We start from the raw sequence: 223,347 nt of genomic DNA, 5'->3' as shown, positions 1-223,347 counted from the left end.
TCGGTTTCCTGCCCGGCGCCATGGAAGAGAAGCTGGCGCCCTATCTGCGTCCGCTCTACGACGCCCTTGCCGACCGTCTCAGCCCCAAAAAACTCAAAGCCATGATGGCCGAAGGCCTGATCGAGATCGCGCCGATCGGTTATATGCGCGGCCGCACGCTCAACAACGCCTTCGTCGTGGTCGACGAGGCCCAGAACTGCACCTACGGTCAGCTCAAAATGCTGCTGACGCGACTGGGCTGGAACTCGACCATGGTTGTCACGGGCGACCCGGCCCAATCCGACCTCCTGCCGGAAATGTCCGGTCTCGGTCAGATTGCCGACAAGATGGAGGATCTCGATGATATCGCGGTCTGCCGTCTCGCGGCCGAAGATATCGTCCGCCACCCTCTCGTCGCGACCATGCTGACGGTGCTCTGAGCCCAACGGGCCGAATATAGAAAAGCGCAACAATCCACATGAAAAGAGGCGCGGAGCTGGCTGGCTCCGCGCCTTTTGTCTGCGATCGGCTCAATGGATCGTCACGGGCCGTTTGCGATAGCGGACGAGAATACGCAGGGTCAGCGGGTGGCGCGTATCCGGATCCAGACCGAGGCGGATGATCTCGGCCCGCGCACGCTGACGAAGTCGCCGCGCCCGCAGATACTGCACCGCAACGAAACACCCGATTGCCAGGTAGGCGACATATTCCGCGATCCCGTACCAGTCCGGCAGGAAGAGCCAGACGCCCAGGGCGGCAATCGCCGCGAGGATGATGTCCAGCGGCCAGTTCTCCGACGGGTCGAAAAAGGCCAGGACCGGAATGATGCGCGGATCGATATCGCCCTCCGGATCGACAAGCTCGAGCAGACGCTCAAACTCGGCCGACTGGGTAGCCCAGACCCGATTGAGATGGGTCATCTCGGTATAGGGTTCGGCGCCATGGGGCAGCTCGCGATTGAGATAGAGGCAGGCCCGCATCAGCCACTCGCCGTCCTGAAGGCGACCGCCCCCGGCATATCCACTCATCGGTCTGCTCCGCCGGCTTCGAGTGTTTCGGTCAGCCATTGCGCCGCCTGGTCCGGAGTCTGTCGGTCCAGGTCGACTTGGCGGTTGGCCTCGCGCATCAGGTCATCATCGATCGCGCCCACCAGTTCGGCCAGGATTGCCACGAGCGCCGGATTGGCGGCCGCGTCCGGTGACAGCAGAATGACCGCATCATAAGGCGGCAGCACCGCCGCGGGATCATCCAGCACAATCAGGTCAAAGGCCGCGATCCGACCGTCGGTCGTATAGGCCGAGATCATGTCTACCTGGCCGTCCCGGACCGCCCCATACATGAAGGCAGCATCCATCGCGCGGGTCTGCATGGCACCCAGCCCGTAAAGATCGCGGGTCATCACCCATTCCGGCCGCGAGAAGACTTCCGCGTCGCCGCCAACGGTCATCTGCGCGGCGAGCGGCCCGAGATCGGCCAGGCTTGTGACCCCCAGCGCCGCGGCTTGCTCGCGCGACATGGCAAAGCCATAGGCGTTTTCGAAGCCAAGTCCGCCGAGCGCGAGAATGCCATGCTCGGCCCATAGCCAGCCGGTCATTTCCGCGAGCATGGCGTGCCGGTGAATCGGCTCGGGACGATTCATGACCGTTGCCCAGATCGTGCCGGAATAGTCGATATAGACATCGATTTCTCCGGTACGCAGCGCATCGAAGGCGATGGTCGAGCCCAGATTGTCGCGCCGGTCAATGCGAGCCCCCGCCGCCTCCATCCGGCTCTCCAGCAAGGCGCCGAGAATGTATTGCTCGGTGAAGGCCTTGGCACCGACCACGATGGTTTCGTCGGCCAGGTCCGCAACGCCGCCCGCGATGACCGCGCTGTTCCGGCCGGCCGGCTCGAAAGCGATATAGCGCGGTGCAACCGAAGCCGTGATCAAGATGGCCAGCGACACACCGACGCCCGCGGCGAGACCGCGCCGGCGCGCCCGGGCCGCAACTTCGAGCAGACGGATCATCTGGTCGAGAATGATCGCCAGGCCGGCCGCGAAGAGACAGCCGAACAGAACCGACAGCCAGTTCCGCGTCTGCAGGCCAGCGAAGATGTAATTGCCGAGGCTGGAGGCGCCGACCGGGGTCGCGAGCGTCGCGGCGCCGACCACCCAGACCACAGCAGTCCGCAAGCCTGCAACAATGACTGGCAAGGCCAGGGGGAGCTCGACCTGCCAGAGGCGCTCGCCCGGCGTCATGCCGATCCCGCGCGCCGCCTCGCGAACCACCGGGTCAACACCCTGCAATCCGACAATCGTGTTCCGCAATATGGGCAGGATGGAATAGAGCATCAGGGCAAGAAAGGCCGGCGCATAACCGATGGTTCCGCCCAGCAAGGGAACCATCAGGGCCAGCAAGGCCAGGCCGGGAATGGTCTGGACAATACTGGCCGCATTCAGCACGAGGCCGGCCAGTCGCGGCCGACCGGCCGCATGAATGCCAAGCGGCAGGCTGATCGCGAGGCCAACGAGGATGGCACTCATCGACAACAGGACATGACCTGACAGCAGGTGCGGGAGTTCCGCAAAGCGTTCGACAAGATTGGCGTTCATCCCGCCAACTCCGCAATCGCGCGCATTTGCCGACGCGGGGTATCGAGCAGGCCGGCCACATAGTCATCGGCCGGATCGCTCATCAGCGCTTTCGGACTGCCCGTCTGAACGATTTGTCCGGCACGCATCACAGCCACGTCCTGCGCCATGATAAGCGCCTCGGCCATATCGTGGGTGACCATGACGGCGGCAAAGCCGAGCTCCGCCTGAAGCGCCTTGAAGTCCTGCTGCAGGGCGTCGCGGGTAATCGGATCGAGGGCGCTGAATGGTTCGTCCATCAGGACCAGTTCGGGGCTCCCGGCCAGGGCGCGGGCAAAGCCGACCCGCTGGCGCTGACCGCCGGAGAGTTCAGCCGGCATGCGATCTCCGTATTCAGCCGGGTCGAGCCGGACCAGTTCGAGCATTTCACGCACACGCAATTCGACCCGGGCCGGGTCCTGGCCGGCGAGACGCGGGATCAGCCCGACATTCCGGCGCACGCTCATGTGCGGGAAGAGCCCGTCTCCCTGCATGACCCAGCCAATGCGGCGCCGTAGCGCAACACCGTCCAGAGCGAGAATATCCTCGCCCCCGAATAAAATCGAACCGCCTGAAGGCTCCTCCAGGCGGTTGATCAATTTCAACAATGTGGTCTTGCCGCAGCCCGAGGCACCGGCGAGGACGAGCAGCCGGCCGGCCTCGAGTTCAAGCGATACGCCTCGTACAGCCTCGACACCGCCATGATAGGTCTTGCGGACCGCGCGGATATCGAGAACGAGAGACGTATCTGAGCTCACTGCTCTTCCAGGTCGATGTCCAGGATGGTGATCTCGAAGGAGTAGGACGTCTCGCCCTCATCGATAATCTTGGAGACGACACCGAGGCACTCATCCCCAATATGGATTTCGGCGCACTCGTCCGGACGGTTGCGGCACTGCACGACCATCTCCGGGTTGAGCTTGGTCTGCAGGAAAAGCTGAAGCTTCGCCGCTTCCAGCATGGTCATGTTCTTGTTCACGGGATCATTCTCCGGTCGGGGATTCGAAGTTGGCGCCTACTAACCCCATGACGGGGGTGCGCGTCCAGTATCATGCTGCCCACGCGCCTGCACTCAAAAGGCGCGTCGCCGCATCAGCCGGACCCCTGCGGCAAGCTCTGGTCCATGCTCTTGGCAGGCTCATCGCAGCAGCTGCCGACAATCTTGGCCGGAACACCTGCCACGGTGCAGCCCGGTGGGACAGCCTCCAGGACAACAGAGCCAGCCGCGATGCGGGCGCCGTCACCGACGACGATATTGCCAAGGACGCGCGCGCCAGCGCCGATCAGGACGCCCTTGCCGATTTTCGGATGGCGATCCTCATGGGCAGCACCGGTTCCGCCCAGCGTGACTTCATGCAGGATCGAACAATCATCGCCGATCACGGCGGTTTCCCCGATCACGACCGAGGTCGCATGATCGATCATCACGCCGCGTCCGATCCGGGCCGCCGGATGGATGTCGAGGCCGAACCGTTCACCGACGCGGCTCTGCAGATGGAAGGCCAGGGTCTGGCGCCCTTCCTTCCACAGCCAGTGGGCGACGCGATGCGCCTGCAGGGCATGATAGCCCTTGAAATAGAGGAAGGGCTGCAAAAGGCTCAGGCAGGCCGGGTCACGCTCATCAATGGCGATCATGTCGGCAGCAGCTTGCTGGACGATGTCCGGATCGCCAGCCAGGGCCTCTTCGGCGACATCCCGTGCCAGCATCGCATCAAGCTGGGCATCGGCCAGCTTGGCGGCAATGCGATAGCCCAGCGCGTCCGCGAATTTGGCATGACGCAGGATCGCTGCGTTCAGGAAGCTGGCGAGGATAGGCTCCTCTGCCGCCGCCGAGGCCGCTTCAACACGCAACCGCGCCCAGATGGAATCCACACCCTTTCGGGCCTCGATGGGGGTCTCAACTTGGCTGAGTGGCATCACGATCTCCTCGCACCCTTGTCCAGCATGGCAACGGCCAGGTCCCTGTCCAGCGCGCCTTCCCGAGCCATGTAGTATGCCCGCAGCAGCATCGCTACCGTCAAGGCATCACTTATCTTGCCCGAACTCACCTCATCGAGGGCATCAAGAAAGTGTATGTCCCGCGTGACCAGTTCTTCCGTCCCGTCCGGCTCGGCCTCACCCGCGGTCAGTCCGGTCGCGATATATCCGATTGCCGCTTCATCCGTGACCGAGTTGGACAAGTCCATCCGCAGGATTTCCTGCCAGCTCCGGGCTGTATAGCCGGTCTCCTCGCGCAGCTCGCGGGCCGCGCCCTCCTGCGGGTCGGTCCCGATTGGCCCACCGCCCTCCGGGATTTCCCAACTATAGCGATCCTGCGGAAACCGGTGCTGACCGACCAGGATCAGGCGGCCATCGTCAAACAGGGGCAGGATGGCGAGCGCAAGATTGGCGAAGCCGACAACACCATAGACGCCCGGCTCGCCATCGGGCTGCGTGACCGCATGCTCGGTCAGGCTGATCCAGGGATTACGATAAATTTCGCGACTGTCTCGTACCAGCCAGGGCCCGCGTGAACGCGTCATGGTGCACCGTCATCACTGTCCAACTCCTCACAAGGGCTAGGCGTGTTCGGGCAGACCGGGCAAGTCCGCCGCGTTCCCGGCCGCCCGCTCCTGATCGCGATGGATCGCCGCCAACAGTCGCTGCTTCTTGAGCGAAAGGCGCGTCATCAGCGTGAAAGCCGCCGGTGCGAACACCAGGGCCAGGAGCGCGGATCCGGCCACACCCCCCACCATTGCCGCGGCAAAGGGCAGCCAGAAACTGTCGCCGGACAGGATCAGCGGAATGAAGCCGCCTATGGTGGTCAGCGTCGTGGAAACGATATGCCGGGTCGCGTCCATCACGGTTGCCTGGACGGCGCCGGCCTCAAGCGCAATCGCGGCCGGATTGGCGCGAAGGGCCGACAGCACAACAATGGCACCATTGATCGACAAACCCATCAATCCCATCGCGCCGACGATCGCATTGAATCCCAGCGGCGTGCCGAATGCCCAGACCCCGAACATGGCGAGACCGACCGAGAGAAAGGCGACAACGAAGATCAGGCCGGCGAAACGGAAGGAATTGAAGGCGAGCACGACGGAGCCAATCATCAGGACCAGAAGTGGCAGCGCCGTCCCGAACAGTCCCGCCATCGCACTGCCGCGCTCGGCGGCCTCACCCGCCACCTGCAATTCATACCCCGGAGGCAGGACGATATCGGCCTCATCGAGGGCCGAGAAGAAGTGTTCAAGTGCCGGGGCGGGCAAGGTGTAGGGATCGAGATAGCCATAGATCGTGTTCACCCGGCGCCCGTCTTCATGGGGGATGCGCGCGACTTGCGGGGCCAGAACGACATCGCCGAGCGCCGCCATCGGGGAGGACAGGATATCGCTCCCTTGCGTGGCGAGCGGAGAGGCGGAAACGGCTGACAGGCTGGAGCGCCGCGAGTCACGGGCAATGACCCGAACCGGCAATTCCTGGACACCTTCCAGCACGCTTCCGCCCACAACGCCGTCCAATTCGCCTCGCAACCGGTTGGCGAGGTCATCAAGACGAATTCCGGCGAGTTCTGCGGCCGCCTCATCGGCCATGATGCGCGCCACCGGCTCACCCATTTCCAGCAGGGCCAGCGTATGGGTAACAGTGGGAGTCTGCGCCAAAACAGAGCGTATCTCATTGCCCAGCCGGTTGAGCTCGGAGAGCTCCGGCCCCACGAGAACCAGCTCGATCGGCGCAGGGATGGGTGGCCCCTGCTCAAATGGCAGGGTCAAAAGCCGCGCGTCGGGAAACTCCGACATCACACGCCGTTGCAGGTCCGGCAGGATGCGCGCCGTCGCTTCGGGCGAGACTGTGTGGACGAAGCCGGCAGCATAGCTCGACACACCGGACTGGTTGCCGACCACGTTGTAATAAGTGCGCGGGGCACTCTCGCCGATCACCCAGGAGACCCGCTCGACGCCCTCATAGGTTTCGATCAAGGCGCTCGCCCGTTCGGTCTGGCGACGGGTTTCCGCGATCGAGGTCGAGGACGGCAATTCGAGCGACAGCTGGAACATGTCCCGATCAGTCGGCGGGAAGAATTGCATCGGCAGGGTCGACGCTGCCAGGAAACCGGCAATCGGCAGAAGGACACCGCCGACCAGTCCGGTCCAGGGGCGATGTGTCACCGCATCGAGAACACCCCTGTAGAGACCGGCCAGCGGGCCTGCACCGATCCCGTGCCGCCAGAAACGGCGGGGACCACCGGCAATGGCCGGATCATCAAACCAGGCGGCGAAGGCCCCGACCACGGTCATGGCAAGGAGGAAGGAGGAGACCACCGCGAAGATCACGGAAATCCCGATCATGGAAATGAACTCGCCAGCCGCGCCCGGCATCAGGGCGATCGGCGCGAAGGCGAAAACCGTCGTCAGTGTCGACGCAAGCAGTGGCGCGAAAAGATGGCGGATGGCCTTGTCGAGGGCCTCCAGGGGCTGAGATCCCCGGGCCCGCATCAGCCGGTATTCGTCGACCACGACAATCGCGTTATCGATCAGGAGTCCGAGCGCAACGACCAGTCCGGTGACCGACATCTGGTGCAGCGGCTCGTCATAGATACGCGTCAGCAAAAGGACTGCCAGCACGGTGAGCGGCAAGGCCGAACCGACGATCAGGGCGGCGCGCCAGCCCATCATCAAGAACAGAACGGCGAAGACGATCAGCGCCGAATAGCCGAGATCCCGCGCCAGCCCGCTCAGGCGGGTGTCGACATAGTCGGCCTGGCGAAAAATCGTTTCGACCTGCACACCCGGCACCGAAGCGGCAAAATCAGCGACAACGGCATCGGCAGACGCCGACCATGTGTCCACCCGCAGCTCCGGCTGAAGATAGGCCGCAACAAAGACGGAGCGCCGTCCATGGGTCGTCGCGATCGCCTCGGCCGGGGTGCGCGCCCCTTTTTCGACCTCGGCGACATCGCCGACGCGAATGAACTCACCATCCGGCCCCTCACCCAGCGCGATCGCGCGGATGCGATCCAGCCCGTCGAATTCGCCGGCAATCTCGACATTGAGATCTGTTCCACCGGCGCGCAATTCGCCGGCGGGCGATTTGGCGTCGGCACTGGCAGTGAGGCGCGCGAGGTCAGCCATGGTCAGGCCGACAGCGGCGAGCGTATCCGGATCGGCAAGGATTCGGATCTCCTCCTCGACCTCACCGAAAATGGCCGTCTCCTCGGTCCCGCTCATATTGCGCAATTGCGATTCCAGATCGGTCGCCAGGCGAGACAGGATGGCGAGGTTCTCTTCGCCGCTCTCACCCCAATTCAGCGAGACAATCATGGTCGCGGCGCCGAGATATTGGCGGCGAACATCCGGGGCGATCACGCCCGGCGGCAGACTGGGCCGGACGCTCTCGACCTGTTCGCGGATCTGCGTCCAGGCCTGATTGACCTGGGTCGCATTGAGATCTTCCCGGATCTGCAGCTGGATGACCGAAATGCCGGAGCGCGAATTCGAACTGGTCGTATTGATCTCCGCCAATTCATGAATGGCGTTCTCGAGCGGCTCGGTGACCAGCGCCTCGACACGTTCAGCCGATGCCCCGGGGAAGGCCGTCACAACCAGCCCGAAACGCTCGGTCAGCGACGGGTCTTCCTGGCGGCCGAGCGAGAGCAAGGCGCCGAAACCGGCTGCGATCAGCAGGATGACAGCGAGCGCGGTCAGTCGCGAATAACGATAGAAGAGCGTGCTCATTGCGCCCGGCTTTCCTGTACGGCAGGCAGCACCCGCTGGCCGGGTGTGATGCGTTGCAGGCCGGAGGCCAGCAGGAGCTCGCCATCATCGACGGCTCCGCGCACAAAGACGCGCTCGGCCTCGATCCGCACCGTTTCAACAACGCGCGGCTGGAGTGTGTAGGCATCGTCTTCCGGTGTGAGGACATAGATTGACCACAAGCCGCGGCGGCCTTCAGCCAGCGCCGCGGTGGGAACCCAGAATCCTTCGGCAATAATGGGCGTTTCGACCGCCAGGCGGACGATCTGGCCAGCGGCGACCGCCTGGCCGGCTTCCAGGTCAAAGACCGCTGTGACCGTGCGGGTCTGGCGATCCACGACGCTGGACGAGGCGCGGAAACGGGCGGCGACCGGCGCGATCTGGCTGTCGACCTGAAAGGCGACAATATCATCGCGCGCATAACCGGCCGCGACCGACTGGGGCAGGCCGACCCGGACTTCCAGGGAATCGAGTTCGACCAGCTCAAGCAAGGGCTGGCCGGGCGAGGCGATCGCCCCTTCATCGGCCCGCCGTGCGGTCACCACACCATCAAAAGGCGCCGTGATGACCGAGAGGTCGAGCTGGACACGCAGCGCGTCAGCCGCCGCAGCGGCAGCGTTCTGTCGGGCGAGCGCCGCCCGGGTCGAGGTTCGCACCTCATCAAAACGTTGCTGGGAGATATGACCGCGCTCGAGCAGCTGAGATTGGCGGCTTTCTGTTTCGCTGGCCAGCGCAGTCTGGGCAGCCGCCTCGGCTGTCTGGGCGTCCGCGGCGGCGATCTGGGCTTCCACGGCACGCACATCGAGACGGGCCAGAAGGTCACCGGCCTGCACCCGGTCGCCGACATCCACATTGATGCGATCAATACGCCCCGCGCGCTCGAAGCCCAGTGCACTTTCACGGCGAGCGGTGATCAGACCCGGGAAGAATTCGGCAATCCTGGCGTCAGGGTCATAGTCCGCGCGCAGGACGGAAACGCTCATTGGCGCCGGCGCGGCCGCAGTGAAATTGGCCTCAGCCCTCAGCGCCGTGACGCCGAAGACCATCAGGGCGACCAGGATAGCGGCCAGTCCAACTGCGCTGCCAGCGCCCATGCGCCGCTTGTATAATGACATGAGAACACCCTCGTCCTGTCGCGTGACGAGGATATAGTACAGTAAATACCGTTTGAGAAGTGAACGGCGTTTACAAATTTATGCATACAAATTATGCGTTTTTGATCAGGCCTCGCATGATCATGTCCATCTGCAGGTCAATCACAGCATCCAGGGACACATGTTCCGACCCCGGCATGCCGTTGGGAAAGTCGTCCAGACACACAATCAACATGGTCAGACCATGCAGGCTGGCCCACACCGCTTTCGAGGCCACTTTCGGATCGACGCTCCGGAAAGCGCCCTCCGCCTGCCCGGCAGCAATCATTTGCACCAGTTTTTCCTCGGCCTCGAATGCGACTTCCTTTTCATCATGAAGATGCGGCTTGGCCGTCACCGACGTCGAGAACGCCATCATGTAGTGATTGGGCTCTTCCATGCCGGTCTCGATATAGGCACGCATGCAGCGCGCGCAAAGGATGGCGGTCTCGCCGCCCTCATCCATCGCCGCGTGGATCCGGGCGAGCAGCCGCTCGAAGAACATCTCGCGGATGGATGTGAACAAGTCGTCCTTGGAGGCGAAATACTTGTAAATGGCCGCGGGCGAGTAATCGATGGCCTCGGCGAGGCGGCGCATGGAAATACCTTCTTCGCCCTCCGAGGTGAATATCGCCTCGGCCGCATCAATTATGGCTTCGCGCACCTTGCGGCGACGGCGATCGGCCGGTGTGTCATCTTCGACGGCGATTTCAGCGTTCATACTTGTTACGTTTCCCCAACAACTCGATATGAGTGCAGTCCCCGAACACAGGTATACCGACCACGGACCATTCAGGTCAAAGATAGTCTAGCAGTCAGCAGGTTGCCCTTCATAATGAATGATACCCCACTTCCGTCATTTCCAGCACCCGGCGAACGCCTGGCACCGAGCCATGCAAGTGCAGAGACGATCGCACTTCTGACCCGGCGTCGTTCCGCGACCGCCATTACCATGGCTGAGCCCGGCCCCTCGCCGGCGCAACTGGACCAGCTTCTCGGTATCGCTGCCCGCGTCCCGGATCATGGCAAGCTGGCCCCCTGGCGCTTCATCGTGTTTGAAGGCTCGGCGCGCGCTGATTTCGGCCAGGTCCTCGGCAAGGTCTTCGCGGCCGCCAATCCCGACGCAAGCGAGTCCCAGGTCAAATTCGAAGCCAATCGGCTGACGCGGGCCCCACTCGTTGTGGCCGTGATCTCCAACGTGCTCGAAAAGCACAAGGTTCCGGAATGGGAACAAATCCTGTCATCCGGCGCTGTCTGCCAGAACATGCTGATTGCGGCCTCGGCCCTGGGGTTCGGCGCGCAGTGGCTGACCGAGTGGTATGCCTTTGACCCTCAGGTAAAAGACACGCTGAACCTGCGCTCGGGCGAACGGATCGCGGGCTTCATCTATATCGGGACCGTCTCGGACGAACCGGTTGAACGCGCCCGACCACCGGCGCGGATCGATTTCTGGGGCCGCTGAAGCGTCTTCTGGGCCGCAAAAATCCGTGTCTCTCCAGAGACATTCTGGCATATCCAATGACACTTGGCCCTGAAGCCTCTGGTTTGAAATTGGCAACCCGGTCCACTCATTCCGACTCGAAAACAGACCCGCCTTTCCAGAAACTATAATCATCGTCCAATTTCAAAGATTTGGACAACCGACTGACCAGTCTCACCATTGGATTGCGACACCGTCAGATCGCCGGGGATTCACCGCGTCGCTATCCCTAATACTCTCCTAAGATCGCGGGATTTCATAAAACTGTCACGACACCGCCTGCACGCGTAAGCCGCACTCAATTCATATCGGCTGGAAACCCAGAGTGGCCATCCAAAACGCACTCTGCAGGAGAACATGACATGCGAGGACTGAAATCACTCCCCATTCTTGCCCGGGTCGGGATCTTGGGGGGGCTCGTCGCCTTTACGCTGATCTCCCTCGCGGCAACGCTCTGGTATAGTGATAATGCGACGACGCAGGCATTGGAACATCAGAACAACTATACGGATATCGAACGCCTCTCTCTCGAGATGGAAGTCGGCGCGTTGCAAATGCGCCGCCGCGAGAAAGACTTCCTGCTCCGCAGCGAGGCTCGCTATCTCGATCTCTATCAAACCGATGCCGATCTCGTGGCTGACCGCCTCTCAAGGCTGCGCCGGCTGAATACGCCCGCCGCGATCGATGACGCCCTCGGTCGCCTTGAAGCCAATCTTCCGCAACACCGCCAGGTCTTTGCGGACGTGGTGGCCGCGCAAACGGCTCTTGGCCTGACGCATGAAGAAGGACTGCAGGGGGCGTTGCGTTCATCCGTACGCGATGTCGAGAGCCGCCTGGCCGATTTCAATGACGCAGAGCTGACCGTCATCATGCTGATGATGCGCCGGCATGAGAAGGACTTCATGCTGCGTGGTACGCCGCGTTACATCGACTCCTTTGGAGCCCGCCAGACCGAGTTTGCCGAACGCCTCGCCCAACGCGACTACCCGGCCGAAGACCTCGCTGCCATTCGCACCCTGATGGCGGCCTATGACCGGGACTTCCGTGCCTGGGCCGAAGGTCAGCTCGCGATGAATGAGACGGTCGGGCAGCTGTCCGCCATTTTCGCCAACATGTCTCCTGATTTCGACGAAATCCTCCAGATTGCGCAACAGGAAGGCCGCGCCGCAATTGTGGCGCTTGAGGCCGAGCGCAACCGGATCCGCATGGTCACCTTGGCGTTGATCATCACCATAGCCGCCATCGCCGGCGTGCTGTGTTGGTGGGTCGGCCGCTCTATCGCCGCTCCCATCAAGGCGCTCACCAACACCATGGGTGAACTCGCGAATGGCAAGACGGATGGCAGCGTCCCGGCGCAGTCCCAGGGAGGCGAGATCGGCCGGATGGCCAGCGCAATTCTCGTCTTCCAGAGAAACCAGATCGAGATTGCTCGCATGCAGGCTGAACAGGCCGTGGCCGAGGAGCGCGCGGCCGAAGAGAAACGCCGCATCCTTACCGAAATGGCAGACGAGTTCGATGCCAGTGTCGGAACCATTGCCGAAGACGTGTCGTCGGCGTCCGCGGCCATGATCCAGGTCGCTGGTCGTCTGCGTGACGCGGCCCAGCAATCGGACCAACGCTCCTCAATTGTTGCCAGTGCCGCCGACGAAACCTCGGCCAATACCCAGGCCGTCGCTTCGGCAGCTGAAGAGCTGACAAGTTCCATCCAGGAGATCAATCGCCAGGTCACCGAGTCCCGCACGCTCACGAATGACGCCGTCGAGGAAGCTGCCGTAACCCGGACCACCGTGTCAGGCCTCGGCGAGGCGGTGGTGAAGATTGGTGATGTTATCACCTTGATTCAGTCCATTGCCGAGCAGACCAATCTTCTGGCGCTCAATGCCACGATCGAGGCGTCCCGCGCCGGCGATGCCGGCAAGGGCTTCGCAGTTGTCGCGTCGGAAGTGAAGGCGCTGGCCGATCAGACCGCCAAGGCGACACTGGAGATCGCTGACCAGATCGAGTCGATCCAGAAGAGCGGCGACCACGCGATCACAGCGATCGGCTCCATGGCCACCACAATCGACCGTGTTTCGCAGAGCACGACCGCGATTGCGTCAGCGATCGAGCAACAGGACGCAGCCGCCCGGGAGATCGCCGGCAGTGTGTCCCAGGCGGCGACAGGTACCGCACAGGTCACCGAGAGCATCTCGGCCCTGACGACGCATGTGCGCGACACCGATGCCGGTGCCGGCGAAGTGCTGACAGCCGCCCAGGGCGTCTCCTCGGACGCCGAACGTCTCAAGGACGCGCTCGCCGGATTCCTCAATCAGATCCGCGCCGCGTAACCGGGCCCAGAAAGGACAAGAACAATGAAGAACCTCACTCTTATCAGCGTCTCCGCCCTGGCCTGCATCGCATCAAGCCAAGCCGATGCCCAGGACGGCGGCTTCAGCGCCTCCCCGGCTCCGCGCTGGGACAGCGCTGATGGCGAGACCTCCTTCAAGCTGCGCGGTCGCCTCTATTATGATCGCGCCGACGTCGACTGGACGAGTCCCAACAGCGCGGCCCCGACTGACCGTGACGAATACCGCACGGCCCGTCTCGGCTTTGAAATCGAGCACGGCCCGGTCAAATTCGTCGCTGAATATGATTTCTCCGGAGATGACGCCAAGCCGAACGACGTTCTGTTCGCCATCGATCTGCCGGAAGGCGGTCTGCGCATCGGCCATTTCAAGACGATGAATTCCCTCGAAGAGCAGACCTCGTCGCGTTACGGCACCTTCATGGAACGTGGCATCTCGACCGATTTGTTCGGCGTCGATCGCCGCATCGGTGTCGCCTACAATTGGGCCGGCGACGGTTTCACGGCCAGTGTCGGCGTATTCGGCGGCAAGATGGACGACAATTTCGCCTTCCGCGAATCCGATGAATCCAGCGCCGTGGCCGCCCGGGTGACATGGTCAACCGTGATCGACGAGACGCGCTGGCATGTCGGCGGTTCCTGGCGCCGCCTTGACCATGACGGTGGCGCGCGCGTTCGGGTCTATCCGCAGGCCCATCTCGCCAACCGCTTCACGGCAGCCGACTATCGCACCGGCGCTGCCCTTGGCACGGCCGACAGCTCCGATTACTTCGGTCTGGAACTGGCCGCGATCCGCGGCCCCTTCCACCTTCACAGTGAAGTCGCCCGCATGTCGCTGGACGGGCCGACCGGCGACCCGAGCTTTACCTCCGGCATGGTCCAGGCCGGCTGGATCCTGAGCGGAGAAACCCGCCCCTACAAGGAATCCGGAGGCACCTTCAACCGCCTTCGTCCGGACAACCCGGTCACAGAAGGCGGCTGGGGCGCAGTCGAAGTTGCGGTCAGACACGACATCAGTGATCTGGGCGACGCCAATCTGGGACGCATCCGGTCTACAACGCTTGGCGCCAATTGGTACCTGCACGACAATCTGCGTGTCATGACCAATTATGTGACGGCTCGCATGAATGCGACCGGCTTCACCGAGAGCAGTGACACGATCCAGTTCCGCCTTCAGGCCGACTTCTGAACCATTCCAGAGACCCCCTGCAAAAAGGGCGCTGCCAAATGGCAGCGCCCTTTTTGTTTGCCGGCAAACCCGGTCAGTCAGCCTCGACCACGATAACCCGGCACGTCCTGGTCAGGGATCCATACGCCCTTGGGCGGCTCACCGGTGGCGAAGAAAACATCAATGGGGATGCCCCCACGCGGATACCAATAGCCGCCAATTCTCAGCCAGACCGGATCCAGGACCTCGACCAGTTTCTGGCCGATCCCGGTGGTACAGGCTTCATGGAAGGCACCATGATTGCGGAAACTGCCCAGATAGAGCTTGAGAGACTTGCTCTCCACAATCCAGTCACGTGGCACATAATCGATCACCAAGTGCGCGAAATCCGGCGCCCCGGTCACCGGGCAGAGCGAGGTGAATTCCGGGCAAACGAATCGCGTCATGTAGGGCGCATCACACGGATTGGCGACACGCTCGAGCTCGGCGGTTTCGGGATTATCGGGCAGCGGGGTCGACGCCCCCAGCTGGCCCAGATTGTCATAGCGATCATCAGTCATGGCGCCGACTTAGTCCCGGCCCGCGCGACAGGCAAGCCTATCCTGCGACAAGCACCTCATCCGGCACCGGCATCGCGGTGCGCGAGAAGACGCGGCGAATACTGAAGCTGGAGACCAGACGGGTCACGCCCGGCAGGCTGGACAGGACTTCACGATGCACGCGCTCATAATCATTGGCATCGCGGACCAGAACGCGAACCAGATAATCGGCATCCCCGCTCATCAGATAGCATTCCATGACTTCGGGCACATGCTCGACGGCCTCCTCGAACCCGACCAGCGTATCGCGCTTTTGATTGTCCAGTGTGACCTGGACATAGACGGTGATGCCACGTCCCAACGCCTGCTCGGAGAGGATCGCCACATAGCGGTCGATAATCCCGGCGCCCTCCAGCGCCTTGACCCGCCGGTGGCAGGCGGACGCCGACAAGCCGACACGCTCGGCGAGCTCGGCATTGGTCAGGCGGCCATGCTCCTGAAGTTCATTGAGGATGGAGATATCAACACTATCAAGGCGCAAGGCACACCCTCCCGGACATCGCGGCAAAATCCGCAGATCATTCTGGATTGTCGCGAAGGCTTGGTATATACGTCGCCCTCAACGTCGATTGTTGCACGATAATTCACAACAATCACTCCGCCTTGTCAAATTTAATCACGCAGACGGCTTCTGACGCAAAAAGTATCGAAGAAGCGCCGCACTGCCCAACCCGTGAGGGATGATCATGCGTATCGGGGTTCCCAAGGAAATCAAAGTTCGCGAATACCGGGTCGGTCTGACGCCAAACAGCGTCGCTGAATTTGTGCGCCATGGCCACGAGGTGTTCGTCGAATCCGCCGCCGGTGAAGGCATTGATTTCACCAATGAGGATTACGTGGCAGCCGGCGCGACCATTCTGGCCGACGCCACTGCGGTCTTCGAAGCAGCCGAAATGATCGTCAAGGTCAAGGAACCCCAGCCGTCGGAAACGGCGATGCTGAAGCCGCACCATACGCTTTATACCTATCTCCACCTGGCCGCCGATCCGGTACAGGCCGAGGGTCTGCGCAAGTCGGGTTGTGTCTCGATCGCCTATGAAACGGTCACCGACCGTGATGGCCGCCTGCCCCTGCTCACGCCGATGAGCCAGGTCGCCGGACGGATGTCGGTCTCGGTCGCAGCGCATTGCCTGATGAAGTCCCAGGGCGGTCGCGGCACCATGCTGGGCGGCGTCCCCGGTGTGCTCCCGGCCAAGGTCGTGATCATCGGCGGCGGCGTTGCCGGCACCCATGCTGCCGAGATGGCCATCGGTGCGCGCGCCGACGTCACTGTCTTCGATCGCTCCAATCGCCGTCTCGCCGAGCTCGACGAGCAATTCGCCGGCGCCGTGAAGACGGCCTACTCAACCCAGGCGGCCCTCGAGCAGGCCGTGCGCGAAGCCGATGTCGTCATCGGCGCTGTGCTGATCCCGGGTGCTGCGGCCCCGAAACTTGTGACCCGGGAGATGCTCAAGGAGATGAAGGACGGCGCCGTGCTCGTCGACATCGCCATCGACCAGGGCGGCTGCTTCGAGACCTCCAAGGCCACAACGCATGATGACCCGACCTATATCATTGATGGCGTTGTCCATTATTGCGTCGCCAACATGCCGGGCGCCTATGCCCGTACGTCCACATTCGCCCTGAACAACGCGACCCTGCCGCTCGGACTGGAGATCGCGAACAAGGGTACGAAGAAGGCCATCAATGAGAACCCGCATCTGCGCGAGGGCCTGACCACGGCCGAGGGCGAAGTCTGCCACCAGCTGGTCGCCGACGATCTCGCCCTGCCCTGCGTCAAGCCGGGCTGGCTGAACGCCTGACCTCAAACGCCGCAAAACACGCGTCATCGGGGCGGGCACTGCCAGGTGTCCGCCCCTTTGCTTTTGCACATTGGGCCGTTACAGCGTGCAAGTGTCACAAGAATCACCGAGCCTGTGACAATCATCGCGGTTGGGGAGACCGCTGGACGAGGGGATAAAGACGTGACCCAGCGCTATGACCTGGTCATCTTTGATTTCGACGGAACCCTGGCTGACAGCCTGACCTGGTTTCGCGGCGCGCTCGGCGAAGTCGTCGACAAGCACGGCCTCAACCCGATCTGCGAAGAGAAAGCGGAAACCCTGCGCGGGCTGACGCCCAAGGCGATCATGGACGAGCTTGCCATCCCGGCGTGGAAAATCCCCTTCATCGCCGCCGATGTGCGCGCTCGCGCGGCAGAGAATGTCGACCAGATCCACCTGTTTGACGGTATTCGCGACATGATCGGGGCGCTGTCGGATCAGGGCGTGTCCCTGGCAGTTGTGTCATCGAATGGCGAAACCGCGGTGAAGGCCGTGCTGGGCGAAACCCTCACTGCCCGTTTTGATCAATTTGCCTGCGGCGCGGCCCTCTTCGGCAAGGCATCAATCTTCCGCAAGGTGATCAAGCGCGCCGGCACAACGCCCGAACGCACACTCTGCGTCGGCGACGAAGTTCGCGATATTGATGCGGCCCGAGAGGCCGGGTGCGCGGCGGGCGCGGTGTATTGGGGATTCGCGACGCCCGACATTCTGGACGCCCAGTCACCGGATCACGGCTACGGGGCGCCGTCCGACATTCTCACGAGTCTGGATGAATCCGCCCGCGCCTCCCAGCGCGCCTGACCGCGCGGCCCCGCCCGCTGGGCAGGGCCGATCGGCCAATCCTATCCGCAGACACGCGCCTTCGCCGCGTCATACTCGGCCTTGAGCTGATCGATATAATCGGCTGCCGGGCGCACCTGCTTGACCGAGCCGATGCCCTGGCCAGACCCCCAGATATCCTTCCAGGCCTTGGCCTTGGAACCACCGCCCGAACCGAAATTCATCGCCGAGGGATCACTTTCGGGAAGCGCGTCCGGGTCGAGGCCGGCATCGATGATGGACTTCTTGAGATAATTGCCGTGCACGCCGGTGAAGAGGTTTGTGTAGACAATGTCCTCTGCGTTGCTGTCGACGATCCCCTGCTTGTAGGCCTCTTCGGCACGTGCTTCCGCGGTCGCGATGAAGGCCGAGCCGATATAGGCATAGTCCGCGCCCATCGCCTGCGCCGCGAGCACCCCGCCACCGGTCGAGATGGCGCCGGAACACAGGATCGGGCCATCAAACCACGACCGCGTCTCGGCGATGAAGCCGAAGGGCGACAGGGCGCCGGCATGTCCGCCAGCTCCGGACGAGACACAGATCAGACCGGTCGCGCCCTTTTCGATCGCCTTGTGGGCGAAGCGCTGATTGATGACATCGTGCAGCGTGATCCCGCCCCAGCTCTGAACGGCCTGGTTGACTTCGGCCTGGGCCCCCAGCGAGGTGATCACGACCGGGACCTTGTACTTCTCGCACAGCTCCAGATCTTCCTGGAGGCGGTTATTGGAGCGGTGGACGATCTGGTTGACGGCAAAAGGCGCCGCCGGATTGTCCGGATTGGCGCGGTTGTAACTCTCCAATTCCGAGGTGATCTGGTCCAGCCACTCGTCGAGCTGGCTGACCGGGCGCGCATTCAGCGACGGAAAGGAGCCAACAATGCCGGCCTTGCACTGAGCCAGGACGAGGTCCGGATTGGAAATGATGAAAAGCGGCGCGCCAATAACAGGCAGGCGCAGCTTGCCCTTGAGAATGTCGGGTTCGGCCATGGGATTCCCCTCTAATATATCGACCAGGCTCGCGATCGCTTCTGCTGGCGATCCGCGATTGAACAGGGTTCGCGTCGAACGTTAGAGAGAGCGGTATGGGATGTCGAGCGCGCGGTGAAGCGCGTTACTCATCATGACTGGCAGCGGCCTGCACGCCCTCGCCTGCGCCGGAAAGTATCAGGGCGAAGAGCAGTCCGATCAGCGCGTCGCCGGTCAGCATCCACCCCAGCGTCCACCCGCCGACAAAAAGGCCTGCATCAATAAGAATTCGTCGTGTCATGGGGGCCAGAAAACCCCACGAACCGGGCCAAGATAAGGCCGTTTGGTGGCAAGCTCAGAGGGACGGTGCGACCTTGCGTCCCACCTGTGCCCGTCAGCCGGGCTCTCCGTCTGGCGGCGCATCAACATGCGCCCACATGTAGTAGGCCAGCCAGGAGCGATAGGGTTTGAACAGACCGGCAGTGCGTACGGTCTTGCGTCGCTTCGAGGTCAGTCGCTCGAGCGTCTTGCGGGCTGCCACATCACCATCCGGCCAGACATCGCCCTCGCCGAAATAGAAGATATTCATCATGTCCGCCGTCCACTGCCCGACCCCCCAGATTTCGGTCAGCCGTGCCGTGCGCTGATCGATCGGCAGGCTTTTGAGAAGACCGGTATCCAGACCGACCGTCCGGTGCGTCTCGGCAATTGTGATAATCGTCCGCGTCTTGGCCCCGGACAGTCCGCAAGCGCGGAGGGTGTCGGCATTGCCTGCACAGAAATGATCGAGCAGATCGACATCGCCGGAACTGTCCTCGACCCGGGCCCAGATACTCTGGGCCGCCTTGACCGATATCTGCTGACCGGCAATGGCGCGGCAGAGATAGGCCGGAAAGGGCAAGTCATCGCGCCGCGGCAACTCCATCGGGCCAAGCTTCCGGATTGCGGCGTGCAAGGCCGGAAAGAGCGGCTCGGACGCGGCGAGAAGGTGGTCATGAACAGCGCGATGCGACATGCGCTCAAACTAGCCACCCCAGCGCCTCGTGCCCAGCCGGGATATTTTGCCTCATGGTGCGATGGCCGAGCCGGTGCTACCGGCAGGCCATGATGTCCGATCTGCGACATATGCGCGGCCTGCTCGCTCCGTGGCTGTTTGCCTTGGCGATGATTGCTGTCCTCCAGCAGTCCGCCATTCCGCGCGGCTACATGCTCGATCGCGGGAATGACGGCCAGCTCGCCGTGGTCCTGTGTACGGCCCAGGGTTCGATCACACGCTGGCTTGATCTTGAAAGCGGCGATCTGACCGAAACGCCCGGTGCCGACGCATCCGGCAATACGGCCCAGCATTGCGCCTTTGGCGCCGCTGTCGCCCTGGCAGCCCTGCCGCAAACGACCAGCCTTCCGCCGCGGATCACGCGACCGGATAGCGCTGCCGGTCCGTATCTGGCTCAAAAAGCGCCCGCCAGGGCCCATGCCCTCCCCCCGGTGCGCGGACCGCCTGCAACGCTCTGAGTCTGCCTCACCCTGATTGAATCAATGGCCCACCCGGAGTGTACCGGCGTGCGCCCTGGAGCGTTTCCATGTCCCCTATCTGCTTGCAGCACAGCTGCGCCTTGATCGCGCTGTCGGCCAGTCTTTCATGTCTGGCGCCGACCGCCCTCGCCCAATCCTCACAGCCCCCCCTTATTGACGTCATCACAGTCAGCTCGCCACAGCTCGACAACCCGGCACGGGATCAACTCGACCCGGCAGCGCAGCCCATTGTCGCCAGTCCGGACACAACGCAGATCATCGCGCGCCTGCCCGGCGCAGCGGCGGTCAGCAATGGCGCCTTGTCTGGCCAGTTGCAGTATCGAGGCCTGTTCGGGACCCGGCTTGCGATTCGCATCAATGACCAGGCCATTGCCTCGGGTGGTCCGAACCTGATGGACCCGCCGCTCCACTATGCGCCGTCAGTCCTGGTCGACCGCATAGAGATCGCCCGCGGCGTCAGCCCGGTCAGCAACGGGCCCGGCCTGGGCGGCGGTTTCGATGTCACCCTCAAATCCGGCAGATTTGCCGACACCCCGCAGTTCAGTCTCAGCCATGACCTTTCATTGGCAGCCCATTCGGTGGATGACAGCACGGCGGTCGGCGGGCTGGTCGGGCTGGCCAATGACACGATCCGCCTGCACGTTCTCGGCTCTCTGGAAACCGGCGGTGATCGCGACACGCCCCTGGGACGAATCGGCGGCAGCGCGCATGAGCGCGGCGTTTACGGGCTTGTTGCCGGCTGGCAGGCCGGCCCGCACGAGCTGACCGTCGAAGGGCGCCGCAATGAAACCGGGCCGACCGGCAACCCGCCCTTCGCCATGGATATCCGCTTTATCGACACCGACACGGGACGGATTGCCTATACCGGCACGTTCGATGCGGCGCGGCTCGACCTGTCGGCAGGCTGGAGCGATGTCGGCCATGCCATGAATAATTTCAGCCTTCGACCGGCCCCGGCCTCGCCGATGCGGTGGCGGGAGACCTTCGCCTATGCCGAGAGTCACACGCTTGCCGCCAGCCTCACCATCCCGGCAATGGGAGGCGAATTACGCGCCGGCATTGACCGGGTCGACACGGATCATGATGTCACGATCACCAACCCGATGAACCCGAATTTCTTTCTCCGCAACCTGCCCGACATTGCCATCAGCCGCACCGGCGGCTTCGTGGAATGGACGGGCGAAATGATCGGGAGGTGGCAAGGAGAGTTGGGCCTGCGCGTCGATCACCACGAGGCCCGCTCAGGCCTCGCCTCGACCGGCAGTGCCGTTCCCGCCATGCCCGGCATGCTCGCGATGGCCGCCAATAATGCTGACCGCGACTGGCAGGCCAGCACGTTGGACGCCGTTGCCCGCCTCTGGCGCCCGCTGACAGACACCGCCCGCCTGCGCCTGACCCTCGCCCGCAAAACCCGGGCGCCGGGCTATCTGGAGCGCTTTGCCTGGCTGCCCACTGCGGCCAGTGGCGGCCTGGCGGACGGCAATACCTATGTGGGCGACACCGGGCTTGTGCCCGAGACGGCCTGGATTGCCGAGGCCGGGCTGGACTGGGCCAATGACCACGCCTACGCAAGGCCCACCATCTTCATCCGGCGCATTGAAGACTATATCCAGGGCGTGCCGTTCGACTCTACGCCCGGCGTGGCCGATACAGCGGTTGAGATGGTCGCGGGCATGAATGGTGACACCACCCCGCTGCGCTTCGCCAATGTCGAGGCAGAGCTGTACGGGCTGGACGCCGATTTCGGGTATCAGATCGATTCCCACTGGCGCCTCGACGGCACGATCAGCTGGGTCCGCGGCAAGCGTCGCGATATCGATGACAACCTCTACCGCATCGCCCCACCCCATGTGCGCCTGGGTGCCAGCTATGACGCTGAGAGCTGGACGGTCACACTGGAAAGCCTGGCGACCGCGCGCCAGGACAATGTCTCTCTCGCCAATAACGAGACGGAAACACCCGGACAGGTCCTGCTGAACCTCTATGGTCGCTGGGACATGCGCCCCGGGGTCGCGCTGGCTGTCGGTGTCGAGAACCTGCTCGACCAGGCCTGGCGGGACCATCTCGCCGGGGTCAACCGAAATTCAGGCTCGCAAATCGGCCTGGGCGAACGCCTTCCGGGCAATGGGCGTTCGATCGGGCTTCGCCTGACGGTCCGGGGCTAGCCTGGATCAGGGCCACGCTGACAAAGCTCGGCGTGGCCCCTCCGGAGCGGAGGCTGACCCGCTTGCCGATCCAGCCCCTGAAAAGGCGGCTAAGCCGCGCAAAGATGATGATTGCGGGCGGCGGGGAGCGGCATGGCGCCCGGGCGGGCGCCTGGCGACTCATGGCCGACAGGGATCTCAAGCGGCCCGGGCAATGCCAAGGATTGATCACGACACAGAATGGCTGAATGCTCGCAAGCGGAGACCAAGGGGATACTGCACACCATGAAACTCTTTCGACTGATGAGCCAGATCCATCTCTGGCTGGGCGCGGCCTTTGGCGTGCAGGTCATGCTGTGGCTGATCTCCGGCCTCATCATGGTGATCATTCCGATTGAAGAAATACGCGGCGAGCATTTGCGGCATGACCCGGCCGAGACAGCACTCGACTGGACGAATGAGGCCGTGCCCCTGGCGACCATCATCGCCGCGCAGGATGGCGCGGTGACCTCTGCCCGCACTGGCTGGCTGGCCGGGTCACCGGTCTGGCGGCTTGAAACCACTGACGGCCCGCTCATGATCGACGCCCGCACTGGCGACGCCCTGTCCCCGATTGGCGAAGCGCTGGCCCGCGAGATTGCGGCGACCCGCCAGAACGGGCTGGGCGAAATCACCGCAACGGACTGGCTGACAGACCCACCACGCGAAGCCGGCCTGTCCATTCCTGCCTGGCGCATCGAATTCGCCGCGGGGGAGACGACGCCGCCGACGACCTTCTACATCAACAGCCAGACCGGCGAGCTGCGCGCCGTGCGCACCTCGGCCTGGCGCGTTTACGACTTCTTCTGGGGCGTGCACATCATGGACTGGTCGAGCCGGGAGAATTTTAATTCCTGGTGGATAAAGGTCACCTCGATTATCGCCATACTGTTCGGTGTCGCCGGGGTTTATCTCACCGTTCACCGCCTGTGGATGATGGCAAGGCGTCGCCGCCCGAAATGAGAAAACAGACGCGGCCGGCCGGCACACGGCGCCGCGAAGGCCGCTCCGCCGGGGGCTTGCCCTTCGCGAGCGGCGATAAGATCAAAAGCCAAGAGATGACAATTGGTGCGGGCGGCCGGACTTGAACCGGCACGGCCTTGCGGCCGGCAGATTTTAAGTCTGCTGCGTCTACCGATTCCGCCACGCCCGCGGGGAAGACACGGCGATCCTACACGGCTTCGCCGGACTGGCCAGTGGCGGCATCAGGCCTCGCGCAGCCACTCACCCGCGGCATTGATCACGCCGCCCGCTTCCAGAATGGCCCGCATTGGCGCAAGCGCGTCTGCGTGACGCTTCCAGCGCCCGATGGAGCTGGAATAGAGCGGCTGGCGGACCTGTACCGAACTGGCGGTCGCGACACTGCCCGACTGGGTATGGAAGTCGAGGCAGGCCGGGTCCCAGTCGAGGCCACAATGGGCGACCAGCCGCCCGGCCTCGCCCTCCAGATCGGCAATGACATCCTCGTAGGCGACCTCGGTATAGCGATCGGCTGGCAGGGTCGCGGCCCAATGGGCACGCAGCCTGTCAAAGCCGAGATAATAGCGCGCGCAGTCCGCGAGATCGTAGGCATAATTATAGTAGGAGAAGCTGGTCGCGAACAGCTGGCGGTAATTGCTCAGGCAGGCATCGATCGGATGGCGGCGCAGGCAGATGATCCGCGCCTTCGGCAGCGCACGATGGATGTGTCCGGCCCAGACGATGTTGAGCGGCATCTTGTCAACAAAGCGCGGCGCGTCACCGGCCAGGTCGGCAACACTGTCGAGATAGGCCTCGCCCCATCGGGCCCCATCAATGCGGTCGGCGGCACTCAAGGTGGCGGCATCCATGACATAGGGGCCAGGCGTCGCGGCAAGGCGTTTGCCGATCAGGGCGAAACTGGATAACTCCCCGACCGAACGCACCTGCGAATGGGCGCCAAGGATGCGGTCGACCAAAGTCGTTCCGGTACGCGGCAGGCCGACGACGAAGACCGGCCGGTCACTTTCGGCGACCGCGCCTGCGGCACGGTCGGCGTCCGCCCCGTTGGCGGCGGCATCGAAAAGCGCGACATCGGACTTCGGATCATAGCCACGCGCCTCGCGGATACCCGCCTTGGCCCGGCCAAGCCAGTCCAGCGCCTCGGTGTCGCGGCCAAGATCCTCCAGGGTCTTGGCAATCGCATGCCCGAGATGGAGTTGGCTTTCCTCGTCATCGGTGGACCGGGCCTCGAAGGCCGTCATCAGCGCGTCCAGCCGGTTATCCGCCTCACTCTGCCGACGCAGGCCGACAATCGCCGACAGGGCCTTCACATGGTCCGGCGCCAATTCCAGCGTCCGGGAATAGGCCGCTTCAGCGCCATCGAAATCACCGGCAAACTGGCGCGAGGCCGCCAGATTGTAATGGTACTCCGCCCGCCCCGGGTCCTGCGCGACGGCGGCCCCGAACAGGTGAATGGCCGCCTCGTGATCGCCAAGCCGGGTAAAGACAACGCCAATCGTGTCGAAGGTCAGCGCGTCGCGTGGACCCAGCCGGCTGGCGCGGCGGGCCGCATCCGCTGCGGCCTCGCGCCGGTTGAGCGCGAGCAGTGACTTGGCCCGGTGGGCATGCAGGCGCGGATCATCCGGCGCCAGCGCCACGCCGCGGTCGAAAATCTCGACCGCCTTGGCGTGATTGTCATGGTCCGCCGTGAGCAGGGCAAGGAGGAAAAAGGCTTCGGGATGCGGGCCGGAGGTCTGCAGGACCTCGAGGCATAAGGCATGCGCTTCGCGGTATTGCCGGGCACCCAGCGCAGCGGCGGCGGCCTTCAAACGCGATTCGACAGTCACCGGTCCGCCACTCCTCGACACGTTGCATTCCGCCGAGGCAAAACCGTTTCATGCTGCACCCGCGAGACTCCTTCGCACATGCAGCGTGTCGTCCGCGCAACAGGTCCTCGAAGAAAACGGATTTGTGACATCAATTTAACTAACCGCAATTGCTTTCGCCGGGACCTAGAGACCATGATTAGCACACATTTTCATTCGGAGATTTCAGTCATGGCCGCAATACCCAAGGCATCGCTTCGCGCACGCCTCGCCTGTTCCATCAGTGCGCTTGCCCTGCCACTCGCCGGCCTTGCCGGTGCCGGCACCGCACTCGCCCAGGACAATCCCTCGTCTTCGCAGGACGTGATTGTCGTGACCGCGACCCGTCGTTCCGAGACCGTTCAGGACGTTCCGCTCAACATTGCCGCCATCGGTGGCGACCAGATCGAAGAACAGGGTTTCGAGGATCTTGCCGACGCCCTCGCCTACGTCCCGGGCATCAATATTGTTGATCGAGGCGGCCGTCAGGGCAATCCGATCATCGTGCGCGGCCTGAATGCCGACCCGATCAATTCCGGCGACGGCAATAATGATGGCGGCGGAACCGTGGCCACCTATCTTGGCGAAATCCCGCTCTTCATCGACCTCAAGATGAATGACCTGGAACGCGTCGAGGTCCTGCTTGGACCGCAAGGCACATTGTATGGCGCCGGCACGCTGGGTGGCGCCATCCGCTACCTGCCGAACCGTCCGGACTTCGACAGCAATATGCTGCAGATCCGCTCCTCCTTCTACCAGTACTCCGAAGCGAACTCCCCGTCGGCCGATATCGGCTTCACCTTCAACCACTCGGTGTCCGACACCTTCGCGGTTCGCGGCTCGCTCGACGTGCTCCAGGATTCCGGTTTCACCGACTATCCCTATCGCGTGCGCCAGCCGGGCGTTTCGAACCCGGTTCCGGATTTCAATGATCCGGCCGATGTCGCAGCCAATCTCGCTCCGGTCAGCGATGCCGATGGCGAAGAAGCCGTTTCCGGCCGCATCGCGGCCCGCTGGGCGCCGACCGACTGGCTCGACGCCACTGCAACCTACTACTTCCAGAACCAGGACATTGAAGGTCGCCAGATCTCCTCTCGTCGGTCGCCCATTCCGGCCGGCGGTTATGAATCCGCCCTTCGTGTTCTGGAGCCGATCGAGCGCAATAACGAGCTCCTCGCCCTGGAAGTCACCGCTGATCTCGGCTTTGCCGAGCTGACGTCGGCGACCGGTTTCGGCAGCTATGACGCAGAAGGCCAGCGCGACCAGACGGACCTGCTGATCTCGCTGGAATATTCCTATGAGAGCTTCCCGAACTTCACCGCCTTCACTCACGAACTGACCGAGAACGAGTTCTTCAATCAGGAAGTCCGCCTGGTCTCGACCTATGAGAGCCAGTTCAACTGGATTGTCGGCTTCTATTACAACAAGGCCGAATTCGTCGGCTCCTCCGAGGAGTACACGCCGAACTATGCCGAGTATGTGAACGACAATTTCGGCTTCGGCCTGACCGAGAACCCGACCGATCTGGAGTATTTCTCGACCAGCAATACCGAGCTGACCGAGAGCGCAATTTTCGGCGAGCTTGGCTGGGACGTCACCGATCGTCTCTCGATCACGGTTGGCGGTCGCTATTACGAGTATGAGCTGGAATCGGTCTCGACCGTGGACTTCCCGCTCTTCGAAGCACCGACCTACACCCCGCTGACGATCGACGAGATCCGCGATCTCGCCTTCGATCCGTCCCTGGCCCAGTCGGATGACGGTTTCCTCTACAAGTTCAACATCGCCTATGATGTGAGCGATGAGATCCTGGCCTATTTCACGGTTTCTGAAGGCTATCGGATCGGCGCCTCCAACGGCCTCGGCCCGTGCCCGGCCTTTGACCCGAATGCGACCCAGGGCGCCTGCGCCCTCGCACCGGGCCAGCAATATGGTCCCAATGCCGGCGATATCGCCCAGTTCGACGAACGTCAGTTCGGCCCCGACCAGACGACCAATTACGAGCTCGGCGCCAAGACGACCTGGGCCGGCGGCGCGGTGACGCTGAACGGCGCCATCTTCCTGGTCGAGTGGACGGACCCGCAAGTGTCCTCTGCCACGGTCAACGCCAATATCCCGATCACGGTCAATGCCGAAGGCGCGGAGTCGAAAGGCTTCGAGCTGCAGGGCAGCTGGCAGGTCGCCCATAATTTCGAGCTGCGCGGGACCTATTCCTTCACGCAGTCCGAGCTGACAGCCGACGTGCCCTTCCTGGTCCGCACCATCACCACGCCGGGCTTTGGTTCGGCCTTTGAAGATGGCCAGGCTGGCGATCGCCTGCCGGGCTCTCCGGAAACCCAGGCCTCGGTCTTCGGTCGCTACACGACCGATCTCGCGAGCGGTGCCCAGCTCAACTACAATCTCGGCATTTCCTATACGGGCGACATTCTCACCCGTACCGGCGGCCGGGGCAGCAGTGCGACGCTGGACAGCTATTATGTCGCCAACGGCTCGATCAATTATGACGCCGGCAATTGGGGCGCCACGCTCTTCGTCAACAATATCGGCAATGAGTATATCGAAACCGGTATCCGGAGCACGGCGCTGTCGAACCAGACGATCAACGGCCAGCCGGTGCGCAGCCACTACGCCAATGTCGCCCCGCCGCGGACGATCGGTGTGCGCTTCTACTACCAGTTCGGCGAATAATCCCGACCCGGTAGAAAGCCTGAAACAAGAAGAGCCGCGCCCATCGGGCGCGGCTCTTTTCGTTGGCCGTCTCGAAACCGGCGATCAGGGCTTGTCGCCCCCCTCATTGTCGATCCCGGCAGCCTGGTTCACCAGGTCGAGGAATTCCGCGCGATAGCCGAAAATGTCCTCGCCAAGCGCATTGCCAGCGGTCTCGGCGATCTCGGTCCAGCCATAATCATCGCCAAGATAGGCATCCCCGCGCAGACGCTGGGCGAAGCCGGCAACCGCGATCGAGAAACGCGCTTCCTGCGGGGCATCGCCAAAGGCACTGACTGCATCGGCATCGGTCACCGGACGTTCGATCAGGCGACTATCATCCTCGCCAGGTCGCTTGTAGCGCAGGCGCAGATAGCCGAATTCGCCATTCAGATCCGGTTCGACCGCCGCCGCGCCGCCATAACGGAGCGGCTCCATCAGCACACCTTCGGAACCCGGCGCCGCGATCTCGTAGATGGCGGTCACTGAATGACCGGACCCGACTTCACCGGCATCGACCTCGTCATTATTGAAATCGGCCCGGTCAAGCAGACGCGTTTCATAGCCGATCAGGCGATACTCGGCGACGCGCGCCGGATTGAACTCGATCTGGATCTTGACGTCATTGGCGATCGTGAAGAGCGAAGAGAAGCTTTCCTCGACCAGCATGCGCCGGGCTTCCTGGCGACTGTCTATGTAGCCGGCCGTCCCATTCCCCGCCTGGGCAATGGTCTGCATCATCTGATCGTTGTAATTGCCGCGACCGAAACCCATCACCGACAGGTAGATGCCGGTGTCACGCTTGCGGGCGACAAAGTCTTCCAACGTCTCGTCGCGCGTGACGCCGACATTGAAGTCACCATCGGTCAGCAACATGACCCGATTGACCGCGTCCGGGTCGAAATTCTGTTCGGCGAGATCATAGGCCAGCGCCAGGCCGGCTCCGCCGGCCGTCGACCCGCCTGCGCTCAGACGATCCAGCGCGCGGTGGATCTCGCGGGCATCGCGTGCCTCGGTCGGTTCCAGCACGGCACCGGCAGCACCGGCATAGACAACCAGGGCGACCGTATCGTCCGGATGGAGCTCATCGACCAGCATGTGCATGGCCTGAACGGCCAGGGGCAGCTTGTCGGGATCATTCATCGATCCGGAGACATCGATCAGGAAGACCAGATTGGCCCGCGGGCGCTCTTCCGGGATGATCTCATAGCCCTGGATGCCGATATGCAGGAGCTGCGTGCCGGCATTCCACGGTGTCGGGGTGACCGTCACATGGGTCGCGAAAGGCTCTTCCGATCCGGGCGGCAGGGCGTAGTCATAGTCGAAATAATTGACCATCTCCTCGATCCGCACCGCATCGGTCGGCGGCAGCTGGCCATATTCCAGCGAGTTGCGGACCAGCGAATAGCTCGCCGTGTCGACATCGATGGAGAAGGTGGAAACGGGCTCTTCGGCGGTGGAGACAACCGGATTGGGATCGATGTCTTCATAGCGCTCGCGGTCTTCAGGCTGTCGCAACTGAGCGTCAATGACCGAGAGCGGGCGGGCATGGCTCGCGAAATCGCTTCGCAAGCGCGCACCGGTGACCGTCACCATCTCGGCCATCGCTGGCGACGGGGGCGGCGCCGGCGGAGGCGGCGGCGGGGCCGGCGGGGGTGACATGGACGGCGGCGGCGGGCCCGGCGGCGCGACCGTCGCTGTGCAGCCCGCAATCATGGCCAGCCCGGCCACGCTGATCAAAAGAACGCGTTTCATGGAATCCCCTTCTGGTCCCAAAATCCCTCACCCGCCAGACTGGGAGCGGTCCGCGACCCTCACAAGTCGAAATCGGGGCGATATCGGGGCAGGCTGATTTCCCGCCCCCAGCACCAACATCGCCACGGCGTCACCGCCTGGCGTTTTGCTTGGAGAGGGTGTGCGGGATACCGGCCGGAGCCGATAAAGCGCTGATTTTAATAACGGTAGCCACGACAAGCATCCCGCACGCGGAGTTTTCCCGGGTTGCCTTCCAGCCCCCGAATCGAAGCCGACGGGATCAGGGCGGTCAATCGTTGCGCCCAAGCCTTTGTGGGGATTTTGGTCCCATCGGCGGCCGCACCGGGTCTGATGGTGGTCAGCCCCACCAAACCGGATGCGCTCCGCTATCCCCAGACCCCCGGATAACCGGTCCGAGCCTCAAGATGGCCTGGGAACGGGAGTGATTATGCGATGGCATGGAAGGGGGGAGGGCAAGTTCGTCTCTATCCCCACCCCAAAGCACCGTCATCCCGGCGCAGGCCGGGACCCGGCCTGCGACCCGAAGCCGTTGCCAAGCATGGTGAAACCCGGCCTGCGAGACTGGGTCCTGACCTTCGTCAGGATGACGGTTGGTGGTGGGTCTATGCGGCGGATAACCCGCCTCTCCCCAACCGGGGAGAGGTCCCGGAGCGCGTGAGCGCGCAGGGGGTGAGGGGCGCGCCGCGGCGCGGCGCAAGAGAAACTCCCAATGGCGCTGACACGCCGCCCCTCATCGGCCCTGCGGGCCACTTCTCCCCGGTCGGGGAGAAGAAGCGATGGCGCGGCAGGCTCTTCTCCAGGCAAGGCGAATACTTGGCTGGGCTGACTTCAATCCACCGGATCAATCCGTGGCGTGATCCCCACGGCTTCGACCATGGCGGCGATGCGCGCGATCACCGTGTCGAGCCGCGCCGTATCGGTGGCGCGGGCGACCAGATGGGTGCCGCGTTTGATTTCGCCGGCTTTGACTTCGAGGAAATACGGGTAGGAGCCGATCGAGACGTCGGGAAATTCTTTCGCCAGCACACCGAGCGCTTCGGCGACATCGCCCTCGCGCAGATTGTCGCCCTTGACCGAGCGCGAGATCGTCACTGCCCCGCCCTCAAGCCGGTGGTCGACATCATTGAGCATGCCGGCGACGATCGAGGGCACGCCGGCCAGGGTAAAGACATTGCCGGTCTGGAAGCCGGGCGCGCCGGTGACCGGATTGACGATCAGGCTCGCCCCGTCGGGGATGCGCGCCATGCGCTTGCGGCTTTCGGTGACCGGGGTCTGGGTCCGGGCATACCAGTCCTCGATAATCGCCAGCGCATCGTCGCGGACATCAATGCCGACTCCGAAAGCCTTGGCGACCGCATCGGCGGTGATGTCGTCATGGGTTGGCCCGATGCCGCCCGTGGTGAAGACATAATCACAGGCGGCGCGCAGCGCATTGAGCGCGTCGACGATAATGTCGGTCTCGTCCGGCACGACCCGGCATTCCACCACATTGATCCCCAGCGGGGCCAGAAAACGGGCAATCTGGTTGAGATTCCTGTCCTGGGTCCGGCCGGACAGGACTTCATCGCCGATCAGGAGGACTGCCGCCGTCACCCGCGCGTTCGTTGCCATGAGAATCATCCTTAAGTCGTGCCTGCAAACGGGTATAGGTGGCACCAGAAGGAAGTCCAAGCCATGCAGTTTCCGACCGAACTCATCCCTGGCCGACTGGTGAAGCGCTACAAGCGCTTCTTCGCCGATGTCGAACTGGCGGACGGCGCGCTCGTGACCGCGCATTGCGCCAATACCGGAGCGATGACGGGCATCAAGGACCCGGGACTGCCAGTCTGGTTGTCGCGCTCGGACAATCCCAAGCGCAAACTGAAATTCACCTGGGAGCTGGTCGAGGCCGAGGGCACGCTGATCGGCGCCCTGCCCAATCTCGCCAATGCCCTCGCCGAGGAGGCGGTCAGGGCCGGCGTGATCGCGGAGCTGGCAGGCTATGACAGCCTGCGCCGCGAGGTGAAATATGGTGAGAATTCCCGCATCGACCTCCTGCTGGAGAGCGAGGGGCGACCGCCTTGCTGGGTCGAGGTCAAGAATGTCCACTGGCAGCGCGGCCCCGGCATTGCCGAATTCCCCGACGGTGTGACCGCACGCGGCGCCAAGCATCTCGTTGAGCTGGCGGGCCAGGTCGCTTCTGGCGAGCGGGCGGTGCAGCTTTTCATCGTCCAGCGCAGTGATTGCGAGATTTTGCGCCCGGCGGAAGACATCGACCCGGTCTATGCCCGCACCCTGCGTGAGAGCGCCGCGGCCGGCGTCGAGGTCCTGGCCTATGCCTGTGAGGTAACCGCAAAATCGGTGACCATTACCCGACCCATGCGCGTGGAGCTGTGACGATGAGCGATGACTGGAATGGCTGGGATCTGCCGGACGCCTATGTCCACCGCATCACGGTGAGCGAGCGCGATATCGACAGTTTCGGGCACGCCAATAATGCCCGCTATCTGGAATGGGCCGACGAAGCCGCCTGGACGCACTGGTTCTCCAAGGGAGAGGATTATTCGATGGAGGCCTGCGCGGCGGAGGATCGCGGCATCGCTATCATCCGTACCGAAGCGGACTATCTCGGCCATGTTCATGTAGGCGACGAAATCGACTGCGCGGTCTGGATCACCCGGTCCGACCAGCGCCTGCGCGCCGAGCGCCGCTATCAATTCCGACGGGTCAGCGATGGCGTCACTGTATTTCGCGCCCTGACCAAAGTGGTCTGCTTCCAACTCTCCACGGGACGCCCGGCGCGCATGACGCCAATCTTTTCAAATCACTACTCCGTTCTGCCCTCTGTGGCGGCGGCGCTTGTGACTGAAAATTAACGAACCATCGACGTTGTACGACACTTCTGCCCCCCTATAGTCCGGCCCAACACCAACACCTCTTTGGGGGAGGCTTTTACATGAAGTATCTCATTCCGGCCCTGGCCGGTCTGGCACTCGCCGCCTGCACGGCCGCCAACGACACCGACAGCGCTGCAGTTGACACCGCTGAAGCCGGCTTCATGCCGGATGTCAGCGAGGTCAATATCGAAGCCCATATCCGCTTCCTCGCCTCGGATTACCTGAACGGGCGCGATCCGGGCACGCCGGGTTACGAGATCGCCGCCAATTATGTGGCCTCGCAAATGCGCCTGCTCGGCCTTGAGCCGGCTGGCGATAATGGCGGTTATTTCGCTCAGGTCCCGCTGCACGAAGTGCGCCCGGATGCCGCGTACAACCAGCTGACGCTGGATGGCGAAGTGTTCGAGCACGGGACCGGCGCCTATATCTCCTCCAATCCCAGTGTTCTGGAAGCGGAAATCACCGGCGAGCTGGTCTTTGTCGGCCACGGTGTGTCGGCGGCCAATCGCGGCCATGACGACTATGCCGACCTCGATGTCGACGGCAAGATTGTCGTCGTCCTCGGCGGCGTTCCCGAAAATGTCTTTGAAGGCCTCTCGGAAGAGCGCGCTCACCACAATTCCGGCACCACCAAGCGCAATGTCGCCGCCGCCCACGGCGCGATCGGCATGATCTCGGTGACCAGCTGGACGCCGGAGCAGCTGACCGGCTTCACCAATGGTTTCGGCAGCCGCCCGGCAGTTCGCCTGACTTCGGCAACCGGTCCATCCGGCTATGACAGTGTCACCGCCTCGGCCAATGTCAGCGCCGAGCTCGGCGCCCGCCTTTTCGAGGATGCCGAGATGAGCCTGGAAGATGTCCGGGCCGCGATGAGCGCTGAAGAGCCGAGCTATCCGCGCTTTGAACTGCCGCACACGGTGACGCTGCGCCAGCGCACCCTGTCCGAGCCCTTCGACTCCCCGAATGTGGTCGGCATGATCCGCGGCACTGATCCCGCTGTGGCTGATGAATACCTGGTTCTCACCGCTCACCTCGATCATATCGGCTCGGTTACCGAGAACATGCGCGCCGGCGGCTCGTGCAATACGACCGATGACAGCGACGAGATCTGCAATGGTGCGGTCGACAACGCCTCGGGCATTTCGATCATGCTGGAAACGGCTCGCACTTTCCTCGCCCAAGGCGCGCCGCGCCGCTCGGTACTCTTCGTCGCCCTGACGGCCGAGGAAAAGGGTCTGCTGGGTTCCGAGCATTTCGCCCGCAATCCAACCGTCCCGGCCGAGCAGATGGTGGCCAATGTCAATCTCGACATGCCGGTCATCGTCTATGATTTCGCCGATGTGATCGCCTTCGGGTCCAACCACTCCAATCTCGGCCCGATCGCCACGCGTGCGGCTGCCCGGATGGACATTGCCGTGTCCGAGGATCCGCTGCCGGAGCAGTCGCTCTTCGTGCGTTCGGACCACTACAACTTCGTGCGGGAAGGCGTGCCGTCGCTCTTCCTGATGACCGGCTTCTCCTCGCCGGATCCGCGCTGGGATGAGGGCGAAGGCTTCATGGGCTTCCTCACCACGCATTATCACCGTCAGACCGATCAGCTGGATGGCGAGCTGGAAGTCCTGTTCGAACAGGGCGCCAAATTTGCCAATATCAACTATCTGATCGCCCGCGAGATCGCCGATAGCGACGTGCGGCCGGCCTGGAATGATGACAGCTTCTTCGGCAACCTCTTCGGTGGCGATGCCGAATAGGCCTTGTCGGACGGGCTTCGCGCCCGGCTGAGAAATGCAGGCGCGCGCCGTTCCAAACGGCGCGCGCTCTGTTTATAAGCAGGGGCAAAGGGAGCGATAACTTGACCACTGCCTACGAGACCGTGACGGAAAACGACACGTCCAGCCCGCGCGATGGCCGCATCAAACTGCATGGCCCGGAAGCCTTCGCCGGCATGCGCAAGGCCGGCCGCTTGGCCGCGGAGATTCTCGACATGCTGGTCGAGCATGCCCGCCCCGGCAATACGACGGCCTATCTGGACAAGCTGGCACGTGAGTTCGCCTTCGATAATGGCTCGGTTCCGGCGACGCTCTTCTATCGCGGTTATCGTCACTCCCTGTGCACCTCGATCAATCACGTCGTCTGCCACGGCATTCCCGGCCCCAAGCCGCTGAAGAATGGCGATATCGTCAATATCGACGTGACCGTCGTGGTCGATGGCTGGCATGGCGATACCAGCCGCATGTACACGATCGGTGAGCCACGCCGGAAGGCCGAGCTTCTCGTCGACACGACCTATGAAGCCATGATGGCCGGCATCCATGCCATCAAGCCGGGCGTCACCCTGGGCACGATCGGCGCCATCATCCAGGAATATGCTGAAGAACGTCGCTGCTCCATCGTCCGCGATTTTTGCGGTCATGGCCTGGGCCAGAACTTCCATGACAGCCCGAATGTGCTGCACTTTGGCACGCGCGGCGAAGGCCCGGAGCTGAGGGAAGGCATGTTCTTCACCGTCGAGCCGATGCTCAATCTCGGCCGCCCGGATGTGAAGGTCCTCTCCGATGGCTGGACGGCCGTCACCCGTGACAAGTCGCTGTCGGCCCAGTTCGAGCATTCCGTGGGTGTCACCGCAGACGGCGTGGAGATTTTCACCGCCTCGCCCAAGGGCCTCCACAAGCCCCCCTATTCCCGCCCCTAAGTCATGACCGGCACGGCTTCCCATACGGGTCACCGAGACCGGCTGCGCGAAAAGCTAACCTCAGCGGGTGGATTGGCACTTCACGATTATGAATTGCTGGAACTTTACCTCTTTCGCTCCATTCCGCGCCGCGACACCAAACCGATCGCCAAGGACCTCATCGCCCGCTTCGGGGATCTCGGCGGCGTCGCCGGGGCCGATGTCCGCGACCTGACCGCCATCAAGGGCGTCTCCGAGCGCGTTGCGGCCGACCTCAAACTCATCAAGCCGCTGGCCGAACGCCTGGCCCGCGAACAGGCCATCGGACGTCCGGTCATCACCTCCTGGTCGGCGCTGGTCGCCTATTGCCGCACAGCCATGCAGCACGCCACGACCGAACAGTTCCGCGTGCTCTTCCTCGACCGCAAGAACAAGCTGATCGCCGATGAAGTGCTGGGCGAAGGCACGATCGACCACGCGCCGGTCTATCCGCGCGAAGTGGTCAAGGCCGCCCTCGCCCACGAAGCCTCGGCCATCATCCTGGTGCACAATCACCCCTCCGGCGACGCCACACCCAGCCAGGCCGATATCGAAATGACCCGCACGCTGATGGAGATCTGCAAGCCGTTTGAAATCGCCGTCCATGATCACCTGGTGATCGGGCGGGAGAATACGGCGAGCTTCAAGACGCTGGGTTTGATGTAGGCTACCGGCTGCCCCCCGCCCGTCATCCTGTCTTTCGCTTGAATGACGGATTATGCCTGAGTGAGACAGCGAGCCCCGGCTCGCAGAGATCCATAATTTGCCTGCCAGCCAGCAAGCAAACAATGAATGGAAAGGCACAAAAGACCCTCCCCTTCGCCAGGCTAACCCATTTCCCCCCAACGCAGCCCGGCGAAAGCCGGGCGAAGATCCGGGCGAAGATCCGGGCAAAGATCCGGGGGCAACAGAACCCGACCCCAGCCTTTGCGCCCGTCCTGCATCGATAAGCCCAACGTGGATCCCGGATCGCGCTCTGCGCCTCCGGGAAAAATTGTGCCTCGCGTCAGGGACAAACTCCCGAGACGCCGCCGCTACCCCTCCGGTTCGATCGGCTGCCAGAGCTCGATCTTGGTGCCGTCCGGATCCATCACCCAGGCAAAGCGGCCATAGCTGAAATCCTGGGGCTCGCCCTCAAGCGGGACCTCCTTCTCCTTCAGACGGGCCAGCATCCCCTCCATGTCGTCGATCATCAGATTGATCATGAAGGGCTTGGCGGACGGCTTGAAGTAATCCGTACCATCCTTGAAACCGGAGACGATCGTCCGCGCGCCTTGCGGAAAGGCCTTGCCGCTGTCGGCATGCAGGAAATCCGCCCCGCCATAATCATTGATCTTGAGGCCCAGCTTGTCCTGATACCACGCCATCAGCGCCGCCGGGTCGGGGCTTTGAAAGAAGATACCGCCCACACCGATCACATTTGCCATGCCTGTCTCCCCTGGTCCGGGAGCCAGCCTAGCGTGCAAGTCCGGCCCGGCCCAGCCCCGGGCCACGAAAGCCAGCCACGGCAACAAGCGCTCGTCTGTCCGGGGGCGCCTGCTAGAATAGGCGAATGACTCGTCCAATACGCCTCGTCCTCGCCCTCATCGCCCTGTTGGCCATCCTTGGCGCCGTGATCGCCACCATGCTCCTGCGCTCGCCGACCGCGCCGGACGCGCTGGTCTTCCACAATGGCACCATCCGCACGGTCAGCGCGGCAGGGATCGTGGAGGCGATCTATGTGCAGGACGGACGGATCGCGGCCGTGGGCAGGCTGGACCAGGTTCTGGCGGCCGCACCGCGCGGCGCGCGCCGCATCGACCTGGAAGGCGGAACATTGACGCCGGGCCTGATCGAACCGCACACCCACCCGCTCGCCGCCGCGCTGTTGAACACCGCCATCGACATCTCTGGCCGCACCCATTCTGACCGCGCCGCCATCATGACCGCCATAGCCGAGGGCGTTGAAGCGGGCGGGCCCTCGCCCTGGGCCATCGCCTTTGGCTGGGATGCCGTCATGCTGGACGATCTCACGCCGCCGAGCCTGGCCGAGCTCGACGCCCTCTCACCGGACCGCCCGCTCGTCATCCTGACCCAGATGATGCATGAGGCCTTCGCCAATTCCGCCGCCCTCGAGGCTGCAGGCCTCTCCCCCGCCACACCCGACCCGCATGACGGTTTTTTCGAGCGCGACGCCGACGGCGCGCTGACCGGGCGTGTGGTGGAAGTCACTGCCGTGCGTCAGCTCATGGCCGGTATTCCGCAGGCTTCGGACGCGGCCCTGACCTATCTACTCGACGGCACTTATGATGCGTACGCGGCGGCCGGCTACACCACAATCGGCATCGCGTCCCTGGTCGGACGCGCCGAAGACCCGCTCGGCATTCTCACCGCGGTGAGCCACGCCACGCGTCCCGCGCTGAACACCGTTCTTTACACAAGCCCGAGCCGGTATGGTCGCGCGCAGGGCATGTTCAACGAAACGGATGACCGCCACGCCCTGCGCCGCCTGAATGGCATGAAGCTCTGGCTCGACGGGTCTCCCTTTGCTGGCGGCGCTGCGACCGACGAGCCCTACGCCAATACGCCGCTGACTCAGGATACACTTGGCCTGCCACCGAACTGGCTGGCGCCCCTGGCCAGGCCGTCCGACAGCGTGATCGGCTTTGTCGGCGAGATGCAGGGCTTTGGCTATCAGATGGCGCTTCACGTCCAGGGCGAGCGCGCCATCGATCTGGCGCTCGATGCCATCGACATCGCGCAAACGCGCACACCCGATCCGGACGTCCGGCACCGACTGGAACATCTCGCCCTGATCACGCCCGACCAGATCGCCCGCGCCAATGGTCTCGGCGTCTCATTGGGCTTCTTCCCGGACCATATCGGCAATTATGGTCACCGGCTGGAGGACTTGTTCGGACAGGAACGCGCCGCGCGCTACATGCCGATTGCCGAAGCAGTCCGGCAGGGCGCGGTTGTGACGATCCATGGCGATCACCCGGCCAGCGAGATTGATGCCGTGCGTGTGATGGCCCTGCCCGTCCACCGCCGCACGCTGACCGGCGACACGCTGGGCGAGACAATCGATGCGGAAACCGCCCTTACCCTGATGACCCGCAATGCCGCCCGGCAATTGGGTCTCGCTGACGAGATCGGCTCCATCGAGGTCGGCAAGCGCGCCGATCTGACCTGGTTTGATACCGACCCGGTTGCCGCCATCGACGCCGACGCGCCGGTCGCGGTGCGCGGCACCTGGCTCGCCGGGCAGCCAGTGGATACGCGGGACTGGTCGTTGGACCGGATCGGCCTTGCCATTGCCGCCGCCTGGGGCCAAGTCTTCGGCTAAGTCCTTTTCATTTCGCCACAAACGAGCCTCTCCATGACGCAAGCCCCCGCCAACTACTTCACCCATCTGGAGTGTTCGGAAACCGGCGAGCGCTATGCGGCTGACCAGCCCCACAATCTGTCCGAGGCCGGCAAGCCGCTGCTGGCACGCTATGACCTTGGGACGTTGAAGTCGGAAACCGATCGCGATGCGATCTGGGCGCGCGGCGGCGGGTTCTGGAAATGGCGCGAGCTGCTACCGGTCGCCGACAAGGCTCATGTCTGCGCCCTCGGTGAACTCGACACGCCGTTGATCGATGTTCCCGCCACGGGCAGGGCGTCCGGGGCGACGGGCAAGGTCTGGGTCAAGGATGAGGGCCGCCTGCCGACCGGCTCGTTCAAGGCGCGCGGCCTCGCCCTCGCCGTTGCCATGGCTCATCAATACGGGCTCAAACGCCTCGCCATGCCGACCAATGGCAATGCCGGCGCCGCGCTGTCGGCCTATGCCAGCCGGATGGGGATGGAGAGCTGGTGTTTTGCGCCCGAGGACACGCCGGAAGCCAATCTGCGCGAGATGGCGTTGCAGGGGGCGAAGGTCTTCAAGGTCAATGGCTTCATCCATCATTGCGGCGCCCTCGTCGGCGCCGGAAAAGCGGAGATGGGCTGGTTCGATGTCTCGACCCTGAAGGAGCCCTACCGGATCGAGGGGAAGAAGACGATGGGCCTCGAACTCGCTGCCCAGCTCGGCTGGCGGGTGCCCGATGCCATCTTCTATCCGACCGGCGGCGGCACCGGCCTTATTGGCATGTGGAAGGCCTTCGACGAGATGGAACAACTCGGCTGGATCGGCTCCGAGCGCCCGAAAATGTACGCCGTCCAGGCGGAAGGCTGTGCCCCCATCGTCAAGGCTTACGAGGACGGCGCGAGACACGCCGAGGAATGGCTGGACGCCAAGACCGCCGCCATGGGCATCCGCGTGCCCAAGGCGATTGGTGATTTCCTGATATTGGACGCTGTCCGGCAAAGCGGTGGTGCCGCACTGGCCGTGTCGGAAACCGCGATTGAGACCGCCCGGACCCGCTGCGCCCGTGAAGACGGTCTGTTGCTCTGCCCGGAAGGCGCCGCGACGCTGGCCGCGATGGAGAAAGCCATGGGCGACGGCCTGCTGGCCCGCGACGCCGAATGCGTGTTGTTCAATTGCGGATCCGGGCTGAAATACGCGATGCCGGATGGCGCGGTAGCGCTGGACCGGCATGGGGATGTGGATTGGGACGCGATGTAAGCCAGAGGGACATGTACCTCTGGTACGTGTCCCATTGAAGACTTGGGCGCTCTCCAGACACGGCATATTCTGATTTTCCGGGACACGTCCCAAAGGTACATGTCCCTCCGCCCGCTCCATTCCCTAAGGTGACAATAATGGCTGACCCCAAGCGCGTATCCCGATCTTCGCTCGGCCTGGCAGTCTTGGTGACACTTGGTTCGGTCGGGTGGCAGATTGCCGAACATACCGAAGCGCTTCTCGGCACGCCGGCCAAGCTGGCCCAGGTTGCGGCGGGCACCGGCATTTTCGCTGTTCTGGCGGGCATGGCCCTGTTTCATATCGAGCGGCAGATCACGTCCCCCATGATGACGGACCGTGATGGCAAACGCCGCAATGGATCACCGCTCACCCTGATCATCGGGCTGGGCGTCCTCGCCATCCATGTCATGGCCACCTTTCGGGTCTCAGCCTGGCTGGCGGCGAGCCTGCGGTGAGGGACATATCCCTCGGCGATGCTGGATTGGCATGGGGATTTGGATTGGCGGAGTCCTTAGCGGCGCAGCGATCGCTGCGCGCCCCTCACCTTTGATTCCTCTCCCCGGTCGGGGAGAGGCGGTGCTGCTCTATCCTTCTCCCCGACCGGGGAGAAGGTGGCCCGGAGGGCCGGATGAGGGGCAAGGAAAAACTTCCATCGCATGACGGCAATCACGCTCATTCCGGCGTCATGCGCGGTATCTTCGCGCCATGCGCCACCCGCACCGAGAGCGCGCCCGGGAATTGCGTCGCGAGCAGACACCGGCTGAGGCCCGACTGTGGGCGCGGCTGCGTGGGCGGCACTTGCATGGCGCGAAGTTCAGACGACAAGTGCCGGTCGGTCCCTACATCGCAGACTTCCTGTGCAAGGACCTGTCCATCGTGGTTGAAGCCGATGGCGGCCAGCACGGTGACCAGGAAGCCTATGACGCCCGCCGCACCGCCTGGCTGGAAGCGGCGGGTTTTCAGGTCCTGCGCTTTTGGAACCATGACATCCTGACGGATATGGATGCGGTCATGGAAGTCATTGGCGAGGCTGTGCACTACGCCCAAATGGCGAGGCGGAAGTCCCTCTAGCGCAGCGATGGCTGCGCGCCCCTCACCTTTGATTCCTCTCCCCGGTTGGGGAGAGGCGGTGCTGCTTTCTGCTTCTCCCCGGCTGGGGAGAAGGTGCCCCCGAGGGGCGGATGAGGGGCGATCAAGACATCCCGCCCTCCCCCACACTTGACGTCTCCGCGCTTTCATCGCATCCCCCGCGCTTGCCGATGACACGCCCGGAGCACCTGCCATGATCCCTCGCTATACCCGCCCGCAAATGGCCGCCATCTGGTCGGACCAGAACAAGTACAAGATCTGGTATCTGATCGAGGCACATGCGACGGAAAAGCTGGCCGAGCTGGGTGTGGTGCCGCAATCGGCGGTCGAGGCGGTCTGGAAAGCCAAGGACGTCGAGTTCGACGTGGCGCGGATCGATGAAATCGAGGCAGAGGTGAAGCATGATGTCATCGCCTTCCTCACCCATCTGGCCGAGCATGTCGGCGAAGAGAGCCGCTTCGTCCATCAGGGGCTGACCTCCTCGGACGTGCTGGACACCTGCCTCGCCGTGCAGATGAAACAGTCGGCCGATCTCCTGCTGGAGGGCATGGACCGGGTGCTGGCGGCGCTGAAGACGCGCGCCATGGAACACAAATTCACCGCCTGTATCGGTCGCTCGCACGGCATCCATGCCGAGCCGACCACGATGGGCCTCAAATTCGCGCGCTTCTATGCCGAGTTCGACCGCAATCGGGCCCGCCTGGTTGCCGCCCGTGACGAGATCGCCACCTGTGCGATCTCCGGCGCCATCGGCACGTTTGCCAATATCGATCCGTCGGTGGAAGAACATGTCGCCAAGCAGATGGGCCTCACCGTCGAGCCGGTCTCGACGCAGGTCATCCCGCGCGACCGTCACGCCAATTATTTCGCCGTGCTGGGCCTGATCGCCTCGGCGATCGAGAACATCGCCGTGGAAGTGCGCCATCTCCAGCGCTCGGAAGTGCGCGAGGCACAGGAATACTTCTCCAAGGGTCAAAAGGGCTCGTCGGCCATGCCGCACAAGCGCAATCCCATCCTGACCGAGAACCTGACCGGCCAGGCCCGCCTGGTGCGCTCAGCCGTGGTGCCGGCGATGGAGAATATCGCCCTGTGGCACGAGCGCGACATCTCGCACTCCTCCGTCGAGCGCGGCATCGCGCCAGACGCCAATGTCCATCTCGACTTTGCCCTGCACCGCACCGCCGGCATGATCGAAAAGCTGATCGTGCACGAGGATCGCTGCCTGGAAAACCTGCAGGCCTATGGCGGCATCCACAATTCCCAGCGCGTGCTTCTGGCCCTGACCCAGGCCGGTGCCTCCCGCGAGGACAGTTATCGCCTGGTCCAGCGCAATGGCATGAAGACCTGGGATGAAGGCGGCATGCTGGTCGATCACCTCAAGGCCGATGAGGGCGTCACGGCCCTGATGAGCGACGCCCAGATCGAGGCCTGTTTCGACGAGGCCTATCACATGAAGCATGTCGACACGATTTTCGCGCGGGTGTTTGGGGAGTAGCGGGGCCTGCATCAGGGATGACAAAGCAGTGATCGCGCGCCCTGCCCCATGGCGGTTGTGAACGACACCGCCTACATTCGCCCCCATGGCCAAGACCCACCCTCATATCGACGACCGCATCCGCGCCTTCATCGAGCAGCAGAAAATGTTCTTCGTGGCCTCGGCCCCGTCGGGGGACGGCGGCCATGTAAACCTGTCGCCCAAGGGCTATGACAGTTTCCGCATTCTGGGCCCCAGCGAGGTCGCCTATCTCGATCTGGGTGGCTCAGGCATCGAGACGCTGGCCCATGTGCGCCAGAATGGCCGCATTACCTTCATGTTCTGCGCCTTTGAAGGCGCGCCCAACATATTGCGCCTGTATGGCCGGGCCGAGGCCGTGTCGTTCGACGAGGACGGGTTTGCCGAAAAACTCGCCCTCTTCCCGGACTTTCCCAAGGCTCGCACGGTGTTCACGGCGAAGATCGACCGCATTCAGGACAGTTGCGGCTGGGGCGTGCCCTTCTACGATTTCACCGGCGAACGCGACCAGCTGGTGCGGGTCAACGCCCATCGCTCCGATGAGGACTGGTCGATGCGCCGCTATGACAGCAATGCGGTCTCGATCGACGGGATACCCGGACTGGTCAAGCCGGAGACCTCGCAATGAGCCAGATCGCTTACGCTGACGACAAGGCCGAGATCGAGGCGCTGATCACGCTTTGCTATGAGATCGTCTCTGGTCCGGCCGGACCGCGCGACTGGTCGCGTCAGGCGGAAATCTTTCATCCCGACAGCCGTCAGATGCGCACCGGTCTGGATGATGACGGACGGCCGACGATGCAGGGGTTTTCGCCCGACGAATATGCCCGCAATGCCGGTCCGATCCTCGCCACAATGGATTTTTACGAAGTCGCCCTCGTCAACCGGATCGAAGTCTTCGGCAATATCGCCCAAGCCTGGTCCAGCTATATCGCCCGCCACCACCCGGACGACAGCGAGGCCGAACGGCGCGGTATCAACGCCTTCCTGTTCAATCGCGGCGCGAACGGGAAATGGCAGATTGTCTCGATGATCTGGGACAATGAAAGGGAGGGTCTCGCCCTGCCTGCCGACATGACCGGAGAGACCTGATCCATGCGTATTTCCCTTGTGATTATCGGCCTCATGGCCGTCTTCATGGCGCCGAATTTCTTCCGCGCCAGCTGGGACGGTGCCGCCGAGGCCGAAGTGACCGAACCGGCGGGCGAGCCGCGCCTCGTCGCCGCCCTGTTCCGCTCCTCCTGGTGTTCGGCCTGCCGCGTGATCGAGCCGCGCATCGACGATGTCCGCGAGGAGTATGAGGCCGCCGACATCGACTGGGTCAAATTCGATTTCACACTCGGTCGCCGGGGCGGGCTGCGCGAAATGGCGGAGATGGAGGGTTTACTGCCGATCTACGATGAAGCGGCCGGCTCGACCGGCTTCATGCTGTTGATCGACCGTGACACCAACCAGGTCTTCGAAATGATCACCATGGATTATGGCCGCGACCAGATCCGCGAGGCGCTGGACCGCTGGCTGGTGGTCGTGGAACGGCTGGAAGCCGAAGGCGCCTAGGCAACAAAAAAGCCCCGGCCAGGCCGGGGCTTTTCTCAACCATATTGATCGCGGCCGATCAGCCTTCCGACTGGATCTGCTCACGGGCAGTAATCAGAAGATCGTCCATCTGCTTGCGCAGCAGGTGATCGGACAACTCCACACCCTTGGCGTCGAGATCACCACGCAGCTTGCGGAAGACGTCATCATCGCCCGCTTCCTCGAAGTCGGCGACGATGACCGATTTGGCATAGGCCTCGGCATCCGGACCATCCAGATCCATCAGCTCGGCAGCCCACAGGCCGACCAGCTTGTTGCGGCGGGCGTTGGCCTTGAATTCGATCTCCTGATCGTGGGCGAACTTGTTCTCGAAGCCTTTTTCGCGATCGTCGATGCCCGACATGGGTCTCTCCTTGAAGACGGTCCGATTGGACGGTTGCGTTGCCCCGTTGAGTAGCTTGGCCGCCGCGCCAAATCAATCTCCACGCTGAAGCTCACACAGGCAGGATGCCGCACCGCGACAAGAGATTGCGCGAAGGGGCCCGCAAGGATAATTTCAGCCCTCGATACGCGGTCCGGACTTCGATTCGGACCGCGTCGTGCTTTTCCATGGCCGGGCACCTGCAAGGGCTGCCGGGTCCGCCGCTGGAGCGCTGCCCATGTCCCGCCGCAAGATGATTTATGAAGGCAAGGCCAAGATTCTCTATGAGGGTCCCGAGCCGGGCACGATCGTTCAGTATTTCAAGGACGATGCGACTGCCTTCAACAATGAGAAGAAGGCAACGCTGGAAGGCAAGGGTGTGCTCAATAACCGGATATCCGAGCACATCATGGTCGGTCTCGGCCGGATCGGCATTCCCACCCATTTCCTCAAACGCCTGAACATGCGCGAGCAACTCGTGCGCCAGGTCGAGATCATTCCGCTGGAAGTGGTCTGCCGCAATGTCGCTGCCGGTTCGATCAGCACCCGTCTCGGCGTGCCGGAAGGCGAGCAATTGCCGCGCTCCATCGTCGAATTCTATTACAAGAAAGACGAACTCGGCGATCCGATGATCTCCGAAGAGCACATCACGGCCTTCAACTGGGCGACCCATCAGGAGATCGATGACATGATGGCGATGACCCTGCGGGTCAACGACTTCCTGAGCGGTCTTTTCACCGGCGCCGGCATCCGCCTGATTGATTTCAAGTTGGAATTCGGTCGCCACTACGAGGGCGACATGGTGCGCACGGTACTGGCTGACGAGATCAGCCCCGACAGCTGCCGTCTTTGGGATCTCGAGACCAATGAGAAGATGGACAAGGACCGCTTCCGCCGCGACATGGGCAATGTCACCGAAGCTTATGCAGAAGTCGCCCGCCGTCTCGGCATCATGAAGGAAAGCGGCCAGGGCGCCGCCAATGGCGATGTCGGCAAGGGCGACACGACGAAGTAGGTCTTCCCGTCGGACAGAAGAAAAGGGACGCAGCCGCTGGCGCGTCCCTTTTTTGTATGGACATTGGGCGCCGCGCCAGCGGCGAGACGGAGGGGCCGCCGCAGACGGAATTCCACACGCCTCCTCGCTCACGCTCGGCCCCATCGCCCCGGTGCTGCGCGTCGGCCCGCTTCCCCACGTCGTGGGGAAGAAAACACCCCGTGCATCCCTGCCCTGCTGAATCACCACGTCGCGCGAATTGCGCCGACGCCGACTCCGCTTTATGCAGGGGCGAAATGTCGTGACCAGCACAAGCGAGTCGAGCCCGTGAAAGCGAAAATCCACGTCTATCTGAAACCCGGCGTTCTGGACCCTCAGGGAGCGGCCGTTGCCGGCGCCCTGCACAATATGGGTTATGACGAGGTCGAAGCCGTCCGCCAGGGCAAGCTGATCGAGCTGGACCTGACCGGCGATGACGCCGAGGCGGCCCGCAAACGCGTCGACGAGATGTGCGCCAAACTCCTCTCCAACCCGGTGATCGAGAGCTACTCGATCGAACTGGTTTAGGAGAGGCCGGCATCATGAAATCCGCCGTCATCGTCTTCCCGGGCTCCAATTGTGATCGTGACGCCCACGACGCGATTGAAAAGGTCACGGGCCAAAAACCGGCCATGGTCTGGCACCAGGAGAGCGAACTGCCCGAGGGCACCCAGTTCGTGATGGTGCCGGGCGGGTTTTCCTATGGCGACTATCTGCGCTGTGGCTCGATGGCCTCGCGCTCGTCGATCATGCCGGCCATCGTCGCCCATGCCGCCACCGGCGCGCCTGTGCTGGGCGTGTGCAACGGCTTCCAGATCCTGACCGAAAGCGGGCTTCTGCCCGGCGCGCTCATGCGCAATGCCGGCCTGAAATTCGTCTGCGAGAAAGCGCCACTAACGGTCGAGAACGCCAACACGCAATTCACCTCCCGCTATGAGGCCGGGGCCCAGCTTCTGGTCCCGATCGCCCATCATGACGGCAATTACTTCGCCGACTCCGACACGCTCGACCGTATCGAGGGCGAAGGCCAGGTGGTGTTCCGCTATGGCAAAAACCCCAATGGCTCGGCCCGCGACATCGCCGGCATCACAAACGAGCAGGGCAATGTCATGGGCATGATGCCCCACCCCGAACGCGCCGTGGACGCCGGCCATGGCGGCACGGATGGTCTGGCGCTGTTTGAGAGCCTGCTGGGGAGCGCTTGATGCTTCTGGTGGCGTTCTCGAGTCTTGCGCTTCGCGCCTTGATGTCGCTGTCACCCATCGACTGCGATCCGTGCCTGCTCGTCAACAGCAACTCAGACGACGGTGTCTACTCGGTTACCATGCCGGGACCGGGACACCGGACGACCCCAGAGATCCGCGCGGAAATGCTCGACGCAGCAATGTTTGATATCGATGGCGACGGAATTGAAGAACGGGTGATCATTGATGATCGCGAATCCGCGTTTGGATCTGTCACCGCGGTTTTCTATGACGTCTCAACATCGCAGCCTTACATCGCCTTTCAGTGCCAAGCCGGATCCATCGACACTGTCGAGGCCGATTGCCGTGCTTGGTATGACGGCATTCAAGCAAGTACGGTTGCGGAAGGACTGGATCGCATCCAATCGGCAACCCGGTCAGATGAAACTCTGGATTGGGAGACGCAACATCTCCTCATCCCGAATGTGACAACACAGGCAAGCATGTTGCTGGCCATCCACTCAGTTGATCTCGCCCGAGCTCAACTCGCACTCGCTTCCGGGTCGGAAGACGCGCAAACTGCGCTGGAAACGGCCCTTCTTTTCCGAGAGCAGCGCGCTCTCCGCTTCACTTTTGCGGACTGAACCCATGACCCAATACGCCGAAGGCATCACCGCCGAGATCGTCAAGGAACACGGTATCAATGACGCCGAATATGCCGTCATCCTGGACCGTCTGGGCCGGGCGCCGAACCTTGTGGAGCTGGGGATTTTCTCGGTCATGTGGTCCGAGCACTGTTCCTACAAATCCTCGCGCGCGCATCTGGGCCGTCTGCCGACCTCCGGCGAGAAGGTGATCCAGGGCCCTGGCGAGAATGCCGGCGTGATCGATATCGGCGATGGCCAGGCTTGCATCTTCAAGATGGAAAGCCACAACCACCCCTCCTTCATCGAGCCCTATCAGGGTGCAGCGACCGGGGTCGGCGGCATCCTGCGCGATGTCTTCACCATGGGTGCGCGCCCGGTAGCGCTGATGAATGCGCTGCGCTTTGGGGCGCCCGAACACAAGAAGACCACGCATCTGGTCTCCGGCGTGGTCGCCGGCATTGGCGGCTATGGCAATTGCGTCGGCGTGCCGACCGTGGGCGGCGAGACCAATTTCCACGCCGGCTATAACGGCAATATCCTGGTCAATGCGATGGCCGTGGGCCTCGCGGACGCTGACAACATCTTCTATGCCCGCGGCGCCGAGCCGGGCCAGCCGATCGTTTATGTCGGCTCCAAAACCGGCCGCGACGGCATTCATGGCGCGACCATGGCCTCGGCCGAATTCGATGATGCCTCCGAGGAAAAGCGTCCCACCGTCCAGGTTGGCGACCCCTTCACCGAGAAGAAGCTGATCGAGGCCTGCCTCGAGCTGATGGCGACCGACGCCATCGCCGCCATCCAGGACATGGGCGCGGCCGGGCTGACCTCCTCCTCGGTCGAGATGGCCGACAAGGGCGGGATCGGCATCGCGCTCGACATGGACAAGGTGCCCCAGCGCGAAACCAACATGACGACCTATGAGATGATGCTCTCGGAAAGCCAGGAGCGGATGCTGGTCATCATGAAGCCGGGCCGAGAGGACGTCACCTACGAGATCTTCAAGAAGTGGGAATTGGACGTCGCCGTGATCGGCGAGACCACGGATACCGGTCGCATGGTGCTGACCCACAAGGGCGAGACCGTTTGCGACATCCCGGTCGCCCCGCTGGCCGATGACGCGCCGAAATACGAGCGCCCCTATTTCGCGCCGGAAGTGCGCGCCCAGCTCAATGCCAAGGACGTCGCCCAACCCGATCATATGGGCGAGATCCTGCTGAAGGTCATGTCGAGCCCGGACATGGCGTCCAAGGCGTGGATCTGGAAACAGTATGACCGCCACGTCATGGCCGACACGGCGGCTTCCTCGGAAGATCCGTCGGATGCCGCCATTGTCCGCGTGCACGGGACGAAGAAGGCGCTGGCCATCACCACCGATTGCACGCCGCGCTATTGCTTTGCCAACCCGTTCGAGGGCGGCAAGCAGGCGGTCGCAGAAGCCTGGCGCAATCTGACCGCCACCGGTGCCGATCCGATCGCCATCACCGACTGCCTGAACTTCGGCAATCCCGAGCGGGAAGAAATCATGGGCCAGTTCGTCGGCTGTATCGACGGCATGGCCGAGGCCTGTGCCAAGCTCGACTTCCCGGTCGTGTCCGGCAATGTCAGCCTCTACAATGAGACCAATGGCGTCGCCATTCCGCCGACGCCGGCCATTGGCGGTGTCGGCCTGATCCCGGACATGGACCAGCGCGCCCATTTCGGTGGCATGCGCGAAGGCGATATCCTGCTGGTCGTCGGCGAGACCGAGGGCGCGCTGGGTGCCTCGGTCTATCTCAAAGTCGTCGAGGGCCGAGAAGATGGCGGCGCGCCGCTGGTCGATCTGGATGTCGAAAAAGCCAATGGCGATTTCGTACGGGGCCAGATCCGCGCCGGACGCCTGTCAGCCTGTCACGACCTCTCCGATGGCGGCCTTGCCTGTGCGGCGGCCGACATGGCGCTCGCCTCCGATATGGGAATCAAGCTGGCCCATGAAGGCAATGTGCCCATGCATGGCTATCTCTTTGGCGAAGACCAGGGGCGTTACCTCCTGGCCGCTGCCAAGGAAGACGCGATCGCTATCCTGCAGGACGCCAAGGCCGATGACATCCCGGTCCATGTGGTCGGCCTCGCCGGCGGCAAGGCGGTCACCGTCAATGGTGCCCACCCGCTGGAGCTGGACCGTCTGCGGGCGGCCTGGGAAGGCTGGATGCCGGGCCTGATGGATCAGCTGGCCGAAGCCGCCGAATAGGTCAAGGCGCACGACCAAAAGCCGCTCCGACTTGATTTACTACCTGGAATTGGCGCACTATTTAAGGGTGTTCCGATTTTAGGGGTGAGTCTTGGTAGTATCGAATGCAAGCGATCTCCACAAACCGGATGACGCAGGCAATCCGTGCCCACCCGGCATGGAAGGCCCGATTGCCCTATACTACGATGCACTGAGCCACCTCCATGTCGGCCATCTCCCCTGTGCCATGGCAAGCATACGTCTGGCCGTTGATGGCGGGCTGGACGCCGCTCGTCGCACGCATTTCGAAATCGAGTTCTGCTACGCAGCCGGTGATTGGTCGCGCCTGTCCGGTCTCGTGGCACCCAACACCGATTTCGGTCTACCGGTTGCTGAATGCCCGTGGATCCGGATCGCCATCGCGCGCCTGAAAACGCGTGATGTGGTCGGAGCGCTGCTTGCGATGTCGCACTTCTCGCAGTTACGGCCGGGCGATCCATCCTTCCTGCCGCTTCTGGCGCAGCAATTGACCCTGCCGGAGGATGACCCGACCCTGATCCGCCTCCTGCACGGCGTGGTTCTGTCCCAGCCGGACACGGACAGCTTCCGCGCCGTCTGCGCTCAATTGCGCCAGGCGACCAGGTCCGGCATTGCGTTTGAGCCGTTTGAGACGCTGCTCGCCAGGCAATCGACCGGGGCGACGAAGCTGGCACACGACTGGGCCAGCGCGGTCTACCAGAAGGCCAATCAGCCCCGCGCCGAACGTCCCTCACGCCGCACAATGGAAGAGCTGGCCGAGGCCCTTCAATCGGCTCTTGATGGTGATTTTCGACAAGCCGCACGCGAGGTCGAGGCGATCCCGGTCAGCAGCCTGTCCCGCTTCTCGCGCGCGCGCCGCCGGGAAGTCCTGCGGATGCTGCGAAGTCTCGCCCGGGCGCCGAAACCGAGCCGTGCCACACTGGGTGACGACACGGGTGAAGTCCTGGTCTCCGAGGCCGGCGACTGCCACAAGATCGCTTTGGTCTTCACCGGCCTTGCCGAGCGGGTGAGCGGTGTGCCGATCTCGGTTTTCGACCGTCTTCTGGCGAATGCCGGCTACCGCAGCATCTTCCTGCGCGACAGTAGTCGTCGCGCCTTCACCTGCGGCATCGGCTCGCTGGCCGCAACCGCCCGGGAGACCGTGAAGGCCCTGCGTCCGTTGATCGCCCGCAAACCGGGCGAGGAAGTGCTGGTCATCGGCACATCAGGCGGCGGATATGCCAGTCTACGCTATGGCCTCGCATTGGATGTCGACCGGATTGCCGTCCTGTCTGGCGGAACCCTGTGCCGCCCAGAGGATCTCGCCGCGCTCGGTGATGATCGTGTTCCAATGATCGCCAATCACGCCGTGCGCCTCGCAGGCGCTGATGATTTCACGGCACCCGTCAGCGCGTGCCTGCAGCGCCACGGCCCCTGTCCAAGCATCGACATGCATTATTGCGACAGCATGGCGCTCGATCGGGCGCATGCCCAATTGCTGGCCGGGTTTCCGACCGTCTCCCTGCATCCCACGCATGATGAAACGCGCCACAACATCATCCTCAAAGTGCTGGAAAACGTCATCAGTTTCCGCGCGCGCCCGTGCCCGGCCTGAAGCGACATGTCGAAATTCCCCCCTGTTTCCGTATGTCCGACCCGCCCGGGCCAGACTGGCTCAAAGCCGCCCGGCTCGAGCGCCGCTGGCAGCGCCGAGCCGATCCCGGCCTTCGCTTCGCAGAGGTCAGATCACGCCAAACGGCGTGAATTGTTGCGCCTTCTTAGGCTGGGCAGCCAGTTGCGCAGTTCGGGCTATGACCTCGCCTCCACCTGCAATCTTCGCTGTGAAGGCTGCTTCTACTTTTCCGGTGAGGCATCCAACATCCAACCGGAAACCGGCGGGCTGTCCGACTGGCAGTCCTTTTTCCGCGCCGAAGGCCAGCGCGGCGTCAACTACGCCTTTCTGGCCGGAGCAGAACCCTCGCTCCACCCGGACCGGATTCGCGCCGCGGCAGCCGGCATCCCCTGGGGCATGGTCTTCACCAATGGCACGCGGCGCATTCCCGCCGATATCCCCTACCGAATCCACGTTTCTCTCTGGGGCGATGATGACACGGCTGATCGCGTTCGCGGGGCCAGCGTCAATAACAAGGCGTTCCGCAATTATGAGGGCGATCCCCGCGCGCTTTTCATCTTCACGGTGAATGCGCAGAATATCGAGGAGATCCGCCCGATGGTCCGACGCTGCCGCGACGCCGGGGTCCAGATCAGCTTCAATTATTACAGCCCGACCAGTGATTATCTGGACCGGTTGAATGCGACCGACAAATCTCGGACTGAATATTTCCGCTTTTCGACGGCCGAGGACAATCTCATTCTGGATGAGGACGCCCTCGCCCACAGTCACGACGTGCTGGCCGGCGTGTGTGCGGACTTCCCCGCGACCGTGGTCTACTCGCTCCCCTATGATCGCTGGATCGGCCGGACACCGGCGCCGTATGAGCTCGATGAGAACGGCATCGCGACGGACTGCTCATTCCGGGCGGATGGCTGGCACCGGCACCACCAGATCGACCGGGCGGTCAGCACCCAGAAGTGCGGCAATCCCAATCTCGATTGCAGCCAGTGCCGCACCTACGCGGCCGGCCTGGGCAGCTATGTCCGTCAATTGCGACAGACGGTTGATCAGGCCAATGACCGCAAGATGTGGGCAGAGAGTTTCGCTATCTGGCGGACAATTTTCATGGGACCGCAGACGTCCAAGGCACGGCGCCTCGCTGCCGAATGAGCGATCGTCGGGGCGCTAGCGCCCTGACGCCTCACCGATCATGTCGAGCCTTTGGTCCGAAACACGCGCGAAATCCGCGACCGCTGCGGCTGCATCCTGGAAGAAGTCCAGCGTCATGTTCTCGTAGGTATCCGTCGGCTGGTGGTAATGCGGATGGAAATCGACACCCAGATAGATGAAGGGGATTCCGGCAGCGTGGAAGGCCCCGCTATCGGTGAGATTGGTCCAGTCACCACCGGGCTCTTCGGTCGGCTCGTCATACCCCATTGGCATGGCGACGCTGGCCCGTTCCGCGACATCGTCGACGATCGGCGTGAGGAAGGGATAGTGATAGGTCCCGACGGCCCAAAGGATGCGATCGGTCGACATGGCGACCATATCCATATTCAGATTGAAGGTAATGTCCTCGGCCGGGATTGGCGGGTTCTCGACAAAGGCGCGCGCGCCCTGAAGACCATTTTCCTCGGCATCGACCAGGGCAATGATCACATCATGCTCGGGCGGCTCGGCCAGGAACATTTCGGCGACAGCGAGCACGGAGGCAACGCCGGATGCATTGTCATCGGCACCGTTCCAGATCTGGCCGTCACGCATGCCCACATGGTCATAATGAGCCGTCACCACCATGGTGCGGTCGCTATCGCTGCTGCCGCCAATCCGGGCGAGGATATTGATCCCGTCCATCTTCTCGCCGGTCCGGCGCGATTCGAAGCTGAACGCGTGCTCGTAATCGCCATCGACCGGCTCTGCGCCCATCGCCTCGAGGCGCGCGATGATATAGGCCCGGGCCCGCGCATTGCCGTCGGTTGCGACCGCCCGGCCCTCCATGTCATCGGCTGCAAGCACTTGCAGATCCGTGAGTAACTGGCTCCGGTCCAGCGTCCAGGCTGCCTGCTCGGCGGCGCTCGATTCCATCGCGCCAGGCTGGAGTGCGGCACAGCCCGTCGCGAGAATGGCCAGTGAAATTGCAGTAGTAGCCAGAATGGCGCGCATGGAAGACCCCTCGAAAAAACAAACCGCGCCGAGTGTCGCATGCAGGATCAACCAACCCCACCGAATTTTCCGTAACAATCAGAACCAGCGACTGGGCCGGGCAGCCGGGGCGTCCTCATGGTCCGGCCAGTTCGCTTCGGAGTGCTCCAGATAACCCGGAATATCGCGCTCCCAGCGCTCCTGGATGGAGGGCGAGAAATTCATGTAGAGCACACCATCCACCACCCGATAGGCGAGCGGATCGGATCGCACCTTGCGATCATTGGCCAGCGCGTAGGCGCAATGCCCGTCATAGGCCGGAACATAGCGCTCCGGATCGGCAAGGAAGATCGCGCGATTGGCCTCGGTGGCGAAATACCAGGTGACACCATTATGGTCCGCGGTGATGGTATCGAGACCGTCCAAGGGCCTGTCTGCGGTGTGATAGCTGACGATGTCATACCCACCGACCGGTCGCCTGTCGCGGTCGAGATATTGTTCGCCGGCCTGCGCTGCGCCGGCCGGTAGCAGAAGGGCCAGCATCAGACCGACCAAGCCGAACAGGGGCCGGAAGCGTATTTTGGCAGTGCTCGAGGCGGTCATGGTCTTTTCCCTTGCAGCGGTCACGACTAGCTTGACGCTGATATGGGCTGTCACGAACCATCGGGATAGTGCACGGCCCGACACATGAGGTCACGCTCACGCGCGTGGAGCGTGATCCGCCGTGACACCGCCAGGCCTGAAGTCGCAACAAGGAAATGCCATGCCCATGCCCGCCGACGACATCGTCGCCCTGATCAAGTCCGGTATCCCGGACGCCGAGATCGAGATGACCGATCTGGCCGGTGACAATGATCACTGGAAGGCCGTGGTTACGGCCGAGAGCTTCCGCGGCAAACTGCGCGTGGCCCAGCACCAGATGGTCTATGCCGCCCTGGGCGAGAAAATGGGCGGTGAATTGCACGCCCTCGCCCTGGAAACGCGAACGCCTGACTGATGATCGAGACCGACAGCTTCTCGCGACTGGGCTTCGGGGTAACTGGCCCGCACGCCGGACTGGGCGCCGGACGCGGCGCGACAACGCGCCTGATCCACCAGGCCGTCGACCAGGGTGTCACCTTCTTCGATACCGGTCCCGCCTACGGCAGGGGCGAGGCCGAGCGCCGGCTCGGGGCAGCCCTCAAACGCCTGCCCCGCCGGTCGGCCTTCGTGGCGACGAAGGCCGGCATACATCCGGGCGGCTATCGGGATTTCTCCGCCGGCGCGGTCGAAATGTCGCTCCGGGACTCGCTGAAACGCCTGCAGCGCGACCATGTCGACCTGCTTCTGCTTCACGGGCCAGCCGCTGACGAGATGACGGACAAGCTGCTGCGACGGCTGGATGCCTTTCGCGAGCGCGGCATGATCCGCCATCTCGGTGTTTGCGGCCGCGGCGCCGAGTTGGACCGGGCGATCTCGCTCGGTGTGTTCGACGCCTTGATGGCGCCAGTCAATCAGAGCCTCGAACCGTCCCAGATCGCGCGTCTCGAGCGCGCACGCAGCTCTGGGCTCTCCGTGATCGGGATCGAGACCATGGCTGGCGCCAGGCGCCCCTCCGGACCGCCCGCATCGCGCGGGGATGTGTGGTATCTGGCGCGCCAGATAAAGCGCCGCCTGCGCCGCGATCCGCCTGCCGAGGCCGGACCGCCGGCGAGCGAGGCGCTGCGTTGGGCGCTGGCGCAGCCTTTCTGCGACAGCGCAGTCTGTCTCACCACACGCCCGGCCCACCTTGCAGCCAATGCATCACTGGTTGCCGCTCTTGAAGCGGGCGAGCCGACGCCTTAGCTATCGGCGAGGATCAATCCGAGGAGTTCCGCCATGTCCACGACCGCCCAGGACAGCATCAAGTCGACCATCGACGCCAATGACGTCGTGCTTTTCATGAAGGGCACACCGGTCTTCCCGCAGTGTGGCTTCTCCTCTGTCGTCGCACGCGTTCTCGACCATCTCCAGGTTGATTTCGAAAGCGTCAACGTGCTCGAGGATGACGGTGTCCGCCAAGGCATCAAGGACTTCTCGAACTGGCCGACCATTCCCCAACTCTATGTGAAGGGCGAGTTTGTCGGTGGATGTGACATCATCAAGGAGATGTTCGAGACCGGCGAGCTGCAGGCCTATTTCAAGGAAAAAGGCGTCGGCGGCACCGCCTGATTCCGGCACTCCTCCTGCCGGTGCATTGACCGATTTGAGGCAATCCGGCTCGACAAACTGGCAATTCCAGTCCCGCTCGCCCTGATGCGGGCCATCGCCTTGCCCGCCCCCCGAGCTCCGTGGAACACCCATCCACGAGCAAGGAGTGATGATGGGCCGTCTGATCGCGATATCGAACCGCACCGCCGCCGACCCGAAGGCACGCGCCGGCGGGCTGGCGGTTGCCGTCTGGGAGTCCCTCAAGGAGACCGGGGGAAGCTGGTTTGGCTGGAGCGGAGAGCTGGTCGACGAGCTTCCGCGCGGCACCAGCGTGTTTCGCGATGAGGGCGTCGAGTTTGTCCTCACCGACCTCACCCATGATGAACATGAGGCCTATTATCTCAACTATGCCAACAGGGTGATCTGGCCGGTCTTCCACTACCGACTCGACCTGGCCAGTTTCGACAGCGAAGCCTTCAGCGTCTATTCCGCCGTCAATCAGCGCATCGCCAATCTCGTCGCTGATCGCCTGACCGCGACCGATACGGTCTGGGTGCATGATTATCACTTCCTGCTGATGGGTGACGCCCTGCGTCATGCAGGCTGGGAAGGTCCGACCGGTTTCTTCCTGCACATCCCCTTCCCGCCTCCGGAAATGTTTCGCGCCATTCCCGAGCACCACTGGATCGCACGCGCCCTGTGCGCCTACAGCGTGATCGGCTTCCAGTCCGAGGGCGACCGCTCGAATTTCGTGCGCTATCTGGTCGATGATTGCGGCGGCGAGGTCCTCGCTGACGGCCGCATCGCGGTCTTTGGAACAACCACACGGATCGCCGCCTATCCGATCGGGATCGATCCGGAGGGCTTTATCAAGGCGGCTCATTCCCCGGAAGCCGACCGGGCCGCGGAGCGGATCAGCCGCTTTCTCGGCGGGCGTGAATTCGTCATCGGCGTTGACCGGATGGATTATTCGAAGGGGCTGCCCCAGCGCTTCGAGGCGGTCGGACAGCTATTCGACGATCATCCGGAACTGCACGGCAAGGTCTCGGTGACCCAGATAGCACCGCCCTCGCGCTCCAAGGTCGAGGAGTATCAGGAATTGCGCCTCGAGCTCGACCAGCTCGCCGGACGGATCAATGGCGATCATGGTGATCTCGACTGGATACCATTGCGGTATCTGGCCCGGTCCTACACGCGCGAGGAATTGGCCGGCCTTTTCCGCATTGCCCGGGTCGGACTGGTGACGCCGCTGCGTGACGGCATGAACCTGGTCGCCAAGGAATTCATCATGGCCCAGGACGACGAGGATCCCGGCGTGCTTGTCCTGTCGCAATTTGCCGGCGCTGCCGAGCAGATGAAGGACGCACTCATCGTCAATCCGCACGACCGCAACAAGGTCGCCGACGCCATCCACCAAGCGCTGACCATGTCACTGGAAGAGCGCCAGGAGCGTTGGCGCAAACTGCGCGACATCGTCTGCGAGCAAGATATCAGCTGGTGGCGAAATCGTTTCCTCCAGGACCTTCAGCCCGCCATCCCCGCATGACCGAAACGCCCAGTCCTGCCCTCGCTGCCCTGGCAATGAGCGATGCCGCGCCGCCGCCGCTCGACCCGGCGCGTGAAGCCCTGTTTCTGGATTTCGACGGGACGTTGGCCCCCTTGCAGGATGATCCGGACACGGTCTGGCTGCCGACAGGCGGCGACATGACCCTGCAGACACTCTCGCGGTCGCTGGGCGGCGCTCTGGCGGTCGTCAGCGGCCGCGACATCCGTGATCTCGATCGTCGTATCCCGGGCGCGCTGTGGCGGGCCGGTGGGCATGGCTGTGACATCTGCGCGCCCGGGCGCCATCCATCGGCCTGGCAGCCACCGGCGCCTGACCCCCTGTATCAGGCGGCCTATGCGCTCGCAGTGAAGACACAAGGGGCGAGACTGGAGACCAAGGGCCCGGTCCTCGCCATCCATTACCGCGCCAATCGCGCCGCCGGACCTGCCCTCGGCGAGATACTTGCCGCAATGGTGGCCGACCATCCCGCCTATGTCCTGCAAGCCGGCAAATGTGTCTATGAGCTCAAACCCGCCGGAGCGAGCAAGGCGCGCGCTGTCGAGCGGTTGATGTCCATGCCGGCCTTTGCGGGGCGACGCCCGGTGATGATCGGCGATGACGCCACGGACGAGGATGGCATGAAGGCGGCCATCGATCTTGGCGGTCGCGCGATCAAGATTGGCGCCGGCGACAGCCTCGCCACGGCGCGCCTCGACAATCCTGCCCAAGTCTGGACCTGGCTGGAGGCCCAATTCCCATGACATCACTGCAACTCGGCATTATCGGCAATGGCACAATCGCCGGACTGGTCGACCAGGACGGCACGCTGAGCTGGCTTTGCCTGCCACGCCTGGATGGCGAACCGGTCTTCAACCGCCTGGTCGGCGGCGACGGCGCCTTCGCCGTAGCCCTCGCGGGCCAGGTCACGGCGCGACAGCGCTATGTTCGCAATACCGCCGTGATCGAGACCGAGCTGGAAGCGGCGGACGGCTCGGCCATCCTGATCAGTGATTTTGCCCCGCGCTTCATGGACAAGGGGCGCATGTTCAGACCGGCCTCGACCGTGCGGCGGATCACGCCGCTGCGTGGCATGCCGCGGATCGCCATCACGCTGAGCGCGGCTTGTCGGCACGGCGCCGGGGCCATGACGGCCAGGCGCGGGGTCAGCCATGTCAGCTTTCTCGATGATCGTGCCGGCTTCCGCATCACGACAGACGCGCCGCTCTCCTACATCATGGACCAGCGCGAATTTGTGCTCGATCACGAAATCGCCTTCCTCCTGGGACCCGATGAAAGCCTGTCGGACTCGGTCGGAGCGATGGCCAAGGACTGGTTCGAGCGCACGTGTTCCCATTGGCAGGACTGGTCGCGGCGCCTCGCCACCCCGCCGGAATGGCAGGAGGCAGTCATCCGGGCTGCCATCACGCTGAAGCTCTGCGTCTATGAGGAGACGGGCGGCATTGTCGCTGCGCTGACGACCTCGATTCCGGAACATGCCGATAGCGAGCGAAACTGGGATTATCGCTATTGCTGGCTGCGCGATGCCTATTTCACCGTGACCGCCCTCAACCGGCTTTCGGCAGTCGGCACGCTGGAAGGCTATATGGCCTATCTGCGCAACACGGTGGCGCTGACCAAGGGCGGACATATCCAGCCGGTGTTCGGGATCGCGCTGGAAACCGATCTGACAGAGACCATCGCCGACGCCCTGCCCGGCTATCGCGGCATGGGCCCCGTTCGCTTCGGCAACCAGGCCGCCGAACACATTCAGCACGATGTCTACGGCCACGTCATTCTGGGCGCGTCACAGGCCTTCTTCGATGATCGTCTCCAGTCCAAGGCGGGCCAGCTGGAGTTCGAGCATTTCGAGGTTGTCGGAGAACGCGCCTATGCGGTCTACAACACGCCCGACGCCGGGATTTGGGAGTATCGCGGCCGGGCCGATGTCCACACCTCCTCCGCCATCATGTGCTGGGCGGCCTGCGACCGCCTCGCCCGGATCGCCAATGAGCTGGATCTGGCCGACCGTCAGGCGTATTGGGCCGTGCGGGCAGAGGAAATCCGCGAGACCGTGCTGCGCGAAGCCTGGAGCGAAAAGCGGCAGGCCTTCACCGGCGCTTTCGGTGGCGAGGCGCTGGACGCGTCTGTTCTCCTGATGGCCGAGATCGGCTTTATCGCTCCGGAGGATCCGCGCTTCATCGCCACGGTCGAGCGGGTCGATGAGGAATTGCGCGACGGCTATCATGTCTATCGCTACCGGGTTGCCGATGATTTCGGCAAACCGAAGACAGCCTTCACCGCCTGCACCTTCTGGCATATCGACGCATTGGCCCGGATCGGCCGGCTCGAAGACGCGCGGGCCATGTTCGAAGACGTTCTCGCCCATCGCACAGAGCTGGGGATATTGTCGGAAGACATCGACACGGCGAGCGGTGAGCTGTGGGGCAATTTCCCGCAGACCTACTCCATGGTCGGCATCATCAACGCCGCCTCACGCCTGTCGCGCAGCTGGGATGCGGTGGTCTGAACGCGCGGCCTAGCGGCGGCTGGCCAGATAGGTGCGGGCCTCGTTCCAGTCCCAGGGACGCTCGGTATCAACCGGATTGAGCACGATCACCTGGCCACCGATCGGCACACCGAGTTCCTCGAAACCGAAGCCCAGCTGGGTGCCCCAGGGCGCCTCGGTTTCACACAGATCCGCAGCCTCGCGGGTCAGGCGAACCGTGTAGATGTCATCATGATATTGCTGAACATCGACGCGAAAATCAGCGCGTGACGTACAGCCATTCGTGTCGGCATGGACGATGAGGATGTCATCCTCGATGACGCGCCAATAGATGATGTTCTCGAGCGAGGGGTCCGGAGCCGGAGCCTGCCGGTTGGTACCCGGAATACGCATGTCGGAGATATTGATCGTCGGCAGGGCCGGCATTGCCGGCATGGGTGGCAGGCTCGGCAGGAGGCGATTTTGCGCCTCGACCTGCGGATCCCCGCTCGTTGCACATGCCGTCACAGAAACAGCCAGTCCCAAACCAGCCAATACGCCGCACCAACGCCCTGCCATACTTGCCCCCAAGACATCCCCAATACACACCCGAAACCCGCATATTTGCCCCTGCAGGCGTCCAGGCAGTCTCATCCAATCAGGGATCAGGGCCGGATCAACCATGGACTCGTGAGACGCGAATTTCCGAACCGACATGCTGCAGCGCGAGGCAGGCCTGCACGACTGCGCGGCGGTGCTCCCGCCGGGCCATGAAAAAGGCCGCCCCGGATATCCGGAGCGGCCTCTTTACACGATCGAATGTCGTCCTCTTACGAGGAGTAGAATTCGATGACCAGGTTCGGTTCCATCTGCACGGCGTACGGCACTTCAGAGAAGTCCGGCATGCGCACGAAGGTGGCCTTCATCGCCTTGGGATCGAGATCGACATAGTCCGGAACATCGCGCTCCGGGCTTTCCAGGGCTTCCAGGACCAGGGCCATCGAGCGCGAGCGCTCGCGGACTTCGATCACGTCACCCGGCTTGCAGCGGTAGGACGGGATGTTGACCTTGATGCCATTGACCTTGACGTGGCCGTGATTGACGAACTGGCGCGATGCGAAGACCGTCGGCACGAACTTGCAGCGGTAGACGATAGCGTCCAGGCGGCTTTCCAGCAGACCGATCAGCAGTTCGGCGGTGTTACCCTTACGGCGGGAAGCTTCGTCATAGGTACGACGGAACTGCTTCTCGGTGATGTTGCCGTAATAACCCTTCAGCTTCTGCTTCGCCATGAGCTGGAGACCGAAATCGGACATCTTGCTCTTGCGGCGCTGACCGTGCTGACCCGGGCCATAGGAACGCGAGTTGACCGGAGACTTCGGACGGCCCCACAGGTTTTCACCCATGCGGCGGTCAATTTTGTATTTCTGCGAATGACGCTTCGACATGTTCTCTCTATTCGATGCGGCCCGGCGCGCCTTCCCTCAAAGGCGTGCGATCTAAACGGCGGTTCTCGCATCGTCCCGTTGGTGTTGAACGATCCGGGGTCAGGCCCCGGCGAGGGAAGCGCGGGTTTTACCTGTGTGGACAGGGAAGTCAATGGCAGGAGGGCGGCGATCGCGATGGGTGTGCAGCAACGGGCCGAAGCGACGATCACATCGGCCGCGCGCCTGCGCCCGGTTTTTCGGCTGGGCAGGGCGTAAAGACGCCCGCCAAGCCATTGTTCTATCGCTGGGAATCAGCCGTCCGGGAGGTGGCTGACACGAGATCAATGCCCCGTCCCGCGCCAGGCGCCAGAATTGGACCGGAGGGCCTCGTCGGGACTCTCCTACCCCCGAGCCAGCACGCTGCCCAGACGTTCGAAGAAACCGCGATTGCCCCATTCCGAGGTATAGGCGGTCGCCTTGATCTTGGCCTCGCCAACCGACACGCCCCAGAAATCAGCGAGATTGCTGGCATCGGTATAATCCAGCCCGGTATCGACCCAGCTGCACTGTACGGACGCCGCCGTCGAGGCGATGTCCACATCAACGAGATCGGTGATCCCGCCTGCAATCTTCTGCCCGATCACGGTCTTGGCCGAGCCGACATCCGTGCCCCAGACATGCGCCACCTTCAGCGCGTCGCAATAGCCGTAATCGCTATTGAAGAACATTTGCTGATAGGCCTCGTCACCACCGGCCGGATTCTGCGGATGGGACGGATCGAGGACGTGCGCCATCGTGCGCATGAAGCCCTTGTGGCCAAGATCACTGGCGATGACGCCGGCCTTCGCCTTGGCTTCGCCGGGACTGCCGCCCCAATACGTGGCCAGGGCCAGCGCCTGGTCCCAACCCAGACCCAACTCGCCCCAGTCACAGGACACGCGGCCCGCGGTCGAGGCGATGTCGGCATCGACCAGACTGGTCAGCCCGTTGGCAATCTTGCCGCCAATAATTGCCTTAGCGCTGAACGGGTCGGTATTCCACACATGCGCGACCTTGCGCGCATCGCAATAGCCATAATCGCTGGCAAAGAAGAGATCGACCTGGGCAGCCGTGTCCTGGCTGAATGCCATGCCGACAGACGATGCGGCGAGAATGGCGGACATTTCCGCCTCCGGAAGCGCAATCGCCGCGCCCTCCACTTCGGCCTCGGCCGTTGCTCCGAAAAGCGAGACCAGAGCCAGCGCACTCATGACCGACGTGTTCGACATTTCAATTCCCCCGGATTTCAACTGCTTCCAGCCTTAACCGCGTTGCTCTGGCCCGGCAATCAGAATGCGACTCCCGCCTGTCATCCGGACTCCCGCGCACGCCGGATCACTGCCAGATTGCCCCTGCTGGCGCAGCGAAGCAGTGCGGAGACAGACATGACAGGCTCGACGCATCGCCATCCCTGGAAGAAGGGATTCGAGATCGAGTTGATGGCGCCGCGCGGGCTCAGCCGACGCGATCTGGCCGAGCGGATTGCCCACCGTGTGGGCGGCCGCGTCAAGACCGTCTTCTATCCCCAGTCCGAACCGAGTCTCGTCCCGGGCATGCCGGTATTCGAGAATCTGGTCCTGGGTTTCGACATCCTGGACGCAGATGGCCAACGCCTTGCCCTTTGCGTCGATGACCTCACCCTGCGCGACGGGCTCAACCCCCAGGCCGCCCCCCTGCCAGGCTGGATGCGAATTCTCAGCGATGACGCCCGCCTGCTGGCCCTGGTGACCGAGCATTGCGATCCCGGCGCAGACATTGCCGACGTCCTGGCCCCTGTCGCCGCGCTCTTCGGAACGGATATCGAGCACACCGATGGCGGCATCGCGAAAGTGGTAGACCGCGCCGACCGTTCAATCGCGATGGTCGCCCCGCTGCCGGGTGAGCGCGAACGCCCCTGCGAACTCATCACGCCGCCTTACGAGGGTGATCCAGGCACCGCCCTGACTGCCCTGCTGGCCGACGCCAAGGCGCTCGGCTTCACCCTGCCCCGCGAAGCCGCCATCCATGTCCATTTCGACGCGCGCGCCCTGTGCGACGCCGCCATCCTGTCGCGACTGGTGGACGCGCTGCACCGTCACGGCGCCTGTCTGCGCGACCTTGTCGGCACCAACCCGGCCTGCGTCCGTCTGGGACCGATGGCCGATGCGATTGTCGAACGGGTCCGCAGCGAGGCCTTCCGGGGATGCGACTGGGAGCAGGCCCGCGCCATGCTGGCCGAGGCCAAACCGACCAAATACGCCGACTTCAACCTGCTCAACATCGCTCATGCCCTGCCCGACAAGCACACTTTCGAGGCCCGCATCTTCCCCGGCTCGATGGACGCTGCCGACATCCTGCGCAATGCCCGGCTGATGGAGGCGGTGCTGGTCTGGGCTGTCGAGGCGGCAGAACCGGCTGCGACGGATGGCGCGGCATGGCTGGCAACGCTGCCGCTGTCACGCGACGACCGGAATGACTGGGCTGTCGGCGCGGGCCGGTAGCGCCTAATCCTCGCGGACCACACGCGCTTTGCCACGTCCAAGGGCAAGTGCCTTCACAGCGCCGCGGAAGGTCCGCACTTCCTGTGTCGTCCAGCGCCCACGGATGAAGGCATTGCGGAGGTTTTGAACCATCAACGGGGTTTTCGACGGCGGGTGGAAAAATCCGGCTCGGTCAAGCTCCGCCTCGAAGTGCTCGAACATGCGTTCCAGATCCTCACGCGCGGCAACATCGGAGACCGGTTCGAACTCTGCCGGAGCGCCCTCGCCGGCCGTCCACTCATAGGCAATCACGGCGACCGCCTGGGCCAGGTTGAGCGAGGAGAAGGACCGGTCGACCGGCAGGGTGATGATGGCATCGGCCATGTTGACCGCCTCATTGGGCAGGCCGGACTTCTCGCCGCCGAACAACACGCCGACCTTTTCGCCGGACGCGATCGCCGCCTTCATGTCGCTGACCGCCTCACGCGCCGTCATCACCGGCTTCTCCATCCCGCGCGGGCGGGCGGTGGTGGCGTAGAGCCGGGTACGGTCGTGGATCGCATCGCCGAGCCGGTATTCGACTCGGGCATTGCCCAGCACGGGTGAGCCGGCCGACATGGTGACCGCCTTGTCATTGGGCCAGCCATCGCGCGGGTCGACCACGACCAGTTCCGGCAGTCCGAAATTGCCCATGACGCGCGCCGCGGCACCAATATTCTCACCCAGCTGGGGCGTATGGAGTATGAAAGCGGGCGTTGCAGAGATTTGCGTCATGGAACGAGGCCTTCACCTTGGCGCGCACCGATGCTAGAGAGCGCGCAAATTACGTGTCCGCGCTGTCCTAGCGCGACTTCAGTCCGTCCGAAAAGAAAGCAGAGCACCCATGGCGAAGATCAAAGTCGATACCCCGGTCGTCGAACTCGACGGCGATGAGATGACCCGCATCATCTGGCAGCTGATCAAGGACAAGCTGATCCTGCCCTATCTCGACATTGATCTGAAGTATTACGATCTCTCGGTCACCAAGCGTGACGAGACGGACGACCAGATCACCATCGACGCAGCCGAAGCCATCAAGCATTACGGCGTTGGCGTGAAGTGCGCCACCATCACGCCGGACGAAGCGCGTGTCGAAGAGTTTGGCCTGAAGAAAATGTGGCGCTCGCCGAATGGCACCATCCGCAACATCCTCGGCGGCGTTGTCTTCCGTGAGCCGATTGTCATCTCCAACGTGCCGCGCCTCGTGCCGGGCTGGCAGCAGCCGATGGTCATCGGCCGCCACGCCTTTGGCGACCAGTATCGCGCCACCGATTTCCTGGTCGACCGCCCGGGCAAGCTGACCATGACTTTCGAGCCGTCCGATGGCTCCGATCCGGTCACCCGCGAAGTCTTCGACTTCCCGTCCGCCGGTGTCGCCATGGGCATGTATAATCTCGACGACTCGATCCGCGACTTTGCCCGCGCGTCTCTGAATTATGGCCTGCAGCGCGGCTGGCCGGTCTATCTCTCGACCAAGAACACCATCCTCAAGGCCTATGACGGCCGTTTCAAGGATCTGTTCGAGGAAGTCTATCAGGCCGAGTTCAAGGACGCCTTCGCCGAGAAGGGCATCTCCTATGAGCACCGCCTGATCGACGACATGGTCGCTGCCGCGATGAAGTGGTCCGGTGGCTTTGTCTGGGCCTGTAAAAACTATGATGGCGACGTCCAGTCCGACACGGTCGCCCAGGGCTTCGGCTCACTCGGCCTGATGACCTCGGTGCTGATGAGCCCCGATGGCTCGACGGTCGAAGCCGAGGCCGCACACGGCACCGTCACCCGTCACTATCGCCAGCATCAGCGTGGCGAGCAGACCTCGACCAACTCCATCGCCTCGATCTTCGCCTGGACGCAGGGCCTCGCCCACCGCGGCCGCATGGACGGGAGCCAGGACGTGATGGACTTCGCGGCCCTGCTGGAGGACACGATCATCAAGACGGTGGAAGCCGGCTTCATGACCAAGGATCTCGCCCTGCTGGTCGGCGAAAGCCAGGGCTGGCTGTCGACCGAAGGCTTCCTCGACAAGGTCGATGAGCGCTTCAAGGCGGCCATGGCCGCTCGCGGCTGATCGCAAGCGATCACATCAGAACAAGAAAAGGGCGGTTCCGACGGGACCGCCCTTTTTCCTGCGGGGACGGCGAGTTGCCTTCTTTTGGATAGGGCAGAGCGCATTCCCGGCCATAATTGGCGTGCTGGAGACAGTCGCATCCGGGGCTGGGGCTGACGGGTGGAACCTTGAAGCGGCGACGGCGCCGCCCTTGAGCTCAGGATTCGGATATGGCGCGCTGACGGTCGAACGCCGCGATCCCGTCCCATTCACGCCTTGCTGCTGCCGTGTCCCGTTCGCAAGCTCCGAGGGACGGGGGAGACACCATGAGAAAGCGATACATCGCATTGACCATGCTCGGCGTGGCCACCAGCGCCCTCTATCTCAACAACGCGTCCTGGCTGGCCGTGCCACAGCGAGACGCGCCCTATTTCATCGCCCATCGCGGCGTGCACCAGACCTTTGATCCGTCCGGCGCCGGACGGGATGACTGCACCGCGGAGCTGATTGATCCGCCGCGCCACACCTTCATCGAGAACACCCTGCCCTCAATCGAAGCCGCTTTCGCGGCGGGGGCCGCTCGCGTCGAGATTGATATCCACCCCACGACCGATGGCGAGTTTGCCGTCTTCCATGACTGGACGCTCGACTGCCGCACGCAGGGCAGCGGCCCGGTCCGGGCGCAGAGTATGGACATGTTGCGGACGCTGGATGCCGGTTATGGCTACACCGCCGATGGCGGCGAAACCTTTCCCCTTCGGGGTCTCGGGATCGGTGCCATTCCGACCCTGGCCGAGGTTTTTGATGCCTTCCCGGCGCGCGACTTCCTGATCAATATCAAGAGCAATGATCCACATGAGGCCGAAGCGCTGGTGAGCTATATCGAGGCGCGCGCCCTGCCGGTCACGCACATGATCATTTTGTCGGCGCCCCGACCGGATGCCCGACTCGCTGCCCTGCGTCCCGATATCCGGCGCATGAGCCGGGCTGCCATCCGTCGTTGCGCGAGGGATTATCTCGTCTGGGGCTGGTCAGGCCATGTCCCGCAATCCTGTCACGATACGGTGGTCGTCCTGCCCGCCAATTATGCCGGCTTTGCCTGGGGTTGGCCGACCCGGCTGGAAACCCGCATGGCCGCCGTCGGGACAGACGTCTGGGTGATGGGCGATCTGGATCGCACCCGCATGAACTCCACGGGCATCGACACCGTCACGGCGCGTGACGCACTCGACGCGCGCTTTCGCGGCGGTATTTCAACCAATCGGATCGAGCAGGTCGGACCGACTCCGTGGCAGCCCGAAAACTGACCGCGCCCGGTTGAGCCTCGCCGCGCCCGGTCAGATGCATTTCGAAACCACTTGAAACCGCGACTCATCGGCCGATATGGAGTCCCGGGGCGACCGTCACTCAGACATCCCGCCTCTGGCCACTTTCAGGGTGATGGCTGTGGAAATCGACTTCGAGCCGGAAAACGGGCTGTGCATCTACCGGATAACCGGGCGGGTCACGATCGATAGGATGATGGCGCTGTTCGCCCGCGCCAGGGCCCATGAGGCCTGGTCAGACGAGTATGATTTCCTGACCCTCTTGACGCGCACCTCCTTGTCGGAGATGTCGGCATCCGCCATGGCCGACCTGCAGGCCCGCATGGCCAAGGCTGATCCCGTGACAACCGGACCCCGTCGCCGCGCTGCCATCGTCTGCGATGACAAGTTATCGCGCGCCATGCTGGCCTTCTGGGAAAAAACATCGAGCCAGACACTCACGACCCATGAGCGCGTCTTCAAGACAGAGCACGATGCCCGCACATGGCTCGCAGAACCGCGCTAGCGCTTAGCGCTCATTCGCCACATCGCGACGCGTCATCGAGAACCCGCCGGACCAATCCATGCCTGCCTGCTCAACCGGCAGTCTCCAACGCCCCCTGATCCGCCTTCCACACACACTGATCTGGCCGGTGTAATCCAGGCTGTGGTCCGCCCCGCCCGCACCGTCATAGGTTTTGGTGAAGCTGGCATCCCACCCCTCACGGCGGCCGGACAGCGCAGCATGAAGGTGGCTCGCAGACGGGTCCGCAAAGGTGTTGGCCTCTTCCGATGTTCCACTCAGCCGCCCGCCGACATCGCCAAGGCGAACCACAAAGGGCACCGGGGCGGCCGCGTCCGAATAGCTGTAGGTGCCGACCCACTCGCCCGCCAGCGACAACCCCTCCGGCGGTCGCCCATGCCTGAAAATGCGGACAGCGCGCCGTATTCGATCCCGCCAGCCCATGCCTTAGCCGCCGCTCCGCTTCATCGTGACAAAGGTCTCGGCCTCGATCTGCCAGACACCATCCACGCAGCGCCATTTGGCAAAATAGCGGCCGGTATAGCGAATGGCGAAGCCATCAGTAGACCAGGCCCCCTTCCAGCGCCCCGTCTCGGCTGCCAGATGGCTGTCTTCGCAAACTTCAATCCGGGACGGGGTCCGAACATAGCTGACGTCCGGCATCTGGCTGAAAATGGATGCCCAGGCTTCGAGCTGGGCATCGCGTCCCGTGATCAGCTGGGCCTCGTCACCCGGTACCAGGACAGCATCCTCGACCAGATGACCCGCGATCGCCTTGAGCGCCCGGCCCTCCAGCGCCGCATTGAAATCCGCCCGCGCGGCCGCGATGGCCCGCGCCGCGGACTTGTCGCCGACCAGCTGGACGTCTGACTTGGCCGGCTTGCCCATCAGCCTGCAAGCACGTCGCGAATGGCCTGAATGCCGGCTCCGGCCTTCGACCCGTCCGGGCCGCCAGCCTGGGCGAAGTCCGGGCGACCACCGCCCCCCTTGCCGCCGACTGCCGCCGCTCCGGCCTTGACCAGATCAACCGCCCCGAAACGATCCTTGAGATCATCGGTCACGCCAACCGCAAGCGCCGCCTTGCCATCATTGACACCAATGAAGGCCGCCACGCCCGAGCCCATCTGGGCCTTGGCCTCGTCGATCAGACCGCGCAGATCCTTGCCGCCCACGCCCTCGACCACGCGGCCGATAAAGCTGACGCCATTGACGCTTTCCGGCCCGGCCGGCGCGCCCGCAGCGCCGCCGCCCATGGCCAGTTGTTTCTTGGCCTCGGCCAGCTGGCGCTCAAGCTTCTTGCGTTCATCCATCAGGCTGGAGACGCGCGTGACCAGGTCCGCAGGCGGGATTTTCAACGCGTCGGCTGCAGCGCGACCATAGCCCATCTGCTCTTCCATATAGAGGCGTGCCCCCTCGCCCGTCATCGCCTCGATCCGACGAATGCCAGAGGAAACCGCGGTCTCGCCGACGATCTTGAACAGGGCGATATCGCCGGTGCGGGCGACATGCGTGCCGCCGCACAGCTCGACCGAGTAGGGCGTCGCGTGATCGGCCAGCGCCTGCCCCATGGTCAGCACGCGAACCTTGTCACCATATTTCTCGCCGAACAGGGCGAGCGCGCCGGCCTCGATGGCAGCGTCAGGAGTCATTTCACGGGTCGAGACATCATCATTCTGGCGGATCACCGCATTGACCTGAGCCTCGATCAGCGCCAGCTCGGCCGGGCTGACGGCCTTGTTGTGCGAGAAGTCGAAGCGCAGGCGATCGGGACCGACGTGCGAGCCTTTCTGGGTCACATGATCGCCGAGCACTGCGCGCAGCGCCGCATGAGCCAGATGCGTCGCCGAATGATTGGATTTGATCGCGGCCCGGCGCGGCGCGTCGGCGTCCAGGACCGCCGAGTCGCCCAGCGTGATGTCCCCCTTGGTCAGCACTCCGATATGGGCGTGCATGTCGCCACCGCGCTTTTGCGTATCCTCGACCGTGAAAACGGCCCCATCGGTGAAACGGATCTCGCCGCTATCGCCACACTGGCCGCCGCTCTCGCCATAAAAGGGCGTGGTGTCGAAAACCAGTTCGGCGCGCTGACCGGCGCCCAGCGCCTTGGCGTCCTGACCGCCCGAAACGATGGCCAGAAGCCGCCCCTCTCCGCCCGTGCCGGCATAGCCGGTAAAGGTGGTCGGACCAGCCTTGTCGCGCACGGCGAACCAGACCGCGTCAGGTGCGGCGTCGCCGGAGGAAAACTTGCTGGCCCGGGCATCGGCGCGCTGCTTGGCCATGGCCTTGTCGAAGCCGGCCTCGTCCACCGTCATCCCCTTGGCACGCAGCGCGTCCTGGGTGAGATCGAGCGGGAAGCCATACGTGTCATAGAGCTTGAACGCCGTGGCACCGGCCAGGGCATCGCCTTCGGCCATGTCGGCCGTCGCCTCTTCCAGCAGGGAGAGGCCGCGACCCAGGGTGCGCTGGAACCGCTCCTCTTCGATTTTCAGCGTGTCTTCCAACAGAGCCTGGGCCCGATTGAGCTCGGGATAGGCATCGCCCATCTCGGTCTTCAGGGCCTCAACAAGACGCCACATGACCGGCTCGCTTGCCCCCAGGATATGAGCATGACGCATGGCCCGGCGCATGATGCGGCGCAGGACATAGCCGCGCCCCTCATTGGACGGGCTGACCCCGTCGGCCATCAGGAAACAGGTCGAGCGCAAGTGGTCGGCAATCACGCGGTGGCTGCCGAGCGCGTCGCCCTCTGCCTTCACGCCCAGCACGTCCTCACCCGCCGCGATCAGATTGCGGAACAGGTCGGTCTCGTAATTATTGTGCTTGCCCTGCAGGATGGCCGCAATCCGCTCCAGCCCCATGCCTGTGTCGATGGAGGGTTTGGGCAGGTTGACGCGTTCATCCGGTCCACGCTGCTCGAACTGCATGAATACGAGATTCCAGATCTCGATGAAACGGTCCCCATCCTCGTCCGGCGAACCGGGCGGCCCACCAGCAATGGACGGGCCGTGATCAAAGAAGATTTCCGAGCACGGGCCGCACGGACCGGTATCGCCCATGGACCAGAAATTGTCAGAGGTGGAGATGCCGATAATGCGGTCGTCAGACAGGCCGGCAATCTTGCGCCACAGGGCGCGCGCTTCGTCGTCCTCGGAGTAAACCGTGACCAGAAGCTTGTCGGCCGGGAGGTCGAATTCACGTGTTACCAGCTGCCAGGCATGGGCGATGGCCTCTTCCTTGAAGTAGTCGCCGAAGGAGAAATTCCCCAGCATCTCAAAGAAGGTGTGATGGCGCGCGGTATAGCCGACATTGTCCAGGTCATTGTGCTTGCCGCCGGCCCGCACGCATTTCTGCGAACTGGTCGCCCGTGGCCTTGACCGTTTTTCCTGCCCGGTGAAGGCATTCTTGAACGGGACCATGCCGGCATTCACGAATAACAGGGTGGGATCGTCCTGCGGGACCAGCGGGGCCGATTGCACCACCTCATGATCCTGCTGGGCGAAATAGTCGAGGAAAGTCGCACGGATGTCGCGCAGGCTGGCCATGATGTCCGATCCCGTCGGCTGGAGTTTCGCGCGCCATCCCGTCGGGCTGACGCAAACCGGTTTCTATTGACTGACATATAGAAACGGGTGCCCGGCCTAGCCAAGCACCCGTTCATAATCAAGCTGCGATTGCCTTGACGGCGTGACGTGAAGGACGCGTTCGCGCGCCTTCCTGGTCAGCCAGCGATCGCCATGAGGGGCAGCCGCGTCAGGATCAGCCCGCCGCTGCGTCTTCTTCCGGCAGGTCCGGACCGGTCAGCATTTCATCAGCGATCAAGCCCGCATTGGCCCGCACTTTCGCTTCGATCTCTCCGGCGATATCCGGATTGTCGAGCATGAACTGGCGGGCATTCTCGCGCCCCTGACCGATCCGTTCGGAATTATAGGAATACCAGGAACCGGACTTCTCGATCACTTCGCCCTTTACGCCAAGATCGATAAGTTCCCCCATCTTGGAGATACCCTCACCATACAGGATGTCGAACTCGACCTCGCGGAAAGGCGGCGCAACCTTGTTCTTGACCACTTTCACGCGGGTCTGATTGCCAATCACCTCATCCCGGTTCTTGATCGCACCGATGCGGCGGATGTCGAGACGGACCGAGGAATAGAATTTCAGCGCATTCCCGCCGGTCGTGGTCTCGGGCGAGCCGAACATCACGCCGATCTTCATGCGGATCTGATTGATGAAGACGACCAGGCAATTGGACTTCGAAATCGAGCCGGTCAGCTTGCGCAGGGCCTGGCTCATCAGGCGGGCTTGCAGGCCGGGCAGGCTATCGCCCATCTCGCCTTCCAGCTCGGCCCGCGGCGTCAGCGCCGCGACGGAGTCGATGACCAGGACGTCGATCGCGCCAGAGCGAACCAGCGTGTCGGCAATCTCCAGCGCCTGCTCACCCGTATCCGGCTGGGACACCAGCAACTCGCCGACATCGACGCCCAGCTTGCCGGCATAAACCGGGTCCAGCGCGTGCTCGGCATCGACGAAAGCCGCGACGCCGCCCGCCTTCTGGGCTTCAGCAACCGTGTGGAGCGCCAGCGTTGTCTTGCCGGAGCTTTCCGGGCCGTAAATCTCGATGATCCGGCCTTTCGGCAAGCCGCCAATTCCCAGCGCGATATCAAGGCCTAGCGAACCCGTGGAAATCGCTTCGATCTCCATGGCCGGCTTCTGGCCAAGCTTCATGACCGAACCCTTGCCGAAGGCCTTGTCGATCTGGCTCAGCGCCGCCTCGATCGCCTTTTCCTTGTTCATGTTCTTTTCGTTTTTCACGAGTCGAATCGCGCCCTTACTCATAGCCTTCATCCCTTATTTCACGCCCCTCAGGTCCGGGCAACATTGTCTCGGCGTACCAGTTTTGTTCCGGGAACACAAGCGGAACATTTATGGTTAACAAAACGGAACAAAGGTCGATCGCCCATCGAAAGACAGGGTTTGAAATTCGACACTATCGACCCTAGGCTAGCCATATGACGGATATTGTTCGGACAATCAGATCGGGCCTGAAACTCGGCCTGTCAGCCTTCACAAGCCTCATCGCCCTCGCGGCCTGCGGTGGGGCAAACACGGCCACGATACCGTCAGAACCTGACACGCTCTCGCTGATTCGCGAACGCGGCGAGCTGATCATTCTGACCCTGGCCGGGCCAACCAGCTATATCGGGGAATCGGGCGCGCCGAGTGGCTATGAGGTGGACCTGGCCAATGCCTTCGCCAGCGAACTCGGTGTCAGCGCCAGTTTTCGCGTGGAAGCGTCGATTCCCGAATTGCTGGAAGCGCTGGAGGCCGGCGAAGGTCACATCGCCGCCGCCGGCCTCACGCAGACGACTGGCCGGGCGGAGCGCCTCGCCTTCGCGCCGGCCTACAAGGCCGTGACCGAACAACTTGTCTGTCGGCGCGGTGGGCCATCCCCGACACGCCGCGACGGGCTCGCGAACACGGATATCCATGTCCTGGAAGGCTCGAGTTACGAGGAAACATTGATCGCCCTTCAGGCGCAGCATCCCGATATCCGCTGGGACTCCGAGCCCGGAGGATCGGCCATGCCGCTTTTGGAAGCGGTTGATGGGGGCGATATTGCCTGCACCGTCTCGGACAGTCATCTCGTCGATTTTGCACGGCGCCGCCATCCCGAACTCGTCGTGGCCCAGAACCTTACCGGTGAACAATCCCTGGCCTGGGCCTATGACGCCCGGGTCGAAGGGCTTGATTCTGCGCTCGCCGACTGGTTCGCACAGGCTCACTCCAGCGGCTTGCTGGAAGCGCTGGATGAGACATGGTTCGGCCAGTACGGCGATTACGACTATGTCGACATTGCCCGCTTCGTAAGGCGGGTCGATGACCGCCTGCCCCGATATCGACGCTGGTTCGAAGACGCCGCAGAGGACCTGCCGTTTGAATGGGAATTGCTGGCAGCTCAGGCCTATCAGGAATCACATTGGGACCCCGATGCCGTGAGCGCCACCGGCGTGCGCGGACTGATGATGCTGACCCTGTCCACAGCGGAACGGGTCGGCATTGATGACCGCACCGACCCGCGCCAGAGCATTCGCGGCGGCGCGGCCTATCTGGATGACCTCTATGCCCGCGTTCCCGATGGCGTGACCGGTGAGGACCGTCTCTGGTTCGCGCTGGCAGCCTATAATGTCGGCATGGGCCACATGTATGATGCGCGGCGCCTGGCCGAGCGCCTGGGCCGCAACAAGGACAGCTGGGATGACCTCGCCGAGATCCTGCCCCTCCTCTCCGACCCGGAGCATTACGCGACTTTGCGCTATGGCTATGCCCGGGGTCACGAACCGGTGCGCTATGTCGAGAAGATTCGCGAATATCGCGCCATGCTCGCAGCGCAGGACATCTGATCCGGGCCGGATATCGGGGCAGCAAAAAGGCGCGTCCCGCCGGGGCGCGCCTTCTTTCATACCAGCCTTGTCGTTTTCGCCTAGCGGCGACGGCGAGCAACCCGGTCGATCTCCGCCTGCACCTTCTCGTCGACAATCGACGGCAGGTTGGCATCGAGCCAGTCCTTCAGCATCGGACGCAGGAGCGCACGAACGACACCTTCCAGCGTCCGGCCTTCCTCGTCGGAAATGCGGATGGTGTCCGCCAGTGTGTGGAAAGACCCCATGGCAGCTGCCGCGGCCGGCTCGCTCATGATGCCGTCAGCGGTCTCGTCAGCAAGGGCGTCGAAATCAATCTCGGGCTCGGCCTCGGCGACCGGCCCCGGCTCGACCTCTTCCTCGCGATCGACAATCATCAGATCGTCATCCATCGAGAGCGGCTCGGTGCCCTCGTCGATATCATCGACCATCTCGGTCAGTTCGAGAACGTCATCACCGCCGGCATCCGCGGCCGGCTCGTCGAACAGGGCGTCAACATCATCCTGGCTCTGGGGCTCGTCCGCAGCCGGTTCCGGCGCAGCTTCAGCCTCGGCCTCAGCCGGCGCGTCTTCATCGTCTTCGTTGATGATGCGACGGATGGAAGAGAGGATCTCCTCCATTGACGGTTCGTTTTCAGCGGCATCGGCCATGAGCGCCCAAGTCCCTTGTCTACGGTCTGCGTCTGCAGTCGGCGTTGCGGGTTTCCGCGAACGCGGCTTCCCGTATCACGCGAATAAACCGGGCCGGAACTCGCCTGTCCAGCCCGTGACTCTTCAAAAACCCTAGTCCCAGGGCGTTAAGTCAAGGTTAGGGAAACGTGATTCGCGTGAATCGGCTGCGGCGGCATCATAAATATCCACATCCAGCCCCAGTCGTTCCGCCGATGCCAGACCCATCGCCTGCAGCAACCGGTAACCGGCCACGAAGCTGTCGCGCTCGGCGGTCACGAAGGTCAGGCGGGATTCGAGGAGTTCCTGTTCCGCATTGAGCACGTCCAGCGTGGTCCGGATGCCGACAAAGGCTTCCTGCTGCACGCCGTCCAGCGCGATCTCGTTGGCGAGCACGGCCTGACGGCTGGATTCGATCACCGCCAGCGAGGCAACGTAGGAATACCAGGCATTGGTGACCGCTTCAGTGACCTGGCGACGGGCTTCACGCACCTGGAAGCGGGCCTGTTCTTCCTGGGCAACCGCAGCGCGCACGCGCGAACGGTTCAGTCCGCCGGTAAAGATCGGCACCGAGACCTGGCCCATGATCGACGTGCTGTCGCGAACATCACCGGAGAAGCTCGAATCGCGGGCCGAAGAGGCCGATGCGGTCAGCGACACTTCCGGACGAAGGGCGCCGCGCGCGATGCGAATGGCATGCTGGGCAGCTTCTTCGCCATAGCGGGCGGCCAGCAATTGCGGGCTATTGTCGAAGGCGAACTCGGCCGCATCCGCGAGATTGTCGGGCAGAGGCGGCAAGGCGGGTGGCTCGCTGAGCGATGCGGCCGGCTGACCGGTCACACGCTCATAGGCCGCGCGACTGGCGCCGAGCTGGGCCTGCGCGGCCGACAATTGTGTCTGGGCGGCAGACAGGCGGGCCTCGGCCTGGGACACATCCGTCCGTGTGATCTCACCGACTTCGAACCGATCCTGCGCCGCACGCAATTGCTGGGACAGGACTTCGACATTGTTCTGTCGGATCTCGATGACATTATTGTCGCGACGCACGTCCATGAAGGCCGTGACGGCATCGACCAGCACGGTCTGCTCGGTTGCCCGAAGCGTCTCGCGGCCGGCCATCACGACCGCCGTAGCCTGGTCAATCGCCCCATCAATGCGGCCGCCACGATAGATTGGCTGGCTCGCCGACAGGCTGTAATTCTTCGGCGTCGCGTCGGACTCGAAACTGTTCGACGTATTGTTGATCTGGGAAAAACTCTCGCCTTCAGAATGCGAACGCGAAATCGAAGCCGAAGCCGACACGGAAGGCAGACGTCCGGCCTGGGCCTGGATGCGTCCCTCATCGGTCGCGCGCAATCGGGCTCGCTCGGCCTGCAGGGTCGGGTTGGACTCATAGGCCAGCGCCAGAGTCTCTTCGAGCGTCTGGGCCTGACCGGCACCGGCACCAACACCGGCCAGAGCCAGCGCCGATGCGCCGGCTGCCAGTACGAGCGCAAAATTCTTCAATCGCAACATTACGAACCCCTCTTGCGGCGCCGAAGACTCGCCCGCCGCTTTCGTCACATACTAGCGCTTCGCGCGACCTGATCCAGTCCGGTCACGGTTTGGCAGTCCAATTCCTGCCCTCGCGCACACCATGGCCGCATATAGGCACGCCATGATTAAAAGTGAACACTGTTCACCCTGATATTTTGGTAACCTCGCGCAGACGTGTTCGGGCCGGACAGACCACCCCGACGTCCCTGTAACGTTTGAGAGAGATGTTTCCGTTCCGAGAAACGAAAAAAATCAGAGCACGAAGCCGGCTTCGGCCTGGAAACCCAGCAACGGCGCGACATGGGCATCGAAAACCTGACGCTCACCAATGCCAGCTGCCGACTTGGTGAAGACCGTCGCCTTGCCGATCGGGCCCTTGCGGATCACCGCGACCAGTCGGCCGCCCGGAGCGAGCTGGTCGAACCAGGCCTGGGGAACGTCATCAATGGCGCCATTGACGAAGATCACGTTGAACGGGCCCTGCTTCGCGACACCCGCAGCCAGATCGCCCTCGATGACGACCGCATTGTCGGCGCCGGCATCTGCGAGCAGGCCGCTGGCGCGCGCGAGACTGTCCTCATCCGATTCGAGACCGACCACGGTTCCGGCCATCCGCGCGAGAATGGCGGTGGAGTAGCCACGAGCACAGGCGATGTCGAGCACCAGCTCATCCGGCTGGATGTCAGCGGCGTGAACCAGTTTGGCGATGTCGCGCGGCCGCATGAGCGTGCGCACGTCACCTACCTGGACCTGTGCATCCGCATAGGCTGAGGCCCGGCGGGCGCGCGGCACAAAGAGATGACGGGGAATATCGAGAAAGGCCGCAATCAGGCGACGGTCGGTCACATCGGACGGCCGGATCTGGCTGTCCACCATCTGCTTGCGCGCTGTTTCGAATTCGCTCACGAGGCTCTCCTTCGGCCAGGCCCTGTCGGGATGCGTTCGGCCCGATATATCCCGGCATGCCACAACCCGGCAAGCATGCCACTGCGCGCGCGTCGAATTGCCTCGCAGCCACCTCGCTTTCGCCAGCGGGCGGCGCACATCGGCAAAGCGGCTTCAACCCCAATACTCACTGCACTGCCCTGAAGGTGACAAAGCCGGATTGCTCGCGCCGCGCGAGAGCGCTATAGCTCCCGCCTCGCAAGGCTTGGCACCGTGGCGGAGTGGTGACGCAGCGGATTGCAAATCCGTGTACCCCGGTTCGATTCCGGGCGGTGCCTCCAGCCTTCCAGCGAAACACGTCACAGACAGCATCCGCCGAAATGGCTCGGACATCAAAGCTCGGGCATCAAAGCTCGGGCCCCCGTCAAAACGGGATGGGTTTGCCGTCATGGTCGAAAAAGCCACCCGTCTGCACTGCCGTCAGGCCCGCAATCACGCGCAGGATATCCCCCGCCGCCTCGCTTGCCGGGCGGACCTCCAGCCCGGTTTTGGCAAACGGCGCTGACAGCGCGGTATCGACCGTGCCCGGATGCAACGCCACACAGATCGCCTCGCGCCGCGAACGGGCCAGCTCGATCGCTGCGCCCCGCATGAGCTGGTTCAGCGCGGATTTCGACGCTCGATAGGCATGCCAGCCGCCGAGCCGGTTATCCGCGATCGACCCGACCCGAGCCGACAGGGTGGCAAAGACCGTCCGCCCCTTGCGCGGCAGAAGGGGCAGGATGTGCTTCATCAGCAAGGCCGGTCCGATGGCGTTGACAGCGAAGGCCTTGTGCAGGTGCGCCGGGTCGAGATCACGCAGGCTGCGCTCTGGCGAAAAGGCCGAATCATGCAGGAAGCCTGTCGCATCGATGACCAGCCTGATCTCACCGGATTGCTTGAGCAGCCAGTCCGCAGCCTTTGCAAGGCTGTCAGGTTTCTCGAGATCCACGGACGGCGTGGAGCCACGCGACAGGCAGATCACGCGATCATAGGCGTCATGACCGATCAGGGCCGAAGCCAGCGCCCCGCCAACGCCGCCCGTCGCGCCGATCACGACCGCCAATTGGGCCGGCGTCCTGCTCATCGCATTTCCAATCTCTGGTCTGCTTTCGGACTGTCTACGTATCGAATGTGAGACTGGATGAGAGATGCCGTATGACTGACCTTGTGCTCGTTCTGGGCGATCAGCTCAGCCCGGACCTGCCGAGCCTGCGCCAGACCCGGCCGGAAGCGGCCGATATCCTGATGGTCGAGGCGCTCAGCGAGACGGACTATGTCTGGCACCACCGCAAGAAGATGGCGCTTGTCTTCTCCGCCATGCGCCATTTCTCGCGTGCGCTGGAAAAGGCTGGCCGACGGGTCATCCATCACCGGCTGGACCAGGACTTGCCCTGCGCCGATTTCGCGGATGCCATCGAGCGTGCGCTGGCCACCAGACCCTATGACCGCCTGATCATCACCGAACCCGGAGAGTGGCGACTCCGGCGAGAATTCGAGACCTGGCAGGACCGCTTCGGACTGCCGGTGGTGATCCTGGAGGATGACCGCTTCTTGTGCTCACACGCACGATTCAACGCCTGGGCCGAGGGGCGCAAACAACTGCGCATGGAGTATTTCTACCGCGAGATGCGGCGCGAGACGGGTTTGCTGATGGAGGGTGACAAGCCGGCTGGCGGGAGATGGAATTACGATGCCGAGAACCGCAAGCCGGCCGCCGACGACCTCTTCATGCCGCGGCCCCACAGCGTCGAGCCCGATGCCATCACGCGGGAGGTTCTGGACATGGTGGCCACACGCTTTCCAGACGGGTTCGGCGATCTGGAACCCTTCCGCTTTGCCGTTACTGCCGAGGAGGCGGAGGCCGCGCTCGATCATTTCATCGCTGCGGCGCTGGCCGATTTCGGGCCCTATCAGGACGCCATGCTGCGCGGAGAGTCCTTCCTCTGGCACTCGGTTCTCTCGGCCTACATCAATATCGGCCTGCTCGACCCGCTTGCCGTATGCCAGCGCGTTGAAGCGGCCTGGCAGGCGGGCAATGTCCCCCTCAACTCCGCGGAAGGCTTTATCCGCCAGATCATTGGCTGGCGCGAATATGTGCGCGGCATCTACTGGCGCGAAGGTCCGGACTATGTGCATCGCAACGCCCTGGGGGCGAAACGTCCCCTGCCCGATTTCTACTGGAGCGGCGAGACCGACATGGCCTGCCTGTCCGCTGCCATCGGCCAGACACGGCGCGAGGCCTATGCCCACCACATCCAGCGCCTGATGGTGACGGGGACTTTCGCCCTGATTGCCGGGGTCGATCCGCACGCGCTCCATGAATGGTATCTGGCGGTCTATATCGATGCCTTTGAATGGGTCGAGGCACCCAATGTGATCGGCATGTCGCAATTCGCCGATGGCGGTTTGCTGGGGTCGAAGCCCTATGCCGCCAGTGGCGCCTATATCGATCGCATGTCCGATTATTGCGGTGCTTGTCGCTACAGCGTGAAGGACAAGACCGGACCGGACAGCTGTCCGTTCAACTCGCTCTACTGGGATTTCCTCGACCGCAATGACGAGACGCTGCGCGGCAATCCGCGCCTGGGGCCGGTTTATCGCAATTGGGACCGGATGGCCGAGGCGAAGCGTCAGGCCTATCGAGACCGGGCTCGCGACGTCCTCGACGCGCTTTAGCTCAGCGCGCCCGGCGACAGCGGTCGGAACAATATTTCACCTCATCCCAGACCGCTGCCCATTTGCGGCGCCACTCGAAAGGCCGTCCGCAGTTCGCGCAGGTCTTCGCCGGTTTGGTGTGTCTGGAAACATGGCGGGCCATGAACGGGACCTAGCGCCCGGCGCTGGGCCGACCAGTGCTAGCCGTCATTTGCCTCCAGCCCGGTCGCCACGCCGGCCTTGTCCAGCTCCGCGTCAAGCCGCCCGGCCAGGAAGAGCCCGTACATGCGGTAGTCGCCAACCAGCGACCAGAGCGGATAGGTGAAGGTCGCCGGCTTGTTGCGCTCGACGAAGGCATGACTGACCCAGGCAAAGAAATAGCCGGAGACCGGCACCGCCAGGAGCAGCCACCAGGTCTGCGATGCGAGCGCATAGATCAGGACGAAGATGGCCAGCGTCGAACCGACGAAGTGCCAGGCCCGCGTCCAGTGCTTGGCGTGCTCGCGCAGGTAAAATGGCCAGAATGATTCGAACGTGGCGTGTTCGCGCATGGTCAGCTCCGGTGATTCGCCTGCCAGATCAGTATCACGGCGGCTTGCGCGCCCGAAAACGGGCATTTTTCATGGTGAATGAAACCTGCTCGATTATCCACGTATTTCCATGATTCCATTAGGAAACCGGCAAGGACAATAAACCAAATGCCTAATCCTCCCGATCCCGTTAACTCCACCTTAAGGGTTCAGGACCGAATTTAGGGGCGTCTTCCCGTGAAGACACCCCACCATCCACCCAATGCCTTTTCGGGAGCCTCCGCGGCTCCCGATTTTTTTTGCACCCACTTGCTGCTTCTTGCACACAAGGGTGCTTGCGCCCCGTGCAAAAGCTCTGATAAAAGCCGGGCCTCGCTTGAGAGCACATGTTCCTCGGTAGCTCAGTTGGTAGAGCAGGTGACTGTTAATCACCGGGTCGGCGGTTCGAGCCCGTCCCGAGGAGCCATTCTCAAGTCCCACCCCGCCTGGCGGGGTTGAATGACCCGCCTTCCGGCGGGTTTTTTCATGCCCGAATGCGGGAATCAGCCCTGTTCCAGCCGCGCATCCAGGGCCCGCGCCGCCTGGAAGAATCGCGCCCGCAAATCGGCCGCATGGGGATTGTGACCCTCAATGGCCCGAAACAGCGCATCGCTGTCACCGGCCACCAGTTCAGCCGCCTGTGTGAGCAGATCATAACTGCGCGTGGTGTAGGGCGCGGTCGGAAGGTCGAGGTCGGTGATGACCTTCGAGACAAGATGGGTCAGCGCCTGCACGCTGGCCATGGTCCGGTCATGGGTGTCGGCGTCGGACAAATGCACGTCGAGCCGCAAATCATCACGCAGGAAATGGGCGACACAGCTCGGGTCGACGCCGGGTTCGGGACACAGGACGATGGACTGCCCCTCCAGCCCGTCCGCCGCACTCTGCGGTCCGAAGAGCGGGTGGGTGCCGAGAATGCGTGTCCCCTCCGGCAAGGCCTCCCGCATCGCCGCCATCGGCTCCAGCTTCACCGAGGCGACATCCATCACCAGGGCGCCAGGCTGGATATAGGGCGCGATACCGCGACACACGTCTGCCAGCGACTGCACCGGCACAGCCAGGATGACCACCGGTCGCGCAGCGGCTTCGGCGAGCGGAACCAGGGTCACGCCGTCCAGCGCGGTCACTGCCGGGTCATGCGCGAGCAGATCAAGATGCGGAGCGAGATGGCTCGCCGCCAGACGCCCGAAAGCGCCCAGTCCGATCAGACCGACTGCAGGATGGTCCGTCATGCGACGGCCCCGGCCTGACGCAGGCGGACTTCATAATCGCGGATGCGCCGGTCAATGCGCGGCACGCCGCGCCAGACCCGATACATCATGTAGAGCGCCGATCCGCTGACAATCCCGGCCGCAAAGCGATAGATCACGATCAGCCAGGAGATGACGGCATTGTCCGGATTATTGCTGACCGGGGTCAGGCCGAGACGGAAGACTTCAGGAATATCCGCCAGGGCCCCGCGAAAAACCTGGTCGACCAGAAAAACCAGGACCGCGCCCAGCCCGGTTTCATGACCGGACGCGGGGGCCGCCTCGCCGATCAGGATCGGCGCGGCATAGTCCGGCAGCAACCAGTCATGCATCCACACAGCCGAGAAGACGACGCCGCCAGGCAGGATGAGCCCGAAGAGAATGAGCGCTGCCAGCGCCTGCCAGACGCCACCGACAATCTCCGCCCGCCGGGCCCGATATCGATCCAGTCGCGCCTGGATGGTCTTGGCCAGTTTCGGCTCTGGCCCGGAAATGCGTTCATCGGCTTCAAGCTCGACCGCCCGCACGCCCTTCAGGAGATTGAGCTGCAAGCGGGCCAGCCAGAGACTGAGCGCAAACACGGCGAGCAGAGCCACGGCCGCATAGCTTCGCTGCGCCTCGATCGACGTCAGTACACGGCCGACCTGCGATGTCGAAAAGGCCTGCCAGCCCTCCATGATCATGTCCATGAGACGCCCCCGCGCTGCTGTGTGCAGACTAGGCGGCACGGCAATAAAAACAACGCCTATTCGGCGATCTGGGCGGTTTCCAGTGCCTCGCCGACCGCCGAGACGGCCTCGCTCTGGCGACGCCACATATCAGCATAGAGCCCGTCCATCGCCAGCAATTCGTCATGCGTGCCGGTTTCCGCCACACGGCCAGCGTCCAGCACGAAAATCCGGTCGGCACCGGCGATGGTCGAAAGGCGGTGGGCGACGGCGATCGTGGTGCGCCCCCGGGCCGCGTCGCTGAGCGCAGCCTGGACTTCGCCCTCGGTCTGACTGTCCAGCGCCGAAGTGGCCTCGTCGAGGATCAGCACCGCCGGGTCCTTGAGGATGGCGCGGGCCACACCGACGCGCTGTTTCTCGCCGCCAGAGAGTTTCAGCCCGCGCTCGCCGACCAGCGTCTCAAGCCCCTCCGGCAGTCCGGCCACGAAGTCAGACAGGTGGGCCCGCTCCAGCACAGCCGCGATCTCGGCCTCGCTCGCTTCCGGCTTGCCATAAATGATGTTGGCACGGAGCGTATCATTGAACAGCACCACGTCCTGGGGCACCAGGCCCAGCGCATCGCGCAAGCTGGTCTGGGCGATCCCGCGCAGGTCCTGGCCGTCGATCAGTACCCGCCCCTGCTCGGGATCATAAAAGCGGAAGAGCAGGCGCAATATGGTCGATTTGCCGGCGCCGGAGGGGCCGCAAATCCCGACAAAGCCACCAGCGGGAATATCCATGCTCACCCCGCCCAGCGAGCGCGAGCGCCCGTCATGGGTGAAAGCGACATCCTCGAACCGCACCGCCCCGCCGGCCAGCGTCAGCGGGCGTGCATCCGGCGCGTCGTCGACATCGGGCTTCAATGCCAGGGTTTCATAGACGCGTTCCATGTCGACCGCGCCCTGCTTGATCTCGCGATAGGCCCAGCCAAGGATGTTGAGCGGCTGGTAGATATTCATCAGCACCAGCGTCACGGCGGCCACATCACCCGCCATGAGCACGCCGTTATAGGCCTTCCAGCCAGCGGTGAGCGCCATGGCCAGCAGGCCGGCATTCATCACGAAGGCCTGAAGTCCGTTCAGCAGGGCCAGCGAGGACTGCGATTTGGTGGCGGCGCTGGCATAGCGCGTCATCGCCGAATTATAGGCGTCGCTCTCGCGCTCTTCGGCCGCGAAGGCCTTCACCGTCTCGAAATTGATCAAGCCGTCGACCGCGCGCGCCGAGGCCTCATTATCCGCCTCATTCATCTGCCGTCGGATGACCACGCGCCATTCGGTCATCGACCAGGTCAGGCCCATATAGACCGCGATCGTGATCACCGCGATCACGGCGAATTCCCAGCCATAATTGGCACTGAGAACGATGGCCGCGAGCGTCAGCTCGAACAGGGTCGGGGCGATGTTGAAGATCAGGAAGCGCATCAGGAAATCGACGGCGCGGGCGCCGCGCTCGATGATGCGCTGGAGCGCGCCGGTCCGCTTGGTCTGGTGATAGCCGATCGACAGGCGCTGGACATGGGCAAAGGCCCGCACCGCGGTCAGGCGCTGGGCGTCCTGGCTGACCGGGGCAAACATCGCGTCGCGCAGCTGCGGCGCGCCGACCGACAGGAAGCGCGCCACGGCATAGGCGATGAAAGCCAGCGAGAAGGTGGTGAGAAGGCCGGGCCAGAGCGTGCTGCCCTGACGCCCTTCAGCGGCGGCCGTGGCGCCGCCCGTGGCCTCAACGATCAGATTGATGCCGTCTCCGAACAGGATGGGCGCACCCACCGAGAACAGCTTGGCGATAATCGTCAGGACCAGCGCCAGTCCCATGCGGAAGCGCCACTTGGCCATGTCCGGCGAGGCCAGCAGCGCAAACAGGCGCCACATCGTCTTGCCCAGCGAGCCTTCCGGCGCCTGCTTGGCTTCATCCTCGCTGTCGGGCTTTGTCGGTCTCATCGCGACGAGAGATAGGGCGTCGGAGGGGCAAGCGCCAGAGGGCGGCCTGAGCTGCGATCATGCAGATCCACCTCGAATCCAGAAATGCCACGCTATCGCGAGGAACGGCGGGACGACGCAGAAGATCAGCCGGTGCCAGCCAAGCAGACCGCTTCCCACCCTCAACAAAACCAGCAAGACGGTCCCGAGCGCCAAGCCGGTCCAATTCCCGTGCGCACTGATTGGCAGCGCAATCAGACGGTCCAACAGGGCCTCGCCGCGATCTGCATACCAGCCCACCATCATCCCATAAGGATAAAACGCGACCAGCAGCGCCTGCAGGACATGCAGGGCAACCAACACCACAGCCACATCCAGCAGAATGGGAGACCAGCGCTGCCAGGGCGAACTGTCGAGATCGAGGGGCAGGTCCTTTTCAGGATCACCCATCGAGGCTAGCCCCCCTGCCCGTCCTCGCCCGGTGCTTCGAGCACCTGGCCTGGATAGATCAGGTTCGGGTCGCGGATCTGGTCGCGATTGGCTTCGTAGATCACCGTGTACTGGACGCCCTCGCCATAGAGACGACGGGCCAGACGCCAGAGCGAATTGCCCGGCTGCACGACCACCGAATTCGGACCCAGATCAAGGTCTTCAGCCGCCACGCGTTCGAAGGGCAGCACGATGACAGCGCTGACCTGGCCGTCTTCGTCGACCTGGTCGATCTGCAGGTCATAGATGCCCGGCGCCAAAAGAGCGCCAGCCTGCAAGGTCCAGCGACCATCACGGCCAACAGAGGTCTCGCCGACCTGGGCGCCATTGGCGAAGATCCGTACCGTCGTGCCCGCCTCGGCACGACCGGAGAAGATGACGGCACCGGTTTCGTCGTAATCGATGGTCTCCAGCACCAGCGGCCCCATCTCGCCCGTCGAGCAGGACGGGCATTGCCAGACACGGCTGGCTTCGCCCGGACGACCGACCACGACCAGCGGCGTCGGGCCACGCTGTTCGGGGATGGAGACGACCACAACCTGTTCGGAACGCAGTTCGCGTCCGTCCTGGGCCGTCATCAGCAAGGAGAGTTCGACCGCACCGGAGGGCAGCGGATCATTGAGAATGATCACCCACTCGCCGCGCTCATTGATCGGCATGCGATCCGTGCGCGAACTGGCATTGTCGAATTCCAGCGCCGCATCATTGGCGAGCAGCTGGATGGTCGCACCCGGTTCGCCGCGGCCAGCCACAACGGCGGTCCCTGCCGGGGCCACACGCACAATGTCGAAAACCGGGGCAGCCAGCATGGCGTCGCTCGGATCGGGCTGTGTCGTCGTCCCAGCCGGGGACACCGGATTCTCGACGGCAGGCGCGGGCGCGCCATCATCGGTCGGTCCGGGACGATACATGATGAAAGCCAGCGCGGCGGCAATCGCGAGCGCGGCAAGGGCTGCAGCAATGATAAACGACCGCGTTGCGGTCATGGCGGCTCTCCCGTCGTCAATTCGGCTGGACACAAAAATGCGCTCCGGCATACCGGAACTGGATGCAAACCTCGCGCCGTCAGCCTTCGGCGAATAGCATCCCGGTTCGATAAAGCAAATATGAGTGATGTCACGATGGCAAAACTAAGGTCGATTGGTGTCTTCTGCGGATCACGTATGGGTGAACGCAAATCCTATGCAGATGCAGCCGCGGCGGTCGGTCAAGCCATTGCCCGCGCCGAGTGCCGCCTTGTCTATGGCGGCGGCGATGTCGGCCTGATGGGGATTGCCGCCTCGTCCGCCGCTGCCGAGGGCGGAACCGTCTATGGAATCATACCCGGCTTCCTGATCGCCCGCGAAGGTCATCTCGAAGACGTCGAGATCAAGATTGTCGAGACAATGAGCGAGCGCAAGAGCCAGCTCATCGCCGAAAGCGACGCCTATATCATCCTGCCCGGCGGCACCGGAACACTGGAAGAAGTCTTCGATGTCATCTCGCGCCAGCAACTCGAACTTCAGGACAAGCCGATTGTCTTCCTCAACACGGACGGCTTCTGGTCGCCCTTCATCGATCTGATTGCGCACACGGTCCGCGAGGGCTTTACCCCGCAATCCCTGGCCGACCATATCGAGCTGATCGATCGGGCTGATCTGGCGATTGCCCGCATCTGCGCCCAGCTCGACGAGAAAGACGCGGTCAACGCCAAAGAGGCGGACTGATCAGTCCGCCTCTCCGTTCGGGTCGAAGACATCCTCGATGGTCAACGCAAAGGCGCCGGCCAGGGCGAAGGCCAGGGTCAATGACGGATCATGCTTGCCCGTCTCGACCGCATTGATGGCCTGGCGAGAGACGCCGACACGCTCGCCCAGCTCGGCCTGGCTCCAGCGTCTCTCGGCGCGCAGGACACGCAGGCGATTCTTCACCGGTACACCACGTATTTCTGGAAGCACCCGACCAGACCCCACAGGCCGATCATGACCGGGAAGACCCAGATCATCGGGATTGCCGGCAGGTCCAGCGCGCCCTCCAGAAAGCCGTAGGCGAAGGTACCGAAACCTGTCAGCAGGGCCGCGATGATCATCGCCTCGGCAAGGATGCGCTGTTTGAACTCGTCCAGCGAGCGATAGAAAACCATGACCGCCCACAAGGCCCCGAGTCCCGGCAACACCGGCAAGATGGCAATGAGGCCGCGCAGAGCCGGGCCGAATTCGCCAGCGTTCAACAGGAAGACGGATCCAAAAAGCGTCGCCATATAGAGCAGCATCGCGCTGCCGAAGTGGATCATGTAGCGGCGTGCATTTGCGGCCATCATCAGCCGTCCTCCCCTTCAGCGCCAATCACACCGGTCAGGACGGACCGGAAAGCGTCCGGCTGGTCCAGCATGATGAAATGGCGCGACCCATCAATCCGGTGCAGGTCGAGCATGGCCAGACCGGCATACTGATCCCGATACACGGATTCGAGCGCTTCGGGGCTCATCGGTGCGCCCTCGCTCCAGGCGACCATAACGGTAACCGGCGCAGAGACATGGGGCAGCACGGAGCTGTAATCGGTCCCCATCACCTCACCCATGGCTGCGCTGACGACGGACTGGTCGGCTTGCTCCATCCAGGTCATCACCTGCGCCTGCCCGGCCTCGCTGATCGACTGGACGGCCAGACCCTGGCGAGAGATTGCAAGGAATTGTTCGCGCGGTGCCGCCGCCATCTGGCCCGAGACGCCGATCGCATACCCGGCGGCCTGTTCGTGCGTGATGGCTGGATTGAACAGGCGGGCAAAGAAGGGCGCGCTATCAACCACAACGACATCGCCAACGCGGTCCGGCGCTGCTGCCGCAACCTGCAGGGCAATCTGGGCCCCCATGGAGTGGCCCACCAGGACGACATCCTCGGCCTGCCCGGCTTCAAGCCAGGCGACCAGGTCCGCCACCGCGCCGGTCACGACACCGGTTTCGCCGCGATCCACCGTCGAAGCGCCGCCAAAGCCATCAAGGGTCACGACATGCGCATCGACCGAGTCGCCGAGCGCCAAGACCGTCCCGGCCCACACATCACCGGCCGTCGCGAGGCCAGGAATGAAGAGCACATCGCGGCCGCTCTCGGACCCTGCCCGCTCAATTTGCAGCGTATTGAGGGTCTGTCTGGCACGATCCGTGTGCGCGCCGGTCTGGCCGTTGGCCTGCCCCGCCGTTGCGCCGATCACGATCGCGACCGCGATGGCAATCCAGCCGCCGATACTCATCTTGCCGCTTCCAATAGGTTTCATCCTGCGCTCCATCAGCTTTACGTGACTTAGTGTCATACAAACCTGACATTCCCACGCGTGACTGTCAAGACAACCTGACACAAAGGGTAGCAAACCTGTCACTTTGCGCGGAGCGCAATCGTGCAAACCCGAGCAAACTACGGATATTCATATAGTTTGAGGCCAGCCGGCGCCCGGAGTTCACCCGACCATAGGCCGCGTGTCAGCCTGCACACCGCATGCGATCGACGGACAGGTGCAGGCGGCGGCCCTAAGCCGCCTCACCCGCCAGACGCTTCAACACCTTCTCGCGGCCGATCAGCGGCAGAAGAACCGCCATCTCCGGGCCACGCGGGGCACCGGTCAGCATCAGGCGCAGCGGCATGAAGAGCTGCTTGCCCTTGCGACCGGTCGCCTCTTTCAGGGCACCGGTCCAGGCGGACCAGCTGTCACCGTCCAGCTCACCGGCGGGCAAGTGCTCGGCCGCGGCCGCGGCATAGTCCGGCTCTTCGATGACCGGGGTCACCGGGCCATCGATCAGCGCCGCCCAGGCCTTGGCATCGGCGAGCGCTTCCAGATTCGGGCGCACGGCCTCCCAGACCGCCTCGCCCTTGTCGGCCCCAAGGTCAGCCAGCTTCGGCTGGGCCACTGCATACGGCATGGCGTGCAGGAGCTTGGCGTTCACGCGTTTCAACTCTTCATCGTCAAAGCGGGCTGGCGAGCGCGACAGCTTGCCAAGGTCAAAGCCCTCCAGAAGCCCCTCGACGTCCGCGAAGGCATCCACCGGGTCCGAGGTACCGATCTTGGCCAGCAGCGACATGATCGCCATCGGTTCGAGCCCTTCGGTGTCGCGCAGCTCCTGGATGCCCAGAGACCCGAGGCGCTTGGACAATTTGCCACCATCTGCGCCGACCAGCAGCGCCTGGTGACCGAAGTGCGGCGCCTTGCCACCAAGCGCTTCGAAGACTTCGATCTGGGCGCCCGAATTGGTGGTGTGATCCTCGCCGCGAATGATGTGGGTGATGTCAGCTTCGATGTCATCGACCACGCTGGGCAGGGTGTAGAGATAGGAGCCGTCCTCGCGGATCAGGATCGGGTCGGACAGGGAGGAGGTCTCGATCGAAACATGGCCGCGCACCATGTCGTCCCACTGCACCGGATTGCCCGAGAGTTTGAAACGCCAGTGGGGCTTGCGCCCTTCGGCCTTGAAAGCGGCGATCTCGTCAGCGGTCAGCGCGAGGCCGGCGCGGTCATAAACCGGCGGACGACCATTGGCCATTTGCAGGCGGCGCTTGCGGTCAAGCTCGTCCCCGGTCTCGAAGCAGGGGTAGAGAAGTCCCTTGGCCTTCAGCGTCTCGGCCGCGGCCGCATAGCGGTCGAAGCGGTCGGACTGCTTGAAGGTCTCGTCCCAGGAAATGCCCAGCCAGGTCAGGTCGGCGCGAATGCCGTCCTCGAAGGCCTGGGTGGAGCGTTCGACATCGGTATCGTCAATACGCAGCACAAAAGTGCCACCCGCCTTGCGCGCAAACAGGAAGTTGAAGATCGCGGTACGGACATTGCCGACATGAAGCTTGCCGGTCGGGCTGGGCGCAAAACGGACTTTGGTCATCGACGTGGAGCCTCACAGAGATTGAGGCGCAGGGCTTAGCGCTGTCGGGGCATCGGGGCAAGCGGGCGGTGCGGACAGGGGCCGGCACGCTAGTCGAAGACATGCGCATTCAAGGCCTCGTCGGCCGGATCCTCCAAGCGCCCCGGACGACCGGCTACGCGCCAATAGACCCAGGCGCTGGCGGCACCGGCGGCCGCGAAACTGGCTGTCAGAGCCAGTCCCGCCAGCCAAGGAGGACTGCCATCGGCGCCCCAGATGATCGGAAGACCGAACATCTGGACGAGGCCTGCGCCCATGAGCGCGCCGGCGCAAAGGTCCGCGCGCGGCCGTCGCAAGCCAAGGCGCCGTATAAGGCTGGTCAGAACAAGCATCGGCAACGCCGTCAATGCGATGACGAAAACACCCACAAACAAACCATAGATCGGTGACATGGTGATCGCGAGAAGGCCTGCCTCCCTGTTCGCCGATTCAGCCAACAACATGAATGCACCGAAACCCATCGAGATCAGCACGCCGGCCACATAGCTGGCCAGCACCCAGGAACCGAACGCCCGCACAGGCGCCTTCCCCAGAATTTTGTTCGACCTGCCCATTATCATCTCCCTGTCACCTCGCCCGTCATTGTGGAGCTCAATCCGCCCTCAGTCGGGCGACGGGATGGCCCTGGCCGGGCCGGTTGATGGTCAGTTCGTGACCGGGTCTCCCGGCTGCCAGCCAGTAGGCCAGACCACCGACACCGCCGCTCAGCGCCGCGAAGGCCGTGATGGCGACGCCGCGCGGCCCGTCCAGCACCGGCCAGCCGAACAGCTGCGCATAGAGGGCCCCCATCACCGCACCGGCCAACAGGTCCGAGATGCCACGGCGCCATCGGGCGGCGCGTTCAACAAGGACCAGAAGCGGCATGGGAATACTTGTCAGGAACGCAACGAGGAGGGCATAACCCGCCGCGCCGGGCAGCGCTCCTATCAGGGTTCGCACGAAGTCGCCCGGCGCCGTTTGCCCCCCCGCCAGGCTGACCAGCCCAATTGCCCAGTAAGCGGTCAATGCGGCCGCGGCGCACCCGGCGAGCCAGGCGATCACCGGGTGACAGGGCGCGAAGCGGGTCGTGACCCTATCGGTATCCACAACCGGCAGGGCCGGATTGCACTCGCTTCCGGGAAGCCGCGCCAAAACCGTCATGCCCACCTCCATTCCGTTGTTTCTGTTTTGACAGAAATAACGGACCACAAGAATGTGACGGGGTGACGCAGGTGGTAGGCGGCGGGAGCCTCCACCACCAATCCGCAGGGCTTTTCCCGGACACGTATCAGCACGATCCGGGATCGACGTGAGACTCATCGCGTGTCGGCAAGATCTGAGGGGTCTGAGTCTGCGCCCGTGAAAAATGGTTCACGCCGGCGGCAGTATGCGCCGGCGCGCCGCCCCCGTCCGAGCTGATGCCGTCCCTAATTCCGGAAACGATTGGTGATCGGATAACGCCGGTCGCGACCGAAATTCTTGGGGCCGATCTTCACGCCCGGCGGGGCCTGGCGACGCTTGTACTCCGCGCGATAGAGCAGGTTCTCGATGCGCTTCACCTCGGCCTCGTCATGGCCGTCCCCGACGAGATCACGAACCGAGCGCTCCTCCTCGACCAGACCGTAGAGAATGGCGTCGAGCACATCATAGGGCGGAAGGCTGTCCTGGTCTTTTTGATCCTCGGCCAGCTCGGCTGAGGGCGGCTTGGTGATGATCCGCTCGGGAATGACCTGGCCGACCGGGCCGAGACCGACCTGGTGATTGGCCGAATTGCGCCACCAGGCCAGCTCGAAGACTTCCGTCTTGTAGATGTCCTTGAGCGCGTTATAGCCGCCATTCATGTCGCCATAGAGGGTCGCATAGCCAACGGCCATTTCCGACTTGTTGCCAGTTGAGAGAACCATCGGGCCGAACTTGTTGGACAACGCCATCAACACCACACCGCGGGCCCGCGATTGCAGGTTTTCCTCGGTCGTGTCCGGCTTCGTCCCCTTGAAGGGCGTCGACAGGATGGCGTTGAAGGAGGCAATGGTCGGCTCGACATCGATAATGTCATAGCGCACCCCCAGCGCCTGGGCACAGGCCTTGGCGTCCTCGAAGCTTTCGCTCGACGTGTATTTCGACGGCATCATCACCGCCCAGACCTTGTCGGCCCCCAATGCGTCGACGGCGATCGCGGCCGATATGGCGCTGTCGATACCGCCGGACATGCCAAGCACCACGCCCGGGAAACCGTTTTTTTCGATGTAGTCGCGCAGGGCCAGGGTCATGGCTTTCCAGTCAGCCTCAAGGCCGGACTTTACCGAAACCACCTGCCCACCGGCGCCAAACCAGCCCTTGTCGGTTTTCACCCATTCGACCGCGTCGATGCATTCCTCGAAGGCGGGCAGGCGCTGGACCTCGCGTCCCTCGCTGTCACGCGAGAAGGAGGCACCGTCGAAGACAAGCTCGTCCTGCCCCCCCACCTGGTTGACGAAAATCATCGCCCTGGGACTGTCCCACGTGTCGAACCAGCTGGAGAAAGCCTGTTTGCGTTCGCGCTCGATCGTCCGCCGCCACGGCGACCCATTGAGGGTGATGATCATCTCCGCCCCTTGCGCAATCAGCGCCTCGGGGACGGTTCTCAGCCACAAATCCTCGCAGATCGGCAGGCCGAGCTTGATCCCGCGCCATTTGACGATCTCCGGCACCGGACCCGGCACGAAAACACGCTTCTCGTCGAAGACCGCGTAATTGGGCAATTCATGCTTGAAGCGCAGCGCCACGAGCTGCCCCTCATCAAGCAAGGCGACGGCATTGTGCAGACGCTTGTTCTGGCGCCAGGGCAGGCCGATGAGGATGGCGGGCCCGTCGCGAGTGATGGCGGCCAGGTCATCCAGTGCCGCACGGCAGGCTTCCACCGCCGAGGGTTTGAGCACCAGATCCTCGGGCGGATAGCCCATCAGGAACATTTCCGGGAAGACAACCATATCGCCGCCGCGCGTACGCGCCTCGGCATGGGCCGCACGGGCCTTGGCCAGATTGCCCGCGATATCCCCGACGACCGGGTTGAGCTGGGCGGTAACGAGCAGGATACGATCGGTCATGCGCGCGACTTAGACCGCGCCGCGAGCGACCGCAAGTGGCGACGCGCCCGGAACGGGCCCGTCATACCGACCGGGTCAGCTGCCGTAGGTGCGTGCACCATCGACAGCCCGCGCCGCGTCCAGCGCCCGCAAGCCGGCAATTCCCGGCACCACGACGGGCGCGCCATCGAGCACCGAGGCGATGAAGGCATTGACGTTCGCGCCCAGGGAATCCCTGGCGCTGGGGTCGTCGGCAAAGTCGGGATTGAGGTCGTAGGGCGTCGAGTTTTCAAATGTCTTGGCGACGAAGTCGATCTCCAGAACGCCGGTTTCATATTCGACCCGCATCTTGCGGTCCCGCTCATGATGCACGCGACTGGCGATCAGATCAGCGGTACAGCCATTGTCGAAGACCAGATGAGCCTTGGCGACATCTGGATGCCCGTAACGGCCTTCATCGACCAGCCCCTTCACCGTCTTCACCGCGCCCCCGGACAAGGCGATGACAAGGTCGAGATCATGGACCATCAGATCCAGCGTGACCGAGACATCCAGGCACCTATCTGACGGCGGGCCCATCCGGCTGGCCGTGACCTTGATCGGCGTCGCATCGACCGCGAACAGACCCATCGCGTTGAACACGAAACGCTCCTGGTGACCGACCTGCAGCACACAGCCGTATTTCGAGGCCAGCGCGATCAATTCACGCGCCTCCTCGACCGATGAGGCGATCGGCTTTTCCACCAGGACATGCTTGCCCATTGCCAGTGCGGTCGCGGCGGCCTCGAAATGGTGCACAGCCGGGCTGGCCACCGTTATCGCGTCGACCTGGTCGAGGAAGTCGGCAAAATTGTCGAAGCCCCGGGCCCCGTGCTTCTCGGCCAGCGCGCGAGCACGTTCAAGATCCGGCTCGTAGACACCCACCAGCTCGACCCGCTCATGTGCGGCGTATTTCGACGCGTGAAAGCCGCCGAACACGCCGGCACCGACAATGCCGGTCCGCAGGATGCGAGAATTGGATGTCATGAACTCACCTCGTTTTATGGCGCCGTGAATAGCGTCGCCGCCGTCACGATCAAGCACGGCATGCATCACCACTTGTTTCGGGCAATTGCAGGGCAGCCGCTGCAATCGGCTGCCGCTCGACCGCACAATCACGCCTTGCACCCGCACAGACCGGGCCTAGGATGGCGCAGACACGGGGGAATACGTTTGACGGATACGCAAGACAATCAGGGTGAGCAAAAAGGCCGGAACGGCGATACGCCGCTCGATTCCATCTCCATCGCCGCTTTCGATGTCGATGCGCGCATTTTCCGGACAATGCGGGACTATTTTCTCAGCCCGGTCGCTGTCGCCACCGCCGCGATCGAGCACGACTATTCGCGCTACCTGTCCCCGATCCGGGTCTATATCGCGCTTTTCTCCTTCCAGTTTGTTGCAGCGGCAATCTTCGGCACCCCGGCCACCGCCACGATTGAGACCATGACCGATGGAGTCGACATTGATATCGACGCCTGGCTGGCATCCTCGCGCCTGAGCTTCGAGACGCCCCTCACCCTGGAGAGGGTCGAGAGCGAGCTAAAGGCCGTACAATCCCTGACCCTGTGGCCACTGGCTGCGCTGTCGTCCCTGCCCTACCTGCTCGCGCTCAAGCTTTACCGACCGTCGATTCCACTCTGGGGCCATTTGCAGCTCTATCTGGCCGTCAACAATGTCAGCTTCATTGTCATGATCGCGCTGATCCCGCTGCATACACTCGGCGGCTCCGGCATGCTGGCCAGCATGGCGATCGGCGTGGTCATCTTCTTCATCTATGCGGGCATTCTTCTGGCCCATTTCTATGGCCGGTCGGTCACGGCTCTCGTCTTGCGGCTTGGCGGGCTTGTCGCCATGTTCCCGATCACCATGTTGATCACGATAATCGGCACCCTCCTCACGGTTGACTGGGTGCTGGGAAACTCTTTCGGCCTCGACCTCATGACACTTTCGGCGTCAGGGCCGTCTGCCGAACAATCCTCACCATAAGAAAGAAACGGGAGTTGGTTGATGAAATCGCGTGAAATCCATTTGAACGCCTATTTGAAGGGCGCACCGGATCCGAAATATTATGACGTCGTGGAGACGGAGCTCGCCACGCCAGGCCCGGGCGAAGTCCTCGTCCGCAATCTCTTCATTTCGGTTGACCCCTATATGCGCGGCCGCATGAGCGGGATCCGCACCTATATCGCCCCCTTCGAGCTGGGCAAGGTGATGGAAGGTGGCGCTGTCGGTGAGGTTGTCGAGAGCAATTTCGACGGCCTGAAGCCAGGCGACCACGTGTCGTCCATGTTCGGCTGGCGCGAGGGCTATGTCGCCCCCGGTGAGGCACTGACCAAGATCGATACCAGCCAGCTGCCGCCGCAGGCCTTTCTCGGCATCGCCGGCATGCCCGGCCTGACGGCCTATGTCGGCATCAAGCGCATGATCGACCTCCAGCCCGGTGAAACCCTGTGGATGTCCGGCGGCGCCGGTGCGGTCGGGACCTCCGGCATCCAATTCGCCAAGGCGATGGGCGCCAATGTGATCGCCACGGCCGGTGGTCCGGAGAAATGCGCCTTCGTCAAATCGCTCGGCGCCGACCATGTCGTCGACTACAAGGCCACGGATGATCTGACGGCCGCGATCGCCGAAGTCGCTCCCAAGGGGGTGGACGGCTATTTCGAGAATGTCGGCGGCACCCATTTCACCGCAGCCCTGAACTCGTTGCGGTCAAAAGGGCGCATGGCCGCCTGCGGCATGATCCAGCGCTATAATGACACCAGCGCTGCGACCCTGCCCGACAACCTTACCCAGATCGTCGGCAAGTCGCTGACAATTCGCGGCTTCATCGTGTCCGACCATGCCGACATGTTTGGCGACTTCGTGAAGGATCTCGGTGCCTGGATGGCGGCTGGTAAAATCAAGCCGGCCGAGACGGTCATGGACGGTATCGAGAACGCACCGGCGGCTTTCTCGGGCCTCTTCACGGGTCAGAATACCGGCAAGATGCTGGTCAAGATCTGATGACGCAGGGGGCGCAGGACGAGACCCCCGAAAAACGACGCGTCCTCGAGGACGTGCTCGACGAGGTGTTGAGCTTCAACTTTCGAAGCCTGCGCACCTTGCGCGACATCTTCCTGCGCCCCGCCGCTGTTTGCCGTGCCTTCCTGGACGGCGACCGGCACAGCTACACGCCCACCATGCGAGTCTGGTTCGGCGTGCTGACCTGGATGTTTGTCCTGTCCCTGATCTGGGGCGGTTGGGGCGAGATCATCTGGCGCGCCTCCGGCGACGGCGCCGGCTTCGGTGATGCCCTGCGTGAGGGCAGACGAGACATTGATGCGGTCCGTGACGCGATCTCGACCATGGCCGCCCTGCTCTACGTCCCGATTGAAGCTCTCTTGATCTTGCCCGGCGTGTTTGCCCTGACCGCGATGCGCAAGGGTCCGGGCTTTCTCAAGGCCACCCAGTGCTATTTCGTGCCGGTTACGGCCAGCTCTGTGTCGAGCACACTCGTCCTCATGCTCTCAGTCGTCTGGCCCGGCATCCTGCAATGGGGAATGGTGCTCAATATGGGTGTTTTCGTGCTGATCGCCGGACCGGTAATCAGGGTCGGATTCGCCGATGGCTGGCCGGGCACGATCGGCAAGACACTTGCGCTCGCTCTGGTCGTCCTCGCGCTGTCGATGATCGCCCGGGCCACGACTCTCGCGATCAGCATTTTCTGGGCCTTGGCCGAGGTTCCGCCGGTCAGTTGACCGAAATGCCGTCGTCCGCTCCGCCCGGCAATTGGAGCCAGAAACACGCCCCGCCGCCATCGGCCTGGCGGTATCCCAGCACCCCGCCCATCAACTCGGTCAATTCCCGCGCAACCGCCAATCCGAGGCCGGTGCCACCATGGGTCCGGGTCGTGCTGCCATCGGCCTGACTGAACCGCTCGAATACCGTGGCTTCACTGCCGGGTGGCAGACCGGGTCCGTCGTCCTCGACACAGACCGTGACCTGCCCGTCCGAGTCCGAACTGACGCTGACCCTCGGCGCCTGGCCGGCGAACTTGAAGGCATTCTCGACGAGGCTGGCCAATACCTGCACGGTCTTGGAGTAATCGGCGACCACATTCACCGCGCCATCGCCGTTGACGTCCACGGAAATTCCATCGCGAAAATTCGCCGGACCGCCCACATTGATGGCCTCTGCAGCGGCCCGCGCGATGTCGAACCGGCTCACCTCAACCGACAAGGTCCCGTCCTGCAGGGCGGCGGCGTCGAGAATTGCGTTCACGGTGTGCAGCAGGGACCGGCCGGATCGATCAATCGTATCCAGCCACTCCTCGGTCTCCTTCGGCCCCACACCAAGGCGCAGGATCGTCACGCCACCCAGAATGCCGTTCAACGGCGTTCTCAATTCATGGGATGTATTGGCGAGAAACTCGGTCTTTGAACGATTGGCGGTTTCGGCAGTCGCCCGCGCCTGCTCCGCCTGCAAGACCGCTTCGCGCAGCTTCTCATTCGACTCGCGCAAGCGGTCAGCATTGCGCTGCCGCTCGGACAGCTCCATTGCCAGGCCGATATACTCGGCCACGGCGCCGGCGAATGCGACGTCCTCCTCGTGCCAGTGTCGTTGCCCGCCTGTCTTCTCACAACAGACCACTCCGCGCAGGCCACTCAGGTCCCGGATTTGCGCGTCCAGCATCGAATGGATGTCCAGCACATCGAGATACCCGACCGCGAACTCGCAGGTCCTCGGGTCCGTGCGCGCCTCATCCGCGGCGATCACCCGCGCCGTCTTGAAGGCGTCAAAATAGGACGGAAAATCAAGCGCGTTAAGCGCCCCCTCGCCAGACAGCCTGTCTTCGGGTGCTTCATGCAGGCACGCGCAGTTCAAGGCCGACCCATCGTCCCGCAACAGCCATATGCTCGCCCGCTCGACCTGAAGCATGCTGGTCAGGGACTGAACAGCCACCTCCATGAAGGTCGCCAGATCATCACCGGTCTGACGGCCAACCTGCATCAGCCGGTCCAGTTCCGCATTATATCGCCGGAGGCGCTGCTCGGTGGTTTCGGTCTGGCGCATGGAAGGCAGCCGCCCTACTGCTTGTTGAAAAAGGGTGCGCAAATTTCGCTGATTTGCTCCGGATCATACGGACGCTCAATCACACCGGCCAGCGGGAAAACGGATAGCTGTTCCACCAGCCGTTGGTTCATGGCGGCCGTAACCACCAGAATACGTGGCAGGAGATCGGCCCGCAAACGACTGACGTCTTCCACGACCTCGACCCCGCCGACGATCGGCATCATGACGTCCAGTAAAACCAGATCATAGTCGACCTCCGCAATCCGCGCTGCCGCGCCGACGCCACTGGTCAACTCGTCGATCTCGCAAAGGCCCTCAAGCGACCAGCGAAAAATCTCCCGATTGACGGCATCGTCATCGACAATGAGGATTCGGTAGCCCACGCCGATCACTGCTCCGTTTAGACCGTGAGCAGCCTTCCCCATCTTGGGGCAAAACACAACCAGCCAGCCGTCAGCGCCGGGTCAGGCGCCCCAAAGTCCAGCCCGCGGCAATCGCGGCCAAGACAGCGGCCAACGAACCTTCCGCACCTGCGAGATGGGCGAGCAGAAAAACGCCCAAACCTGCTGCAAGTGCGAACGGGAGCATGCGAATCGGGCGATTCGTGTCGTGTGCGTTTCGAGTCGGTTCACCGTGATACATGCTGCGTATGGTACGCAATTCGGGGGCCGAACTGCGAAAAACCGTGTTTTGACGGGGAAAATACAGCGATTTGGCTCGGATTCGCCTGTTGCGCCTTGCAATCTCGAGCGGTTCTTGGCCTTGATGGACCGTCAACGAACACGCGATAGCCGGACGGATACGATGACCGTACTTGCCGGACCGCGAACAACTGGGGGGAACCCTATGAACAAGTCTGATCTCGCCAAGTCTGTCTCTGAAAAGACCGGCCTGTCCCGCGCACAAGCGGGCGAAGCTGTTGATGCCGCCATCGAAGCCATCGTCGGCTCGGTGAAAGGCAATGACAGTGTCCAGATCGCTGGCTTTGGCACCTTCTACGCCAAGCACCGTGAAGCGCGTGAAGTGCGCAACCCGCGCACCGGCGAAACGATGATGTCCAAGGCGCGCACCGCGGCGGCTTTCCGTCCGGCGGCTGCCCTCAAGGACATCTAATCAGTCCAACGGGTTCTGATTACGTCAAACGCCGTCCGGATTACTCCGGACGGCGTTTTTCTTTGCCTGATGGCGGGACTTGAGTGGGCGGCCCGGCTCAGGCCGCGTCGACGGCCGAGTTATTATTCCGCACACGCTTGAGGCTCTCGGCGATACGGAAAGCCATGTCGAGCGCCTGGTCGGCATTGAGACGCGGATCGCAATGGGTGTGATAGCGCGCCGCCAGATCGGCCTCGGTGACGGTCTTGGCGCCGCCGACACATTCGGTGACATCGCGGCCTGTCATCTCGAAATGCACGCCACCCGGATAGGCCCCCTCGGCATAGAGCACATCCATGAAGCCTTCGAGCTCGAGCAGGATGCGATCGAAGTCGCGGGTCTTGTAGCCATTGCCGGTCTTGTGCGTATTGCCGTGCATCGGGTCAGACGACCAGACCACCTTGCGACCGGCCTTGGTAACCGCAGCGGCCAGCGCCGGGAGGTTCTTGCGGACATTGTCCGCGCCCATGCGCACGATCAGCACCAGACGCCCGGCCTCATTGTCCGGATTGAGCGCGTCGATCAGCGGCAGGAGGTCGTCCGGCTGCATGGTCGGTCCGCATTTCACACCGACCGGATTGGAGATGCCGCGGGCATATTCCACATGCGCGCCGTCGAGCTGGCGGGTCCGTTCCCCGGTCCAGATCATGTGTGCCGAGGTGGCGTACCATTGCCCGGTATTCGGATCGCGGCGCGTCAGCGCCTCCTCGAAGGGCAGGTGCAAGGCCTCATGGCTGGTAAAGAAGTCGACTGCCTCGAGGGACGGCGCACTGTCCCGACCAATGCCGCAGGCCTTCATGAAGGCCAGGGCTTCGGAGATGCGGGTCGCTGTCTCGGCATAACGCTCGGCCGCCGGACTGCCGCTCACGAAGTCCTGTGTCCATTGGTGAACATTGTGCAGATCCGCATAACCGCCGGAGGCGAAGGCCCGCAGCAGGTTCAGCGTTGACGCCGACTGATCATAGGAGCGGATCAGGCGCTGCGGGTCCGGCTCGCGCGCCTCGAGCGTGAACTCTGAACCATTGACGCTGTCACCGCGATAGCTCGGCAGGGTCACGCCATCGATGGTCTCGGTGTCCGAGGAGCGCGGCTTGGCAAATTGACCCGCGATCCGGCCGACCTTCACGATCGGCTTGGACGCGGCAAAGGTCATCACCACAGCCATTTGCAGCAGCACGCGAAATGTGTCGCGCACGCCCTCAGTGGAGAACTCCTTGAAGCTCTCCGCGCAGTCACCGCCCTGCAGGAGGAAGGCATTGCCGGAACTCACATCCGCCAATTGCCGGCGCAGGCGCCGCGCTTCACCGGCAAAGACGAGTGCGGGACGAGCGGAAAGCTCGTCGATGACGGCCTCCAGCTTGGCCGTGTCCTTGTAGTTCGGCATCTGGCTGACGGGCTTGGCGCGCCAGGATTGGGGAGACCAGGTCATTTTACTCTGCTGCTTTCAACTCCGGTGGTGTCCACTTTTCTTTCATGGTCACCAACTCTTCCGCACTGGTCGGATGCACGGCACACGCCGCATCATACTGATCCTTGGTCAGGCCCGCCTTCACGGCGATCCCGGCCAGCTGGATCATTTCAGGCGCATCCGGCCCGACAATATGCACACCCAGCACTCGCTCTGTCTCCCCGTCGACGACGAGTTTCATCAACATCCGCGAGGCTTCGGACGTCAGCGACAATTTCATAGGTCGGAACGACGTCTTGTAAATATCAACCTGTGCAAATTTTTTGCGCGCATCAGCCTCCGAGAGACCGACAGAACCAACAGGCGGCTGTGTAAACACAGCTGACGCAATGTCTTCGTGATCATAGGCGGTCGGCTTGCCGTCGAACACCGTCGCTGCAAAGGCCGCCCCCTCACGGATGGCGACCGGGGTCAGATTGACCCGGTTGGTGACATCGCCCACGGCATAGACATTGTCCGCCGTGGTCTTCGAGAAGGCGTCGACCTTGACCGCTCCCCTGGGGTCGAGCGCCACGCCGGCCTTGTCGAGACCAAGCCCGTCGACATGCGGATTTCGGCCGATGGCATACATGACGACATCGGTATCGATATGATGGCCGGTATCGAGATGGACACGCTTGCGGCCATCGTCGAGCGCTTCGATACGCTCGAACACGGAATGCGTGACCACACGCACGCCCGAGCGCACAAGCTCTTCATGAACATGACTGCGTACATCATCATCAAAGCCGCGCAGAACGGTATCACCGCGATAGACCTGACAGACATCTGCCCCCATGCCGGCAAAGATCTGCGCGAACTCACAGGCGATATAGCCACCGCCAGCGATGACGACCTGCTTGGGCAAGTCTTCCAGATGGAAGGCCTCATTCGAGGATATGCCCAGCTCGGCGCCGTCGATCTCCGGCACATAGGGGGTGCCGCCAACCGCGATCAGGATCTTGTCAGCGGTGACCGTCCGGCCCGACTTCACCAGCCGGATCGTGTGCGCATCCTCGAACACGGCCCGGTCCTCGATGATTTCGACGCCGGAATTGTTGAGATTGCGCATGTAGATACCGGATAGCCGATCAATCTCGGCATCCTTGGCATTGATCAGTTTTTCCCAGCTGAACGACGTCTCGCCGACCGACCAGCCATAGCTCTCGGCCAGTTTGAAGGTCTTGGCGAACTCGCTGGCATAGACCAGTAGTTTCTTGGGCACGCAGCCCCGGATCACGCAGGTCCCGCCGACCCGATACTCCTCGGCAACCGCGACACGGGCAGCGCCGTACTGCTTGGCCATACGCGCTGCACGCACGCCGCCGGAACCGGCGCCTATGACGAAGAGATCGTAGTCGTACTGGGTCATTTGTCCTCGCTTTCCTCACCAATGATGATCGCGCGGACACGCGGCGAGGCGCGTTGTTCCACACGGAAACCAACCAGTTCGCCGGCATCGGCGGCACTTTCCTGAAGCCCCGGGAGCGCCTCGGTATAGCGCTGCCCAAGATCGGTCAGATAGAAATCCCGAAGCCCGACAAGGTCCTCGTAAGAGAAGCTCTCGACATAGGCATCGATCATGCCCGCCGCAAACTCATCCCGGGCATTGCGGAATTCTTCCTCGTAAACCCCTGAAATAAGTATGTATTGACGCGCGCTCAGAGACGGATAGACCGCGCGGATATTGCCCTCGATCAACGGCATCATGTCCGCGATGGCGAGCATCGCCAGGTCAACCTCGCCGGTCAGCTCGAGCACTTCAGTTGCCACGGCGACCTCATCGCCCCGCGACTGCGCCGCTCCGCCCCCACTCGCCAGCGCGAACATCGACACAGCGAGAATAGTCGTCTGCAAAATTTTCATGGGATCCCCCTACAATTCCATCACCCGCGCATCACCGTCCTCCCCGACGATGACCACACGGGCCAGATCAATGAACAGGCCATGCTCGACCATGCCCGGAATGGCTTTCAATGCCTGATCCACGAGCCGGGCATCCGGGATCGCTTCGCAGGACGCGTCAAGAATGTAATGACCGCCATCGGTGACCAGCGGCTCCAGCCCGTCGCCCTTGCGGCGCAACTGGACGTCCGGCGCCGCAACGCCGGCCTTGCGCAAGGCGTCGTAGACGTGGCCCGCCGTCAGCGAGAAGCCGAAGCGGTCAACCTCAATCGGCAACGGGAACTTGCCCAGTGTCGAGACCAGCTTCGTCTCGTCGACCATGACGATCATCAGGTCGGAGGCATGGGCAATGATCTTCTCGCGCAACAGGCAGGCCCCGCCGCCCTTGATCAGCTGGAAACGGCCATCGACTTCATCGGCACCGTCAATCGTGATCGCGATGTGATCGACATGATCGACATCAATCAGCGGAACACCGTTTTCGGTCGCGACTTCAGCGGTCCGCTGCGAGGTCGGAACACCACGCACCGAGAGCCCATCCTTCACCTTCTCGCCGAGCAGGCGCAGGAAAATCTCCGCGGTCGAACCCGAGCCGAGCCCCAGCGTCATGCCGTTCTCGACATAGGCGAGCGCGGCGGCGGCGGCCCGTGCCTTCTGGCGTTCGGCACTCATTGGTCAACGCCGCCGAGGAGGACGTATTTGAGTTCGGTGAACTCCTCGACACCCCATTTGCCGCCTTCGCGTCCGATCCCGCTTTCCTTGACTCCGCCGAAGGGCGTCGAGGCGGCACCGACCATCGGCGCATTGACGCCGATCATGCCGTACTCAATGCCTTCGGTCAGGCGATGCACGCGACCGATGTCGTTTGTGTAGATATAGGCGGCCAGGCCAAAGGGCGTGTCATTGGCGAGCCTGATGATGTCGGCTTCGCTCTCCGCCCGATAGACCGAGGCGACCGGTCCGAATATCTCCGAACAGGACACATCCATGGACGGGTCACCGCCATCGATCAGGGTCGGCGCGTAGAAGGAGCCCCCGAGTTCATCGGTCAGAGGCTTGCCGCCAGTTACGATGCGGGCACCGGCTTCGCGCGCCTGCACCACCAGCTTGTCGACACGGCTCACCGCTTCCATGTGAATGAGCGGACCGACATCCGTACCCGCTGCGAAACCGTCACCGGCCTTGAGCCTGGAAATGCGGGCTTCCAGCGCGGCGACCAGTTTGTCGGCGATGGCGGGCTGAGCAATGATGCGATTGGCCGAGACGCAGGTTTGACCGGAAACCCGGAATTTCGAGGCGATCACGCCGTCTGCAGCCGTCTCGATATCAGCGTCATCCATGACGATGAAAGGCGCATTGCCGCCCAATTCGAGGGCGACCCGCTTCACGGTCGAGGCGGCCTGTTTCATCAGCAATTTGCCGACAGCGGTCGAACCGGTGAAGCCGATCATGCGGACATCGTCCGAACTGGTCAGCACGCCGCCAATCGCCGGGGCGTCACCACAGACAACATTGAACACGCCGTCGGGAATGCCGGCCCGCTTGGCCAGCTCTGCGAGCGCCAGGGCGGAGAGCGGGGTTTCCGGCGCCGGCTTGATCACCATGGTACAGCCCGCGGCCAGGGCTGGGGCGCATTTTCGGGTGATCATGGCATTCGGGAAATTCCACGGCGTGATGCAACCGACCACACCGATCGGCTGGCGGATGGTCCAGCCGCGAGACCCCGGGAAGGGTGTCGACAGCGTCTCGCCATGCACGCGCTTGGCTTCCTCGGCCGACCATTCGATGAAGGAGGCGCCATAAACCACTTCACCCTGGGCTTCCTTGTTGACCTTGCCCATTTCCAGCGTGATCAGAACGGCCAGGTCCTGAGCGTTCTCCATGATCAGCTGGTGCCACTTCATCAGGAGTGCGGCGCGTTCAAAGGCCGAGCGTTTCTTCCAGCTCTCGAAGGCGCGGGTCGCTGCGGCCACGGCCTGGCGGGCTCCGGCTTCACCGACATCACCGATCGTCGCGATGACGTCGTTATTGGCCGGGTTGAGGACATCATCTCCGCCCTCGCCCTTGACCCACTGGCCATCGATGAAGCTTTCGGTGCGAAACAGGCTTTTGTCGCTCAGGCGGTCCGTCACACTCATTTCTGGCTGTCCTTTCTGGATTTCCGGGCCTGTTTGGCGGCGTGGAAGCGCGCCGCCCAGCCGGACTTGTGGGATTGCGGGGTCCGCGCCAGGCACAGCGCGTCCGCGGGCACGTCACTGGTGACAATGGTTCCGGTCGCCGTGAAAGCGCCCTCACCGACGCTGACGGGCGCGACCAGACAGGTATTCGACCCGATGAAGGCATTGGCGCCGATCACGGTGCGATGTTTGTCATATCCGTCGTAATTGCAGGTAATGGTCCCGGCCCCGATATTCGCGTTCGCGCCAACCGACGCATCGCCGATATAGGTAAGGTGAGAGACTTTTGCGCCCTCGGCGAGCTGCGATTTCTTGATCTCGACGAAATTCCCGACCCTGGAGCCCGCTCCCAGCTGGGCTCCGGGACGCAGGCGGGCGAAAGGTCCGGCATGGGCGCCGCGGCCCACATGCGCTCCCTCTATATGGGAGTGCGCGTGAATGACCGCATCCTCCTCGATCACCACACCAGGGCCAAAGACGACATTGGGCTCGATGACGACATCGCGGGCGATCTGCGTATCATGTGCGAAGAAGACCGTCTCCGGCGCAACAAGGGTCACCCCGTCCGCCATCATCTGCGTGCGCATGCACGCCTGGAAGGCCGCCTCGGCGGCCGCAAGGTCGGCGCGTGAATTCACCCCAAGCACCTCATCACCATCGGCGATGACGACGGCAGCTCTCAGACCGCGATCACGGGCCAGGCCGACCACATCGGTCAGATAATACTCGCCATTGGCGTTGTCATTGGTGACCTCGTCCAGCAGATCGAAGAGTAGCTCGGCCGGCGCGGCCAAAACGCCGGAATTGACAAGGCCGACGGCACGCTCGGTCTCATTGGCGTCCTTGAACTCGACAATCCGGTCCAGATCACCGGCCTCATTCGTGATCAGGCGCCCATAGGCTGCCGGGTCCGCCGGCTCGAATCCGAGCACCGCCACCGACGCGCCGGCTTCAAGCGCCTCGAAGACACGGCCCACCGTGGCCGCGGTAATCAGGGGCGTGTCGGCATAAAGGACAATGGCGTCGCCGCCGAGATCGGCCAGCGCCTCGCGCGCGGCCTGCACCGCGTGGCCGGTACCCTTGGGCGGGTCCTGCAACGCCGTTCGTGTCCCCAAAGCTTCAGCCGCATCCTTCACCGCCGGTGAATGCGCGCCATAGACGGTGACGACATCACCGGCGCCGCAATCGCCGGCCAGAGCCACAGCCCAGTCCAGCATGGGGCGTCCCCCGACCGGATGAAGCACTTTCACCGTCTTGGACTTCATCCGTTTGCCTTGACCGGCAGCGAGGATGATGGCGGCGCGGGTTCGGGACATGGCGACTTCCTTGTTCCGGGATTCGTCGGTTTCGACCTGTCAGGCGCTATAGCCTATCGCTCCGGCGTGCGTAACCTAGCTTCTCCTGCTTTCAACGCTCAAAGGCCTGAAATCATGCCCGACCTTGAAGATGCCGACCTGTTTGACGGCGCCGCGATCGCCTTTGACCTCGACGGCACGCTGGTCGACACGGCACCAGACCTGCTGCGCGCCCTGAATGCGGTCATCATCCCGCGTGGTCTTGTGGCGGTGGAATTGAGCGCGGTCCGCGCCATGGTCGGGCGCGGGGCGCGCGCCCTGCTCGAACGGGCCCATGACAGCCAGGGCCGCACGCTTGAAGGCGCCGATGCCGCGGTCGCGGAATTCATCGACATCTATGCCGCCGATATTTGCGCCCACAGTCAGGTTTTCGACGGCGTGGAAGCGACGCTGGATTGGCTGCGCACGCGCGGCAGCCGCTTGTCGGTCTGCACCAACAAGCCCTCCGTCCTGTCGGACGCCCTGATGGCTGAAACGGGTCTGGCGGGATATTTCGACCGGATCATCGGACCGGATCGCACAACGGCCAAGAAGCCGGCGCCGGATCATTTGCTGGAATCACTTGGCGGCGGTTATGCGCGCGCCGCCCTGGTCGGGGACAGCGAACCGGATGTCGCCTCGGCAGCCGCGGCGGGCCTGCCCAGTATTGTGATGAGTTATGGCTATAGTGAAAGACCGGCCGACTCCTTGGGAGCCGACCGGGTCATTCATTCATTCAGCGATGTACCGCTGGCGCTCGCCGAGCTGTGGCGAGCGAAGACCTGAGATCAGGCCGTGCGGCGCTCGCGACCGGCGTCATTGGCAGCGCGGGTCGGCATACCGTTGACGAGGTTGGAGCGCACATCCGTGCGGGCGGAGCGCATGGCGGGCATGAAGCCGGCTTCCACGAGATCCACGGAAACATCATAGCCGCGCTCGGCCCAATAGGCTTCAATACGCGCTTTGAGACGACGCGCACCGTCGGGCGTGCACAGATCATTACTCATGAACAAAACCTCCTGCTCGACCGAAGCTGTCCTCGGCCGGGAATTGCGTCCAATCGGGTGATTGACGGGACCGGCCACTGCGGCCGAATTCCAGCTTGGTGGAGGCTGATATAGGGAGCAGGCGCATATGACGAGAGTAGGAAGGTGTGGCAAGTTGTCGCATGCGCCGCAAGTGTCATCTGCACTTCAACTTCCTCGCGTAGTTGACCCGTCCGAAGTGCCTGCTTATACGGTCGCTTTCCGGAAACACCCGGGCGATTAGCTCAGCGGGAGAGCACCTCGTTCACACCGAGGGGGTCACTGGTTCAATCCCAGTATCGCCCACCATTTCCAATCTTCCCCGCCCCACCGGACCGATGAAGACCGCGAACATGCGCGTTGATTCCTCGCGAATCTCCCTGCCCCATTCCGCGCAACCCTGCCTGCGGCGCCATGGCGCAGCAAATTCCTGCACGGACTTCTTGCGAAACATTCTCAGAGATGGGAGAGGTATTGCAAGTCAGTCTTAACAGGTGAGCCATGAAATCGGTGAAACTCCTCGCATTTGCTGCCAGCCTCGCTGTTGCAGCCTGTTCCCAGCCGGCCGATGAGGTCAGCGAGACCGCGCAAGTCGTCAATGTCTACAGCGCCCGCCACTATTCCAGCGACGCCGCGATTTATGCCGCCTTCACCGAAGAGACCGGTATCGAGGTCAATCTCGTCTCGGCCAATGGCGACCAGCTGATCGAGCGCGTGCGCGCCGATGGCGAGCGCAGCCCGGCCGATGTCATCATCACCGTCGACGCCGCCCGCCTGCACCGCGCCGAGGAGGCCGGCCTGTTCGCGCAGACCGATTTCTCCGACCTGACCGGCTCGGTCCCGGCCAATCTGGTCGACCCGGAAGGCTATTGGGTCAGCTTCGCCAAACGCTCCCGCGTGATTGCCTGGTCGAACACGCGCGTCCAGCCCGGCGAAATCACGTCCTATGAGGACCTCGCCGATCCGCAATGGCAGGGCCGTATCTGCGTCCGTGGCAGCGGCAATGCCTATAACCAGTCCCTTCTGGCTTCCCTGGTCGCCCATCTCGGCGAAGAGGGCGCGCAGGCCTGGGCCCAGGCCATCGTCGACAACATGGCGCGCGACCCGCAAGGCGGTGACCGTACCCAGATCAACGGCATTGCTGCCGGCGAGTGCGATGTCGCCATCACCAACCATTATTACTACGCGATGATGGTCAATTCCGACGACCCGGCCGCCCAGGCTGCCGCCGCGCAGGTGACGCTCTTCTTCCCCAATCAGGACACGACCGGCGCCCATGTGAACGTGTCCGGTGCCGGCATCGCCGTGAACGCGCCGAACGCGGACAATGCCCGCGCCCTGATCGCGTATTTCTTCTCCGACACGGCCCAGCGCGCCTTTGCCGAGATGACCAATGAAATCCCGGTCCGCACCGATGTCAGCTGGGAAAACCCGACCCTCGCGGCGATGCTGCCCTTCAACGAAGACAATCTGAATGTCTCCGATCTGGGCGATCACAATGAGACGGCCCAGCGCATCTTTGATCGGGTCGGCTGGCAGTAGGCGTGCGCCTGGCGACTGCCTTCAGGAGCCCGGGCCGGATCCTGCCCGGGCGCGCCACCAGCCTGGCCATCCTCGCCGCGACCCTGTGCGCGGCGCCGATCCTGGCTGTGATGTGGATCGGCCTGTCCGGCGAGACCGGTGATTATCTGCGCCATCTCGCCGGCACACGCCTGCCCACCTATATCGCGACCTCGGCGCTGGTTGGCCTGATCGCCGCCGGCGGTGCCGGGCTGATCGGTACCGGACTCGGCTGGCTGATGGCGCGGACCGACTTCATTGGTCGCCGCACACTGGGCTGGATCCTGATCCTGCCCCTCGCCGTACCGGCCTATGTCGCCGCCTATGCGTGGCTCGATCTCAGCGCCGCCGGCGGGCCGTTGCACGCTGCGAGCGGCGGTCTCTTCCCGACCATTCGCGGCAGCTGGGGAGCGGGGCTGATGTTTGCCCTCGTCCTATATCCCTATGTCTACCTGCTGGCCCGCAACACTTTTTCCAGCCAGTCCGCAGACGCCTATAACGCCGCCCGCACACTTGGGGCTGGTCCGCTGACCGCCTTCTGGCGCACCTCCCTGCCCATGGCACGCCCGGCGATTGCCGCCGGTCTGGCGCTGGTGGTGATGGAAAGCCTGGCCGATTACGGCACGGTCTCGCATCTCGGCGCGCCGACCCTGTCGATCGGCCTGATACGCGCCTGGAGCGGGGCTGGATCGCTGGTCGACGCTGCCCGCCTCTCCCTCGTCCTCGTCTTCATCGCCATGCTGGTCTTCGGCCTGGAACGGGCCCAGCGCCGCCGCGCGCGCAGCATCAATGCCGCTGGCCGTCACAAGCCCTCGCCGCGCATCCATCTGAACGGCGTGCAGACGCTCGGCGCCCTGGGCGCCTGCCTGCTGCCACTGGCCCTCGGCATGCTGATCCCGCTCGGCCGCCTGATCTGGCTGGCTGCCCATACCGAGACCGCGCCCGGCCTCGCCGCGGCCAGCTGGCATTCGCTGACCCTGGCCGCGATCACGGCGCTGATCGCCGCCGCGCTGGGCCTCGCCACCGCCTATGCCCTGCGCAGCCATACGGCCATCGCGACCCTGGCCGCCCGGGCTGCCGGTCTGGGCTATGCCGTCCCCGGCGCTGTCGCCGCCGTTGGCGTGATCGCCATTCTTTCCGGCACCCAATCCCTGCTCGACCCGGCCTGGCGGGCCATCACCGGGGAGGTCTTCCCCATCCTGCTGACCGGCACGGGGGCGGCGCTGGTCTTTGCCTATCTCTCGCGCTTTGCCGCCGCCGCCATCAGTCCGGCCGAAACCGCGCTGACACGTGTCACCCCCTCGCTGGATGGTGCCGCGCGGACGCTGGGCGCGAGCCGCGGCCAGCGCGTCTGGCACATTCACTGGCCACTGATCGTCGCCGGGGTGACCTCGGCCGGGCTCCTCGTTTTTGTCGAAGTGCTCAAGGAATTGCCGGCGACCATGATCCTGCGCCCGTTCAACTATGACACCCTGGCCATCATCGCCCACAACTTCGCCAGCGATGAGCGTCTGGGAGAAGCGGCCCTGCCCTCACTCCTCATTCCGCTGGTCGCCCTGCTTCCCATGATCTTCGTGGCCCGCTACCTATCGAGACAGGATCGATAGCCAGAACGCCCCGGGGGGACGCCGCATGGCGGACACGCGCACAGTGTTGAGCATTCGCGGGGCGGAGCGTCGCTACCGCGCCGATCATGCCGCATTGGCGGGGGCTGATCTCGACCTGCAGGCCGGGCGCATCACCGCCCTGCTCGGCCCGTCGGGCAGCGGCAAGTCGACCCTCCTTCGCGCCATCGCCGGACTGGAACGCCTGGAGGCCGGATCGATCCGCCTCGGCGATACGGTCTGGAATGATGCCACCACCCATATCCCGCCGGAAGCCCGCCGGGTCGGCATGGTCTTCCAGGATTACGCCCTCTTCCCGCACATGACCGCCCTGGCCAATGTCGCCTTCGGGCTCACCGGTCCGGACAAGAATGCCCGCGCCCTGGCGCAGCTCGACGCGGCGGAACTGGGCCACCGGGCCAAGGCCTATCCGCACGAGCTCTCGGGCGGCGAGCAGCAGCGCGTGGCCCTGGCCCGCGCCCTGGCGCCAGAGCCGACAGTCGTGCTGTTGGACGAACCCTTCTCCGGCCTCGACCGGCGCCTGCGCGGCGAGCTTCGTGAACGCACGGTCGACACACTCCGCGCGGCCGGCACGACCGCCCTGATCGTCACCCATGATGCCGAGGAAGCCATGGCCGTCGCCGACGAATTGGCCCTGATGGATGGCGGCCTGATCATCCAGACCGGCGCGCCGGATGATGTCTGGATGAGCCCGGTCAGCGCCACGGCGGCCAAGCTGCTGGGGGATGTCGAGATCATCGAGGCGCGCGTCACGGCCGGCCAGGCCGAGACACCCTTCGGTCCTGTCGATGCGAACGGGTTTGACGATGGCCAGCCGGTCTCGGTGCTGATCCGTCCCCGCGCCCTGAGCCTAAGCCTCGACGCCGATGGCGTTTTCACCGTCACCCGCCGCCGCTCGACTGGCCCACACCTGACCCACCGCTTCCACAGCGGCGCCGGGGAATGGACGGCCCAGACGCCCTCGCCCTCGCCCATTACCGAGGGAGACCGGGTCAGCGTCACTCTTGATCCGACCTATGTGCGGGTTGTCCCGGCTTGACCGCGACGCCCCTGCCCCCGGTTTCGAAGCGATTGCGGTTCCGCCCCGAATTGCGCCCCGCATCTGCGTGAAACTGGTGTAGGCTGCGCCACATGGCGAAGCTCAAGCGAGTCATCGGCCCGATCGAACTGGTATTGTACGGGCTGGGTGTCACCCTCGGCGCCGGCATATATGCGCTGGTCGGCGAGATGGCGGGCGTGGCTGGTGTCTATACGCCGCTGGCCTTCCTGCTCGCCGGCGCCCTCGCCGGGCTCACCGCCCTGTCCTATGCAGAACTGGGGTCGCGCTATCCGGAAAGCGCCGGGGAAGCCGCCTATGTCAGCCGTGCCTTCGACCGCCGCGTACTGACCGCGATCGCCGGATATGGCGTGACCCTGTCCGGGGCGACGTCGGCTGCGGTCGTCTTGCACGGCTTTGCCGGCTATGTCAGCGAGCTGGCCAACATCCCGACCTGGGTTTCAATGATCAGCGCCCTGGCCATGCTGAGCCTGATCGCGATCTGGGGGGTCAAGGAATCGATCTGGGTCGCCGGGGCGGTCACCATCGTCGAGGCGCTCGGTCTTTTGGTGATCATCTTTGTGGCCGCTCCCGGAGCCATCGCCGCCCCGGCGCCGATCATCCCGGACATCGCCATCCCCTGGACCGGGCTGTTCGCGGCCAGCGTGATGGCCTTCTTTGCCTTTATCGGCTTCGAGGACATCGCCAACATGGCCGAGGAGGTCAAACGGCCGCGCCACACCCTGCCCCTCGCCATTCTGGTCACGCTGACGGTCTCGGCCCTGTTCTACTTTGCGGTCGCCTGGGTCGCGGTCCGCACCATGTCGCCAGACATGCTGGCACAGGCCGATGGCCCGCTGGCGGCGCTGTTCGAACAGGCCACGGGGCGGTCCGGCGCGGCGATCGCCTATGTCGCGCTTCTGGCCATGGTCAATGGTGCGCTGGTTCAGATCATCATGGCAGCGCGGGTGCTCTATGGCCTGTCAAAACGCGGGCTCGCGCCACGCGCGTTCGGGACCATCCACCCAAAACGAAACACGCCCTTCATCGCTACCGGTGTGGCGGCCTTGCTGGTCGCGACCCTCGTCCTGTCCGGCGTTCTCGGCCAATTGGCAATCCTCGCTTCGACTGTGACCCTTCTCGTCTTTGCACTGGTAAATGCGGCCTTGCTGGCCTTGCGGATGCGCGGCCAGCCCAGTCGCGACGATGCCTTTCGCGCCCCGATCTGGGCCCCGGCCCTCGGCCTGGTCACCAGCATAGCCGTTGCCTTCGGCGCCACCGTGATCGCCTTCTAGCCGCGCCGCTGCCGCAACCCGTCGCTAGTTGCCGCCCGGCCAGACGATATTCAGGCGCGGCCGCACAGCTTCCGGACGGTCCTCGACCTCAAAGCTGACCGCAACCATCCACGACTTGTAATCGCAGTCCTTGCCGACGAAGGCGGCGACGACTTCCTCGCGATAAATCGTCTCGATCGGCTGGGCGCGACCGGGCCAGATCCGGAACTTGATCCGGACGAATTCGCGCCCGGAAGACAGGCGCGTCCGCCCGACATTGGACGGCCGCGACAGGAAGATGCCGGGAAACTGCTCGTAGAAGCCATGCATCAGCGTGGTCGCCGTCTCTTCCGCGGTATCGCGCTCGGCCGGGTCACCGGTCAGCGTCACATCGACGATGCAGCGGATATAGCCGCGCGGATAATTGATCACATTGGTGATCGTGCGATTGGGAATGAAGACACTGGCCCCCAGCGCGTTCTCCAGCTCCACAAAGCGCATGGAGATCGCCTTGACGATCCCGGTCTGACCGGAAATCTCGACCAGATCGCCGATGTCCAGAAGGTCGGAGAAGATGAAGGTGACACCGTTGACGACGTCCTGGACCACGCCCTGAGAGCCGAAACCGATCGCCAGGCCGATCACCGAGGCGCTGGCCAGATAGGCGGTCAGTGACACGCCCAGCTCGTGCAGGATGAAGCCGACGATCACGAAGTAGATCGTGAAGATCAGAGCGCTGGCGGCCATCGAAGTCACCGAGCGCAGCTTGGCGTGCTTGCGCTCGGTCCGCACCGCGATCACCAGATTAGCCATCACGCGGATCGCCAGTACCAGGCCATGGGCCGCGACCGCCATTCCGGCAAAAGCCAGCAGTCGGCCCCACAAGGGCAGGTCGGAGAGGAGAGCGGTCAGGGCTTCCACGTGATCGATCCTTTGGTGTCAGGGCAAGGCGAGGCGCGAACGTCCGTCCGGCACACGCGCGCCAGCAGGCCGCATCAGCGGAGTCGGGTCAAGCGATGAGTGGCGGTCGCGCCCGGTACAGGAAATCAGGCGGCGGTTTTCTGATCGGAGAATTGGAAATGCTTGCGAAGGTGAAGCGCATCACAGCCCATCTCTCACAAGTGACCCGCATTCGGCCCGGCTAAGACTCGGCGTTCGACCAGGACAGCATGCGCGACCCCGTCCATGAGTGAGTTGACGTCCCCCGGGCAAGCCGGGGGGTGACGGTGACAATGGGTGGGTATCGGAGAGCGCGCCGCGCAGGCCGCGCCTTACACGGCATGCCGGGAGTTCGCCGTATCCGGGTTTTCAGCTCAAGGGTGGAACCGCGAAGCGGCGCGCACGCGCCCTTGACCTGAAAACCCGGATACGGCCCGCTGGCTGGCAAGACATGTAAGGAGTTTTCCGCGCGTTGCGCGCGCCCCCCTTTTTCTCACCCCCGACACACACCCGACCCCGAGCCGGGCGGAGATCAGGGACCTAAATGTGCGACCAGTCAGGTCTCCGCTCTGTGGCCAGCCTACGCCGGCCATCCGGCCAGGATGACAAGCTGAACGTCTCCCCCAAACAGCAAAACGCCCCCACCTTCCGGCAGGGGCGCTTCAGTGTAAGCGTCATACAGTGTGACTTAAGCGGCCTTGCCCAGCTTGGCGGCACGCTTTTCCTCGATGCGCTGACGGGCGATCTCGTCGGCGATGAGGTTGGAGGGGCGCCCTTCGCTCTCGGACTGGTCGAGGATCTCGCCCAGCGTGTTCTCGAGACCGACCAGCTTGCCCTGGACCCATTCCGGATTGAAGTCGCCGGCGATCTCGCCCATCACATTGATGATGCCGCCGGCATTGAGGACATAGTCCGGCGCGTAGACCTTGCCACGCTTGAGAATTTCAGCGCCCATTTCGCGCGTGGCGAGCTGGTTGTTGGCGGCGCCGGCGATGATCTTCGCCTTGATGCGGTCAATCGTGTCCGGATTGATCACCGAGCCTAGTGCACAGGGTGCGAAGACATCGACATCGAGCCCATAAATGTCATCGAGACCGACAATGGTGGCACCATGCTCGGCCTTGAGACGCTCGAGACCGTCCTGGTTGATATCGGTGATGAAAAGCTCGGCACCCGCCTTGGCCAGATGGCCGGCCAGATAGGCACCGACATGGCCGGCCGCGCCCTGGATGGCGACCTTGACGCCGGACATGTCCGACTTGCCCAGACCGCGCTCGACGCAGACTTTCATGCCGCGGAACACGCCCTCGGCGGTCACCGGCGACGGGTCACCGGACGCGTCCTTGCCTTCCGGCAGGCCGACGACATGCTCGGTCGAGGCGCGCACGGCCATCATGTCGTCCGGGCTGACGCCGACATCCTCGGCCGTGATGTACAGGCCATTGAGGCTGGCCACGGCCCGGCCAAAGGCCTCGAACAGGGCGCGACGGTCAAAGGACCCTTCCGGCTTCATGATGACGGACTTGCCGCCGCCGATCGGCAGATCGGCCATGATATTCTTGTAGCTCATCCCCTGGGACAGGCGCAGCACGTCCTGGAGCGCAGCCTCCGAATTGGGATAGGTCCACATGCGGCAGCCACCGCAGGCGGGACCGCTGACCGTGGAGTGGACACCGATGATGGCTTTCAGGCCGGTGACTTCGTCGGTCGCGAAAAGAATTCTCTCGTGATTGTCGAAAGACGGATGCTCGAGAACGCTCATAGGCAGCAAACCCTTTTGTTCAGCTGATACGGCCGCCGCTTGCGGAGCCGCGATTTCGGGCGCCGGAATACCCTTTCAGAGGGCAACACACAAGCGCTCGAAAACACCCCGAAACGTGGTCACGGTAACAATTCTTTTATGCGGCACCGCAACATCGGGAGAATTATTTCCCCAAACCAGGGGTTTTTGCGCAACCAACCACTATTCCGCCATGAGGGATGGGGGAGTGGTAGAAAATCAGGCCCGAATCCGGCCGCGTGACGCACGGTTTCGGTCAGCGTCTTGTGCGCCTGCGAACCCAGCCAGAAGCGCTGGGCATACTGGCCAACCAGCAAGGTCAGTCGAATATTGGGCAGGCTCTCGCGCACGCGTCTCTGCCACAATGGAGCACATTCCCGGCGCGGCGGCAGATCGCCGCCCCTGGCGTCCAGACCCGGGAAGCAAAAGCCCATCGGGACAATGGCGAGCTTGGCCGGGTCGTAGAAATCCGCCGCATCGATCTGCAGCCAGTCGCGCAGCCGGTCCCCGGACGGGTCGGTGAAAGGCTTGCCCGAGGCGTGGACTCGTGTCCCCGGAGCCTGGCCGACCAGAAGAATCCGGGCATCCGGATGGGCCTGAATGACCGGGCGCGGTTCATGCGGCATGGCCTCGGCGCAGACCCGGCAGGCACGGATATCCGCGAGAAGCGCGTGGAGATCAGGCGCGGCCAATCCGCCAGACACCCTTGAAAGTCTCCGGATCCTCGACCGGCTTGCCCTTGCGCAGAATGGTCACCTTGCCAGCCTTGGCGAGGCGAATGGCGGCCTGGCGGACATGACCGAATTTGCGATTGAAGCGCTCGGGATCGACGGCCTTGGCGACATCGGCGGGCGAGATCGAGCGGTTCTCTGGTGCGGCCGCGACCAGCGACAGGATAATATCCTCGATCGGATCAGGGCCGGTCGGGTCGGTTTCAGGCGTGTCGGTCATCGGGATCAAGCCTCAGCTGGTCTTGGGCGGCAAGGAATAGGTCGCGCTGGCCTGGGCAATCAAGTCGTCCGAGCCGCCGGCGGTGATATCACAATCGGTGACTGCCAGTCGCGACCCCAGTTTCAGCAGCCGGCAATGCCCGGTCACCGGCCCGGGAGGCGCCTTGCGCAGGAAGTTGATGTTGAGATTGGTCGTCACCGCCAGCGCCTGCCTGCCGACATGACCGAGAATGACGGCATAGGCGGCAAAGTCGGCCAGGGTGAAAAGGGTCGGACCCGACACGGTTCCGCCCGGTCGCAGATGCGCGGCCTGGGCCTCGGCACTGACAATGGCGCGACCGGGGTCGATCCGTTCGATCCCGAACTTGATCCCGCCCTGATTCCATTGCGGGAAGACCTCGTCGAGATAGGCAGCGACGGCTGCCGCATCCATGGACACGCTCAAACTCATCAATCCCTCCGGCCTGCCGCCTGTTTCGCCGACGAGACAGGGCGGGCCCCGTCTTGTCTCATGCAGGTGAAAGCTTTGCCTCCGCCGCGCCGTGCGGCAAGTTGCAGACACAGCCGCCAACCAGACGGGACACCCCATGCGCCGCGATCACCGCCCCTATTGGATGCACCGTTTCTGGGAGCAGTTCGAGAATGCCTGGGCCGGCCATTTCCTGGCCCCGCACTTCGCCGAGATCGGCCGCGCGCCCAAGATCGTCCTGCCCTGGGCGGTCGAGGTCTTCGGCCCCAATATCACCGCCGGCGACCATCTCCATGTCATCGCCAACACGCATGATCCGGTCCGCCTCACCGTCTGGTCACCGCAGACCCAGGCCGGGCGGATCAGCCTCGGCGATCACGTCTTCCTGGCCCCCGGCACACGTATCCTGGCCGCCGGGCAGATCGAGATCGGCGACGCCGCCCTGATCGCCAACAAGGTCACGATCACTGATTGCGACTGGCACTCCATCCACGACCGGGTCGACCCGCAGCCGGACTTCAAACCGGTCAAGCTGGGCCGCAATGTCTGGATCGGTGATGGCGCCTTTGTCGGCAAGGGTGTGACCATTGGCGACCATTCCGTCGTCGGCGCCCGCTCGGTGGTCACCAAGGACGTCGAGCCCTGGACCATCGTCGCCGGCAATCCGGCAAAGGTCATAAAGCGCATAGATCCCGACGCCCCGATGAAGACCCGCTCCGACCTGTTCGCCGACGTGGAGGGTCTGGACCGGTTCATGGATACGGCCTACCGGCAGTCCCTCGCCGGAAACTCGACGGTGGGCTGGTTGCGCAGCCGGCTCTGGCCGGCGCGGGGGGATTAGGCCCACTCCGAGCTACCCCCTAATCCCGGTCGCCGCCCCCCCATTTTCCCTGGTGGCCGCCCCCCATTTTTCCCGGAGGCGCGCAGCGCCATCCGGGACCAACGGGAGGCTCATCACCGGGCGGATAGTCGTGTCGGTCCCGGCTCTCCGCCCCGCTTTCGCGGGGTTCCGGCCGGGAGAAATGGTGAGGGTGAATTGGGCTATGCGCGCCGTGCGCGTACCCCACCTACCCGAACAACCCCTGCGGCAGCACGCCGATCGCCGCACCCGTCATCAGCGTTGCCAGCGTGCCGGAGATCAGCGCCTTGGGCGCCAGCTGGAGGATGTCTTCGCGCCGTGAGGGCGCAATCGCAACCAGGCCGCCAGTGAGAATGCCGACGCTGGAGAAGTTGGCAAAGCCGCACAGGGCATAGGTCATGATCAGGCTGGTGCGCGGGGTCAGCTCAGCGCCCATCTGGGACAGGCGGTCATAGGCGTAGACCTCGTTGAGCGCGGTCTTGAGGCCCATCAGGGACCCGGCCTGGGTCGCTTCCGACCAGGGAATACCGGCGAGCCAGACAATGGGCGCGAAGAGCCAGCCCAGGATGCGCTCGACTGACAGGCTGGTCCCGAACACGTCCGGGAAAAGACCCAGCACGACGTTCAACAGGGCGACGAGCGCGGTGAAGACCAGCAGCATGAAGATGATGTTGAAATAGAGTCGCATCCCGTCCGACACGCCGGTGGTCAACGCGTCCATGGAGGAGTGGTAGATCTGGGTCGGCACCTTCTCCTTGGCCTCGGCCTCGGGCGTCATCGCCTCGGCGGGCATCATCAAACGCGACAGGAGGACGGCGGCGGGCACCGAGATCAGCGAGGCGGTGAAAATGTGGCCAGCCGCGCCGTCGATCACCCCGGAGAGCTGGGAGACATAAAGCGCCATCACCGAGCCGGCGACGGTGGAGAAGCCGACCGTCATGATCAGGAAGAGGTCGGACCGGCTCATGTCAGGCAGGCGGGGCCGGATGAGGACCGGGCTCTCCGTCATGCCGAGGAAGATATTGGCAGCGGCGCCGAGACTGGCCGAACCGGAGAGGTTCAAGAGGCGCTGGAAGGCCCAGGCAAAAGCCCGGACCAGGACTTCCAGGACGCGCCAGCGCCACAACAGGGCCGACAGGGCCGAGAGGACAATGACCATGGGCAGGGCCTGGAAGGCGAACAGGAAGGTTCCCCCCGCCGCGTCGGGGTTGATCTCGAAGGGCATGGTGCCGCCAGCGAGATAGCCGAAGACGAATTGCGCGCCCTCATTGGTCACTTCCTGCAGCACCGCGACGACACCGGTCAGCGATTGCAGGAAGGCCCGAAACGGCGCGACGGTGTAAAGCAAGGTGGCGATGACCAGCTGCAAGCCAATCGCGCCGCCCAGCAGGATGACCGGAAAGCGTTTGCGCGGCCCTAGCAGCCAGGCGATGCCGGCGAGAAGGAACAGGCCCGCAAAGCTGCGGCCCTGCAGCAAAAGATCGTCCATGGAAGTCCCCGCCGGTGAAAGCGGGACCTTATTCCGCCCACCCCAGCCGCTGCAAGCACTTGCCTCAACGCCTCGCCCGCGAAATGCTGCAGCGCATGACGTCGACGCCCATCAATCCGCCCATCAAGACGCCTTGCGTGCAGGTCTGCTTCGTTGATCCGACAGCGCAATTATGCGTCGGTTGCTTCCGCACGATGGAGGAGTTGGGACGCTGGACGCGCTACAATGATGACGAACGCGCGGCTATCATGGCCGCCCTGCCCGAGCGCGAAACGGCGTACAAGGCGGCCAAGCCCGTCCGGCAGGAATAGAGACCATGCGCGCCATCATCATCCGTATCGCCCTGCCTGCCCTGGCCCTGGGCATCGCCCTGATCGGACTGCGCCTGATCAGCTGGCCGCTCTGGTCCGATGTCGATCCAATGTTGCGGACCGTCTATATCGCGGTGCCCCTCGGCCTGCTCGCCCTGGCCCTTTTGGGGTCCGCGGTGGCGCCGGACGGCGCCCGCCATCGCAATCTCCTGGCCTGGCTCTCAATCAGCGTCGCCGCTGGCGGGGTCGCCATTCTTGATCGCGACTACACCGCCTGGGAACACCAGCGCGTCTGGGGCGTGGCAGTGATGGAAGGCGATACGCGTCCGCTGGCAGGTGGCAATGGCGTGCAAATGGCGGACGGATCGCTGGTGCTGGAACGGCATTTCGACGGCCATTTCTATATCGATAGCGAAATCAATGGCGCGCCGGTCCATTTCCTGATCGACACCGGTGCAACCGGTGTCGCGCTGACCCTGGACGATGCGCGCCGGATTGGCATCCGCACCGAGACGCTGGACTTCAACATCCGCACCTCGACCGCCGCCGGACCGTCGATGGCCGCGCTGGTCACCATACCGGCGCTGATCCTGCCCGGGCGCACTTTCGAGAACCATCAGGCCCTGGTGATGAGCGGCGGCGAGCGGTCCCTGCTCGGCATGTCGGTTCTGGGCGAGTTTGACGCGGTGGAGATGCGCCGCGATCAATTGATCCTGCGACCCTAGATCAGCTGGCCGCGCTGACCAGCCAGGCTTCGCGGACCAGCATGACACCGACCACGACGAGCCCGACCGCGAAGCAGCGCTTGAGCGTCCGTTCCGGCAGGGAATGCGCCAGTCTTGCACCGAGCGGGGCGACGAAGAAGGCCGAGCCGGCCAGCAGGGCAAATCCGGGCAAGTTCACATAACCCAGCGACCACGGAACCGCGTCCTGGCCCCAGCCCGTGACCACAAAACCGATCGCGCCCGGCAGGCCGATCGCGACTCCGAAGCCGGCGGCGGTCGCCACAGCCCGATGGATCGCCTTGCCGCACAGGGTCATCAGGGTAACGCCCAGCACACCGCCGCCGATTCCCATCAGGGCCGACAGAATGCCGATCCCGCCGCCCAGACCCCAGCGAAGCGGTCCGCCGGGCATCTCGTCAGCAAGCCGCCAGTCCGGGCGGCCAAAGAAGAATTGCGCCGACAACAGGATGGCCATGGCGCCGAACAGGCCGGTCAGGAAATTGCCCGGCAGGAGATGGGCGATCACAGAGCCGACCAGCGTGCCGATCACGATCCAGGGTCCCCAGGCCTTGAGCACGGCGAAATCAACGGCGCCGCGCTTGGCATGCGCCGAGACCGAGCGCAGCGAGGTGGCGATGATCACGGCCAGCGATGTTCCGACCGCGACCTGCATGATGCGCGGGTCGTCATAGCCGAGGAATTGAAAGGCGTAGAACATGGCCGGGACCATGACCATGCCGCCGCCAATGCCGAACAGGCCGGCAATCAGCCCGGCAAAGGCGCCCGTGGCGGCCATGGCCAGGACCAGAATCCAGATATCGGTCATTCAGGCAGCCTCGTCTCGCGGTGAAACGGCCGCCTGGGCTTCATCGAGCACGTCGAGACCGGCACCGCTGCGCGGTGCCTTTTCCGACAGGATGCGTCGCCATTGGCGCGCGCCCGGTTCGCCGGCATAGAGACCGAGCATATGACGGGTGATGTCCTGCAGGCGTCCGCCGGCTTCCAGATGCGCGGCGATATAGGGGCGGTAGGCTGCCAGCGCCTGCGACCGCGTTGCCACCGGATCGGCCTCGCCGAAAATCTGTGAGTCGACGCGGGCCAGGATCCAGGGCGTGTGGTAGGCGGCGCGGCCGATCATGGCGCCATCCAGCGCGCCGGTTTCGGCCTTGGCGTGCTCCAGATCAGCCAACCCGCCATTGAGGATGATTTCCAGCGCCGGGCGCTCGGCCTTGAGCCGACGCACCAGATCATAATCGAGCGGCGGCACGGAACGGTTTTCCTTCGGGCTCAGACCTTTCAGCCAGGCCTTGCGGGCGTGCACGGCAAAGCTCGTCACGCCGCGCGCCGCGACCGTGTCGACCAGGGCAAAAAGCGCCTCTTCCGGCTCCTGGTCGTCAACGCCGATCCGGCATTTCACGGTCACCGGGACGGTCACCGCTTCGCGCATCGCCGAGACACAATCGGCGACCAGTTCCGGCTCGCGCATCAAACAGGCCCCGAAACGGCCGGACTGGACCCGGTCGGACGGGCAGCCAACATTGAGGTTGATTTCACAATACCCGAAGGCTTCGGCAGCCCTGGCCGCCGCAGCGAGATCGACCGGCTCGGACCCGCCCAGCTGGATGGCAACCGGATGTTCCGACGCGTTGAAACCGATCAGGCGGTCAGCGTCGCCATGAATTATCGCCTTGTCGACCGCCATCTCCGTGTAAAGGAGCGCGTTGCGCGACAGGACCCGGTGGAAAGCCCGACAATGCCGGTCGGTCCAGTCCATCATCGGCGCCACGGAGAAGCGACGGGAGAAAGGCATGATTGCATTCATGACGGGCGACATAGCGTGTGAGGGCGTCTGCCGCAACGCAGCACGCATGCCCGAACAGTCGATCGCTCAAATCCAACCTGTTCCGTTCACGCGGTTTAAACGCCGCCATGATTGTGTAAGGGCGGCGAGGGAGAAGCACACATGGCCAAGGCAGTCTTTCACAAGCATCAGCGGGTCTTCGTCGGACCGGTTGGCACCTGGGCGCTGGTCGAACAGGTCAAGCCGCATTGGGTGAAGGATGTCGAGGAGCCGATCCGCGTCGCCTATGATTGCGGGCTGGGACGCGACTTCACCGCTGAAGAACTCTCCGCGGAACAGGCCGATCAAGTCGAGGCCGGCCACTGGCGCGTATTGCGCGCGAAGAACAAGTGGCAGTCCATTGAGGACTGTGCCGGACACCCCTTTCCGGGCACCTTCCCTGTGGTTGTCACCGAGGCGATGGATTGGGGCGGCTGGCGCGTGCCGGCCGCAGAGTATGACCGAAACCCGCACCGCATCGAGGCCCAGGCCCGCCTGCTCGCCAACGCGCCGCGCCTGCTTGAGATTGCCGAGCAGCTCGCCGCCCTGGCCGGCGAAGATGGTGAATTGCCGCCCGTCCTCGCCGAGCTTTCGCATCGGGCCGAGAGCGTGCTGAAGGACGTCAACACAAAGCCTGCCAAGCGCGATGGCCGCGCCGAGTCGCGGGCTGCCTGAACTCCCTAGAATTTTAAGGGCGTTCTAACGATTGCCGGGCAAGACTTGGGGTCTGTGCAAACGATTGGACTACCGATGTCGCTGGTCGAACAACGCAACCGCTTTCTCTCCTTCGCCTTTGCCTCGGCGGACATCCTCGTCGAAACAGACCCTGCGGGTTGCGTCACCTATGCCGCGGGTGCGGTTGCGGCACTCGGCGAGCCGGCATTGACCGGAAGCGGCGAAGATCTCGCCAAGCGATTTGACCGCACCTCGCGCCCCGTCTTTCAGGCCATCATGCACAGGCTCAAGCCCGGTCGCCGGCTCGGACCGGTCCGGATTTCCGTCGCCGGTCGCGAATGCCGCCTGTCCGGCTGGATGCTGGGCGATGATGAACGCATTCGCTGGAGCCTGTCCTACGAAGCCATTCATGCCCCGGCCGAGCTCGAGCCGGAAGCCTTTGAACGTGCCGCCGAACAGGCCATCGAGAAAGCCCGGTCTGCCGGGATCGACATGGCCATGTCGGTCCTGCGCGTCGTCACCGAGGATTCGCTGGAACGTCTGATCGGCCCGGCCCGCGCGGCGGCTGTTCAGCAATCCGTCGCCGCATCCTGCGCCCTCGCTGTTGGCGATGACGGGGTCGCCCGCCAGGTCGATGCGGAACGCACAGCGCTCATTCATGCCCGCTCGGCCGAGCTTGACCTTATCAAGACAGAGATCGAAGCGACCCTCGCCGAGGCCGGCCTGGGGACGGCGACCGTCCAGATCGATTCGGTCTGCGACGCCCCGAACATCGAACCGGGCGTGGCGGTTCAGGCCTTCCTCTACGCTGTGAATGAAGCGGCCCAGTGTGACCGGGTTCTGGACATTGTCAGCCTGCAGGAAACCGCCGAACTCATGATGCGCGAGAATGAGCGCCGCATGGCTGAATTGCGGACCACGATCGCCGGACGGGTAATCGAACCCCACGCCCAGCCTGTGGTCGATCTGGCGACCGGCGAAATCCGTCACTATGAGCTTTTGCTGCGTCTGCCCGGCGGGGCTCCGGTCCAGGACAGTGTTGGCTTCGCGGAGAGTACCGGGCTGATCTACGAGATCGATACCGCCATGGTCGATATTGCCGCCAACTTCCTGCGCGATGATTACGACCGGCCATCCCTCGCCGTGAACCTCTCGGGCAAGTCGCTGACAAACATGGCCTGGGGCAAGCGCTTCCTTGCCCAGCTGGCCGATCTGAAAATTGACCGCAAACGGCTCAGCTTCGAACTGACCGAGACCGCGACGGTCACCAATATCAAGGCCGCCAATGCGATCATCCAGAAAATCCGAGAGCGCGGCCACGCCGTCTGCCTGGACGATTTCGGCGCCGGCGCTGCAGGCTTCCACTATCTGCGCGACTTCCCGGCCGATGTGGTCAAGATTGATGGCTCCTACATCAAACGCTTCGAGCAGTCGAAACGTGATGCGACACTGTTGAAAGGCATGATCAATATCTGCCGCAGTGTGGGTGCCGCCACGGTCGCCGAAATGATCGAGACCGAGGCCCAGGCAAAGGCATTGAAAACTTTTGGTGCGACTTACGGTCAGGGTTACTATTTCGGTAAGCCTGTGCCGCTAAGCTCGCTCAAGGATATGAAAAAGAAGGCCTCGCGCGCCGCGTGAGGCGTTGAGGTAGGCAGCCATGGCCGCAGATTTCAGCCGCGTGCGAGTACTGATCGTCGACGATAACGGCTATATGCTGACCATCCTGCGCACCATTCTGCACGGGTTTGGAATCAAGCAGATTTTCGAGTCCAAGGACCCGGCCGATGCGTTCGATCTGGTCCGGTCCGACTCCGTTGATATCATCATCACCGATTATCAGATGGAAATTCTGGACGGTCTCGATTTCGTGCGCCTGGTCCGCACGGCCGATGACAGTCCGAATCCGCTCGTGCCGATCATCATGCTGAGCGCCTATTCGGAGAAATCCAAGGTGATGCTGGCCCGCGATGCCGGGGTCACGGAATTCTGCTGCAAGCCTGTCACGGCGAAGGAAATGTTCTCCAAGATCGCCTCGGTGATCAATGAGCCTCGCCCCTTTATCCGCAACAAGAATTATTTCGGTCCGGACCGGCGTCGCGCCAATCCGGACAGCGGCACTTACAAGGGCCCCGAACGACGCCAGGCGCGCCAGAAAGTCGGCGCCGAAAGCAAAGCGTCTGACGAGGCGGTCCAGGCCGACGAAGCCTGAGCCGCAAGACAATTGAAAACCCGCGTTGTCCGGTCGACACAGACCGCGAACGCACCTTAGTTTGAGACCATGAATCAGATGCGGTTCGATCACCGCCCGTCACAGTCCGCCAAGGGCCGGGACAGGGCGTCGAACTCCCCGTCCCGGGGACAGCATCGTCACGCCCGCGATCCGGACGAAGCGCCCCGCAAGACATCCCGCAGCAGCGGCGCAATGTGGATCATCCTGGCGGTGGTGCTCTTTACGCTCGCCTATGGCGGCATACTGCTGGTCAAGATCCAGCAAGAGCGCGAAATCCTGATCACCGAGGCGGAGCGGTCCCAGGCCAATGCCGCCGGCTATCTTGCCGAGCGCGTCACGGCCCGCATTGCCGAAGCCCGGTATGCGCTGGCCTTTGCCGCTGCGGATCTGCGTGACGCCCCCGCCGGCGAGGTCGAAAGCCTGGCCAATGCACGCCTCTCCGCCATCGCCGAATCCGAACTCGTGGCCGATATTGCCCTCCTCCTGCCGGGCGGGCAGGTCATCGCCGATGGCGAACCAATCGAGAATCTGCGTGATTTCGCCGGGGCGGCATTGGATGCGCCATCCGGCCTCACCGCTCAGGTCACCGGCAATCAGGCCTTCCTGGTTCTCGCCGTCCCGACCCCGTTGAGCGATGGCACGGTCGGCGCTTTCGTGGCCCGGCTGAGCACCGAGACCGCCCTGCCGGACTGGGGCGATGATCGAGTCGTCGCACTCGCCGATGTCGACGGCGGAATGCTGGCAATCCGGCCGCGCATGCCCAGCGCCCGCGCCGGCACCCAACTGGCAGAACGCTTCGGTCTGGAACCCGGCCTTATCGACAGGCTGGCGGCCGGCGGGGGTGGCGCCACGTCGGATGCGCGCTTCGGCGAGGAACGGGTCACCTTCGCGGTTGCGCCGATTTCCGGCACCGAACTGCGGGTCTATGCGCTGGGCGCCATGCGCATCAATCAAAGCGCCTGGTACCGGACGATCTCCTTCTACGGCCTGATGTTCATCGCGCCGATCTTCGTGGCATTGGGCCTGTGCGCACTGGTCTTCATGCAGATGGGCCGCCTGCGCTCGACCCGGCAGATGCTGGAAGACAATGAGCAGCGCTTCCGCGTCGCCATCGAGGGCGCGCGCTGCGGTGTCTGGGACTGGAATCCGGAAGCCGACACCGTCTTCGTCACCGACTCCCTTGCCCGCATTCTCGGGCTCGAAGCCGCGACCGAGTGCTCCGGCCAGCAATTCCTCCAGCTCTTCTCCAAGCCCGACCGCGAGCGCCTGCGCGCGGCCATGCGCGGAGCCCCGGCCGGCGCCGAGGTCGATCATGAAGTGCTCGCCGCGCGCGCGCCGGTATGGCTGCAAATGCGGGGCCGCATCCTGCCCGGCGGCGAAGTCGGCCATACCCGCATTGTCGGCGTCGCCATCGATGTCACCGAACGCAAGGGGGCCCAGGCCCGCGTCGCGGCAGCAGAGAGCCGCCTGCGTGCCGCCCTGGAATCGATGTCCGAGAGCTTCGTTCTCTGGGACAGCCGTCAGCGCCTCATTCTGTGGAACCGCAAATTCAGGGACTTGTTCGACTTTGCCGAAGGCATGTTGAAACCGGGCATGAGCTATGAAGCGGTCGAGCAGGCGGCCGCTCGGGCCATCAAGACCGTGCATGGCGGAACGGACAGCAAGGTCGCCTACGAGATCGAGCTCTCCAATGGTCGCTGGCTGCACTATTCCGACCGCCCGACCGCCGATGGCGGCCTGGTCTCGGTCGGCGCCGATATCACCGATCTCAAGCATCACGAGGCCGCCCTCACCGAGAATGAGAGCCAACTCCGCAAGACGGTCGACGACGTCAAGCGCTCCCAGGCCCGGATCGCCGACCTGGCCCGCAAATATGAAGAAGAGAAGATCCGGGCCGAGGAAGCCAACCGCTCCAAGTCCGAATTCCTCGCCAATATGAGCCATGAGCTGCGCACGCCGCTCAATGCCATCAACGGCTTCTCCGAAATCATGATGCAGGAAATGTTCGGCCCGCTCGGCGATGATCGCTATGTCGGCTACATGAAGGACATCCTGTCTTCGGGCAAACACCTGCTGGAACTGATCAACGACATTCTCGACATGTCCAAGATCGAGGCCGGCAAGATGCAGCTTCAGCCCGAGCCCACCGACGCCAGCGAGCTGGTCGAACAGAGCATTCGCATTGTCCGCGGTCGCGCCGAGGAGAAACGTCTCCAGCTGCGCGCCGATGTTTCGGGCCTGCCGGAAATCGAGGTCGATCCGCGCGCCTTCAAGCAGATCATGATCAACCTGGTCTCCAATGCGGTGAAATTCACGCCGGAAGGTGGTCGGGTTACCGTACGGGGCTTCCTGTCCGGCCTCGGCATTGCTTTCCAGGTGTCCGACACCGGCATCGGTATCGCCAAGGATGACCTGCCCCGCCTGGGCCGCCCCTTCGAGCAGATCGAAAGCCAGCACTCCAAGAGCTTCCAGGGTTCCGGGCTTGGCCTTGCCCTGTCCAAATCCCTGATCGAGCTGCATGGCGGCACGCTGTCGATCGACTCGACACTGGGCGAAGGCACGACGGTCTCCATCGTCCTGCCGATCAGCCAGGACCAGCCGATCCCGCGCGATGCGATCGAAGCCGTGGCCCGCGATGGCGGGGTCGACAAGGCCCTGGCACTGGACGCGGACGATGCGGGCGCGCCCTTCGACGCACACGCCCCGCTGGGCCTGTCAGCCGGGCTTCAGACCGATGACGGTTTTGACGTCGATGATGAATTCATTGATGGCAACAGCCCCTCCCGCTTGGCGGCAGGCGAATAGACGCGTCTAGTCGCGCGTCGGTGGCGGTCCATCGCGCGGACCATGACGACGATGCCCGCCTGGCGGCGGCCCCCGCCTTCCCATCCGCTCACGCCCCGCTTGCAGGGCGGCGGCCCGGGTCTCGACATCAAGTTCCGAAACGACATCGAGCACAATCGCTTCAATCCGCGCCTCGACTTCGCGCTGGCTCTCGCGCAGCTCCGCCATGGCCTGGGCAACGGCCTCGGTATCAAACTCGTCCGCCACCAGAAGCGTGTCCAGCTCCCGGCGGGCCAACCGCCCGTCCCGGGCAAGGTCGCCCATGTCGGCAAAGCTGGCGCGCAGACGGTCGCGGGCTTCCTGTCGACTTGCCTCCGGCAGCGCTTCCACGAAGCCGCGCAGGTCAAAACCACCCCGGCCCGGCGCACCGCCGCGTGCCGGACCGCTGTCCGGCGCCGACCCGCGCATCTGCCAGTCCGGACCGTCAGTCGTGTGATGGACGAGATAGCCGACCAGCGCGCCATTGATCAGAACGGAGCCAATCAGGGCGGCGATCCAGGGCAAGCTTGGCCTCATGCGTCTTCTCCCAGCCAGTCCACCCAGTCATCTTCATAGCCGGTGAAAGCATCGGCATAGAGCGTGTCATCGGCGTTGTAATCACCGGTAAGCGCACCACTGGCAAAGCCGAGACAGACCCCGACGAGCAGCGCGGCCGCCACCGCGGTGGGCGCCATCCAGCGCGAGGCGGACGGCACCGGCAAGCGGGCGATCAGCCGCCGCTCCAGCAGCGCGTTGACCTGAACCGGCTGGGCGAGATCGCCCAGCAACGCATCCAGCGCGCTTTCCGCGGCGATGACCGATCCGGCCTGGTCAGGATGAGCGCGGGCGAAGGCCTCGGCATCCGCGCGTTCATCGGCCGGCCAACGGGCCGGATCGGCGCCGTAAGCCTGTAGAATTTGGTAAAAGCGGTCCTCAGTCATCATTCATCACCGTAACGGGCATCGCCGCCCTCAGCATAGCTGGCTATCAGATCGGGCGCATCGCCCAGAAGCAAGGCCTTGAGCTTTCGCCGACCACGCGCCAGCAGGGATTCAAGTGCATCAACACTGACCGACATGATCTCGGCCGCCTCGATATTGCTCAGCTCCTGGAAATGGACCAGCTCCAGCGCCTGGCGCTGTCGGTCCGGGAGCCGGGCGACGGCCTCGGCGACGCGATGGCCGCTTTCCGCCTGTTCCATGCGCCGGTCCTGTCCGAGACTGGCATCAGCTTGTTCAGGGAGGGCATCAGTCAGAACCTCCCGGCGCTTGCGCAAGCGGTCGTAGCAGAGGTTGAGCGCGATCCGGCAAACCCAGCTGGACACCCGGGCCTGACCGGATTTCCACCGCCCCGCGGCCTTCCAGACCCGCAAAAAGGTCTCCTGCGCTATATCTTCGGCCTCGACCGCATCACCCAATGTGCGTCGGGCGAGGCCGATGATACGCGACAGATTGGCGGCCATGAGTTCGCGGGCCGCATCCCGGTCTCCGGCGCCAATGCGCGCCATCAGCCGGTCTTCCGCCGCCCGCAGATCGACCGAAGCCGATGCCGCGAGGGGCGGCCGCTCACGGACACGGCCGGACATGGGGCCGGCATCCGCCGGTTCGTCTGTCGTCATGCCGTGTCCGTCAAACATGGGCGAAAGCGCTAGTCGCGCCACCAGAGGCGACGATCCTGTCGCCGTTCCGCAGCCTCGTCCAGCTCGGCCGGCTCGATCACGCCATCCTCATTGGCATCGAGCGCGGCAAACAGCCGGTTCTCGCCACCCAGGAATTCAGCGCGCGAAATGCGGCCATCTTCGTCCGCATCAAAATGCCGACCGGGGCCTTCGCCGTCCCGGCCCTCGCCCGACCCACGGCCATGCGAACCGCCTCGGCGACCGCGCCGGCCTTCGCCATCGCCGCCTTCCGCCATCTCGGCTTCATGGATCGCGCGCATGCGCTGACGAACCGGAGACTGGTCGGCCGCGTCGAGATAACCGTCTGCATTGCGGTCCATCCAGGTGAACATTTCGGCCTGGAGAGCCGCCACTTCAGCCTCGGTGATGGAGTTGTCGCCATTGGCGTCCGCCGCCCGCAGCATCATCAGGGCGCGATGGGCCCCACCGCCGGGACCACCGGCACGATCACCGCCATGATGGCGGCCGCCCGGACCCTGAGCCTGGGCTGCGGCTCCGGCCAGCAGCAAACAGGTTGAACCCATCAGTACAATCAATCGGGAAGTTTTCATGACATCGTCCTTGTCGTTCATAGCCTCGCTGGGAATAGAACGACCCGGCAGCGCCATTCCGTCGCGGCCGGCTCACATTTTTCCGATGCGACGCTGGAAAACCTTGCGGACTTCCGCCATGCGCGTGTCGAGCGCGGCTTCCAGCGCCTCGATTTTCTGACAGCCTCCCAACTCGGCCAGCCGCGTGGCAAAGCCGCTGCTGGCATGGGCCGGATCGAATCCCGAACCGTGTGCACAGCGGATCATCTGCAAGACCCCGAGCTCAAGCTGAAGCGTCTCGGCAAGCAGCTTGACCTCGCCCGCCGGCAAAAGGCCCGCCTCGCCCAGCGCCGCGAGCGCGTCTCGGGTCGAGGCGCGCAAGACGTCCTGCTTGTCGGCATGAATGAGCTGCAGGGTCTGGGCAATGAATTCGATATCCTGCAGACCGCCGGGCCGGGCCTTCAGGTCCCAGGCCGACTTCGGAGGCTTGGCCTCGGCCAGCTTGCGCCGCATGGCCAGCGCATCAGCCTTCACGCCGCGGGCATCGCGCGGTCGCTTGAGGGCCCGGTCAAATGATGCCTCGACGGCCCGCGCCAGCGGACCGTCCCCGGCAATGATCCGCGCCCGGGTCAGCGCCATCATCTCCCAGGTCCAGGCTTCATGCGGGTAATAGCTGTCAAACCGCGACAGCGAGACGGCCACGGGACCGGCCTTGCCGGACGGGCGCAACTGCATGTCGACCGTATAAAGCTCGCCCTCCTCGGTCGGCGCCGAGACTGCACTGATCAAGCGTGTGGCAAAGCGGCCGAACCAGGATGGTGCGGTCTCGTCACCCTCATAGATGATCATGATGTCGAGATCGCTGTCCGCCGCCAATTCACGGCCACCCAGCTTGCCCATGCCGAGAATGACGCCTTCACCGGGCATGGCACCATAGCGCCGCTCGGTCTCGTCCTGGGCGGATCGGGCCATCGCCGCCAGGCTGGCATCCGCCATGGCCGAAAAAGCGGCACCCGCGGCCTGGGCCGAGGCTGTGCCCTTGAGGATTTGGGTACCGATACGGAAACGTTCCTCCCGCACCCGGCGGCGCGCTGAATTGAGTTCGGCCTCGTAATCACCGGCGCGTGCCAGGGCCTCGCTCAGCAGGACCTGGAAACTGCCTGGCGCGTCCTGCTCAAGCGGAACCGAGAAACGATCATCCAGCATCGCGTCCAGCAGGGCGGGCCGGCGGGCCAGATCCGCCGCCAGACGCGGGGCCAGCGTGAGGATTCCGATCAGATCGGACGCCAGTCCCGGCTCATTGGACAAAAGCGAGAGCGGCTGCACGCCCATGGGCAGGTTCTCGAAAAAAGCGGCAAAGCGGGTCAGCGCCGCGTCCGGCTCGCCGGTCGCCGCCATGCGATCAACCAGTTGCGGCGCAATGCGGGCAAACAGGATGCGGGCCCGCGTCGAGCGCACGGCCCGCACGCGGCCGGCGGCCCAGCCATTCAGCGTCGCCCAAACCGAGGCCGGATTGGAAAAACCCAGTTTTTCCAGCGTTCTGATTGTATCGGGGGTCGGCTCGACCCCGGTCAGGATGAGCGAACCAGCTTCCGACGCCAGGGCTACATCATGCTCGAACTGGTCAGAGAAATGCCCATGCACGCGCTGCAGGCAGGCCTCGACCTCGGCCTCGAATTCCGCGCAATCCGCAAAGCCGGCCAGCGCGGCGAGATCGGCCCGGGCCTGCGGATCGACCGGCACGGTCTGACTCGGCTCGTCCTGGCGCATCTGCACACGATGCTCCCAGCTGCGCAGGGCCCGATAATCGCGCTTCAGGGCCTCTGCGGCATCAGTCTCGATTGCGCCGACCTCATTGAGGGCATCCAGCGCGGGCAGCGTCGCCGGGGTTCGCACACGCAGGTCACGCCCGCCGAAGACGAGTTGCGGGATCTGGGCGCAGAACTCGATCTCGCGGATTCCGCCACGGCCCAGTTTGAGATCATGTCCGGCAGGCCGGATCTCGGCGCGCCGGCCCACAGTCTGGATCTGCCGGGCCAGCCCGCGAATATCGTCAATCGCCGCATAGTCCAGCGAGCGCCGCCAGATGAAGGGCTGCATATGGCCCAGGAAGTCCTCTGCCGCGGCGCGATCGCCCGCACTGGCGCGGGCCTTGATCCAGGCGGCCCGCTCCCAGGTCTGGCCGAGACTCTCATAATAATGCAGCGCCGCATCGGTTGAGATGATGACCGGCGTCGCACCGGGGTCCGGGCGCAGGCGCAGATCGACCCGGAAGACATAACCGTCCGCCGTCACGTCCTGCAGTGATTTCACCACGGACTGGATCAGGCGCGGCAGGCGTCTGCGCGGCTCCTCGCTCTCGGGAAGCGCCAGCTTTTCCGCGTCATAGACGGCAACCAGATCAATATCGGAGGAATAGTTGAGATCGCCCGTTCCCATCTTGCCAAGGGCAAGAATGAGCACGCCGGGCAAGGGATTGGCCGGATCCCTGACCGGATGCGCCCGCCCCTGTTCGGCAAGGAAACGGACATGGGCGTGCAAAGCGGCCTGCAGCGCCGCATCCGCCAGCTCGGTCATGGCCCGGGTGACGGCGCGTACATCCCAGACGCCGGCCAGGTCGGCCAGCGCGGTGACGAGATGGGCATCGGACTTGGCCTGGCGCAGGGCGGCATCGAGCGCGGAAATGTCCGGCGCCCCGGCCCCCGCAATGCGCAGATTGTCGATGGCCATGGTCACAAGCCTGTCCGGCGTCTCGCTGGCACAGGCCATGAGCGTATCCGGCCGCCGCTGCGCCAGTCGGGCAAGATAGGGCGCAGCCGCGAAAACAGTGTCGAGAAAGCCGGCCGCAGGCGCGATCGCCGTCTGCACGGTGTCAGGCAGGGCTGCCAGCACATGCCCCGCCTTGCCCGGCGCACGGCCTGGCAGCGGGGCCAGGCCAGCTGGCAGGGTCGGAACCGGATCGGGAGCCGTGTGAGTCATGACCGACAGGGTGGCGCGATCCGGGTCACAGGTGAAGACGCTGCACCGCAAAAAACGCGGCGGGCGGCTAGTCTTCGGCCGGCGCCGTCGGGAAGCAGAGCGCGGCGCGCAGACCGGCACCATGGCCGTCCGCAACCACGCCTGGCCCCTCGCCCAGTTCGAAGCGGCCATTATGGACATCCACAATCGCCTGCACCAGGGACAGGCCAAGGCCGGAGCCCGGCTTGGTCCTTGAATTGTCGAGGCGCACGAAGCGCTGGGTGACGCGGGCGCGGTCGGTGTCGGGAATACCCGGGCCGGTATCGGTGACCGAGAACTCGATCATGCCATCGCCGGTCTGACGCAGGCGCAAGGTCACCGCGCCGCCCGAGGGCGTGTATTTCACGGCATTGTCGAGAATGTTGGCGAGCGCCTGCGAGAGCAGACCGCGATCGCCCAGCATGGTCATGCCGGACTGGATTTCGCTGTTGAAGGACAGGCCGTCATCCTCGCAGACCGGCTCATAGAGTTCGGCCAGATCCGCAGCCGTATCAGCCGGATCGAGGCGCTGGATCGAGGCCCGGCTCTCACCGGCTTCAAGGCGCGACAGCGAGAGGATGGCATTGAAGATGCCGAGCAATTCGTCCGTATCCGCGACGGCGCGCTCAAGCGCCTGCTCGCGAGAGGCACGATCCCCCTCCTCGCGCAGGGCTTCATCAAGCCGGTTGCGCATCCGCGTCAGCGGGGTGCGCAAATCATGGGCAATACTGTCGCCGGTATGGCGCATGCGGTGCATGAGCGCCTCGACCCGGTCGAGCATGCTGTTGAAATTCTCGGACAGCTCGTCGAGCTCGTCGCCGGTGAAATTGCGTGGGGCCCGCGGCTGGAGATCCCCCGCCTTCACCCGCCGCGCGACCGTATTGATGCGATCAAGACGACGTACGAACCGCCGACTGACGAAGATCCCAGCAGCCACGCCCAGTGCCAACGCCAGCGCCGAGGCGGCCAGGATGGTATTGAGCATGCGCGAGACCAGACGCGTCTCTTCATCGACGTCCAGACCGACATAGAGCCGGTAGCCGGATGGCAGATCGATGATGCGACCGCGCGCGGTACGATCATCCTTGCCGTCATCCACCTCATCTCCGCTATCGCCGGCAGCCGGCCGACGATAGGTGAACTGGACACGCCCCTCATCATCGGGCTGGACGTCCGGCAGATAGGTCAGATTGCCTGACAGGCTGCGTCCGGAGGGGTGGACCAGCAAGTAGAGATAGTCCGCCCCGCCACCGACCGTGCGTTCGAGGATGTAGCGGTTGACGGTCCGGATGCCGCCCGCCTGGAAGCTCGCATCGAGCTCCGCAACTTCCTCATTGATGGCCGAGTCGGCACGTCGCAACACCATGCCGGCCGAGGCCGCATAGACGAAACCCAGCGTGACGAAACTCGCCAGGGCGAACAGGGCCGCCGACAGAAGGGTCTGCCGGAAGGCCGTTGTGCGAAGAAAGGCGGCCCCGCGCGCCTGCATGCCGGATCAGGCCTGCAGGCGGTAGCCGGCCCCGCGCACCGTGTGCAGGAGCGAACGCGGGAAGGGTTTGTCGATCTTCGAGCGCAGACGCGAGATGTGCACATCAATGACATTGGTCTGAGGGTCAAAATGATAGTCCCAGACCTTCTCGAGCAGCATGGTGCGGGTGACCACCTGGCCGGAGTGCTTCATGAGGAATTCCAGCAGACGGAACTCGCGTGGCTGGAGCAGGATTTCCTCGCCCTCGCGCACCACGGTGCGGGCCAGAAGGTCCATTTCCAGATCGCCGACCACCAGCTTGGTACGAACCGTGTCCGGATCGCGCCGGCGGGCCAGCGCTTCGACGCGGGCCAGGAGTTCGGCAAAGGCGTAGGGCTTGACCAGATAGTCATCGCCGCCCGCCTTGAGGCCTTCGACGCGGTCATCGACCTCGCCGAGGGCCGAGAGAATGAGGACCGGGGTCCGGTCATCATCGGCCCGGAGGGCCTCGACCATGGACAGGCCGTCCATGCGCGGCATCATCCGGTCGACGACAAGCACGTCGTATTCCGCGGCACGCGCCATTTCCAGACCTTCTTCGCCGTCACCGGCATGGTCTGCCACATGGCCGCTTTCACGCAGGCCCTTGCGGATATAGCTGGCCGCCTCGCGGTCGTCTTCAACGATCAGAATGCGCACCCCGATCTCCTCTTTTCTCTAGTCGGCTTCGCCGAGTTGCAGAGCGACATAGCGTTGACCGCCACGTCCCTCGACCAGCAGCAGGATGGCGCTGCGACCGTCTTCGCGGGCTTCGTCCGCGATGGCGCGGAGCGTGTCCGCATCGGCGACCGGATTGCCGCCGGCCTCCAGGATGATGTCTCCGGTGAGGATGCCCTTGCGGGCGGCTTCACTGCCGGACTCGACCTCGTCGACCACAACGCCGTCGACATCAGGGGCAATTCCGCGCACGTCGCGGTCTTCCTCACTGAGCGGCGCCATGGACATGCCGAAGACGGCGGCCCGCGGCGCAACCTGTTCGGCATTGCTCATGATGGCCAATTCCTGCTCACCCGGGCGATCGCCCAAGGTGACGCGGATCGTGCGTTCGCGACCATCGCGCAGGATGAGGAAGCGAACCTCGTCACCCACCGCGATATTGCCGACGCGGCGCGTCAGATCGCGCGAACCGTCGACGGCCTCGCCATTGATTTCCAGCACCACATCCTCACGCTCGAAACCGCCGCGGGCGGCCGGGCCACCCTCGACAATGGAGCTGACAATGGCGCCGGTGGTGTCGTCCAGGCCGAGGGCCCCGGCGATGTCGTCGGTGACATTCTGGATCGAGACACCGAGCCAGCCACGGGCGACCCGGCCGTCATCGAGCAGATCATCAACGATCCGCGCGGCGACGTCAGACGGGATGGCAAACCCGATGCCGACATTGCCGCCTGTGGGTGAGAAGATCTGCGAATTCACGCCGATCACATTGCCGTTGAGATCAAAGGTCGGGCCACCGGAATTGCCGCGATTGATGGGCGCATCGACCTGGATGAAGTCATTATAGGTCGAATTGCCGATCGGGCGGCCGATGGCGGAAATGATGCCGGCCGTTGCCGTCCCGCCCAGACCAAATGGATTGCCGACGGCCACGACCCAGTCGCCGACCCGGTATTGCGGATCTTCCTCGAAGGTGACGAAGGGGAAGTCGACGTCCGCATCGACCTTGAGCAGGGCCAGGTCGGTCTGCGGATCAGTGCCGATGACGCGGGCCGAATACTCCTCGCCATCGGATGTACCAATGGTGATTTCCTCGGCATCGGCAACGACGTGATTATTGGTGACGATATAGCCCTCGGCCGAGATGAAGAATCCCGAACCGAGCGACTGGCGCGGCTGCGGCGCCGGGCGTTCGCCGCCAAACTGGCGCTCCAGCCATTCGCGCATTTGCGGCGGCAGGTTATCCATGTCCGGACCACCCGAGCCACCCAGGCTCAATTCCTGCGGCGCACCACTGACCTGCACGGTGACTACAGACGGGCTGACACTTTCGATGAGGTCAGCAAAGGACATCGGTGCGCCAGCCGGGACAGCTCCCGCAAACCGGGGCTCCTCGGACGACTGGAAAGCATGGGCCTCGCCCATTGAGCTATCCAGAAGACTTCCTGCGGCCAGCGCTGAAAGCACCAGGAGCGAAACACCGCCAAGACGGCGTATGCGATCAACCGAAATCATGAGTATCGACGACCTTTCCATTACGATTAGGAGCACAACATCACGCCGCGGGGCTAAACGTTGCGTGTCTCAAAGATTACAATAACATTACAAACGGTAATTTACCCGTCATCTTCCAGTCGCGTCCGCACCACGACCGGACTGTGCAGCGTGCGATGCACAGGACATTTGTCCGCAATCTCCATCAAACGCTTGCGTTGATCGGCATCGAGATCGCCTTCCAGCCTGATGCTGCGCTCGAAGATATCGACATGCCGTTCCTGCCCGTCGACACAGTCCGCGCAATCATCGGCATGACCCTTCTTGTGCCCCGTACTCACCGTGACCCGGTCAAGCGGCAGGTCCTTGCGGTCGGCATACATGCGCAAGGTCATCGCGGTACAGGCGCCAAGCGCGGCGTTGAGATAGCCATAGGGCGACGGGCCGGCATCGCCGCCGCCCACCGAGGCCGGCTCATCGGCAAGCATCACATGATCACCGTCAACCACGTGGTTTTCGTACCGTCCGCGCCCGGTCTCGCGCACGACGACCGCACCGGCGGCGTCCGCCCGCGGAGCTTGCGGCGCCGGCCCCAGGACATAGCGCGCGGCCCAGCTGGCAATCACATCGGCCGCGTAAAGGGCGTCGCTTTCCGCACGCAGCAAATGATCGGCATCATCCAGGCTGACGAAGCTCTTGGGATGTTTCGCCGCGCCGAAGAGGCGGGAGGCATTCTCGACGCCGACAATCTGGTCAGTCGGGGAATGCAGGATGAGGAGAGGCCGGCGCAGCGCCTCCGCCGCGTCCTCGAGGGCGCGTCCGGCAATGTCATCAAGGAATTGCTTCTTGATGGTGAAAGGGCGCCCGGACAGATCCACTTCGGCCCGGCCTTCGCGCGTGATCTCATCCACCTTGTCGGCGAATTGATGGACCACATGGTCGGCATCGGCGGGGGCACCGATCGTGGCGACGGCCCGGACACTGTCGAGCTGGCCCGCGGCAGCGATGACGGCGGCACCGCCGAGCGAGTGACCGATCAGCAGGTCCGGCGCGCAATGCGCCTCGGCCATGAAGGCGGCCGCCGCCAGCAGGTCCTGGATATTGGAAGAGAAATTCGTGTTGGCGAAATCACCGCCGGACTGCCCAAGCCCGGTGAAGTCGAAACGCAGGACCGCAATGCCGGCATCGGTCAGGCGTCGGGCAATGCGGCTGGCGGCGAGAATATCCTTGGAGCAGGAAAAGCAGTGCGCAAACAGGGCATGAGCCCGCGGGCGCCCATTGGGCAGTTCCAGCCGCGCCGCGAGTGTTTCGCCGAGGGCGCCGGTAAATTCGACACGTGTGGATCGGGCCATGCTCTGTCTCCCTTGCTGCGCCACATTTGGGGTGTTCGGCACGCACGGGCAAGACAGATGGCGATGACGTGATCGTCAGCGGCTCCCGGGCCCGCCTTCCGGCACGGCCTCCTCACCCTCGCCCTGCCACACACCCGCCTCGCGCAAGGCTTCCGCGACCTCCGGTGGCATATAGGTCTCGTCATGCTTGGCCAGGACATTGCTCGCCTCAAGCACACCGTCGACGCCGAACCGGCCCTCAACGACCACGCCTTGGCCTTCCCGGAAAAGGTCCGGCAACAGGCCGGCAAAAACGACATCGACCGTCTCGACCCGATCCGTGATGACAAAGCGGGTGGCCCCGCTTTCGGTTTCGCCGACGGAGTCTTCCAGAACCAGGCCACCGACCCGTATCCGGTTTTCCGTGCCCGGATGCTCGGCCGCGACTTCGCTGGGCGAATAGAAGAAGACCACGGCACTGCGCAAGGCCATCAGGCCCAGCGATACGGCGGCAACCAGGACGGTGGCCGACGCGGCAATGGTAGCGAGGCGGCGATTGCGATGGCGCATCAGCGCGTCTCCGGCGATGAAAGGACGAGAAGAAGATTATTGGCCGGCATGTCGACCCGTTCCGCCAGCGCAAACCCCGCCTCGGCAAAGAGCGTGATCACGCTGTCCAGATCGCGGACGCCCCAGGCCGGGTTGCGCGATTTGAGCGAGACGTCAAAATCCAGATTGGACGGTGCGGTCGCATCGCCCTCCTTGTACGGGCCGTACAACACGACCCGGCCGCCCGGCTCCAGGCGCTCCGTCGCGAGCCGGGCCAGGTTTTCCGCCACGGCCCAGGGGGCAATATGGATCACATTCATGCAGACCAGCACATCAAACGGCGCCAGATCCGAAATGGCCTCACCGGTCAGCAGGTCCAGTGCCAGCGGTGCCGAAATAGCCGCACCGGACTCGCGGGCCCAGCCGGCCTGGCTGGCGCGCGAAACCGGGTCCGGGTCTGACGGCTGCCACCGGATATCAGGACGGGCCTGGCAGACTGCGACAGCGTGCTCGCCTGTCCCGGACCCGATTTCCAACACCCGGGCCCGCGCTGGCAGAACACGGCCAAACACCTCGGCGATCGCGGCGCGATTGCGCGCGGCGCTGGGCGAATAAAGTCGACCGTCTTCGACCTTGCGGTCTTCCATCGCGACAGGCGTGTCCGGTGTCTTGCTCATACGGTCGAGTTAGGCCGGTCGGCGGAACAGTGCAAGTCGTGACACAGCGTTTGGGACGCTATGCCGCGTCTGCTGCCGCGACTCCGCGTCGGCGCAGCAAGCTGGCCGGTTCGACCAGACCAGCGGCGTCCATGAGGCGGGCGGTGATCTCCAGCCCGTCCTGGGCCGTGGTGCGGTTCTGGCCTTCGCTCGAGGCGACCAGGTCGACCAGCATTTCGCCAGCCTCCTGCATCCGCTTCTCGGCGATGTCCGCATACCGTTTCTGGGTCGAGGCGATCGCCGCCGCTGTGGCATGCTCCCGACAGCGACCGAGAAAGTATAAAAGCCCTTCGGCCTTGTCGATCGCCGCCTCCTGCGGGATCTGGGCCGGGATGACCCGGCCGCTTCGACCGCGCCGCGGTTCCGGCAGGCCGGCATCGAGGGCCAGCGGCACCTTGGCAAGGATCTTCTCGACATTGGTCGAGGCTTCCGCGCGCAGTCCGAACAGCGACCGCCCCCAGCGACCATCCTTGCGAATGCCGAACTCCTGGGTCATGCCCATGGAGAAAGCCACAAAACGGTCGAAGACCAGATAGCTCGCCTTTGCCTCTTCCAGGGTTTGCGGTGGCTGTTTGAGCCGCGCGGCGAAGAAGCCGGTATCGCCGAGCACCGAATCGCCGATCGCGGCGAGCTCGGTCTTCTGGACCATGAGGTCGTCGTCCTGACGACCGATACGCTTGACCACACGGAAAATCTGCCAGGGATGTACCAGCCGCCCCATGGTCAGGAGCAGGACCCAGAGTGCGGCCTCGGAATTGCTGTCGACCATTTCCTCATGGAGCTGCATGACCCGAAGCGAGAGATCATCATCGAAATCCTCGATCTCCTCGGGCAACTCCGCCATCGCCGTGCCAATGGCCTCGCAATTCTGGAGCAGGACGGTGGCGTCAGCCAGCATGGCACGACCATCGGGGCCGAACCGCTTGAGCAGCGCCGTCATGTCCTTGGGAACCCGGTCCGCCTTGTGCACCGCATCTGCCAGCGCATCGCCGGCCCTGCGGCGGAAATCGAGCCAGATCGGATCGCTCTCGGGCTGTTTGCACTTCTTGGCCGTCTCGACCATGTCCTTGGCGATATGCCGGCCCATCCAGCCCCAGATCTTGGACAGGTCCTCGGTCGAGAAGCGGTATCGCGAGGGCGGGACGAGATCGCTGTCTCCGACCATCGGGCGCAGCGGAGACAGGATATACGCCTTGGCCAGGTCACCGGCAGGCTTGCGCATCGAAAGTTCAAGGTCGGCAAAAATGCCATTGAGCATGGCCGAGGCCGGATCGTTTGCTGCCGCAGCCTTGGTGGTCGCCTGCAGGTTGGCGCGCATGCTTTCCGGCATGCTGCGCCATAGCGCTTCAAGCTTCGCTCTCTGGGAAGGCGATAAATTTGCCATAACCTAGGATACACAGTCTTTTGCTGATCCTAGTCTTCAACGACTTTGGTTAATGAGCGTTTAGCGTCCAGTAGCGGGAAGACCAAGGCGCGCAGCCAGACCGCCGAGTTCTGACCTCGACAGGCTGAGTTCTCCACCATAGGCCTTGGCCAGGTCAGAAACGATCGCCAGACCAAGTCCGGAACCGGGTGCTTGCTCGTCCAGTCGCACACCGCGTTGCAGCGCCGCTTCGCACTCATCCGGGCTCAGACCGGGCCCGTCATCTTCGATGGTCACGGCGAGCTCGCGCGGTGCGGTGCGTTCGGCATGGACATGAACCAGCCCGCCCGACCACTTGCACGCATTGTCCATCAGATTGCCGACCATTTCCTCGAGATCCTGACGTTCGCCCTTGAAGTTGAGACCGCCTTCAATCTCGGTGGTGATGCGGATACCGCGCGCCTTGTTGATCTTCTCCAGCGTGCGGGCCAGATCGCCCAGGGTCGGGCCAAGCGCGGTGCGTGCGCCAACGGCTTTCGCGTGCGCGGCGGCGCGGGCCCGGCGCAAATGGTGCTCCACCTGATCCGTCATGACGCTGGTCTGGCGCTCGACCATGTCGGCCAGCGGTCCGTCGGAGGTGCGCGCCTCATTGGTCAGCACCGCAATCGGTGTTTTCAGGGCATGGGCCAGATTGCCGACATGCGTTCGCGAGCGTTCAACCAGTTCGCGCGAATGATCGAGCATGGCATTGAGTTCATCGGCCAGGGGCTGGAGCTCGACGGGAAATTCGCCGTCCACCCTGTCCTGATTGCCCTCACGGACTTCCGCGACGCTGGTCCGCATGCGCAGGACCGGCGCCAGACCGATGCGAACCTGAAAGAAGACACCGGCAGCAATTGCTGTGGCGAAACCGAGAAACATGATGGCCGAGGTGATGGCGAAATTGCGCACATCGCGATCAGCGGCGGCGCGGTCCTCGGCCGCCATCATGATCACCATGTCCGGCCTGGCTGGCAATTGAACGGCCTGGGCGGTCAGCCGCAGCCCCTCCCCGCTTGGCCCCTTGGTGTCAAAGGACATGAGCTGGCCCGGCGCGGCCAGCAGCGAGGCCAGCAAGGCATCGGGCGGGGCGAGGACTTCGTCCCAGAGCGAGCGGGACACAACCAGGGCCTCATGACCGCCGCCCTCCATCTCCGGAGCATCGGCGATCTGCCAGTAGCGACCGGAAAAAACACGATCAAAGGCCGGGTCCGACGGGCGTCGGGCCAGCACAATGCCACCGCCCGGATCGGTTTCCGCTGCCGCGACCAGGGACTCGACCACGCTCGACAGGCGGTCATCCATCGTCCGCAGGACGGAGCGTTGATAGAGGGTTGTCAGGGCCACCGCGCCCAGTAGCAGAAGTGCCAGCGCCCAGGCAGCGGCGCCGGCAAACAGTCTGAAAGCCAGGGAGGCGCGGCGCTTCACGAAACCGGGCGCGCCACCGGAGCAACCAGGCGGTAGCCCAGACCGCGCACGGTCTCGATCCGGTCCGTGCCGATTTTCTTGCGCAAGCGCCCGACAAAGACCTCGATCGTATTGCTGTCGCGGTCGAAATCCTGGTCGTAAATGTGCTCGACCAGCTCGGTCCGCGAGATCACCCGGTCCTGATGGTGGGCGAGATAGGACAGCATGCGGAATTCGTGCGAGGTCACCTTCACGGGCGCACCGTCAATGAAGACGCGGGCGCCGCGTGTATCGATGGACAGGCCACCGCACTCAATCGTCGAGGTCGTGTGCCCGGCCGCGCGGCGCGTCAGGGCGCGCATGCGGGCCAGCAATTCTTCGGTATGGAACGGCTTGGTGAGATAGTCGTCGGCGCCGGCATCAAAGCCCGCGACCTTTTCAGACCAGCGATCGCGCGCGGTCAGAATCAGGACCGGGAAGTCCCGCCCGGCCTGGCGCCAGCGCTCCAGGACAGTCACCCCGTCCATCTTGGGCAGGCCCAGATCGAGCACGACGACATCATAGGGTTCGGTGTCGCCCATGAAATGACCGTCTTCGCCATCCAGGGCCGCGTCCACGGCATAGCCGGCATCTTCCAGGGCCCGGCCAAGCTGGCGGTTCAGGTCCGGATCGTCTTCAACAACAAGCGCGCGCATGCACTCCCCCTATCGTTCAAAGAGTATCTGCCCGGTACGGGCATCGGCAACCACATCGACGCGGCGGCCATCACGGGTGAGAATCTTGATCACATAGCGCGGTGCATTGCCGCCCTCGAGCTCGGCATCGAGCACGTCGGCGCCGGGATAGCGGCGACGCACTTCCGAGATCACACGGAGTGCCGGAACCACATCACCCTGACGCCGCGCATCGCGGGCTTCAGGCGCGGTATAGCGGTCCTGCAGGCTGGCATAGCCGGCAGGCTGGATCGACGACGGGACCGACAGGTCGGGGCCGTCGGCCATTGCGGGGGCCGCGATGACGCTCAGGGCGCCGGCAAGGATGATCAAATGTCTCAACATGACACTCACTCTGACGGGTTCCCCCTGAACCCGTGCTGAACAACTTACTACCAAAACATCACGCTCACGAGCGCAGGCCCTTGCGCGGATCATAGCCTTCCGGCGGCGACCATTTTTCCAGAAAGGCCTTGAGCGCCTCGTCACTGGAGGGCAAGGCGACCATCAAACGGATCAGCTGATCGCCCCGCTTGCCCTTCTGCCCCGCAAATCCCTTGCCACGCAGACGCAGGAGTGTGCCCGAGGACGATCCGGGCGGAACCCGGACATCGACCGGTCCGTCAATGGTCGGCGCGCGCACCTTGGCACCCAGCGCCGCTTCCTTGACGCTGATCGGCAATTCCAGTCGCACATCATCTCCGGCGCGGGAGAAGTATTTGTGCTCGGCGACCTTGATCTCGATCAGCGCATCGCCCGGCTTGCCGCCCATGGCCGACGCCTCACCCTGACCGCGCAGGCGCAGGACCTGGCCGTCACTGGCACCGGATGGGACGGCGACATCCACCGTTCGACCGCCCGGCAGGGCGACGCGATGCTTGCCACCCTGGGCGGCCTGCATGAAGTCGACGGTCACGCTCTGACGGATATCGGTCCCCTTGCGTGATGCCTGCTGCTGGCGCCCACCACCCTGACCCCCCATGTCTGTGAAGAGGTCGGAAAAAATGTCCTCGAATCCACCACGACCGGCATTGCGTGACTGGCGGAAATTGAACGGCCTGCCGCCACCCATGCCCGCACCACCCATGCCGCCCATGCCGCCCATGCCGGGATGAAAACCGGCGCGCGCAGCGGCGTCATACTCGGCCCGCTTTTCCGGGTCGGAGAGGAGTTTGAACGCCTGGGAGACATGCTTGAAACGCTCTTCCGCGGCCGCATTGCCCGGATTGGAATCCGGGTGCAACTCCTTGGCCAGCTTGCGATAGGCCTTGCGGATCTCGTCAGCGGTCGCCGTCTTGGCAACACCAAGCGTCTTGTAGGGATCGTCCATACCCGTCATGCCTTGCCAGACCCGTGTTGGTAATCTCGGTCAGGCATCATGTAAGCGGCTTTGGCGGTGATATCAAAGCACAGCTCACAGGTTGAGTTCAGCGCTGGCCTCGGCCCCCGCACCGATCCGCGCCGATATCTGCGCGACCCGGGCCACCAGATGCCCGGGCAAGGCCCCGAACAGGCCCGTCAATGCGGTATCGCTGAGATTCAGTGCAGCGCTGTCCGGGTTCAGGGCCGGCGCGGCGACGCCATCGCCAACCAGGATCACCTGCCACGCCTCGACTGCTTCGCCCAGCGGGACATCCGGGGCCGACCAGTCATCCCCGCCCGTGCGCGTCTGACGTATCCAGGCAAGCGCCACGCCGGTGGCGGTTCGCCGAAGCCGCAAATGCGCCGGAGGCAGGGGGGCCAGGTCGGCGCGCGGCGGCGGCGTGCCGCGCACGGTCGCCGCATTGTCGAGCGGGTCCAGCCCGGCCTCCACGGCCCGAAATTCCAACTCGACCCCGCGCTCATGGGGGCTGAGCGGCAGGGGCTGGCAGGCGGTGTCGAGGACCACCGCCCGCGACCCCAGCGGAGCCGGCTCGCAATAGCCGGCACCCAGGCCGCGCAACAGACCGGTCAGGCGATAGCGCCCCGGCGCTTGCAACTCCGCATGGCAGAACGCGATCACCTCCCAGGTCCCGGCCTCACGCTCGACCGCAATGCGATTGCCCGCCGCCAGGACCGTCTCCGGTGCGTGACTTTCCAGATGACCGTCATCCAGGGTCACCACCAGCGCATTGGCCTGGTCCCAATACCCGACCGGGCCCGCACCCAACGCCGCGTCCAGCACGCCAAAACGGGCCGGTCGGCCCAGCGACAACCGGCGCTCGCCGGCCAGCCAGACATCCACCGTACCCGGCCAGGGCCGCGACCAGACCGCGACGCGGGGCCCGTCCCGCAACTCCCCCGACTGAAGGGGGAGGTCGAGGAGTTCCAGTGCCGGGCGGATCGACCCCGGGGAGAGGCCCTGTTCGCGGCCTGCCTCACCGGCCGAAAGCGTCGCCGCCCGCCCGGCCGGGCGGGCCAGCTCGGCCGTTCGGACGCTGTCGCCCTCCAGCGCGATGACCTGCCAGTCCCCATCCGCCCGCGTCAGGACATCGCCGATCTCGACCGCGAGGAGCGACGGCGGCATGGTGAGAGACAGGTGGTCAGCCTGACGATGGGACGCCTCCAGCGCATCACCGCACCAGTGTCTGGCCGTCTCGGCGTCGGCGGTGACCGGCACGCTCAGCCAGCGACTCTCCACTGTCCCGAAATGTTCGCGCGCCGCCGCGTGGCCCGCACGGTAATCAGCCTGGTCATCCTGAAACTGCAGACGTACATCGCGCAGCAAATCCATCGGCGCGGGGTAGCGCCGGATCACACTGTCCCGCCCGCGATCGACACAGTCGGACACGCTGATGCCCGCCGGCACCACATCCGCCGAGACAAAGCGCACCGAAAAAGCCCCGTCCAGCACGCCCAGCCCCAGAAGACCGACCAAGGGTGCCAGCGCGTCGCGGGCGGGCATGGGACGGTCCACCAGATAGCCGGCGACGAGATCATGCACGCCGCTGGTATCACAGTCTTCGAGCCCGGCGGCATCGGCCATGTCGTCAATGATCCGGCCAACCGGCACGAGACCCGCCCGGCCATTGAGCCAGTGACCGCGGCGCCAGTTCTCGCCATCCGACCAGACCTCGGACCGGGCGGGAAAGTCCGGCCAGGGTCGGGCATCGAAAGCCCAGACCGCCGTCCAGTCCGGCTCGACCATCGGGCCGCCATAGAGCGGGGAGACCGGATTGGCGGCCGGATCATCCCAATGGGCCAACAGGGCTTCCAGATAGCGGCGCTGGATCAGATCATCGCGTGTCCCGCTGGAGAAATGGGGCGGCCTGCTCTCCGCGCTTTTCGGATCGATGAAAACATTGGGCTGATTGGCGCCCTTGTCGACGGCCGGGCAACCGGTTTCCGTGAGCCAGACCGGTTTTGACATCGGCACCCAGCCGCTTGGTGTCGCGGCACGTACACCGTCCGGCCGGTCATGATGGGGGTTCGACCACCAGCCGATCAGATCCTTGAAGCGCCAGACCCAGGCCTCGTCATGGGTCGTGTCGCTGATCGGGGTTCGCATCTGGGCATCACGGTCGGCCGGGCTGGCATAATACCAGTCATACCCCTCTCCACCGGCGACCTGACTGGCGAGATAGGCCCGATCATGGGGGCGGTCCGCCAGACCGGTATCGAGATGGTCCTCGCCTGCGCGCCAGTCGGCCAGCGGGATGTAGAAATCAATCGCGACGGCGTCGATGTCCGGGTGCGACCACAAGGGGTCGAGATGGAAATGCTTTGCGCCGTCGGCTGGCTGATGGCCGTGATACTCGCTCCAGTCGGCCGCATAGGAGAGTCGGGTGGACGGGCCGAGCAAGCTGCGGGCCTCGGTCGCGAGGTCGCACAGGGCCGCGACCGCCGGATAGCCCTCCTCGCGTCCGGATGTGGACAGCGCCACCATTTCCGATCCGATGAGAAACCCGTCCACGCCACCCGCCGCCCTGGCCAGCGCTGCGCAATGCAGGATGAAACGCCGATAGCGCCATTCGGACGGACCGGCATAGGTGATCGCCGCACCCGACACACTGAAATCACTTGCCTGCGCGCTGCCCATGAAGGCCGAGACCTGCGGCGCGACACTGCCCGCCACCGGTCGGATCCGTCCGCGCCAGGGATAGGCCGGTTGACCGCTCCCGCCATCCGGATCCGCAAGCACATTGCCCGCCGGTATGTCCATCAGGATGAAGGGATAGAGCGTCACCCGGTAGCCGCGCGCCCTGAGTTGACCGATCAGCGCGATCACGCCGGCATCATCCGGTGAGCCGCCATAGACCGGCCGCCCGTCGACACGACCGACAAGCCAGGCTCCGCTGCGGTCAATCCCGGCAACCGACCAGTCGGTCGGACGGGTCCGGGTGCTGTCATCCTCGACCCCGGGCCGCAGCTCGCACACACCGCAACGCAGATCATCGCCGAACCAGGCCAGTACGATCTGGACCGACCGGCATGCGGGCAGATCCCGCTCGAGGTCTTCCAGCGCCGCCATGACATCGGTCAGACCGCGGGCATTATTGCGGTTGAGCGGTGTTTCCGCACCCGGCCCGTCCAGCCGCATGACCGGATCCGGAGAGAGGGCGAACTCGCCACAGCCGGGGATGAGATTGATCCCGCGCACCTGACGCTCCAACCCGCCCTCGCCCACGCCCCGAAACACTTCCACCGAGAGATTGGGGATGCGGTGCCCGAACGCATCCAGCGCCAGGTCCTCAAACACGAGATAGGCGGTCCCGCGAAAGCCGGGCGCGTCGACGCCTTCAATGGCACTGATCAGCGGGTCCGGCATCTGGTCCTCGCGGCCCGTATGCCAGCGCACGGCATGACGGGAGCGGTCGAGCAGGGCGCCATTGGCCCAGATGCGCCCAATCCCGGCAATCTCGCCCTCACACACCCCGACCGCAAAGGAGAGTGAATAGGTATAGCCGGTCTGTTTCGGCCCGCCCTTGCCGCCGCCGGAGGTCTCGGAATGTTCGACAAAGCGCGCCGCCCAGATCACCTGACCGGCAATGCGGGCGCGGCCCCACAGGCGCGGCATGGGCGCGCCATCGACCGAGGTCTGCAGCGGCAACTCGGCCAGGCGCGGCCCTTCACGCGCCGGGCTTAGCGCGTTCATCACCAGACCGGCCGCGGCCTGGCCAAGCGCGGGCAAGGCGGCCCGCGCAACCCCCAGCGCCGCGCGGCCTGCGGTCAGGACGAGCTGGGCCATGCGAACACCTCCTCGGGATCGGGATTTTGACAGGCGGGCAGGTCGGGAAAGGCAAAGGCCGCGACCAGGCGCCGCCGCCACCAGGGCGTCAGAGCGGTCTCACAGACATTGCGGCGCCAATAGGCATGGATGATGCGCTGGTGCTGGGACAGCACCGCGCAATGGCGCGCCGCTCCGCCCGGCTCGGCCGCAAAGAGCAGCACATGGCCGGGCCGCACCGCCGCCCGGTCGACCTCCCGGAAGTGACGCCGCGCGGCCTGCATCAGCGCACCCGCCAGGGGCGTGTCGACGACGTCGCGTTCATAAGGCGGCACCGCTTCCGGCTCGGCGCCATAAAGCGCCCGCCAGATCCCGCGCAGGAGACCGAGGCAATCACAGCCCGCGCCGAGGCAGCTGCCCTGATGGCGATAGGGTGTGCCGATCCAGCGACGCGCTTCGGCGAGCGCTTGCGCCCGGGCCGAGACCGGCTTGCGCGCCCTCATCCGCCCAGCCCCCGCGAGCCGCCATCGCGGACCGGTTCGCTCGCCGGTGAGGCCTGCAGAACATCATTGCCGATCATGTGGGGAAAGCCGCGGAAATTCAGCGTATTGGCAAAACGGTCGCGGCAGGTGGCGAAACTCTGGTCACAGCCCAGACCCAAGTCCGGATGATCACTGGCCACGCCGCAGCGCTCGTCACCCAGGACCGCATCACAACGGCGGGCGAAGACCCGGCCCGTCACCCGTGACAGGCGATGGGACAGGCCCAGCAGCTCCGCCTCGAAGCGGCCATCGGCACGGCGCACCTCGCCCAGCTCGCCCTGGCCGGTCTTGAGGCCCTCGGGTGGATCAGCGGACCAGTCGACCCGCCAGGTTTCAACCCGGGCGCCGGACCAGAGCCCCGTCTCCAGATCCGCGGCCTTCAGGACGGTGTCGTCGAGCGCGCCGACCAGGCCGGCCTGGTCCGGGACCAGCCCGGTTTCGGTCGAACACTCGCCGGCGCCAAAGCCGGTCCCGGCACGGCAGGTCACGCCTTGCCAGGCAAGGTCCCGGTCATGGTCGGTAAAGCCGAAACGGGCGCCATCAGACCGGGTCACGATCCAGCAAGCGCACAGACAGGTCACACCGGTCTCGAGCGCCGCCTGCAGGGTTTCAGGCACGTGTCGCATGCTCACCTCCTGGCACCGGACCGGCGCCGCAAGTCAGGGCTTGAGTTCAATCAGGGGGATGGAATGGGCCGCCGCCGCGCCGGGTTGGTCGAGGGCCAGGTCGAGCCGGTCCTGCTCGAAGCGAACCGGCACATCAAAGGCAAATCCGGCCGTGACACTGACCCCCGGTGAGGGCGGGATATCGAGGGTCACCAGACCGGTCGTCCAGTCGACCGAGACGCCTTCGGTCTCGACCCCGTCCAGCGCGATCCGTAGCGATCCCTCAACCGGTTTGGTGACGGTCCGCACCCAGCTTTCGCCACCGCTCTCATAGCGCTTGACCAGCTGGAAAACCGCATGGCTGCCATCGCCCGTGCCAAGCCGCTGGTCGGTCGGCTCCGGGGCCCGGTCGGGTGAGGTCGAGCGATTGTCGAAGGGGTCACGAAAACGAAAGCCGTGCAGCGGACCGCGCCGGGCCTCGAAAAAGGCGAGCAGGGTGTGGATGTCCGCCAGAGAGCGAATGCCCGGCCCGGCATCATAGCGACGGCGACTATCCGCCCAGGTCGTATTGCGCTGCTCGCGGCCGGACAGGAGCGGCACAATCTCGGTCCGCCGCTGCGGCCCGCCCGTAGCCCCGACCGAGACCGGGAAGGGAAAGCGGGTCTCGTGAAACACGCTCATGACCAGCGCCTCCCCTCATCCACCGCCCGGGCCAGGGCCCGCGCGATTCGTCCGCGCGAGGCCTGCACCGCCATCTCCGGCGAGCCGGGCGGCAGGGTAAGATGAATATTGACGGTCTGACTGCCCGCCCCGCCCGGTACGACCTGACCGGACTGGCTCGGGGTGAAGACTTCCGGTCCGCGCTCGCCGACCAGATAGGCCGCACCCGGCTGGACCGGGCCGCCTTCAGCGCGACCACCGGCGGGCGGCGCCATGCCCCCGATCGAGCCCAGCGCCCGGTCGATCAATCCGGCCAGGGGGCGTTCGATCATTTGCTGTGTCGCCAATCGGGCCAGATCAGCCAGGATGGCATCGGTCATGCGGGAAAAATCCGCTGCACCGGACCGTGCCGCCCGTCCGAGCGCCTGCTCGATCCGGCTGCCGGCGCGCTCGAATGCCGACTCCAGCGCCTCGGCGGCCTGCTGGCCCGCCCCGTCGGCGAGCGTCTCGAGCGGATTGTCTGATGGGGATGATGTCATGACTGAACCTTTGCTGTGCTTGTCTCGGATGGGTCGGGAAAGCGGGCCCGCAGTGCATCCAGTCCGGCACGGTCCAGGGCGGCGTCACCCGCCGCGCCGGTCAGGGCCCGCCATTCAAGGAGAGACAGCGCCCAGACCTCCGCAGGGCGAAGCCCCAGCGCCAGGCCAGCGCGCAAAACAGGCGCCCAGTTCATGGCTCCAGCCCCGCCTCCAGACAGGCCGCAACCGCCTGGGCGACCGTGTCGAGGCGCAAGGGCACCGCTTTCAGCTCGGCCAGCTCGACCGGCGTCCCGCCGCCGCGCGCCAGGGCCGCGACGACGCGCACCAGGCGATCAGCCGTGAGGCTTTCGCCAGCCGGGCAGAGCGTTTCGATCTCGGCCAGCGCCCCCAGGGTGAGGCAAAGCGTCAGCGTGCGTTCGCCCAGGGTGAGCGCGATTTCGCCGCGTTGGGGATTGGGCATGTCTAAAGCGCCGCGAAGACCAGCGCCCCGGCCGAGGCCAGGCTCATCGACCAGGTCGCCTCACCATCATGCCGGCCGCCATAATCCAGGGCCGCGACCTGGAAGGGCCCGGTCAGCGTGCCGAAATCGGGAATGACGAGCTGCCAATCATCGCGCGACTGGTCGAAAAAGGCCTGACGGATACGGGCATCGGCCCCGGCGTCCACGAAGACACCGGAGCCGGAGACACCGCACGTCTTCACGCCACCACCCGCCAACAATTCACGCCACCCTTCCACGCTCTCGGCATGGGTGACATCAACCGGGCGGGCATTGAGCGAGATCGTCTTGAGACGCAGGCCCGCCGCACTCTCATAGGCCGGCGGATCGCCGCCATCACCCATACGGATCAGGATATCGCGGCCGGATTGGACACTCATGGAAGATCTCCTCGGGCAAACCGGCCAACGCCGGCCATCAGGCAAGAAAAAACCGCCCGGCGAGGGGCGGTTTGGTGGGTGTGGGAGGGAATGGGGTGCAGCCTTGAAGGGGGTTAGCCGCGCCAGCGCTCGGCCAGGGTCTGGTATTGCCGGTACAGCGCCGGACGCCCGTCGCGCTGACGCTTCTCCTGGACATAGAGCGAGAAGTCCTGCCAGTCCTCGACATAGCTGGCGCGCCACCACTGCTTGATGATTTCCTCGTCCAGCGCCTTCAGCTCGATACCGATGGCGGTGGCCTCATAATAGTTGAACAGCTTGGTGATGACCTCGGCCGCGTCGATGGCGGCCTGGTGGTGCTTGACGAAATGGTCTTCCACCTGCGCCAAGCCGTAGGGGGCCGGACCGGCTTTCTTGAGGCTGTCGATCACGGCCTTGAACTGTTCGTTCATGACGATGAGGTCGCGGTCGCGGGTTTGCTCGATGATGTGGTCGAAGGACTTGGAGACCTGGTCGCGCTTGCGGGCCTTGTCATGATCTTTGCGATTGCGGTGCCGAGCATCCCAGAAAGCAAGCGCCGCGATCAGGACGGACACACCCAGTACAATGGGCGAGACCGCCGGCAACCATTGCCACCAGGCCGGCTCGGTCATGATCGCGCACGCGGCTTCACACCCCTGCATGCATTTCTCCATAAAGCCACTTCAAGTGGCGCGCCAAGGCGCAAAAAAGCCCGGTCGAACCGGGCCTTCTTGTACAAGCCGCCTAGCGGTTTGTACCCTCGATCCGGTTGGTCCCTTCACGAGATGCGGTCACACCGCGATTTGTGCCTTCGTTACGCATGGCCACCATCCTTGGTTTCAGAGCGATCTCTAGCCGATTTGCCCGGCTTCGTCCACACAGCCCTCCATACACCCGCGGCGCTTACCGGCGGGTAAATCCAGGGCCGGATCGTCAATATAGGCACGAAATGTGCCGCTTCCATGCCGATCACTGCGCCAACACCGCCTTCACCCGCAACAAGCCGCGCTTGAGGCGGCGTTCCGGGGCGATGAAGATGTCGCGATAAGCCGGGGTGATATGGATGAGGCGCCAGGGCGCGGGCAGGTCGATATCCGCGGCGTTGGCGACCGTGTCGGCCAGGGCCGCCAGGACGGCGCGCGGGGCGATGTCGCGTTGCCAGACATCCAGGGTCAGGCGAATCTCGACAAGGCGTGTCGTGTCGACACCCGTCTCGGAAACCGAGGCCGAGCCCCAGCTGGCATGGGGGAAGGCGGCGCGGCGATTGCGCTCCTCGAAGAGGCGCAGCGGGTCGCCCAGCACGTTCGTCAGAGCGGGCGTGGCCGCAAACCGGGTCGCCAGCGCGATCTGCAGCGCCTCCACGACCCCGCTCACAGGGACACCGGTCGGAAAGGCGCGACCAGCTCGGCCACGCCGGGCGGAACCGACGACGCGCCATGGGTCTCGGCGAGATGGACGGTGAGCTGCAGAATGGCTTCGCGCAGCGGCGCCGGCACATCCTCTGGCGCCTCGCCATAGCCGCAACGAAAGCGGATCCCGATCCCCGCCGCCGGCCGGCCCGGCAGGGGCCAGCTCTGACCCGGCCGCAGGACCAGCCGCCCCGGATCGCTCAGCGTGTCGACGAAAAACGCCGCCGGATCGATCTCCGACGGCGTGTCATCCGCACCATAAATCGTGACCGCTTCGAGCGCGATCAACGGCGGTTTCAATACCCTGAACCGCGTCCCGAAAGCCGACAGACGCCCCTCGCCCCACCACACATCGCGCCGCTCCAGCCAGGTCTGGGCGAGCAGCGCCCGCCCGGTATCCCGCTCGACACGCGCCCGGGCGGTTTGTATCCAGTGGTTGATCGCGTCGTCCTGCGACGCATCCGACACCCGAAGGCGGGCCCTGGCCTCGGACAGGCTGACAGGCTCCGCCATGGGCGGAGTGAGGAGTGTGAGGGACATGGGGGAGAACTCCGAAACTGGCCGGACCGGCTTCTGGCGCGATCTGCTGGATCGGACGAAGATGGCACTGATCGGCTTGGCGATATGGATCGGCCTGACCTTGGGCCTGGCCGCGTGGGCGATCTGGGCTCCCGAGGCGATGCCCCAGTTCGCCGTCTACATCCTGATCGGCTCCGTCTTCGGAGCCCCGACCATCGGCGTCACCATCTTCATGGAAACCATCTTTCGACCACGAAAAGACGAAGAGCTTCCAGCCAGGGACGCAAGCGACACGGCCGAAGCGGCGATGCGGGACGCTCTGGCGAACAAGGCAAACAACAGGCGCCCCGGCGCGGACTGATCCATTCAAGCCTTGTCGGCCAGCCGGCCGTATCCGGTTTTCCAGCTCAAGGGTGGAACCGCGCAGCGGCCGCGTTGCGGCCCTTGACCTGGAAAACCGGATACGGCGAGGTCCCGGCAAGGGATGAATGGCGGGGTAAGCGCAGACGCGCGTTACACCGACTACCACAAAACACCGTCATCCCACGGTGGCCGCGAAGCGGGCATCCGGGGGACTTGCGCTTCCTTGTCGACGGGCGAGCTGAGGTCCCCCGGACAAGCCGGGGGATGACGATGAAACTGGGCAAGTTCGGGGAGATCAGCTCACCCCGAACTTCAAGAGCTTGATCGCCTCGAAATCCTGCACCCCGCCGCCGACGCGTTTGGTGGTGTAGAAGAGGACGTGGGGTTTGGCGCTGAAGGGGTCGCGCAGGACTTCCACGCCCTGGCGGTCGACAATGAGATAGCCGCGGCCAAAATCCCCGAAGGCAATGGAGACGCTGTCGGTGCCGATATCGGGCATGTCCTCGGCCTCGGTGACCGGGTAGCCGAGCAGGGTCGAGCTCGCGCCCTCGCCCAGTGCCGGCTGCCAGAGATAATTGCCGTCGGCATCCTTGAAACGGCGCACGGCGGAGACCGTCTGGCGGTTCATCACGAAACGGCCCTTGGCACGATAGGCGGTCCGGGGGGCATAGACGAGATCGATCAGCGCATCGGCGGGGTCGTCGGCATCAAATCCGCCCGCCGTGCCCGTGGCGACATAGCCCAGCTCGCCCCAGGCCTGGTTGCCCTCGGCCACCGCCGTGTAGTCCAGCAGGCCGCGCGGCTTGTTGATGCCGTCGCCGGCGATGAAGGCAGCGCTTTCCTGGGCGGCGAAGACGTCGCGAACTTCTTCCGCCAGCCAGGTCTCGACATCGACCATGGCATCATCGAGCAATTGCTGGGTCGCCGCCGGCATGGCGTAGAGCTCGGCGGCGGGAAATTCGATCAGTTCCAGACCGGGCGCATCGGTCTGCGGACGGGCCGCGCTTTCCGACACCCAGCCGGTCGCCGCGCCGCCGCGCGAGACCGGTTTGCGGAAGACACCGGAGGCCGTCTGGCGGACACTGGCAATGGCCCGGATCGGACTGGCTTCGGCCAGCAGACGGTCAATGCGCGCCTCGGTCTCGACCGGCACGACATGCCCGCCCTCGCCCGGCGTGCCGGCATTGAGCGACTTGCCCTCGCCAATCTCGCCGCGGCGCAGATAGGCGGAGAAGCCGCGCGCCGCGGCGGAGGGTTCACCCCCCGCTGCAAGACCCGGCCGGGCGGCCTCGTGAGCCAGCCGGTCGAGCACGGACTTCTGGACGTCCAGCGCCTGGTCGATACGGGCGACCTTGTCTTCCAGCAAGACGTCAGCGGCGGCCCGGGTCTCGATCTCGGCGAGACGCTGGTCATTGGCCTGCTTGAACTGTTCGAAGGCGGCGAGCAGCTCGCCCATCACGGCCCGGCTCTCGGCGGTGCTGTCCGTCATCTTGGTTTCCTTGTGCATGGGAACTCCTGCTTGGGTGAAGGGATTGGGGATTGGCGGGATCAGGCCGCCACGCGGGACGGCTCAGGAGCCGCAAGACGCAACCGCGCCTGGGGCAGCATCGGGAAAGTCACGATGGACACTTCCCAGAGATCGAGCGCGGTCAGCACCCGCCCGCGCGCCTCGCGAGGCCGCGAAGCACGGGTGCGAAAGCCGATGGAGAGCCCGTCCACCGCACCGCGCCGGACCAGGGTCGCGGCGGCGCGGCCACGCGGGCCGGTGGTCAGGATCTCACCGCGCACATGCAGGCCGCGCGCGTCTTCGCGGATCGCGGTCCACACACCGATCGGCTCGGACGGGTCGTGCTGGAACAGCATCGGGATGGTGCGACGAGTGGCGAGCGAGGCGGCAAAAGCGCCACGCGCCACCACATCGCCGCCCAGGTCAGCCAGCCCGAACAGGCTCGCATGACCCTCGATGGCGAGGGTGTCGGTCATGAGGGGGATGTCCTTGTTGGGGGATGGTGTATCGGCGGGTAAAGATCCGCATTTTTCCCGGAAGCGCGTCAGCGCTATCCGGGACCAACGGGAGACTCAGCACTTCAAGGCGCGTTCGGTTGGTCCCGGGTCTACGCCCGGGAAAAATGAGTGGTGTTCGGAACGGCGGGAGATCACGTGGAATCCGGGCGCTGCCGGCGCGCAATCAGCCATGGATCGCAGAGAGAATTCACTCCTCCATCCGGCGCTCGATCCGCACCAGGCTCTCACGGGCCAGGCGCATTTCCGCTTCCAGGCCGGCCAGGCGTTCGGCGAGCGGGCTCTGGCGGTCGCTGATCTGTTCGAGCTGGTTGAGGCGTTCACCGACCCGGCCGGACCAGATCAGGGCGCCGGAGGTCTGCAGGGCGATGGCGAAGATCAGGCCGAGGGTGACCTGTTTCTGGACCGTCCAATTGTCCATCTCACGCATGCCTGGCCTCCCCGCTCTCCTCGAGCGCGGCGAAGTCCGGCTTGATCTCGAGACCGGGAATGGACCAGGGCCGCAGCCAGACGCTCAGGGCGCGGGCCATTTTCGTCACCAGGGGCCGCACGGTCTGGCGGAGGAAGGCGGCATTGGCCTCGGCGTAATTGGCATAGGTATTGTCGCCCGGCAGACCGAGCAGAAGCGGCGGAACGCCCAGCCCCAGCGCGATCTCGCGCGCGGCTTCGCGGCGGGCTGTGGTGAAATCCATCTCCGCCGGGCTCATCGCCATCGGTGTCCAGTCGAGCCCGCCTTCCAGAAGCAGCGGCCGCCCGGCATTGTTCGGGCCGGTATGGCTGGCTTCCAGCTCGGCCTTCAACCGGTCGAACTGATCCGGCGAAAGCTGGCCATTCTCGCCCTTGAAGACCAGCGCGCCGGACGGGCGTGCCGCATTGTCGAGGAGAGCCCGGGCCCAGTCAGAGCCCGCCGTGTGCAAGTCCAGCGAGCGCCCCACCGCTTCCAGCGGGGACAGCCCGTAATGATCATCGCCGGGATGAAAGAGGCGGATGTGGAAAACCGGGCTGCGACCGGACACGCGGTCGCGCTGGAAACGGCGTTTGCGGCCCGCCGCCGCATATTCCCAACCCTCCGGCCAACCGGTCGGACCGGCCAGCACGCGCATGCGGTCCGGACGCAAGAGGTGGAGCGTGCGCGGCTCGTCGGCCAGGCTGGCAAGCTCGAGATAGGCATTTCCCGCCAGCTGTAGATAACCATAGAGACTTTCCCACAGCTCGGGCCCGGACTGGTCCGGATTGGGCATGTCCAGGAGCCGCGTGATGGCCCCGTCAGTCGCCATCAGCGGCACCGAAGCCGCCGCTTCCGCGGTCAGCCGGACACAGCGATGGACAATGGCATTGCGGGCATAACCCGCCTGCATCATCGCCGGCAGGGCGCGCGGCGACCAGCCGGTCTGCGCGCTGGCAGTCAAGGCAATGAGACGGCTCGACAGGGCGGATTTCTCCTCCCGGCCAAACAAGCGATCAAGCCAGTGGGGCATGGGGGCTCCTTTGGATTTTCGGGTCAGACGAGACGGTCGGTCACAGCCGCCGCAGCCTTGGAGCGCCGGTGCGGCCGAGCAGGAGTTCGCTGATCGCCCAGACCAGGGCATCGACCCGGTCGGGACTGGTCCTGGAGGCCTCGGGTGCGCCGAAGGCACACATCTGGTCTTCCAGGCCGGGGAAGGCCCGGGCATGGCGGACCCGCCCGGCGGCATAGAGCGCGGCCACGGGTTCGGCCCGCGCCCGCTTGCCGCGCGAGGCGTGAACCAGGCGGACAGGCAGACCCGGTGCTGCAGCGTGCAGGACGGCGCGGACCATTTCCCCGCCCTGATTGGCCTCGGCCACCAGGGCGTCAGCGTCATAATCCACGAAGGCCTGCGCCGCCCGTCCGGCCCAGTCGGCCGGCAGGGCCGGGCCGAAGGAGAGATCGGCCAGCACGATGGCAGACCGCGCCGGGCCGTCGCCATGACCGCCGGCGACCACGATCCCGCACTCATCGGACCGGGGACCGCCAGTGGTCGGCGGGTCGAGCGCCACGACGATGCGGTCCAGGTCGGGCATTGGCCCCGCCGCCAGTCGGGTGGCCTCAATCTGGGCCCGTGTCCACAGGGCGCCGTCGGGATCATCGATCAACAGGCCCTCGACTTCCTGGCGGCCCAGCATGGAGCCGCCATAGGCGGCGTTGAGGGCGGCGACGAAGCCCGGAGCGAGATTGGCTTCATTGGCGGCGGTCGGTTGATGGGTCAGACGCACCACGCCGTCCTCGCTCGCCGCCCGGACCAGCGCCTTGAGCGCCGGAATGGGGCGCGGCGTCGTGGTCAACAGGATTTGCGGGACGCCGCCCAGCCGGACGCCCATGCGCAGCGTGTCGAGAACACGTTGCGGATCCGACCAGGCGGCGAACTCATCGCCCCAGGCAAAGTCAAACTGCGGCCCGCGCAGCCCGTCCGCATCTTCGGCAGAAAAGGCATAGGCCTGGCTGCCGGAGGGAAAGACCAGGCGTTTGCGGCTGGCCTCATAGCGCGGCTGTTCGTCCGGACTGCCCAGATGTTTCAGCCCTGACGGGCCTTCAATCATCACCTCGCGCACATCATTGAAGGTTGGCCCCACCAGGGCGATGCGACTGACACTGCGCAGCGCGCGGTGGCGCACCCATTCAGCCCCGGCGCGGGTCTTGCCCGCCCCGCGACCGCCCAGAAAGAGCCAGGTCAGCCACTCACCCGGCGGCGGGAGTTGCGGGCCCGTCGCGCGGTAGCGGAAGTCGGCCCGGATGGCGGCGTCCAGATGCGCCGAGATCGGGAGTGTCTCTATCGCCACCCCGGCTTTCTTCAGCCTGTACCAGGCATCGACGCAGGACAGCCGCATCGCCAGCAAGCTGTCGGGTGGCATCGGACTCGATGTCGGGGACAGAGGCAGGTTCGGCGGTGTCATCGCTGTCAGCCTCCTTGTTCGGGGTGTGTGCAAAGCGGTCGCGCTCCCCATCCAGGCGCGCGACCCGGCACACGGCGGTATAGGCCGTGGCCAGTTTCGACGCCTTGGCGGGATCCCCTCGCAGGAACTCGATGTCGATCTGTCGGCGGCGGCGCTGCGTCGCGGTCTCGTGGAGCGCATCCAGTTCCGCCGCCGACAGGGCTCGCAATTCATTGATGCGCTTGCGCATGTGCGCCTCGCTGAGGTCATGGTCCGCGGCGATCTCGCGGACCTTCATCCCATTCAGGAACATCAGATAGGCGGGGTATATGTCGACCGCGTCGCGGCGGCCTCGTCCGGGTTTTCCAGTCATGCCGAACAATAGGCCGACGCTGTCACCGGTCGGATAAGTGCCAGGAAAAAACCCGCAACCGCTTCGACGGTCACGGGTTCTTCGGGACGGTTGCAGGGATAGCGACGGGTTTATCCCCGCCGTCAGGCCCCGTCGGGCGTGGTCACTGGTTATCTGGATCAAGGACGCGCTGGTGGCACCGCCCTGCCTGACCGGCGTTGTGACCAATTTGGCTCGCATTTGAAACACCCGATTGAGTGGGCGGTTTCGTTGTCGTTAAGCGGATTGTGAAAATGCGGGATATCGAACCAGCAAGCCCCAACTCACACATTTTTCCCGAAAGCGCGGCAGCGCTATCCGGGACCAACGGGAAACTCATCGCCTCCAAGCATGGTCGGTCGGTCCCGGGTCTTCGCCCGGGAAAAATGAAAAACCGCATCAGTCAGACTGACCCGGCCTCAATCCTCCTCCCCCTCACCCGGCCATTCCGTGATCCGCGACTCCCAGTCCACGCTGTCGGGATCGGCGAACTGGGTTTCCGAGGTCACCCGGCCGGCGATGGACATGCCGGCCTTGCGGGTTGATTGCGGATCACCGGTTTTCAGCGGATGCCAGTCATAGAGGTCCCGGCCTTCGGCGATGAGGCGGTAGGCGCAGGTTTGCGGGATCCATTTGAGGGTCGGGACGTTGTCCGGTGTCAGGACCACACAGTCCGGCACATGGGTGTGGCGGTTGGTATAGTGACGGCAGCCGCCCTTGTTGCAGTCATAGAGTTTGCAGGCGACATCCGTGTCCAGATTGAGGCCCGTATCCTCATCCTCGAGCTTGATCAGACAGCATTTGCCGCAATGGTCGCACAGCGACTCCCATTCGGATTTGCTCATCTCGCCGAGAGATTTCATCTTCCAGAAAGGCAATGACATTGAAAACGCCTGAATTTGGCCTCGATTGGCAGGCTTTAGACTGAGCCCGAGAGGGGTGGCTATAGCATGTATCAGGAGCCGTTTCGCGCGGATCACATGATGGAACGCGATCGACGTGAGCAACGGCATCGGGTGATCCTGGGTGGCGTGCTGGGCGGGCTTGTCCTGCTGGGCGCGATCCTGGGCGTGACGGGCTGGAACTGGGCCTTCCATGACCTGCCGGCAGCGCCGACCTCAGCCTCCGAATTATGGTCGACGCGCCGCGAGCCGTCGGTGACCCTGCAGGATCGCGAGGGTCATGTGCTGGCCGTGCGCGGGCCGCTCTATGCTCGAGCGGTCGGTCTCGACACCCTGCCCGAGCATGTGCCGCAAGCCTTCCTGGCGATCGAGGACCAACGCTTCTACGCGCATGACGGGGTCGATCTGCGCGGGGTTCTCCGGGCGCTCTGGGTCAATTTCCGGGCTGGCCGGTCGGTCCAGGGCGGTTCGACCATCACCATGCAATTGGTGAAGAATCTCATTCTCTCGCCGGACCGGCAATTGCGTCGCAAGATCCAGGAAATGCGCCTGGCCCGGCAGCTGGAAGACCATCTCACCAAGACAGAAATCCTCGAGCTTTATCTCAACCGCATCTATCTGGGCGCCCGCGCCTTTGGCGTGGAGGCGGCCGCACAGCGCTATTTCGACAAGCCGGCGACCGAGCTGACCCTGGCCGAGGCGGCCTTGCTGGCGGCCCTGCCCAAGGCGCCGAGCCGGCTCGACCCGACCGTCAATCTTGCCGCCGCCCAGGCCCGTGCCGCCACCGTACTGGACGCCATGCTGGCCGCTGGCTTCATCGACCAGGCGGCGCATGACGCGGCGATCGCCGAACCGGCCAGCCCGGTCGCCGACACCTCCGATCCCGGTGCCACCGCCAATTGGGGCCATGCCTTCGACTATGCCCTGGGCGAGGCGACCGGCCTGGTCGGCGATGACGTGCCGGACCTGGTCATCCGCACCACGCTGGACCCGGGCCTCGCCCGCGCCGCGCATGACCTGATCGACGCAACCCTGGCCGAAGACGGCGCGGCCCAGAATGCCGGCGAAGCGGCGATTGTCCTCCTGGCGCCGGACGGGGCGATCCGGGCCTTTGCCGGTGGGCGCGACTATGCAACCAGCCAGTTCAACCGCGCCATCCAGGCCCAGCGCCAGCCCGGTTCGGCCTTCAAACCCTTCGTTTTCACCGCCGCCCTTGAGGCCGGCTATGACCCGTCTTCTGCCGTGTGGGACGAACCGATCGATCTGGAGGGCTGGACGCCACAGAATTTCTCCGGCGGTTTCCGCGGGCTGGTGACGCTGCAGGAGGCGCTCAAACGCTCGATCAACACAGTCGCGGCCCAGGTCGCCGACCAGATCGGGATTGACCGTGTGGTCGAGGTCGGGCGGCGTTTCGGCATCGCCTCGCCCCTGCCCGAACTGCCCGCCATCGCGCTGGGTGCAGCCGAGGTCAATCTGCTCGAACTGACGTCGGCCTATGCGGTCTTTGCCAATGACGGGGTGCGCCACGAGCCCTATTTCATCACCTCGATCACCAATTCACGGGGCGACGTCCTCTATGAGCATGACCGGGTCGCGGCCCGGCAGGCGACGACGGCTGAAACGGCCCAGGCCATGTCGACCATGTTACAGGATGTGGTGCTGACCGGGACCGGGCGACGGGCCCGGCTCGGCGATCGTCCCGCGGCGGGCAAGACCGGGACCAGCCAGTCTTTCCGCGATGCCTGGTTTGTCGGCTATACGGCCGACTACATTGCGGGCGTCTGGGTCGGCAATGATGATGACACGCCGATGGATGATGTCACCGGCGGCGGTCTGCCGGCCACGATCTGGCAGCGCTACATGACCGAGGTCCATGCCGATCTGCCGGTCCGGGCGCTATCGGCCCCGGCCCCGCGCACCCGCTCGGAGCGGGAAGAAAGACTGGCAGCCTTCTATTCCGACTTGTCGGCATCCTTCTCGACGATACTGGCCGAGGACGCGTCGCCGACCGAACGCTGAACCAGGGCGGTCAGGTCCGAAATCTGGCCCCGCATGGCCGCGATTTCGGCGTGCAGGACATCCCGGTCGGCATCGGCTTCCAGATCGCGAGCCTCTTCCTCATCGAAATGCTTGGCCTGCAGGCTGTCGACGATGATGGCGATGAAGAGATTGAGGACGGCAAAACTGGTCAGGACAATGAAAACGAGGAAGAAAACCCAGGCCCAGGGATGGAATTCCATCACCGGCATGGCGACATCCGTGGCCCAGCCCTCCAGCGTCATCACCTGGAACAGGGCAAAGGCACTCTCCCCCAGCGACCCGAAGCGTTCCGGATTGGTTTCCGAGAAGAATTTCGTCGCCATGACGGCGGAGACGTAGAACATCAGTCCCAGCACGGCCATCACGGCCCCCATGCCCGGAATGGCGCGCAGCAGGGCTTCGACGACCTTGCGCAGGTCCGGCATGACCGAGAACAGGCGGAAGGCCCGGACGATGCGCAGCGCGCGCAGGACCGAGAATCCGCCGGCCGCCGGCAGGATGGAGATGATGATCACCGCGAGGTCGAACCAGTTCCAGCCATTCATGAAGAAGCGGTGCCGGTAGACGATCAGGCGCAGCGCGATCTCGACCACGAAAATGGCGACGATGGTGCGGTCCAGGAGCGGCATCCAGGTGGTAAACCAGACCCCGTCATAGGGGTAGGTCTCCAGACCGAGGGTGATCGCGTTGATCACGATCAGCGCCATGATGAAATTGCGAAATCCCGCACTCTCGACGAAAGTTTTCACCCGCATCCCCTCCAAAGGCCCCGGCAAAGATCCCGACGTCCCTGTCCCGACAGGCACCTCAGGCCTGCTCCTAGCCCCGTCACCCCGGAAATTCAATCATCGGGTGCCAGTTCAAATTTGAAGAAAATCACCGATAGTTCGAATTTTAGCGGACCGCTTATCCACGATTTAAGGCGCTTGATCCAATAAGGTGCCAGACAAGCACGGGACGCAAACATGCGCCTATCAGGCTCGAATACGACACCGACGGCGGCGTCCTTGCCGGCGCCGCCTCCGCAGGGCCGTGAAATCACGATCGCCTATCTGCCGCTATTGCGCGGAACGGCGGTCGCCATCCTCGGCTATTTCCTGTTCGATCTCGTCACGCGCCTGCTGTTTCCGAGCGAGAGTGACCACGTGGTGATGGTATCGGCTGTCTCGGTCGCCGCCCTGCTCGCCATCGGCATCCGGCGATATCTTCGCCAATCCCGCACGGCGGCCGAGCTTGAAGTCGCCGGCAGTCTTTTGTGCCTGAGCCTGTTCGTGAACTCCAACCTGCAGCAATTGCTCTATTTTCAGGTCGAGAACCTCGCCTATACGGTGCTCATGATCCCAATCTTCGCGGCCCTGCTGCCGAGCCGGCGCACGATCATCATCGCGACCGCGATGAATTGCGCCAGCCTTCTGGCGCTGGTCCAGTTCAACATGCCCGGCAGCCTGGTCGATTATCTGTGGATCGCGTGTTCCGGCGTCGCCGCCGCAATCGCGCTGTCACTGGTGATGCGGCGCGCGGTCCTGGACTCCGTTCGGGCCCGGCTCGACGCGGTGCGAGATCGTGAAATCGCCGAGGCCCTGGCCACGGAAACGCGCCATCTCGCCGAATGTGACACGCTGACAAACCTGCCCAATCGCCGCAGTTTCTTCATCGAACTGGAAGCCCGCCTCGACCGCCTGCGCAGCCATGGGGAGCCCTTTGTGCTGGCCCTCGTCGACCTGGACGGGTTCAAGCCGGTCAATGACACGTATGGCCATGCGGCTGGCGACGAAATGCTCAAGACAGTGGCCCAGCGGCTGACCTTGATCGCTGGCGACACGGCGATGCCGGCCCGTCTGGGAGGCGATGAATTCGCCTTGATCGCATCGGCGCCCTGTACGCGCAGCGAAACCGTGCTGCAGCTGGGTCACCGCATCGAAGCCCAGCTGTCCCGGCCTTATGAGCTGGGCGAATACACCTGCAAGGGATCGGGCTCGGTCGGGCTCCTGGTCTGCGATGATCCGGCCCTGTCGACGCATGACATCATGGAGCGCGCCGACCACGCCCTGTATTTCGCCAAGCGGGCCCTGCAAGGCAAGGCGGTTCTCTTCAACGCCGCACTCGAGCACGAGATGATGGCCTCGAGCCAGGTCGACAAGGCGCTGCGTCGCTGCAATTACGAGACAGAATTCACGGTCAAGTTCCAGCCCCAATACGATCTCGTCAAATCCCGGGTCATCGGCTTTGAAGCCCTCGCCCGTTGGGAATCCCCGGAGCTGGGCACGGTGTCGCCGGACGTCTTCATCCAGGCCGCAGAGCGCGCCGGACTGATCCGGCCGCTGACCCAGGTCCTTTTGACCAAGGCCCTGACCGCGATGAAGGACTGGCCGGAAGAGCTGACCCTCTCCTTCAATCTGTCCGCCCACGACCTGATGTCCCCGCAGGCGATGGACAGCGTGCTGGAGACGGTGAAGGCCAGCGGCCTGCCGACCCGGCGGATCGAGTTCGAGATTACCGAAACCGCGATGATGAGCGATTTCAACCAGGCCCGTCGCGCCATCAACCAGATCTCCGAAGCCGGCCACTCGGTGGCCCTGGATGATTTCGGGGTCGGGTATTCGTCCCTGCAATATCTCCAGCAATTGCCAGTCTCCAAGCTGAAGATCGACCGGTCCTTTGTCAGCCAGATGCTGGAGGACAGCTCGTCCTTCAAGATTGTGCGGACCATGCTCTCCCTGTCGCAGACGCTCGATCTGGGCTGCGTGATCGAGGGTGTGGAGACCGAGGCCCAAATGCATATCCTGCGCACACTCGGCGCCCGGCATGTCCAGGGCTATCTGATCGGCGAGCCCATGACCGCCGACGCCGTTCTGCCGCATCTCGAACAGCGAACCGTCCCCGGCCGGGCCCGCCCGGACATCCGCCCGACCGGCCTGCGCAAGGTCGGCACATGAGACGGGTCATCGGCCTTCTGCTCGGCCTGGGTGCAAGCGCCTGCCCGGCATCCGCCCTGGCCGATGACGTGATGGAGGGCCATGCCCGCCGCGGCGCCGTTTATGTCCGTATCCTGATGGAAGACCTGACCCCGACGGCCTGCTCAGCGCTGTGCAATGGCGATGGTCAGTGCCAATCCTGGGTCTGGACACGGGCCGAACTGACGGGAACCGATCCCGCTTGCCATCTGCTTTCCGCTGCGCCGACGCCCTACCGCGCGCCCGGCCGTGTTACCGGCCTGTCCAGCCAGCTCAGCGACCGTATCGAGGCCGCCGCCGAGCGCGCGCCCAGCCCCCGCGAGGAAGTCGCCCTGCGCGCCACAGTGCGCGGGCCGTACTGAGCGATCTCCGGAGAAATCGCTACTCGCGAACAATTTGAAACATCGCTCGTACAGTTTTTTTACCCGGGGCGGGCAGATTGCTGTCTCACCATCGCTTGGAGTGGGTCATGGCTGTCATCAGCAAGCTCAACAATCTGGTCGAACTGGCGCGCGAGAAATCGAGTGATCGCCGGCGATCCCTGTTGCGCGAGGTGACCGATCTCTTCTTCGAGGAAACACCGGAGCGCGACAGCGCCGTCTCCGGACGGTTTGACGAAGTCCTCTCCGCCCTGGCCGAGCAGACCGCCGTGGATGCGCGGGAGGAATTGTCCCACCGCTTTGCCGACACACCGCTGGCGCCGCGCGGCCTGGTCCTGCAACTGGCCCGGGACGCGATCCAGGTCGCCGGCCCGATGTTGTCCCAATCCTCGGTCCTGTCCGAAGACGAGCTGGTGGTCATCGCCGAAGAAGGCGGTCAGGACCACCTCAAGGCCATGTCCAGGCGCGAAGAAGTCTCCGAGCGCCTGTCCGACACGATTGTCCGCCGCGGCGATGACGAGACCGTCGCCACGCTGATCTCGAATGAAGGTGCGCAGATCTCCCGGGAAGCCTTCGAGACTGTCTCCGAACGGGCGGAAAACTCCGCAGTCCTGCAAGGCCCGCTGGTCAAGCGGACCGACACGCCCAACGACATTCTCGCCGACATGATGCTGACCGTGCGCAACCATTTGCGTGACCAGATCATGGAACGCTTCGACAGCGTCGACCCGGCCATTATCGACCAGGCCATGGCGGTCTCGAAAGCCCGCCTGGCAGCCCGTATCCAGGACGACAAGCAGATCGGGGAAGCGCGCAAATTCATCCGTACGATGGCGATGCGCAAGAAACTCGATGGCGGCCTGCTGGCCCGCCTCCTTCGCGAAGGCGAGCATGTAAAATGTCATGTCGGATTTGCCGAGATGACCGGGGTCGACTACACCGCCGCGAAACGCGCGATCGAACAGGACAGCATTGATCCGCTGGCCCTGATCTGCAAATCGGCTGGCTTCGACAAGGCGCTTTTCGTGACCCTTGCGGTTTTGCGGCACCACAGCAGTGAAGACGCCTTCCGCGATGCCCGTGAGCTCGGCAAGCTGTATGAGCGCATCTCCGAAGACGACGCCGCACGCGCCATGCGCTTCTGGCGCATGCGCCGGGACATGGCGGCCTAGGGCCTAGCTGTCCGAGATTGGCCGCGTTCGCGACCTCAGCCCGTCAGCATAATCGACTTCGGAAGACTCGCCGGCGGCCAGGGCATGCCGATCCGTCAGCCCGTAATCATGGGCCTGTGATGGGCGAACGAACGAACTGTCGAGACGCTCGGCATCTCTCACACCCGCCGCACCGCCATGCTCGGAAATCTGAATGTCGTGCACAGCCCTGACGACGGCTGGAGACAAACATTTGGGGGCACTCATTTGGCCAGTTCACGCAAGGCATTGCGATAGGCCACCATGCCTTCCTCTGCCGCTTCGAGCTGTTCCGAGAAGGCAGGGTCATACGGGGTGAGCCGCATCGACCCGTCCGGCGCCTCGGTCACATGAAGCACGTCACCCGCCCTCAGCTTGTACCGATCCAGCAGGGCCCGCGGCAGTACAACGCCTTGCGAATTGCCGATCGCGCGGATTTTCAAGCCTGTCACAGCCTCACCTCATATAGCTACATGTGTTTTGATACAGTCGACCAAGCGCCGGAATGCGCAAAGGCCCGGCCCGGTACGCGCGCTTCCCTGTTCGACACGGTCATGCCAGTCTTTCGGCATGCCCAAGGCCGTCGACCCTGAGATTGCAACCCGCGCCATTGGCGAGCTTGAAACCTGGCTCGCCCGGACAGGCGTTCGGCTGGAGGTTTTGCCGTCCGAGTTTGCGGTGCTGGAGGGCGATGCGGTCGACATTCTCGTCCACAGTGAGACCCTGCCGCCCCTGCGCATCACCGTGTTTGACGAGTACGGCGATCTGGGCACCCACGATGCCCGCCTGGCACTGGTCCTGATCGGGCGCGGCTTTGATGAGCTGGAAGCCGCGGGCAATGCCGCCAGCTGGGCCCGGGCCGAGGGGCTCGATCCGGATGACCTGGCCTGCCAGATCCTGCATCAACAATTGCAGGCCGCCCGATCCGCCTTCCTGACGGCCTGGGGCGCAGTGCCGGATGTCGCCACGGATCTCGACTGGCAGCTCAATGCCGGTGCGGCGCAGGCCTTGCGGCGCGACGCAGGACTTTTGCCGAAGGGGTGAGCCGCCCCCTTCCCCTGTCATCCCTGCCGGATGTCCCGCGCAGGCGGGACGCAGGGCGGAAACCTGTGCAGGGCGGAAACCTATGTGGTCGCCGCCAGCGAGGTCCCGGACTTGCGTCCCGGTCAGCCCTTGCCGGCCTCATTCGCCAGTACAGCCTTCGCGCCATCATCGCCTGGCGGGGTGAAGACCTCGGCGCCGCTTTCCACATAGACACTGGTCGATGGGAAGGCGAATTCGGTGCCGGCATTTTCGACCGTTTCCTTGATGAAGAAGGCGAGATCCTCCTTCAGGCGCAGCCATTCACCCCAATTGGTGGTCCTGGTGAAGCAATACAGCATGAAGTCGATCGAGGACGGGCCGAAACTGTCGACCCGCATGAAGGTCGAGACTTCCGGCGCCTGGGCGTATTCCGGATGCGACTGGACATAGCCGAGCACCTTGTCGCGGATTTCCCGCAGCTGATCCGCCGTCGCATCGTAACGCACGCCAATGATCCAGTAGGTGCGGCGATGGGTCATGCGGGAAAAATTGGTCACCGCATTGTCCGAGAGTTTTGAGTTCGGGACATAGACCGGCCCCTTGTCGAACCGGCGCACCACGGTGGAGCGGAAATTGATCTCCTCGACCGTGCCCTCGACGATCCCGTCCACCTTGACCCAATCGCCGGGCAGAAAACGCTTCTCGGTCAGGATGAGAATGCCGGCGATGAGATTCTTGAACAGGTCCTGGGCGCCCAGGCCGATGGCCACACCGAACAGGCCGAGACCGGCGACGATACCGGCGACGGGGATGTCCCAGACCTGCAGGACGGCGGCGGCGCCGACAATGATGAAAACGATGCGCAGCGCCTTGGTCAGCCAGTCAATCATCACCGGCGTCAACGCATTGCGCAGCCCCTTCAGGGCATGCGCCAGCGGGCCGACAGCATTATGCAGGGCCCAGAAGAGCGCGATCACGACCAGGGACTGGACGAATTGATGGCCGCGAACGGCACCCTCGGCTCCGATCTGCAGGACATTGAGGGCAAAAAAGAGCGAGATGATCACCGGGACCAGCTTCATCGGACCGGCGACTGCGTCGACCACGGCATCGTCGAATGTGGTCTCGGTGCGCAGGGCAAGACGCTTGAGAGCGCCGATCAGCCAGCGCGCGATCATGCCGCGTGCGATAATTCCGACCAGGACAATCAGAAGCGCGAACAGGCCCTGACCGACATTGATGCCAAGAAAAGACGTGTTCCAGACGTCAATTGCGATGGCCCACAAATCCTGAAGCTGGGCCATCAGGCTGTCGCCGGCCTCTGCCGCACTGCTCATGCCGAACGCTCCTTGGCGCGGTGGAAGGTGAGGTCGGGGAATTTCTCTTCCGAATAGGACACTTCCCAGGCCGATTTGGCGAGAAAGACCGGATCCCCATTGATATCCTCGGCCATGGCGGATTTGTGCCGGTCGGCGAAGGCCTCGATCTTGTCACGCGCGCCGGTCACCCAGCGGGCCGTGTCATAGGGGGCCGGTTCGAAATCGACCTCGAGCCCGTATTCCGCGGCGACGCGCTCACGCATCACATCGATCTGCAGCGCACCAACAGCCCCGACGATGAAATCACCACCGAGGGTTGGCCGGAAGAGCTGGGTCACCCCTTCTTCGGCCAGGCTTTCCAGCGCTTTCTTCAGATGCTTGGCCTTCAGCGGATCGGCCAGGCGGGCGCGGCGCAGGATTTCCGGGGCGAAATTGGGAATGCCGGAGAAACGCAGCTTGCCCGTCTCCGACAGGCTGTCCCCCACCCGCAAGGTCCCGTGATTGGGCACACCCATCACATCCCCGGCGAAGGCCTCATCGGCAATCTCCCGGTCCTGGGCAAAAAACAGGATGGGCGAGGACACGGTGAGCTGCTTGCCCGCCTCGGTCTTCAGCTTCATGCCCCGTTTGAACACGCCGGAACACAGGCGCACGAAGGCGACCCGGTCGCGGTGATTGGGGTCCATATTGGCCTGCACCTTGAAAACGAAACCGGCGACTTCCTTGCCGCCCGGCTCGAGCTCGACATTCTGGCCATTCTTGATCGCGGCCATCGCCGCCGGTCCCGGTATGATGTCGGCCAGCCCGTCCAGCAATTCGCGCACGCCGAATCCCCGCAGGGCCGAGCCGAAGAAGACCGGGGTCATGTGACCTTCCAGAAAACTCTGCATCTTGAAGGCCGGGCAGAGCTCGGCAGCAACTTCGGCGCCTTCTTCCAGTTCCGCGACCTCCTCCTCGGAGAGATGCTCGCGGACTTCATTGCCGTCGAGCGCCCAGCGCGGGCTGGCGGCGGTGTCATCGCGATCATCGCCAGGCTTTTGATACCCGACGACATTCTTCGTCTTGAGGTCGAGCACGCCCTTGAAGCGATTGCCCGAACCGGACGGCCATTGCATCGGTACGGTGTCGAGCGCGAGCTTGTCCTGGATGTCTTCCAGCAGGTCGACCGGGTCCAGCGCTTCGCGGTCCATCTTGTTGATGAAGGTGACGATGGGAATGTCGCGCAGGCGGCAGACCTCGACCAGTTTCAGCGTCCGTGGCTCCACGCCCTTGGCCGCATCGAGCACCATGATGGCGCTGTCGGCCGCAGTGAGCGTGCGATAGGTGTCCTCGGAAAAGTCCTCGTGGCCCGGCGTGTCGAGCAGGTTGAAGAGAAGGGCCCGGTGCTCAAAGGTCATCACCGAGGCGGACACGGAAATACCGCGCTCCTGCTCGATCTTCATCCAGTCCGACTGGGTGCGGCGGCTCTCGCCGCGCGCCCGGACCTGACCGGCGAGTCGAATGGCGCCGGCAGACAGCAGAAGTGTCTCGGTCAGCGTGGTTTTACCGGCATCGGGATGGGAGATGATCGCGAAAGAGCGGCGGCGCGCCCATTCCGGAGCTTTCGAAGTCGGGGCCGGAGCGTTCGAAGTCGGGGTCGTCATGATGGGCTCACAGGTGATGCAGGGCGTCCGGTTACCCTGTTACCGCCCCCGCGCGCAAGTCACCTCACGCGGCGAGCCAGACCTGGTCATTGATCTGCCCTGGCGTCAGATAGCCCAGCTGCTGGTCCTTCCACAGCGAGGCCAGCGTGGTGAGCATGACATTGGCATAGCGCAAACCGACTTCGGCCGGCACTTCTGCACCCTCGGGACGAACGGCCAGCAGGGCGTTGGCACCGGGTGCGACGAAGCTGATCAGGGCCACCAGATGGCGGACATGGTCCGGCCTGGTCTGGGCGATATTCGGATCGGCAAAAATCGCTTCACGCACCAGCCCGTTCAGCTGTGCGGCGGTCAAAGTCTCGATCTGCTCGAGCGTGAGCGGGATTTGGCCGGAGCGCAGAACCCCGTTCAGATCACCCAGATCGAAAACGACATCGTTGAACAAAAACAACATGGCGAACCCGAAGGACTGAGAGCAATTTGAACACTGTCCATTCTAACCCGGGCCGGTTAAAGAATATCTACCGGCTCGGTGAGGAAGTGCCGGCCCTGCCGGTCGTCGATCTCGACAATCCAGATATCCGGATCCTGGCCGGCCCGTTTGTGGCAATAGGCATCCAGGCTCGCCTCATCGGTCTCCGAGCGGCGGGTCCAGATGCGTTCACCCTGATCGTCCCGGGACGGCACATAGAGGTGTGCCAGTTGCGGTCCCGATACCACTTTCACGAGTATTGCGCCCGCATCTTCGTCTCCCCGGCGAATCACATAGGCCGAGGCAAAAGCCGATTCAGCCCTGCGTATCAAGGCATCCAGCCAGAATTTCGATTTCAGAGCGCTCATTTCGTTTGCTGGCCGCCCAATTGCTTAATAATCTGTAAATGGGGTGAGGGAGCGTTTCATGTTTGTAAGAGTATTGTCGTCTGCGGTCGCCGCTTTGGCCATCGTCGCGTCCGGCAGTTTTGCCGTCTGGGCACAGGACACGCCGACAGCTGCCGCAGTTGACGCGATTCCGGTCAATACGGAAGAGCGCAGCCTCGCTGACCTCGATGGCGGATCCAACGCCTTCATCCTCTCCACAACGCGCGAACGGGCCGAGATTCATTTCGCCCTGCCGCCGCATGTCAATACAACGCAAGCCTGGCTCCGCCTCGCCGCCCGCCCGGCCAGCGACAGCACCGCCGGACTGATCCATGTCTCGGTCAATGGCGGTGAAGCCATCACCATCCGTCCGCAGGCCCGGGCCATGGAAGCGCGCTTCGCGCTGTTCTCCGATGACTTCCGTGCCGGCGATAACACGCTCGAAATTGCCTACACCACGGATACCCCGGCTGCCGGCTGGATCGTCGATGCCCGGCGCTCGCAAATGCGCCTGACCCTCGAACCGGTCGCCGCGATCGACACGCTGGGCGATCTGGAAGCAGCCCTCGGTGCCCATTACGCCGCCCCGCGCCGCATCGCCCTCCTGACCGATGCCAGCCGCGAACGTGTGACGCTGGAAGCGCTGGTTGCCCAGGGCCTCGCCCTTCGCGCCGGCCAGGTCCCGCTTTTCACCGCCAATGCCGACGAGGCCGACCTTGTCGTGCGCATCGCCGACAATGCGCGCCTGGCTCCCGAGGACCGTGCGGCCCTGCGGTCCGGCGACCAGTCCAATGGCCCCGAGATCGCCTTCCACAATGACGGCGTCCCGCACCTCGTCATCACCGGTCGCAATCTGGACGAGGCCACCGCGGCCGCACGCCTGATGGCCGCCCGCTCCTTTGCCGGTTATCAGCGCAGCTTCCTCGCTGCCGATGCCATGACCGCCACACGTCTGGGCACCCGCCAGATACGCGATGCCCGCACCCTGCACGCCAATGCCGATCTGCGGACCTTTGCCGATAGCGGCCTGCCCTTCTCGGCGGACCAGGGCTCGCGCACCGCGGTCCAGTTCTCGACCCGTTTTGACGCCGATCGTCATGGAGCCCTCTCGGTGCTCGCCCGCGCCGCCCTGATCAGTGGCGAAGCCTGGCTCTATGCCTGGTATGGCGATGCCGACGACACCGCTCCGGCCAATCACAATCTCCTCGTCATCGGCCCGGGTTCGACCGAGATCCCGGCCATCGACCACAATGCCCCGGCCGAGCTTCGTGCCGCCCTGCGCGCGGCCGAACGGTCGCGCGGCCAGCGCGGCCTGATGCGCCTCGCTGCGGCAGCCTATGCCGATGCCGGTGATGTCGAAGCCGGCACGGAAGTCGGGATTGGGGTCGCCTCGCTCTTCCGCGACCAGGCCAATCAGAGCCGCTGGATCGCCACGCTGACCGCGCCGGACATCGCCTCATTCGAGGCCGCCGGACGCTCGCTCGCCCGCTCGGATTTGTGGATGGCCCTTGAAGGTCGCGCCGCGGTCTGGAGTGCGCGCGGTGTCACGGCGCTCGATTATGCGGTGGTCGCACCAACCCTGTCCGAGCGCGCCCGGGAATTTGCCCTCGATCACACGCGCGATGCCGCCTTCCTGCTTTTCGGTGCGGCTTTCCTGCTCTTGCTGCGTGGCTTCTTCGGTCGTCGCAAAAGGGTATCTGCGCAATCCTAGTGTTTGAATTTGCAGAGAATTAACCACCCTTCTTCACGCCGCATCAAACCACGCCTGCTAGACATCTCCCCATGCAAGCGGGATCTGTCATGCGCGCCTTCATCAAAGCCATCACCCTCGGACTGGCCCTCGGCCTGACCGGTGTCGGGGCTTCAGCCCTGGCCGATGATGTCGCCGTCGGCATTTTCGGCGAGCGCCAGCTCGCCCTTGCGGTCGATGATCGCTGCCACCTGTTTACCGCCGGTCAGCGCAATGCGCTGGAGGCGGGTCGCCTCCAGGCCCGCGGCCTGCTCCTGCGCGAAGGCATCAGCCGCCAGTCACTGGAGGACTATACCGCCGACCTGCACCGTCAGGCCGCCGGAATTTCCTGCGCCGACACGGCGGTCGCCGACCTCCAGCATCGCGTGATCAGTGCCTATATCGGCTGGGTCCGAATTCCGGCAATGGACTTCCCCGGCAGCCATTTCACCTGGACGGCGAGCCGGAATGTCATGCCCGACATGGCAGTCTGGTCGATCAGACAGGACCAGGGCGATTTCACGATTGGCGTCAGCACGCGCGATGATCGCCGCCAGCTGAGCTTTGCCCTGGCCGGTCAGCCCGACGCGACCTCGGCCATTCTGGTCCTGCGCGACATGGACCGTCAGCCGACACTTTATGATGCCACGATGGGCGGCGCCTATACCGGTCCGACCAATGCCGCATGGGCGCGCTGGACCCCGCCGCGATTTGCCGAGACCCGTATCTGGGCCCGGGGCCGGGACACGGGCTCGGCTGCTGCCACGCTGGCCGGTACCGAAGGCGGCGCGACCGTGTTCGACTTTCCCATGAGCGCCGCCGACGCCCTCGCCGCCCGCGATCCACGTGAGGCCGCCCGTATCGACTTGATGGACCGCCACGGTCGCATCATTGCCAGCCATTACATCGAGATCGGTGACTTCGCTGCGGCGCTGGCCTTCCTGCTCGGCGGCGACCAACGCGACCTCTCGAGCACCTCCGCGCCCGAGCCGACAGCCCCGTAAATCCCCAGTCAACGCCCGCGCGCCGCATCCGGCACTGGGCATGTTGCACTGCAGCGGGTATGACCGCGCCAAGAAGCCGGACCTGATGTCCGGCACGCGCTCGTCTGGCGTTGGCCATTTGGCTCTGCCACCACCCTTCCCGCCCGCGCAGTGAAAGTACGGCCGACACGATGCTTACGATTTCCAATCTCGACTATCGCATCGGCGAACGGTCCTTGTTCGAGAATGCCTCGGCCCAGATTTCCGGCGGCTGGAAAGTCGGCCTTGTCGGCCGCAATGGCACCGGCAAGTCGACCCTCTTGAAGCTGATCCGCGAAGAGATCGACCAGCCGTCTTCGGATTCGCCGATCCGGCTGCAACGCGGGGCCCGCATGGGCTGGGTCGCCCAGGAGGTTCAGCCCTCCGACATGACCATTCTCGACGTCGTGCTGGCCACCGATGCCGAGCGTCATGCCCTGATGCAGGAATCGGAAACCGCGACCGACCCCGACCGGATCGCCGCAATCTTCGAGCGCCTGGCCGATATTGATGCCTGGTCGGCCGAAGCGCGCGCCGCGGAAGTCCTGATGGGTCTGGGATTTTCCGATGCCGACCTGTCGCGTCCGACACGCGAGTTTTCCGGTGGCTGGCGCATGCGCGCCGCCATTGCCGGTGTCTTGTTTTCAGAGCCCGACCTCCTCCTGCTCGACGAGCCGACCAATTATCTCGACCTCGAGGGCGCGGCCTGGCTGGAAACCTATCTCAAGCGCTATCCCCACACCGTGCTGATCGTCTCGCACGACCGCGAGATGCTGAACCGTTGCGTCACCCACACCCTGGCGCTGGAGCACAAGCAATTGTCGATCTCGCCGGGCGGCTATGACGCCTGGCTGAAACTGCGCGCCGCCAAGACGGCGCTGCTGGAAAGCCAGCGCGCCAAACAGGAAGCCGACCGCGCCCATCTGCAATCCTTCGTCGACCGGTTCGGGGCCAAGGCCTCCAAGGCCAGCCAGGCCCAGTCACGCGTGAAACGGCTGCAGAAGATGCAGGAAATCAGCATCCCCCTGGCCGAGCGGACAACACCGTTTTCCTTCCCCACCTCGACCGACAAGCTCGCCGCCCCGCTGCTGCAATTGCGCGATGCGTCGGTCGGCTATGGCGAAGACGCGAGAATTCTGGACAAGGTTGATCTGCGCCTCGATCCCGATGACCGCATCGCCATTGTCGGCGCCAATGGCCAGGGCAAGACCACACTGGTCAAATCCATCGCCCGGCGACTGCCGCTCATGGCCGGCGAACGGACCGCTGCCCGCTCCCTGCGCATCGGCTATTTCTCCCAGGACCAGATGGATGAGCTCCATCCCGGCGAGACCGTGCTCGACCATGTCCGCGACGCCCTGCCCGAAGGCACGCCCCCGTCGCGCTGCCGGGCGGTATCCGCCGCGATGGGCTTTCCGCATGAGAAGGTCGAGACCAATATCGAGAAACTCTCAGGTGGCGAGAAAGTCCGGCTCCTGCTGGGCCTGATGTCCCTGGACAAACCGCATATCCTGATCCTCGACGAACCGACCTCGCATCTCGATATCGACAGCCGCGAAGCCCTGATCTACGCCCTCAATGACTATAACGGCGCCGTCGTCCTGATCACCCACGACGTCTATCTCGCCGAAGGCACCGCCGACCAGCTCTGGCTGGTCAAGAATGGCCGCGCGAACCGCTATGACGGCGATCTGAATGACTATCGCAAGCTGATCCTGCAGGCGGATAAAAGGTAGGGCGGGGTTGAGGCGGGCCTCGGCTACCAGGTTCGCAGTGCTGACCCCGACCTCACCACTTCACCGCGCGCCCCAAGCGCTGAGGTCCCCCGGATCGCGGCTCCGCCACGACAGGGGGATGACGGTGGGAATGAGGACAGGTCTTGCTGGCAGACGGTGTCCCAACGCGCCTGACGCAGATCCATCCATAAATCACTTGTCAGCCAGCGGGCCGTATCCGGTTCTTCAGGTCAAGGGTGTAACCGCGCAGCGGCCCGTCAGGCCCTTGACCTGAAGAACCGGATACGGCGAACTCCCGGCAAGCGGTATATGGCGGTCTGTGCGCCGCGGGCGCGATCAATGACAGGGACCTGGCAATTCTCGGCGCGGAAGCAATGGAACCACCTTGGATCAAATATCCGGATTATCGACCAAGAACGCACTTTGACACTCATGATCGAGGCGAAGTGCCCAGCTATGTTTCGAAGTTTTTTGTCTGGTATCAGCGTCTTTCGGATGACGAAGCTCGCGAGTACCGATCCCGATACTCGGAACCGTCTGCCTGGTCAGAATCCTATGCCGCCATGGAAAAGATTCGTTCCGAGCGGTAGCCCCCGCATAACCTCACCCCCACATCTGCATGCCCGTCCTGCTGACGCGCGATTGGCCTTTTCGACCTACCTCGTGCTAAAGCCCTGATTATTCCGGCCAGTCGCCCTATCGGCGCCCTTACCGGGACGACGATGGAACCCGGCCGCTGATGGGTGTGGCCGGCACTTGGCACTGGAAACAGCTTTATATGACCTTGAATCCCCGCATTGCGCCGGCGCTTGCCGCTGCGCTTGAGAAAAAGGGCTATTCTGCCCTCACCGAAGTCCAGTCCGCCGTGATCGCGGAAGAGGCCGACGGGCGCGACCTGCTGGTCTCGGCCCAGACCGGCTCGGGCAAGACCGCCGCCTTCGGCATGGCCCTGGCGCCGACCCTGCTGGGCGATGACGACCAGTTCAACCGGCCCGACCTGCCGATGGCCCTGATCGTTGCGCCGACGCGCGAGCTGGCGCTTCAGGTCCAGCGCGAGCTGGCCTGGCTGTATGGCGAGGCGCGCGGTCAGATCGCCTCCTGTGTCGGCGGCATGGATCCGCGAGCCGAGCGCAAGGCGCTGGAGCGTGGCTGCCATATCGTGGTCGGCACGCCGGGCCGTCTGCGCGACCATATCGAACGCGGCGCGCTGGACATGTCACAGCTCAAGGCCGTGGTTCTCGACGAAGCCGACGAGATGCTCGATTTCGGCTTCCGCGAAGACCTTGAATATATTCTCGACGCGGCGCCTGCGAGCCGTCGCACCCTGCTCTTCTCGGCCACCGTGCCCCGCGCCATCGCTGACATTGCCCGCCGTTTCCAGAAGGATGCCCTGCGCATTTCGACGGTCTCCGAGCGCGGCCAGCACGCCGATATCGAATACCGCGCCCTGTCGGTCGCCCCGTCCGATCGCGAGAATGCGATCATCAATGTGCTGCGCTATTACGACGCCGAGCGCGCCATCATCTTCTGCGCCACCCGCGAAGCGGTGAACCGGTTGTCGGCCCGTTTCGGCAATCGCGGTTTTGCAGCGGTCGCCCTGTCCGGCGAGCTGACCCAGAAAGAGCGCACCCACGCCCTGCAGGCCCTGCGCGATGGCCGCGCCCGCGTCTGTGTGGCGACCGATGTCGCCGCCCGCGGTATCGACCTGCCAGGTCTGGAACTGGTCATCCACGCCGACCTGCCGACCAATTCCGACGTCCTTTTGCACCGCTCGGGCCGGACCGGCCGGGCCGGTGCCAAGGGCGTCTGCGCGATCATTGTCCCGCACACCCGCCGCGGCCGCGCCAACCGCCTTCTGCGCGATGCCAAGCTGCAGGCCGAATGGGCCGAAGCGCCGAGCTCGGATGATGTCCGCGCCCGCGACCGCGAACGCCTGATGGCCGACCCGATCCTCACCGAGGCAGTCGATGAGGCGATGAAGGTCGACACCGACGCCCTGCTCGAGAAGTTTACCGCCGAGCAGCTGGCCGCCGCTTTCCTGCGCGCCCGCATGGCGACCCTGCCCTCGGCCGAGGACCTTCTGTCCGGCCCGGCGGCGCAGAATGACCGTCCCGAGCGTAAACCGCGCGAGAATTTCAAGGCCAGTGTCTGGTATCGCCTGTCTGCCGGTCGCAAGGCCAAGGCCGAGCCGCGCTGGCTGCTGCCCCTGATCTGCCGCCTTGGACATGTGACCAAGCGCGAGATCGGCGCCATCCAGATTGGCGAAACCGAAACGCGGTTCGAGATCGATGCCGAGCATGCCGAGCGCTTCACCAAGGCCCTGGCCGAGAATGGTGGCGGCGAGAACAATATCCGTGTCTCACCCGATGACGGGTCCGAGCTGCAACGCGCCGGTCCCAATGACGGCCCGACCGATGCCCGCACCCCGAAAATGCGTCACCGCGATAAAGGCCGCCATCGCGAGACCGATAGCGACGGGTATCCGATCAAGCGCAATCGCGATGACAGCGCGCCGCGCGCCTATGAGGACCGCAAGCCGCACGATCAGCGCGCCAGCGACGAGGCCGGTGGCGACACGCCGCGCTACGAGAAAAAACCGTATGAGAAGAAGCCCTACGGGGACAAGAAACCCTACGGCGACAAGAAACCTTACGGCGACAAGAAGCCCTACGGCGACAAGAAACCCTATGGCAAGAAAGCCGATGGCGACCGCCCCTTCAAGGGCAAGCCGAAACCGCACCAGGACCGCGCCGACACGCCTCTGACGGGCGATGACAAGCCCTGGGAGAAAAAGCCCCGGGCCGACAAGTCTGATTGGAAAAAGGACGACAAGCCGCGCCGTCCGCGTGCTGACAAGCCGTCCTCGTCCAGCGACGACCGTCCCGCTGCCAAGGCGCGCCCCGCCGGCGATCTGACCAATCCCAATGCCCGCCCCGACAAGGGCGAGGACAGCTCCTGGGCCCGCAAGCGCAAGCCGGCAGCCGGTGGTTTCAAGAAGAAGGCCGGCGGCTATGACAAGCCGGCCGGCAAGAAGCCCGGCTTCAAGAAGGATGGCGCCAAGCCCTTCGAAAAAGGCGCGACGCTGAAGCGCAAGCCGAAGGGCTGACGTCGATCTCCTTGTCATCCCTGATGGACGTCCGGCTGGGATGACAAGGGTTTGTGTGGGTGCAGCTTGGGCAATCGGCGCGCTCCGCGCCCATTTTTCCGACCGTCATCCCACGGTCGATGCGCAGCAGCGATCCGGGGGACCTCTGCTTCCCTGTCGACGGAGTGGCTGAGGTCCCCCGGACAAGCCGGGGGATGACGGTTGATTTGTTTGAAATAGCAATGAGTCGCGAGACTCAGCCCCTAGGCCACATCCGCCTTCGCGGTCGTCATGTCCTGGCCGACTTCCTGGGCGCGCTGGATTTGCTGGCGGACATCGAGGCCCGGGTGGGACTCGATCTCGGCCGCGGTCTCGGCGAGGATGGGCAGGGAGATCGTCACCGTCGTGCCCTCGCCCTTGCGGCTGGCGATATTCATCGTGCCGCCATGCAATTCCGACAGGGCGCGGACCAGCGACAGGCCGAGGCCGGTGCCGCGCTTTTCGATGTCACGCGCATTGGCGGCCTGCTGATAGGGCTGACCGAGACGGCTCGTGTCTTCCGGATCAATCCCGACACCGCTATCGCCGACAGCCAACACAAGCTGACCCCCGGTGGCACGGGCCATGACCACGATCGCGCCGCCATCCGGCGTGAACTTGACCGCGTTGGACAGGAGGTTGAGCAGGATCTGACGCAGGGCCTTGCGGTCACCATCGACCAGCAGCGGGCCGTCATGACGCTTGACCTTGAGATTGATGCCGGCCTCTTCGGCCTGCAGTCGCATCATCTTGGCGGACAGGTTGATCACTTCACCGATATCGAAGGTCTCGCGGACCAGCTCGTAGCGGTCCGCCTCGATCTTGGACATGTCGAGCACGTCGCCGATCAACTCCATCAGGTGCTGGCCGCTCTCATGGATCAGGTCGGCGTATTCGGCGTAGCGCGCCGGCAGCGGCCCGAACAGGCGCGCCTTCATGACGTCGGAAAAACCGATGATGGCGTTCAGCGGCGTCCGAAGCTCATGGCTGACCGAGGCCAGGAACTGGCTCTTGGCGCGGGCCTCTTCCTCGGCAGCATCGCGATCATGGCGCGCCTGGGTCAGCGCGGCTTCCAGCGCCGGACCGCTATCCTTGGCCAGGGCGATGACCGAACCACCATGAATGGGGCGCGTGGTGATCAGCACATCCTCGCTGCGACCACGCGCGCCGCGAACCACGAGCTGGCCCTCGACATCACGCATGGCGGCACGGCGCCCCGATGCGGCGAGCTGGACACGGTCTTCCTCATCAAAACCCAGATCCGCGAGCGGCAGACCGGACAGGTCGCGCGGCAGGCCGGGTGAAAGATCGCGCACCCCCTTCGAGGCTGCGAGGATGTGACCGTCGGCATCGCAGGCAACCAGCGGCACGGGCGAGGCATCAAACGCCTTGGCCCGGACACGGCCACGCTCGGCTTCGGCGCGGGCCTTGTCGGCATCGTGAACCGCGCGCAGGGCGCCAAAGGCGAAACCCGTCGACAGGGTGAGGACGCAGCCCAGAACAAAAGGCAGATGCAGCTCGACCGCCATCGGAGCCGGCGCAATGAATCCTGTCAGATGCAGGGCAACGACGACCAGCGCCGCGAGACCGGACTGGGCAGCGGCCTTGATCACCCCGTCGCGCTCACCGCAAGCCGCGGCCATGGCAGGCGCGAGCAGGAAGGCCAGGACGCCAATCCCGGTGACACCGCCACCGGTCAGGGTGACACCGACCGCAAAGCCGGTCCAAACCAGCGCCAGCAAAAAGCGCTCGAAGGCCCGCTCCATGCGCGGGATGAGCAGAAAGGAAATCAGGGCCGGTGCAGCGACCGCCGCGACCAGCAGGGCCTTTTCCAGCGACGTTCCGTCAAGGATTGGCCAGAGTCGCGGCAAGGCAGCCGCCAGCGTGCCAAGCCAGAGAAGGTTGACGAGCGTCCCGCCTTGGCGTGCGAACCAGGCTGTTATGGCAGGCGATTTCGGCTTCATATCGAATCGATACGACTCGCTTTTATTGCTGATCGGAATCTTCGCCTTCGACGTTAACAAATGCTGAATCTTAAACTTTGTCCGTTTACGCATCCCATCCGGTAAGCGTCGTGATAATTCATCCGCCTATCCCCCTTGGACACAGGCCGCAGCCAAGGCAGTATGAGGTGGGTTCAAAGGAGCATTGCGTAATGTTGACGACTCTCCTCGCCACGGGCGCGCTGAGCATGAGCATGAGTCTGGCACTGCAGGATGGGGGGCAGGATCAATCGGCCTCGGCACAACCGTCTGCCGGGCCGGTCCTGCAACTGGACCAGCCTGCCGCTGACCCCACGCTGATCGAGCGCTCGGCCGGCGAATATGCGGCCTATCACGGGGTCATCTCGGACCTCCACTCCGCGCCGATCGGCTCCGGCGCAGATCTCGATGAGGCCATGAACCGGCTCACCGCCTTCTATGGCGAGGAACGCCTGGTCCGCGCCTGGATTGCCTACGCCGCCATCATCGCTGCGCGTCATCCCGACTATATCGACGAGGTCCGCGAGCTGGCCGACTATTACGGCCCGGAAGCGGCCATGACGGGTCTGATCTATGATCCGACCTATGCCACCAGCTTTGCCTCCTCGGAGGACGCCCAGGACTCGGTCGTCGAGGCCCTGGCCCGTGACAATGCCGAAATCCTGGAAGTCTCCCAACGCTATCGCGCCGCCGCCTATGAACTTCAGGGTGAACGCTGGGCCAATCGCAGCCATGGTGACCGTACTGACCGGCTGGCAGAATTGTCGGTCATGGGACGCGACCCGATCAATCTGTCCGACGAGGTCATGATGACGCTCGCCAATGGGCTGGACAACGGTCTGCCCGCCTCGGCCCTGTTCGATCACTACGATGCGCCGCCAACGACTGCGCCCTCCGTCGCGCCACAACTCTCCCTGACCGTCGGCGAAGCGGCACCGGACCCGGATCGCGACCGTATCGGCCGCATCCTCTCGGTCGCGGCGCTGCAGTCGCTGGGCAATAATGATCCGGCCCGCACCGATGAACTGGTCGAGGCCCTGCTCGCCGATCCTGTGGTCGAGCGATGCCTGGCCTGGGTCCGCCTGGACCTCCAGCAATGCGTGGCCGCCGGCCATTTCATGTATGAGGACAGTTTCTGTATCGCAGAACATGCCCTCATGGACGTCAGTCGCTGTCTCGCGAGCAGTGCGAATTGAGTCAAATTTGATCGTTTCAATTGCCCGAATCCGGCAATTTCTTAACGAAACGTGTGCCGATCAGAGACAAGATCGAATTTGCTGACAATTTTACACAAAAACGGCGCGCCGAATTTGCACACCATTTCCAGTAAGGCGCGCATTCGCTAGCTATTGCTGATAATTTTTCCTAGCCTCAATCCTGCATTGAGACCGGTACACCCGGTTTCGGTCACCAATGAGGTCGAACATGATGTTTTTGCTGCGTGCCGCGTTTTGGTTGGCAGTGGTCAGTTTCTTCGTCCCGCAGGATTTTGCGGGCGAAGCTATGGACCTGCCTTTCAATACGGCTGAGACCCGGATCGATGCATCCGGCAAGGTCTCCGAATGGTGCGCCGAAAACGAAGTGATCTGTGAAGCCGGAGAAGAAGCAGCGCGCCTTGGCAGCTTCCTCGGAGAGATGGCCATGACCCGGATCGGTGATGCGATCGAGGACCACCGGGACAATCAGACCGGCTCCCGCTCGGCCAGCCCTGCGCCCGCACCGGCCCGCGCCAAGTCCTGATCAAACGCCGGCAGCCCCTGAACAACTGACCGCAAACCGCATTGGCGGCTTGCCACGCCGCGTCGCGCGCACTACCTCCGCGCTGACATGACGGCACAAGACATCCAAACCGAGATCGACGACCTCGTCGACGAGTTCGACTTCCTGGACGATTGGGAACAGCGCTATCGCTATCTCATCGACATGGGAAAAGCCCTGCCCGACATGCCGGAGACCGAGCGCACCGACGCCAACAAGGTCAAGGGCTGTGTGAGCCAGGTCTGGCTGGTCACCGGCAAGGATGGCGACACCCTCACCTTCCGGGCCGATAGCGACGCCCATATCGTGCGGGGTCTCGCCGCGCTCCTGGTTCGCCTCTATTCCGGCCGTACGGGCAAGGAAATCCTCTCCGTGGACGCCCGCGACGTCTTGGCCCGCATCGGCCTGTCCGAACACCTCTCGCCGCAACGCTCGAACGGCCTGGCCTCGATGATCGGCCGAATACGCGGGGAAGCGGCGGAGATTTAGGGGCCCTGCCCCGTGTCATCCCTGACGCCCGGCCGTCCCTGAGCCGGGCGAAGATCACGGAGCTGGGTGGTCGAGCCTATCGGTCCCCGCTCTGCGGCCGGCGTTCGCAGGCCATCCGGCGGGGGTGACAGGGTTTGGTGAGATCGCCGTCCCCTCAAACCAGCCGATAGATCTCGGCCAGCCGCGTCAGCGCCAAACCCAGCACCGTCCGGCCCGACCTCGCCGCCCAGCCGAAGCGGCGCTCCAGCGCGGCGGCGCTTTCCTCGCGCACCAGGGCGGCGTCAATCACCCTTGCGAAGGCCGGGCCGAGCTTGTCCTGGGCCTCCATGATGCGCTCCTTGGCGGCGATGGCGCTCACGGCTGCGTCCTCGGGGCCCTTGCGATGGCCCTCGCTGCGACGTTGGGCGGTGGGCGACCAGTTGCGGGTGACCGGGCTCATCAGGGTGGAGGCGTGATAGTCGGCGAGGAAGCGTTCGCCGGCCTGGCGCTGATGGGGCAAGAGCCCGTCGAGCCACGGACCGAGCGGGCCCTCGCGGCGATTGGCTTTCGCGGTCCGCACCTGCCCGTCCCGCCCCATGACCGGCCGAGCCTCCATCTCGCGATGGCGGTCGGCGGGATCAGGCTCCTCACCGCGGGTCCCGGCCATCAGCGCCGCCTGCCCGTCGGCAGACAGGACCAGGCCATTCTCGCGCCGCGCCAGCCAGCGGCACTGCATCGCTTCTTCATAGCGGGCGGCGGAGATCCGGGCGGTGGGGCGGCGACGCCGATCCCCGTCGGGCAGCACGACAGCGCGGGCCTCGACATCACCGGGCGGCGCAAGCCGGGCGTCGGGCCTTGCCAGCGCCCGCATCCAGCGCGGCGCACTCATGTCAGACGCTCCAGGCCCGCCAGACGCTGCAGCCCGCTGAGGCGTGGCGCGGTTCGCAACGATGCCTCCAGGGCGTCCATATAATCGTCAAAGGCACTGTCATCGCGGCGGTCCTCGATGCGGTGACAGGCATGGGCGGCGGTCGATCGGTCCCGACCGAAGGCAAGCGCGACCCGGCTCAGCGACAGCTCGAAGGCGACATGGGCGAGATACATCGCCGCCTGACGCGCCAGCGCGGCTTCCCGCGAGCGTCGGGTTGGCGCTTCGAGTTCGCGTTGCGACACACCAAAAGCATAGGCGACGGCGCTCTGGGCCAGACGCGCACGAGCGACATCCTCTTCCAGTTTGCACATGATACGGCTCATCCGTGCACTCCCGTTTTTCCGCGGCGCCCCGATGGCCGCGACCGACGTGATGCTAAGATGGCTACACCCAGGTGGGGATAATATTCCTATTTGTGTTGCAAATAAAGAGGGCGCAACCTTTGCGGGTTGCGCCCTCCAATCCGTCACAAGCCCTTGAGACTTATGGAGAGAGATAGGCGATCAGCAGGACGATGGCCAAGAGTGCACTGGTCCAGATCGCCAGCAATCCACTGGGGATATCCCGGCTCAGGGCACCAATAGGACTGAAAACCTCAAAGAGTTTTCCACCCGTCCGGCTCTTCACACCGCTCACCAGATTGGTGATCGAGGCCCAGAGACGGCCGAACATGGCATGGCCCCAGGTGAGCGTATCGGCCAGGAAGCGGCGATAGATCCAGTCCGTGTCCAGATTCACGCCGCGCTTCTCGTCCGGATACCATTTCATGCGCACCAGGAAGGCAAAGGCGAACATCGCCCCCAGCAAGAGCTGCATCTGCCCGACGATATGGTCGAAGGTATAGGGCTGGTAATACAGCGCCGCCTCCGGGAAGGGCACAAGCTCGTAGAGCACACCATAATTGATCCCGACATAGATACAGATCAGCGCCGCGATCCCCATCGCCATCAGCATGTTGACCGGAGCCTCGCGGACGCGATGGCCACGGTCATGACTGAAGAAGGCGAAATACGGGATCTTGATGCCCGAGTGCTCCAGGACACCAGCCGAGGCGAAGACCAGGACCAGCCACACAACCCAATGGCCTTCCTGGGCCACGGCGGCCAGGGTCAGTGCCTTGGCAACGAAGCCGGAGAAGAGCGGGAAGGCCGAGATCGAGGCTGCCCCGATCAGGCAGAAGATTGTGGTCGCCGGCATCGACTTGAACAGGCCCCCCAATTCCGACGCCTTCACCGTCCCCACACGCAGCAGCACCGCGCCCATGCTCATGAACAAGAGCGCCTTGTAGATGATGTGGACGAAGGCGTGCGCGGCGGCGCCATTGATCGCCAGCTCGGTGCCGACACCGATGCCCACGACCATGAAGCCGAGCTGGTTGTTCAGCGAATAGGACAGGACCTTGCGCAGATCATTCTCGACCACGGCGAAGAAGACCGGGAAGGCCGTCATCACGGCCCCGATCCAGATCAGCTGCTCGGTCCCGGCATAGCCACGCGCCAGCGCATACACCGCCAGCTTGGTGGTGAAAGCCGACAGCACGACCGCGCCGGTAATGGTCGCCTTGGGATAAGCGTCCTGCAGCCAGTTGTGCAGGAAGGGGAAGGCACATTTGATGCCGAAGGCGATGAAGATCAGGAAGCCGCCCAGCGTCTCGATGGACAGGCTCTCGTCAAAGGCCCAGCTGCCGGTCTCGCTGGCCCGGATCACCGCACCGGTGAGCAGGAGCACGCCGGACAGGACATGGATGGCCAGATAGCGCAGGCCGGCCTTGTAGGCAGCCTGGTTGCGCGCGCCCCAGATCAGGAAGACCGAGGAGATCGCCGTCAGCTCCCAGAAGAAGAAGAGCGAAAGCAGGTCGCCGGCAAAGACGGCACCGAGGCCGGCACCGGCATAGATCAGTCCGGACGCATCGGCGATCCGGTCCTTCTCATGCAGGCCGTAGAGCGCGTTGATGAAGGCCGCGATAATGAAGATCAGGCCCCAGATCCGCGACAGGCCGTCAAAGCGGAAGGTTTCCAGCGTGAAGCCACCCAGTTCGATTATCCCGCCGAGATGGTCACCGGACGGGGCGTTGAACCAGAGGAAGACAGCCAGGACCGGCGCAATCAGGGCGAGCCCCTTGCGCACATAATGCATCGGGAACGCCGCTGCCAGGAGGCCGGCAATGATGACCGGCCAGGCCGGGGACACGTCGTAGAGGGCTTCGATCATGACTGACCCTCCTCGTCGGTATTGTCGCCGTCCCAGTAATCCTCCTGCCGGCCCAGAAGGCCGCGGATCACCCACCAGCCGATCATCACGGCGAGCACAAAGGCGCCGAAGCCCCACATCGCATAGAAGCCGTAGAACTCGGCCAGCTCGACATATTCATGGCGGTGATGGACGAAATCGACGGCCACAAGTCCCAGTGTCGCCACCAGGAAGATCCAGATCATCGAGGATTTCAGCCAGGGCGCGTCGAGCCACAGGAAGGGTCGGGCGGCCGGGTGGATGAGTTCATCATGTTTGCCGTTGGGATCGCTCACTGTGTGGCCTCCGCAGCAAGGGTCGACGACATAAAGACCGGTTCGAGATAATCGCGCAGCGGTCCGATGAGGAAGAAGAGCACGATCACGCCCAGCGCCGTGATAACCGGCGGCAGGATGACCATCATGGGCGGTTGCCGCTTCAATTGCGCCTGTTCGGGCGGCGAGAAGAAACCCCGCGCCGAGAGCGGCAGGAGATAGGCAACATTGAGGATGGAGGAGGCGATCAGCGCCACCATCAGCCAGCCCTGCCCGCTGTCCCAGGCCCCCTGGAGCAGGAAGAGTTTCGGCCAGGATCCGCCCAGCGGCGGCAGACCGATGATCGACAGGGCACCGATCGTATAGGCGCCGAACAGCCAGGGCATGTAACGGCCCAGACCATCCATCTGCGAGATCTCGGTCTTGCCGGTCGCGGTATAGATGGCGCCGGCGCTCATGAAGAGCGTGATCTTGCCCCAGGCGTGCATGACGATCTGCAGCGCCCCGCCCAGCATGGCCAGCGGCGAGCCGAGCATCACGCCCAGCGTCACATAGGAAAGCTGGGAGACCGTCGAGAAAGCCAGTCGCGCCTTGAGATTATCCTTGGTCATGGCGACCACGGAGGCCAGCACAATGGAGATACCGGCAATCCAGGCCAGCGCATCGGCAGCCGGAGTGATCGCGATCAGGGCCGGCCCGAAGATATAGGTGCCGACCTTGAGCATGGCGAAGACGCCGGCCTTTACGACGGCCACGGCGTGCAGCAGGGCCGAGACCGGGGTCGGCGCGACCATGGCATTGGGCAGCCAGGGATGAACCGGCATCAGCGCCGCCTTGCCGATCCCGAAGGCGAACAGCACGAGCAGGATGCTGGCGATCGCTGGGGTAACCTCGTTGAGCGCAAGCAGACCGCCGGCGATGAAGTCGGTCGAACCGGCCAGGAAATGCGTGGCGATGACCGCCGGCAGAAGCAGACCGATCGAGGTCCCCAGCAGGATGGAGAGATAGATCGCCCCGCCCCGCTTGGCCTTGGCATCTCCCTTGTGCGTGACCAGCGGATAGGTCGACAGGGTCAGGACCTCGTAGAAGAGGAACATGGTCAGCAGATTGCCGGACAGGGCAACGCCCATGGCACCGGCGATGGCAATGCAGAAACAGACATAGAAACGGGTCTGGTTCTTCTCGTTATTGCCGCGCATATAGCCGATCGAATACAGCGAATTGACGATCCACAGGCCCGAGGCCACGGCGGCAAAGACGGCGCCGAGCGGTTCCAGCTTGAAGACCAGGTGCAGGCCGGGTGCGAGCGTCGCCAGGTTCAGGGTCGGCTCGCTTTGCGCCACCTCCACCAGATAGGCGACATTGAAGGCCAGCAGCACCGCCGCGATCAGGGTCGCGGCTTCACGCAGATTGGGGCGCGAGCCCAGCAGCGCCACAAAGACACCGCCGATCGCCGGAATGGCAAGGGCAAGGGCGAGGGAGAGTTCAGGCGTCCACATCAGATCAGGATCCTCCCATCACGGCCTCGGCCGCGGACCGGGCCAGCCAGACCAACGGGTCGGCGTGGAAGAAGAAATAGATATTGGCCAGCGCCAGGATCGACATCGGTACCAGCACCATCCAGGGCGCGAGACGACGCTGGGTCAGCTCACCATGATGGGTGGGCGGGCTGTCCATCCAGATCGCCGACAGGAGCCGGGCGACATAGGCCAGTGCCAGCAGGGATGACAGCATCAGCGCCGCCACAGCCCACCACCAGCCACGCTCGAGCGCGGCAGTAACGAGATACCATTTCGAGGTAAAGCCGACGGTCAAAGGCACGCCCACGAGGGACAGGCCGGCAATGGTGAAGGCCATCGCCGAAGCCGGCATGGTCTTGCCCATACCGGCAAGATCCTTGATCCGGCGGACGCCGAAATTCAGCGCGAAAGCGCCCAGCGCCATGAAGAGCGCGCCCTTCATCAGGGCGTGGTTCATCAGATGCAGCAGGCCGGCCGACAGGCCCGAGGCCGTCCCCATGCCCAGACCCAGCATCATGTAGCCGACCTGGGCCACCGAGGAGTAGGCCAGCAGACGCCGCGCATCGGTCTGGAAGACCGCCTGCAGGGACGCCACCACCATCGCCACGGTCCCGACCACCGCGAACAGCCAGACGAAGGACATTTCGACGAAGCTGACATCGGGATGGAAGACCGAGAACAGGAAGCGGATCAGCGCGTAAAACGCCACCTTGGTCGCCGTCGACGCGAGGAAGGCGGTGACGAAATTCGGCGCGAAGGCATAGGCATTGGGCAACCAGACATGCAGCGGGAACATCGCCGCCTTCAAGCCGAGACCGACCACGATGAAGGCGAAGGCCGCCTGGCTGACCCGGTTATGCCCGTTCTCCGCCAGGATCTCTGCCATGTCCGCCATGTTGAGCGTGCCGGTCGCCATATAGAGGAAGCCGACGCCGATGACGAAGAAGGTCGCCCCGATCGTACCAAGGATCAGGTAATTATAGCTCGCCGTCAGCGCCCGCCGGTCCTTCCCGGCCCCCATCGCGATGAGGACATAAGTCGAGATTGAGGAAATCTCGAGGAAGACGAAGACGTTGAAGGCGTCGCCGGTAATGGTCACGCCGAGCAGGCCGGTGAAGCAGACCAGGAAGGCGGAATAGAAGAGTGCCTGCTTGTTCTCGGCGATCTCGTCCGCGACGCTCGGCAGGGCGTAGAACACGCACAACAGGCCGACAAATCCGACCAGGAGCAGCAAGGCGACATTGAGCATGTCGACGCGATACTCAATCCCGAGCGGCGGCGCCCAGCCACCCATGTGATAGGAAATCACGCCCTCGACAGCCACTTGACCGAGCAGGTTCAGCGACAACAGGGCCACCGCCGCGGCGGTGATCAGGGCCACGATCCAGGCCACCCGGCCATTCGGCATCAGGGCCGCCACGGCCGCTGTGATCAGCGGTATGACGACAATCAGGGCCGGGGCGTGCATGGCAAGGCCAGCCGGCAGGAAGTCAGCCAGAAACTGCATTATTCGGCGCTCCCGGATTCAAGCGAGTAATCGGCGGCATTCAGGGCGTCATCCTCGATCGTCCCGTAGGACTCGCGGATCCGAACCACGAGGGCCAGGCCCACGGCCAGCGTCGCGACCCCGACCACAATGGCGGTCAGGATGAGGACGTGCGGCAATGGATTGGAGTAAAGCAGCTCGGCGGTCTGATGCGCCGCATCGACTGCCGGTTCGGCATGGTCGGCAGCGGCGTCGGCCGCATGGCCGGCCTCGGCCGCGCCATAACCGTCAGCGTCACCGCCATGGCCGTAACCCTCGTCAACCTTGTAGGTCTCGAGGATGGGCGGCGCGCCGCCAAACACCTTGCCGATGGTGATGTAGAGCAGGAAGACCGAGGTCTGGAAGATCGACAGGCCGACCAGCCGCTTGATCAGATTTCCCGTCGCAATGACCACATAGAGTCCGATCATCATCAGGATGATGATCGGGATGTAGTTGAAGCGTTCTGCGAGGATTTCCAGCATGGCTACCACTCCTCGTCCGGAATATCCGGCACGCGGCCGGCAAAGGCATAGAAGATCGCCAGCATCACCGAAGCGACGGTGGTCAACACCCCGATTTCAATCAGGATAATGCCGTAGTGCTGGCCGGTATGATGACCCTGGTCGGGATGCAGGGCATCGTAATCGAGATAATTGAGCGGCTCGCCGGCCCCGTTCATGAACAGGGTGGCGACCCCGACCCCGGCAAAGATCAGCACGCCAAGTGCCGCGCCGAAGCGGACCACGACCGGCGGGACTGTCCGGCGGGCCGCGTCGATGCCGAAGATCAGCGCGTAGAGGATGACGGCGACCGCGATGATGACGCCGGCCTGAAAGCCGCCGCCCGGGCCATACTCGCCATGGAATTGCACATAGAAGCCGAAGACCACAATCAGCGGAATCAGAAGCTTGGCGACGACTTGGAGAATGAGATGCGGAGACATGATCAATCCTCCTCCTCTTCACGGCGGCGCGCGCTGGTCCCGAAGCCCAGCAGCAACATCACGCCGAGCGCGGCAGAGAAGACCACCACGACCTCACCCAGGGTATCGAAGCCGCGATAGCTGGACAGGACGGCCGTGACCACATTCGGGATCGAGATGTCATGCGGCACCTGTTCGAGATACTCCCGTCCGACATAGGCATTGGCCGGGCTTTCCGGGTCGCCATAGACCGGCATGTCCGGGATGGCGAAAAAGAGCGCCGCACCGGCAGCCGCAACCACCACGAAGGCCGCCCAGTGGCGACCGACCCCGGCCGGCTCGCTCTCGCGTGCGGTGAGCAGCATTGCGCCGAGCATCAGCACGGTCGAGATGCCGGCACCGACAGCGGCTTCGGTGAAGGCCACATCAACCGCGTCGAGCGATACGAACCAGGCTGCGCAGAGCAGGGAATAGACCCCGGTCAGCATCACCACGGCGAACAGATTGCGCAGGCGGACAATCGCGAAACCGACCGCGAGCAACATCGCGATCAGCAGATAGTCCAGATACTGGGTCAGATCGGCGTGGTTCATTTCTGCCCCTCCGACGAGCCGGCATCGGCCGGGTGTTTCGGCTTGAAGTGCGACAGATCCGGCTTCTGCCCGGCCCGGTGCGCCGCATTGGCGATGGCATGGGTCGCGGTCGGACTGGTCAGGAAGAGAAGAAGGCCGACCAGGGCGAGCTTGGCGGCCGTCTGCCAGTCACCGGCCTGGGCCATCAGACCGACAATGATCAGCTCGGCGCCCAGAGTGTCGGTGACACCGGCTGCGTGCATGCGGGTGTAGAAGTCAGGCAGTCGCATCACGCCGATGGCGCCGGCAATCACGAAGACCAGGCCGACGGCCATGGCCCCGATCGAGAAGGCGTCGCGGGCGTGCTGGAAAATCTCGGCCGCACTCATTTCTCATACTCCCCGTCCAGGGCCTTGCGCAGGGACATCTGGGCCAGGGCGATTTCCAGCGAGCGATAGCGGAAGAATTTCAGGATCGCGATGGTCGCGACGAAATTGATCAGGGCATAGAGCAGCGCGATATCGATGGCGTCCTGGCGCCCGACGAGGGCGGCGAAGACAAGCAGGAAGAGCACGGTCTTGGTGCCGAAGGAATTGGCGGCCAGAACGCGGTCATACAGGGTCGGCCCGGCGAACAGGCGGGCCAGCATGATGGCCATCGCCACGGCCATGCCGATGGCAACGAGGAAAGTCAGGAAAGTCATCAGCTGGCTCCCGTCTTCTTGCCGTCGGAGGCGGTGTCGGAGCGTGCGCCCATCTCCGCGAATCCGGCCGGGTCGGTAAAGGAATTGTCCAGCGCGTGAACGAGGAAGCCGTCACCCTCGACATCCACGGTCACCGTGCCCGGTGTCAGCGTGATCGAATTGGCGAAGACGCAAAGGCCCAGCTCGGAGCGGTGCTCGGCAGAGACGCGCACCAGGCGAGGCTCGACTTCGATTTCCGGCTTCATGATCAGACGCAGCACCGCCAGATTGGCCTTGACGATCTCGCCGCCCAGCCAGCCCCAATAAGCAAAGAGCGGAACGGCGGGCCCGACCGGAACGGTCTCGCGATCGACGATCCGCATGCGGTAGGTCAGTGCCACCGTCACGATAATGCTGATAACGCCCAGACCCATGACGATGGGGTAATTCCCCGACAGGGTGAAGGGGCCGGACAAGGTGAGCCAGAGCGCCACCAGAATGGCGGTCAGGCTGATGCCATAGAACATGGAAACTCCCCGCGCGATAACGCTTGTGCCCCGGTAATTAGCTTCTCAGACGAGTCTTGACCAGATAAAGCGGCGGGGAAGATGCAGACGCATTTGCAGTAGGGTTTTTCTTGCCGGGCGTCACAAGGCGGCGTGACCGGTGTCACAGACCCGGCCCGGACCACGCATCACTATGACGCGACGAAAGGCCAAGCTGGCGGAGGCCACATTGGCGAAGCATCCGTGCGTCTACATTCTGGCCAGTCAACGTAACGGCACCCTCTATATCGGGGTGACCGGGAATATCGCCTTGCGCGTCATGATGCATCGCGAAGGCAAAGGCTCTGCCTTCACGCGGAAATACGGGGTCACGAAGCTGGTTTGGTACGAGTTTCATCAGGATTTCGGCTTCGCGATTGAACGCGAGAAGCGACTGAAGGTATGGCGGCGGCAATGGAAATTGGCGCTCATCGAACAGACAAGTCCTGATTGGGACGATCTCTACGAAACCATCCAGATGTGGGCCCCGACGGACTGAAGCCTTTGTCCAACCGTCATCCTGACGATCGAGCAAAGCCGGGACATGTCCCGTTTTTCACGCGTGCCGTCTCACCCCGCGCGCGCGGCGCCACGGCTCCAGCGGTCGATAGGGAGCCGGTGCGCGTGCTTGATGCCGCTGGAAGCTGGCCCGGCTAAACCGGAAAAAGCGATACGTGTCCCCGTCAATTAATGGGCCGGGCGGGTGAGGTAGGCGCCGATCACCAGGTCCTCGCCCTTGATGGGCGAGGTGGATCGTCGCGTCAGCGGCGAGACGGAGTGGGTGAACGGCGGTCGGTGGCTAAACGCTGCGCGTGTCACCCCTTCCGACCCGGCGCGATGCGCCGCGCCACGCCACCTTCCCCATCAAGGGGAAGGCCCCCGCAAAGCTGCCCCTATTTCCCGCCCTTGTCTTCCATCGACAGGTTCCAGTAGCGCAGCACTGTCTGGGCTTTTTCCACCGAGAGGCTGTCATAGACCTTGCGGGCCTGCTCGACCGGCTCGCTGGTCGGCGAGCGACCGAGGCCACGCCAGAAATTCTCGAAACTGGGCCATTTCAGGCCCGTCGCCTTGCACAGGACCGCCACCGGCTCGCCCGCCATGTCGTCGACCATCTGCAGGACCAGCCGACGGTCGACATTGGCGAGGGTCGAGATTTCGGTGATGATTTCCGGCAGTGCGCCGTCCATCGCCATGGCTTCCAGCGTGCCTTCCAGGGAGCCATAGGGGCTCAATTCGGCGGCTTCCCGATTGCGCTGACGGCGATCGATATAGCGCAGGATGCGCGTCACCATCGGGTCAGACCACGCGTCCGCAGCCGCCATCGGGAAAATGTCCTCGGACGCGTCGATCAAAATGGTCCGGTCTACCGCGAAGCGTTCGAGTATCTGGTAGCGGTCGATATGCTCACAGGCCCAGAACAGGCGGAAAGCCTGGGTCGGACGCATTTCCTCGCGGCGGATCAGAAGCTGTGCCAGACCGGTCTCCTCCGCGGCCATCCCGACCAGATGGTCGACCGTCGGCATGGCCAGGACTGAGGTCTTGTTGCGCAGCAGGCGCTCGATCACCGGGAGCTCCCCGCCGGCAGCCAGTGCGGCAGAGACGGTCGCGGAGAGGTTTTCGCGCTTGGCCAGGGTCAGGCGGTGCTGCAGCTTGCCGACCCGCGACACCTCCATCATGTCGAAATCCGACAGCGCCTGGCACTCTTCAAGGATGGGCTCGGCCACCTCGTATTCATCACAGGCGAGTGTGCGCAGCAGCCGGTGCGGCGCATCGGACAGGACTGCGAGTCGTTTTGCACAGCGCTTGCGAAGATCGATATCGCTGGCCCGGATCACATCATAGAGCAGATCACCCACGATCCAGCGCTCACGCGGGGTGATGCGGCTGGACGGCAAGCCGACAATGTCCGCCAGCCGCTTGGCCAGGATGGCACGGGTGCGCGGCGTGACGGGCTCGCTGAGCTCAAAGGGTTCGGCATTCGCCATGTTGGGGCCTGTCAGATCCGGTCTGACCCGCAGGATGAGGCCTTCACGTTAATGAAACGTAGGACGAAAGCCTTGCATGTCAGGCTTTGCCGATGACCGGCAGCTTGTCCTTGTCCATCCAGACCAGCACGGCCGACAGCGCGCCGAACACCACTGCCATGCCGAACAACATGGGCGAGTAGACATAGCCACCGCCATCAGCAAAGGCGACCGGTGCATTGATGCCGAGCCAGGGTGTCAGGTGGAAGACGATCGCGCCACCGATCACACCGAGCGAGAGCAGTGCGCCAAACCCCTCAAACCTTTTCAGGAAGACGCCGACTGCGAGCAGTATGGCCGCCAGTATTTCCAGCACGCCGGTCAGCAGGCGCACCTGCGGCTCGAAGAATTCAATGCCCGACTCAGCGGCGAGATGGCTGAAGATCGGATTGGCGTCGCCGAATTTCTGGATTCCCATGAAAATCATGAAGGCGGCGAGGAGCAGGCCGAGGCCGGGTTTGACGAATTTCATGATCGACGACTCGCTTCTGAAAAGGACTGATTTGCTTAAAGCGAACATGTTGCTAGACAAGGCGCAATACAAATCACGCCGGTTCACGAAACCGATGCCCTCCTGTCCGCAAGAGACCTGGTCACACCTTGCCCGTATTTCGCCCCCTCGCTGGCAATCGCAAGCTCCGCATGCCGCCATTCGGCGCCTATCTGGTACTCGTCGCCGGCTGGTTCTTCGGCTTCGGCCTGCAGACCACCCTCTTTCCCGGCGTCATCACCTTCACGCTGCAGGAAAGCCCGGAGCGGCTGGGCCTGGCCCAGGCGGCACTGACGGCGCCGATGATGCTGCTCCTGCCCTTCGCCGGCGTGCTGGCCGAGCGCAAGGACCGGCGCGGTATCGTCTTCTATTTCTACATCTTCGCCGGTCTCTCGGCGGGCGCGCTGGGCCTGATGCTGATGACCGGCCATCTGACCTATTGGGTCATGGTCGGCTTCGCGCTGCTGATCGGCGTGGCTGGCGGTTTCGTCATGCCGGCGCGCGACAGTGCGATCAATCCGGTAGTCCGCATCTCGGCCCGGACCCGACATGGCGGGATCGAGTTGCAGCGCGCCGTGGTGATGGCCTCGGCGGTCCAGTTCGGCGCCCAGATCGCGGGCATGGCGGTGGGATATTTCGCGGCCTATACCGGGCCCGGCGCCCTCTTTCTGATGCAGGCAGCGGGATTGTGCATTGGCGGCATCTCGGCGGCCTTCCTGCCGCGCCTCGGTTCCAAGCGCGACACATCCACCGCCCATCCGATGGCCGACCTCGCCGATGGCGTGAAGGCGGTCTTCACCTCGCCCGTCCTGATGCCGATGACGCTGATCATGATCGCTCTGGGCATTCTTGTGGTCGGCGGGGCCTTCCTGGTCCTGATCCCGCTGATCATCCGCGAGAGCTATGGCGGCGGATTTCCCGAGATTGCCAGCCTGATGGTCGCCTTCTGGGTCGGCGCGCTGGTCGCCAATGTCGCCCTGGTGAAATTCGGCCATATCGAGAAGCCGGGACGCGCTCTCATCCTGGCCCAGGCCGTCACCGTCCTGGCCACCGGCGCCTTCTATTTCCACCTGCCCTTCTGGTCGCTCTACCTGTTGGTCTTCGGCTGGGGTCTGGGCGCCGGCGTGGCCATCTCGCTGTCGCGCTCCGTCGTCCAGGAACAGGCCCCACCGGACAAGCTGGCCCGGGTCATGTCGGTCTATCAGCTCGGCCTGTTCGGCGGCATGCCGGCGGGCGCGGTTCTGATGGGAATCGTGGTCGGACAGCTGGGACCGAACCTGTCCGCGCTGATTCCGATGGTCGGGCTTGGCCTCGTCCTGGTAGCCATCTGCCTGACAACCCCCATATTGTCTGTGAGACGCGGGTCGGCGCATACGCTCACCGGCCCGGACCGCAAAGCCGAGCCGGAGCGCCAAGATGCCGAAACTGAGTGATGCCGAAATCGAGGCCCTGAAGGCCAAGCTTGACCCGCACACCTATGCCATCGCCTTCGAGGAAGGCACGGAACACGCCTTCACCCACCCCTTCAACGCGGAAAAGCGCGCCGGTACCTATCACTGCAAGGTGTGCGACGTGCCGCTGTTCGCTGCCAGCACCAAGTATGACAGCGGATCCGGCTGGCCCTCCTTCTGGGAGCCGCTCGCCGGTGACACTGTCGAGAGCAAGACCGATTACAAGCTGCGCCTGCCCCGCACCGAGATCCATTGCGCCAATTGCGGGGCCCATCTCGGCCATGTTTTTCCGGACGGCCCGCAGCCGACCGGCCAGCGCTATTGCACCAATGGCGGCGCGCTGGACTTCCATCCCGAGGACGGCGAGAACTAGCCTGCACACATGAGGGAATAAACATGCGTTATTTGCCGCTTGCCAGGCGAATGGGGGTGGGACTTGCCGGTCTCGCACTCGTCGCCTGCAGCCAGGAGACTGACATGACGTCCGACAATCCGGCCGCCACCCCCACCGTCGACACCCACGGCGCACTGATCACGCGGGCCCAGGGCCTGGAAGCGCCGCGCGCCGAGCAGCGTCCGGTCACCATCGAACAGGTCGGCTTCACCCGGATCGACGAATATCAGTGGATCAAGGACGAGAACTGGCAGCAGGTCATGCGCGAGCCGGACGTCCTGGACAGCGATGTCCGCGAGCTGCTGGACGCGGAGAACGCCTATCTCGACGCCGTCATGGCACCGACCGAGGCGCTGCAGGAGCGAATCTTCCAGGAGATCCGTGGTCGCATCAAGGAAGACGACAGCTCGGTGCCCGAGCGCGATGGCGACTATGCCTATTTCACGCGCTATCGCGAGGGCGGCCAGTATCCGGTCTTCTCGCGTCGTGCGGTCGACCCGGAAACCGGCGACCTGGTCGGCGAGGAGGAAATCCTCGTTGATGGCGACGCCGAGGCGGCCGATTTCGACTATCTCGACTTTTCCACCATGGAGCACTCCCCGGACCATCGCTATGTCGCCTTCGGGGTCGATGTGCGCGGTTCCGAGTATTACGAGATCCGGGTCAAGGACGTGGCCTCCGGTGCCATCGTCGCAACCCTGACCGATGAGAGCTCCGGTGATTTCACCTGGGCCAATGACAGCGCTACGCTGTACTGGGTCTGGCGCGACGATAATGGCCGTTCCAAGCGCGTCTATCGCCAGCCCGCCAATGGCGGTGCGTCCGAGCTGATCTATGAAGAGCCCGATGACGGCTATTTCGTCTCGGTCGGCCTGAGCGACAATAATAATCACATCGTCATCAATGCCGGCGGGCATACCTCGAACGAGATCCGCCTTCTCGACGCCAATGACCCGACCGCCGACCCGGTGCTGATCGCGGCCCGCGAGGATGATGTCGAATACTATCTCACCGAGGCCAGCGACCGTTTCTACTTCCGGACAAATCTGGACGGGGCCGTCGACTACAAGATCGTCTCGGCTCCACTCGACAATCCGGGGCGCGAAAACTGGGAGGACTTTGTCCCTCATCGTCCGGGCACGCTGATCAATGGCGTCATCGGCTTTGCCGACTGGCAGGTTCGCGTCGAGCGCGAGAACGCCCTGCCGCGCATTGTCGTGCACGAGTATGCCACTGGCGAAGAGTATAATATCGACTTCGACGAGGAGGCCTATTCACTGGGCGCCTCGGCCGGTTACGAGTTCGCGACCGATGTGCTGCGCTTCTCCTATGAGAGCCCGTCCACGCCGGAAGAAACGTATGACTACAATCTGCGCAGCCAGGACCGCACCCTGCTGAAGCGTCAGGAAGTGCCATCCGGTCACAATCCGGAAGATTATGTCGTTCGCCGCATCATGGCCGAGGCCCATGACGGAGCGCAGATCCCGGTCACCATCCTTCACCACCGCGATACGCCGATTGATGGCAGCGCGCCGCTGATGCTGTATGGCTATGGCTCCTACGGCATCACCATCCCGGCCTCCTTCCGCGTCACCCCGCTCTCGCTGGTGGATCGCGGCATGGTCTATGCTACCGCCCATATCCGTGGCGGCATGGCCAATGGCTATCAGTGGTATCTGGACGGCAAGCTGGAAAACAAGATCAACACCTTCCGTGACTTTGTGTCCTCGGGGGAGGCCCTGGCAGAGCTCGGCTACACCTCGCGCGGCCAGATTGTTGCCTATGGCGGTTCAGCCGGCGGCCTGCTCGTCGGTGCGGCGATCAACCTCCAGCCCGACCTGTTTGCCGGCGCCATTGCGGCGGTTCCCTTCGTCGACGTGATCAACACCATGTCGGACCCGGAACTGCCCCTGACCCCGCCGGAATGGCCGGAATGGGGCAATCCGATCGAGAGCGCGGAAGATTATCAGACGATGATCGAGTACTCGCCCTACGACCAGATCCAGGACATGGCCTATCCCCACGTCCTCGCCACGGGGGGGCTCACCGATCCGCGCGTCACCTATTGGGAGCCGACCAAATACGTCGCACGCCTGCGGGATCGCCGGACCGATGACGGCCTCACCCTGCTGAAGATGAATATGGGGGCCGGCCATGGCGGCGCCTCGGGCCGCTTTGACAGCCTGCGCGAGACCGCCCTCAACTGGGCCTTCGCCCTGATGACGGTCGGCCTGGCTGACAGTGAAGTGGAAGCCATCGCGGCGGAGTAGTCGCTGCGTTTGAGTCGAATACAAAGGCCCGGATCGATTGATCCGGGCCTTTTTCTTGCCGCGCCTACGCGGGGCGTCCATCAGGGATGACAAGGCATGGCGTGAGAGGCGGCACACCTGTGCCGCCTCACTCCTGCACCCTAGCCGTTGAGTTGGTAGTCGAGCCTCGTTGTGGCGCCGCGGAAGAGAATGGGTTCGCCATCCTGGACCTGCGGATTGTAGCGCCAGCGGCTGACCGCATTCAGCGTGGCCTGCTCGAAGGCCCGGCTGTCACAGGCGACCGGGCGGATATTGGTCGTCGTGCCCTGCGGCGTGATATCGAACATCACCGTGCAGCTGCCCGAATTGCCGCGCGAAGCTTCAACGGCCGGGAAAACCGGCTGGATGCGGACAATCGGAACCGGGTTGCGGTTTACCTGTACCAGGCCCTCATTATTGCTCAACTCGGGCGGATCAACCGGCGGCAATCCGTAGGTCACCCCGTCGCCAGGATTGGCAGGCGCACTCCTATCCACCGGCAGACGCTGGACCGGCGGCGGCGGCTCAACTGGCGGGATCGCTGTAATGTCGATCCGCGGGTCCGGGTCGATCGGATCCACCTCGACATTGATCGCATAGGCCGGTCGCTCGGTCGCGACGACCGGTTCAACCGGCCCCACATCAATCATCTCCCGCATCATCAGGAAAAGACCGACGGTGATTGCTGCCGCGACCGGCAGCACGATCGGTGTACGTAAATTCTGGACTATGGCTGTCATTGAACAAGCCTCCCCACGGGCGAGTTCTGCATGGCCTCACAGAGGAATGCCCCGAAATCCGGCCAGGGGCCCGGCACCGTTCACCGGCGCCGGGTTGGCCGGTGCGACCCGCCTCACAACACGAGGACGGGCCGCACAATCAGCCTGGCCCCCGGGCCGGGGCCAAAGCGCGGCGCAATCGCGGTCAAATGGGGCGATTGCGGGGAATTGTACGGGCGCCCGGACGTCATGCGCGTTCAGATCCGTTGTCAGGTCCGCTCGGACTCGGGCAGGCGGTGGCCATGGGTGTCGAACCAGGGCTCGCACATGTCCGGCAGATCGAGCACGCGCTGCCCCTCGCTGTCATACTCATCCTCGGACACGACCACCTGAAGCCGGGCACGCTGAATGGCGAGTTCGCAGCTCTCAATGGTGATGATCCGTTCAAGCTCCGCGCCCTGCCGGATGATCCGCCGTTTCGAGCTGAGGAATTGCAGCCAGCCCTGGGCACCGGCGCGGGAGTATTCCCAGTCCAGGGCTCGCAGGAAGGCCTGTTCAGCCGCATTGAACGCATCCATCTCCACGCGGACATTGCCAAGATAGGTCCAGGTATCCCCGGGTCGCGACAGGCCACCGCGATTGATGGCCTGGACGAAGACGGCCTCGGCTTCGCGGAGATTGCCGGCCTGGAAGAGCGCCTCGCCATAGGTTTCATAGTCAGGTCCGGCTCCCGATGTGGTGGCGACCCGCTCCAGAACGGGCAATGCCCGCTCCCATTCGCGGGCATGACGCCAGAGATTGGCCAGCAATTGCATATTGGCTGTCCCCGCCTCGACCCGGCCGGCATTGATCTCGCGCTCGAGCATGACGGCGCCGCCATAGGGGTAGTCGTAATAGGAATAGTATTGCGCCAGCCGGACCAGCTCCTGGCTCGAATTGAGCATCCCGTTCAGATACATGATTCGATTGACCTCGAACGCGTCGGTCTCGCGACCGACCTGCGCCAACAAGGAGGCATAGCTGGTCCAGTTTGCTTTCTCTGCCGGCCAGCGCGTCACCATCTGCTCCATCAGGCCCAGCTGTTCGGGCGTCCGCTCGAGCTGCTGGTAGAAATAGAGCAGGAGGGAAAACTGCTCGCGTGAGGCGCCACCCTCGGTCTCGGCCATGGTGAAGGCCGAGCGGGCATAGGGCAGGCCACCGGTGTGGTCGTCGAGCCGGCCATGGGCCTGGGCCAGACGCATGGCGAGGTCGACCGTCAACGGAATTCCGCGATCAATGGCGGCTTCGATGAGATTGATACCGGCGCGAAAATCCTCGGCCGCCATCAGCAATTGCCCGGTATTGACCCGCAGCGCATTGGCATCCTCATCGGGCAGGACGGCGAGCGCGATGACCGAGCGCCAATCGCCGATCGCGGCGTCGAGCCGCTCCAGTTCATAGCGGGCTCGTCCGCGCTGGCGCAGCAGGACGGCGCGCTCATAGGGCGTCAATGCACGCTCTTCGATCAAGCGCGTATACCCGGCCTCGACCTCGAGCCAGGCGCCATTTTCTTCCATCTCCAACAATTCCAGCAATCGTTCACCGAGCGCGGGCGAGAGTGTCTGCTCGGCCCGTTCCCGGTCTTGCGCCGCCCGGGCGGGTGCGACGGTGGCCAAGCCGGCAACAAGCGCAATGCTGACCGCCAGCGCGGCAATGGCCACAAAGTGATGACCGGCGCCACGTGCCGGATGCGTAATCCTGTCCATGATCATCTCCCCAAAACATGACGCGAACTCCCCAGCCCGGCATTACCGTCATGTAATGAAAGCTTCGGCGGCCATGGCGGCGGGATTGTGGCGATTTGGGGTTGTCTTTGGGGCAAAGCCGACCGGGGCGGGTGACGCGGTCCCCGCCCTGACGAAAAACGCCCCGGCTGAACCAGCCGGGGCGTTGATCATGTGTCGTTCGAACGCGGCAATCAGCCGGCGTCAGACGCTTCGTCTGCGGCATCAGCCTCGGCAACGGAACTGCGCTCTTCACCGTACTGGTTGTACAGGTCGTCACAGCGATCCGGCACATCGACGATGATGCGACCATTATCATCGACATCACCCAGCAGGATGGCTGTTTCCATCAGGTCACCGACCGAGAAACGGCACTCGTCCTGACGGACGCGCTCGCGGATCTCGATCCGCTCACGGGCAGCCCGCTGACGGTTGGTGATGAAGGTCGCCCAGCCATTCGCCGTGGACCGCGAATACGGATAACGCGCGCCTTCACGGAAGGCAGCGATCGCCGATTCTTCGCGACCGAGCTCGGCCCGCACATTGCCCAGCAGCGTCCACGCATCACCCGGACGATCAAGACCGCCCCGGTTCAGCGCTTCGGTGAAGGCATCTTCGGCATCATCGAGTTCACGACGCTGCCACAGCGCTTCGGCCAGTTTGAGATAATCATCCCCGTCACCGGTCAGCTGAGCCAGCTGACGCAGGACCGGAATGGCCCGCTCCCACTCACGCGCCTGGCGCCACATATTGGCCAGGAGGTTGAGGTTATTGCGGGTCCGCTCGACGACGCCGGCATTGAGCTCGCGCTCAAGCACGACAGCACCGCGATAGGGATACTCATAGTAGGAATAATACTGGGCCAGCGCCACGATCTCACGGCTCTCGGTGAACATGCCGTTGATATACATGATCTTGTTGGCTTCAAACGCATCCTGCTCGCGGCCGGTCTGGGCCAGGAGAGAGGCGTAGGAGCGCCAGTTATTCTTCTCGGTCGGCCAGCGCTGCACCATTTCTTCAATGATACGGAACTGGTCCGGAACGCGCTCGAGCTGCTGGTAGTAGAACAGCATCAGCGAGTAATCACCGCGCACGCGATCGGCACGCGGATGTTCCGCCCAGAAACGCTCCGCCCACGGCAGACCTTCACGATAGCGCTCGGCCTGGGCATAGGCCTGGGCCAGCATCTTTATGACGCGGACATTGAGGACGTCCTCACCGGCCTGGGCCACGGCCTGTTCCAGTGCCGAAATGCCCCGGGCATAATCACCCTCGGCGATATAGAGCTGGCCGATATTGATGCGCAGATCGGTCGTTTCGTTCGGCAGCATGCCGCCGGATGCAATCGCGGCTTCCCAGTCACGGATCGCCGGCATGACCTGGTCGGTCTCATAGTAGGACCGCCCCCGCATTTGCAGCGCAATCGAGCGCTCATACGGGTTGATCGCGGCATTGCCGAGCGCACGGTTCAGCGTGACGATCGAATCAGCGAACAGCTCGGCGGCCTGCTGGGTCTGGGCTTCAAGAACGATCTGACCAATCGCAGCGGAGAAAACCCGCTCCGCCTGGTTCTGCTCGGACTCGGCCTCGTCATTATTATTGCGACGGCGCTGTGCGTCGGCATCCGACATCATTACCCCGGCCATGGACACGGCGAGGGCAAGTGATGCGACGCCGCGCATGAGGCCCTTGGTATCGAAACCGTAAAAACGGGTCATCGATGGCTCCTTCATACCAACCCAACTCCCCGGGTCGGCTTTTCAAAAACTCGCGGGATACGGATCCTGGTGATCCTGGCTGTATCCCGTCCGGCCGGTGTGGCGCGGCGGACCGACGGCCCGCCGCACACGGATCACACGGATCAGTCGTCGCCAAACACGAAGTCGAAGCGCGTTTCCACACCCGTACGCGAGACGGGAATACCGTTCTCGACTTTCGGGTTATAGCGCCAGCGCTCGACGGCCCGGATTGACTCACGCTCGAAGAATGAGCTGTCGCACCGGAAGATGTCGATATTGGTCGGCGTGCCGTCAGGAGTCACGTCGAAGCGAACCCAACAACTCCCTTCGATCCCACGTTCCTGGGCGCGAAGCGGATATTGCGGCTGGATCCGGACCAATGGCTGAGCATCGCGGTCAGAGACCGAAAAGTTCACATTGTTGGAGTCCAGGCGCGGGGCCTCGAAGTCCGGAATCGCACCCATGACGGTGGCGAGACCTTCGGACGGCTGCTCCGCACGCTGCCGCTCGATCTGAGGCGGCGGGGGCGGCGGGTCGACCTGTTGCACGTCATCGATCGTGGTGTCGCGGCGACGGGCTTCCACCTCTGCCACTTCATCATTAATCGAGAACTGACGATCCTCGACACTCTCCTCCTGAATGACCTCGTCAACCGAGATCAGGCGCTGCATCAGCACGAAGAGAAAGACTGTGATGATCGCCGCAACCGGAACGCCGATAACGAGACGAATGAAATTACCCATTTTCTTTCCTCTCGCTACTGCAACGTCGAAATCTTCACTTCAACGTCCATCTCCGACAGGAGCTCCTGGACGTCGAGGATCAGACCGATATTGGCACCTTCATCACCCTGGATCATGGCACGACCCTTGGGATTCTCTTGCAGCAACTGCTCGATGATCCCGCGGAGTTCGTTCATCTCATAGACCCGACGATTGACCCATACCTCGTTCTCGGCCGTCACGGCCACGAGCATGGAGGGGTTCTCGTCATCTTCGGTCACGGCGTCGGGACGGACAGTGTCCACACCCGGCTCCTTGATGAAGACGGAGGTCACGATGAAGAAGATCAGGAGGATGAAGACGACGTCCAGCATGGGCGTCATGTTCAGCTCGACATCTTCCTCATCGGTATTCACGCGGCTTGCACGTCTCGCCATGTCTACCTCCCCGATTCGTCGGTCTGACGCTGGATCGAAACCGGCACGCCATTGGCACCCATTTCATCCCAGATCTGAACGATGATGCCGTGCTCGGCTTCGTCGTAGACCTCAAGAAGAACTGCGGAATTCGGCTCTTCCGCCCGGAAGCGGTTTACGGCTGAAAGCACGCGGTCCACATCGGTCCGGACCTGGTTGACGAAGATCTCATTGTCATCATCAACCTGGATGACGATCGGCGGCGCAGCATCAGGCGGCGTCTCCGAATCGTTATCGGGTGGCGGACGCATGTCGATGCCTTCTTCCGAAAGGAAGGTGGCAGTGACGATGAAGAAGATCAGAAGAATGAACACGATGTCGAGCATCGGCGTCATGTTCACTTCGGCCTGATCGTCCTTGTGTTGCTGGCGACGTCTCATGACACGGCTCCTTCACCGATCTCGAGCTCGTCCGCCAGCTTCGACACGCGACGCTTGGCGAGGAGTTCGATCTGGGTGGCGAAGATGAGACCCGAAAGGGACGCAACCATGCCAGCCATGGTGGGAATCGTAGCCCGCGAGACACCGGCCGACATGGCCTGGGCATCAGACGAACCTGAGATTGCCATGACGTCGAAAACCGAGACCATGCCGGTCACTGTTCCCAACAGTCCGAAGAGCGGCGCGACAGCGACGAGGGTTTTCACCAGCTCGACATTCTGATCGCAACGCGATTTGACCTCCGAGATGAGTTGGTCGCGGATGGCGTGGGCATACCAGCTATTCCGGTCTGCCCGCGCATTCCACTCCCTCTTCGCCGACTTCGCCATGGCGTCATGCGCCATGTAGAAGTAGGCGAAGCGCTCGAGGATAAAGGCCCACATCACAAAAGTTGTTGCCATGATGACAACCAGGACGGGGCCCCCGCGCTCGAGGAACTCCTGAAGGCCGGTTTGTACGGCCTGGAAATCCATAACGCTTCCTCCGGTTAGCCTTGTGCGCGTTCTTCAGCGTGGCGAGCAATCATGCCGGCCGCCTGCTCTTCGAGCACCTGCTGAACGCCGCGCGCGAAGCTTTGCGCGAAGCTGTGGATGAACAGAAGCGGGATGGCCGCAACCAGACCCAGAACCGTGGTCATCAGGGCTTCGGAGATACCACCAGCCATGATGCGCGGGTCACCCGTACCGAACAGGGTGATCTGGGTGAAGGTCTTGATCATACCGGTCACGGTACCCAGAAGACCCAGCAGCGGTGCAATACCGGCAGCCAGCTTCAGGAAGTTGAGACCGAATTCGAGCTTCGGAGTCTCTTGCAGGATGGCTTCATCCAGCTTGAGTTCCATCGTCTCGACGTCTTTGTCCTTGGCCGCTTCGTAAGCCATCATGACACGACCCAGCGGGTTGCCCTTGGAACCGGAAGACTTGCGCTTCTGGCCCGAGACAGCCGCCTGCGTCATCAGCAGGGAAACCATGCGGAAGATACCGAAGATGGCGGAGATGAAGAGCAGGCCAATGATGACCCGGCCAACAGCACCACCTTGTTCGATACGCTCTTCGAGGTCCGGGACGTCCTTGTAGATGTCCAGGAGCGGGCCACGGGACGGGTCAACAACACCCATCACGACTTCGCCCGGATTCGCATTGAACAGCGTCGAGGCGGCACCGACCATATTGCCCGGCGGTTGCACGCTCATATCGGTCAGGCTGTAGGCGCCCGTGTTTTCATTCTCACCCCAGAGGGCGAAACGCTGGTTGTTGTTGTAGTTCGTGAACGCCAGGAACGGGCCGACGCGGGTGATCGGAACCGCGGAACCGTCGCCAATGCCGGTGACCCGGCCATTGAAGGTGACGACCTGCTGCTGCTGGATCATCTCTTCGATGACACGGCGCGGAATGAAATCGAGTTCCGCACGGGTCGGCAGGGTCCGGCTGTTGGACAGGGTTTCCAGCGCGTCAGCGCGGCCCGGGAACTGGGCCGAAATCAGCGACTGGTTGACGATGGCGGCGAACTCGCCAGCGGCCTGGCGGGCAGCACCGAACAGCTCACCGAACGCACCCTGGCGCTGGCGAAGCTCGGCATCGAGCTCGTCGATACGGACCTGGTTGGCTTCGAACTCGGCCGACAGGTTTGTCGCCTGACGCTCGAGCGCAGCCAGTTCGTTGCGGGCCGTGTTGAGCTGGGCCTGCTGCTGGTTGGTCGATTGCTGGAACTCACGCAGGCGAGCGGCATTTTCAGCGCTGGCCTCGCGGGCGTCGGAACGCACGCGATTGAGGAGTTCGTTCAGGGAACCGGCCGGCTCGGTCTGAGCCGCGACACCGGCGGAAAGGGCCACGCCAAGTGAAACGGCAGCGGCGAGCATCTTCATTGTGGTTTTCATAACTTAACTCTCCGTTCCAAGCCGTTACTGGGCGACCGTCGGGCCAGGCAGCGGGGCCAGGAAGACTTCTGGCGTCGTCACTTCCTGAGCGATGCGGATGGCGCGGGTCACATTGGCTTCGTAGCTACCCGGAAGGGCTTCCCAGTCGCTCGATCCGTTGTGGAGGATCGTCATGCTGCTGTCGGGATATTTCCGGATCATGGCAACACGGCCGATCTGCAGCACGGTCACCTGAACCGGAATGCCCTCTTCGAGGACTTCTTCGTCGTAGGAGACAACGCCGCGACCGTAGGAGGCCTCGATGTCGTAAGCATTGAGGATGACGCGATAGCGTTCAGCCGGAGAGATGCTCGGATCGTCGATCAACTCGTAAAGACGTTCGATGCGGGCCAGACGGCCAGCTTCGCCTTCAAGACGGAAGGGCAGGTCGAGCGCCACGAACTCCTCGAGGAGCACAACCATTTCGCGCATCATCGGCGCGAGATCGCGCTCGATGTTGTCAACGCGACCGATCTGCTGCTCGAGCGAGGCAATCTCGTTCTCCTGCGAACGGAGGAAGACCTGCTGCTGCTCGACAAAGAGGCGCTGCGACTCGATCTGCTCGAGCAGCGCGCGAAATTCCAGTTCAATGTCGGTCCGCTGGTCATCCAGCTGCTCGATGCGCGACTGGGTCTGAGCCCCGTTCTGCGTATCACCCCGCGCGACTTCGAGCGTTTGGTTCAGCTGCGCTACGGCGGCCCCCCCAAAGGCGCCCGCCGCCACTGTCGCCATAAGCGACGCGCGAACCAAATTCTTCAAGTTCACCATTTCTCGCCTCACAATGGTCAATGCGGGTTTGTCCCGAAAGACTCCCCGCCCCAAAAAAACTTCGATGCTGAGCCAGCAACAACCTGCTGGCCTGGCCCCCTACCCTTGGTTCAAGCGGCCTAACCAAGCCGCCGATACAGCGACTTAGCGTCCCAAGTCTGCATGAGTGGTTACCGCAACTGCAGTCCACCCGGTCCGCGATGGTTGTCCCATCATCTCGTAGGCGCAGGCGCGCCGCTTGAAAATCGCAGGAACGCTAACACCTGCGTTACACTACGATCAATACATCTTTGTGGCCGGAATGCGGCTCGAACTGTGCACAATAAGGCGAGATTCGCCTCTCAGGATCACCCGTGCACTGCAGTTCGCGTAAGGATAGCATCGGCTGCCGCATAAAGTTGCGTACGCAAACCCGATGGCGGCACAAACTCAGCCATGGCCCTGCGCACTCACAATTCGGTGAAGAGCGCGTCAGAACGCGCCTCGCTTGGCTCCGGCTAGCGAGTCGTTATTCCCGACTTCGCAAATCCACCCCATGACCGCCCGGAATCTCGGCCGTCGCCCAGTCGTGCAGGCAAGGGCGGTCGAGCTTGGCCATGCTTCTCGTCACCCAACACCAGGGGCCGTCGCGCCATCCTCCGTTTGGGCGACACGGTGCGCGCCCGATCATCAGCGCCCCGACCATCGAGCAGAGCACGGCCCGGCGGCCCGGTGTTGCGAGACCCACATCAGACACCAGACGGCCGAACACGCGCCAGGCCGGACATGTCAGCCTCAGCGACGCGAGCAAGCCCTGAAACTATGCGTCCGGGTCAGTGATGATGAAAAAAATGGCTGGGGCGCCAGGATTCGAACCTGGGAATGCCGATACCAAAAACCGGTGCCTTACCACTTGGCGACGCCCCAACCGTGGCCGTCAGTGACGACGGTTCGGCGTAATTACATAACCGCCGGGAGGGATGCAACGGCCCAATGCGGTTGGCTTCAGTACAAATGACAGAATTTGCAGTTCCACGCGCCGATCCCGACGGCTCCGGCCTGATACTGCACGCGACCAACCCACGCTGTCTTTGCCGCGTTGCGCGCCGGAAAAGAGTTGGCTATAAGCCGCGCCTCGGTTCGGAGTATAGCTCAGCCTGGTAGAGCACCGTCTTCGGGAGGCGGGGGTCGCAAGTTCGAATCTTGCTACTCCGACCATTCACTTTCCCGCCTCGTCGACAGCCCTTTGATCGCCCTTCCGGACGACACGCGCCTTGCGCGGGACAGTCTGACTGCGCATCCCTCGACCCGATAGCCGCAAGACCCTACATAATGGGGAAAACAGGACCGCATCTTGCAGGGCCTGCCACTCATCATGAAAGCGCGGGGCGAAAGGGCTCTTATGAAACAGTTCTGGATTACTTTCTTCGGGTCGATTGTCGGCGTGATCGTCGGTTCCGTCCTGACCGTCATTCTTGGCATCTTCCTGATCGGTGGCCTGATCGGCATGGCCGTCGAAGGCGCTCGCACCGAGACCGCCCTGCCACAGACAGCGATGGTGCTGGAGCTGGACCTGCGCAATGGCCGACTGGACAGCCCGTCGCGTTCGCCCTTCGGTTTCGCCGAACCGCTCTCCGTGGTCGATGTCGTGCGCACACTGGAACAGGCCGAGAGCGACACCCGCGTCGCCGGTATTTTCATCCGGGCCAATGAGTTCGGAATGTCGCCGGGCGTGGCCGAGGAATTGCGCGGTGCCATTGCCGAATTCCGCAATGCCGGCAAATTTGTCGTCACCCATGCCCAGGGCTTTGAAGGCACCAGCGTGACCGGTTATTTCGCGGTTTCCGGATCCGATGAGATCTGGTTGCAGGACACGGCGAGTTTCACCCCCGCCGGTCTCGCCTCTGAGGTCATGTTCCTGGGCGGGCTGTTCGAGCGCTTCGGCGCCGTGCCGCAATTCGAGCAGTTCCACGAATTCAAGAACGCCGCCAACACCTATACCCAGAGCGGCTTCACCGAGGCGCACCGCGAGGCGACCCTGTCCTATATGGGCTCGATCTACGACACCGCCGTGGCCCGCATCGCCAGCGACCGCGATGTCAGCGAAGACGCGCTCCGCGGTATTTTCGAAGACGCGCCGCACACGGCAGAGGAGGCCCAGACCTTCGGCCTGATCGACCGTCTCGGCCATGTCATCGAAGCGCGCGAAGCCACCCTCGCCCGGGCCGGCGGCCAGGGCAGCTTCATCAATATTGAGCGCTATGCCGAGCAGGCTGCGCCAGCCTGGAATAATGGCCCGATCATCGCCCTGATCGAAGGCCAGGGCGCCATTGTGACCGGCGATGCCCCTGTCGGCGCTTTTGGCGGCGAGGAACAGATTGGCGGCGACTTCATGTCCGAGAACATTCTCGCTGCCGCCGATGATCCGTCGGTGCGCGCCATTGTCATCCGGGTCGATTCGCCCGGCGGCTCGGCGATTGCCTCCGACCAGGTCTGGCATGCGGTGAACCGGGCCCGTGAGGCCGGCAAACCGGTCATCGTCTCTATGGCCTCCATGGCCGCCTCCGGTGGCTATTATCTCGCCGCACCGGCCGATTATGTGCTGGCCCACGAGACCACGCTGACCGGCTCCATCGGTGTCCTGGGCGGCAAGATCGTGCTGGACGGGACGTTCGACAGGGTCGGCCTGAACGCCGAGACGGTCTCGGTCGGCGGCGAATACGCCACCGCTTTCTCTGCGTCCGAAGAGTGGAGTGAGAGCCAGCGTGCCGCCTATCGCAGCCAGATGGCCGACATCTATGACGACTTCACCCAGCGTGTGGCCGATGGCCGCGACCTGCCACTGGAGCGCGTTCTGGAGATTGCCCGCGGTCGTGTCTGGACGGGCGCCCAGGCGCTGGATCTGGGCCTGGTCGACGAGATTGGCGGCCTGCGCGATGCCGTCGATGCGGCCCGCCAGTTCGCCGGCATCGATCCGGACCAGGCTATCCGCCTGCGCCGCTTCCCGACCCAGCAGACGCCGCTGGAAGCCTTCCAGCAGATGTTTGGTGTCTCGGCCGACACGGCCCAGACTGCGGCCCGGCTCAACGCCCTGATGGAGTTGCCGGAAGTCCGCGCGGCCCTCGAAGCCCGTGCGGCGGCTGATCAGCCTGGCATCCAGATGCGCTCGAATGCGTCCCTGCCAAACTGATCATTGATCCCGGCCAAACAGAGAAGGGCCCGCCAAGGCGGGCCCTTTTTTTGTGTTCTCGGCGCGGGTCCTCAGGACATCATCACAGCCACGATAAAGAGGCCAAGCATGCCGAAACTGAGCAGGATGGAATAGACGATATCCAGTATTGCCACGCGCAGGAGCGAGGTGAAACGACCGTGCGAATAGACGGTTCGGTGCAGGCGATAGAGATACCAGTTCGACCACCCCAGACCGGCAAACACCGCGATCCAGCCGGGGATGATGTTCGCGGCCAGCGAGAGGCCGGTGATCAGGAAAAACAGGAAGGCATGGAAATGCAGCGACACCACGAGGTGGTCGTAGAAGAAATAGCCCTTCTTGTAGAAATGCATGCCGGCCAACAAGAGCGCATAGAGTGGCAGCATGAAGAACATCATGGTCGGCGCCCAGCGTTGCATCTCTGCTGCCAGGGTTGCGCCGCCACTATCGATGATGCGGTCGGTCCGGTCGACCAGGGCCCGCCGGACTTCCAGTGGTAGTTCGTCCAGCCCGTTGGTGTCGACCGTGACGCCATCGCCGACCGCGATGGGCCCGTCTTCCCCGGCCGCGGCCGCCACATCTTCGGGCGGATAATCCTCCGGCAGGAGCGCCTGCCGGAAATTCCGCTTGATCTCGTCCCGATTGGCCTGCTCCTGCATGGCTTGAACTTCGGGCGGGAGATCGGGCGGGAGCTGGGCCTGTTCAACACCGGCCTCCGCCATCCGCGCGATGCTCGCCCGCTGTTCCTCCGGAACACCGGCTGCCGCCAACTGCGCCTCCATGTCGGACAGATCGGCCTCGATGGCCGCCACCTCTTCCGGATCCATGACATCTGGCGTGTCGGAGCCGCCGCCAATCCCGTCCAGCGCAAACACGAACAGGAAGAACAGCACGCTCGCCGTCAGATAGAGACGAAAGGGCATGACATAGCGGGCGCGCACGCCACTGAGATAATTCTGGGTGATCTTGCCGGGCTTGAGCATGAGCGGCGGAATGGTCCGCCACAGACGCCCTTCAAGACCGAACAGGCCATCCAGGATATCGGTCAGCAAATCCCAGATCGGCCGGTGATAGGTGTCCGCGGTCTGTCCGCAGCTGTGGCAGACGGGCCCGGACAGCTTGGTCGAGCAATTGGAACAGACACCGGCCGGCGTCGGCGCCTCGAAGACCGAATAGCGGTCACGCTTCTTGCGCTTGGAGGCGTTGATCGCGTCGCCAAGCTCGCCGGCGGCGCTTCCGGCCACCACCGCATCACTGATTGGATCACTACCGGTCATGAAAAAGCCCTGCCCCCTGGCGTTGTGCGAACACAAGCTAGGTCGGCAGGGCCTCTTCTGACAAGCGCGACAGACCTATTCGGCTGTGGCGCTGCCCGCTTCCAGGTCCGCAAAGCACAAATAGCGCGTACGGTGGATATTGGTCAGATTGTCTTCCCAACCAGTAACCCGCGGGTTCACGAGGTTCTTGTTGACGTAGAAAACGATCGGGATGATCGGCATGTCGTCGATCATCATCTGCTCGGCCTCGGCCATCATCTCGCCGCGCAGTTCGAGGTTGAGCTCGCGATTGGCTTCGGTGACGAGGCTGTCGAATTCCGGATTGTTGTAGCGCGCATAATTCATCGGAACCGAGCGATACTCACCCAGGAAGAGGAAATTGTAGGGATCGTTGTAATCCGCGATCCAGCCACCATCGGCGACCTGGAAATCGGAGGCCCGCAGATTGTCGTAATGGATCTGCGTGTCGTTGACGATCAGCTCCGGCTGGACCCATTCGGCGATCGCCGACCAGTCATTCTGGACAACCGGCGCGATGCGCGGGTTATCGCCGGTGGCGCGATAGGTGTATTCGAAGCGGAAGGGATTGTCCGGACCATAGCCGGCGCCTTCCAGAAGGGCGCGCGCCATCTCGCGACGCTCTTCAACCGGTGTATCGGCCCATTCGGCTTCAACACCGCCCGGATAATTGGCCACACCCGGCGGGATCATCGAATAAGCCGGCTGTTGTCCGGCCCGCAGGATTTCCTCGGCGATGAAATTACGGTCGATCGCCATGCCCAGCGCGTTGCGGACGTCGGCATTATCGAACTGTTCCATCGTCGTGTTCACGGAGAAATAGATCGTGCCCATGAAAGGATTCACGCGGACATAGTCCGGGATTTCACGGCGCAGGAATTCCATCTGCTGGCCCGGGAATTCCATGTTCAGATCGAGTTCGCCATTGCGGACCCGGCGTCCGGCGGCCGAATTGTCGACCGTCGGATAGAAATAGACGTCATCCACACAAACGTTGGAATTGTCGTAGAAATTCGCGTTGCGAACGAGATGGACGTAATTATTGGTGCGCCAGTCTTCCAGCGTATAGGCGCCGTTGGACACCATATTGCCCGGACGCACCCACTCATCACCATAAACCTCGACCACATGCTGCGGCAGCGGGAAAGTGGTGTAGTGGGTCAGAAGGCCCGGCAGATAGGGCGCCGGATTGACCAGCTGGACCTCCAGCGTGCGGTCATCAAGGGCGCGGACACCAATCGAGCTTGGCTCGGCCGCCCCAGTCGACGCTTCCTCAATGCCCGCGATCGGGTAGAGGAGCGAGACATATTGAGCCCCGGTTGTCGGCGTGGCGATACGACGCCAGGCGAAGACAAAATCACCGGCGGTGACCGGCTCGCCATCGGACCAGATTGCTTCACGCAGGGTGAAGGTCCAGGTCAGGCCATCTTCGGAGACTTCCCAGCTTTCCGCCATGCCCGGAATCGGCGCGCCGTCCGGGTCATCGGTGAACAGACCGAGGAACATGTCCCCGATGATATTGTTCTCCCAGGTTCCGGAGGCCTTGTGCGGATCCAGCGAAAGCGGCTCCGCGTTATTGCCGCGATGCAGCACGACCGCATCGCTGTCTGCGGCGTCATTGCCGCCACAACTGGCCAGGGCCAAGGCTGAGGCAGTCACAAGAATAGTGTTGAAAATCTTTGTGCGGATCACGGTTTCGGTCTCCCCTCCGAAGCAACACGACGAGTCAGTTGTCGATGTTCTAGCTGAACATCATCGGCCGGTCGACACTGGCCGACCGGTCGCGCATAGTCGAACAAGCAACGAGATTTACACGAGTGACCATGAACGCACGATTACTGATACTTCTCCCAGCCTGCCTGATCGCCGCCCCTGCCCTCGCGCAGTCGGGCGACTCGCCGCTGGACCCGCTCTTCACCTGCCGTGACATCGCCGATGACAGCGCCCGGCTGGCCTGCCTGGATGCCGCTGTCGATGCGCTGCGCAGTGAAACCGAGAGCGGGGAGATTGTCGCCGTCGACCGGGAGCAGATCGAAGCGGCCGAGGAAGCCACCTACGGGCTCTCGATTCCGCAATTGCGCCTTCCCGGCCTGTCCCTGCCTGGTGGGGGAGAGGATGCCGAGCTGGCCGAGCTGGAGGCCACCGAGGCCTCGCCTCAACGTGTGATCAATCGCGATGATGACGGCCAGATCGAAAGCATTGAAGGCCTCGCCGTGGTCGAGATTTCCGAGAACCGGTCCGGTGAGAAGATTATCCGCCTGGCCAATGGCCAGGTCTGGCGCCAGACCGACAATACCTATGTCCAGCTGTCGCGTTCACGCGCCCACAGCGACTATACGGTGACCATCTCAAACGGGGCCCTGGGCTCCCATTTCATGCGCCTGGACAATGGTGGACGCCGTTTCCGGGCCGAACGTGTCGAGTAATCAATCGAGGGTCTCATGACAGTCTCACGCCATGCGGTGATCGCCGCGCTCCTTCTTACCACGGCCCTGCCGGCCAGCGCCTTCGCCCGACAGGATGACGACGCCGTGGACGGTATCCTCGCCTGCCGTGGCATTACCGAAACAGCCGCCCGCCTCGCCTGTTTCGACTCCGCTGCAGAGCGCCTGGCCGGTGATCGTCAGAGCGGCGAGTTGATGACCGTCACGCGCAGTGATGTCGCCGCAGTGGAGGGGGACAGTTTCGGCTTCTCGATGCCGTCCCTGCCGCGCCTGCGCCTGCCGCGCCTCGCGCTCGCCGCCGCAGACCGCCAGCACGACGCCCTCGAAGGCGCGTCCAACACGGTCGACATGACTGATCAGGCCCCGGCGGCGACAGCTGATGCGACGGCACCGGTTCCGGCAATGAGCCCGGCTCCCGCTTCGGCCCCAGCTCCGGCGCCTGCTCCGGCTTCCGCCCCGACCGCGTCGACGGCCGCCGCGGCGGGGAATGCCGGGACCGCGGAAACCACAGTCGCCATTCTCGAGCGCGACGATGATGGCGATGTTTTCCGGGTCGAGATGGAGATCGAGCGCACCCGTACGGTCGGCTACAACACGACTGTTTTCTACATGACCAATGGTCAGGTCTGGCGCCAGACCGACACGACCCGCGTGCGGATGCCGCGCGGCGAAGGGCACACGGCAGAGATCCGCCGCGCCGCCATGACCAGCTATCTCCTGCGCGTCAACGGCTCAGGCCGCGCCATTCGCGTCGAACGCCAGCGCTAGGGCGAGCACGCCGGACACGATGAAAGGCCGTCGGAGCGATCCGGCGGCCTTTTCTGTTTGTCGGCCCATTCCCTCGCCTGTCATCCCAGCGGCATGCCGGCAAAGGCCGGACGCAGCGCGGGGCCTCCATCAGGGATGACAATGAGGGGCATGCGGACAGACAAAAGGGCCACCGGATCACTCCGACGGCCCCTTGCTATCGCGTGTCCGGCGCGCCTACCGATCCTTCGGATCGATCGCGTCGCGCAGACCGTCACCGATGAAGTTGAGGCAGAAAAGCGTCACCATCATCGTCACGGCGGGCCCGATCAGCGTCCAGGGCGCCGGTTCCATGTCCTGGGCACCGGCCGAAATCAGGCGACCCAGCGAGGTCAGCGGCTCCTGCACACCCAGGCCGAGGAAGGACAGGAAGCTTTCCGCCAGGATGACGACCGGGATCATCAGCGTGACATAGACCACCACCGGGCCGAGCACATTGGGAATGATGTGGCGCTGGATGATCTTGGTCCGCGACACGCCGGCGGCATGGGCGGCTTCGACGAATTCCATGCCTTTCAGGGCGATCGTCTGGCCGCGCACGATGCGGGCCATGGTCAGCCATTCGACCGCGCCGATGGCGACAAAGATCAGGACGATATTGCGCCCGAAGGTGACCATCAAAATGATGACGAAGAAGATGAAGGGCAGCGAATAAAGGATATCAACAAAGCGCATCATGGCCTGATCGACCCTGCCGCCGATGAAACCGGCCGTCGCGCCCCAGGTCACCCCGATTACGAGGGAGACGAAGGTGGCCACGACACCGACCATCAGTGACACGCGCAAACCGACCAGAACACGCGCGACCATGTCGCGGCCCTGCGCGTCCGTGCCCAGGAGATGCCAGTTTTCCAGCGTCGGTGGGATCCAGACGCGGTCGCGATAGATCGTGTCGTAATCATGCACCCAGAGGAGCTGACCGATCGTGGCCAGGAAAACCAGCATACCCAGGATAATCATCGAGGCGACCGCGGCCCGATTGCGCATCAGGCGGGCGCGCGCATCGTCCCAGAGCGACCGGCCCTGGACGGCGGCCTTCTCGAGCAGCTCGGCCTTTTCCTGCGGCGTGGTAAGCATCGTCATGACTCGTACTTCACCTTCGGATTGAGAACGCCGTAGAGAAGGTCGGCCAACAGGTTGAGGACGATGATCAGCGTCGCATAGACGATGACCACGCCCATCACGACGGTGTAGTCGCGCTGCAGGGCGGCATCGACGAAATGCTTGCCGATCCCCGGCAGCTGGAAGACCCGCTCGATTACCAGAGACCCGGAAATCACCGCCGCCGAGGCCGGTCCGAGGTAGGAGACCAGCGGCAGGATGGCCGAGCGCAGGGCGTGGCGGATGATCACCGCCGGCGCCGACAGGCCCTTGGCCCGAGCGGTGCGGATATAGTTGGAGCGGACAACCTCGATCATCGAGGCGCGCATCAGGCGGGCGATGATGGCGATCTGCGGCAGGGCCAGCGTGATCACCGGCAGGATCAGACGATCCGGCGTCATGCCATAGCGCGGATCAAGGCCGCCGGTCGGGACCAGTCCCAGATAGAGACCGAAGACCAGCGCCAGAATCGGACCCATCACAAAGGGCGGGATGGATATCCCGACCATGGCAAAGGTCATCACCGAGAAATCAGTCCCGGAATTCTGTCGCAGGGCCGCGATGGACCCGAGCAATGAGCCCAGGCCGATGGCCAGCAGCATGGAGAAGAGTCCGATGGTCGCAGAGACCGGAAACCCCTCGGCGATGATCTCGGCGACATCCTTGTCGCGCAGTTTCAGCGACGGTCCGAGATCCCCCTGGAAGAGGTTCCCCATATAGTCGAAATACTGAAAGATCAGAGGCTTATCGAGGCCATAGCTGGCCAGGATCACCTGACGCGTCTCTTCCGGCATCGGACGTTCGAGATCGAACGGTCCGCCCGGGGCGACTCGCATCATGAAAAAGGCGACCGTAATGATCACCAAGATGGTCGGGATGGCGACACTGAAGCGCCTGAGTACAAATCCAAGCATGAAGGTTCGGCTCAGTCCAAGGTTCGCGCAGTTTCAATGCGAGGCGGCTGATGTCAATGAAGGCTCTGTTGCTGTAATGCAGCATCCTGAGCAAGCGGCGGTGGCAGGGGGGCCGTCCGCGACCGTGTAGGCTCAGGTGTCGCCGTACTGATAAAAATCTGCGCCATCATCAGTGCGAGCACGAGCCAGCCCAGCCGCAAGATGCGCTTGCCTAGAAATCGACCGGCGTTCACATTCCCCTCCCGTGATCACGGCTTTCGTCCTGGTCACGCAAAAACCGCGCCGTCCGTGACCCGGAGTGAATTGCAAGTGTCCGGCGAATGCCTAGGATGCGCGCAGTTCCGACGTAGAAAGGCCAATCCATGCACAGTGCGCTGTGGTGGCGAGATTTCGAGTTCCAGGACGGTATTGTTACCGTCAAGAAGACGGGTGCCCGTCTTCCTCTCAAACTGGGACTGATTGGCGAAGTCCTGTCCTGGTTTCCGTTTTATTTCGTGGTTGAAGGCTGGCGGATCAAATCTGCGTCCCAGGATGGGCCAAAGATATGGTTTGCGCCCGACCGCCCGCGTCCCTGGTATTTGATCTGGTCGGTGCTGCACGCCGCCGGCGCCCGCATCGCTGCCCATCCCGGCGAGGCCGACGCAGTTTTCGTGTTTGATGACTCGACCACCTGCCGCCCCTGCAATGTCCCCCCCGATGCGCGCGTGATCAATCGTGACTGCCAGAGCATCGAGAAGAGCCATGTCGCCGCCGTCTTCGAGCAGTCCTTCGGGTATTCGCTGGCCGTCGATCCGACCAGCTGGTCCGGCCCAATGGTCGAGAAGTCCGAACTCAATGGCGCCCATGACGGCCGCATCGTTCACGGACCGATCGCGGCTCCGCGCGTCGGCCGTGTCTATCAGCGGGTAATCGACAACACCGCGCCGGGCGGGATGGTGGAAGACTTGCGCTGCCCCACAATGGACGGGCATATCCCGCTGGTCATCCGCAAGCGCCGCAAGATCGACTCCCGGTTCTCAAACTCCAATGACGAGATCGAGTGCGCGGAAACCGACGATGTCTTCTCCGCCGAGGAAAAGGCCCAGCTGGCCGCCTTCACACGGGCCATGGGCCTGGACTGGGGTGGGCTCGATGTGCTCCGCAATCGTGACGACGGGCGCCTCTATGTCGTGGATGTGAACAAAACTGATATGGGTCCACCGGTCGCGATGCAGTTGGATGACAAGATCAAAGTCACCAAGCGGCTGGCCGCAGCTTTCCTGGAATTCCTCGGCCACCCCAAACCGGAACCGTCCAAGCACACACCATGAGTTCTATCCCTTTTGTACGCGATTTCGACTTCGAGTACGGGCGTTGCGATACACTCTCGCCCCTGATCCGGCGCGTTGTCGCGCCCAATCCGGGCCCTTTCACCTTCACGGGCACCGGTGTTTACATCATCGGGCATGGCTCGGTCGCCGTTATTGACCCCGGCCCGGTCGACCCGGACCACATAGCCGCGCTGGACGCTGCCCTCGAGGGCGAGACCGTCAGCCACGTCTTTGTCACCCATCACCATCTCGACCATTCGCCCCTGGCCCATCCGCTGGCCCGGCGCCATGGCGCAAAAGTCTATGGCTTTGGTCCGCAGCAGAGCGCGCCGGTGGGCGGCGAGGTGCGTCTTGAAGCCGGTGACGATGTCGGCTTCCAGCCGGATATCCAGGTCGTCGACGAGCAGACCTTCCACGGGAAGGGCTGGACGCTGGAGGCGCTGCACACGCCCGGCCATACCTCAAACCATGTCTGTTACGCCCTGCACGAGGAAAACACGCTGTTCTCCGGTGACCATGTGATGGCCTGGTCGACGAGCGTGATCAGCCCGCCCGACGGGCACATGGGTGATTATCTGGCCCAGCTTGAGCGAGTCCGGGACCGCGATTTTGCACGTCTCTGGCCGACCCACGGCCCGGCGGTGGAGAGTCCGCGCGACTTCGTCCAGGCCTATATCGACCACCGCCTCGCCCGCGAGGAGCAGATCCTCGCCTGCCTCGCGGACGGCCATACGACGATCCGCAAGATGGTCGAGGTGATGTATGTCGATGTCGACAAACGTCTCCACCCCGCCGCCGCCCATTCGGTACTGGCACACGTGATCCATCTGGTGGAACTGGGCAAGGTCGCCAGCGACACGGCTGACCAGATCGACCTGGCAGCGACATTCAAGCTGGCAGAAGCCGCTTAGGTTCCGCCCTCGGCCTCACCGCTCATCGCGGCCAGGAATTGTTCGACGCGGCGCGCATTGCGGCCGAGATCATGGACGGGCTGCTGCGCAAGCGAGCGAATGTCGATCTGCGCGCGGCCATCATCCAGCGCTCGCACCCGCACCGAGATGTCGTCGCGGAAGCCATACATCAAGCCCTCTGCACCGGCCTCGAACATGCCGGCCGAGTCGGAGGCGGTGCCGATGCGCCAGCCCTGGTCACGGGCATAGACCAGAGCCTCCCGGAACAGGCTGTTGGGGTCCTGCTCGACCACCAGGCTTGTGATGTGAGGAAACTGGTCTGCCTGCAATGCCGCCGTCTCGGGATCATAGTCCAGTGACCGATTGGCACCGCCGCGACGCGCCCTGTAGGCCGGTGTGAAGTGCGGCGGCTCGACCCAGTCTGTCGTGACGTCCAGCAGGAAAGGACGGCTGACGGTCAGGCCGTCATAGACAACCCGGCCCCCATAACCGCCCCCGGCGATTACAAGCGCCAGGATCGGAAGGCTGACAACGCCGAACCAGCGTCGCGCGGTGAAACGATAGGCGACAAGCAGGATGGCCATCAGCATGCCGGACACGGCGCAGGCCAGAACCAGCAGTGGACCGCTCTCCAGCGTCATCCAGCCGAGGCCGAACTCATAGCCCCAGAAGCCCAACTTGGTCCCCAAGGCGGCGACCAGAAACCACAGCGGGGTCGCCACGACCAGAATGGCCAGGATCCAGCCAAGCGTCTGGATCACCAGCCGCAGAATATTCGTCAAAGCGTCCACAACACGGGCCCCCTCAGGCATTGGGGTCAGGGATACAACCGGGTCACGGTCCAAGTCGACCCCAAATCGGGCCGCTCGAAGAACATTCTGTCATGCAGGCGGAAGGGCCGGTCGCGCCAGAATTCCAGGGACAGCGGACGGATCCGGAAGCCCGACCAGTGCGCCGGCCGCGGCACCTCGCCCAACCCGAAACGGGCCGCCTCGCGGGCGACCGACTTTTCCAGGGCAAAGCGACTTTCCAGAGGACGCGACTGTTTCGATGCCCAGGCGCCGATGCGGCTGTCACGGGCCCGCGAGGCGAAATAGGCGTCGGCCTCCTCGGCGCTGACCGGCTCGACCGCTCCCCTCACCCGCACCTGGCGACGCAGGGATTTCCAGTGAAAGCACAGCGCTGCCTGGGGATTGTCGGACAACTGCCCGCCCTTGCCGCTTTCCAGATTGGTGTAGAAGACGAAACCGTCCGGATCGACATCCTTGAGGAGCACCATGCGCACATCCGGCAAGCCGGACGCATCCGCCGTCGCCAGAGCCATGGCGTTGGCATCATTGGGCTCCTTCTTCTTCGCCTCGGTCAGCCAGTCGGCAAACAGGGCAAAGGGCTCATCCCGATCAAAGATCTCCGCCGCATTGGCCTCAGCCGTCTTGGCATAGGCGTCGGCATCGGGTGTGGCGGGAATGAGTTTGTCATCGGACATGGGCGGCGCTCCTGGCAGGCTTTGCCTAGGTACGCCGATGGCCCGGCAGGTCAAGTTGTCCCGGTGCGTCATTCGCCCGCGGATGGGCTGGTCGCTGAAACAAGTGCGCCGCGCGCAGGGCCGTCCATAAATCGCTTGTCAGCCAGCAGGCCGTATCCGGTTCTTCAGCTCAAGGGTGAAACCGCGAAGCGGCCGCGATGCGGCCCTTGACCTGAAGAACCGGATACGGCGGTCTCCCGGCAGGCGGTTTATGGTGGAGTTTGCGCTGGGCGCGGGGTGAGAAGGCACGCGTGAAAAACGGTACGTGTCCCTGTTTACTGCCGATGCGCGCCTCGCTCTGCGGATCGAGGCCTGTCCGCAGTTTAGCCGCTGCTCTTTACGGAATAAATGGTGTGTGTCCCCATTTTTCCGGTTTTCTCGCGCTTGTCATCCCGGGCGGAAACCTGCGAAAGCAGGTTGAAGACCCGGGACCTATAAACGCGAATTCTGCAGACACCGGGCGTATCGGTCCCGGATCTCCGCCCCGCTCGAGCGGGGCCTCCGTCCGGGATGACAAACGCGAGAGAACGGGTTCAGATGTCCGGTCCAGCACCGGAAACGTCGCTTGCCGCGGAATAACCGGGACAGACACAGTTTCCACGGTTTCAGAAATAGCAAGCCAATTCGAAAACGCATCTGTCCGAGGTTCCCGCTTGGCGAAGCCTACCCCCCTCCCCCCGCGTCAACCTTTCAGGAATCTTCTCGTGCTAGATCAACCGCATGACATCGCGTGTTGTGAGTATGGATGCGGCTTTCGCTGTCCTGGGGGTGGCCCCGGTTGATGGTGTTGCGGCGGCGCGTGCGGCCTTTCGTGCCCGCGTCAAACGCCTGCATCCCGACGTCACACCGCCGACGACGGCCACGCTCGCCGAGCTCGCCCGCATCGTCGCGGCGATGGACTATATCCGGGCCCATGCGCCGGTCTGCCTCGAGATCGAGATCAGTGCGGCCCAGGCGGCCCGCGGCCTCACCCGCACCTTGCGCCATGGCGACAAACCGCTGCTGGTACGTATCCCGGCCGGGACCCGTGACGGGACCGACCTCGCCGCAGTCGGCGAAGAGCGTATCAGCGTGACCATCCGCGTGCAGGCGCAGGGTGAGACCGCCGCTCCGGCGCGGCCCGATTTCCCCGATGCGGCAGACCTCGACGCCTTCATGCACGAGTTCTCGCGCCCGTCGGTGACGACCCGTCTGGCGCGCTGGATCCGCGAAGCGCAGTCGGCCGCGTGACCTGACGCGCCGCTGTGTCTAATCTGCCCGCACACAAGGCGGATACACCATGTCACACAACACGTTCGGACATCTCTTCCGGGTCACCACCTGGGGCGAAAGCCATGGGCCTTCCATCGGCGCCGTCGTCGATGGCTGTCCGGCCGGCATTCCGCTGACCGAGGCTGACCTTCAGCCCTTTCTCGACCTGCGCCGTCCCGGCACCTCGCGCCATGTGACACCGCGCCAGGAGCCGGACCAGGTGCGCATATTGTCCGGCACCTTCGACGATGACCGCACCGACGGCCCCGTCACGACCGGGGCACCGATCAGCCTGATGATCGAGAATGTCGACCAGCGCTCGAAGGATTACAGCGCCATTCGCGATAAATGGCGGCCAGGCCATGCCGACTACACCTATGACATGAAATACGGCATCCGCGATTATCGCGGCGGCGGCCGCTCCTCGGCCCGCGAGACCGCGATGCGGGTGGCCGCCGGCGGCATTGCCCGCAAGGTATTGGGCGACGGCATCTCGATCCGCGCTGCCCTGGTTCAGATCGGCAATCGCGCCATCGACCGGGCCCGCTGGGACTGGGACGAGGTGGCCAACAACCCCTTCTTCTGCCCCGACGCGACCACGGCCGCCCTGTGGGAGGCCGACATGGACGCCCTGCGCCGGGCCGGATCCTCGACCGGGGCGATTGTCGAAGTCGTGGTCTCCGGCGTGCCGGTCGGCTGGGGTGCCCCCGTCTATGCCAAGCTCGACAGCGAGCTGGCCGCCGCGATGATGACCATCAATGCGGTCAAGGGCGTCGAGATCGGCGCGGGTTTCGGCTGTGCCGCGATGCGCGGTGAAGACGCCGCCGACGAAATGCGCATGGGCGAGGACGGGCCGGTCTTCGGTTCCAACCACAATGGCGGCGTACTGGGCGGTATTTCGACCGGGCAGGACCTGGTGATCCGGTTCGCGGTCAAACCGACCTCCTCGATCACGGTCGAGCGCAACACGCTGGACCGCAATTTCGAAGAGACCGTTATCGAAACCCGCGGGCGTCACGACCCGTGTGTGGGCATCCGGGCGGTCCCGGTCGGCGAGGCCATGGCGGCGCTGGTCCTGGTCGACCAGAAACTGCGCCATGCCGGTCAGTCCGCCTGGTGATTGTCTTCGTGGCCGCTCGGCCCCGGACCGGCGGGTCACAAAGGTGAACCCCGCGTTCATATTCGGCTCATGCGCGAATCCTTAGGCTGGGCTCCGAATGGCCGGGTCTGCCCGGCGAAACCCCCGGAGGTTACCCGCATGAAGCAGCTCAAGCACAAATGGCTTGGCGCCTCGCTCGCGTCACTCATCCTGGTTCCGGCCCTGTTGAGTGTGGCACCGGCCGACGCCCAGCGGCGCGGCGGCGGCGACAGCTATCGCGGTGGTGACGAAAATGCATCCGGGCGCGGCGGACGGTCCAGTGGTGATCGCGGGGGCGGAAACGATTGGGGTGGAGGCCGCGGTCGCAGCGACAGTGATGGGCGCGGACGTGGCGGTGGCCGCTCGGAGCCGTCTCGCCCCTCAACCGGTAGCAGTCCGGGACGCCCAGCCTCCTCCGGGTTCGGACCGGGCCGGCCTGCGACAGGCAATCCCGGCGGCGGACGTCCCGGTGGCTATCAGCCCGGACGTCCCGTCACGCATACGCCAGCACCTGGTCGTCCCGGTGGCTACAGCCCGGGACGTCCCGGCACGAGCAATCCAGGCCCCGGTCGACCCGGTGGCTACAGTCCGGGACGCCCCGGCACGAGTAATCCAGGCTCCGGTCGACCTGGTGGCTACAGTCCGGGTCGCCCCGGCACGAGTAATCCAGGCCCCGGTCGACCCGGTGGATACAGCCCGGGACGCCCCGGCACGGACAATCCAGGCTCTGGTCGCCCCGGTGGCTACAGCCCGGGACGCCCCGGCACGCATAATCCGGGACCCGGCCGCCCCGGTGGCTACAGCCCGGGACGCCCCGGCACGCATAATCCGGGCCCCGGTCGCCCCGGTGGCTACAGCCCGGGAC

219 protein-coding genes, 6 tRNA genes and 1 pseudogene (1 of these 226 only partly in view) are annotated in these 223,347 nt (G+C 63.9%); 88 read left to right on the top strand and 138 right to left on the bottom strand.

The features are described 5' to 3' along the window. On the top strand, positions 1-419 hold the 3' portion of the coding sequence (locus JXQ94_RS04725) for a PhoH family protein (RefSeq protein ID WP_295694637.1). The gene continues 343 nt to the left of window position 1, outside the view; 419 of the gene's 762 nt are visible here — the last part of the coding sequence; its start codon lies beyond the left edge, outside the window; the stop codon is at positions 417-419. A gap of 90 nt (positions 420-509) precedes the next feature. On the opposite strand, the gene JXQ94_RS04720 is transcribed toward JXQ94_RS04725, so the two are convergent. The 9 genes from JXQ94_RS04720 to JXQ94_RS04680 all read right to left on the bottom strand — a co-directional run bounded on the left by JXQ94_RS04720 (position 510) and on the right by JXQ94_RS04680 (position 10,176). After that, positions 510-1,007: a hypothetical protein gene (locus JXQ94_RS04720; protein ID WP_421922646.1), complete on the bottom strand. Its 498-nt coding sequence runs from the start codon at positions 1,005-1,007 to the stop codon at positions 510-512. Next, the gene (locus tag JXQ94_RS04715; RefSeq protein ID WP_421922644.1) at positions 1,004-2,572 is read right to left on the bottom strand and encodes an ABC transporter permease/substrate-binding protein; all 1,569 of its coding nucleotides are present in this window, start codon (positions 2,570-2,572) and stop codon (positions 1,004-1,006) included. The genes JXQ94_RS04720 and JXQ94_RS04715 overlap by 4 nt, the downstream gene beginning before the upstream one ends. Further along, positions 2,569-3,348, bottom strand: a complete 780-nt coding sequence (locus JXQ94_RS04710; protein ID WP_421922643.1) for an ATP-binding cassette domain-containing protein — start codon at positions 3,346-3,348, stop codon at positions 2,569-2,571. The genes JXQ94_RS04715 and JXQ94_RS04710 overlap by 4 nt, the downstream gene beginning before the upstream one ends. After that, on the bottom strand, positions 3,345-3,569 hold the full coding sequence (locus tag JXQ94_RS04705) for a DUF3126 family protein (protein ID WP_295694631.1): 225 nt from the start codon (positions 3,567-3,569) through the stop codon (positions 3,345-3,347). Before JXQ94_RS04705 ends, JXQ94_RS04710 begins: the two co-directional genes overlap by 4 nt. Positions 3,570-3,682: 113 nt before the next feature. After that, a complete protein-coding gene (gene cysE / locus JXQ94_RS04700; RefSeq protein WP_421922642.1) occupies positions 3,683-4,507 on the bottom strand; it encodes a serine O-acetyltransferase in 825 nt (274 codons plus the stop codon). Next, positions 4,507-5,112, bottom strand: a complete 606-nt coding sequence (locus tag JXQ94_RS04695; RefSeq protein ID WP_421922641.1) for an NUDIX domain-containing protein — start codon at positions 5,110-5,112, stop codon at positions 4,507-4,509. Before JXQ94_RS04695 ends, cysE begins: the two co-directional genes overlap by 1 nt. 36 nt (positions 5,113-5,148) lie before the next feature. Further along, positions 5,149-8,304 carry an efflux RND transporter permease subunit gene (locus JXQ94_RS04690; protein WP_421922640.1) on the bottom strand — a complete coding sequence of 1,052 codons (3,156 nt, stop codon included), beginning with the start codon at positions 8,302-8,304 and terminating at the stop codon, positions 5,149-5,151. Next, on the bottom strand, positions 8,301-9,437 hold the full coding sequence (locus JXQ94_RS04685; RefSeq protein WP_421922639.1) for an efflux RND transporter periplasmic adaptor subunit: 1,137 nt from the start codon (positions 9,435-9,437) through the stop codon (positions 8,301-8,303). Before JXQ94_RS04685 ends, JXQ94_RS04690 begins: the two co-directional genes overlap by 4 nt. 91 nt (positions 9,438-9,528) lie before the next feature. Further along, entirely contained in the window at positions 9,529-10,176 is a 648-nt protein-coding gene (locus JXQ94_RS04680) for a TetR family transcriptional regulator (RefSeq protein ID WP_421922638.1), read from the bottom strand. A 231-nt stretch (positions 10,177-10,407) separates the two neighbouring features. Here JXQ94_RS04680 and JXQ94_RS04675 point away from each other — a divergent pair, with 231 nt between their 5' ends. The 3 genes from JXQ94_RS04675 to JXQ94_RS04665 all read left to right on the top strand — a co-directional run bounded on the left by JXQ94_RS04675 (position 10,408) and on the right by JXQ94_RS04665 (position 14,468). Next, the gene (locus tag JXQ94_RS04675) at positions 10,408-10,917 is read left to right on the top strand and encodes a nitroreductase family protein (protein WP_421922637.1); all 510 of its coding nucleotides are present in this window, start codon (positions 10,408-10,410) and stop codon (positions 10,915-10,917) included. A 380-nt stretch (positions 10,918-11,297) separates the two neighbouring features. Further along, on the top strand, positions 11,298-13,262 hold the full coding sequence (locus tag JXQ94_RS04670; RefSeq protein WP_421922636.1) for a methyl-accepting chemotaxis protein: 1,965 nt from the start codon (positions 11,298-11,300) through the stop codon (positions 13,260-13,262). Positions 13,263-13,286: 24 nt separating this feature from the next. Continuing rightward, positions 13,287-14,468 carry an OprO/OprP family phosphate-selective porin gene (locus JXQ94_RS04665; protein WP_421922635.1) on the top strand — a complete coding sequence of 394 codons (1,182 nt, stop codon included), beginning with the start codon at positions 13,287-13,289 and terminating at the stop codon, positions 14,466-14,468. Positions 14,469-14,545: 77 nt separating this feature from the next. On the opposite strand, the gene queF is transcribed toward JXQ94_RS04665, so the two are convergent. Further along, on the bottom strand, positions 14,546-15,007 hold the full coding sequence (gene queF / locus JXQ94_RS04660) for a preQ(1) synthase (RefSeq protein WP_301064667.1): 462 nt from the start codon (positions 15,005-15,007) through the stop codon (positions 14,546-14,548). A 37-nt stretch (positions 15,008-15,044) separates the two neighbouring features. Then, positions 15,045-15,527: an Lrp/AsnC family transcriptional regulator gene (locus JXQ94_RS04655; RefSeq protein ID WP_295694611.1), complete on the bottom strand. Its 483-nt coding sequence runs from the start codon at positions 15,525-15,527 to the stop codon at positions 15,045-15,047. A gap of 205 nt (positions 15,528-15,732) precedes the next feature. On the opposite strand from JXQ94_RS04655, the gene ald reads away from it, so the two are divergent. Together ald and JXQ94_RS04645 are read left to right on the top strand one after the other, a co-directional pair. Next, positions 15,733-16,848, top strand: coding sequence for an alanine dehydrogenase (gene ald / locus JXQ94_RS04650; RefSeq protein WP_421922634.1), 1,116 nt, complete (start codon positions 15,733-15,735; stop codon positions 16,846-16,848). A 162-nt stretch (positions 16,849-17,010) separates the two neighbouring features. After that, positions 17,011-17,670, top strand: coding sequence for an HAD hydrolase-like protein (locus tag JXQ94_RS04645; RefSeq protein WP_421922633.1), 660 nt, complete (start codon positions 17,011-17,013; stop codon positions 17,668-17,670). Positions 17,671-17,711: 41 nt separating this feature from the next. Here the strand turns inward: JXQ94_RS04645 and JXQ94_RS04640 are convergent, their stop codons facing one another. The 3 genes from JXQ94_RS04640 to JXQ94_RS04630 form a co-directional block, all read right to left on the bottom strand. After that, the gene (locus JXQ94_RS04640) at positions 17,712-18,674 is read right to left on the bottom strand and encodes an NAD(P)H-dependent flavin oxidoreductase (RefSeq protein WP_295694603.1); all 963 of its coding nucleotides are present in this window, start codon (positions 18,672-18,674) and stop codon (positions 17,712-17,714) included. Positions 18,675-18,798: 124 nt separating this feature from the next. Continuing rightward, entirely contained in the window at positions 18,799-18,954 is a 156-nt protein-coding gene (locus JXQ94_RS04635; RefSeq protein WP_421922632.1) for a hypothetical protein, read from the bottom strand. 93 nt (positions 18,955-19,047) lie between these two features. Beyond that, positions 19,048-19,668, bottom strand: coding sequence for a DNA-3-methyladenine glycosylase family protein (locus tag JXQ94_RS04630; protein ID WP_421922631.1), 621 nt, complete (start codon positions 19,666-19,668; stop codon positions 19,048-19,050). Between the two features lie 89 nt (positions 19,669-19,757). On the opposite strand from JXQ94_RS04630, the gene JXQ94_RS04625 reads away from it, so the two are divergent. The 3 genes from JXQ94_RS04625 to JXQ94_RS04615 all read left to right on the top strand — a co-directional run bounded on the left by JXQ94_RS04625 (position 19,758) and on the right by JXQ94_RS04615 (position 23,332). Further along, a complete protein-coding gene (locus JXQ94_RS04625; protein WP_421922630.1) occupies positions 19,758-20,165 on the top strand; it encodes a DUF2946 family protein in 408 nt (135 codons plus the stop codon). Between the two features lie 68 nt (positions 20,166-20,233). Then, the gene (locus JXQ94_RS04620; protein ID WP_421922629.1) at positions 20,234-22,351 is read left to right on the top strand and encodes a TonB-dependent receptor; all 2,118 of its coding nucleotides are present in this window, start codon (positions 20,234-20,236) and stop codon (positions 22,349-22,351) included. A gap of 264 nt (positions 22,352-22,615) precedes the next feature. Next, positions 22,616-23,332 carry a PepSY domain-containing protein gene (locus tag JXQ94_RS04615; protein ID WP_421922628.1) on the top strand — a complete coding sequence of 239 codons (717 nt, stop codon included), beginning with the start codon at positions 22,616-22,618 and terminating at the stop codon, positions 23,330-23,332. Between the two features lie 103 nt (positions 23,333-23,435). Here the strand turns inward: JXQ94_RS04615 and JXQ94_RS04610 are convergent. After that, a tRNA-Leu gene (locus JXQ94_RS04610) sits at positions 23,436-23,522 on the bottom strand. A 52-nt stretch (positions 23,523-23,574) separates the two neighbouring features. Beyond that, complete coding sequence (locus tag JXQ94_RS04605; RefSeq protein ID WP_421922627.1) at positions 23,575-25,176, bottom strand: sulfotransferase; 1,602 nt, start codon at positions 25,174-25,176, stop codon at positions 23,575-23,577. A gap of 210 nt (positions 25,177-25,386) precedes the next feature. Between JXQ94_RS04605 and JXQ94_RS04600 the strand changes: the two genes are divergently transcribed. Continuing rightward, positions 25,387-27,882: a TonB-dependent receptor gene (locus JXQ94_RS04600; protein ID WP_421922626.1), complete on the top strand. Its 2,496-nt coding sequence runs from the start codon at positions 25,387-25,389 to the stop codon at positions 27,880-27,882. An 84-nt stretch (positions 27,883-27,966) separates the two neighbouring features. On the opposite strand, the gene JXQ94_RS04595 is transcribed toward JXQ94_RS04600, so the two are convergent. Both JXQ94_RS04595 and JXQ94_RS04590 read right to left on the bottom strand, forming a co-directional pair. Then, positions 27,967-29,655, bottom strand: coding sequence for a vWA domain-containing protein (locus JXQ94_RS04595; protein ID WP_421922625.1), 1,689 nt, complete (start codon positions 29,653-29,655; stop codon positions 27,967-27,969). An 849-nt stretch (positions 29,656-30,504) separates the two neighbouring features. Further along, on the bottom strand, positions 30,505-31,287 hold the full coding sequence (locus JXQ94_RS04590; RefSeq protein ID WP_421922624.1) for a competence/damage-inducible protein A: 783 nt from the start codon (positions 31,285-31,287) through the stop codon (positions 30,505-30,507). Between the two features lie 63 nt (positions 31,288-31,350). Between JXQ94_RS04590 and sfsA the strand changes: the two genes are divergently transcribed. The 5 genes from sfsA to radC all read left to right on the top strand — a co-directional run bounded on the left by sfsA (position 31,351) and on the right by radC (position 35,928). Beyond that, complete coding sequence (gene sfsA, locus JXQ94_RS04585; RefSeq protein ID WP_421922623.1) at positions 31,351-32,052, top strand: DNA/RNA nuclease SfsA; 702 nt, start codon at positions 31,351-31,353, stop codon at positions 32,050-32,052. A gap of 2 nt (positions 32,053-32,054) precedes the next feature. Then, positions 32,055-32,531, top strand: coding sequence for an acyl-CoA thioesterase (locus JXQ94_RS04580; protein ID WP_421922622.1), 477 nt, complete (start codon positions 32,055-32,057; stop codon positions 32,529-32,531). Between the two features lie 80 nt (positions 32,532-32,611). Next, the gene (locus JXQ94_RS04575; protein WP_421922621.1) at positions 32,612-34,303 is read left to right on the top strand and encodes a M28 family metallopeptidase; all 1,692 of its coding nucleotides are present in this window, start codon (positions 32,612-32,614) and stop codon (positions 34,301-34,303) included. Positions 34,304-34,404: 101 nt separating this feature from the next. Next, the gene (gene map / locus JXQ94_RS04570; RefSeq protein WP_421922620.1) at positions 34,405-35,244 is read left to right on the top strand and encodes a type I methionyl aminopeptidase; all 840 of its coding nucleotides are present in this window, start codon (positions 34,405-34,407) and stop codon (positions 35,242-35,244) included. Between the two features lie 3 nt (positions 35,245-35,247). Next, a complete protein-coding gene (gene radC, locus JXQ94_RS04565; RefSeq protein WP_295695611.1) occupies positions 35,248-35,928 on the top strand; it encodes a RadC family protein in 681 nt (226 codons plus the stop codon). 368 nt (positions 35,929-36,296) lie between these two features. Here the strand turns inward: radC and JXQ94_RS04560 are convergent, their stop codons facing one another. Beyond that, on the bottom strand, positions 36,297-36,689 hold the full coding sequence (locus JXQ94_RS04560) for a VOC family protein (RefSeq protein WP_421922619.1): 393 nt from the start codon (positions 36,687-36,689) through the stop codon (positions 36,297-36,299). A 125-nt stretch (positions 36,690-36,814) separates the two neighbouring features. Between JXQ94_RS04560 and JXQ94_RS04555 the strand changes: the two genes are divergently transcribed. The 8 genes from JXQ94_RS04555 (at position 36,815) to JXQ94_RS04520 (ending at position 44,027) form a co-directional block, all read left to right on the top strand. Beyond that, positions 36,815-38,587: an amidohydrolase gene (locus tag JXQ94_RS04555; RefSeq protein ID WP_421922618.1), complete on the top strand. Its 1,773-nt coding sequence runs from the start codon at positions 36,815-36,817 to the stop codon at positions 38,585-38,587. 33 nt (positions 38,588-38,620) lie between these two features. After that, complete coding sequence (locus JXQ94_RS04550; RefSeq protein ID WP_421922617.1) at positions 38,621-39,847, top strand: threonine synthase; 1,227 nt, start codon at positions 38,621-38,623, stop codon at positions 39,845-39,847. A gap of 137 nt (positions 39,848-39,984) precedes the next feature. Then, positions 39,985-40,323, top strand: coding sequence for a hypothetical protein (locus JXQ94_RS04545; protein ID WP_421922616.1), 339 nt, complete (start codon positions 39,985-39,987; stop codon positions 40,321-40,323). 250 nt (positions 40,324-40,573) lie between these two features. Further along, positions 40,574-40,939: an endonuclease domain-containing protein gene (locus JXQ94_RS04540; protein WP_421922615.1), complete on the top strand. Its 366-nt coding sequence runs from the start codon at positions 40,574-40,576 to the stop codon at positions 40,937-40,939. A 211-nt stretch (positions 40,940-41,150) separates the two neighbouring features. Further along, positions 41,151-42,452 (top strand): adenylosuccinate lyase, encoded by a 1,302-nt coding sequence (purB, locus tag JXQ94_RS04535; RefSeq protein WP_421922614.1) that lies wholly within the window; start codon positions 41,151-41,153, stop codon positions 42,450-42,452. Between the two features lie 85 nt (positions 42,453-42,537). Further along, on the top strand, positions 42,538-43,098 hold the full coding sequence (locus JXQ94_RS04530) for a pyridoxamine 5'-phosphate oxidase family protein (RefSeq protein WP_421922613.1): 561 nt from the start codon (positions 42,538-42,540) through the stop codon (positions 43,096-43,098). After that, entirely contained in the window at positions 43,095-43,562 is a 468-nt protein-coding gene (locus JXQ94_RS04525; protein WP_421922612.1) for a hypothetical protein, read from the top strand. The genes JXQ94_RS04530 and JXQ94_RS04525 overlap by 4 nt, the downstream gene beginning before the upstream one ends. A 3-nt stretch (positions 43,563-43,565) precedes the next feature. Next, positions 43,566-44,027, top strand: coding sequence for a hypothetical protein (locus tag JXQ94_RS04520; protein WP_421922611.1), 462 nt, complete (start codon positions 43,566-43,568; stop codon positions 44,025-44,027). 58 nt (positions 44,028-44,085) lie between these two features. Here JXQ94_RS04520 and JXQ94_RS04515 read toward each other — a convergent pair whose 3' ends face one another. Continuing rightward, a complete protein-coding gene (locus JXQ94_RS04515) occupies positions 44,086-44,409 on the bottom strand; it encodes a DUF1476 domain-containing protein (RefSeq protein ID WP_421922610.1) in 324 nt (107 codons plus the stop codon). A 256-nt stretch (positions 44,410-44,665) separates the two neighbouring features. Between JXQ94_RS04515 and purC the strand changes: the two genes are divergently transcribed. The 7 genes from purC to JXQ94_RS04480 all read left to right on the top strand — a co-directional run bounded on the left by purC (position 44,666) and on the right by JXQ94_RS04480 (position 52,300). Beyond that, positions 44,666-45,442: a phosphoribosylaminoimidazolesuccinocarboxamide synthase gene (purC, locus tag JXQ94_RS04510; RefSeq protein ID WP_421922609.1), complete on the top strand. Its 777-nt coding sequence runs from the start codon at positions 44,666-44,668 to the stop codon at positions 45,440-45,442. Between the two features lie 306 nt (positions 45,443-45,748). Continuing rightward, positions 45,749-45,988, top strand: coding sequence for a phosphoribosylformylglycinamidine synthase subunit PurS (gene purS / locus JXQ94_RS04505; RefSeq protein ID WP_421922608.1), 240 nt, complete (start codon positions 45,749-45,751; stop codon positions 45,986-45,988). Positions 45,989-46,002: 14 nt separating this feature from the next. After that, positions 46,003-46,665, top strand: coding sequence for a phosphoribosylformylglycinamidine synthase subunit PurQ (gene purQ, locus JXQ94_RS04500; RefSeq protein WP_421922607.1), 663 nt, complete (start codon positions 46,003-46,005; stop codon positions 46,663-46,665). Then, positions 46,665-47,288 carry a hypothetical protein gene (locus tag JXQ94_RS04495; protein WP_421922606.1) on the top strand — a complete coding sequence of 208 codons (624 nt, stop codon included), beginning with the start codon at positions 46,665-46,667 and terminating at the stop codon, positions 47,286-47,288. Before purQ ends, JXQ94_RS04495 begins: the two co-directional genes overlap by 1 nt. A gap of 4 nt (positions 47,289-47,292) precedes the next feature. Further along, complete coding sequence (gene purL / locus JXQ94_RS04490) at positions 47,293-49,518, top strand: phosphoribosylformylglycinamidine synthase subunit PurL (RefSeq protein ID WP_421922605.1); 2,226 nt, start codon at positions 47,293-47,295, stop codon at positions 49,516-49,518. Between the two features lie 226 nt (positions 49,519-49,744). After that, complete coding sequence (locus tag JXQ94_RS04485) at positions 49,745-51,130, top strand: hypothetical protein (RefSeq protein ID WP_421922604.1); 1,386 nt, start codon at positions 49,745-49,747, stop codon at positions 51,128-51,130. Between the two features lie 153 nt (positions 51,131-51,283). Continuing rightward, positions 51,284-52,300: a radical SAM protein gene (locus JXQ94_RS04480; protein ID WP_421922603.1), complete on the top strand. Its 1,017-nt coding sequence runs from the start codon at positions 51,284-51,286 to the stop codon at positions 52,298-52,300. Positions 52,301-52,315: 15 nt separating this feature from the next. On the opposite strand, the gene JXQ94_RS04475 is transcribed toward JXQ94_RS04480, so the two are convergent. Together JXQ94_RS04475 and JXQ94_RS04470 are read right to left on the bottom strand one after the other, a co-directional pair. After that, positions 52,316-53,293 (bottom strand): M20/M25/M40 family metallo-hydrolase, encoded by a 978-nt coding sequence (locus JXQ94_RS04475; RefSeq protein ID WP_421922602.1) that lies wholly within the window; start codon positions 53,291-53,293, stop codon positions 52,316-52,318. A gap of 78 nt (positions 53,294-53,371) precedes the next feature. Further along, entirely contained in the window at positions 53,372-53,875 is a 504-nt protein-coding gene (locus JXQ94_RS04470) for a YHS domain-containing (seleno)protein (protein ID WP_421922601.1), read from the bottom strand. Positions 53,876-54,035: 160 nt separating this feature from the next. On the opposite strand from JXQ94_RS04470, the gene JXQ94_RS04465 reads away from it, so the two are divergent. The 6 genes from JXQ94_RS04465 (at position 54,036) to JXQ94_RS04440 (ending at position 59,514) form a co-directional block, all read left to right on the top strand. Then, positions 54,036-54,269, top strand: coding sequence for a BolA family protein (locus tag JXQ94_RS04465; protein ID WP_421922600.1), 234 nt, complete (start codon positions 54,036-54,038; stop codon positions 54,267-54,269). Next, positions 54,269-55,096 carry an aldo/keto reductase gene (locus JXQ94_RS04460; RefSeq protein WP_421922599.1) on the top strand — a complete coding sequence of 276 codons (828 nt, stop codon included), beginning with the start codon at positions 54,269-54,271 and terminating at the stop codon, positions 55,094-55,096. The genes JXQ94_RS04465 and JXQ94_RS04460 overlap by 1 nt, the downstream gene beginning before the upstream one ends. Positions 55,097-55,129: 33 nt before the next feature. After that, complete coding sequence (gene grxD / locus JXQ94_RS04455) at positions 55,130-55,462, top strand: Grx4 family monothiol glutaredoxin (RefSeq protein WP_421922598.1); 333 nt, start codon at positions 55,130-55,132, stop codon at positions 55,460-55,462. A gap of 151 nt (positions 55,463-55,613) precedes the next feature. Continuing rightward, positions 55,614-56,987: an alpha,alpha-trehalose-phosphate synthase (UDP-forming) gene (locus JXQ94_RS04450; RefSeq protein WP_421922597.1), complete on the top strand. Its 1,374-nt coding sequence runs from the start codon at positions 55,614-55,616 to the stop codon at positions 56,985-56,987. Next, positions 56,984-57,748: a trehalose-phosphatase gene (otsB, locus tag JXQ94_RS04445; RefSeq protein WP_421922596.1), complete on the top strand. Its 765-nt coding sequence runs from the start codon at positions 56,984-56,986 to the stop codon at positions 57,746-57,748. Before JXQ94_RS04450 ends, otsB begins: the two co-directional genes overlap by 4 nt. Further along, positions 57,745-59,514, top strand: coding sequence for a glycoside hydrolase family 15 protein (locus tag JXQ94_RS04440; protein ID WP_421922595.1), 1,770 nt, complete (start codon positions 57,745-57,747; stop codon positions 59,512-59,514). Before otsB ends, JXQ94_RS04440 begins: the two co-directional genes overlap by 4 nt. A 9-nt stretch (positions 59,515-59,523) precedes the next feature. Here JXQ94_RS04440 and JXQ94_RS04435 read toward each other — a convergent pair whose 3' ends face one another. From JXQ94_RS04435 to JXQ94_RS04425, 3 genes are all read right to left on the bottom strand, one after another. Then, entirely contained in the window at positions 59,524-60,051 is a 528-nt protein-coding gene (locus JXQ94_RS04435; RefSeq protein ID WP_421922594.1) for a hypothetical protein, read from the bottom strand. 251 nt (positions 60,052-60,302) lie between these two features. Next, entirely contained in the window at positions 60,303-60,920 is a 618-nt protein-coding gene (rpsD, locus tag JXQ94_RS04430; RefSeq protein ID WP_295693165.1) for a 30S ribosomal protein S4, read from the bottom strand. Positions 60,921-61,300: 380 nt separating this feature from the next. Continuing rightward, the gene (locus JXQ94_RS04425; RefSeq protein WP_421922593.1) at positions 61,301-62,149 is read right to left on the bottom strand and encodes a hypothetical protein; all 849 of its coding nucleotides are present in this window, start codon (positions 62,147-62,149) and stop codon (positions 61,301-61,303) included. 174 nt (positions 62,150-62,323) lie between these two features. Between JXQ94_RS04425 and JXQ94_RS04420 the strand changes: the two genes are divergently transcribed. Beyond that, the gene (locus JXQ94_RS04420; RefSeq protein ID WP_421922592.1) at positions 62,324-63,418 is read left to right on the top strand and encodes an amidoligase family protein; all 1,095 of its coding nucleotides are present in this window, start codon (positions 62,324-62,326) and stop codon (positions 63,416-63,418) included. A 3-nt stretch (positions 63,419-63,421) separates the two neighbouring features. Here JXQ94_RS04420 and JXQ94_RS04415 read toward each other — a convergent pair whose 3' ends face one another. Then, complete coding sequence (locus JXQ94_RS04415; RefSeq protein ID WP_421922591.1) at positions 63,422-64,171, bottom strand: RNA methyltransferase; 750 nt, start codon at positions 64,169-64,171, stop codon at positions 63,422-63,424. Between the two features lie 109 nt (positions 64,172-64,280). On the opposite strand from JXQ94_RS04415, the gene JXQ94_RS04410 reads away from it, so the two are divergent. The 3 genes from JXQ94_RS04410 (at position 64,281) to JXQ94_RS04400 (ending at position 67,313) form a co-directional block, all read left to right on the top strand. Further along, entirely contained in the window at positions 64,281-65,504 is a 1,224-nt protein-coding gene (locus JXQ94_RS04410; RefSeq protein ID WP_421922590.1) for an NADP-dependent isocitrate dehydrogenase, read from the top strand. A 305-nt stretch (positions 65,505-65,809) separates the two neighbouring features. Beyond that, on the top strand, positions 65,810-66,790 hold the full coding sequence (locus JXQ94_RS04405) for a glycerophosphodiester phosphodiesterase family protein (protein WP_421922589.1): 981 nt from the start codon (positions 65,810-65,812) through the stop codon (positions 66,788-66,790). Between the two features lie 76 nt (positions 66,791-66,866). Continuing rightward, on the top strand, positions 66,867-67,313 hold the full coding sequence (locus tag JXQ94_RS04400; protein WP_421922588.1) for an STAS/SEC14 domain-containing protein: 447 nt from the start codon (positions 66,867-66,869) through the stop codon (positions 67,311-67,313). A 3-nt stretch (positions 67,314-67,316) separates the two neighbouring features. Here JXQ94_RS04400 and JXQ94_RS04395 read toward each other — a convergent pair whose 3' ends face one another. From JXQ94_RS04395 to recA, 4 genes are all read right to left on the bottom strand, one after another. After that, positions 67,317-67,754 (bottom strand): hypothetical protein, encoded by a 438-nt coding sequence (locus JXQ94_RS04395; protein ID WP_421922587.1) that lies wholly within the window; start codon positions 67,752-67,754, stop codon positions 67,317-67,319. A 3-nt stretch (positions 67,755-67,757) separates the two neighbouring features. Beyond that, the gene (locus JXQ94_RS04390; protein WP_421922586.1) at positions 67,758-68,198 is read right to left on the bottom strand and encodes a YybH family protein; all 441 of its coding nucleotides are present in this window, start codon (positions 68,196-68,198) and stop codon (positions 67,758-67,760) included. Next, positions 68,198-70,852, bottom strand: coding sequence for an alanine--tRNA ligase (gene alaS / locus JXQ94_RS04385; RefSeq protein WP_421922585.1), 2,655 nt, complete (start codon positions 70,850-70,852; stop codon positions 68,198-68,200). The genes JXQ94_RS04390 and alaS overlap by 1 nt, the downstream gene beginning before the upstream one ends. A gap of 214 nt (positions 70,853-71,066) precedes the next feature. Continuing rightward, a complete protein-coding gene (gene recA, locus JXQ94_RS04380) occupies positions 71,067-72,146 on the bottom strand; it encodes a recombinase RecA (protein ID WP_421922584.1) in 1,080 nt (359 codons plus the stop codon). 173 nt (positions 72,147-72,319) lie between these two features. Between recA and mltF the strand changes: the two genes are divergently transcribed. Then, positions 72,320-73,711 (top strand): membrane-bound lytic murein transglycosylase MltF, encoded by a 1,392-nt coding sequence (gene mltF, locus JXQ94_RS04375; protein WP_421922583.1) that lies wholly within the window; start codon positions 72,320-72,322, stop codon positions 73,709-73,711. Positions 73,712-73,791: 80 nt separating this feature from the next. Here the strand turns inward: mltF and JXQ94_RS04370 are convergent, their stop codons facing one another. The 3 genes from JXQ94_RS04370 to JXQ94_RS04360 all read right to left on the bottom strand — a co-directional run bounded on the left by JXQ94_RS04370 (position 73,792) and on the right by JXQ94_RS04360 (position 76,839). Then, positions 73,792-74,379, bottom strand: a complete 588-nt coding sequence (locus JXQ94_RS04370; RefSeq protein ID WP_421922582.1) for a DUF2497 domain-containing protein — start codon at positions 74,377-74,379, stop codon at positions 73,792-73,794. 132 nt (positions 74,380-74,511) lie between these two features. Beyond that, the gene (locus JXQ94_RS04365; protein ID WP_421922581.1) at positions 74,512-75,912 is read right to left on the bottom strand and encodes a TolC family outer membrane protein; all 1,401 of its coding nucleotides are present in this window, start codon (positions 75,910-75,912) and stop codon (positions 74,512-74,514) included. A 273-nt stretch (positions 75,913-76,185) separates the two neighbouring features. Next, positions 76,186-76,839 (bottom strand): protein-L-isoaspartate O-methyltransferase family protein, encoded by a 654-nt coding sequence (locus JXQ94_RS04360; protein ID WP_421922580.1) that lies wholly within the window; start codon positions 76,837-76,839, stop codon positions 76,186-76,188. Between the two features lie 246 nt (positions 76,840-77,085). Here JXQ94_RS04360 and JXQ94_RS04355 point away from each other — a divergent pair. After that, a tRNA-Cys gene (locus JXQ94_RS04355) sits at positions 77,086-77,159 on the top strand. Between the two features lie 83 nt (positions 77,160-77,242). On the opposite strand, the gene JXQ94_RS04350 is transcribed toward JXQ94_RS04355, so the two are convergent. Beyond that, complete coding sequence (locus JXQ94_RS04350; RefSeq protein WP_421922579.1) at positions 77,243-77,944, bottom strand: SDR family NAD(P)-dependent oxidoreductase; 702 nt, start codon at positions 77,942-77,944, stop codon at positions 77,243-77,245. Between the two features lie 71 nt (positions 77,945-78,015). Between JXQ94_RS04350 and JXQ94_RS04345 the strand changes: the two genes are divergently transcribed. Then, positions 78,016-79,536 (top strand): cryptochrome/photolyase family protein, encoded by a 1,521-nt coding sequence (locus tag JXQ94_RS04345; protein WP_421922578.1) that lies wholly within the window; start codon positions 78,016-78,018, stop codon positions 79,534-79,536. Between the two features lies 1 nt (position 79,537). On the opposite strand, the gene JXQ94_RS04340 is transcribed toward JXQ94_RS04345, so the two are convergent. Both JXQ94_RS04340 and JXQ94_RS04335 read right to left on the bottom strand, forming a co-directional pair. Next, positions 79,538-79,678: a DUF2256 domain-containing protein gene (locus JXQ94_RS04340; protein ID WP_421922577.1), complete on the bottom strand. Its 141-nt coding sequence runs from the start codon at positions 79,676-79,678 to the stop codon at positions 79,538-79,540. Positions 79,679-79,715: 37 nt separating this feature from the next. After that, entirely contained in the window at positions 79,716-80,066 is a 351-nt protein-coding gene (locus tag JXQ94_RS04335; RefSeq protein WP_421922576.1) for an Mpo1-like protein, read from the bottom strand. A 369-nt stretch (positions 80,067-80,435) separates the two neighbouring features. On the opposite strand from JXQ94_RS04335, the gene JXQ94_RS04330 reads away from it, so the two are divergent. After that, a tRNA-Asn gene (locus tag JXQ94_RS04330) sits at positions 80,436-80,511 on the top strand. Positions 80,512-80,587: 76 nt separating this feature from the next. Here JXQ94_RS04330 and JXQ94_RS04325 read toward each other — a convergent pair. From JXQ94_RS04325 to JXQ94_RS04305, 5 genes are read right to left on the bottom strand one after another with little or no spacing between them, the layout of a single operon-like run. Next, a complete protein-coding gene (locus JXQ94_RS04325) occupies positions 80,588-81,316 on the bottom strand; it encodes a prephenate dehydrogenase/arogenate dehydrogenase family protein (RefSeq protein ID WP_421922575.1) in 729 nt (242 codons plus the stop codon). Further along, a complete protein-coding gene (locus tag JXQ94_RS04320; RefSeq protein WP_421922574.1) occupies positions 81,313-82,023 on the bottom strand; it encodes a hypothetical protein in 711 nt (236 codons plus the stop codon). Before JXQ94_RS04320 ends, JXQ94_RS04325 begins: the two co-directional genes overlap by 4 nt. A 56-nt stretch (positions 82,024-82,079) precedes the next feature. Continuing rightward, positions 82,080-83,978, bottom strand: coding sequence for an ABCB family ABC transporter ATP-binding protein/permease (locus JXQ94_RS04315; protein ID WP_421922573.1), 1,899 nt, complete (start codon positions 83,976-83,978; stop codon positions 82,080-82,082). Between the two features lie 57 nt (positions 83,979-84,035). Further along, positions 84,036-84,407: a hypothetical protein gene (locus JXQ94_RS04310; RefSeq protein WP_421922572.1), complete on the bottom strand. Its 372-nt coding sequence runs from the start codon at positions 84,405-84,407 to the stop codon at positions 84,036-84,038. A 5-nt stretch (positions 84,408-84,412) separates the two neighbouring features. Further along, positions 84,413-85,432, bottom strand: coding sequence for a LysM peptidoglycan-binding domain-containing protein (locus JXQ94_RS04305; RefSeq protein ID WP_421922571.1), 1,020 nt, complete (start codon positions 85,430-85,432; stop codon positions 84,413-84,415). A 120-nt stretch (positions 85,433-85,552) separates the two neighbouring features. Here JXQ94_RS04305 and JXQ94_RS04300 point away from each other — a divergent pair, with 120 nt between their 5' ends. Further along, positions 85,553-86,152, top strand: a complete 600-nt coding sequence (locus JXQ94_RS04300) for a TIGR00730 family Rossman fold protein (protein WP_421922570.1) — start codon at positions 85,553-85,555, stop codon at positions 86,150-86,152. On the opposite strand, the gene JXQ94_RS04295 is transcribed toward JXQ94_RS04300, so the two are convergent. From JXQ94_RS04295 to JXQ94_RS04260, 8 genes are all read right to left on the bottom strand, one after another. Further along, the gene (locus JXQ94_RS04295) at positions 86,153-86,356 is read right to left on the bottom strand and encodes a helix-turn-helix transcriptional regulator (protein ID WP_421922569.1); all 204 of its coding nucleotides are present in this window, start codon (positions 86,354-86,356) and stop codon (positions 86,153-86,155) included. Then, on the bottom strand, positions 86,353-86,745 hold the full coding sequence (locus JXQ94_RS04290; RefSeq protein ID WP_421922568.1) for a hypothetical protein: 393 nt from the start codon (positions 86,743-86,745) through the stop codon (positions 86,353-86,355). Before JXQ94_RS04290 ends, JXQ94_RS04295 begins: the two co-directional genes overlap by 4 nt. After that, positions 86,745-87,698: an alpha/beta fold hydrolase gene (locus JXQ94_RS04285; RefSeq protein ID WP_421922567.1), complete on the bottom strand. Its 954-nt coding sequence runs from the start codon at positions 87,696-87,698 to the stop codon at positions 86,745-86,747. Before JXQ94_RS04285 ends, JXQ94_RS04290 begins: the two co-directional genes overlap by 1 nt. Before the next feature lie 250 nt (positions 87,699-87,948). Next, positions 87,949-89,286 carry a glutamate--tRNA ligase gene (gene gltX / locus JXQ94_RS04280; RefSeq protein WP_421922566.1) on the bottom strand — a complete coding sequence of 446 codons (1,338 nt, stop codon included), beginning with the start codon at positions 89,284-89,286 and terminating at the stop codon, positions 87,949-87,951. 89 nt (positions 89,287-89,375) lie between these two features. Continuing rightward, positions 89,376-89,879, bottom strand: coding sequence for a hypothetical protein (locus JXQ94_RS04275; RefSeq protein ID WP_421922565.1), 504 nt, complete (start codon positions 89,877-89,879; stop codon positions 89,376-89,378). A 37-nt stretch (positions 89,880-89,916) separates the two neighbouring features. Beyond that, entirely contained in the window at positions 89,917-90,465 is a 549-nt protein-coding gene (locus JXQ94_RS04270; protein WP_421922564.1) for a hypothetical protein, read from the bottom strand. Positions 90,466-90,731: 266 nt separating this feature from the next. After that, the gene (locus JXQ94_RS04265) at positions 90,732-92,390 is read right to left on the bottom strand and encodes an NAD+ synthase (RefSeq protein WP_421922563.1); all 1,659 of its coding nucleotides are present in this window, start codon (positions 92,388-92,390) and stop codon (positions 90,732-90,734) included. A gap of 75 nt (positions 92,391-92,465) precedes the next feature. Then, positions 92,466-93,395 carry a Gfo/Idh/MocA family protein gene (locus JXQ94_RS04260; protein ID WP_421922562.1) on the bottom strand — a complete coding sequence of 310 codons (930 nt, stop codon included), beginning with the start codon at positions 93,393-93,395 and terminating at the stop codon, positions 92,466-92,468. 186 nt (positions 93,396-93,581) lie between these two features. Here JXQ94_RS04260 and JXQ94_RS04255 point away from each other — a divergent pair, with 186 nt between their 5' ends. Genes JXQ94_RS04255 through JXQ94_RS04245 form a run of 3 tightly spaced genes read left to right on the top strand, consistent with a single transcriptional unit; the run spans position 93,582 to position 96,148 of the window. Continuing rightward, positions 93,582-94,397: a DUF3667 domain-containing protein gene (locus tag JXQ94_RS04255; RefSeq protein WP_421922561.1), complete on the top strand. Its 816-nt coding sequence runs from the start codon at positions 93,582-93,584 to the stop codon at positions 94,395-94,397. Between the two features lie 21 nt (positions 94,398-94,418). Then, positions 94,419-95,414, top strand: a complete 996-nt coding sequence (locus JXQ94_RS04250; protein ID WP_421922560.1) for an NADP-dependent oxidoreductase — start codon at positions 94,419-94,421, stop codon at positions 95,412-95,414. After that, positions 95,414-96,148, top strand: a complete 735-nt coding sequence (locus JXQ94_RS04245; RefSeq protein ID WP_421922559.1) for a DUF3667 domain-containing protein — start codon at positions 95,414-95,416, stop codon at positions 96,146-96,148. The genes JXQ94_RS04250 and JXQ94_RS04245 overlap by 1 nt, the downstream gene beginning before the upstream one ends. Here JXQ94_RS04245 and JXQ94_RS04240 read toward each other — a convergent pair. Beyond that, positions 96,141-97,463 (bottom strand): GAF domain-containing sensor histidine kinase, encoded by a 1,323-nt coding sequence (locus JXQ94_RS04240; RefSeq protein WP_421922558.1) that lies wholly within the window; start codon positions 97,461-97,463, stop codon positions 96,141-96,143. The genes JXQ94_RS04245 and JXQ94_RS04240 overlap by 8 nt on opposite strands. 14 nt (positions 97,464-97,477) lie before the next feature. Continuing rightward, on the bottom strand, positions 97,478-97,846 hold the full coding sequence (locus JXQ94_RS04235) for a response regulator (protein WP_421922557.1): 369 nt from the start codon (positions 97,844-97,846) through the stop codon (positions 97,478-97,480). Between the two features lie 463 nt (positions 97,847-98,309). Here JXQ94_RS04235 and JXQ94_RS04230 point away from each other — a divergent pair, with 463 nt between their 5' ends. Further along, a complete protein-coding gene (locus JXQ94_RS04230; protein WP_295695939.1) occupies positions 98,310-98,576 on the top strand; it encodes an HU family DNA-binding protein in 267 nt (88 codons plus the stop codon). 97 nt (positions 98,577-98,673) lie between these two features. Here the strand turns inward: JXQ94_RS04230 and JXQ94_RS04225 are convergent, their stop codons facing one another. From JXQ94_RS04225 to glmU, 6 genes are read right to left on the bottom strand one after another with little or no spacing between them, the layout of a single operon-like run. Next, positions 98,674-100,044: a class II 3-deoxy-7-phosphoheptulonate synthase gene (locus JXQ94_RS04225; RefSeq protein WP_295695941.1), complete on the bottom strand. Its 1,371-nt coding sequence runs from the start codon at positions 100,042-100,044 to the stop codon at positions 98,674-98,676. A gap of 1 nt (position 100,045) precedes the next feature. Beyond that, positions 100,046-101,434: a glutathione-disulfide reductase gene (gor, locus tag JXQ94_RS04220; protein WP_421922556.1), complete on the bottom strand. Its 1,389-nt coding sequence runs from the start codon at positions 101,432-101,434 to the stop codon at positions 100,046-100,048. Next, positions 101,431-101,928, bottom strand: a complete 498-nt coding sequence (locus JXQ94_RS04215; protein ID WP_421922555.1) for a DUF2059 domain-containing protein — start codon at positions 101,926-101,928, stop codon at positions 101,431-101,433. The genes gor and JXQ94_RS04215 overlap by 4 nt, the downstream gene beginning before the upstream one ends. Before the next feature lie 9 nt (positions 101,929-101,937). Continuing rightward, positions 101,938-102,639, bottom strand: coding sequence for a ribose-5-phosphate isomerase RpiA (gene rpiA, locus JXQ94_RS04210; protein ID WP_421922554.1), 702 nt, complete (start codon positions 102,637-102,639; stop codon positions 101,938-101,940). Continuing rightward, entirely contained in the window at positions 102,636-104,105 is a 1,470-nt protein-coding gene (locus JXQ94_RS04205; protein ID WP_421922553.1) for an NAD-dependent succinate-semialdehyde dehydrogenase, read from the bottom strand. Before JXQ94_RS04205 ends, rpiA begins: the two co-directional genes overlap by 4 nt. Next, on the bottom strand, positions 104,102-105,460 hold the full coding sequence (gene glmU, locus JXQ94_RS04200) for a bifunctional UDP-N-acetylglucosamine diphosphorylase/glucosamine-1-phosphate N-acetyltransferase GlmU (RefSeq protein ID WP_421922552.1): 1,359 nt from the start codon (positions 105,458-105,460) through the stop codon (positions 104,102-104,104). The genes JXQ94_RS04205 and glmU overlap by 4 nt, the downstream gene beginning before the upstream one ends. 114 nt (positions 105,461-105,574) lie before the next feature. Between glmU and JXQ94_RS04195 the strand changes: the two genes are divergently transcribed. Continuing rightward, on the top strand, positions 105,575-106,264 hold the full coding sequence (locus tag JXQ94_RS04195; protein ID WP_421922551.1) for an HAD hydrolase-like protein: 690 nt from the start codon (positions 105,575-105,577) through the stop codon (positions 106,262-106,264). Positions 106,265-106,266: 2 nt separating this feature from the next. Here JXQ94_RS04195 and JXQ94_RS04190 read toward each other — a convergent pair whose 3' ends face one another. Further along, the gene (locus tag JXQ94_RS04190) at positions 106,267-106,485 is read right to left on the bottom strand and encodes a phosphoglycolate phosphatase (RefSeq protein ID WP_295695953.1); all 219 of its coding nucleotides are present in this window, start codon (positions 106,483-106,485) and stop codon (positions 106,267-106,269) included. Positions 106,486-106,737: 252 nt separating this feature from the next. Between JXQ94_RS04190 and JXQ94_RS04185 the strand changes: the two genes are divergently transcribed. The 5 genes from JXQ94_RS04185 (at position 106,738) to JXQ94_RS04165 (ending at position 112,019) form a co-directional block, all read left to right on the top strand. Then, positions 106,738-106,812, top strand: a tRNA-Val gene (locus JXQ94_RS04185). A gap of 192 nt (positions 106,813-107,004) precedes the next feature. After that, positions 107,005-108,045: an extracellular solute-binding protein gene (locus JXQ94_RS04180; protein ID WP_421922550.1), complete on the top strand. Its 1,041-nt coding sequence runs from the start codon at positions 107,005-107,007 to the stop codon at positions 108,043-108,045. 2 nt (positions 108,046-108,047) lie between these two features. Next, positions 108,048-109,670 (top strand): ABC transporter permease, encoded by a 1,623-nt coding sequence (locus JXQ94_RS04175; protein ID WP_421922549.1) that lies wholly within the window; start codon positions 108,048-108,050, stop codon positions 109,668-109,670. A gap of 25 nt (positions 109,671-109,695) precedes the next feature. Next, complete coding sequence (locus JXQ94_RS04170; protein WP_421922548.1) at positions 109,696-110,727, top strand: ABC transporter ATP-binding protein; 1,032 nt, start codon at positions 109,696-109,698, stop codon at positions 110,725-110,727. 92 nt (positions 110,728-110,819) lie between these two features. Further along, positions 110,820-112,019, top strand: a complete 1,200-nt coding sequence (locus JXQ94_RS04165) for an APC family permease (protein ID WP_421922547.1) — start codon at positions 110,820-110,822, stop codon at positions 112,017-112,019. Between the two features lie 24 nt (positions 112,020-112,043). Here JXQ94_RS04165 and JXQ94_RS04160 read toward each other — a convergent pair whose 3' ends face one another. From JXQ94_RS04160 to JXQ94_RS04140, 5 genes are all read right to left on the bottom strand, one after another. Further along, positions 112,044-112,919: a mechanosensitive ion channel family protein gene (locus tag JXQ94_RS04160; protein WP_421922546.1), complete on the bottom strand. Its 876-nt coding sequence runs from the start codon at positions 112,917-112,919 to the stop codon at positions 112,044-112,046. 706 nt (positions 112,920-113,625) lie between these two features. Then, complete coding sequence (locus tag JXQ94_RS04155; protein ID WP_421922545.1) at positions 113,626-114,699, bottom strand: Leu/Phe/Val dehydrogenase; 1,074 nt, start codon at positions 114,697-114,699, stop codon at positions 113,626-113,628. A 119-nt stretch (positions 114,700-114,818) separates the two neighbouring features. Then, positions 114,819-115,409: a uracil-DNA glycosylase family protein gene (locus tag JXQ94_RS04150; protein WP_421922544.1), complete on the bottom strand. Its 591-nt coding sequence runs from the start codon at positions 115,407-115,409 to the stop codon at positions 114,819-114,821. Then, a complete protein-coding gene (locus JXQ94_RS04145; protein WP_421922543.1) occupies positions 115,396-115,668 on the bottom strand; it encodes a DUF3253 domain-containing protein in 273 nt (90 codons plus the stop codon). The genes JXQ94_RS04150 and JXQ94_RS04145 overlap by 14 nt, the downstream gene beginning before the upstream one ends. 12 nt (positions 115,669-115,680) lie before the next feature. Continuing rightward, positions 115,681-116,118, bottom strand: a complete 438-nt coding sequence (locus JXQ94_RS04140; RefSeq protein WP_421922542.1) for a PaaI family thioesterase — start codon at positions 116,116-116,118, stop codon at positions 115,681-115,683. Positions 116,119-116,254: 136 nt separating this feature from the next. On the opposite strand from JXQ94_RS04140, the gene JXQ94_RS04135 reads away from it, so the two are divergent. Further along, positions 116,255-116,977, top strand: a complete 723-nt coding sequence (locus JXQ94_RS04135) for an acyltransferase (protein WP_421922541.1) — start codon at positions 116,255-116,257, stop codon at positions 116,975-116,977. Between the two features lie 226 nt (positions 116,978-117,203). Here the strand turns inward: JXQ94_RS04135 and JXQ94_RS04130 are convergent, their stop codons facing one another. Beyond that, positions 117,204-118,484: a NupC/NupG family nucleoside CNT transporter gene (locus JXQ94_RS04130; protein ID WP_421922540.1), complete on the bottom strand. Its 1,281-nt coding sequence runs from the start codon at positions 118,482-118,484 to the stop codon at positions 117,204-117,206. A gap of 95 nt (positions 118,485-118,579) precedes the next feature. Between JXQ94_RS04130 and JXQ94_RS04125 the strand changes: the two genes are divergently transcribed. Together JXQ94_RS04125 and JXQ94_RS04120 are read left to right on the top strand one after the other, a co-directional pair. Then, positions 118,580-118,795 carry a DUF1289 domain-containing protein gene (locus tag JXQ94_RS04125; protein ID WP_421922539.1) on the top strand — a complete coding sequence of 72 codons (216 nt, stop codon included), beginning with the start codon at positions 118,580-118,582 and terminating at the stop codon, positions 118,793-118,795. Between the two features lie 5 nt (positions 118,796-118,800). Then, positions 118,801-119,520 (top strand): retropepsin-like aspartic protease family protein, encoded by a 720-nt coding sequence (locus JXQ94_RS04120; protein ID WP_421922538.1) that lies wholly within the window; start codon positions 118,801-118,803, stop codon positions 119,518-119,520. A gap of 1 nt (position 119,521) precedes the next feature. Here JXQ94_RS04120 and JXQ94_RS04115 read toward each other — a convergent pair whose 3' ends face one another. Together JXQ94_RS04115 and dusA are read right to left on the bottom strand one after the other, a co-directional pair. Next, positions 119,522-120,346: a sulfite exporter TauE/SafE family protein gene (locus JXQ94_RS04115; protein ID WP_421922537.1), complete on the bottom strand. Its 825-nt coding sequence runs from the start codon at positions 120,344-120,346 to the stop codon at positions 119,522-119,524. After that, positions 120,347-121,342, bottom strand: a complete 996-nt coding sequence (gene dusA / locus JXQ94_RS04110) for a tRNA dihydrouridine(20/20a) synthase DusA (RefSeq protein ID WP_421922536.1) — start codon at positions 121,340-121,342, stop codon at positions 120,347-120,349. It lies immediately after the preceding gene. A gap of 141 nt (positions 121,343-121,483) precedes the next feature. Here dusA and JXQ94_RS04105 point away from each other — a divergent pair, with 141 nt between their 5' ends. From JXQ94_RS04105 to JXQ94_RS04090, 4 genes are all read left to right on the top strand, one after another. Further along, a complete protein-coding gene (locus JXQ94_RS04105) occupies positions 121,484-122,035 on the top strand; it encodes a hypothetical protein (RefSeq protein WP_421922535.1) in 552 nt (183 codons plus the stop codon). Between the two features lie 75 nt (positions 122,036-122,110). Continuing rightward, positions 122,111-123,676 (top strand): EAL domain-containing protein, encoded by a 1,566-nt coding sequence (locus tag JXQ94_RS04100; RefSeq protein WP_421922534.1) that lies wholly within the window; start codon positions 122,111-122,113, stop codon positions 123,674-123,676. 19 nt (positions 123,677-123,695) lie between these two features. Further along, on the top strand, positions 123,696-124,247 hold the full coding sequence (locus JXQ94_RS04095; RefSeq protein WP_421922533.1) for a response regulator: 552 nt from the start codon (positions 123,696-123,698) through the stop codon (positions 124,245-124,247). A 69-nt stretch (positions 124,248-124,316) separates the two neighbouring features. Then, complete coding sequence (locus tag JXQ94_RS04090) at positions 124,317-127,073, top strand: PAS domain-containing sensor histidine kinase (RefSeq protein WP_421922532.1); 2,757 nt, start codon at positions 124,317-124,319, stop codon at positions 127,071-127,073. 6 nt (positions 127,074-127,079) lie between these two features. Here JXQ94_RS04090 and JXQ94_RS04085 read toward each other — a convergent pair whose 3' ends face one another. The 27 genes from JXQ94_RS04085 to JXQ94_RS03955 all read right to left on the bottom strand — a co-directional run bounded on the left by JXQ94_RS04085 (position 127,080) and on the right by JXQ94_RS03955 (position 152,431). Then, positions 127,080-127,628 (bottom strand): periplasmic heavy metal sensor, encoded by a 549-nt coding sequence (locus JXQ94_RS04085; RefSeq protein ID WP_421922531.1) that lies wholly within the window; start codon positions 127,626-127,628, stop codon positions 127,080-127,082. After that, positions 127,625-128,035: a hypothetical protein gene (locus tag JXQ94_RS04080; RefSeq protein WP_421922530.1), complete on the bottom strand. Its 411-nt coding sequence runs from the start codon at positions 128,033-128,035 to the stop codon at positions 127,625-127,627. Before JXQ94_RS04080 ends, JXQ94_RS04085 begins: the two co-directional genes overlap by 4 nt. Beyond that, complete coding sequence (locus JXQ94_RS04075; RefSeq protein WP_421922529.1) at positions 128,032-128,709, bottom strand: RNA polymerase sigma factor; 678 nt, start codon at positions 128,707-128,709, stop codon at positions 128,032-128,034. Before JXQ94_RS04075 ends, JXQ94_RS04080 begins: the two co-directional genes overlap by 4 nt. Positions 128,710-128,738: 29 nt before the next feature. Beyond that, complete coding sequence (locus tag JXQ94_RS04070) at positions 128,739-129,320, bottom strand: hypothetical protein (protein WP_421922528.1); 582 nt, start codon at positions 129,318-129,320, stop codon at positions 128,739-128,741. Positions 129,321-129,392: 72 nt separating this feature from the next. Then, the gene (locus tag JXQ94_RS04065) at positions 129,393-132,278 is read right to left on the bottom strand and encodes a bifunctional [glutamine synthetase] adenylyltransferase/[glutamine synthetase]-adenylyl-L-tyrosine phosphorylase (protein ID WP_421922527.1); all 2,886 of its coding nucleotides are present in this window, start codon (positions 132,276-132,278) and stop codon (positions 129,393-129,395) included. Between the two features lie 67 nt (positions 132,279-132,345). Continuing rightward, the gene (locus tag JXQ94_RS04060) at positions 132,346-133,785 is read right to left on the bottom strand and encodes a sensor histidine kinase (protein WP_295692593.1); all 1,440 of its coding nucleotides are present in this window, start codon (positions 133,783-133,785) and stop codon (positions 132,346-132,348) included. Positions 133,786-133,791: 6 nt separating this feature from the next. Beyond that, positions 133,792-134,463: a response regulator transcription factor gene (locus tag JXQ94_RS04055; protein ID WP_075191003.1), complete on the bottom strand. Its 672-nt coding sequence runs from the start codon at positions 134,461-134,463 to the stop codon at positions 133,792-133,794. Positions 134,464-134,481: 18 nt separating this feature from the next. Beyond that, entirely contained in the window at positions 134,482-135,996 is a 1,515-nt protein-coding gene (locus JXQ94_RS04050; RefSeq protein WP_421922526.1) for a Do family serine endopeptidase, read from the bottom strand. A gap of 101 nt (positions 135,997-136,097) precedes the next feature. Next, positions 136,098-137,327 (bottom strand): alpha/beta fold hydrolase, encoded by a 1,230-nt coding sequence (locus JXQ94_RS04045; RefSeq protein ID WP_421922525.1) that lies wholly within the window; start codon positions 137,325-137,327, stop codon positions 136,098-136,100. 75 nt (positions 137,328-137,402) lie between these two features. Further along, positions 137,403-137,876, bottom strand: a complete 474-nt coding sequence (gene ccmE / locus JXQ94_RS04040) for a cytochrome c maturation protein CcmE (RefSeq protein WP_421922524.1) — start codon at positions 137,874-137,876, stop codon at positions 137,403-137,405. Continuing rightward, a complete protein-coding gene (locus JXQ94_RS04035; RefSeq protein WP_421922523.1) occupies positions 137,876-138,532 on the bottom strand; it encodes a DUF938 domain-containing protein in 657 nt (218 codons plus the stop codon). Before JXQ94_RS04035 ends, ccmE begins: the two co-directional genes overlap by 1 nt. A gap of 58 nt (positions 138,533-138,590) precedes the next feature. Further along, complete coding sequence (locus JXQ94_RS04030; RefSeq protein ID WP_421922522.1) at positions 138,591-139,901, bottom strand: hypothetical protein; 1,311 nt, start codon at positions 139,899-139,901, stop codon at positions 138,591-138,593. Positions 139,902-140,015: 114 nt separating this feature from the next. Beyond that, complete coding sequence (locus tag JXQ94_RS04025) at positions 140,016-141,401, bottom strand: sensor histidine kinase (RefSeq protein WP_421922521.1); 1,386 nt, start codon at positions 141,399-141,401, stop codon at positions 140,016-140,018. Beyond that, the gene (locus JXQ94_RS04020) at positions 141,398-142,075 is read right to left on the bottom strand and encodes a response regulator transcription factor (protein WP_301064286.1); all 678 of its coding nucleotides are present in this window, start codon (positions 142,073-142,075) and stop codon (positions 141,398-141,400) included. The genes JXQ94_RS04025 and JXQ94_RS04020 overlap by 4 nt, the downstream gene beginning before the upstream one ends. Before the next feature lie 9 nt (positions 142,076-142,084). Beyond that, positions 142,085-142,438 carry a PepSY domain-containing protein gene (locus JXQ94_RS04015; protein WP_421922520.1) on the bottom strand — a complete coding sequence of 118 codons (354 nt, stop codon included), beginning with the start codon at positions 142,436-142,438 and terminating at the stop codon, positions 142,085-142,087. Positions 142,439-142,502: 64 nt separating this feature from the next. Beyond that, complete coding sequence (locus JXQ94_RS04010; RefSeq protein ID WP_421922519.1) at positions 142,503-143,432, bottom strand: DnaJ C-terminal domain-containing protein; 930 nt, start codon at positions 143,430-143,432, stop codon at positions 142,503-142,505. A gap of 75 nt (positions 143,433-143,507) precedes the next feature. Then, positions 143,508-147,260 carry a baseplate multidomain protein megatron gene (locus JXQ94_RS04005; RefSeq protein ID WP_421922518.1) on the bottom strand — a complete coding sequence of 1,251 codons (3,753 nt, stop codon included), beginning with the start codon at positions 147,258-147,260 and terminating at the stop codon, positions 143,508-143,510. Next, positions 147,242-147,742: an NlpC/P60 family protein gene (locus JXQ94_RS04000; RefSeq protein ID WP_421922517.1), complete on the bottom strand. Its 501-nt coding sequence runs from the start codon at positions 147,740-147,742 to the stop codon at positions 147,242-147,244. The genes JXQ94_RS04005 and JXQ94_RS04000 overlap by 19 nt, the downstream gene beginning before the upstream one ends. Beyond that, the gene (locus tag JXQ94_RS03995) at positions 147,739-148,407 is read right to left on the bottom strand and encodes a DUF2163 domain-containing protein (RefSeq protein ID WP_421922516.1); all 669 of its coding nucleotides are present in this window, start codon (positions 148,405-148,407) and stop codon (positions 147,739-147,741) included. Before JXQ94_RS03995 ends, JXQ94_RS04000 begins: the two co-directional genes overlap by 4 nt. A 33-nt stretch (positions 148,408-148,440) precedes the next feature. Beyond that, positions 148,441-149,067, bottom strand: a complete 627-nt coding sequence (locus tag JXQ94_RS03990) for a phage distal tail protein, Rcc01695 family (protein ID WP_421922515.1) — start codon at positions 149,065-149,067, stop codon at positions 148,441-148,443. Continuing rightward, positions 149,064-149,585, bottom strand: a complete 522-nt coding sequence (locus JXQ94_RS03985) for a phage tail tape measure C-terminal domain-containing protein (RefSeq protein WP_421922514.1) — start codon at positions 149,583-149,585, stop codon at positions 149,064-149,066. The genes JXQ94_RS03990 and JXQ94_RS03985 overlap by 4 nt, the downstream gene beginning before the upstream one ends. Next, positions 149,582-149,779 (bottom strand): phage tail assembly chaperone, encoded by a 198-nt coding sequence (locus tag JXQ94_RS03980; protein WP_421922513.1) that lies wholly within the window; start codon positions 149,777-149,779, stop codon positions 149,582-149,584. The genes JXQ94_RS03985 and JXQ94_RS03980 overlap by 4 nt, the downstream gene beginning before the upstream one ends. Continuing rightward, the gene (locus tag JXQ94_RS03975; protein ID WP_421922512.1) at positions 149,776-150,045 is read right to left on the bottom strand and encodes a GTA-gp10 family protein; all 270 of its coding nucleotides are present in this window, start codon (positions 150,043-150,045) and stop codon (positions 149,776-149,778) included. Before JXQ94_RS03975 ends, JXQ94_RS03980 begins: the two co-directional genes overlap by 4 nt. A 2-nt stretch (positions 150,046-150,047) precedes the next feature. After that, a complete protein-coding gene (locus tag JXQ94_RS03970) occupies positions 150,048-150,464 on the bottom strand; it encodes a phage major tail protein, TP901-1 family (RefSeq protein WP_421922511.1) in 417 nt (138 codons plus the stop codon). 113 nt (positions 150,465-150,577) lie between these two features. Continuing rightward, positions 150,578-151,144 (bottom strand): DUF4760 domain-containing protein, encoded by a 567-nt coding sequence (locus tag JXQ94_RS03965; protein ID WP_421922510.1) that lies wholly within the window; start codon positions 151,142-151,144, stop codon positions 150,578-150,580. Between the two features lie 307 nt (positions 151,145-151,451). Then, positions 151,452-151,856: a DUF3168 domain-containing protein gene (locus JXQ94_RS03960; protein WP_421922509.1), complete on the bottom strand. Its 405-nt coding sequence runs from the start codon at positions 151,854-151,856 to the stop codon at positions 151,452-151,454. Further along, positions 151,853-152,431 (bottom strand): head-tail connector protein, encoded by a 579-nt coding sequence (locus JXQ94_RS03955; RefSeq protein WP_421922508.1) that lies wholly within the window; start codon positions 152,429-152,431, stop codon positions 151,853-151,855. The genes JXQ94_RS03960 and JXQ94_RS03955 overlap by 4 nt, the downstream gene beginning before the upstream one ends. On the opposite strand from JXQ94_RS03955, the gene JXQ94_RS03950 reads away from it, so the two are divergent. Further along, complete coding sequence (locus JXQ94_RS03950) at positions 152,430-152,771, top strand: hypothetical protein (RefSeq protein ID WP_421922507.1); 342 nt, start codon at positions 152,430-152,432, stop codon at positions 152,769-152,771. The two genes, JXQ94_RS03955 and JXQ94_RS03950, sit on opposite strands and share 2 nt — an antisense overlap. 297 nt (positions 152,772-153,068) lie before the next feature. On the opposite strand, the gene JXQ94_RS03945 is transcribed toward JXQ94_RS03950, so the two are convergent. The 7 genes from JXQ94_RS03945 to JXQ94_RS03915 form a co-directional block, all read right to left on the bottom strand. Continuing rightward, positions 153,069-154,280, bottom strand: a complete 1,212-nt coding sequence (locus JXQ94_RS03945; RefSeq protein WP_421922506.1) for a phage major capsid protein — start codon at positions 154,278-154,280, stop codon at positions 153,069-153,071. Between the two features lie 41 nt (positions 154,281-154,321). Then, the gene (locus JXQ94_RS03940; protein ID WP_421922505.1) at positions 154,322-154,756 is read right to left on the bottom strand and encodes an HK97 family phage prohead protease; all 435 of its coding nucleotides are present in this window, start codon (positions 154,754-154,756) and stop codon (positions 154,322-154,324) included. 229 nt (positions 154,757-154,985) lie between these two features. Continuing rightward, positions 154,986-155,225 (bottom strand): hypothetical protein, encoded by a 240-nt coding sequence (locus JXQ94_RS03935; RefSeq protein ID WP_421922504.1) that lies wholly within the window; start codon positions 155,223-155,225, stop codon positions 154,986-154,988. Then, positions 155,218-156,273, bottom strand: a complete 1,056-nt coding sequence (locus JXQ94_RS03930; protein WP_421922503.1) for a phage portal protein — start codon at positions 156,271-156,273, stop codon at positions 155,218-155,220. Before JXQ94_RS03930 ends, JXQ94_RS03935 begins: the two co-directional genes overlap by 8 nt. 40 nt (positions 156,274-156,313) lie before the next feature. Beyond that, entirely contained in the window at positions 156,314-157,591 is a 1,278-nt protein-coding gene (locus JXQ94_RS03925; protein ID WP_421922502.1) for a DNA-packaging protein, read from the bottom strand. Further along, complete coding sequence (locus JXQ94_RS03920; RefSeq protein ID WP_421922501.1) at positions 157,491-158,057, bottom strand: hypothetical protein; 567 nt, start codon at positions 158,055-158,057, stop codon at positions 157,491-157,493. Before JXQ94_RS03920 ends, JXQ94_RS03925 begins: the two co-directional genes overlap by 101 nt. A gap of 437 nt (positions 158,058-158,494) precedes the next feature. Next, on the bottom strand, positions 158,495-158,959 hold the full coding sequence (locus JXQ94_RS03915; RefSeq protein ID WP_421922500.1) for a YcgN family cysteine cluster protein: 465 nt from the start codon (positions 158,957-158,959) through the stop codon (positions 158,495-158,497). 66 nt (positions 158,960-159,025) lie between these two features. On the opposite strand from JXQ94_RS03915, the gene JXQ94_RS03910 reads away from it, so the two are divergent. After that, positions 159,026-160,996: a transglycosylase domain-containing protein gene (locus JXQ94_RS03910; RefSeq protein ID WP_421922499.1), complete on the top strand. Its 1,971-nt coding sequence runs from the start codon at positions 159,026-159,028 to the stop codon at positions 160,994-160,996. Here the strand turns inward: JXQ94_RS03910 and JXQ94_RS03905 are convergent. After that, the gene (locus JXQ94_RS03905) at positions 160,930-161,772 is read right to left on the bottom strand and encodes an ion transporter (protein WP_421922498.1); all 843 of its coding nucleotides are present in this window, start codon (positions 161,770-161,772) and stop codon (positions 160,930-160,932) included. The two genes, JXQ94_RS03910 and JXQ94_RS03905, sit on opposite strands and share 67 nt — an antisense overlap. Before the next feature lie 210 nt (positions 161,773-161,982). Here JXQ94_RS03905 and JXQ94_RS03900 point away from each other — a divergent pair, with 210 nt between their 5' ends. From JXQ94_RS03900 to JXQ94_RS03890, 3 genes are all read left to right on the top strand, one after another. Further along, complete coding sequence (locus JXQ94_RS03900; RefSeq protein WP_421922497.1) at positions 161,983-163,953, top strand: putative bifunctional diguanylate cyclase/phosphodiesterase; 1,971 nt, start codon at positions 161,983-161,985, stop codon at positions 163,951-163,953. Next, positions 163,950-164,333 carry a PAN domain-containing protein gene (locus JXQ94_RS03895; protein WP_421922496.1) on the top strand — a complete coding sequence of 128 codons (384 nt, stop codon included), beginning with the start codon at positions 163,950-163,952 and terminating at the stop codon, positions 164,331-164,333. Before JXQ94_RS03900 ends, JXQ94_RS03895 begins: the two co-directional genes overlap by 4 nt. Positions 164,334-164,440: 107 nt before the next feature. Continuing rightward, positions 164,441-165,523 (top strand): DUF2336 domain-containing protein, encoded by a 1,083-nt coding sequence (locus tag JXQ94_RS03890; RefSeq protein WP_421922495.1) that lies wholly within the window; start codon positions 164,441-164,443, stop codon positions 165,521-165,523. Positions 165,524-165,526: 3 nt separating this feature from the next. Here the strand turns inward: JXQ94_RS03890 and JXQ94_RS03885 are convergent, their stop codons facing one another. Together JXQ94_RS03885 and JXQ94_RS03880 are read right to left on the bottom strand one after the other, a co-directional pair. Next, positions 165,527-165,769 carry a hypothetical protein gene (locus JXQ94_RS03885; protein ID WP_421922494.1) on the bottom strand — a complete coding sequence of 81 codons (243 nt, stop codon included), beginning with the start codon at positions 165,767-165,769 and terminating at the stop codon, positions 165,527-165,529. After that, the gene (locus JXQ94_RS03880; protein WP_421922493.1) at positions 165,766-165,993 is read right to left on the bottom strand and encodes an AbrB/MazE/SpoVT family DNA-binding domain-containing protein; all 228 of its coding nucleotides are present in this window, start codon (positions 165,991-165,993) and stop codon (positions 165,766-165,768) included. The genes JXQ94_RS03885 and JXQ94_RS03880 overlap by 4 nt, the downstream gene beginning before the upstream one ends. A 118-nt stretch (positions 165,994-166,111) precedes the next feature. On the opposite strand from JXQ94_RS03880, the gene JXQ94_RS03875 reads away from it, so the two are divergent. Beyond that, positions 166,112-166,585, top strand: a complete 474-nt coding sequence (locus JXQ94_RS03875; protein WP_421922492.1) for a hypothetical protein — start codon at positions 166,112-166,114, stop codon at positions 166,583-166,585. Positions 166,586-166,707: 122 nt separating this feature from the next. On the opposite strand, the gene JXQ94_RS03870 is transcribed toward JXQ94_RS03875, so the two are convergent. From JXQ94_RS03870 to JXQ94_RS03855, 4 genes are all read right to left on the bottom strand, one after another. Then, on the bottom strand, positions 166,708-167,901 hold the full coding sequence (locus tag JXQ94_RS03870; RefSeq protein ID WP_421922491.1) for a mechanosensitive ion channel family protein: 1,194 nt from the start codon (positions 167,899-167,901) through the stop codon (positions 166,708-166,710). Next, complete coding sequence (locus JXQ94_RS03865; protein ID WP_421922490.1) at positions 167,898-169,526, bottom strand: peptide chain release factor 3; 1,629 nt, start codon at positions 169,524-169,526, stop codon at positions 167,898-167,900. The genes JXQ94_RS03870 and JXQ94_RS03865 overlap by 4 nt, the downstream gene beginning before the upstream one ends. Positions 169,527-169,590: 64 nt before the next feature. Continuing rightward, positions 169,591-169,980 carry a hypothetical protein gene (locus JXQ94_RS03860; RefSeq protein ID WP_421922489.1) on the bottom strand — a complete coding sequence of 130 codons (390 nt, stop codon included), beginning with the start codon at positions 169,978-169,980 and terminating at the stop codon, positions 169,591-169,593. Positions 169,981-170,036: 56 nt separating this feature from the next. Then, positions 170,037-170,366 (bottom strand): DUF1491 family protein, encoded by a 330-nt coding sequence (locus JXQ94_RS03855; protein ID WP_421922488.1) that lies wholly within the window; start codon positions 170,364-170,366, stop codon positions 170,037-170,039. A gap of 58 nt (positions 170,367-170,424) precedes the next feature. On the opposite strand from JXQ94_RS03855, the gene JXQ94_RS03850 reads away from it, so the two are divergent. The 4 genes from JXQ94_RS03850 (at position 170,425) to JXQ94_RS03835 (ending at position 177,977) form a co-directional block, all read left to right on the top strand. Beyond that, positions 170,425-172,095, top strand: coding sequence for a cellulose biosynthesis cyclic di-GMP-binding regulatory protein BcsB (locus tag JXQ94_RS03850; RefSeq protein ID WP_421922487.1), 1,671 nt, complete (start codon positions 170,425-170,427; stop codon positions 172,093-172,095). Positions 172,096-172,184: 89 nt separating this feature from the next. Then, on the top strand, positions 172,185-173,117 hold the full coding sequence (locus JXQ94_RS03845) for a hypothetical protein (protein WP_421922486.1): 933 nt from the start codon (positions 172,185-172,187) through the stop codon (positions 173,115-173,117). Between the two features lie 170 nt (positions 173,118-173,287). Next, positions 173,288-174,871, top strand: a complete 1,584-nt coding sequence (locus JXQ94_RS03840; RefSeq protein WP_421922485.1) for an ABC-F family ATP-binding cassette domain-containing protein — start codon at positions 173,288-173,290, stop codon at positions 174,869-174,871. Between the two features lie 778 nt (positions 174,872-175,649). After that, positions 175,650-177,977 (top strand): DEAD/DEAH box helicase, encoded by a 2,328-nt coding sequence (locus JXQ94_RS03835; RefSeq protein WP_421922484.1) that lies wholly within the window; start codon positions 175,650-175,652, stop codon positions 177,975-177,977. A gap of 242 nt (positions 177,978-178,219) precedes the next feature. Here JXQ94_RS03835 and JXQ94_RS03830 read toward each other — a convergent pair whose 3' ends face one another. Further along, positions 178,220-179,959 carry an ATP-binding protein gene (locus JXQ94_RS03830; RefSeq protein ID WP_421922483.1) on the bottom strand — a complete coding sequence of 580 codons (1,740 nt, stop codon included), beginning with the start codon at positions 179,957-179,959 and terminating at the stop codon, positions 178,220-178,222. Between the two features lie 191 nt (positions 179,960-180,150). On the opposite strand from JXQ94_RS03830, the gene JXQ94_RS03825 reads away from it, so the two are divergent. The 3 genes from JXQ94_RS03825 (at position 180,151) to JXQ94_RS03815 (ending at position 182,224) form a co-directional block, all read left to right on the top strand. Continuing rightward, on the top strand, positions 180,151-181,173 hold the full coding sequence (locus JXQ94_RS03825; protein ID WP_421922482.1) for a hypothetical protein: 1,023 nt from the start codon (positions 180,151-180,153) through the stop codon (positions 181,171-181,173). Positions 181,174-181,402: 229 nt separating this feature from the next. Further along, entirely contained in the window at positions 181,403-181,717 is a 315-nt protein-coding gene (locus JXQ94_RS03820; RefSeq protein ID WP_421922481.1) for a hypothetical protein, read from the top strand. An 87-nt stretch (positions 181,718-181,804) separates the two neighbouring features. Beyond that, positions 181,805-182,224, top strand: coding sequence for a SufE family protein (locus tag JXQ94_RS03815; protein ID WP_421922480.1), 420 nt, complete (start codon positions 181,805-181,807; stop codon positions 182,222-182,224). A gap of 154 nt (positions 182,225-182,378) precedes the next feature. Here JXQ94_RS03815 and JXQ94_RS03810 read toward each other — a convergent pair whose 3' ends face one another. The 12 genes from JXQ94_RS03810 to JXQ94_RS03755 all read right to left on the bottom strand — a co-directional run bounded on the left by JXQ94_RS03810 (position 182,379) and on the right by JXQ94_RS03755 (position 191,389). After that, entirely contained in the window at positions 182,379-183,092 is a 714-nt protein-coding gene (locus JXQ94_RS03810) for a DUF6456 domain-containing protein (protein ID WP_421922479.1), read from the bottom strand. Beyond that, positions 183,089-183,457: a helix-turn-helix domain-containing protein gene (locus JXQ94_RS03805; protein ID WP_421922478.1), complete on the bottom strand. Its 369-nt coding sequence runs from the start codon at positions 183,455-183,457 to the stop codon at positions 183,089-183,091. The genes JXQ94_RS03810 and JXQ94_RS03805 overlap by 4 nt, the downstream gene beginning before the upstream one ends. Positions 183,458-183,617: 160 nt before the next feature. Further along, entirely contained in the window at positions 183,618-185,345 is a 1,728-nt protein-coding gene (locus tag JXQ94_RS03800) for a Na(+)/H(+) antiporter subunit D (RefSeq protein WP_421922477.1), read from the bottom strand. Continuing rightward, positions 185,342-185,659 (bottom strand): hypothetical protein, encoded by a 318-nt coding sequence (locus JXQ94_RS03795; protein ID WP_421922476.1) that lies wholly within the window; start codon positions 185,657-185,659, stop codon positions 185,342-185,344. Before JXQ94_RS03795 ends, JXQ94_RS03800 begins: the two co-directional genes overlap by 4 nt. Continuing rightward, positions 185,656-187,137 carry a proton-conducting transporter membrane subunit gene (locus JXQ94_RS03790; protein WP_421922475.1) on the bottom strand — a complete coding sequence of 494 codons (1,482 nt, stop codon included), beginning with the start codon at positions 187,135-187,137 and terminating at the stop codon, positions 185,656-185,658. The genes JXQ94_RS03795 and JXQ94_RS03790 overlap by 4 nt, the downstream gene beginning before the upstream one ends. A gap of 4 nt (positions 187,138-187,141) precedes the next feature. Beyond that, the gene (locus JXQ94_RS03785; RefSeq protein ID WP_421922474.1) at positions 187,142-188,665 is read right to left on the bottom strand and encodes a monovalent cation/H+ antiporter subunit D family protein; all 1,524 of its coding nucleotides are present in this window, start codon (positions 188,663-188,665) and stop codon (positions 187,142-187,144) included. Then, entirely contained in the window at positions 188,665-189,168 is a 504-nt protein-coding gene (locus JXQ94_RS03780) for a cation:proton antiporter subunit C (RefSeq protein ID WP_295692929.1), read from the bottom strand. The genes JXQ94_RS03785 and JXQ94_RS03780 overlap by 1 nt, the downstream gene beginning before the upstream one ends. A gap of 2 nt (positions 189,169-189,170) precedes the next feature. Continuing rightward, the gene (locus JXQ94_RS03775) at positions 189,171-189,629 is read right to left on the bottom strand and encodes a Na(+)/H(+) antiporter subunit B (RefSeq protein WP_295692926.1); all 459 of its coding nucleotides are present in this window, start codon (positions 189,627-189,629) and stop codon (positions 189,171-189,173) included. Positions 189,630-189,631: 2 nt separating this feature from the next. Continuing rightward, entirely contained in the window at positions 189,632-190,201 is a 570-nt protein-coding gene (locus tag JXQ94_RS03770) for a DUF4040 domain-containing protein (protein WP_421922473.1), read from the bottom strand. Continuing rightward, a complete protein-coding gene (gene mnhG / locus JXQ94_RS03765) occupies positions 190,198-190,569 on the bottom strand; it encodes a monovalent cation/H(+) antiporter subunit G (protein WP_295692921.1) in 372 nt (123 codons plus the stop codon). Before mnhG ends, JXQ94_RS03770 begins: the two co-directional genes overlap by 4 nt. Beyond that, positions 190,566-190,883 (bottom strand): monovalent cation/H+ antiporter complex subunit F, encoded by a 318-nt coding sequence (locus tag JXQ94_RS03760; protein ID WP_421922472.1) that lies wholly within the window; start codon positions 190,881-190,883, stop codon positions 190,566-190,568. Before JXQ94_RS03760 ends, mnhG begins: the two co-directional genes overlap by 4 nt. Then, a complete protein-coding gene (locus JXQ94_RS03755; protein ID WP_421922471.1) occupies positions 190,883-191,389 on the bottom strand; it encodes a Na+/H+ antiporter subunit E in 507 nt (168 codons plus the stop codon). Before JXQ94_RS03755 ends, JXQ94_RS03760 begins: the two co-directional genes overlap by 1 nt. Positions 191,390-191,561: 172 nt before the next feature. Here JXQ94_RS03755 and JXQ94_RS03750 point away from each other — a divergent pair, with 172 nt between their 5' ends. After that, positions 191,562-191,906 (top strand): GIY-YIG nuclease family protein, encoded by a 345-nt coding sequence (locus JXQ94_RS03750; RefSeq protein WP_421922470.1) that lies wholly within the window; start codon positions 191,562-191,564, stop codon positions 191,904-191,906. 394 nt (positions 191,907-192,300) lie between these two features. On the opposite strand, the gene JXQ94_RS03745 is transcribed toward JXQ94_RS03750, so the two are convergent. After that, entirely contained in the window at positions 192,301-193,392 is a 1,092-nt protein-coding gene (locus JXQ94_RS03745; RefSeq protein WP_421922469.1) for a DUF2336 domain-containing protein, read from the bottom strand. Between the two features lie 79 nt (positions 193,393-193,471). Further along, positions 193,472-193,990 carry a DoxX family protein gene (locus JXQ94_RS03740; protein ID WP_421922468.1) on the bottom strand — a complete coding sequence of 173 codons (519 nt, stop codon included), beginning with the start codon at positions 193,988-193,990 and terminating at the stop codon, positions 193,472-193,474. An 83-nt stretch (positions 193,991-194,073) separates the two neighbouring features. Here JXQ94_RS03740 and JXQ94_RS03735 point away from each other — a divergent pair, with 83 nt between their 5' ends. From JXQ94_RS03735 to JXQ94_RS03725, 3 genes are read left to right on the top strand one after another with little or no spacing between them, the layout of a single operon-like run. Beyond that, positions 194,074-195,354, top strand: coding sequence for an MFS transporter (locus tag JXQ94_RS03735; RefSeq protein WP_421922467.1), 1,281 nt, complete (start codon positions 194,074-194,076; stop codon positions 195,352-195,354). Further along, positions 195,338-195,745 (top strand): peptide-methionine (R)-S-oxide reductase MsrB, encoded by a 408-nt coding sequence (gene msrB / locus JXQ94_RS03730; protein WP_421922466.1) that lies wholly within the window; start codon positions 195,338-195,340, stop codon positions 195,743-195,745. Before JXQ94_RS03735 ends, msrB begins: the two co-directional genes overlap by 17 nt. 23 nt (positions 195,746-195,768) lie before the next feature. After that, positions 195,769-198,036 carry a S9 family peptidase gene (locus JXQ94_RS03725; protein WP_421922465.1) on the top strand — a complete coding sequence of 756 codons (2,268 nt, stop codon included), beginning with the start codon at positions 195,769-195,771 and terminating at the stop codon, positions 198,034-198,036. 140 nt (positions 198,037-198,176) lie between these two features. On the opposite strand, the gene JXQ94_RS03720 is transcribed toward JXQ94_RS03725, so the two are convergent. The 10 genes from JXQ94_RS03720 to JXQ94_RS03675 all read right to left on the bottom strand — a co-directional run bounded on the left by JXQ94_RS03720 (position 198,177) and on the right by JXQ94_RS03675 (position 207,502). After that, complete coding sequence (locus JXQ94_RS03720; protein WP_421922464.1) at positions 198,177-198,794, bottom strand: energy transducer TonB; 618 nt, start codon at positions 198,792-198,794, stop codon at positions 198,177-198,179. Between the two features lie 248 nt (positions 198,795-199,042). Continuing rightward, complete coding sequence (locus tag JXQ94_RS03715) at positions 199,043-200,518, bottom strand: tetratricopeptide repeat protein (RefSeq protein ID WP_421922463.1); 1,476 nt, start codon at positions 200,516-200,518, stop codon at positions 199,043-199,045. A 212-nt stretch (positions 200,519-200,730) separates the two neighbouring features. Continuing rightward, a complete protein-coding gene (locus JXQ94_RS03710) occupies positions 200,731-202,254 on the bottom strand; it encodes a tetratricopeptide repeat protein (RefSeq protein WP_421922462.1) in 1,524 nt (507 codons plus the stop codon). A 143-nt stretch (positions 202,255-202,397) separates the two neighbouring features. Next, positions 202,398-203,018, bottom strand: coding sequence for an energy transducer TonB (locus tag JXQ94_RS03705; protein WP_421922461.1), 621 nt, complete (start codon positions 203,016-203,018; stop codon positions 202,398-202,400). Positions 203,019-203,032: 14 nt separating this feature from the next. Continuing rightward, positions 203,033-203,434: an ExbD/TolR family protein gene (locus JXQ94_RS03700; RefSeq protein WP_295696635.1), complete on the bottom strand. Its 402-nt coding sequence runs from the start codon at positions 203,432-203,434 to the stop codon at positions 203,033-203,035. A 2-nt stretch (positions 203,435-203,436) separates the two neighbouring features. Beyond that, positions 203,437-203,853: an ExbD/TolR family protein gene (locus tag JXQ94_RS03695; RefSeq protein WP_295696637.1), complete on the bottom strand. Its 417-nt coding sequence runs from the start codon at positions 203,851-203,853 to the stop codon at positions 203,437-203,439. Then, positions 203,850-204,386, bottom strand: a complete 537-nt coding sequence (locus JXQ94_RS03690; RefSeq protein WP_366523972.1) for a MotA/TolQ/ExbB proton channel family protein — start codon at positions 204,384-204,386, stop codon at positions 203,850-203,852. The genes JXQ94_RS03695 and JXQ94_RS03690 overlap by 4 nt, the downstream gene beginning before the upstream one ends. Before the next feature lie 14 nt (positions 204,387-204,400). After that, a complete protein-coding gene (locus JXQ94_RS03685; RefSeq protein ID WP_421922460.1) occupies positions 204,401-205,789 on the bottom strand; it encodes a MotA/TolQ/ExbB proton channel family protein in 1,389 nt (462 codons plus the stop codon). 24 nt (positions 205,790-205,813) lie between these two features. Continuing rightward, the gene (locus JXQ94_RS03680; RefSeq protein WP_295696645.1) at positions 205,814-206,596 is read right to left on the bottom strand and encodes a DUF3450 domain-containing protein; all 783 of its coding nucleotides are present in this window, start codon (positions 206,594-206,596) and stop codon (positions 205,814-205,816) included. An 831-nt stretch (positions 206,597-207,427) separates the two neighbouring features. Beyond that, positions 207,428-207,502, bottom strand: a tRNA-Gln gene (locus JXQ94_RS03675). Positions 207,503-207,716: 214 nt separating this feature from the next. On the opposite strand from JXQ94_RS03675, the gene JXQ94_RS03670 reads away from it, so the two are divergent. After that, positions 207,717-207,793, top strand: a tRNA-Pro gene (locus JXQ94_RS03670). 184 nt (positions 207,794-207,977) lie between these two features. Then, on the top strand, positions 207,978-209,765 hold the full coding sequence (gene sppA, locus JXQ94_RS03665; RefSeq protein WP_421922459.1) for a signal peptide peptidase SppA: 1,788 nt from the start codon (positions 207,978-207,980) through the stop codon (positions 209,763-209,765). A 71-nt stretch (positions 209,766-209,836) separates the two neighbouring features. Here the strand turns inward: sppA and JXQ94_RS03660 are convergent, their stop codons facing one another. Together JXQ94_RS03660 and JXQ94_RS03655 are read right to left on the bottom strand one after the other, a co-directional pair. Next, positions 209,837-211,063: a DUF3667 domain-containing protein gene (locus JXQ94_RS03660; RefSeq protein ID WP_421922458.1), complete on the bottom strand. Its 1,227-nt coding sequence runs from the start codon at positions 211,061-211,063 to the stop codon at positions 209,837-209,839. Positions 211,064-211,138: 75 nt separating this feature from the next. Continuing rightward, positions 211,139-212,773, bottom strand: coding sequence for a peptide ABC transporter substrate-binding protein (locus JXQ94_RS03655; protein ID WP_421922457.1), 1,635 nt, complete (start codon positions 212,771-212,773; stop codon positions 211,139-211,141). 131 nt (positions 212,774-212,904) lie between these two features. Between JXQ94_RS03655 and JXQ94_RS03650 the strand changes: the two genes are divergently transcribed. After that, positions 212,905-213,507 carry a hypothetical protein gene (locus JXQ94_RS03650; RefSeq protein WP_295696654.1) on the top strand — a complete coding sequence of 201 codons (603 nt, stop codon included), beginning with the start codon at positions 212,905-212,907 and terminating at the stop codon, positions 213,505-213,507. Between the two features lie 15 nt (positions 213,508-213,522). After that, entirely contained in the window at positions 213,523-214,293 is a 771-nt protein-coding gene (locus JXQ94_RS03645) for a hypothetical protein (RefSeq protein ID WP_421922456.1), read from the top strand. Positions 214,294-214,509: 216 nt separating this feature from the next. On the opposite strand, the gene JXQ94_RS03640 is transcribed toward JXQ94_RS03645, so the two are convergent. Beyond that, on the bottom strand, positions 214,510-215,415 hold the full coding sequence (locus tag JXQ94_RS03640; RefSeq protein WP_421922455.1) for an ABC transporter permease subunit: 906 nt from the start codon (positions 215,413-215,415) through the stop codon (positions 214,510-214,512). Next, positions 215,412-216,347, bottom strand: a complete 936-nt coding sequence (locus JXQ94_RS03635; protein ID WP_421922454.1) for an ABC transporter permease — start codon at positions 216,345-216,347, stop codon at positions 215,412-215,414. Before JXQ94_RS03635 ends, JXQ94_RS03640 begins: the two co-directional genes overlap by 4 nt. A gap of 362 nt (positions 216,348-216,709) precedes the next feature. On the opposite strand from JXQ94_RS03635, the gene JXQ94_RS03630 reads away from it, so the two are divergent. Continuing rightward, positions 216,710-217,657: a hypothetical protein gene (locus tag JXQ94_RS03630; RefSeq protein ID WP_421922453.1), complete on the top strand. Its 948-nt coding sequence runs from the start codon at positions 216,710-216,712 to the stop codon at positions 217,655-217,657. Then, on the top strand, positions 217,654-218,568 hold the full coding sequence (locus JXQ94_RS03625) for an MBL fold metallo-hydrolase (RefSeq protein ID WP_421922452.1): 915 nt from the start codon (positions 217,654-217,656) through the stop codon (positions 218,566-218,568). Before JXQ94_RS03630 ends, JXQ94_RS03625 begins: the two co-directional genes overlap by 4 nt. Here the strand turns inward: JXQ94_RS03625 and JXQ94_RS03620 are convergent. Together JXQ94_RS03620 and pdxH are read right to left on the bottom strand one after the other, a co-directional pair. Further along, positions 218,565-219,359 carry a DUF1499 domain-containing protein gene (locus JXQ94_RS03620; protein ID WP_421922451.1) on the bottom strand — a complete coding sequence of 265 codons (795 nt, stop codon included), beginning with the start codon at positions 219,357-219,359 and terminating at the stop codon, positions 218,565-218,567. The genes JXQ94_RS03625 and JXQ94_RS03620 overlap by 4 nt on opposite strands. 26 nt (positions 219,360-219,385) lie before the next feature. Further along, complete coding sequence (pdxH, locus tag JXQ94_RS03615) at positions 219,386-220,054, bottom strand: pyridoxamine 5'-phosphate oxidase (RefSeq protein ID WP_421922450.1); 669 nt, start codon at positions 220,052-220,054, stop codon at positions 219,386-219,388. 759 nt (positions 220,055-220,813) lie between these two features. On the opposite strand from pdxH, the gene JXQ94_RS03610 reads away from it, so the two are divergent. The 3 genes and pseudogenes from JXQ94_RS03610 to JXQ94_RS03600 all read left to right on the top strand — a co-directional run. Beyond that, positions 220,814-221,323, top strand: coding sequence for a hypothetical protein (locus JXQ94_RS03610; RefSeq protein WP_421922449.1), 510 nt, complete (start codon positions 220,814-220,816; stop codon positions 221,321-221,323). Between the two features lie 49 nt (positions 221,324-221,372). Next, a complete protein-coding gene (gene aroC, locus JXQ94_RS03605; protein WP_421922448.1) occupies positions 221,373-222,464 on the top strand; it encodes a chorismate synthase in 1,092 nt (363 codons plus the stop codon). A gap of 487 nt (positions 222,465-222,951) precedes the next feature. Continuing rightward, positions 222,952-223,347 (top strand): annotated as a pseudogene (locus JXQ94_RS03600) (hypothetical protein); the annotation flags it as partial.

The organism is Maricaulis maris (assembly GCF_049116555.1).
GTDB classification, from domain to species: Bacteria; Pseudomonadota; Alphaproteobacteria; order Caulobacterales; family Maricaulaceae; genus Maricaulis; species Maricaulis maris_C.
Note: the sequence above shows the minus strand (reverse complement) of the source record. Positions and strands in the feature narration are given on the sequence as shown.

Excerpts from the sequence above, each read along its gene's own strand:
- pdxH (WP_421922450.1), bottom strand. The coding sequence starts at position 220,054 with ATGTCCGATGACAAACTCATTCCCGCCACACCCGATGCCGACGCCTAT.
- JXQ94_RS03650 (WP_295696654.1), top strand. The coding sequence starts at position 212,905 with ATGAACGCACGATTACTGATACTTCTCCCAGCCTGCCTGATCGCCGCC.
- JXQ94_RS04680 (WP_421922638.1), bottom strand. The coding sequence starts at position 10,176 with ATGAACGCTGAAATCGCCGTCGAAGATGACACACCGGCCGATCGCCGT.
- JXQ94_RS03745 (WP_421922469.1), bottom strand. The coding sequence starts at position 193,392 with ATGGCGAATGCCGAACCCTTTGAGCTCAGCGAGCCCGTCACGCCGCGC.
- JXQ94_RS03630 (WP_421922453.1), top strand. The coding sequence starts at position 216,710 with ATGCACAGTGCGCTGTGGTGGCGAGATTTCGAGTTCCAGGACGGTATT.
- JXQ94_RS03810 (WP_421922479.1), bottom strand. The coding sequence starts at position 183,092 with ATGAGTGCGCCGCGCTGGATGCGGGCGCTGGCAAGGCCCGACGCCCGG.
- JXQ94_RS04065 (WP_421922527.1), bottom strand. The coding sequence starts at position 132,278 with ATGACTCACACGGCTCCCGATCCGGTTCCGACCCTGCCAGCTGGCCTG.
- JXQ94_RS04205 (WP_421922553.1), bottom strand. The coding sequence starts at position 104,105 with ATGAGTGTGACGGACCGCCTGAGCGACAAAAGCCTGTTTCGCACCGAA.
- JXQ94_RS03850 (WP_421922487.1), top strand. The coding sequence starts at position 170,425 with ATGTTTGTAAGAGTATTGTCGTCTGCGGTCGCCGCTTTGGCCATCGTC.
- JXQ94_RS03760 (WP_421922472.1), bottom strand. The coding sequence starts at position 190,883 with ATGACTTTCCTGACTTTCCTCGTTGCCATCGGCATGGCCGTGGCGATG.
- JXQ94_RS04335 (WP_421922576.1), bottom strand. The coding sequence starts at position 80,066 with ATGCGCGAACACGCCACGTTCGAATCATTCTGGCCATTTTACCTGCGC.
- JXQ94_RS04555 (WP_421922618.1), top strand. The coding sequence starts at position 36,815 with ATGACTCGTCCAATACGCCTCGTCCTCGCCCTCATCGCCCTGTTGGCC.
- JXQ94_RS04675 (WP_421922637.1), top strand. The coding sequence starts at position 10,408 with ATGGCTGAGCCCGGCCCCTCGCCGGCGCAACTGGACCAGCTTCTCGGT.
- JXQ94_RS04320 (WP_421922574.1), bottom strand. The coding sequence starts at position 82,023 with ATGGACATGATCATGGAGGGCTGGCAGGCCTTTTCGACATCGCAGGTC.
- ald (WP_421922634.1), top strand. The coding sequence starts at position 15,733 with ATGCGTATCGGGGTTCCCAAGGAAATCAAAGTTCGCGAATACCGGGTC.
- JXQ94_RS03965 (WP_421922510.1), bottom strand. The coding sequence starts at position 151,144 with ATGCAGGGGTGTGAAGCCGCGTGCGCGATCATGACCGAGCCGGCCTGG.
- JXQ94_RS04270 (WP_421922564.1), bottom strand. The coding sequence starts at position 90,465 with ATGACGGTTTTGGCGCGGCTTCCCGGAAGCGAGTGCAATCCGGCCCTG.
- JXQ94_RS03970 (WP_421922511.1), bottom strand. The coding sequence starts at position 150,464 with ATGAGTGTCCAATCCGGCCGCGATATCCTGATCCGTATGGGTGATGGC.
- JXQ94_RS03825 (WP_421922482.1), top strand. The coding sequence starts at position 180,151 with ATGTTGACGACTCTCCTCGCCACGGGCGCGCTGAGCATGAGCATGAGT.
- JXQ94_RS03845 (WP_421922486.1), top strand. The coding sequence starts at position 172,185 with ATGCGCGCCTTCATCAAAGCCATCACCCTCGGACTGGCCCTCGGCCTG.
- JXQ94_RS04240 (WP_421922558.1), bottom strand. The coding sequence starts at position 97,463 with ATGCGCCAGACCGAAACCACCGAGCAGCGCCTCCGGCGATATAATGCG.
- dusA (WP_421922536.1), bottom strand. The coding sequence starts at position 121,342 with ATGAATGCAATCATGCCTTTCTCCCGTCGCTTCTCCGTGGCGCCGATG.
- JXQ94_RS03855 (WP_421922488.1), bottom strand. The coding sequence starts at position 170,366 with ATGAGCGCTCTGAAATCGAAATTCTGGCTGGATGCCTTGATACGCAGG.
- JXQ94_RS03920 (WP_421922501.1), bottom strand. The coding sequence starts at position 158,057 with ATGACTGGAAAACCCGGACGAGGCCGCCGCGACGCGGTCGACATATAC.
- JXQ94_RS04100 (WP_421922534.1), top strand. The coding sequence starts at position 122,111 with ATGTCGCTGGTCGAACAACGCAACCGCTTTCTCTCCTTCGCCTTTGCC.
- gor (WP_421922556.1), bottom strand. The coding sequence starts at position 101,434 with ATGACCCAGTACGACTACGATCTCTTCGTCATAGGCGCCGGTTCCGGC.
- JXQ94_RS03820 (WP_421922481.1), top strand. The coding sequence starts at position 181,403 with ATGATGTTTTTGCTGCGTGCCGCGTTTTGGTTGGCAGTGGTCAGTTTC.
- radC (WP_295695611.1), top strand. The coding sequence starts at position 35,248 with ATGACCGGCACGGCTTCCCATACGGGTCACCGAGACCGGCTGCGCGAA.
- JXQ94_RS03995 (WP_421922516.1), bottom strand. The coding sequence starts at position 148,407 with ATGCGACACGTGCCTGAAACCCTGCAGGCGGCGCTCGAGACCGGTGTG.
- JXQ94_RS04685 (WP_421922639.1), bottom strand. The coding sequence starts at position 9,437 with ATGTCATTATACAAGCGGCGCATGGGCGCTGGCAGCGCAGTTGGACTG.
- JXQ94_RS04300 (WP_421922570.1), top strand. The coding sequence starts at position 85,553 with ATGAGTGATGTCACGATGGCAAAACTAAGGTCGATTGGTGTCTTCTGC.
- JXQ94_RS03750 (WP_421922470.1), top strand. The coding sequence starts at position 191,562 with ATGACGCGACGAAAGGCCAAGCTGGCGGAGGCCACATTGGCGAAGCAT.
- JXQ94_RS04420 (WP_421922592.1), top strand. The coding sequence starts at position 62,324 with ATGACAGGCTCGACGCATCGCCATCCCTGGAAGAAGGGATTCGAGATC.
- JXQ94_RS04340 (WP_421922577.1), bottom strand. The coding sequence starts at position 79,678 with ATGGCCCGCCATGTTTCCAGACACACCAAACCGGCGAAGACCTGCGCG.
- JXQ94_RS04475 (WP_421922602.1), bottom strand. The coding sequence starts at position 53,293 with ATGCGCGCCATTCTGGCTACTACTGCAATTTCACTGGCCATTCTCGCG.
- JXQ94_RS03910 (WP_421922499.1), top strand. The coding sequence starts at position 159,026 with ATGTATCAGGAGCCGTTTCGCGCGGATCACATGATGGAACGCGATCGA.
- JXQ94_RS03645 (WP_421922456.1), top strand. The coding sequence starts at position 213,523 with ATGACAGTCTCACGCCATGCGGTGATCGCCGCGCTCCTTCTTACCACG.
- purQ (WP_421922607.1), top strand. The coding sequence starts at position 46,003 with ATGAAATCCGCCGTCATCGTCTTCCCGGGCTCCAATTGTGATCGTGAC.
- JXQ94_RS03640 (WP_421922455.1), bottom strand. The coding sequence starts at position 215,415 with ATGACGATGCTTACCACGCCGCAGGAAAAGGCCGAGCTGCTCGAGAAG.
- JXQ94_RS04665 (WP_421922635.1), top strand. The coding sequence starts at position 13,287 with ATGAAGAACCTCACTCTTATCAGCGTCTCCGCCCTGGCCTGCATCGCA.
- JXQ94_RS04590 (WP_421922624.1), bottom strand. The coding sequence starts at position 31,287 with ATGGCAACGAACGCGCGGGTGACGGCGGCAGTCCTCCTGATCGGCGAT.
- JXQ94_RS04075 (WP_421922529.1), bottom strand. The coding sequence starts at position 128,709 with ATGACGACAGACGAACCGGCGGATGCCGGCCCCATGTCCGGCCGTGTC.
- JXQ94_RS04290 (WP_421922568.1), bottom strand. The coding sequence starts at position 86,745 with ATGATGGCCGCAAATGCACGCCGCTACATGATCCACTTCGGCAGCGCG.
- JXQ94_RS04630 (WP_421922631.1), bottom strand. The coding sequence starts at position 19,668 with ATGTCGCATCGCGCTGTTCATGACCACCTTCTCGCCGCGTCCGAGCCG.
- JXQ94_RS04370 (WP_421922582.1), bottom strand. The coding sequence starts at position 74,379 with ATGGCCGATGCCGCTGAAAACGAACCGTCAATGGAGGAGATCCTCTCT.
- ccmE (WP_421922524.1), bottom strand. The coding sequence starts at position 137,876 with ATGCGCCATCGCAATCGCCGCCTCGCTACCATTGCCGCGTCGGCCACC.
- JXQ94_RS03815 (WP_421922480.1), top strand. The coding sequence starts at position 181,805 with ATGACGGCACAAGACATCCAAACCGAGATCGACGACCTCGTCGACGAG.
- JXQ94_RS03685 (WP_421922460.1), bottom strand. The coding sequence starts at position 205,789 with ATGAAAACCACAATGAAGATGCTCGCCGCTGCCGTTTCACTTGGCGTG.
- JXQ94_RS04165 (WP_421922547.1), top strand. The coding sequence starts at position 110,820 with ATGGCGAAGCTCAAGCGAGTCATCGGCCCGATCGAACTGGTATTGTAC.
- JXQ94_RS04465 (WP_421922600.1), top strand. The coding sequence starts at position 54,036 with ATGCCCATGCCCGCCGACGACATCGTCGCCCTGATCAAGTCCGGTATC.
- JXQ94_RS04460 (WP_421922599.1), top strand. The coding sequence starts at position 54,269 with ATGATCGAGACCGACAGCTTCTCGCGACTGGGCTTCGGGGTAACTGGC.
- JXQ94_RS04030 (WP_421922522.1), bottom strand. The coding sequence starts at position 139,901 with ATGCCGGAAAGCATGCGCGCCAACCTGCAGGCGACCACCAAGGCTGCG.
- JXQ94_RS04545 (WP_421922616.1), top strand. The coding sequence starts at position 39,985 with ATGGCTGACCCCAAGCGCGTATCCCGATCTTCGCTCGGCCTGGCAGTC.
- rpsD (WP_295693165.1), bottom strand. The coding sequence starts at position 60,920 with ATGTCGAAGCGTCATTCGCAGAAATACAAAATTGACCGCCGCATGGGT.
- JXQ94_RS04530 (WP_421922613.1), top strand. The coding sequence starts at position 42,538 with ATGGCCAAGACCCACCCTCATATCGACGACCGCATCCGCGCCTTCATC.
- JXQ94_RS04125 (WP_421922539.1), top strand. The coding sequence starts at position 118,580 with ATGACGTCGACGCCCATCAATCCGCCCATCAAGACGCCTTGCGTGCAG.
- JXQ94_RS03635 (WP_421922454.1), bottom strand. The coding sequence starts at position 216,347 with ATGCTTGGATTTGTACTCAGGCGCTTCAGTGTCGCCATCCCGACCATC.
- JXQ94_RS03890 (WP_421922495.1), top strand. The coding sequence starts at position 164,441 with ATGGCTGTCATCAGCAAGCTCAACAATCTGGTCGAACTGGCGCGCGAG.
- grxD (WP_421922598.1), top strand. The coding sequence starts at position 55,130 with ATGTCCACGACCGCCCAGGACAGCATCAAGTCGACCATCGACGCCAAT.
- JXQ94_RS03660 (WP_421922458.1), bottom strand. The coding sequence starts at position 211,063 with ATGACCGGTAGTGATCCAATCAGTGATGCGGTGGTGGCCGGAAGCGCC.
- JXQ94_RS04155 (WP_421922545.1), bottom strand. The coding sequence starts at position 114,699 with ATGAGCGTTCTCGAGCATCCGTCTTTCGACAATCACGAGAGAATTCTT.
- rpiA (WP_421922554.1), bottom strand. The coding sequence starts at position 102,639 with ATGAGTGCCGAACGCCAGAAGGCACGGGCCGCCGCCGCCGCGCTCGCC.
- JXQ94_RS03625 (WP_421922452.1), top strand. The coding sequence starts at position 217,654 with ATGAGTTCTATCCCTTTTGTACGCGATTTCGACTTCGAGTACGGGCGT.
- JXQ94_RS03860 (WP_421922489.1), bottom strand. The coding sequence starts at position 169,980 with ATGTTGTTTTTGTTCAACGATGTCGTTTTCGATCTGGGTGATCTGAAC.
- JXQ94_RS04365 (WP_421922581.1), bottom strand. The coding sequence starts at position 75,912 with ATGTTGCGATTGAAGAATTTTGCGCTCGTACTGGCAGCCGGCGCATCG.
- JXQ94_RS04435 (WP_421922594.1), bottom strand. The coding sequence starts at position 60,051 with ATGGCAGGGCGTTGGTGCGGCGTATTGGCTGGTTTGGGACTGGCTGTT.
- JXQ94_RS04050 (WP_421922526.1), bottom strand. The coding sequence starts at position 135,996 with ATGATTTCGGTTGATCGCATACGCCGTCTTGGCGGTGTTTCGCTCCTG.
- JXQ94_RS03770 (WP_421922473.1), bottom strand. The coding sequence starts at position 190,201 with ATGAACCACGCCGATCTGACCCAGTATCTGGACTATCTGCTGATCGCG.
- purB (WP_421922614.1), top strand. The coding sequence starts at position 41,151 with ATGATCCCTCGCTATACCCGCCCGCAAATGGCCGCCATCTGGTCGGAC.
- aroC (WP_421922448.1), top strand. The coding sequence starts at position 221,373 with ATGTCACACAACACGTTCGGACATCTCTTCCGGGTCACCACCTGGGGC.
- sfsA (WP_421922623.1), top strand. The coding sequence starts at position 31,351 with ATGCAGTTTCCGACCGAACTCATCCCTGGCCGACTGGTGAAGCGCTAC.
- JXQ94_RS04695 (WP_421922641.1), bottom strand. The coding sequence starts at position 5,112 with ATGACGCGTTCACGCGGGCCCTGGCTGGTACGAGACAGTCGCGAAATT.
- JXQ94_RS03955 (WP_421922508.1), bottom strand. The coding sequence starts at position 152,431 with ATGTCCCTCACACTCCTCACTCCGCCCATGGCGGAGCCTGTCAGCCTG.
- JXQ94_RS04470 (WP_421922601.1), bottom strand. The coding sequence starts at position 53,875 with ATGACCGCCTCGAGCACTGCCAAAATACGCTTCCGGCCCCTGTTCGGC.
- sppA (WP_421922459.1), top strand. The coding sequence starts at position 207,978 with ATGAAACAGTTCTGGATTACTTTCTTCGGGTCGATTGTCGGCGTGATC.
- JXQ94_RS04405 (WP_421922589.1), top strand. The coding sequence starts at position 65,810 with ATGAGAAAGCGATACATCGCATTGACCATGCTCGGCGTGGCCACCAGC.
- cysE (WP_421922642.1), bottom strand. The coding sequence starts at position 4,507 with ATGCCACTCAGCCAAGTTGAGACCCCCATCGAGGCCCGAAAGGGTGTG.
- JXQ94_RS04135 (WP_421922541.1), top strand. The coding sequence starts at position 116,255 with ATGCGCCGCGATCACCGCCCCTATTGGATGCACCGTTTCTGGGAGCAG.
- JXQ94_RS04615 (WP_421922628.1), top strand. The coding sequence starts at position 22,616 with ATGAAACTCTTTCGACTGATGAGCCAGATCCATCTCTGGCTGGGCGCG.
- mnhG (WP_295692921.1), bottom strand. The coding sequence starts at position 190,569 with ATGAGTGCGGCCGAGATTTTCCAGCACGCCCGCGACGCCTTCTCGATC.
- JXQ94_RS04670 (WP_421922636.1), top strand. The coding sequence starts at position 11,298 with ATGCGAGGACTGAAATCACTCCCCATTCTTGCCCGGGTCGGGATCTTG.
- JXQ94_RS04520 (WP_421922611.1), top strand. The coding sequence starts at position 43,566 with ATGCGTATTTCCCTTGTGATTATCGGCCTCATGGCCGTCTTCATGGCG.
- JXQ94_RS03885 (WP_421922494.1), bottom strand. The coding sequence starts at position 165,769 with ATGAGTGCCCCCAAATGTTTGTCTCCAGCCGTCGTCAGGGCTGTGCAC.
- JXQ94_RS04085 (WP_421922531.1), bottom strand. The coding sequence starts at position 127,628 with ATGAGGCCAAGCTTGCCCTGGATCGCCGCCCTGATTGGCTCCGTTCTG.
- JXQ94_RS03710 (WP_421922462.1), bottom strand. The coding sequence starts at position 202,254 with ATGACCCGTTTTTACGGTTTCGATACCAAGGGCCTCATGCGCGGCGTC.
- JXQ94_RS03725 (WP_421922465.1), top strand. The coding sequence starts at position 195,769 with ATGCGTTATTTGCCGCTTGCCAGGCGAATGGGGGTGGGACTTGCCGGT.
- JXQ94_RS04310 (WP_421922572.1), bottom strand. The coding sequence starts at position 84,407 with ATGGGTGATCCTGAAAAGGACCTGCCCCTCGATCTCGACAGTTCGCCC.
- JXQ94_RS04625 (WP_421922630.1), top strand. The coding sequence starts at position 19,758 with ATGATGTCCGATCTGCGACATATGCGCGGCCTGCTCGCTCCGTGGCTG.
- JXQ94_RS04690 (WP_421922640.1), bottom strand. The coding sequence starts at position 8,304 with ATGAGCACGCTCTTCTATCGTTATTCGCGACTGACCGCGCTCGCTGTC.
- purL (WP_421922605.1), top strand. The coding sequence starts at position 47,293 with ATGACCCAATACGCCGAAGGCATCACCGCCGAGATCGTCAAGGAACAC.
- JXQ94_RS04095 (WP_421922533.1), top strand. The coding sequence starts at position 123,696 with ATGGCCGCAGATTTCAGCCGCGTGCGAGTACTGATCGTCGACGATAAC.
- JXQ94_RS04560 (WP_421922619.1), bottom strand. The coding sequence starts at position 36,689 with ATGGCAAATGTGATCGGTGTGGGCGGTATCTTCTTTCAAAGCCCCGAC.
- JXQ94_RS04595 (WP_421922625.1), bottom strand. The coding sequence starts at position 29,655 with ATGAAACGCGTTCTTTTGATCAGCGTGGCCGGGCTGGCCATGATTGCG.
- JXQ94_RS04485 (WP_421922604.1), top strand. The coding sequence starts at position 49,745 with ATGGCAAGCATACGTCTGGCCGTTGATGGCGGGCTGGACGCCGCTCGT.
- JXQ94_RS03930 (WP_421922503.1), bottom strand. The coding sequence starts at position 156,273 with ATGCCCCACTGGCTTGATCGCTTGTTTGGCCGGGAGGAGAAATCCGCC.
- JXQ94_RS03865 (WP_421922490.1), bottom strand. The coding sequence starts at position 169,526 with ATGACGACCCCGACTTCGAACGCTCCGGCCCCGACTTCGAAAGCTCCG.
- JXQ94_RS04070 (WP_421922528.1), bottom strand. The coding sequence starts at position 129,320 with ATGAAAACTTCCCGATTGATTGTACTGATGGGTTCAACCTGTTTGCTG.
- JXQ94_RS03895 (WP_421922496.1), top strand. The coding sequence starts at position 163,950 with ATGAGACGGGTCATCGGCCTTCTGCTCGGCCTGGGTGCAAGCGCCTGC.
- JXQ94_RS04090 (WP_421922532.1), top strand. The coding sequence starts at position 124,317 with ATGAATCAGATGCGGTTCGATCACCGCCCGTCACAGTCCGCCAAGGGC.
- JXQ94_RS03705 (WP_421922461.1), bottom strand. The coding sequence starts at position 203,018 with ATGGGTAATTTCATTCGTCTCGTTATCGGCGTTCCGGTTGCGGCGATC.
- JXQ94_RS04045 (WP_421922525.1), bottom strand. The coding sequence starts at position 137,327 with ATGGCCCGATCCACACGTGTCGAATTTACCGGCGCCCTCGGCGAAACA.
- queF (WP_301064667.1), bottom strand. The coding sequence starts at position 15,007 with ATGACTGATGATCGCTATGACAATCTGGGCCAGCTGGGGGCGTCGACC.
- JXQ94_RS04215 (WP_421922555.1), bottom strand. The coding sequence starts at position 101,928 with ATGAAAATTTTGCAGACGACTATTCTCGCTGTGTCGATGTTCGCGCTG.
- JXQ94_RS03940 (WP_421922505.1), bottom strand. The coding sequence starts at position 154,756 with ATGACCGACACCCTCGCCATCGAGGGTCATGCGAGCCTGTTCGGGCTG.
- msrB (WP_421922466.1), top strand. The coding sequence starts at position 195,338 with ATGCCGAAACTGAGTGATGCCGAAATCGAGGCCCTGAAGGCCAAGCTT.
- alaS (WP_421922585.1), bottom strand. The coding sequence starts at position 70,852 with ATGGCCAGCCTGCGCGACATCCGTGCGACTTTCCTCGACTATTTCGCC.
- JXQ94_RS04180 (WP_421922550.1), top strand. The coding sequence starts at position 107,005 with ATGAAATCGGTGAAACTCCTCGCATTTGCTGCCAGCCTCGCTGTTGCA.
- JXQ94_RS03735 (WP_421922467.1), top strand. The coding sequence starts at position 194,074 with ATGCCGCCATTCGGCGCCTATCTGGTACTCGTCGCCGGCTGGTTCTTC.
- JXQ94_RS04345 (WP_421922578.1), top strand. The coding sequence starts at position 78,016 with ATGACTGACCTTGTGCTCGTTCTGGGCGATCAGCTCAGCCCGGACCTG.
- JXQ94_RS04225 (WP_295695941.1), bottom strand. The coding sequence starts at position 100,044 with ATGACCTGGTCTCCCCAATCCTGGCGCGCCAAGCCCGTCAGCCAGATG.
- JXQ94_RS04190 (WP_295695953.1), bottom strand. The coding sequence starts at position 106,485 with ATGAGTAATGATCTGTGCACGCCCGACGGTGCGCGTCGTCTCAAAGCG.
- JXQ94_RS04325 (WP_421922575.1), bottom strand. The coding sequence starts at position 81,316 with ATGACGGACCATCCTGCAGTCGGTCTGATCGGACTGGGCGCTTTCGGG.
- JXQ94_RS03805 (WP_421922478.1), bottom strand. The coding sequence starts at position 183,457 with ATGAGCCGTATCATGTGCAAACTGGAAGAGGATGTCGCTCGTGCGCGT.
- JXQ94_RS04195 (WP_421922551.1), top strand. The coding sequence starts at position 105,575 with ATGCCCGACCTTGAAGATGCCGACCTGTTTGACGGCGCCGCGATCGCC.
- JXQ94_RS04415 (WP_421922591.1), bottom strand. The coding sequence starts at position 64,171 with ATGACGCAAATCTCTGCAACGCCCGCTTTCATACTCCATACGCCCCAG.
- gltX (WP_421922566.1), bottom strand. The coding sequence starts at position 89,286 with ATGACCAAAGTCCGTTTTGCGCCCAGCCCGACCGGCAAGCTTCATGTC.
- JXQ94_RS03830 (WP_421922483.1), bottom strand. The coding sequence starts at position 179,959 with ATGAAGCCGAAATCGCCTGCCATAACAGCCTGGTTCGCACGCCAAGGC.
- JXQ94_RS04395 (WP_421922587.1), bottom strand. The coding sequence starts at position 67,754 with ATGGGCTGGCGGGATCGAATACGGCGCGCTGTCCGCATTTTCAGGCAT.
- JXQ94_RS03975 (WP_421922512.1), bottom strand. The coding sequence starts at position 150,045 with ATGCCCAATCCCCAACGCGGCGAAATCGCGCTCACCCTGGGCGAACGC.
- JXQ94_RS04020 (WP_301064286.1), bottom strand. The coding sequence starts at position 142,075 with ATGCGCGCGCTTGTTGTTGAAGACGATCCGGACCTGAACCGCCAGCTT.
- JXQ94_RS04410 (WP_421922590.1), top strand. The coding sequence starts at position 64,281 with ATGGCGAAGATCAAAGTCGATACCCCGGTCGTCGAACTCGACGGCGAT.
- recA (WP_421922584.1), bottom strand. The coding sequence starts at position 72,146 with ATGAGTAAGGGCGCGATTCGACTCGTGAAAAACGAAAAGAACATGAAC.
- JXQ94_RS04580 (WP_421922622.1), top strand. The coding sequence starts at position 32,055 with ATGAGCGATGACTGGAATGGCTGGGATCTGCCGGACGCCTATGTCCAC.
- JXQ94_RS04120 (WP_421922538.1), top strand. The coding sequence starts at position 118,801 with ATGCGCGCCATCATCATCCGTATCGCCCTGCCTGCCCTGGCCCTGGGC.
- JXQ94_RS04305 (WP_421922571.1), bottom strand. The coding sequence starts at position 85,432 with ATGACCGCAACGCGGTCGTTTATCATTGCTGCAGCCCTTGCCGCGCTC.
- JXQ94_RS03870 (WP_421922491.1), bottom strand. The coding sequence starts at position 167,901 with ATGAGCAGTGCGGCAGAGGCCGGCGACAGCCTGATGGCCCAGCTTCAG.
- JXQ94_RS03985 (WP_421922514.1), bottom strand. The coding sequence starts at position 149,585 with ATGACATCATCCCCATCAGACAATCCGCTCGAGACGCTCGCCGACGGG.
- JXQ94_RS04140 (WP_421922542.1), bottom strand. The coding sequence starts at position 116,118 with ATGAGTTTGAGCGTGTCCATGGATGCGGCAGCCGTCGCTGCCTATCTC.
- JXQ94_RS04285 (WP_421922567.1), bottom strand. The coding sequence starts at position 87,698 with ATGAAACCTATTGGAAGCGGCAAGATGAGTATCGGCGGCTGGATTGCC.
- JXQ94_RS04245 (WP_421922559.1), top strand. The coding sequence starts at position 95,414 with ATGACGCAGGGGGCGCAGGACGAGACCCCCGAAAAACGACGCGTCCTC.
- JXQ94_RS04005 (WP_421922518.1), bottom strand. The coding sequence starts at position 147,260 with ATGGCCCAGCTCGTCCTGACCGCAGGCCGCGCGGCGCTGGGGGTTGCG.
- JXQ94_RS04060 (WP_295692593.1), bottom strand. The coding sequence starts at position 133,785 with ATGCAGGCGCGCGGGGCCGCCTTTCTTCGCACAACGGCCTTCCGGCAG.
- JXQ94_RS04145 (WP_421922543.1), bottom strand. The coding sequence starts at position 115,668 with ATGACCGACACGCCTGAAACCGACCCGACCGGCCCTGATCCGATCGAG.
- JXQ94_RS03900 (WP_421922497.1), top strand. The coding sequence starts at position 161,983 with ATGCGCCTATCAGGCTCGAATACGACACCGACGGCGGCGTCCTTGCCG.
- JXQ94_RS03695 (WP_295696637.1), bottom strand. The coding sequence starts at position 203,853 with ATGAGACGTCGCCAGCAACACAAGGACGATCAGGCCGAAGTGAACATG.
- JXQ94_RS04550 (WP_421922617.1), top strand. The coding sequence starts at position 38,621 with ATGACGCAAGCCCCCGCCAACTACTTCACCCATCTGGAGTGTTCGGAA.
- JXQ94_RS03785 (WP_421922474.1), bottom strand. The coding sequence starts at position 188,665 with ATGCAGTTTCTGGCTGACTTCCTGCCGGCTGGCCTTGCCATGCACGCC.
- mltF (WP_421922583.1), top strand. The coding sequence starts at position 72,320 with ATGACGGATATTGTTCGGACAATCAGATCGGGCCTGAAACTCGGCCTG.
- JXQ94_RS04315 (WP_421922573.1), bottom strand. The coding sequence starts at position 83,978 with ATGAGACCGACAAAGCCCGACAGCGAGGATGAAGCCAAGCAGGCGCCG.
- JXQ94_RS04715 (WP_421922644.1), bottom strand. The coding sequence starts at position 2,572 with ATGAACGCCAATCTTGTCGAACGCTTTGCGGAACTCCCGCACCTGCTG.
- JXQ94_RS04425 (WP_421922593.1), bottom strand. The coding sequence starts at position 62,149 with ATGAGTGCGCTGGCTCTGGTCTCGCTTTTCGGAGCAACGGCCGAGGCC.
- JXQ94_RS04230 (WP_295695939.1), top strand. The coding sequence starts at position 98,310 with ATGAACAAGTCTGATCTCGCCAAGTCTGTCTCTGAAAAGACCGGCCTG.
- JXQ94_RS03775 (WP_295692926.1), bottom strand. The coding sequence starts at position 189,629 with ATGTCTCCGCATCTCATTCTCCAAGTCGTCGCCAAGCTTCTGATTCCG.
- JXQ94_RS04640 (WP_295694603.1), bottom strand. The coding sequence starts at position 18,674 with ATGGCCGAACCCGACATTCTCAAGGGCAAGCTGCGCCTGCCTGTTATT.
- otsB (WP_421922596.1), top strand. The coding sequence starts at position 56,984 with ATGACCGAAACGCCCAGTCCTGCCCTCGCTGCCCTGGCAATGAGCGAT.
- JXQ94_RS04080 (WP_421922530.1), bottom strand. The coding sequence starts at position 128,035 with ATGATGACTGAGGACCGCTTTTACCAAATTCTACAGGCTTACGGCGCC.
- JXQ94_RS04350 (WP_421922579.1), bottom strand. The coding sequence starts at position 77,944 with ATGAGCAGGACGCCGGCCCAATTGGCGGTCGTGATCGGCGCGACGGGC.
- JXQ94_RS03700 (WP_295696635.1), bottom strand. The coding sequence starts at position 203,434 with ATGGCGAGACGTGCAAGCCGCGTGAATACCGATGAGGAAGATGTCGAG.
- JXQ94_RS04265 (WP_421922563.1), bottom strand. The coding sequence starts at position 92,390 with ATGACCGATCGTATCCTGCTCGTTACCGCCCAGCTCAACCCGGTCGTC.
- JXQ94_RS04450 (WP_421922597.1), top strand. The coding sequence starts at position 55,614 with ATGGGCCGTCTGATCGCGATATCGAACCGCACCGCCGCCGACCCGAAG.
- JXQ94_RS03690 (WP_366523972.1), bottom strand. The coding sequence starts at position 204,386 with ATGGATTTCCAGGCCGTACAAACCGGCCTTCAGGAGTTCCTCGAGCGC.
- JXQ94_RS03780 (WP_295692929.1), bottom strand. The coding sequence starts at position 189,168 with ATGCTGGAAATCCTCGCAGAACGCTTCAACTACATCCCGATCATCATC.
- JXQ94_RS03715 (WP_421922463.1), bottom strand. The coding sequence starts at position 200,518 with ATGGACAGGATTACGCATCCGGCACGTGGCGCCGGTCATCACTTTGTG.
- JXQ94_RS03990 (WP_421922515.1), bottom strand. The coding sequence starts at position 149,067 with ATGAGCGTGTTTCACGAGACCCGCTTTCCCTTCCCGGTCTCGGTCGGG.
- JXQ94_RS03790 (WP_421922475.1), bottom strand. The coding sequence starts at position 187,137 with ATGTGGACGCCTGAACTCTCCCTCGCCCTTGCCCTTGCCATTCCGGCG.
- JXQ94_RS03835 (WP_421922484.1), top strand. The coding sequence starts at position 175,650 with ATGACCTTGAATCCCCGCATTGCGCCGGCGCTTGCCGCTGCGCTTGAG.
- JXQ94_RS04130 (WP_421922540.1), bottom strand. The coding sequence starts at position 118,484 with ATGGACGATCTTTTGCTGCAGGGCCGCAGCTTTGCGGGCCTGTTCCTT.
- JXQ94_RS04495 (WP_421922606.1), top strand. The coding sequence starts at position 46,665 with ATGCTTCTGGTGGCGTTCTCGAGTCTTGCGCTTCGCGCCTTGATGTCG.
- JXQ94_RS04540 (WP_421922615.1), top strand. The coding sequence starts at position 40,574 with ATGCGCCACCCGCACCGAGAGCGCGCCCGGGAATTGCGTCGCGAGCAG.
- JXQ94_RS04525 (WP_421922612.1), top strand. The coding sequence starts at position 43,095 with ATGAGCCAGATCGCTTACGCTGACGACAAGGCCGAGATCGAGGCGCTG.
- JXQ94_RS04260 (WP_421922562.1), bottom strand. The coding sequence starts at position 93,395 with ATGACATCCAATTCTCGCATCCTGCGGACCGGCATTGTCGGTGCCGGC.
- JXQ94_RS03980 (WP_421922513.1), bottom strand. The coding sequence starts at position 149,779 with ATGAACTGGGCGCCTGTTTTGCGCGCTGGCCTGGCGCTGGGGCTTCGC.
- JXQ94_RS03950 (WP_421922507.1), top strand. The coding sequence starts at position 152,430 with ATGGGGGAGAACTCCGAAACTGGCCGGACCGGCTTCTGGCGCGATCTG.
- JXQ94_RS04620 (WP_421922629.1), top strand. The coding sequence starts at position 20,234 with ATGTCCCCTATCTGCTTGCAGCACAGCTGCGCCTTGATCGCGCTGTCG.
- JXQ94_RS04250 (WP_421922560.1), top strand. The coding sequence starts at position 94,419 with ATGAAATCGCGTGAAATCCATTTGAACGCCTATTTGAAGGGCGCACCG.
- JXQ94_RS04440 (WP_421922595.1), top strand. The coding sequence starts at position 57,745 with ATGACATCACTGCAACTCGGCATTATCGGCAATGGCACAATCGCCGGA.
- JXQ94_RS04000 (WP_421922517.1), bottom strand. The coding sequence starts at position 147,742 with ATGAGGGCGCGCAAGCCGGTCTCGGCCCGGGCGCAAGCGCTCGCCGAA.
- JXQ94_RS03680 (WP_295696645.1), bottom strand. The coding sequence starts at position 206,596 with ATGGTGAACTTGAAGAATTTGGTTCGCGCGTCGCTTATGGCGACAGTG.
- JXQ94_RS03755 (WP_421922471.1), bottom strand. The coding sequence starts at position 191,389 with ATGTTCTATGGCATCAGCCTGACCGCCATTCTGGTGGCGCTCTGGCTC.
- JXQ94_RS04600 (WP_421922626.1), top strand. The coding sequence starts at position 25,387 with ATGGCCGCAATACCCAAGGCATCGCTTCGCGCACGCCTCGCCTGTTCC.
- glmU (WP_421922552.1), bottom strand. The coding sequence starts at position 105,460 with ATGTCCCGAACCCGCGCCGCCATCATCCTCGCTGCCGGTCAAGGCAAA.
- JXQ94_RS03720 (WP_421922464.1), bottom strand. The coding sequence starts at position 198,794 with ATGACAGCCATAGTCCAGAATTTACGTACACCGATCGTGCTGCCGGTC.
- JXQ94_RS04015 (WP_421922520.1), bottom strand. The coding sequence starts at position 142,438 with ATGTTGAGACATTTGATCATCCTTGCCGGCGCCCTGAGCGTCATCGCG.
- JXQ94_RS03915 (WP_421922500.1), bottom strand. The coding sequence starts at position 158,959 with ATGTCATTGCCTTTCTGGAAGATGAAATCTCTCGGCGAGATGAGCAAA.
- JXQ94_RS04170 (WP_421922548.1), top strand. The coding sequence starts at position 109,696 with ATGGCGGACACGCGCACAGTGTTGAGCATTCGCGGGGCGGAGCGTCGC.
- JXQ94_RS03875 (WP_421922492.1), top strand. The coding sequence starts at position 166,112 with ATGCCCAAGGCCGTCGACCCTGAGATTGCAACCCGCGCCATTGGCGAG.
- JXQ94_RS04515 (WP_421922610.1), bottom strand. The coding sequence starts at position 44,409 with ATGTCGGGCATCGACGATCGCGAAAAAGGCTTCGAGAACAAGTTCGCC.
- JXQ94_RS04635 (WP_421922632.1), bottom strand. The coding sequence starts at position 18,954 with ATGACACGACGAATTCTTATTGATGCAGGCCTTTTTGTCGGCGGGTGG.
- JXQ94_RS03800 (WP_421922477.1), bottom strand. The coding sequence starts at position 185,345 with ATGATCGAAGCCCTCTACGACGTGTCCCCGGCCTGGCCGGTCATCATT.
- JXQ94_RS03610 (WP_421922449.1), top strand. The coding sequence starts at position 220,814 with ATGACATCGCGTGTTGTGAGTATGGATGCGGCTTTCGCTGTCCTGGGG.
- JXQ94_RS03905 (WP_421922498.1), bottom strand. The coding sequence starts at position 161,772 with ATGCGGGTGAAAACTTTCGTCGAGAGTGCGGGATTTCGCAATTTCATC.
- JXQ94_RS04105 (WP_421922535.1), top strand. The coding sequence starts at position 121,484 with ATGGCCAAGGCAGTCTTTCACAAGCATCAGCGGGTCTTCGTCGGACCG.
- JXQ94_RS04400 (WP_421922588.1), top strand. The coding sequence starts at position 66,867 with ATGGAGTCCCGGGGCGACCGTCACTCAGACATCCCGCCTCTGGCCACT.
- JXQ94_RS03945 (WP_421922506.1), bottom strand. The coding sequence starts at position 154,280 with ATGCACAAGGAAACCAAGATGACGGACAGCACCGCCGAGAGCCGGGCC.
- JXQ94_RS04275 (WP_421922565.1), bottom strand. The coding sequence starts at position 89,879 with ATGGGCAGGTCGAACAAAATTCTGGGGAAGGCGCCTGTGCGGGCGTTC.
- JXQ94_RS04010 (WP_421922519.1), bottom strand. The coding sequence starts at position 143,432 with ATGACGGGTATGGACGATCCCTACAAGACGCTTGGTGTTGCCAAGACG.
- JXQ94_RS04115 (WP_421922537.1), bottom strand. The coding sequence starts at position 120,346 with ATGACCGATATCTGGATTCTGGTCCTGGCCATGGCCGCCACGGGCGCC.
- JXQ94_RS03840 (WP_421922485.1), top strand. The coding sequence starts at position 173,288 with ATGCTTACGATTTCCAATCTCGACTATCGCATCGGCGAACGGTCCTTG.
- JXQ94_RS04720 (WP_421922646.1), bottom strand. The coding sequence starts at position 1,007 with ATGAGTGGATATGCCGGGGGCGGTCGCCTTCAGGACGGCGAGTGGCTG.
- JXQ94_RS04035 (WP_421922523.1), bottom strand. The coding sequence starts at position 138,532 with ATGAGCAAGACACCGGACACGCCTGTCGCGATGGAAGACCGCAAGGTC.
- JXQ94_RS03935 (WP_421922504.1), bottom strand. The coding sequence starts at position 155,225 with ATGCGTGAGATGGACAATTGGACGGTCCAGAAACAGGTCACCCTCGGC.
- purC (WP_421922609.1), top strand. The coding sequence starts at position 44,666 with ATGTCCCGCCGCAAGATGATTTATGAAGGCAAGGCCAAGATTCTCTAT.
- JXQ94_RS04575 (WP_421922621.1), top strand. The coding sequence starts at position 32,612 with ATGAAGTATCTCATTCCGGCCCTGGCCGGTCTGGCACTCGCCGCCTGC.
- JXQ94_RS04390 (WP_421922586.1), bottom strand. The coding sequence starts at position 68,198 with ATGGGCAAGCCGGCCAAGTCAGACGTCCAGCTGGTCGGCGACAAGTCC.